We start from the raw sequence: 203,420 nt of genomic DNA, 5'->3' as shown, positions 1-203,420 counted from the left end.
AATTGAATAGATTCATCACTTTTTTTATCAAATATAAAGCTTTTTATTAAATTATGGGTAATTGCGGACAATCAAAATTTTTTTAGTGTTTTTTTATTAATATCAAAAATATTTGTACTTTGGCTGCATAAACTAACAAAAATCAATCAAATGAAAAACTATTTACTTGTTTTGTCATTGTTTTTTTGTGGCATTTCTTTTGCGCAAAATACAATAACAGGTTCTGTTACGGAAAGTAACAACCAACCCATTCCTGGTGCCAATATAAAAGTCGTTGGAGATAAGGCAGGAGCGGTCTCAGATGCCGATGGAAAATTCATTTTAACATCCTCATTAAATCCCCCATTTACCATTGAAGTGACTAGCTTAGGACACCAAACCAAAAAAGTTAGTGTTACTTCAAATAATCAAAATGTAATTATTAAACTTACTGATTATCAGACCACATTGGATGAAATCGTAGTTTCAGCATCAAGAACTCCTGAGAGAGTTTTAGAATCACCCGTAACTATCGAACGAATGGGTATCAAGGAAATCAAAAAAACAGCATCACCAACTTTTTATGATGGACTTGAAAACCTTAAGGAAGTGCAAATGAACACTAGTAGTTTGACTTTCAAATCCATTAACACTCGTGGTTTTGCTACTGTTGCTAACACTCGTTTTATGCAATTGGTTGATGGAATGGATAATTCCTCGCCATTATTGAACTTTGTATTGGGCAATATGATTGGTGTATCGGATATCGATGTTCAAAGTGTCGAGTTGTTACCTGGAGCTTCTTCTGCTTTATATGGTGCAAATGCCTTTAACGGAATCATGTTTATGAATAGCAAAAGCCCATTTACATATCCAGGAATTTCAACGTATTTTAAATACGGAGCCACTAGCCAAGAGGCAGCAGGAACAAATAGTTTTTATGATTTTGGTATAAGAATGGCGCATAAATTCAATAATTATTTTGCCGCAAAAGTGAATATGACTTTTATGGATGGAACCGATTGGTATGCTGTGAATTATGGCGATAAATACCGACAAGGGCAAGGGATAACTAGAAGCGATAAAAGTTATGATGGTATAAATGTTTATGGGGATGATCTTCCAATTAATTTAGGTGCATACGCACCATCAGCCCTGCTTACAGCAATTCCATCTTTAAACACTGTTGTTTCAAGAACAGGATATAATGAGGTTGATTTAACTAACAACAAAGCGGGAAATACTAAAATTGATTTTTCTCTTCATTTAAGACCATTTGGAAACGAAAAACTAGAAGTTATATGGCAAAGTAAATTTGGTTATGGAAATGCGGTTTATCAAGGAGCAAACAGATACAATCTAAACAACTTTTTTATGCAACAGCATAAATTAGAATTTAAAGGGAAAAACTTTTTCTTAAGAGGATATACAACATCAGAAGATGGAGGAAATTCTTATGATATGCAATTTACAGGTATCAATATAAATAGAATTTGGAAATCAGATGGACAATGGGTTAGTGATTATATTACAAAATATGCGGGTGCTTATTCTGGTTTAGTACCTGGTCTAGCTCCTGGGAATATTCCGGCTTCACATTCTTTTGCTCGTAGCCAAGCAGATATAGGCAGATTAATACCTGGCACTCCAGGTTTTCAAAACGCTTTTAACAAAGTAATAGCGGATCCAAATATATTAACAGGGTCAAAATTAGTAGATAATTCCAGAATATACCATTCTGATGTTAATTATAACTTTAAAGACCTTATTAAATTTGGAGAAATTCAAGTGGGCGGATCTTATAGAGATTATCAATTGAATTCTCATGGCAGGATTTATACTGACGCTAATAGCCTTATTAAATATAATGAAAAGGGAGCTTATGCGCAGTTACAGAAAAAATTCATGGAAGACCGATTCAAATTTACAGGCTCTATTCGTTATGATGAAGCTACAAACTTTGATGGAAATTATTCACCAAGACTTTCTTTAACCTATGCTGGTGGAAAAGAAAAACAACATAATTTCAGAGCGTCTTATCAAACAGGTTTTAGAAATCCAAGTACACAAGACCAGTACATTGGTTTCAATGTTGGTTATGCGGTGTTAGTTGGTTCTGCGCCAGACAACTTATTGAGATATTCTGAATCAAGACCTGTTTCTGCAGGTTTTGGTCAGGCTTTTGCGGGTGGGTCAACAGCAATTATGAATGGGGAGGATGCCTATTACGACTCATATACATATTCATCAGTTCTTGCGTTTGGTGCGACAAAAAACTCAGCATTGTTGAGAAAAACAAATGTAGGATTGGTAAAACCAGAAGAAGTAAAAGCGTATGAGTTGGGATACCGTTCTCAAATAAATAAGATAAATATTGATCTTAATGGATATTATAATATTTACAATAATTTTATTGGAAACACAACTGCAATTGCAACTTACTACGGTACTGCACAAGATGCTCCTAGTTCTGTTGTAAACCCTGCAGATAAAGGGTTCCAATCGGTATATGCAATTTCAAAAGGAGACTATAGAGTTTATCAATTGTATACCAATACAGCCTTAGAAATTCATTCACTAGGGATGGGTGTTGGTCTTTCCAGAAAAATGTTTGGAAATTATGATTTTGGAATAAGCTACAACTATGCACAATTTGATTTTGACCAAGCAAAAGATCCAGGCTTTGAAGCGGGTTTCAATACACCAAAACATAGAGTAAAAGCTTCGGTTGGAAATGATAGTCTGTTCGAAAATTTCGGATTTAACACTAGTGTTCGTTGGAACAATGAGTATTTGTGGGAATCTACAATGGCTGATGGTATGATAGAAGCAGCTACAGTTGTTGACGCTCAAATTAATTACGGTATTCCAAAAATTAAATCTTTAATAAAATTGGGTGCAACTAATGTTGGAGGCAAGGAATACACCCAAGTATTGGGTGCTGGAGCAATAGGACAGCAATATTATATTTCTTGGACACTGAATCCATAAAAAACAAAAATTCTGTTATTTTACAAAAGACCATCACTTCTAACGTGGTGGTTTTTTGGTTTATAACTATTTTTGTCCTTTTTTTCTTTTCTTTGAGCAAAACAGAAAACAACCTCTTTTTTTTATAAAAAAAGTGTTGATTTTTATATTTTAAAAAATTACCTTTGCGCACTGAAAATGCATCCAGCCGATTAGATTCGTTTAGATGTCTTTCATAAACCTGAATAGCTATTTAATAAATACATAAGCAATGTCAAAAGTAATAGGAAAAGTTGCCCAAATCATCGGACCAGTTGTCGATGTAGTTTTCAACGGAAAAGATGTTGAACTTCCAAAAATTTATGATTCATTAGAAATCACAAAAAAAGACGGAACATTATTAGTTCTTGAAGTACAATCTCACATCGGTGAAAACACTGTACGTACCATATCAATGGACTCAACAGACGGTTTGAGCAGAGGTTATGAAGTGGTTGGAACTGGAAACCCAATCAAAATGCCAATTGGAGCAGATGTTTACGGACGTTTGTTTAACGTAATTGGTGATGCTATTGATGGTTTAGGAAACTTGCCAAAAGATGGTGAAAACGGAATGTCTATTCACAGACAAGCTCCAAGATTCGAAGATTTATCAACTTCATCTGAAGTTTTATTTACAGGTATTAAAGTTATCGATTTGATTGAGCCTTATTCAAAAGGAGGGAAAATTGGATTGTTCGGTGGTGCTGGTGTTGGTAAAACTGTATTGATTCAAGAGTTGATCAACAATATTGCAAAAGGTCACGGTGGACTTTCAGTATTCGCAGGAGTAGGAGAAAGAACACGTGAAGGAAATGACTTGCTTCGTGAGATGCTTGAGTCAGGAATTATAAAATACGGAGATGAATTTATGCACTCTATGGAAAATGGAGGATGGGATTTGTCTAAAGTTGATATGCCAGGAATGAGAGAGTCTAAAGCTACTTTCGTTTTCGGTCAAATGAACGAACCTCCTGGAGCTCGTGCTCGTGTAGCCTTGTCTGGATTGTCTATTGCGGAATATTTCCGTGATGGAGCTGGAACGGATCAAGGAAAAGACGTTCTTTTCTTCGTTGATAATATCTTCCGTTTTACACAAGCAGGTTCTGAGGTTTCGGCACTTTTAGGTCGTATGCCATCTGCAGTAGGTTACCAACCAACATTGGCAACTGAAATGGGAGCGATGCAAGAGCGTATCACATCTACAAACAAAGGATCTATTACATCTGTACAAGCGGTTTACGTTCCTGCGGATGATTTAACGGATCCAGCGCCAGCAACAACGTTTGCTCACCTTGATGCTACTACTGTATTGTCTCGTAAAATTGCTGAGCTAGGTATTTATCCTGCGGTAGATCCATTGGATTCTACTTCAAGAATCTTGACTCCACAAATTATTGGTGAGGAACATTATAACTGTGCACAAAGAGTAAAAGAAATTCTTCAGAAATACAAACAATTGCAAGATATTATTGCAATTCTTGGTATGGAAGAACTTTCTGAAGAAGATAAATTGTCAGTTTCTAGAGCACGTCGTGTTCAACGTTTCTTATCACAACCTTTCCACGTAGCAGAACAGTTTACAGGATTAAAAGGAGTTTTGGTTGATATTAAAGACACCATCAAAGGATTCAATATGATCATTGACGGGGAATTAGATCACTTGCCAGAAGCCGCTTTCAACCTTAAAGGAACTATTGAAGATGCTATCGAAGCTGGAGAAAAAATGTTGGCAGAAGCATAATAAAGTGGGAAGTTAGAAGTGGGAAGTTAGAAGTTGTTTAAACTTTACTTCCACTTCTAACCTCTAACTTCTAACCTCTAACCTTAAATTATGTTATTAGAAATAGTATCACCAGAAGCAAAATTATTTTCAGGAGAAATAACTTCCATTTCACTTCCCGGAGTGGATGGACACTTTCAAATGTTGAATAATCACGCGCCAATAGTTTCATTACTTCAAAAAGGACTTGTAAAAATTACAGCTCCTAGTTTCAAGTTCAGCAGCGAATCAGAAGGGTTATTTACGAAAGTAAACGATCAAAACTATACGATAGCGATCAATTCTGGAACTATCGAAATGAAAGACAACAAAGTAATTGTTTTAGCCGACTAAGACAATTTCACTATAAAAATTATAAGCCAAACAGTAATGTTTGGCTTTTTTGTTTTTTATTAAAATTTTTAAACGAAGGTTGTTGTACTAATATATATAGATAAATATTTTGTCGATACGTTCTTAACTATTGTATATACTGACTTAATGATGTAAAAAATTTAATTGTAATCAAGACGAAGGTAAAATTAAATTATTATGTTTTTGTGAATTTTATATTAATTGAAAGTAAATAATTAATCATAAAATGAATTTTAAGTATTAAAAACTAACAATTTGTTTGTTTAAATTTGTGTGAGTTCTTTTTTAATATTCAATAAATCAACAATAAATGAAAAAGATTACAGTATTATTTTTGTTTTTACTAATCAATTTTGCTTCAGGTCAAATTGTTTATAGTGATAATTTTAACCAAGGAGTCAATAACACTACCTATCCTTCTTCAGCTTATAGTGCTAGTTTAGTAAGTGAAAATTTGAGAATAATAGGTAATGGAACAGCTGGTGCTTATGCCGCCATAAGCTATGGTATTCACGATAACGGGAGTTTGAAGAATATCAATGTATCAGGAAATAATAAATTTTATATTAAAGTTAAGGGGACTGGTGGCGCTAGTTTGCGTGTCGATCTTCAGGATAGTGGGAATTATTTAACGAATAAAAATTCATCATTCATTAGTTTATCTACAACTTATCAAATTTTTGAGATAATTTATACCGGAAAATTTCAGGATGGAGGGTATGGAGGAAGCCCTTGTACGAGTATGACTGCTCCTTGTACTGTAAATAGTAGTTCAATAAAGAATTTAATATTTTTTGTTAATGATGCTGCTGGGAAATATAATGGGACAATTGACATCGATTGGATTTCATTTGGTCAACCCTTAGAGGTTCTTCCAACTCCAATTTTTATACGAGCGAATCAAGTGGGGTATCATAAGAATAGAGACAAAGCAGTTAATTTAGTATCTGATTCCTCTTTTGGACCACAAAATTATAAAGTATTTAATAGTAGTAATGTAGAAATTTTATCAGGTGTAACTGCATCAAGCGCTAATTGGTCAGATGCCAATCTAAATGTTGCGAAAATTGATTTAACGTCTATTAATGCAAATGGCACTTATACTGTAAAAACGGATCAATCTGAGATGTCAATAAGCGTGGCCGACAATCCACTTGAGGCATTATCAAGTGCTTCAATAAAATACTTCTATTTTAATAGGGCTTCAACAGCTATCAACGCAACAAATGGTGGGGTATGGTCAAGAAGCTCTGGCACACCTGATACTTCAGTAAAAGTGCATTCTTCAGCCGCTACGCCAAATCGACCAACTAATACAATTATTTCCTCGCCTAACGGCTGGTATGATGCGGGGGATTTGAATAAATATATTGTAAATAGTGGTATTAGTACCTATACTTTGTTAGCCGCATTCGAGCATTACAAACCTCATTTTGTGAACAAAGATTTGAATATTCCTGAGTCAACAAATGGATTGCCAGATATTTTAGATGAAGCTATATGGAATTTAGACTGGATGCTTACCATGCAAAATAAAGTATCTAATGGTGGCGATGGATCTGTTTATCATAAATTGTCGGGATTAGGATTTGAGGGAATTATAATGCCTGCAAATTATAATTTAGAGCGCTATGTTATTGGAAGATCAACTTCTGCAGCATTAAATTTTGCTGCTGTTATGGCTGTTGCTTCGAGAATTTTCGCAGATTATAACATACAAAAACCAGGGTATAGTACAACCTTGTTAGCTGCAGCGAAAGAAGCATACACTTGGGCAAAAAATAACCCTGCAATGTATTTTACTGCAAATCCAAGTGGTGTATCAACAGGTGCATATGAGGATAATAATGTCAACGACGAATTTCAATGGGCGGCTGTCGAATTATTTATAAGTACAGGAGAAACACTATATAAAGACGATATCAATTATTTCTATCTAACAAATCAAGGAGTTCCAAGTTGGCAAAGTACGAGTACATTAGGGATTTTGTCTATTGCAAATAACCTCACAAACACCAATGTTGCACAATTAAATACAGTTACAGCCGTAAACAAGTTAACTACTATTGCAAATTCATTAAAAAGTAATGTTTCCACTAATTTAGTCGAAACAGCTATGAATAATTATGATTACAATTGGGGTAGTAATGGTACGGCAGCAAATCAAATAGTTGTATTATTGAGCGCTTTTAAAGCCACTAATGACAGTTCTTATTTAACTGCAGCTTATAAAGCTATGGATTATTTACTAGGAAGAAATGCAGTAGGCATTAGTTTTGTAACAGGATTTGGAGAAAGTTCTCCACAAAGACCACATCATCGAATTTCCGAAGCCGATGGAATTTCATTACCCGTGCCCGGAATGTTAGTTGGAGGGCCTCAGAACTCGAGTAATCCAGACGGCTGTTCGTATACAAGCACTTCTAAAGCAGGAAAATATTCAGATACTTGGTGTTCTTATTCGACTAATGAGGTGACTATCAATTGGAATGCTCCTTTAGCGTATGCTACAAATGCATTACAATATTATCAAAATCAACAACTGTTAGCACTACCAGAAAATGAAGTTTCAAGAAGCAAATTAATCCTTTATCCGAATCCAACGAAAGGAATACTTCATTTTGAAAATAATTTTAATGACTATCTTAAAATTGACATCTATAATGAACAAGGTGGTTTAATTCTCCAAAAAAAGATTGAAAAAAAGGATTCAAAAATTGATATAAGTTCTCTTTCAAACGGAATTTATTTTCTAAAAACAAGCCAAGATGGATATGATCACAGTTCGAAAATTATTAAGAATTAATAGTTTAAATTTTGGAATAATCGATTTAAGTTAATGTCAATACATCAAAAGCCAAGCAGTAATGTTTGGCTTTTTTTATAAAGATTAAAGACGATATGCATTATATTTATAATTCCTTTTATTCCTTAACTTTGCCCTTATGAAGTTTCCCAAAAATCTCGCTGCCAAACTCGAAATCCGCAAGCAAAACAACGCTTTGCGAAAATTGGCTGCATCCAATAATTTAATCGATTTTTCGTCCAATGATTATATTGGATTTTCAAAAAACAAAGCCATATTCGAGGAAACCCACCAGTATTTAATTAATGCTAATTGCATACAAAACGGAGCAACAGGTTCCAGATTAATATCAGGAAACCACAATGTTTATCAAGAAGCGGAGACTTATATTGCCAATTTTCATCAAGCGGAAACTGCTTTAATTTTCAATTCGGGTTACGATGCCAATGTGGGTTTTTTTAGTTCCGTTCCCCAAAAAGGTGATTTGATTTTGTATGACGAATTGTGTCACGCCTCTATTCGAGATGGAATCCAATTATCGAATGCCAAGTCGTATAAATTCAAACACAACGATTTTGAAGATTTAGAAAAAAAAATTGTCAATTTCAATGGCAATAGCAATGACAATTTCAATGAAAATGATTCGATAATTTACATTGTAACCGAAACCGTATTTTCTATGGATGGCGATTGTCCAAATATGGAAGAATTGGTAGCCGTTTCTGAAAAATATAATTGCTGTTTAGTGGTTGACGAAGCTCACGCTTTGGGAGTCTTTGGAGAAAACGGTGAAGGATTGGTTCAAATGTTAGGTTTGCAAAGTAAAGTTTTCGCCCGAATAATGACTTTCGGAAAAGGATTGGGATGCCACGGAGCAGCTATCGTAGGAAGTCACGAATTAAAGGAATATCTCGTCAATTTTGCTCGAAGTTTTATTTATACCACAGGACTTTCGCCACATTCGGTTGTCACTATTTTAGTAGCTTATCAACATTTGAAATCGGAAAAACAAACCATCGAAAATTTTCGAAAAAACATAGTTCATTTCAATCAAGAAAAGAATCTCTTGGGATTGAAACCAATGTTTGTTCGATCTAAATCGGCAATTCAATCGGCGATCATTCCCGGAAACCAAAACGTAAAATCCATTGCTGGTCAGCTTCAAGAAAAAGGTTTTGATGTAAAAGCTATTTTGTCGCCAACCGTTCCCGAAGGTCAAGAACGCTTGCGTTTCTGTTTGCATAGTTACAATTCAAGAGAAGAAATCTCAGAAGTCTTAGCTTTGTTGAGTACTTTTGTATTTTAGCCACAGATGGACACGGATTTAACGGATTTTCACAGATTTTAATTTTTAAAAGCGAGTAATGACTGAATTTTTACACAAAGAATTATCGGAAGCGATTTTAAAAGTTTTTTATGAAGTTTACAACGAATTGGGTTATGGATTTCTTGAAAATGTCTATCAAAATGCAATGTATTTTGAATTAAAATCACAAGGTTTTAAAGTAGAAGCCCAAAAACAAATTAAAGTTTATTAAAAAATGAACTTGTCGGTAATTTTATTGCAGATTTACTAATTGACGAAGTAATTATTGTAGAATTAAAGGCTTGCGATAATTTAGTAAAAGCGCATTATGCTCAAACTTTGAATTATTTAAAAGCAACGAATATTGAAATTGGTTTGTTATTAAATTTTGGAGAGAAACCAGAAATTAAAAGACTAATCTTTACAAACAACAGAAAAAATTAAAAATAATCCGCGGTAATCCTTTAAATCCGTGTCATCTGTGGCTAAAAATATGAAACTATTTATAACAGGAATATCTACCGACGTTGGCAAAACCATTGCCTCTTCCATTATTGTCGAAGCACTCCAAGCTGATTATTGGAAACCCATACAAGCGGGCGATTTGGACAATTCAGATAGTCATAAAATCAAAAGCTATATTTCAAATGACAAAACCGTCATTCACGAAAATAGCTATAAACTCAACACGCCAGCCAGTCCGCATTTTGCTGCCGAATTGGATGGAATCACGATTGATTTAAAACAAATCAAAGAACCAATAACAAAGAATCATCTTGTCATTGAAGGCGCAGGAGGTGTTTTTGTTCCAATAAATGACACCGATTGCATTATCGATTTAATTCAAAAAGACTATAAAGTAATCGTTGTTTCCAGACATTATTTGGGAAGCATCAATCATACGTTGCTCACCATTGAAGCATTACAAAACAAGAAAATAAAGATTGCAGGAATTATTTTTAGTGGTGACGAAAACAAATCTTCTGAATCGATAATTCTGGGTAAAACCGGAGTCAAATGCATCGGAAGAATCGAACAAGAACCCTACTTTGACCAAAATGTAATTAAAGAATACGCAGTTTTGTTTCGAGAAAATCTATTAGAACTTCAATGACAATGGCAATGGCAAAAATCAATTTCAATTTCAATGGAGAAATCTGAATTCAAAAATCGTTAATCTTCAATCTAAAATCCTATGAACTTAACTGAAAGAGACCAAAACAACATTTGGCACCCATATACCCAACACAAAACTGCGGCACTTCCTATTGCCATAAAAAGAGGAGAAGGTGCTTTGCTTTGGGACGAAAATAACAAGGAATATATTGATGCCATCGCTTCTTGGTGGGTCAATCCTTATGGGCATTCGAATAAATTTATTGCCGATGCGATTTACAAACAATTGACCACTTTAGAACACGTTCTTTTTGGAGGATTTACGCACGAGCCAGCCATAATTTTGGCCGAAAAACTGATGGAAATTTTGCCAAAAAACCAACAAAAAATATTCTTTTCCGACAATGGTTCTACTGCTGTTGAAGTCGCTATAAAAGTGGCGTTGCAATATTTTTTCAACAAAGGCGAAAAAAAAACTACGATTATCGCTTTCGAAAATGCCTTTCACGGCGATACTTTTGCCGCAATGGCTGCCAGTGGAATTTCTTTTTACACTCAAGCTTTTCAAGGAATGTTTATTGACGTGGTTCGAATTCCTGTACCAATAAAAGGGCAAGAACAAGAAAGTTTTAATGCCTTGGAAAAGGTTATTCAAAATAATAATTGTGCCGGATTTGTCTTTGAGCCATTGGTACAAGGCGCAGCTGGAATGGTAATGTATGAACCAGAAGCATTGGATAAATTAATTCAAATTTGTCAAGAAAACAAAGTGCTGACCATTGCCGATGAAGTGATGACGGGATTCGGAAAAACAGGAAAAACTTTTGCCTGTGATTATCTAACTGAAAAACCGGATATGATGTGCTTGTCCAAAGCATTGACAGGAGGTACTATTCCTATGGCAATTACGACTTTTACACAGGATATTTTTGAAGCTTTTTATGATGAAGACATCAATAAAGCCTTGTTTCACGGACACACTTTTACGGCAAATCCAACGGGTTGTGCAGCGGCGTTGGCGAGTTTGTCTTTGTTGCAAACCCAAGAAATGCAAGACAATTTAGTTAGAGTGAATAAAAGGCATTTAGAATTTAAAAAGCATATCGAATCGCATCCAAAAGTAACTACAACACGAGTTTTAGGAGTTATTTTTGCCTTGGAAATACAAACCGAAAGTGCCGCAAGTTATTATGGAACTTTACGCAATAAACTCTATAATTTCTTCATCGAAAGCGGAATAATTCTGCGACCTGTTGGAAATATTGTTTATATTTTGCCTCCTTATATTATTACAGATGAGCAATTGCAAAAAGTGTATGAAGTGGTCGAAAAAGCTTTAGAAATAGTTTAATACATAGATTTGCTTCGCCTGTTCGCTATCGCTCGAGTGACGGATTAAACGGATTAAAACAGATTGAAAAATAAAAAATCCGTTTTTATCTGTTTAAATCAGTGTCATCTGTGTGCCATTTTTCACGACCTTTGTCCTAAAATAAAAGCCTTGTCTAAAACTATCTCCATAACTTCCATAGCATCCATTTCTCCATTGGGCAATGACCCGAAGACGATTTGGGAAAATTATCAGAATTCCAATCATTGTTTTACCGAACATTTTTTAGACCATAAAAACACCTTGGTTGCCAAACTCGACGATGATTCAAATGAAATAATCGAGGCATTAAAACAATCGGACATTAAATACAAATCCTTGGACAAATCGGTTTTGTATGCGATGGCAGCATCTCGCAAAGCTATCGAAAATGCAGGTTGGACTTCCAATGATGTTTTTGGAATCAACATTGGTTCTTCTCGTGGTGCTACTGATTTATTTGAAAGACATTTTCAGGAATATTTAGAAACTGGAAAAGCCCAGACTTTGGCTTCTCCAACGACAACTTTAGGTAATATTTCCTCTTGGGTGGCTCACGATTTGCAAAGTTCGGGTCCTGAAATTTCGCATTCGATTACCTGTTCGACAGCTTTACACGCTTTGTTGAACGGTGTGGCTTGGCTTCGTGCTGGAATGACGGACAAATTCCTAGTCGGTGGAAGTGAAGCCCCTTTGACGGATTTTACGATTGGACAAATGCGTGCTTTGAAAATTTATTCCAATAGTGATGAAGCGTTTCCTAATCGAGCTTTCGACTTGGAAAAAAAGCAAAACACAATGATTCTTGGCGAAGGTGCAGCGGTTTGTTGTTTGGAAATTGGACAAAAAGAAAACGCTTTGGCTTATGTTGAAGGCATTGGTTACGCCACAGAAATCTTGGAACACAACATCTCCATTTCGGCCGAAGCGACTTGTTTCCAGAAATCGATGAAAATGGCTTTGGAAAACACCCATTTATCCGAAGTTGACGCTATTGTAATGCACGCTCCAGGAACCAAAGCAGGAGATTTAACGGAATACAAAGCCATCCAAAAAGTTTTTGGCACCAATTTGCCAATGCTTACTACCAACAAATGGAAAATTGGACACACTTTTGGCGCTTCGGGAATGTTGAGTATGGAACTTGCGATTTTGATGATGCAACATCAGGAATTTATTGGTGTTCCATTTGCCGAAGTTCAAAAACCAAGAAAACAAATCCGTAAAGTGCTGGTAAATTCGGTAGGTTTTGGCGGAAATGCGGTAAGTATTTTGTTGGGAATTTAACCACGAAGGTCGCAAAGGAGGCGCAAAGGTCACGGTTTTTTAGCCACAGATTTGAACAGATTTAACGGATTCACACTGATTATTTGAAATATTTTTTAACTTAAATGACCTTATGTGTCTTATGTGGTATAAAAAAATCCGTTTTTATCCGCGTTCCATTTACTATTCCACTACGATTGAAAACTGGGACTGATTACTGACCACTACTTTCTAATTCCTTGACTTTATCGTAAACCAAGTTGCTTTCAAATCCTCTCCGAAGCATATAATCACAAAATTTCTTTCGTTTTTTTAAAGTGTTCTTTTCTTGGATGAATTCCCAATGCCTTTCGGCCAATGTGTGAAAGGTTTCTAAATATTCTTCGGTTGTAATTTCTTTAAGCGCAATGTTGATAAGTGTTTGCGATATATTTTTAAACTTTAATTCATTAACAATCCTGATTTTTCCCCAATGCTTGATGCGGTGTTTTCCTCTGGCAAAACTACAAGCAAAACGTTCTTCGTTGAGAAAGTTATCCCCAATGAGATGTACCATTATTTGGTCTCTTTCATCTGAATCCATTTTCATTGTTCGCAATTTTGAAACTACTTCTTCGTGACAACGTTCCTGATAAGCACAGAAATATTCTATTTTTTGTATGGCTTCTTTTATGGAGAAAACGTCTTTCATTATGCTGATAATATTTGTATAGTAGAGTTCGGACAAAGAAATTGAAGTAACAAAATTAGGTTTTTATATTTTGATAAAGAGCGTTTTTAAATTGTCTTTTTTTGTGAATTTGTAATTAGCAAACCACCAATATTAGAGTTTAATTAAAATAAAAAGAGGACGTACAGATTAGCGCAAGATGAATGTGAGTGATATTCATCAAATTTGTGACAAAATGAAATATGAGTTTGGTATGCATTTAATCATCCAACTTTATAATTTGAATTTTGGCACTTTTTTTAGTTATAAATCAAAAAAAATATTAAATAATAATTGATTTAATGTTTTTAAATCTCATTTTTAATAAATTACATAATCATTAAATAGCGTTATAACGAATTAATAGGTACTTAAACGAATATTTTTGGAAATACTCTATTTGTTGTTTAGCTTGGCTTGCATTTTATTTTTTAATGGCTTGGTTATGAAATAATTATATAAAGTTATGATCAAAAAATTACTTCTTACAGTTTTTTTAGTTTTGGTTCAAACTAACTTTTTTGCGGCAATAAATACTTACGTTGGCGTTAATGGTGGTGTTTGGAACCTTTCAACAAATTGGTCCACAGGTGCAATTCCAACTACTTCTGATGATGTGGTGATACCAACAGGAAAAGTGGTGATTCTTGGTGCGAATGTTTCAGCAAATAGTATTAGTATTTCTGGGACAATGAGTATTTCTTTTAAAGCCGATATTACAATAAATTCACAACTAATAGTTGTCACATCTCCCAATGGGCACATTGATTTTGATCATTCTATAATTAGATTACCTTCTACTGTTTCTCTATATCTTCAAAATGGTTCAAACAGTTTAAATGGGAGTTGTAATAATAATGACGAGATTTTTGTTGGTGCCGTGCAATATGCTGTTTGTACTGGTGGCGGAGCAATTTACTTATTTCAAGATATTGAAAATGCAGGAGGCATTAATGTTGTTACTTCCGGAACAATAGGTGTTGCACAAACAATTTGTAGTGGAGCTACTCCTGCAACTTTGACATCGATAACGGGTGCTACAGGTCAAGGAACAATTTCCTATGAATGGCAGACAAACGCATCGGGTAGTTATGTGACTATCTCAGGTGCAATAGGTGCAACTTATTCTCCACCTGCTTTAACCTCTACAACAAGTTATCAACGACGAACAATTTCTGTATTTGGTTTATATACTTTTTATTCGGCATATACCACTCCAGTAACTATTTCTATAAATTCATCGCCAACAATAACTTCCCAGCCCATTACACAGTTAGATTGCGAACGATTATCAGTTAATTTTACTGTTGTTGCATCGGGTTCTGGGTTTAACTATTCTTGGCAATATAGAAAAATTGGGGATGCTACTTACACGACTATAATTTCAAATTCTACCAACGTAGATAATTTTAATGAAAATAAAATTACGATTAGAAATGTGGGAAGCGCTCAATTTCCTAATGGCACATTATTTCAAGTCATTGTCACCAATAGTAGCGGGTGTAGTGTTACATCGTATGCTGCAACACTTCTGGTTAATGAAATAAAGGGTATCTCTCCGTCTGCAACTGCTGTGACCCAATGCTATGGAACCAATTATTCTTACACGGTTTCTACTTCGACACCATCTCCAGGTTATGTGGTTTCGTATCAATGGAAAAGCTCAGTAACTTCTGGTGTTTGGAATAATGTAGTCGATGGAACTCATTTTTCAGGTGCTACATCTGCAACTTTGAATATTATTAATGGTACGCCAACAGAGTCTGCAGAATACAAAGTGCAAGTCATTTTCACTTCTTCCGGGACAAATTGTACAGTGACTACGGCTTTGAACAGACAGATTACTTTTCTCCCAGAAGTAACGCCACCAGTTGCTACAATCACTCAGCCCGATTGTATTACGTCAACAGGAAGTGTGACTTTGAGTGGTTTACCTGCAATTGGAACTTGGACATTAACCAGAAGTGGTAATTCAAGTGCAACAACGACGGGATCAGGAGCGAGTACTATTATTACTGGATTAGCCCCGGGAACATACACTTATACAATCACTTTAGGAACTTGTACTTCATTGGCTTCTGCAAATATTGGAATTCAAGCAGCAACTACTGCAATTTGGAATGGCTCAGCATGGACAAATGGACCACCAACTTTTAACCAAGCATTGCAATTTACAGGAAATTATACTTCTTCAGGAGATTTAACAGCTTGCTCTTGTACAATCACCAGTGGAGCAGTTACTTTTAACCCAACACATACTTTAAAAATCACCAATTGGGTTCATGTCAACGGAGGTTCACTAACCTTCGAAGATTCCTCCAGCTTGGTACAAATTAATAATGTGGTCAATATTGGTAACATAACCTACAAACGCAATTACACAGGTGGAGAAATGGATTATACGTATTGGTCTTCGCCTATATCAGGACAGAATTTGCTTACATTATCTCCTTCAACTAAGTTGGATAAGTTTTTCTCTTTTGATGGAACAGATTGGGTTCAAGAGGTTCCATCATCTACTACAATGACGATTGGGAAAGGGTATATCATTCGAGGAATTCCACCACCACCTGGGCCTCCTGTAGGTTTTGGTACGCTTTTATTTAACGGTGTGCCAAATAATGGACCATACACAATTTCGGGAATAATTCCTGACATTTCATGTCTTTTAGGAAATCCATATCCATCTGCTTTAGATGCCGATGCTTTCTTAGTTGCAAATAAAGAGGTGTTGAATGGAACGCTCTATTTCTGGACTCATAATACACCAATTGCTATCGGTACACCAAATCCAGGAATAGGAGTATGGACATATTCTGGAAATGACTATGCAGCTTACAATGCAACAGGAGGGGTTGGTGCAGCTCCGCCCGATATAGATCCAAATACTGGACTACCTTACCCAGGACAAGCTCCAAGTGTGAGTACAGGAGGAGTTAATAACAACATTCCATCAGGTAAAATCGCATCTGGTCAAGGATTCTTTGGTAGTAGTAAACTGTCGCCAATTGGTTCTACAATTCTTTACAACAACAATATGAGAGTTGGTGTTGGAACAATTACGGGAAATAACACCCAGTTTTTCAAAACTAAAACGCCGAAATCTATAGAAAAACACCGTATTTGGTTAAACTTAACAAACACTCAAGGTGCTTTCAAGCAAACCTTAGTTGGTTATGTTACCGATGCTACTAATGAATATGAAGGACGTTTTGATGGAGAAAGTTATGACGGAAATGATTTTCTTGATTTTTATAGTGTCAACGAAGACAAGAATCTGGCAATTCAAGGACGTGCCTTGCCGTTTGATGTAAACGACGAAATCCCTCTTGGATATCGAGTAGCTCTCGACGGAGCTTTTACTATAAAAATTGGAAAAACTGATGGTTTGCTATACAATCAACCTGTGTTTCTTGAAGATAAATTGAGAAATTCTGTATTTAATTTAAAACAAGGAAACTATACATTCACAACGGCAGCAGGATTCTTTGATGATCGTTTTGTATTGCGCTATACTGACAAAACATTGGGTAAAGAAGAAGTAGTGCTAAACGATGGAATTACCGTATTATATTCGAATAATTATAAAACGCTAATTATTCGAAATAATGTGAAAGATGCAACTGTAAATTCTGTTTCGCTTTTCAATATAGCAGGTCAAAATATAGCCAATTGGGATGTAAAAGGGCGAGAGCAAACTAGCATCCAGATTCCAATAAAAAACTTGCCTTCGGAAATTTATATTGTAAAAGTCAAAACAACAAAAGGGGAAAGTAGCAAAAAAATAATTATCAAATAGGTAAAAGCAATTTCATTTATATTCATGCTCAGAGCAATGATGAAGAACATAAACCCTGTCAGAAATTTATACTCTGACAGGGTTAGTTTTAAGGTGAATTTAGGATAAATAATCAAAGATTATGAGTCTATCCTTTTTCGGGTTTTATATAAAATATTACTACTTAATTTATTATCTCGAATTCAATCTATTTTACTGAAAAACAATCATTTGATTTTCAATAAGAGAAAGCTTAGACTAATAATAAATTTTATTTTTTTTAACAATATTTATCAGATATATTTTATTTTTCATCGATGTAAAAAAGTGATATATCGACTAAATAAGTAGTTGAACGAATAAGTTTTGATGACTATTGAATAGGTAGTAGTTTCGGTCTTTTAGAAGAAGATGTAAGTCCATATAATTCAATATTTTAAAGTGAAATAAAGATAGTCCCCTGTCTAAAAAATAACAAATTACCTACTATGAATAAGTTCTACTTACGTTCGATTCACACTGTTTTATTTTCATTACAACCATCAAAGGCTACTCGTTCGCTATTTGTGGTTTTGTTGGTTTTCAATTTATTTTTTGCAAGTACAGTTTTTGGACAAACAGTTGGCGATTATCGTTCTAATGGAAACGTGACTTTTAATGCTGCTACTAATTGGCAAAATTATAATGGCACTGCTTGGGTAACTACAACAATTGCTCCTAAGGATGCCTCGTATACAGTTTCGAACACAATTAATGTACGATCAGGCGATACCTCTACGGTTTCAATATCGGTGACGATTGCAGCCAAACTTTCGGTTGAAGGAACATTTACATTAAATAGCAGTGCTAATTTAAGTATAGGATCTATTGTGGTTAATTATAATGGAGCTGGAAATGCTGTCGTTGTCAATGCCGGCAGTGCGCTTACTGTAAATGGTGATTTTACGGTGACAAAAGGAGATATGAATGTTGCTGGTACGGTTTATATTGATGGTAATTTTGAGTCGACTACAGGTAATGTTGATGTCACAGGAGGAGGGTCAATGGCTTCTTCTGGTTTTATGAAATCGCAGGGTTCTGGAACAATTTTTGGCAGTACAGGCGATTGTGGTACAGGTCCTTGTTCCGGAACATCACTAAATTGTCCAAGTTCAATTTCGCCTGCATCTCAGGTGATTTGTCAATCTAGCCAATCGGCGCCAATTACATTTACAAGTTCAGGAGCAACTGTAGTAAGATGGCAAAGTACTACAGATTTTTTAACTTTTACAGATATTACCAATACAACTACTACTTTGCCAGCGCAAACTTTAACACAAACTACTAGGTTTAGGGCAGTTTATACATCCTCAGGTTGTAGCGGGAGTATTAATTCTCCTTATGCGACAGTAACCGTTACTCCTGCAACGGTTGGAGGAACTGTTTCGGGAGGAACGACAATTTGTTCAGGTTCAACTAGTGGATTATTAACGTTAAACGGAAACACTGGAAATGTAGTTCGTTGGGAAAGTTCGGTAAGTCCTTTTTCGAGCTGGAATCCAATTACAAACACTTCTAATACATATACCTCCGGGGTATTAACACAAACAACACAATTTAGGGCAGTAGTTCAAAGAGGGACGTGTACCTCTGCTACTTCAGCGACTACAACTGTAACGATTGATAACACAAACACTTGGACAGGCAACACCACCAGCTGGTTTACACCGTCAAACTGGTCTTGCGGTAGTTTACCAACCGCTACCACAGATGTAGTAATCCCAACTAATGTCACTAGAAAACCAATTATTGATGATAGTAGTAAAATAGCATTAGCCAATACTCTCACAGTATCATCAGGGTCAAGTCTAATAGTGAATAGTAGTAACACCATAAAAGTTACGGACAAAGTAACAAACAACAGTGGAACAATAACTTTCGAAGATTCTGCTAGTTTAGTGCAAATTAATAACGCTTCTGTAAATTCAGGAAATATTACGTATAAACGATATGTTTCCATTCGAAACACTGATTATACCTATTGGTCCTCCCCTGTGGCATTATATACTTTGGGTGGGGTTTCTCAAAACAAAACACTTTCGGATAAGTATTATTCGTATAATTCAACTATAGATAATTGGGAACAAGAATCACCAGCAACAATAATGACCGCTGGTTTAGGTTATATCGTTCGAGGGCCTGAACCAACATCTATACAGCCAGTCCCACCACCACCACCTGGTCTTTATGAAGCTCCTTTTGTGGGTGTGCCAAACAACGGAAATAAAAGTGTTTCAAGTATTATCGCAAACAGATCATATTTATTAGGGAATCCATATCCATCAGCTATTAGTGCAGATAAGTTTCTGATAGCCAATGCAGGTGTTTTGAATGGCACTTTGTATTTCTGGACTCATAAAACACAAATTGGAGTTGGAGGATCTAATCCAGGCACGGGAACTTATGCCTACTCTGGAGATGACTATGCTGTTTATAATGCAACTGGTGGAGTTGGTGCTGCTCCATCGGACATTGACCCCCAAACAAACCTCCCTTATCGAGGTCCTTCTCCTAGTGGTAGTGACAAACCAAATGGGTTTATATCTGTTGGGCAAGGTTTTTTTGCTTCCACTCAAGTGTCACCATCTGGCAGTTCAATTGTTTTTGATAATAGTATGCGTGAAGTTGGCGGTACAACTTTACCAGACGGAACAAAAATTAACGAACAATTTTTCAAAACTAAAAATCCTAATACAAAAACAGCATCAACTATAGAAAAACACCGTATTTGGTTAAATTTATCTAATACACAAGGCGCTTTCAAGCAAACCTTAATTGGTTATGTTTCTAATGCTATCAATGACTACGACAGCCGTTTTGATGGAGAAAGTTTTGACGGGAATGAATTTGTCGATTTTTATAGCATCAACCAAGATAAGAATTTAGTAATTCAAGGTCGTGCTTTGCCATTTGACGAAAATGATGAAGTACCGTTAGGATTTAGATCTACTATAGATGGTACTTTTACCATAAACATTGACCAAGTAGATGGTTCGCTAATGAATCAAGCGGTTTTTATCGAAGATAAGTTGACAAACACAGTATTTGATTTAAAAAGCGGTAATTATACTTTTAATACATTTGCAGGAACTTTTAATGACCGTTTTGTATTGCGTTATACCGATAAAACATTAAGTATAGGTGAACTAGATGGCAACGACGGAATTATCGCCTTATACTCTAATAATTATAAAACATTAATTATACGAAATAATGTGACGGATGCCACTGTAAATGCTGTGGAACTATTCAATTTGCTGGGTCAAAATATAGCCAATTGGGATGTAAAAGAAAATGAGCAAACCAATATCCAGATTCCAATAAAAAATGTGTCTTCTGAAATTTATATTGTAAAAGTTAAAACGACGAAAGGCGAATTCAGTAAAAAAATCATCATTAAATAAAAAGCATAACTCTTCGATGAGTTTCGAAGGGTTATGTTTGACCGAATTAGGTTGAGAATAAATACAGATACTAACTTTGTCATTTTGACGAAAGAAAGACTCGAGTCTCACTATTTATAGGGCTTATTTTGGGGATAGAATTCTAGTACTTTAGCATTGAAAAACCAGATCATTTGCTTAAATCGATATTGAGTTGCCTAATTCATTTTTCAGGAATTTCTAAAGAAACTTAAGGTTGTTTTTATCTCAAAAAGAGTTACTCATTTTTGTCCTAAAGGGAATCGATTTATTGTTACTCAAAAGCAGTAATTAACTAGTACTGTTCAATTATAACCAACAGAATAGCATTATTGTTAGATCCTACAAGGATAAAAGCAAATTCATTTGTTTATTTTTAACAGTATTTATCGTCTATAATCTGTAACAAACCGACAAATTGCAGTTGTATTCCCACTTAATCAGTGTTTTAACGATTTTTTTTTGATATTTAATTGATTATTATTGTTATTTTAGCACTTTGATGTTAATATAATCCCCCTATTATTTTAATCAAAATACGATAATCCCCTTTATCAAAAAATAAATTACCTACTATGAATAAGTCCGAATTAAGTTCGATTTTAAATACCGTATTGTCATTAAAACCATCAAAAGCCATTCGTTTACTGTTGATGGTTTTGTTTTTTTCTATAACGCCTTTGTTTTCTTTTGGGCAATCTCAAACTTTTAATTCATCTGGAACTTTTACTGTTCCGGCTGGTGTTACAAGTATAACTGTACAAGCTTGGGGTGCAGGAGGTGCAGGAGGAGGTTCTACAAATGCTGGATCTTCTAACGGTCGAGGTGGTGCAGGTGGAGGAGGAGGTGCTTATGCAACTGCTACAATTACAGTTACATCTGGGACAAGTCTCCCAATTGTTGTAGGTGCTGGAGGTACAGGAGTTTCTGGTGCCATTGGAAATGCTGGAGGGGACTCAACAATTACAGGATTTACAACTTCAATATATGCTGACGGGGGAAGTGGGGGATCAGGAAATACATCAGGTGGGTCTCCAAGTGGAGGAGCTGGCGGAACGGTTGCGACATCTGTCGGAACAACAATGACAGCGGGTTCTTTGGGTGTAAATGGGGCAACTGCAACTAATCCAACTGTAGCTTCCTCAGGAGCTGGTGGTGCAGGAGCTAATTCTGGCGGAGCTGGAGGAGCAGGAATTGGAACAAGTGGAACTACAAGTGTTGGTAATTCTGGAGCTCAACCTGGAGGCGGAGGCGGAGGTTCAAGGACTTCACAAGATGCTGGAAATCAGTCTGGAGGTGTTGGAGGTGCAGGAAGAATAATAATTACTTGGACTTGTCCAGCAAATGCTGGTACATTAACAGGAAATCAATATATATGTACTTATGGTACAATGGAAACAACATTGTCATCAACAGTTTTAGGTGGGACTTGGTCAAGTGGTTCACCATTAGTAGCTACAGTAAATTCTGCGACAGGGGTAGTAACATCCGTAGCTGCAGGAACGGCTATAATTACTTATACGATTGCATCATCCGGATGTACTACTAGAACTGTTACTAGAACTGTATATGTTACAAATGCGCCAAGTGGCGCACCAAATTTTTCAGGCACTCCTTCTACATCCCAATGTCAAGGTAGTATGGCAACTTATACTATAAATCCCGTAATTGGAGCTTCTAGTTATATATGGTCAACATCTTATACAGGGTGGACAATAGCTCCTTCTGCAGACGGTCTTTCTGCAACTATAACGTTTGGTCCAACTGCTGTTTCTGGAAATTTTGCAGTTAAAGCTACAAATGGATGTGACCCAACGGGAGCAGGAGCAACGCCTCTTACATCGTCTTGGGTAACGATTAGTAATACAGCAGCACCTACATCTGTAACTCCAAGCATGAGCACTTCCATTTGTAATAGCGCAAGTTTAAATCTAAATGCAACTTCTGATGGAAACACTATAAATTGGTATACTACTGCAACAGGAGGGATACTTTTAGGAAATTCTGCAAGTGGTACTAATTTTTCAGTTTCGCCATCAAGTAACACAACATATTATGCAGAAACGAAAACAGCTAGTGGTTGTATAAGTGCAACTAGAACGGCTACGGCATTGATTACAGTAAACACATCACCTTCTGCCCCAACAATAGGAACTACTACTCAGCCTACGTGTTCTACAGCTACTGGCAGTGTCGTTTTAGGCAGTTTGCCTTCTGGCTCTTGGGTGTTAACTAGAAGTCCTGGAAGTATTACAACTACAGGAACAGGAACAAGTACCACAATTTCTGGACTAGCTGCAGGAACAACATATACCTATTCAGTAAATAATTTTATTAATGGTTTAAAAGGGGAATATTTTAATAATACTATGACGCTTTCGGGATCACCTACATTAACCCGCACCGATGCCACGGTTAATTTTGATTGGGCAAACGGAAGCCCTGATCCTTCGATTGGTAACGATAATTTTTCAGTACGATGGTCGGGACTAATACAACCGCTTTACAGTCAAACCTATACTTTCTCAACCAGCAGTGATGATGGTATCAGGTTGTGGGTAAATGGGGTTCAAATCATTAACAATTGGACAAATCATGCAGCAGCTACTGACACAGGCACTATAGCACTTACTGCCGGCGTGAAATATGATATTGTTTTAGAATATTATGAAAACTCTGGTTCGGCAGTATCTCAATTATCGTGGAGTAGTCCGAGTCAGGTTTCACAAATTATCCCATCAACACAGTTATTCTCCGTTTCCAGTTGTGGTTCACCTGCTTCTGCAAATGTTGTTATTAATACACAGCCAACTACACCTTCTGCCCCAACAATAGGAACTACTACTCAGCCTACGTGTTCTACAGCTACTGGTAGTGTAGATTTAAATGGTTTGCCAGCTGGGAATTGGATGTTGACCAGAAGTCCTGGAAGCTTTACAACATTAGGGTCTGGAGCAAGTACAACAATTGCTGGACTTGCTGCAGGAACAACATACATCTATTCGGTAAATAATTTAAATAATGGTTTAAAAGGAGAATATTTTAATAATATGGATCTTTCAGGTTCTCCTGTTTTAACCCGCACCGATGCTACGGTTAATTTTGATTGGGCAAACGGAAGCCCTGATCCTTCGATTGGTAACGATAATTTTTCAGTACGATGGTCGGGATTTGTTCAGCCGCTTTATAGTGAAACTTATACTTTTACAACCAGAAGCGATGATGGCATTAGGCTATGGATAAATGGAACACAACTTATTAATAATTGGAATGATCATTCAGCGGTTAATAATACAGGTACCATTTCACTTACGGCAGGTGTTAAATATGACATCGTTTTAGAATATTATGAAAATGTGGGAGACGCGGTATCTCAATTATCGTGGAGTAGTCCGAGTCAGGTTTCACAAATTATTCCATCAACACAGTTATTCTCCGTTTCCACTTGTGGTTCACCTGCTTCTGCAAATGTTGTTATTAATACACAGCCAGCTACACCTTCTGTTCCAACAGTTGGAACAACTACCCAACCGAATTGTTCTATAATAACTGGAAGCGTAGTTTTAAGTGGTTTGCCAACATCGGGGACTATAAATCAAACGGGAACAACGACTAATAGTTATTCAATTACAGGAACAACAATGACCATTTCAGGATTAGCAGTGGGTAGTTATAACTTTACAGCATCGAATGGTAGCTGTGCCTCATCGGCTACTGCAAATGTAGTTATTAATGCAGCGGTTACGAACACTTGGACAACCGTATGGTCTAATGGAACGCCAAACAGTAGTCATGCACTAGTTTTTAATGGAAATTATCCCCTATCTCACGATACAAATGTAGATGTTACGGGTTGTTCGTGTACTGTCAATACAGGAAGAAATGTTATCATAAAAACAGGGTATAACTTGATAATTACTAATGAAGTTGCCGTTTCTGGAACTGGAACATTAACTTTCGAAAACACTTCTAGTTTGGTACAAACCAATAATGCCTCTATAAATTCAGGAAATATAATTTATCAGAGAACTAGCACATCTGCTCTAACTTCTGATTATACTTATTGGTCTTCACCAGTAGTAAATCATAATTTGAGTATATCTCCGTCATATGCATCAGGGATGTTTTATTCTTATAATGATTTTAGTGTCCCAGAAGATTGGAAAAAAGAATCGGCATCGACAGCAATGTTTGTTGGAAAAGGTTACATCATTCGAGGACCTCAAACATCATCATCACCACCGCCACCGCCAGGATTGTATTATGCTACTTTTACTGGAGTTCCAAATAATGGAATTAAAACAATTGCAATTGGACCTACTACAACTTCAAACCTTTTAGGCAATCCTTATCCATCAGCAATAGATGCCGATACGTTTTTATCAACCAACAGCGCACTTATAGAGGGGACAATTTATTTCTGGACACACAACACGGCTATTCAACTGGCTTCAAATATTAATAACGGGACTGCAGGATCCGGAGTTCATGCATATACATCGGATGATTACGCATCCTATAACGGAACAGGAGGAGTAGCTGTAAGTGAAGGGATTATTCCAACAGGCAAAATAGCAGCTGGACAAGCTTTTTTCACAACTAGCAAAGCTACTGGTGGGTCAGTCACTTTTAATAATATAATGCGTCTTGCAGGAACAACTATTGTTGACAAAACAGGGATTAATCAACAGTTTTTCAAAACTAAAAACACTACAAAAACAACCAACGCATTCGAAAAAAACAGACTTTGGTTAAACCTAACAAATAAACAAGGAGCTTTCAAGCAAACTTTAGTAGGTTATCTTACGGATGCTACCAATGATTATGATAGTAGTTTTGATGGTGAAAGTTTTGACGGGAATGAATTTGTTGATTTTTATAGCATCAGCCTAGATAAGAATTTAGTAATTCAGGGTCGTGCTTTGCCATTTGACGAAAATGATGAAGTGCCTTTAGGATTTAGATCTACTATAGATGGTTCTTTTACCATAAACATTGGCCAAGTAGATGGTTTATTGGCAAATCAACCGGTGTTTGTTGAAGATAAATTGACCAATACCGTATATGATTTAAAAGGGGGAGATTATACTTTTAATACCCTTGCAGGAACTTTTAATGACCGTTTTGTATTGCGTTATGCCAATAAAACATTGAGTGCAAATGATTTAGTAAGCCAATCAAATCAGGTGTTGATTTTTATTAAAAACAAAAAAATAAAAATAAATTCATTATCAGAAACGATAGACAAAGTAATATTCTATGATGTACTCGGAAGACAAATCTACCAAAACGGCAGTATCAATAGTAACGAGTTTTTAATAACCAATTTGGTTTCGAGTGACCAAACGTTAATTGTTAAAACAACTTTACAAAACGGCAAAACAGTTGTGAATAAAATTATATACTAAAACATCAGGTTAAAACTAAAGAAATCCCGCTAGTAACATACTCATTGTTACTAGCGGGATTCATTATTTAGAAATTTAAAAAGGGTACAACTTTCTAATTTACTTTTTGATTAAAAAAAAACTGATTTATTGGTTTTAACTGCGTTCCAATTAAAATAACCAACACTTTTTATTTCCTCTTTACGGTCGCTTCTAAATTTCTTTCGATTGTATGTCCAGGACGAGACCATTTTGGTTTTTCGCCAAGTGGAGCAAATTTAGAATCTATAGCTTCAACCGTTTCCCGTTGGTATACTTTAGCAAAAGGCTGTTGGTTTTTTAATCCTAATATTTCGAACATTTTCACATCCTCATTTACATCATTATTAGGAGTTGTCAGCAATTTATCTCCCGAAAAAATAGAATTGGCACCAGCCAAAAAGCACATCGCTTGTCCTTCGCGACTCATATTTATTCTTCCTGCTGAAAGACGCACTTGGGTTTCAGGCATAACAATTCTTGTGGTGGCAACCATTCGAATCATTTCCCAAATTTCAACTGGTTTTTCTTCTTCAAGAGGTGTTCCTTCAACAGGAACAAGAGCATTAATTGGTACAGATTCTGGTTGTGGGTTTAATGTAGAAAGTGCAACTAGCATTCCTGCGCGATCTTCAATACTTTCTCCCATTCCTATTATTCCTCCACTACAAACTGTAATATTTGTTTTGCGGACATTCTCAATTGTTTGTAAACGGTCTTCAAAACCGCGAGTCGAAATCACTTCTTTATAATATTCTTCGGAAGTGTCGATGTTGTGGTTGTAGGCATACAAACCAGCTTCGGCCAGTCGTTGTGCTTGATTTTCGGTAATCATACCAAGGGTGCAACACACTTCCATATCCATTTTGTTAATGGTACGAACCATTTCTAAAACTTGGTCAAATTCACTACCATCTTTTACATTTCTCCAAGCTGCTCCCATACAAACACGAGATGATCCACTTTGTTTTGCTTTTTCTGCCTGCTCTTTGACTTCGCTAACAGACATTAAATCATTAGTTGTGATTGAAGTATGGTATCTTTTTGCTTGAGGACAATAGCCACAATCTTCTGAACAACCACCGGTTTTAATAGACAATAAAGTGGATATTTGAACCACATTTGGATCGTGATGTTCTCTGTGAATAGTAGCTGCTTCATAAAGTAAATCCATCAAAGGTTTAGTATATATTGCGATAATTTCTTCTTTTGTCCAGTCGTGTCTTGTAGTACTCATCTATTTTTTATTTGAAGTTTCAAAAGTAGTTAAATTGTTCCAATCGACAAAGATGTGTTGCTGAAAAACAGACTCAAAACTAAATTTTAAGAATCCACTACTAATCTGTAGTAAAGCGATTGTTCCATTTCAACATGGTAAATAGAGTTACAATTACTGAAGAGGCAACTCCTTCAAAAAACAAGCAGATGGAATAGGTTACTACGGATGGGTTACCGCCAAACAAGAAATTTTCGGATAATGATTGTACATAGCTATCTCCGCCTTGCATATAGCTGTAAATAATTAATCCGACAACACTTAACGATACACCAACAAGCGAGGTGATCATAGCTGAAATTGCATTAGAAATGAAAGTTTTTTTTCCTTCAGCAATATTCATTTGAATTGTTTTGTTTACGCCATAATAGACGAATATAATATTCAAGAGACGTAAGTAAAGTACATCTGCAAATCCCAAAGCATTCATTAATAAAAAATAAACGCCAATCCCAACGAAGATTGTGGCACCATTGAAAACTTCTTTTGATACTTTCATGTTATTGTTTATTAAAAGGTTAAAAAAAATTGTTTGATAAAGAACTGAATGTCTATCAAATATATGTAAAAAAATAATATTTTTTTACGAAATAGTCTAAATTTTAACTAATTATTGTTGTTTGCTTATGTAGTTCAAAGCGGCTTCCTTGTCTTTTTGTAATTGCTCTTTTAAGAAGATAACCGAATCGAATTTTTGCTCTGAACGGAGATATTTAAGCATTGAAACTCGTATTTCTTGGTTGTATAAATCGGCATCAAAGTCAAAATAATGCACTTCGACAGATAGTTTTTCTCCAGCCACGGTTGGATTAAATCCGATATTCATCATTCCGAAAACAGTCTTTTGGTCGATAATACTTTTTACAACATAAACTCCGTTTCGTGGAATAAGTTTATCGTTTTCTTCAATCAAAAGGTTTGCAGTAGAAAAACCAATAGTTCTTCCTAATTGTTTTCCTTTAGAAACTATTCCTGTTAGAAAGTATTCATAACCTAAATAGTCATTGGCCAAAACCATATTTCCTTCGGTTAAGGCATTTCTGATTTTGGTCGAACTTATCGAAACATCCTTTATTTCTTGAACTGAGATTTGTTCTACCTCAAAATGATATTGTTTCCCAAAAGCGATTAAGTCGTCAATATTTGCGGTTCTGTTTCTGCCAAAACGGTGATCGTGACCAATAATTATTTTTTGAATGTGGAATCGATCGACAAGTACTTTTTTGACAAATTCTTCGGCAGATAATTTTGAAAATTCTTCGTCAAATGGATGAATAACAAGGTTTTGAACGCCTATTTTTTCTAATAAATCTATTTTTTCGCCAATCGTGTTCAGTAATTTTACTTCTGATTGTCCTTTTAAAACCATTCTTGGATGCGGAAAAAAAGTAAGCACTAAACTTTCTGTTGTATCAGTTTCGGTGTTTTGAGTTACTTTTTCTAAGATTTTTCGGTGGCCAATATGAACCCCGTCAAAAGTACCTAGAGTGAGTATGGTTTTTTTTGAGCAAATGAAATCATTTATAGAATTGAAAATTTTCAAAGCAATTGTTTTTAGAATGCTGCAAATTTAGGCTATTAAAACAGATAAAAAAAAGAGGATTGAAATAAATCAACCCTCTCAAAAGTGTTATGATGCGAAACTATTCTTTAATGAATTGCAGTGTTTTTGATTGGTCTTCTTTGGTTACGGTAATAAAATAAACACCATTACTTAACGAAGAAGTATTTACTGTTAAATCGGCTTCTTTCGAAACTGTTTTTTGACTAATAATTTGACCCAAGCTATTAGAAACGGTCAAACTGTTTGGCAAACCTAAAGTGCTAGAAACATAAACATTCAAAGTGCCTTTTGTGGGATTTGGATAAAGATAAATGTCATTTAATGCTTCAAATGTAGTAGTTCCTAAAGCATTGGTTGAAAAATATTTATTTTCTATCATACCATAAGAGGCTCCAGAAGCAATGGTGGTAGAACCGTCTGTAGATTTAATGTTGTAATATCCATCTCCACCGGAACAGCAGATTCCATCACTTTGAGTGTCGTTGATAGTAAAAGTGTAGCATTTATTGCTTTCTAAAGTCCAATTTTCAGTTATGAGTACTGGCAAAGGTAAAATTTCACTATGTTTACCGGGATAAGGGCCACCGCTATATTTAACGACACCAGCACCGTCTTTTATTTCCCAAGTAATTTCATCTCCCCAAAAATCTTGTTGTAAATTAAAAACAAAGTTTGTATAATTGTAGTTAACAGTTGCTAGATCAAAATAATTCCTTGAGGCAGTATTGTTGCTCACTCTTTGATCTGTACCTCCATTGGCTGTTACGATACTAACATTTAAAGTACCATTAAAATTAGTGTTCAATAGCGTTATATCAGCTGATTGGTTTTGTGTTAGTGAACCGTTCCAAGTTTGGGTTTGGTTTGCGCCTCCATTTATAGTATAATTTAAAGTTACAGAAGTTAAAGTTGTCGTTCCTCTATTGTTAATGGATACTTGTTTGTTTGTTAGAGCAGGAGGTGTAGTATTACAGCCATAATCAATGGTATTGTTAAAAGTTGTTATTTTTACCTCTGCATCATTTGCTACCAATGGTATTGCTGTAGCTTTATTAGAGGTTTTTAAAGAGCTTCTTCTAGCAGCGTTATTCATAATTACCGTGATCCTGTCTTTTTGATTTTGGGTAAATATGTTCATACATGCGTCGTTAGTATAATCCATATAATTCTCGGTCATATCATTTCCAGGGTCAGTAGGACAAGAGTCATAAGTAATAAGACATTCATAGTTTTCCCATCCTGCTTTTGGAGTGTCATCACAATAATCAGATGCATTGCAGTCTTTGGTGTTACTATCGCGACTGCCTCCGTCTCCCCAAATATGTTTTAGTCCTAACCAGTGACCTACTTCGTGTGTCATTGTCCTCCCCTTGTCGTAAGGTGGTGCCAATAAAAAAGAACCACCAAAGGCGCTACTGCCAAAAACATCGTAACTAGAAACCACCCCATCAGTATTTGCGGGACCTCCATTAGGGTTAAGACCTTGTAAATAATTTGGATTATTTTGGGCAAAATTATTGTCAGGAAATTGGGCATAACCTAAAAGAGTGTTGTCCGTAAATTTGAGACTCCACATATTCAAATACAATGCAGGATCCCAACTGGTGTTTGGTTTCAAAATTGTTTCAATTTCAGATTCAGACCAAGAAGGTTGAGTGAAATTTACTCTGTCAATACCATTTGTTGGGTTTCCGTTGGGGTCTTGTTTTGCAAGAACAAACTCAATTTCAACATCAGCGCCAACTGGGTTTGTGTTATAACCGGGTGTGCCTAATATTTTTCTAAAATCTTGATTAAGTACTGTAATTTGTGATTGTATTTGAGCATCAGTAGTGTTTGGGGCGGTTCCAATGGCTTGGCCACTGTGAACAACGTGAACAACAACGGGAATTGTTATTACTGTTGCTGCTGTTCTTGAATTGGCTTTTGCAACTTTGTATTTTGCAACTAATGGTGTGAGCCAGGCTTCAAATTGAGTATTTGACATTCTCTTTGGATTATTTTCTTGAAGAAATTTCTCATACTCTGTTGTAGCACATCGAATTATCCCTTTGTTTGGATTTATAGTTCCTGCCTTAACAGGTTTGCCAAATAGCGTTTTGTTTGTTTGATTTTTGTCTTGGCCATAAGTGTTGCCAAGTAAAAACAAGCAAAAAAACATAAGAATTAGTTTGGTAGAAAGGGGGGTAATTTTTTTCATTTTGTAAAAAAATTTTGTCAAAGTTAAGGATTTTAACAATGCATAAGTGATTTGATAAAAATTTAGCAAATAGTTTGTGAGATAGAGTGTCAAATCGATATTTTTTAAACAGAATCGATGATTTATTTGCCATTAAAAGCAGACATTGTGTTTTCTATTCCAGCGGTTCCAAAGGATTTTATAATTTCAGAAGCTAATTCTAATCGTTCAGGAAGTGCCGTTTTTTCGGTTTCGTCCCATTCTCCTAAAACATAATCTACTTGCTTGCCTTTCTTGAATTCGTCGCTGATGCCAAAACGAAAACGAATATAATCGGTGGTGTTTAGAATGGCGTGAATGCTTTTGAGTCCGTTGTGTCCACCATCGCTGCCTTTTTTCCTGATGCGAATAGTTCCAAAAGACAAGTTCAAATCATCAGTAATCACCATAATATTGTCGAGTGGAATTTTTTCTTTTTCCATCCAATACTGTACTGCTTTGCCGCTCAAGTTCATATAGGTATTGGGCTTTAAAAGTAGAAAAGTCCTTCCTTTAAACTTATATTCGGCAAGCGCACCGAGTTTGACGGTTTCGAAGTTGATTCCTTCTTTTCTGGCTAGAAAATCGATGATTTTAAAACCAATATTGTGTCGGGTATTGACATATTCGGCACCAATGTTGCCGAGTCCGACAATTAAAAATTTATTACTCACTGTTTTTAGATTGTTTTTTTGATGTTCGTGAACCACTGATTTTATTGAATCTATTATGTCCTCTGTTTTTGTTTTTTGAAAATAGTGCGTTTATCCATTTTATCATTAGGCAAAAGTAGTGTAATTACTTAATTGTTTCTCCGTTGACTGTTGTGAACATTCTTTTTTCTTTCAAACCATCAAGAAATTACTTTGATTAAGATTTTTAGAAGTTCTTTGTGAAACTTAATTTTTTAATGGTTTAAGGTTTTCTAGATTTAAATTTTGAAAAAGAATGGCTGTCTTTGAGCCCTGATAACTTTTGGTTTATAACTGACATAATTATTGGCTTTACTTTTAAAATGGGCATAATTACGAAATAATTATAGCTATTGCTATTTTTTTTAGTGCATCAATAAAAAGGTGCTCGTCACAATAGTAGAGACACCTATTAACGTGTGCTTTACTGCCTATCGTATTGATAAAGGCATTGTAAACTTCCATATTTTATGAGCTCGACATATATTTATCAGAAAAAAAAGATTAATCTTGGATTCTGAGTTGTCAGCAATAGTGAAATTCCCCACACCCTTAATAGAAAAAATCAAATCACGGTCACGCAGGATTTTGTTTGGCTTTCTATAGTGTCGCGAGACAATGAACAGGAGTTGCTAAGTTCATTAATGGAAGGGGAAAATGGGTAACTGCCATCGCTTGTATTACCATTAAAAAATAAAAAAAATAGCCATAATCCCGATGCAATGGGAATCAAAGGCAGAAAAAAAATGAGGAGTATAAAAGATTCAAAGTAGCAACTCTGGTTAATTTATAGCTTTATGAGTAAATTTTTATTAGAGGTTCACGACTTTGTGTCTTTAACAGGCATCAATTCGCTGTTTGTAAATAATATTAGTGTTATCAAAAAGCAGTTTTAACATAAAAACCCGAAACAATTGTTTCGGGTTTTACCTCACTAATTAAGTGAGATTAACTAAATCAACTAAACTTAACAATTTTTTTATAGTAACCGATTAAACCACCGTGTTTCTCAAAACACCAATTCCTTCAACCTCGAGTTCTACAATGTCACCGGGTTGCAATGGTCTATGAACGGAAAAATTATTTTCGATTAAACTTCCCCAACCAACAGTTCCCGAACCTAAAATATCTCCCGGCATCAGTGTTACATTGTTCTCAGAAGCGCGTTCCATCATTTGTGGAAAAGTCCAATAAACGGTTTTATAGTTGCCTTCACAGATGGTTTCTCCATTGATTTTTGAAGTCATTTTTAAATCAAAACGATCGCTTGTACTTTTGGGCATAGCCAAATGTTCTGGATGTAATTCTCTCGAAATGCTGTAACGGTATTTTTCAAATTCATCTTTGGTAACGATGCAAGGCCCAATGGCATTGGCAAAATCTTTTCCTTTGTGAGGGCCAAGAGGAACGGTCATTTCGTGTTTTTGGATGGCACGAGCAGTCCAATCATTAAAAACCGTATAACCAAAAATATAATCATTGGCATTTTCGGCTTTAATGTCTTTTCCTTTCTTGCCAATTATAACTGCCATTTCTAGCTCAATGTCTAATTTTTCCTCGCCAGCTGGACGCTGAATATTATCTTCGGGACCATAAATGGCCTGATGATTCGTAAAATAAAAAATGGGAATTTCGTACCAAGCGGCTCCAACCGTATGACCGAATGATTTCGAGGCATTTAGCATATGTTGTTCGAAACCAATATAATCGCGAAAGCTTCTTGGATTGGGTAGTGGTGCTAATAATTTGACCTCATCTAAAGTATAATGAGGTTGTACTTCACCAAGTTCTTTTATGATTTCAAAATAAGCTTCGTGATTGTCTATAAAGCTCAGCATATCCGTGGGCAGTCTAGAATCGGTTAGCTGCATATCTACAACAGCACCATCTTGTAGCCAACCTGTGCGGCTTTCGCCTGCTTTATTTTCGAATGTTATTAATTTCATTTCAATTTTTTTAAATAGGTTGGGTGAGTGCCATACAAGTTTTTCCCATTGTAGCTCCAATATTGGCTTCTTCGGGTAATGTTTTACCTTCGAATAACATAAGTTCCCATTCGCCCAATTTTTCGGAGGCTTCAACCACCATTTTACATCTTTCGAGTCTGCGATTCATAAAACGAGAGAATATGGCTTCGGCACCGTCTTGTTTTGTAATTTCTTCGGCAAGAACTACTGCATCTTCAATGGCCAAAGCCGCTCCTGAACCCAATTGCGGAATAGTGGCGTGAGCGCCATCGCCAATGATTAAAACATTGCCTTTGTACCAAGGTTCTGGCAAATGCAAGGTTTCCAAAGGTCTGTAATTAACCAGTTTTGGATTCGTGATTTGATCAATTAAATCTTGTACCATTGGAACAGGATATTCTTCTAAATACGATTTTAGTTTCGGAATCATTTCTTCTTCCTTGATTAATGGATTGTCAGCGCCTTCTGCCGAAACAACGAATATATATATGGTGTCTTCTGTCATTGGAATCAATCCCACTTTGCTTCTTTTTCCAAAATATATGTAACCAGTGTCTAAATCTTTAGGTCTGTCAAAAGCATAACGCCAAACTGATAGTCCAGCATATTTTGGTGAATAATCGCCAAAAATTAATTGTCTTACTTTGGATTTCATTCCATCGGCACCAATCAACAGATCATAGCTCCCGGTAGTTCCATCTGAAAAAACAACATCTACACCATTTTCTTTGTTTGTAATTGTATCAACGGTAAGTCCCATTCTATATTGAACGCCAACCGTTTCCGATCTTTCTTTTAAAACATCGTGAAGCGTTCTTCTAGAAATTCCGTTATGGGATGGAAAACGACCCATAGGAGGCGTACCCGTTTCGGCAAATTGATGTCCCGTTGGGGTACACATTTTGACTTTGCCATAAGGACAACCTCTTTTGATAGCTTCATCGGCCACACCCAAGGAATCCAAAGCTCTTAAAGCATTGGCTTGCTGGATAATTCCAACACCATACACATCGTACTGGGGCAAAATTTCGACAATTTCTACTTCTATTCCTATTTGTCTTAAAGCGATAGCTGTAGATTGTCCACCGATACCACCACCAACAATAAGCACTTTCTCTATAGCTTTCATAATATAAGTTGTTTGAGATTAATCTATGCTTTTAATTTTTTGGCTACCCAGTCATACATATTGAAAGTACGAGTAAAATCGTCTACACAACAATGTTGAGAACCACTTTCTTCCTTAGGGATTACTTCTAAAACATGTTCACAAGTTAACGCTTTATCTACATTATAAGCGTGTTCAACAAAATTTTGGCGGTCATCACCACCATGAAGAATATACGTTGGCATGGATATTTTTTCTGCGATTCCATTTTCAAGGGTATAGCCTTTTAATTTTTCAAGAACTTCTTCAAAACTTGCTGCGTCCATAATATGCATTACTATTTCTGCCAACGGATGTTGTACAGTTCGACCAGCCCATACTTGGTAATACGACCACACAGCTCCAAATATTATGCATACTTTGAAACGAGGTTCAAATGCGGCACAGCGCGCTGCCATATAGCCTCCCATAGATACTGCGCCAATACCAATACTCGTGGTGTCTACGTGATCTTTTAGGCTGGCAATAGACCAATCTAAAACAGCTGTTCCAGCTACTTCATAATCATAGCGCGAATGAATATGATTTAATCGTAATGAAGCTCCTTGACCTGGTCCATCCATAGCCAGAAGTGCAATACCTCTTTCGTTAAGATGTTGTGATATACCAAAATATAATTCTTCGGCTAAACTATCTAAGCCACCAAACATAATCATCATTGGAGGATTTTCAACTCCTTCTGGAGTAAACAAATAACCCGGTAAAAAAGAGCCTTCAAAAGGGACTTCTACTTGTAATGGTTTGTTTTTGAAATATTTAATTGCTCTAATAAAAGCTTCTCTCGCTTTTAAATAAGTTAATAATTTTCTATCATCTCCAAGTTCCATAAAGAACTCAGCAGTACGTAAGTAGTTGAATGCTCTTAAGTACGTACGACTTGCGGAAATGAACGAGTTATTAGTCTCGAAATTTTCGCCAAGATCATAAACTTGGTCCCCTTTTTTTAACCAAGCGATATTGAATGACTCTCTGTTTGAGGGGTCAATTTCGCTAGCAACTTCTAATATTTCAGCAAATTCTCCACCGCCATAATGCGCTTGAGTTAATGCTCTGTTTACTTGATAGGAAGGCATATATTGCCCTGGGAAATAATGCCACATAGCTTTGTCTTTTTAATTTTTTTGTTTTTTTAGTGTTATCCTAAATTGAAAACATTTTTTTTTATTTTAAAATAGGAAGAACTTAATGATACCGGATTATACGTCGGCTGGTTTTACCACTCCGTCTGTTAGCCCTAATCTTTTACCTTTTGCCATTTCTGCAAATGGATTTGCGGAACCCCAGGCATCATTTGGATTGTCTTTTAAATAATGAATATCTAAATGATCCGGTGCAAAAACTAAACGTGCACAAGCAAAAAATTCAAATAAGATTCCACTTCCTGGATCAACAATATAAATGAAGAATCCCTCATCTGCTTTATGACGCGTAGGGGCACCCATAACACTTTTATATCCTTTTTCGATAAAATAATCTAATGCTAAAAGAACTTCTTCGCGACTATCTACATTCCAGCAAATATGATTCAATACGGCTTCGTTTTCGCCAATATTGGGATCGGAGAAAATAGCAATATCGTGCGAAAGATTACCAATTGTCCACAAACCACCAATTGGCGGAATCTCATCAGCAATACGTATTTCGTCAGGATTGTTTAATCCTAAGCCTTGCCAAAATTTCTTTTCGTCGGCGTATTTTCCTTTGGAAACCATATAAGTTACGTGATCCAATCTTCTTGGATTAGCTCCCTTCAAACGGTTGCTTGAATAACGATCCGCATAAACACTACCTCTTTCTCCTTCTTCTTTCAACCAAACGACATCCCAAAATACTTCGTGAATGTGTCCTTCTGGAGATTTAAAACGATAGGCTTTTCCGTGTCCTAAATCGCCTTCATCCCAGCCAATTCCAGCTCCGATGTTTTCTAAATAAGCGACTACTTCTTCTAAAGCTTCTGGACTGTCGGCACGCCAACCTAAATGTCCTAAACCAGATTTTTCGCTCTGCGTGAGTTTCAAGGTGTGATGAAAATAATCACCCCAAGCTCTTAAATATACAGAGTCTTTTTCTCTTCCTGTTTCATCCATTCCAACAACGTCACGAAAGAATTCAACAGATTTGTCTAAATCTGTTGTCAAAACTTCAACGTGGGCTAATTGTGAAAAATAATGTGGATTCTTTGCCATTTTTATTTTTATTTATTGGTTTTTTTATAGTATGTGTAATTTATTTTACAAAATTAAAATGATTTATAAATATCAGTGAATCAATTAGATTCTATTGCTATTCAAAATCAATTCTTTTTGATTTCTTGTACGCTTATTGTGATGTTTTTGTATTCTTTTTATTCAAATGCACCGCCATCAACTGCCTTGGTATACCCCATTATAAGGGATGATTGATCAGAACAAATCTACTAAGCCACATCTGCGACTTCTTGAGGTTGTCCCATTCTTTTCATTCTTTGCACGTTTATTACTTTTTCAAGTGCTTGCGGATTTTGTGGCAGTTTTCTTCTGACTTCCATAATCATTGGTGTTTCAATAGCTGTTGAGCAAATGGTATTGGTATGAATATTTTTGGCAGCATTTTCTATAGCGGCATTTTTTACAATTACGATAACTCCGTGTTTGGAATCTGAATGCGGAACATTATAGGTGTTGTCCCACTAAATCCTGATGCCGATGATATGCATATAATGTTTCCGCTACCTTCGTTTTAGCATTTCAATCAACTAATATTTTACGCAATACCAAGTTTCCGTTAAGTTGATGTTGATTTGTTGTAACCAAGCCCCTTCAGGATATTTATGAGTTGGTAAAGAAAGCGTTTTAGCAATTCCTGCAGAATTTACGGCGCAATCCAATCTTCCGAATTTTACAACCGTTTTGTATATTAAATTTTCTACTTATTCTCTTTTGGAAATACCATATAATCCCAAATTCTTATTGCCCCTTACACTTAAAAAAATTGGCGAGAAGATATTAGCGCCGCCTTTTTGAGCCTGCCAGTTTGGGATTACTTTTTGGGTTAAGTAAATCGCATTTTCTAAATTAATTTGCATTGTTTTTTCAAAATTCTCTGAGTCAATATCCTAAAAAGAAATAGGAATGGCTATTCCACACAATTCACTAAAATGTCATTGTACCTGCTTTTTCTTCGCATTTAAAAATTAGCGCATCTATTTCCTCTTTTTTAGAATCATCACAAGTAATGGCAAATGCTTTGATTCCTTTATTTTGAAACGCTTTTTTGAGTTGCAATACCACCTTTTTTATCATTACTAGAAACTATAACTGTGACTCCGTGTGAACCTTAAAGTTTCGGCAATTGCTTTTCCCTTACCACAATGTCGAACCTGTTATTAAAGCGACCTTGCCTGTCAAATCGAATAGATTTTTTATACTGTTTTCTGTTTTAAAAAGTATTGCATGCTAAAACTAATGGCGCTTAATAGCATCATTGTTAAGATCATTGGAACTGCGCTGCCATCTTGAAAATAGCTGAGTATTGCAGTAACCAATGCGCTTAAAGCCATTTGTGTCACACCCATAATTGCATTGGCACTGCCTATATTTTCCGTAAAAGGACGGATGGTTATCGCCATAGTATTGGGAGAAATCAACGATAAAAACAACATAAAAAAACACATTCCTATAAGAAGATGCATTACTGTCAAGGAGTAAATAGCTATGTATAATAAGTAACAGCAAACTAACAATTGCATTCCTACTGCCCAAAATGCAATGTCAAAACTACTAAATCTTCGCAACAATAATCTATTAAACTGACTGCCTAGGATCATGCAGGAAGCAGTACTGGCGAATATCCATCCAAATTGTTGTTTGCTAATTCCTAAAACACCAATAAATAATAAAGAAGAACTTGAAATCCAACTGAATAACACGGCAGAGGACAAAGCAGTAATGATAGCATATCCCATATATCCTTTTGTCAGGATTACTTTTTTATAATTCCCTAGTATCGCTTTTGGTTTTAACGAATAGTTAGGGTCTGCTTCTTTCACATGGGGGAGGAAAAAATGTAGTGCGACTAATAAAATCAGTGCCATTACTGCCAAAAAGATAAAAATACCTCTCCAATCAGAAAACAACAAAATAATGCCGCCTAAAGTTGGGGCAATAATAGGGGCAATTCCCATGATTAGGGAAAGCGTAGAAAACATGGAGGCAATTTTTTCTACAGGAAATACATCTCGCACCATCGCTCTACTTCCTACAGAACATACGCTGATACTGATGGCTTGAGAAAAACGAAAAACACATAAAAGGATTATATTTCCGGCTACTGCACATCCTAAAGAAGTCAAGAAAAAAAACACTAATGCAATTAACATCGGGTTTTTTCGTCCAAATCGATCCAATATTGGTCCATTAAAAAACTGTCCCACGCAAGCTCCCGCAAAAAAAGTACTCATGGAAAGGGTAATCATTCCCGCATTTGTTCCTAAATTTTGAGCCATTGCAGGAAATGCAGGCAAATATAAATCAGTTGAAAACGGCATCAACCCATTCAAACAACCTAATACAATAATCAGGGTTTTTATACTAATTTCTTTCGTTTTTGTCATTTAAGTTTGTTTCCAATGAATCATTTTTTGTTCCGTTTCATTACACAAAAAGTACTCGGATTGACGAGTTATTTAATATTTACACACAGCGGCATATAGTAATGAATTTTAATGTTGCATATATTCAGGAAGAGGCATTCCGTTAATCTCGTATGGTTTTGCCTCAATGAGTACAAAAACAATTCGGCAAACTTCAGTTTCACTTGCATTTTTCCATTTTGCAATGTACCCCGTTGAATTATAATTTCTCCGGCACCAATTCTCTTCGAAACTTTATTTTCTAATTCAAGTTCGATTTCACCGCTAATTATAATTCAATAATCGATGCTGTCCGTTTGGTGAAGTGGGGAAGAAGCTCCCGGTAACATATCTACAATACGACTCAGCGACCCTCCTTTTAGAGTTACACCAGCATCTCTTTAGGCATCACAATCTGTAGGAACGGTAGCTGTTGTTCATAATGCCGACATAGCAGCATCGCCAGTTGGGATAATAACGGTTTCAAATTCTTCATAGGAAGTAAATACCCAGTACCTTCATGAGTATGACCGGTTACAATTCTTCTGATTGGTAAATTCATTTTGCTTTTAATTTTAATTTTTTTTGTCTTCGATTTGAGTTGGAGTTGATTTTAGCTTTTTCATAAAATTACTGAAAGCGGGTCTAAACTCACTAAAAAGTTCGTTTTCTCTATTTTTCAACATTACTTCGCTAAACATTTTCAATCCAATGGCAAATTCAATGGCTTGGTTTTCCGTTTGAAAAAGATTTCTTTGTTTCATTCTTTCAACAATGGTAAAAATGTTGTCGTGATTGTCGAATTCTAATTCTATTGGTGGATAGTTGGTTTCGTCCACTTTTGTTGTTGCCAACAGTTCCAGTTTCAATTTGTATTTATTGGTTCTTTTTTCCATTTTTATGTTGTTTATAGGTTGTAGTTATGCTTCACACTTTAAGTTATTAGAGTGTTTTTTTGTTATATTTTGTGTTAAGTTTTTTAAAAACAGAGTGTTGTACTTAGTAACTCAGTCCGTCACCAAATTTGAAAAGAGCATATCTTTTGGGTTTCAAATAGCCGGGAACATCGGATTGATTTTCCAAAACGGCTTGAGTTGAAATGGGTGTTGTAAAGGGAATTTTTCCTTTAGGATTGAATACTCCAGTTACAATATCGAGCAGGGCTTCTTGCGTAGTTCCAAAGGTGGCTAAAACGGTTTTTAGTTTTCCGTTGTCAATTTCGTCAATCACCCATGGGCTGGTGTAGTTTATAACAACTACGGTTGGTTTAGTTTTTGTAATTTCGTTTACGTGATAAACATCAATTTTGTTTTTGGATAAGCTCAATTCAATTGGGCTGCCATTAGCAGCAAACAGACCACCTGAATTAGGAATAAGCCAAAGTAAAACGACATCTGCTGCTTCTTTTGAATCGACAAATTCCAAATTAGGATACTGAATATTAGGCTTGTTGATAGTAATGGAATTTTTAGATTTTCCGTTGTCAAAATAGGTTTCAAAATATATTTTTGTTTTTTTGGAAATGGGTAAAAGTTTGGAATCATTTCGGAGCAATACAATGGATTTTCTCAAGGCCAAATCTCCTTTTTTCTGAAACTCGGCATTTCCAACTATTTTAATGGCTTGATCCGTATTTACATAAGGGTTTTCAAACAAATCCAATTCAAATTTCTCTCTTAAAAGTCTTGTGATGGATTCATCGATTCGGGATTCGGAAATGAGTCCTTTTTTTACGGTTTCGAGCAATAGAGTAGGGTCAGCAGTACCCGAAAAAATATCGACACCGCAATCAATGGCTTTTTGATAGCGTTCTAAAATGCTTAAGTTTTCCACGCCCCACGGCATCATGTCTATTGGGCCGGAATCAGAGTTGATGATGCCCTTGAATCTCATTTTCTTGCGTAACAAATCGTTGATAATTCCTTTATTGTATGAAAAAGCAACTTCTTCGTATTGGGTGCCAATGGGTTTTGCATAATAAGGCATTATGGAAGAAGTTCCTGCTTCGATTGCCGCTTTGAAAGGCTTGAGATGATAATCAAACATTCCACCCGGATAATGCTGATCCTTTCCCCATTCAAAATGAGGATCTTGTCCTTCAACTTGTGGCCCACCACCAGGGAAATGCTTGATAGTCATGGCTACTGAATTTTTATTCAGGTGCTTTCCTTGAAATCCCAATACAATTTCGCGAATCATGTCGGAAGCTAAATCGGCATCTTCACCAAAAGTACCTTCTATGCGTTGCCAACGGGGTTCGGTCGCTAAATCGGCCATATACATATATCCTTTTCGTAAACCTACAGCAGTCCATTCTTTGGCAGCGATTTCGGCAAATTCACGAGTCAATTTCAAATCCCGCATTGAGGCAAGGCCTAACTCGCTTGGCCATTTGGAGAAAACAGTTGTTCCAACACTCAGGCCTATTGCGGCATCCACGGTGATATGATTCCTTGGATTTGAAGCTACAATACAAGGAATACCTAACCGTGAAGTTTCGGCTAAAGCTTGTAAATTATTCGACCAGTCCGCCATTATTTTAGCACTGGTATTAGCGCGTAAAATAAAGTGCCGAAGATTGTATGTCAAAACCCCTTTGGTTGTCCCTGCTACCGACATCGTTGGATTAGGTAATGGTTTACGACTAAACATATTTACGTTTTGCACCAAGTCTTCTTCATTGAAACCACTTGTTATTTCAGACTTGGGGGCATTTTGTTGAAAGGAATAATCACCCGCCAAACGAGTGGTACTTATAATCATGAAGCCTATTTTTTCTTCAATGGTCATTTTAGAAATTAGGTCTTTTATTCTAATTTCGTCAGTAAGTCGCCAGTCTTCATAGTCATCAAGTTGGCTATTTTTATTTAAATCTTTGAATTGTAGTCCATCTATTTTTAATAGGGGTACAGACCGAAAACCCAGTTCGGGCTGAACTGTGTTTTTTGCTATTTTAGTGGAATGGCAAGACCCAAATAATAGTATAAGAATACCGATAAACCAGCTATTTTTTTTCATTTGTTATTTTTTTATTAATTTATTCAACAACTTTGTAACTAAAATTCTCAAAATCTGCAACTGCTTTGGATTTCGCACTGTTTCCCGTGGCATACAAACCAATGTATGTTCCCGTAAAACCTCCTGCCGTTTCCGTACTCAAATATTTTGTTTCCACTTTTCCGAGAGTGGTTACGGGATTATTGGCTTGTGAAAAACCAAATTCATATAACGCTGGAGTTCCAGAAATAGTTAGTTTTATTGTTCCTTTTTTTAATGGAATTCTTTTCTCAATGGCTTTAATTTTGCCAATGTTATAAGCTAAAACTAACTCGCGTTCCTTCCCTTTTTTTCGAATAAATAGTTTGTAGTGGTGTAAAGCGTCTTTGTACAGGCTAATCCCGGCTTCCTCATTGTTGGTAAAGGGATTAAAATCAATTGTAGTAGTGACATTAAAATTAAAGTGTTGTTGTCTTCTACCAACAAAGGTCACCCCTGGATTCTCGCTCAATGATTTTTCACTTCCATGTAATCTTAGATAACCCTTGCGTTCCGAAAGGAAGTAGTTCTGAGGTATTGGATTATTGATGTAATTCCATTCGAAACCTAGTTTGCCTTCGGAAAAATCATCGTTCTGATTGTAGTTTTTGATTTTCACTTCTCCGGGAAGTTTCTCGACTTTCATATCCAAAGCAATAGATCCGGCGCCATTTACAATAGGCCATTCGTTTGGATTCCAAGCCACGGGAGCCAAAAAGGTTTCTCTACCCAAAATTTGATGACCATCCAAAGGTCTAAAACCCAATGCCACCATAAACCAAGAACCATCGGTAGTTTGGACTAAATCACCATGACCAGTACCTTGAATCGGATTGTTTTCTTCGTTTGAATTGGCGTGTGTCAGGATTGGATTTGCGGGATTGGATTCATAAACTCCCCAAATATTTTTACTTCTGGCAATGGTAACTTTATGTCCATATTCTGTTCCACCTTCGGCAATAATTAAATAATAAAAACCTTCTTTTTTATATAAATGTGGGCCCTCTGGATATTTTCCGCCAGTTCCTTTCCAAATCGTTACGGGTTCTGAAAGCAGTTTGCCAGTAGTTAAATCTATTTCAGACATCACAATCCTATTTTTTACGGCTCCCCAATTTTGTGCAGAGGTAACATAGACTTTGCCGTTATCGTCAAAAAACAAACTTGGGTCAATCCCAGGAGTGGTAATCCAAATAGGGTTTGACCACGGTCCAGCAGGATTTTTTGCCGTTACGTAAAAATTTCCTTTATCCGTAATATTGGTGGTTATCATGTAAAACAAACCATCATGATATCGAATGGTTGGTGCAAAAATGCCCAAAGTAGTTTGTGCTTTTGCCAATGGCAATTGTTCTTCTCTGTCTAAAACATAACCAATTTGTTCCCAATTGACCAAATTGGTACTGTGAAAAATCGGCACTCCGGGAAAATAACCAAAACTGCTGTTTACCATATAATAATCGTTTTGCACCCTACAAATACTTGGGTCTGGATAAAATCCGGGCAAAACAGGATTTTGATAATTGACTTGACCAAAGCCACTGTTTTTTATAAACAAAAGCAAAAATAACAGGATTATTTTGGTTTTAGAACGTGTCATTTAGGTGTTTGTTTAGTTTTTTCCTTACTATTGTTTGCGAAAGCGGTCGGAGACCGCTATTCACCTCCTCAAAATTGGAGACTTTGCGGAGCGTGTTAACGATTTTTTTTGTGCCGAAACCATCAAGTTGCGGCAAGCAAAACCAATTAGCAGAAATGTCTTTTTCATAAGGTATTATTTTATTTTTAGAGCATATTCGATTGCCTTGACAGTCAAAGGCTCCATAACTTTATAACCTGCCAATGTTGGATGAACGCCATCATTGGTAAACTCCTTTTTCAATCCTTTTTTCTCATCAAGTAATGGAGAATAATAATCGAGGTAAACGATTTTATTTTTAGAGGCATATTCTTTAATTCTATTGTTAAGTTGTATGATTTTCTCGACAGGTTCTAGTCCTGGTTTCCAAGCAAAATCATATGCAGGTAAAACAGACGTTAAGATTACTCTGATGTTATTTGCTTTAGCGAGTTCCACCATCGAATTGATGTTGTTTAAGGTGTTTTCGAATACATAAGGCCCCGTGTTTTCAGCAATGTCATTCGTTCCACCATTGATAACAACTAGGGCTGGTTTTAGATTAATAACATCTTGTTTAAATCGAACCAAGGTTTGTCCTGTTGTTTGACCACTAATTCCTCGGTCAAGGTATTTTTTTTCTGCAAACCAAGCAGAATCTATTACTTTCCAGTTTTCAAAAATAGAATTACCCAAAAACACAACTCTGTTTTCGTTTGGTTTTGGAACAGACAAGTTTTTGTTTTCTAATTCATATCGTTTCAGGAAAGCCCAATCGTTGTGTAAATTATCTTCCCGTTCTTTTAAATACTGTTTGAATGCCTTTTGAGTTTTGAAATGTGTCGATAAAACGGTTGGATGCTCAGGCCATAATAATCCTTGTAGTTCAAGCCAGTCTCCAAAACGTTCAATCCAGCTCTCAACGGGTAAATCCAGTTTACGCATTCCAAAACCGTGACCACCTTTGGAATAAATATGCAATTCAGCCGATTTTCCTGCGGCCAACCAATCGCTATAGGTTTTGACACTATTGGGAGCTAAACCCAATTGGTCATCTGAAGCGGCTGCAATAAAAATTGGAGGTGCATCTGCTGGAACAACCATGCTTTTTAAAGCTCCAGTATAAGCATAAATTGGGGCTGCAAAATCAGGACGATTGCTGGCTGTGGAATTAAAAACAGTACCAAGAGCAACAGTTCCTCCTGCTGAAAATCCTATAATTCCAATTCTATTTTTCTGGATATTAAATTCATTGGAATGGTCTCTCACATATTGTATGGCTGCCAATCCGTCGGCAATTGCCAATGGAACGACAGCTGCATTGATCGAATCTAATTTTTTCCTGTTTTCGAATATTGGAAAAAGCTCTTTTACGGGATCGTCGGTTTCACTTTTTACGAGCCTGTATTTTAAGACAAAGGCTGTTGTTCCTTTTGAATTAAGCCATTTAGCCACGTCAATTCCTTCGCTGTTGATAGATAAAGTATGAAAACCACCTCCGGGACAAACGATTACTGCAGTTCCGTTTGCCAAAGCTTTGTTTGGTTCATAAACCGTAAGTGTGGGTTGTGACACATTGTAAACCATTTGGGTTTGAAACGTTTCTGAAAACATTTCTTTTTCCTGCCAATTCCAGTTTTCAGAACCGGGAGCTTTTCCCTGATATAACGGAATCGTTTTTTGGGCATTCATCATCCCAATTTGAGAAAAGAATATAAAAGTTACTATAGATACAGTGTTTTTCATATTGGATTTTTTTTGATTTATCAAGGCATTTACTTAAAAAAAAAGTTGACCACAAATTACACGAATTCACACAAATTCTTAAAATAAATAGAAAGAATCAATTATTGTCGTATTTAAACAGTTACACATTTAATCTTACCATATAAGGCATATAAGTTCACATAAGCGATTCAATCAAAAACTTAAATGTTCTTATATGCCCTTATATGGTAAAAAAAACGACACTATTTTGTTCTCATTACTTTCGCGACCGGAGCAAAGCGAAAAAGGCGAAGCAAATTCAATTTAATAGTAATGAAATTCGTGTAATTTGTGGTTAAAAATTTTAAATGCGAATCCTGTGTTGCTTTATAGTTTTTTATGCGCTTTAATTAATTTTTGATACTCGTAAAAACTTTGTTTTGGGATACGCTCCTGTGTTTCAAAATCAACGTAGATTAATCCAAAACGCTTGGTAAAACCATACACCCATTCAAAGTTATCCCAACCACTCCATGCAAAATAACCTATCATTCTAACACCTTCATTTTTGGCTTTTAGAACTGCTTCAGTATGACGTTTGATGTAGTCAGCTCTTAAAGGATCTTTTACAACAGGATTTGCTTTGATATCTTCTCCTTCAAAACCAGCTCCATTTTCGGTAATCATTATCTCGGGATTATTATACTCTTTTTTTATTTTAACAAGGAATTTGTAAAGTTCTTCGGGTCTTACAGGTCCATTATGGGATTTAATTTTGTCTGTGTTTACCTCCATCCACTTCATTTCAAATGGCTCTGCAGCATCATATTTGACTAAGGCCGGGGCATAAAAATTAATCCCCAAGAAATCGGGCTTATTTGCAGCCAGTATTTCCATGTCGGCTGCCGTTGGTTGGAATGCAGGATCATGTTTTGTAAAAAGAGCTACGACTTCTTTTGGGTAAGTACCTTTGAAATAACCATCTAGAAAAACCGTATTCAATAATTTTTCTTGTAAGGCAGAAGCTTGCACATCTTTTGGATTGTTGGGATCCAATGGGGAACAAGGAGAAAAATTGAAAGTCATGCCGATCTTTCCGCCCAAATTCATTTCGTGATACATTTTGATCACCTCTGCACTGGCTACCATTTGTCTGTGTGATTTCATCATTCCTCTTGCAAATCGGGTAACAGCAGGGTCTTTGCTTTGTTCCATATTCATTAGGTATTCTGCGACAAAGAAGTCGATATAAGGCTCATTGAACGTGATGAAATGTTTTACTTTTTTACCATAGCGCTCCAAAGCTATTTTAGCATAATTTTTATACCAAGTAATCATTTCAGGATTTGCCCAACCTCCTTTTTTAACTAAAATCATTGGGTAATCAAAATGATAAAGCGTTACTACAGGTTCTATTCCTGCTTCTTTTAAATCATCAATAAGAACGTCATAATGGGCTAATGCTTTTTCGTTCACGGCGCCAACACCATCGGGGATAATACGGCTCCAGTCTAATGAAAAACGATAAGAGTTGACCCCTAATTCTTTCATCAATTGAATGTCTTTCAGGTATTGTGTCCTGTCGTACATATTGATAGCTACATTGGCAGTTTCTTTTTTACCAGTCAAGAATTGAGTTATACCTACTTTATTAGCCAGGAAATCCCATTTGGATTCCCCTTTCCCATCCGTTTGATAGGCACCTTCCACTTGGTAAGCAGCAGTTGCAACGCCCCATAGAAAAGGAGTTTGATTTGTTTTTTTTTGCGTTTCTGTTTTTTCCTTGCATCCTATGAAGCTTACTAAGGCAATAAAAAGAATTGTGATATGTCTAGTCATGGTTTATTTATTTATGTTTTTATTATTTGAAAAATTATAGAACGGGTTCGACTTGAGGGAAGGCTTCTTTTTTATTTATAGTTTTATTGCTTTCTTGTAATTTATAAATAAAGAATAGACTCAAAATCGCCATAACTGCCGAAACCCATAAAAATGACGAAGAATGGATTTTATCTGAAAGTACACCAGAAATTGCCGGGATGAAAACACCGCCCACGATTTCGCCAATTCCCATCACGAGTCCCATCGCTTTAGCTTTTAGATGAACAGGAACTGCCTCTGAAGGGATAACTGCAGCAACCATGGCAATGCAACCCATGGCAAAATAGCTAATAAACAATAAGGGAAGGGATAGTATTGTGCCATGCAGAAAATAGATGACAAAAGGATATGAAATTCCCAAGCTCATAAAAATGAACATAATGGGTTTGCGTCCATATTTATCGGAAAGTCCAGAGACAATTATGGAACCTATTAAACCAGATAAACCTAGAAGTCCCATAGTTTTTCCCATTTCATCGGGTGTCATGCCTTGTACTTCGATAAAATATTTGGAAAGGAATGGGAGCGTGGCAAACCACCAACCAAAAGCGCAACAAGCCAAAGGAATTCCCCATTTTATATTGTTGTATTGAAAAAGTTCCGTAAAGCTGATAGTCGAATTGATTTTGATTTCGATACTTTCTGCAGTTGATTTTTTAATATAACGCCAAGCGATTAGAGCTAAAATAATACCCGGAATTCCAGTTACATAAAAAGCATTTCTCCATCCCATATTCTCTGCAATAGAGACTAAAATGATTGGAGCAAGTATAGAACCGAAAAGAGCCGACCCAACACCTTGCAAGATTCCGGCATTAAGCCCCAGTCGATTTGGAGAAGATTCTCTTTCCACAAAATTTTGCGCCAGCGGAATAACTGCGCCTTCAGAAAATCCCATAATGAAGCGTGCGAAAAACAGCGTGGCAAAAGAAACGGCCACACCGGAGCCTACCGAGCAAAGCGAAAAAGTGATTACTGCTACCAAGAAAACCAGTTTTTTTCTGTTTTTTACTTCTGCCCATGCCACTGTAAAATAGCTTGAAAAAGCCCACGCCAGTGAAAGAGACCCAGCTAGCAAGCCAATTTGGGTGTCACTCAACAGCAGGTCTTTTGCAATATAAGGCATAAGGAAATTAAGTGCTAAACGGTCAAAAAACAGGCAGCCAAAGACCAGTGCCATTAGGGTAACCATTCCGTTTTCGTAGGATAAAAATTTGTTTTTCATAAAATAGGATAATCCCCCTTTCGGGGGATTTTAATTAATTAAAATTTATAACTCAACGTCAAAAAATAAGCTCTTGGCATAATTGGTAATGTAGAATAAACGGCTTGTGGATTGGCATCTAACATGGCTTTTGTAAAACCCTGGGTGTCCAAGGCTGCAGGAAAACCACCTGGTGCCGCCCAACCCATGATTCCGTAAGTGTTTAAAATATTATTTATTGAAAAATTCACTTGAATTTTCTCTGATATTTTATAAGAAGTATTTAAATCAAATGAATGAAATGATGGCAGTTGGAAGGCATTGCCTACGTTTGCCCAACGCTCACCCATATATTGCCAGTTGATAGATGCCGAAAATTTGTCAGTGCTATAAGTTGGCGTTATTGTAAACATATTGCCGATATTATCATTATTATTGCCATCAAAAGATATTTTTTCGTCATCGGCAGGGCCTGCGTTTTTTGACAAATAAACACTAAATTCTTTGGCTATCGACGACTGTATTGTAGCCACGGCACGAAGGCTGAAATTTTTATTGAAAGCATAGTTTCCTTCCAATTCTAAACCTTTTGTTTCAATTTTTTGATACAATCGAGGCGGTGCGTAGTTACTGCCATCAGTATTTTGGAAAATCTGGAAGTTCGGAATATTGCTTGCTAAAGTATAGAATGGCGTTACGAATAGACTTAGGTTTTTAGAACGGTATTTTAATCCAAATTCGGCCATTTTAATATCTTGTGCTTCGATAGAAATATTTGAGGTAAGCTGCTGATTGGCAACATCCAGGAAATAACTCAAATCGGGTGATTTACGTCCTTGTGAGTAACGACCGTACATAGCAAAACGATCGCTGACTTTATAATTTACTCCAAATGAATAAGAAACTAAATCACTAAACGAAAGACTTTTATCAAAACTCTGTGTAGGGTTTCTTGTTAAAATACGATTGTCATAAACCGTTGCTGTGTTTCCATCAGCACCACCCGTTGTGCTGTCGGGTAGTCTTTTTGGTGTCGAAAAACTAGATTTAATATTGAAATTTTCCATACGGATACCCCAATCAAAGTTTAATTTATCGGTAATGTCCCAATTATGACCAAAAAAGAACGCAGTTTGCTTTATTGTACCTTCATTGTCATAAAAACCAGCACCACCTAAGTTACTAACTCCGATAGGATTTGTCAAGTCAAATGTTGAACCACTCAAATTTGTATAACGGATCCCTACGGCCTGAGGCTTATCTTCGATAGTTGCAAAACTTTGTGCCGCAGGTAGAAAAGTCAAACGGGTAGTTTTAGTATTAGAAAAATAAACTCCGCCTGTGAAGTTCATGTTTTTTAGCTTTTTTGTAATGGTCGCTTGGTCTATCACATCATTTATGCTACTCTTAGTATACGGATTTGGATTATAAAAAACGGCATTTGGTAATACATCGCCACCCGGCAGACTAGATGTGCCTACAATACTTGGAAGGCCCGTAGTAGGACGCAATACTGTTCCGTAAATTGCACCAGTAGTAGGATTATAAAACTGATAAGTTCCAAAACGCCCACCATTGCCACTAACTCCATAAAAAGTTGGTCTGTCAACTCGGAATGGAAAAACAACGGAAGTGGTTTGACCAACATAGTCTTTGTTAGATATTTTTAAATTATTATTAAAAGTCCAACCTTTACCTATATTTTGTTTCCAGTTCAAACCAGCAGCTATCTCATTGTATGCTGCTACTTTTTTAGTGTCATAATTGATATCTTCGGAAAGGCCTGTTATTGATTTAGGAATAGTAAATTGTAGTGACTGAACTAAAGTAGAACTCGTATTATTGAAACTTCCCGCAGGTTTTGGATTAGTGAAATCAACCGTTGGCGTAAATTCAAATGGTGCAGTATTGTCGTCCAAAACCTTGAAGTAAAACTTAATAGAGCCTGATTTGTAGTTTTTTACGATGTTAGCCTTTAATTGTCCGCCTTTGCTAAGGGTATAGCCTGGGTATTTTGGTCCATCGGCATTACGATAAAACCCGCCAATATTATAGGTCAGCGTTTTGTCTTTAGTAAGTGGTCCACCTACATTAAAATCGGCACGATAGTAAGGGTTTTTACCATTTCCTTCTAAACCAGTTCTGGCTCTTATTTCTCCTTTAAAAGATTTACCGCCTTCTTTCGATACATAATTGAATATACCTCCGGGTGCATTTGCACCCAATATTGATGCCGTACCACCTCGCACTGCCTCAATACGGTTAAGTGTAGCATCAGCTCTGAGATAAGCATCTGGTTGAACCAATCCCGTAATTCCTACCACCGGCAAGCCATCTTCTTGCATCGAAACGTAGAAAAACCCACCATTATAGCTCAACCCTCTTGTATAGATAGAGTTACCAACTTCTCCCTTTGAAGTATTTACATATACTCCCGGTATGTTTTTGAGCAAATCAGCCGCACTATTCGGCACAACAGCTTCGATTTGTTTGGCGTTTAATGTCGAAATTGCAACAGAGGCGTTCATCTTTGTACGTTTGTCAAATACTCCTGTTACCACAACTTCATCCAAAGCTGATTGATCTTCTTTTAAGTTAATATTCAATTTACTACTTTGAGGTACTTTTACTGTTTGACTATAAGTAGAAAACCCTACAAAGGATATTCTGATTTTATAGGTTCCATCAGTTAGATTGTCGATAGAAAAATTTCCATCAACGTCTGTAACGGCATTTTTGTTGTTTCCTTCTATAGCGATTGAGCAACTTGGTATGCCAACTCCTTTATCGTCGCTTACTTTTCCTTGAATTTTTCCTTGTTGTGCAAAAGAAGCTCCACAAGAAAAGATTACCATAAAAAGGAGGTATTTCCTTAAAAATTGTGTTGTTTTCATAATTTCATTGTTTTTTAAATTAGATTGGTTTTTTTTGGTTTAATAAAATAAACATTTCGTAAATATTATTTCACAAAATTGGGCATGAAAAATCAATTTTGTGAATCAAAAAAAGGCTACTACTATTCAAAATCAACACATTTGTAGATATTCCATTGGTGTTTGACCAGTTTGTTTTTTGAAAAAGCGAGCGAAGTTGCTCGGATTTTGATCGCAGAGTTTTATGGCGATTTCGGAGATATGTAAGTCTGAATATTTTAGTAGGGTTTTGGCTTCTAAAACCAGCATTTCTTTCAGTAAATCTTGGGCAGTTTTATCGGTACATGTTTTGACACATTTATTCAGATAATTAGGTGTAATGTTCAGTATTTTCGCGTAATCTGAAATGTTTTGGTATTTGTAGATGTGTTGTCCTAAGGCGTTTTTATAACGTTCGGTAATTTCAAAAAAAGAGTTTTTTGTTTTCTTGTTTTGAAGCGGAATTTCTTTTTTTAGGGCTTCAAAAATCACCAATAAATTATAAGAAACGAGGTTTTTATTGGCTGGGTTTTCTTCTTTGTACAATTCTAGTAATCTATTCAAAATAGACTCTATGTTGTTTAATGTGCTTTCAGACATCTGAATCACGGGATTCGACTGAAATTGAAAGAAGGGGAATTGTTCGCTAAGGTAATTTTTAGGTAAATAATCGAATATTTTTTCATCGAAATGAAGATAAAAACCTTCGGCGTCATCGCTAATCATTTCGTGTTGGGTAATTTGATGGGCAGGTAAAAAAAAGATAGAAGAAGGACCAAACTCATATTTGTTTAGTCCTTTGCTTCTTTTTGAAATTCCTTTTTTTAAAAGTATAAAATCATGTACTGTTTTACGATGGGGTAAAACCTGAAAACTGGATTTATTAGAGATATCTTCCAATCGATTGATGTGATATTCTTGATGAACCTGACTAGACATAAAGGGTCTCCAAGTTGTGGTATGAGAATGAAAATTATTCATTTCAGAAGCTATCAGCGTTGGGATGTACTCTTTAGTAGTCATGCTATTTTTATATATTTTTATAAACTTACAAAAAAAATTATTCAATTATCGCTACCGCTCTTGTCCAACCCGCACTGGCTCCTTTTATTTTTGCAGGAAAACAAGCCACTTTAAAACCAAATGGAGGCAGGGCTTCTAAATTAGCCAATTTCTCGATTTGGCAATATTCTTTTTCAATGCCAACATAATGGGCTTGCCAGATAATTCCCGGACGGGGATTGTTTCTAAAATCTTCCGCCTGAATGTGCAAGGGAATGTCCCAGCCCCAACCGTCGGTTCCCATTACTTTTATGCCTTGGTCAATCAGCCAATGCGTTGCTTTTGCGGAAGCGCCAACATGAATGCGGACAAAATCAGCGTCGTGAATGCGTTTGTCGGCATCACAACGAATGAGCACGATGTCGTAAGGTTTTAAAGTGTAGTTTATGGCAGCCAATTTTTCGATTAAATCTTCTGGTTCGAACATGTAACCGTCCGGTTTATCGGTAAAATCCAAAACAACACCGTCGTGAAAAAACCAATCCAATGGCATTTCGTCAATGGTGCGGGAGGGTTTTCCCTCGCAAGTTGGGTAATAATGATACGGAGCGTCAACGTGGGTTCCACAGTGGCTCGTCACCGAAAGAAATTCTCCTGCAGGGCCATTGCCTTCGATGAAGACATCTGTTAATCCTTCAAAAAGTTTACCGCCCATTTTTTTTGCTCCTTCTTTGTGGTCTTCATAGACTATTTTGGTTGGTAGCGGCTCCTTAATTTCTTCAGATATGGTTACTGAAAGGTCGATTATTTTCATAATTTTCAATTTTTAATTCGTAATTTTTAATTAATTTTCATCTCAAAAGTCGTCCCCCGTCCACGGTGATGATGGTTCCTGTGGAAAACGTCAGTAGGGTGGCCGCGGAAAAAACGGCATTGGCAACATCTTCTCCCAAAGCAAATCGTTTCAATGGAGTGTGATCTTTTTGATTTTGCAGAAAATCGGGTTTCATTGTTTTGGTATATTCTCCTTCCACAAATCCCGGAGAAACCGAAACCACTCTTGTTTTCGGAGCCAAAGCTCTGGCCAATGAACGCGTCATCGAATCCAAGGCGGCCTTTGAAGCGCAATACGCCACATTGCTACCGATGCCAAAAATTCCCGCAATCGAGGAAATATTTACAATCAGTCCCGTGGGTTCTGTCGATTTTTGCAACAAATCGTTGAACGCTCTCGCCATGGCAAAAGAGCCCCTGAAATTAGTTTGCATGATTCGGTCAATCCATTCGTCGGTCAATCCATCCAAATCGTTATGGGGAACTGGCGTGGTAATTCCGGCATTGTTTACCAGAACATCCAATTTGCCATAGTGTTCTTCGACGAATTCCCGGAACGCTTTTATTTTTTCCGAATCGGTTGTTGGAGCGTGAAAAACAGCATGATTTCCAATAGGTAAAGTAGCCAAAAATGCTTCGGCTCTTTCAGCATTGGAGTTGTAACTGATAATTACATCATAACCGTTTTCTGCAAATTTTGTGCAAATTGCAGAGCCTATTTCGCCTGAACCACCCGTAACCAAAACTGTTTTGCGCATCCTGTTTTATTTAATTGTTTTTGTATCTTCTTACTCTGATGTCGGCTTGTTCTTTGTGTCCCCAAAAGTTTTCTATGGCACACAAACGGGAACAATATTCACCAATCATAGCACTGGCTTCAGGAGTTCTTATTTCTTGATACGAACAAGTTTTCATAAATTTTCCTACCCATAATCCACCAGTATATTTTGCTCCGTGCTTTGTTGGCAAAGTGTGATTGGTTCCAATTACTTTGTCGCCATAAGCCACATTCGTATATTTTCCTAAAAATAAAGCACCAAAATTGGTCATATGTTTTAAGAAATATCTCGGATCGGCGGTCATTACCTGAACGTGTTCGCTTGCAATTCGGTCGGCTTCAGCAACCATTTCGTCAATGGTGTCCACCAAAATTATTTGTCCGTAATCTCTCCAAGAAATACTAGCCACATCGGCAGTTGGTAAGGTCTTTAATTGTCTTTCTACTTCCGCCAAGGTTTCATAAGCCAATTTTTCAGAATTAGTCAACAGGATAGAAGGAGATGTTGGGCCATGTTCTGCTTGTCCCAATAAATCTACGGCACAAATTTCGGCATCGGAAGTTTCGTCTGCGATAACCAAGGTTTCTGTTGGGCCGGCTAACAAATCAATCCCTATTTTTCCAAATAATTGTCTTTTGGCTTCGGCTACATAAGAGTTTCCTGGACCTACGATCATGTCTACAGATTCAATAGTTTCGGTTCCGATTCCCATGGCAGCAATAGCTTGTATGCCTCCCAATAAATAAATTTCATCGGCACCTGCCATATACATTGCAGCTACAGTGGCAGCAGGAATTTGTCCTTTGATAGGAGGTGTGCAGGCAATAACGCGTTTTACTCCGGCTACTTTTGCCGTAAGCACGCTCATGTGCGCCGATGCAACCATTGGATAGCGACCTCCTGGAATGTAGCAGCCTACGCTGTTTACGGGTACATTTTTATGACCCAGAAAAACACCCGGAAGTGTTTCAACTTCAATGTCGTGCATCGAGTCTTTTTGATGTTGTGCAAAATTTCGAACCTGTGTTTGTGCAAACCGAATGTCCTCCAAAACTTGTTCTGGAACATTACTGATGATTTCTTCGATAGTTTCTTTTGAAAGTAGAAAACTGGCAGGAGACCATTTATCAAATTTTTCGGAAAGGGATCGAACTGCGGCATCGCCACCATTTTTCACTTCGTCCAATACGTTTTCAACTATTTCTCTGACTTTTTTGTCGTTAGATTCGGCTTCAAATAAAGCGATTCCTTCTTTAATTACTCTTTTCATTTGTGAATTCTGTTTTATTGATGGTTTGAAAATGTTCTGCTACAGGTGGATTTTGGAAATGTGGAGACAAAAGGGCTCTCCATTGTGTAAATAATGGCGATTCTCGGAAGCCGATGGTGTGGTCTTCCAATGTTTCCCAGTGAATTAATACCACAAATTTGGTGGGTATTTCGATGCAATGTTGGCATTCCAATCCAACAAAACCTTTGGCTTTTGAAACCACTAATTGGGCTTCCTGAAAGGCTTCCATAAAAGCGGTTTGTGCGTTCTCTTTGATGTCAAAAGTGGCGATTTCTAAAATCATATCTTTAGTGTATAGAGTTAAAATAAATTTATTAGTTAATTTAATTGCGCTATTTTTATACAATCAATAATTAATCAAAATGTTTTTTACAAAATTCTTAAAAAGAAGGATAGGTTAAGAATCAATAAAACGCTAGAAATAATCAAAATCAATCATTTTTATCATTTTAACTTAATTTTAAAACGATTGAGTATTCAATTTCGATAAATAGTGGTAAGAAATAGACTAATTTCTGTTTTCTGGGCTGTTGTTGCTTCTAAAAGCATTGGGAGATTGACCGGTTTGCTTTTTGAACAATCGAGAGAAATAAGCAGGGTCTTTGAAATGCAGTAAATAAGAAATTTCAGAGATGGAATAGGAGGAATAAAGCAGGTACTTTTTAGCTTCGGTAATGCCGTATTCGTGTACGACTTGCAAGGCCGTTTTTTGTACCAATGTATGGCAAACACGGTTCAAATGAACGGGTGTGATTCGCAGTTCTTGGGCATACTCTTTGATGAGTTTTGATTCAGGTAATGTTCTTTTTATCAGTTTTTGAAAAGCGTGAAAATAACCCAGTGTTCTGTTGTTTGAAGTCTCTTTTTGGTCTTCAACAGCGTTGTCCAAATGATGCAGTCCAATAAAGAATAATTGAAATAGGGATTGAAGACTAATTTGTTTGTACCGATTGTTTTCGGAAATGGCTTGAATGATCTTATTTTTAAGATAGATAAAATCATTTAAATTGAAGTTGTTTGAGTCAAAACTGTATTGTTTGGCTTTGTTTAATTCCAATAAGATAAGAGGTGTGTTTTTGAAGATAGTTTCGATAAATTGTTCCGAAATCGTAAATACTTCTCCAGTCACATCTGATTGAAATTCAAAGCCGTGGAAAGTATTTGTCGGAATTAAAAGAATACAAGGTGCTTTCAAACTAATCTTTTTAGTATCTTGAATCAAGACGCCTTCTCCAGAAGAAATCATAAATATTTGGAACAAATCTGTGTGTAAATGTTCGTTGATTTCCCAGTCGTATAATTTGCTTCGGGTCGCCAATAATTCGTGGTGCACAAAATCACCAAAATCACGTTGATTATTGTCGCCGTAAAGTCCTTTATAGTTGAGAAGATTTTTTTTCATAGTCCAATTAGAATTACAATAGTACATATTTTTTTAGAATTAAAAATACAAAATGTTTCTTTTGTACAAGAATTAACAGAAATTGTGCAAAATTCCGATTACTTCTTGAAATACATTTGTTTTATAGATTTTGATAACTAATAACACTGTATATATGAGTGATTTAATGGAGAACTCTTTCGATATTGAAGTACAGCCTTCGCATTTGTATCTAGCCTATACATCCACCATTTTGCGAGCGCCAAGCAAGCCGTTGCTTCTTTTGAAAAAATCTTTGACAGAAAAAACGGGACCACTTTTTGAGGATTTTAATTTGGGTATTTTAGATAATGATTTAACCAAAAATGCCATAAAAAATGGCGAACCAATAGGAGAGCGTATCGTGGTTCACGGCAAAGTGGTGAATGAAAAAGGACAGCCTATGCCACATACCCTTATTGAAATCTGGCAGGCCAATGCTGCGGGTCGGTATGTGCATAAAGTCGATCAACACGATGCGCCTTTGGATCCTAATTTCTTGGGAACAGGACGTTGTATGACGGATTCTGAAGGGAATTATCGATTTTATACCATCAAACCCGGAGCTTATCCTTGGGGAAATCATCACAATGCTTGGCGTCCGAATCACATTCATTTTTCGTTATTTGGAAACGAAATCTCTAGCCGATTAATTACCCAAATGTATTTTCCTGGCGATCCTTTGTTGGAATACGATCCTATTTATCAAGCCGTGAAAGCCAAAGGACGCGAATTGTTGATTTCGAAATTTGATTTGAACCTCACCGAACCCGATTTTGCTTTAGGCTATCGTTTTGATATTGTATTAAGAGGTCACAATGCCACTCCATTTGAAAATAGATAAAACTATGAATACTACTAAAACACAAACACCATCACAAACCGTTGGTCCTTATTTTGGATATGGACTCACTTCGGAGCAATATTTGTACGATTTTAAAAGTTTGATTACTAATAAAATAACTATTTTAGATTCAAATTCTGATTACATTACCATCAAAGGGAAAATTTTCGATGGAGAAAACAATCCCATTTCGGATGCGATGATTGAGCTGTGGCAAAATGATGGACATAATAGATTTTTTGGCAGATTTGGTACTGGAACGGATGCTGAAAATCATTTTGTTTTTCAAACCATCAAGCCAAAATCGGTTGAGAATCAAGCTCCATTTGTTACCCTTATTGTTTTTATGCGTGGGCAATTGATTCATTCCTACACCCGAGTTTATTTCTCGGACGAAGAAGTGTTAAATGCTCAAGATACAGTTTTAAATGCCATTCCAGCTGAAAGAAGAAACACCATTATTGCCCAAAAAAAGGCAGGATGTTACGAGTTTAATATTTATATGCAAGGCGAAAACGAAACGGTTTTCTTCGCTGTTTAATAGTTGTTTTATACGAATCAAAAATCAATAGTTATGAGTTTATACACCCAATTATTTTACGCTAAAGAAATAGATGCGCTGTTTTCTGATTCGGAATCCATAGCACAAATGTTGCGTGTAGAAGCTGCATTGGCAGAAGCTCAAGCCAATAAAGGATTATTTTCTAAAGCTGTTGCCGAAACCATTAAAACCCATTGCAGGATTGGGGATATTCATGTCGAAAAATTGAAGAAAGCTATTTCCCTTGGTGGAAATGCTGCGATTCCTTTGGTCAAAAAGCTGACACAAACAGTAAAAAACCAAGATTCGGAAGCGGCAAAATACATTCACTTGGGCGCAACGAGCCAAGATGTAGTCGACACGGCAATGGTTTTGCAAATTCAGGAATATATTGTTTGGCTGGATGCAAAAATCACTTTTTTCGAACAACAATTGGTGGCACTAACCCTAAAGTACCGTCAAACCATCATGATTGGGCGAACGCTTTTGCAACAAGCAAAACCTACGACTTTCGGATTCAAAACTGCGGGTTGGTTAGAGGCAATTTCCAGAAGCAAGCAACGTTTGGAAGAGGTTAAACAACGTGTTTTGGTTATTCAATTAGGCGGAGCGGTTGGAAATGGAAATGCCAATATTTCAATTGAAATCCAAGAAGAAATGGCTCGTTTATTAGGGTTGAAACCTTCGTTTACTTGGCATTCGCACCGAGATAATTTGGCTGAAATAGCCAGTGTTTTAGGAATTTTGAGTGGGAGTTTAGGAAAAATAGCCAAAGATGTTTCGCTATTGATGCAAACCGAAATTGGAGAAGTTTTTGAAGGAGCTGCTGAAGGAAAAGGCAGATCGAGCACGATGCCCCACAAAAGGAATCCAGTGACTTGCGCGGCGATATTGGCGAATGCAAATCGGTTGCCAAATTTGGTTGCCACGATACTTTCGGCAATGCCCCAAGAACACGAACGCTCGGTGGGTTTATGGCATTCGGAATGGGAGGTTTTGGTAGAAATTATGCAATTGACGGCAGGTTCTTTGGAAAAAAGTATTGCCTTAGTCGAAGGATTGGAAGTGGACGAAAACCGAATGATGGAAAATCTGGAATTGACCAAAGGACTCATTTATGCCGAAAATATTGCTTTGGCTCTAGCCCCAAAAATAGGGAAGTCAGAAGCACACGAATGGATTGAAAATGCGTGTAAACAAGCTATTGATGAGAAGAAACACTTAAAGGAAGTAGTTCTCGAAATGAATCTTGAATTGGACGATTTGGATGCATTATTTAATCCTGAAAATGCCATTGGATTGAGTCTCGAATTAATCGACCAAGTGGTAAAAAAATACCAGTAAAATGAAAATAAATTATAAAATAACGGGAACGCCCAACAGTCCGGTTTTGGTTTTTTCCAATTCTTTGGGAGCTGATATGGGGATGTGGGAGGAATTGATTCCTTTTTTGCTGCCCTACTTTCGAGTATTGCAATACGACACTCGTGGACACGGCGGAAGTGAAGTTGCCGAAAGTCCCTATACGATTGATATATTAGGTAATGACATCATTGATTTGTTAAATCAATTGAACATTAAAAAGGTTTATTTCTGTGGGCTTTCAATGGGAGGATTAATCGGGCAATGGCTGGGAATTTATCATCCAAATAGGATTTTAAAATTAATCATCAGCAATACCGATGCGAAAATTGGAACTTTCGAACATTGGAACGACCGAATCAATGCTGTCAATAAAGACGGAATGCAAGCTATTGTTGAAGGTACAATGGAGCGTTGGTTTACCGATGATTTCAGAAAAAATAACCCAAATAAAATTTCCGAAATTAAAGCTGTTTTTGTTAAAAATAATGTGCTGGGCTATGCCAATTGTTGTGCCGCAGTGAGAGATGCTGATTTCAGGGCAGATTTACATAAAATCAGTGCAGAAACATTGATTATTACCGGAAACGAAGACGTTGTTACCAATGTTGCGCAAGCCGAAGAATTACTGAAAAACATTCTAAACGCCCAATTGAAAATACTTCCTGCTCGTCATTTGTCTAGCACGGAATTACCGGAATTATATGCTGAAATACTCATTCATTTTATAGTTGGCGAAAGCACTTTTGAAAGAGGAATGCACGTGAGAAGAACGGTTTTGGGAAATGCTCATGTGGACAAAGCGACTGAGAAAATCAATGCCTTTACTGGCGATTTTCAAAATTTCATTTCCAATTATGCTTGGGGCGAAATTTGGACACGACCAGGATTGGACAAACCCACCAGAAGTTGTATTACACTGGCAATGTTGATTGCTTTGAATAGAAAAGACGAATTTAAAATGCACGTTCGTGCCGCCGTTAACAATGGATTGAAGGCCGAAGAAATAAAAGAAATAATTATGCATTCTGCCTTGTATTGCGGTTTACCTGCAGCAAACGAAGCCTTACATTCTGCAGAAGAAATCTTGAATGAATTGTGAAATCGCCATTAACAAGCCGTTTGCGTATGCAAACACCAATAAAAAAGAGGCGATACCATATATGACCGCTGACAAATAACATTAACATATATGAAAAAATTGAAAACACAAGTCGGAATTGTTGGTGCGGGACCTGCAGGATTAACACTAGCAAATTGGTTACGAAAACAAGGAATTTCGTCGGTGATAATTGAACACCGCAGTAGAGAATATAGCGAATCACGGGTGCGAGCTGGATTACTGGAACAAAACACCGTTGATATTTTAAACAACTTGGGTCTAGCTGACAGACTCAAAAAAGAAGGAAAAGAGCACCACGGGGTTCATTTAAGTTTTGATGGCGAGCGTATTCGAGTGCCTTTTGGAGAACTTACAAACGGTCGAAATATCACGATTTATGGACAACAAGAAGTTGCGAAAGACCTTACCGATGCCTGGTTGGCGGGAGGTGGTCAGTTGTTTTTTGAAGCTACAGCCACTAAAATTGCCGATTTTGATACCGATCATCCGAGCATTCATTTTGAATATGAAGGAGAAGCGGCTGTTTTGGAATGCGATTTCGTGGCGGCTTGCGATGGTTTTCACGGCCTGGGTCGCAAGACGATGCCAAAAGGGTCTTACAATGAATTTACGGTAACCTATCCGTTTAGCTGGTTGGGTATTTTGGCAAATGTTGCCCCTTCGTCCGATGAATTGATTTATGCGTATCACGAACGGGGTTTTGCTTTGAGCAGCTCTCGTTCCGAAAAAGTGAGTCGTTTGTACGTGCAATGTGAAAATGACGATACAGTCGCCAATTGGTCTGACGAAAGAATTTGGGATGAATTGTCAATACGATTGGCAACTCCCGGTTGGGAACTGAAACGTGGGCCTATTTTCGAAAAAAGTATCACGCCAATGCGCAGTTATTTTATCGATAACATGCAATGTGGTCGCTTGTTTTTGGCAGGTGATGCCGCCCATATTGTGCCTCCAACAGGTGGAAAAGGATTGAACTTGGCCGTTGCCGACGTCAAACATTTGGTTGATGGATTGACCGAGTTTTACAAAAAAGGCTCAACTGCAGCTTTGGACTCCTATTCAGAAACAGCTTTAAAACGCATTTGGAGGGCGCAGGATTTCTCTAATTTTATGACGACTTTGTTTCACAAACAAGACGAACACGGTTCTTTTGGATACCAGTTACAAAAAGCAAAATTCGATTACATTAAACGTTCAAAGTCTTATGCCACGACGATAGCAGAGAATTACGTAGGATTGCCTTTTGAAGCATTTGAATAATTTCAAACACAAATATAACTATTTACCAACGGCTCCCCTCTCCTTTGGAGAGGGGCTGGGGGTGAGGATTAATATTTAGTCTATTAAAAATCACACAAAATAAATGAAACAAGTTCCTATAATAGATTTACATACCGCCGCCAAAATGGTCAAAGACGGTGATACCTTGCTACAAGGCGGTTTCGGCATGACGGGTAATCCGGTTCACTTGATGCACGCATTAGCAGAAATCGGCACAAAAAACTTGACCTTTATTGGCAATAATACCGGAGAGGCAGGTCTTGGAGGCGGACGTTTATTGAGAAACGGTCAGCTCAAAAAAATGATTGGTTCGTTTTTTACTTCCAATCCAGATGCCGTAAAAGCGGCACAAACGGGACAAGTAGAATATGAACTTTTGCCGCAAGGAACTCTTGCCGAAGCGATTCGGGCTGGTGGTGCGGGAATAGGAGGTTTTTATACCCCAACCTCGGCGGGAACATTGATTGCCGAAGGAAGAGAGACAAAAATCATCGATGGAGAAGAGCAAGTATTCATCAAGGGAATTCGTGGAAATGTAGCCTTCATTCGAGCTTGGAGAGCCGATACAGCCGGAAATTTGCAATACCGAATGACCGAAAATAATTTCAACAAAGCCATGGCCACGGCCGCCGATTTGGTGATTGCCGAAGTGGAAGAAATTGTTCCCGTTGGCGAAATCGCCCCTGAATTTGTACATACCCAAGGTTGCTTTGTCGATTATTTGGTCGAAGCTAAAATTACGCTGGAAGATTTGGGAAGTTCAGCTTCGGTATCGACTTCAAAAAAGGTAGATGAAAGCCGAATGAATATGGCCAAACGGGCTTTGGCAGAATTGAAAAAAGGAGACGTGGTCAATTTGGGAATCGGAATTCCAACCTTGGTAGCCGATCTAATAACCGACGAACACGGAATTATCTTGCATACCGAAAACGGAATGTTGGGCGTTGGTCCTGTTCCAACTGATGGTGGTGGTGCGATGGATTATCCTGTAAATGCAGGTAAAATTCCGGTAACGGCACTCAACGGAAGCAGTTATTTTGACAGTGCCGATTCCTTTGCGATGATTCGTGGAGGACATGTCGATACCGCCATAATGGGTGGATTGGAAGTGGATGAATTTGCCAATTTGGCCAATTGGGCAGTTCCTGGAAAACCGTTGTTGGGCGTGGGTGGCGCCATGGATTTGGCCAAAGGAGCCAAACGATTGATTATCACGATGACACATTCTAATCCAGACGGTTCTTCGAAAATGGTACCTCAATGCGTTTTGCCTTTGACAGCATCTGATGTTGTCGATTTGGTTATTACCGACTTGGCTGTTTTCTCCTTTATCGATGGAAAATTAACCTTGATTGAAATTATGCCGGGCAGTTCTTTGGAAGAAGTACGAGCCAAAACGAGTGCTCATTTTATTGAAAAATTAAACTAGAAATTATGAATCAATCCTATATCATAGATGCCATCCGAACCCCAGTCGGGAGTTTTGGAGGCAGTTTGTCCACTGTTAGAGCCGATGATTTGGCGGCATTGACCATTAGGGAGTTGGTAAAAAGAAACCCGAACATTCCCGTGGAAAAAATCGACGAGGTAATTTTGGGAAACCACAATCAGGCTGGGGAAGACAATAGAAATGTGGCTCGAATGGCTACTTTATTGGCAGGATTGCCTTATACGGTTCCGGCTCAAACGGTCAATCGTCTTTGCGCTTCGGGAATGTCTGCCGTTATTGATGCTTCCAGAAGTATTCAAGTAGGCGATGCCGATATTATGATTGCTGGTGGAATGGAACACATGACCAGAAGTCCATGGGTGATTTCAAAGACTTCAAAACCTTTTGGGAATGATGCCAAGATGTTTGATTCCAGTTTTGGATGGCGTTTTGTAAACCCCAAAATGGAAGCGATGTATGGCACGGATGCAATGGGAATTACTGCCGAAAATTTGGTTGAAATGTATCATATAAGTCGGGAAGACCAAGATTTATTTGCCTATAATTCCCAACAAAAAGCATTCAAAGCGCAATATGATGGACGATTTGACGAAGAAATAATTGCAGTGGAACTGACAGATAAAAAGGGAATTGTTACTGTGTTTTCTAAAGATGAATTCATAAAGGGAAATACAACTCTCGAAAAACTGGCGACTTTAAGAGCCGCTTTCAAGAAAGATTCAGGAAGTGTAACGGCGGGTAATGCAGCGGGTCTTAATGACGGTTCAGCCGCATTATTTTTAGCTTCTGAAAAAGCGATAAAACAATACAATCTGAAACCATTAGCCAGAATTGTTTCTTCGGCAATAGTGGGTGTAGAACCTAGAATAATGGGAATTGGACCTGTAGGCGCTACCCAAAAAGCACTTCAAAAAGCAGGTTTGACATTAGATGATATTGACATTATAGAATTGAATGAAGCCTTTGCCGCGCAAGCATTAGCCTGTACCAGGGCTTTAGGACTTAATGATAATGATGCAAGAGTCAATCCAAATGGAGGCGCCATTGCACTGGGACACCCGCTTGGAATGTCAGGAACTCGCTTGATTCAAACCGCTGCCATCGAACTTCAAAAACAAAACAAAAGATTCGCCTTGTGTGCGATGTGCATTGGCGTAGGGATGGGTTATGCCGTGATTATCGAAAATGTGAATGTAAAATAGTTATTAAAAGAAATTGAGCCTATTTAATTTTAAAGAATGCACTACTAAATAATACCAAATTATGAGTAACGAAAAATTAAGAAGTGAAGCTTTGGCTTACCATGCCAAACCACAACCCGGAAAGATAAAAATCGTACCAACAAAACCGTATGCTACCCAACGAGATTTGGGATTAGCGTATTCTCCTGGGGTTGCTGAACCTTGCTTGGAGATATTTAAAAATAAGGATGATGTTTATAAATATACTGCAAAAGGAAATCTTGTTGCGGTAATTACCAATGGAACAGCCGTTTTGGGATTAGGAGATTTAGGGCCTGAAGCTTCGAAGCCGGTAATGGAAGGGAAAAGTTTGTTGTTCAAGATTTTTGCAGATATTGACAGTATCGATATTGAGCTGGACACCAAAGATGTGGACAAGTTTATCGAAACGGTAAAAATTATGGCTCCCACTTTTGGCGGAATCAATTTGGAAGACATCAAAGCACCCGAAGCCTTCGAAATCGAAAGACGGTTAAAAGAAGAATTGGATATTCCGGTGATGCACGATGACCAACATGGAACGGCGATTATATCGGCTGCAGCCTTGTTGAACGCTTTGGAAATTACTAAGAAAAAAATAGAAGAGGTACGCATCGTAATCAGTGGTGCGGGTGCAGCAGCAGTTTCTTGCACCAAGTTGTACAAAGCCTTTGGTGCCAGTGCCAAGAACATCGTAATGCTGGACAGCAAAGGAGTGATTCGTTCCGACAGGGAAAATTTATCTGTCGAAAAACAGGAATTTGCTACCGACAGAAAGATTGACACCCTCGAAGAAGCGATGGTGGATGCCGATGTTTTTATAGGACTTTCCATTGCCGATGTGGTGAACCCGGAAATGTTGCTGGCCATGGCAAAAGACCCAATCGTTTTTGCAATGGCGAATCCAGATCCAGAAATAGCCTATGATTTGGCGGTAAGCACCCGAAAAGATATTATTATGGCAACCGGACGTTCCGATCATCCCAATCAGGTGAATAATGTTTTGGGTTTTCCGTTTATTTTTAGGGGAGCCTTGGATGTGAGAGCGACCAAAATCAATGAGGAAATGAAAATGGCAGCCGTAAAAGCTTTGGCCGATTTGACTCGTGAAGCTGTTCCAGAACAAGTGAACATTGCCTATGGACAAACCAGACTTACTTTTGGCAAGGATTATATTATTCCAAAACCATTTGATCCAAGATTGATTTCGTCAATTCCTCCGGCTGTTGCCAAAGCGGCAATGGATAGCGGTGTGGCCAAAATGCCTATTTTGGATTGGGATAAATACAAAGAAGAATTATTGTTGCGTTCCGGCAATGACAATAAAGTGGTTCGAATGATGTATGAAAGAGCCAAAGCAAGTCCCAAAAAAATTGTTTATGCCGAAGCCGATCATTTAGATGTCCTGAAAGCTGCCCAAATCGCCTTTGACGAAGGGATAGCGATTCCAATATTATTGGGAAACAGGGAAATTATTTTAGAATTAAAAAAGGAAATCGAATTTGATGCCGATATAACCATCATTGATTCCCATACAGAAGAGTCCGAAAATATAAGGAATCAGTACGCAGAGAAATTCTGGAATAACCGAAAAAGAAGTGGCATAACGCTTTATGGAGCGAAATCCAAAATGAGGGAGCGCAATTATTTTGGTGCCATGATGGTGTTGGAAGGCGATGCCGACGGAATGATTTCAGGCTATTCCAGAGCATATCCCACAGTGGTTAAACCCATTTTTGAAGTTATAGGAAAGGCTGCGAATGTAAAAAAAGTGGCAACGGTAAACATTCTGACCACCGAAAGAGGGCCTGTCTTCTTGGCAGATACCGCCATAAACATTGATCCCACCGCCGAGGAATTGGCTGATATTGCCCAAATGACCGCAAATGTGGCCACCACTTTTGGTTTTGATCCCGTAATGGCGCTATTGTCGTATTCTAATTTTGGTTCTTCGACACATTCAGATGCAACCAAAGTGAGGGAAGCCGTTGAAATTTTGCACACTAAAAAACCGGACTTGCTTGTAGATGGTGACATTCAAGCTGATTTTGCTTTGAATCCTGAATTGCTGCAAAGTAAATTTCCGTTTTCCAAATTGGCAGGTAAAAAGGTAAATACCTTGATTTTTCCCAATTTAAGCTCGGCAAACATCACCTATAAATTGATGAAAGAATTGTATAAATCAGAATCTATTGGCCCTATAATGATGGGACTCAGCAAATCTGTCCACATTCTTCAATTGGGAGCAAGCGTCAATGAAATTGTAAACATGACTGCCGTTGCCGTGATTGATGCGCAGGAACGAGAAAAAAGAAAAAAAGCGAAATTGAACATTAATTAGTAATATGAAATCTCCATTAACAAGCTGTTTGTTGCAAACACCATAAATAAAAGCGATGCCATATATGACATCTGATAAATAACTTTTACATATATGAAAAAATATTCGGGATTAATAACCCTACTTTCTTTGATGCTGGCGTGTAATTTTAGTTTTGCCCAAGACAAAAATGAAGATTTATTGAAAGAATTTATTACGCCTCCCAATACTGCCAAGCCCCGTGTTTGGTGGCATTGGATGAACGGTAACATATCCAAGGAAGGAATTGCCAAAGATCTCTTGTGGATGAATCGAATAGGAATTGGCGGTTTCATGAATTTTGATGCTGCCATGGCAACGCCACAAATAGTAAAAAAACGCCTGACGTACATGACGCCCGAATGGAAAGATGCTTTTCACTTTACGACCCAACTTGCCGATTCCTTACAACTGGAAATGGCCATTGCGGGATCGCCGGGATGGAGTCAAAGTGGTGGGCCTTGGGTTAACCCTAAGGACGGAATGAAAAAACTGGTTTGGAGTGAAATTCGTATCAAGGGAGGACGGAAATTCACGGGTGTCTTACCCAAAGCACCTACTAAAACGGGTGCCTTCCAGAACATTCCTTTCTCGGAAGTATTAAGTATGGGAGCACCAACTGCACCACCTTTAGACTATTACGAAGATATTAGTTTGATGGCTTATAAATTGGCGGAAGCTGATGTCAATTTTAGCGATTTAAAACCAAAAGTGACTTCAAGTGGTGGGAAATTTACCATCAACCAACTTACCGATGGCGATTTGGCCACGATAGTGTTGTTGCCTGCCACAAAAAACAACGAAAGTGCCTGGATACAATTTGCTTTTGAAAAACCGCAAACCTTCAAAGGAATTACCATTGTTGGCGGTGGAGATGAAGGTCCTTTTGGACTTTTTGGAGACAAATCCGAAACGCGTTCTTTGGAAGTAAGTGAGGATGGAATTCATTTCAAACCAATCAGTTTCATTTCAGCAGGAGGAATGTTGCAACAAACCATTAATTTCTCGGCAGCAACGGCAAAATATTTTAGGATTACTTTCAAAAATCCGCTACCGATTTTTAGTTTTGATATGATACTGGGGTCCGATGCCGCGCCAAAACCATCTCCGGGAACTGATATTGCTGAAATTATGTTGCACAGCACCACCAAAATCGATCGTTTTGAAGAGAAAGCCGCATTTGCCGCAGTTAAAAATATAAACGTAAATGGCACTAAGGCAACTTCTGATGCAATTGCACCGGAAAACGTGATTGATTTATCTGATAAAATAAATGCTGACGGAACGTTGAATTGGACTCCGCCGGCAGGAAATTGGAAGTTGATACGTTTTGGCTATTCATTATTGGGAATAACCAATCATCCCGCTTCACCCGAAGCCACAGGTTTAGAAGTTGATAAATTAGACCCAGTTGCCATAAAAACGTATTTTGAAAATTATCTCGACCAATACAAAAGTGCCACAGGAGGATTGATGGGTGATAAAGGCGGCTTGCAATACATCGTCACCGATAGTTGGGAAGCAGGAGCGCAAAACTGGACCAAAAACCTACCTGCCGAGTTTGCCAAAAGAAGAGGATACTCTTTATTGCCTTGGATGCCCGTACTGACAGGTCAAATTATTAAAAGTTCGGAAGCCAGTGAAAAATTTCTTTGGGATTACCGAAAAACCTTGGGAGAAATGCTTGTTGAATACCATTATGACCAATTGACCCAATTGTTGAAGGAGCGAGGAATGAAACGCTATTCTGAATCCCACGAAACAGGACGTACTTTAATCGCCGATGGGATGGAAGTAAAACGCAGAGCCGCAGTGCCTATGGGAGCCATGTGGACACCAGGCCCAATTGGAGGCGATGGTAAAACATACAATGTCGATATTCGGGAATCTGCTTCGGTAGCCCATATTTATGGACAAAACTTGGTGGCTGCCGAATCGTTTACCGCTATTGGCGATGCGTATGCCTATTCACCAGAACGATTAAAACCAACAGCCGACATGGAATTGGCCAGTGGATTGAACCGATTCGTGATTCACACATCGGTGCATCAACCTTCCGACGAACACGCTCCTGGATTGGGTCTTGGCCCTTTCGGACAATGGTTTACCCGCCATGAAACTTGGGCGGAGCAAGCCACCGCTTGGACGAAATATTTGGCTAGAAGTTCGTATTTGCTGCAACAAGGAAAATTTGTGGCCGACATCATCTATTATTACGGGGAAGACAATAATATTACTTCTCTTTTTGCAAAAAAACAGCCTAACATTCCAATGGGGTATAATTATGATTTTGTCAATGCCGACGCCTTGCTGAATGTACTCGCCGTCAAAGACGGACAAATTGTAACTCCAAGCGGTATGCAGTATAAAGTGCTGGCCTTGGATGCCAATAGCCAACAAATGACCTTGAAAGTGGCTCAAAAAATTAGCGAATTGGTAAAAGCTGGAGCCATTGTCGTGGGGCCAAAACCAATAGCTACCCCAAGTTTAATGGATGACAAAACAGCCTTCGATACCTTGGTAAATGAATTGTGGGGAGCTGAAAATACCGTAACAACTATTGGTAAAGGAAAAGTTTATACGGGAGAAAGTATCGAAAAAGTCTTGAAAGCTTTAGCAGTAAAACCTGATTTCGAATACACAAAAACACAGGATGACACCCAATTATTGTATGTTCACCGTAAATTGCCGGAACAGGAATTGTATTGGGTAAACAACCGCAATGACCGAGCCGAAAATTTGGAAGCCACTTTCAGGGTTTCTGGCAAAACAGTGGAGATTTGGCATCCAGAAACTGGTAAAACGGAACCAGCTTCTTATTCTTTTGCCGATGGACGCACAAAAGTGTCTTTGCATTTGGAACCTAATGACGCTGTATTTATAGTATTCAAAGAAAATACAACTGTAGCATCCCATATTTTGCCAGCCGTGACGGAAACTAAATTGACCACCTTGGAAGGCAACTGGAATTTAAGTTTTCAAAAAGATAGGGGAGCACCTTCGAGTATCACGGTGAAAAAATTAGTTTCTTGGACTGAAAATTCAGATGTAGGAGTCAAATATTTTTCGGGAACGGGAACCTATTCTAAAACCATTGATGCGCCAAAAAGTTGGTTCAAAAACTCGGGACAATTATGGATTGATTTGGGAGAGGTCAAAAACATTTCCGAAGTATTCGTAAACGGAAAATCGTTGGGAATTGTCTGGAAAAAACCATTCCGAGTGGATGCCAGCGGAATCTTGAAGCCAGGAAAGAATACCTTGGAAATAAAAGTGACCAATCTTTGGCCCAACCGAATCATCGGGGACGAGCAAGCTGGAGCCAAGAAAATTACGTTTATTTCGATGCCTTTTTACAAAGCAAACGCTTCATTGTTGCCATCGGGATTACTGAGTTCGATTACCGTTTTGTCCGTGAAATAGTAATTTTTAGGTTTAAATAATGTAGATTATTTTATTTAATTTTAAAGAGGTAAACCAAAATGCAAATGTATAGGTTTTACCTCTTTTTTTGTTTGTTCTTTTTTGTTTGTTCTTTTTTGTGTAAAAGCTACCCTCCGCCCCGTTTCTAATTAACACTACTTAGTTTTTGAATCTCTTTCGATAAAACAATACCATTAATACCAGTTAATTACAGCTTTTTTGATTAATCGAAATCAGGTTAATACATTTTTTAAATTGCTATTGTGAAGTTCTAATTGCTCCGAAACCTCTTTGGAATAGTCTTTTAAAAGGGTTTTAGCTCCTCTTTCCTCTGATATTGCAAGAGGATCGACCCCAATTTCAGCCCAACTATCGTACCAACGTTCAATTGTTCTTCTGCTGACATTAAAAATAGAGGCCAAGTCTTTGATCTTATGTTTTTGATGCGATAAAACAAAGCATTGACTGCGTTTTCTTACGGTGGCATTAGGATTGTTTTGATAAAGGTATTCCAATACCTCAATCTCTTCATTTTTAAGTGTTATGTATCTCATATCGAGATAGAAATAATATTACACATAAACAATAATATACAACATTATTTTATTCTAAATACTTACATGAATTTTATTGCTGATTTCAATAAAGTTATCTTGTTTTTTGTCTGGAGCTAATTTTGTAGCCGTAGTCGATGAAATTGGGGAATTCCACAATGCTCAACAGGCCATTTGCTTATTGGAGCAGTTGGTTTAACTGAATATACTTGATGTGTTTGCGGAAAGCAATTTCATCAACAATTTGAGTCACTACCCAATTCGATATTTGATTTTAGATCTTCGATCTGTTTTATTTCGTTGTTGTGAGGTAGGTAAAAGTTGAATTTTATAAAGAATTGCGTTCGATATAATTAAATGGATTTTTAGAGATTTTTTTTGTCTAGTATAATTTTTGCAGCTGCTTCGCCCATTCCTTTGAAATCAGTGCTAATTACCGTAATTCCCAGAAGTGCTTTTAAGGGAGTTTCATTATATGAAATGACGCCTACATCTTTTTCCGTAACCAAATTTTTCTCTCTAATTTGTTGCACTACTGAACCAGGTCTTCTTCCTCAATTGCTATGTATGCCTCTTTGGATTCGAATTCCAGGTCATCGTAAATTTCGTCCAAGATTTCAAATTCAAAACCATATTGTTAGCAAAAATTTATAAAACCAACCAGAATACCGGTTGGATAGGGAAACACCAATTTAGTTGGGTATACTAAAATTATTTTTTTGTATTTTTTTAATTTTCAAGACCTTCTTCCAGTGCATGGATAATGTCTTCTTTATAATCTTGATATATGGCTGCAAAAGTTCCAGAGATTTCGGTATAGGAGTTGTCTATCAGTATGCGTTTTTCTTTAGGAATAGTTTCAATAGCCCTGATGGAAGCGGCATCTCCCGGTTTTGAAAAACAAGGCTTTTTGGTCCTAGTTTTTGTTAATCGGGAATACAGTGAACAGCAGGAGCAATGGCTCTTGAGAATCCCCAATAGTGGTGCTTCATGAAACAAAAAAAGCACCAGTTTTACAACTGATGCTTTCTTGAAATATTTTGAAAAAATTTTATTTTTTCTTTTTCCCTGCAGGCGCTTTTGCTGCTTTTGCTGCTTCTTGAGCTGCTTTCATAGCTGCACGAGAAATTCTTACTTGAGCAACAACAGTGTTGTCTGGGTGTAATAATTTGTAGTTATCCGAAGCTAGCTTCGTAACATACAATTTGTTTCCCATTTCAAGTGGAGAAATGTCAGCGTCAATAAAATCAGGAAGATTTTTTGGTAATGCTTTTACTTTTAATCTACGAGTGTTCAAACGTAAAACTCCTCCTAAAAGTACTCCTGGAGATACTCCAACCACTTTTACTGGAACTTCCATAGTGATTTCTTTGTCATCAAATAATTGAAAGAAGTCAATGTGTAAAATTCTGTCAGACACAGGGTGTACCTGAATGTCTTGTAAAATAGCCTGAAATGTTTTGTCTCCAAGCTCAATCACAACTGTGTGTGCGTTTGGGGTGTAAACCAAGGTTTTGAATGCTCTTTCGTCTGCTGAAAAATGCACTGGTTGACTTCCTCCGTATATAACGCAAGGAACCGCTCCAGCATTACGTAAGGCTTTAGTCGCAACTTTGCCCACGCTTTCTCTTTCTGATCCTTTAATTGTAATCGATTTCATTGTAAAAAATTTATATAGTTAATTATTATTAAAACTCTTCTTTTTTCTAACGTTTTTGACTTCCATCTCCTGTCTTCCCTCTTTCTTTTCCTACATCAAAAATTTCCCACTAATAGAATTGTTGTGGTGTACCATGTACATTACTTCGGCAAAAAGAGGCGCACAACTCACCACTTTTATTTTGTTTGATTTCTTCTTCAACGGAATAGAATCAGTAACAATTAATTCCAGTAATTTAGAATTTTCTATTTTTTCGTAAGCACCGCCCGATAAGATAGCGTGTGTGCAAATCGCTCTCACGCTCAATGCTCCTTTTTCGATCATTAAATCTGCGGCTTTCGCCAATGTGCCTCCGGTATCAATCATGTCGTCAACCAAAATTACATTTTTGCCTTTTACTTCACCAATCAACTCCATAGTGTCGATGATGTTGGCTTCTTTTCGCTGTTTGTAGCAAATTACCACATCCGACTCTAAAAATTTTGAATACGCATAAGCTCTTTTGGAACCTCCCATATCCGGTGATGCAATAGTCAAATTGTCCAATCCTAAACTGTTTACATACGGCAAAAATATTGTCGAAGCAAAAAGGTGATCCACTGGCTTTTCAAAGAATCCTTGAATTTGGTCTGCATGCAAATCCATCGTCATAATTCGTGTTGCGCCGGCAGTTTCTAATAATTTAGCCACTAATTTAGCTCCAATCGGAACTCTTGGCTTGTCTTTTCTGTCTTGTCTTGCCCAACCAAAATAAGGCATTACTGCTGTAATGTGTCTTGCCGATGCGCGTTTTGCAGCATCTATCATAAGCAATAATTCCATTAAATTATCGGCACTCGGAAATGTTGAACAAACAATAAATACGCGTAAACCACGGATTGATTCTTCATAAGATGGCTGAAATTCACCATCACTATATTTCGACATCGTAACTTTGCCTAAAGGGATTCCATATTCTTTGGCTATTACCTCTGCGAGATAAACACTTTGTGAACATGCAAAAATTTTAGCTTCTGGCTCTAAGTGTGACATTTAGTTTGTTGTTTTTATTCGGTTGTGCGGCTATAATTCAGGCTTACTTTTGTAAAAACCTATAAAAATATAATCGCCTCGAATGTAGTTAGTTAGTGTGTTTCGTTTTACCGAGGTGCAAATTTAGGAATAAAATCGAACTCTGAAAGGAAAAATTAGAGTATTTTTATTAGAATCTTTAATTTTATTATTACATTTGCACCGTGTTAAAGGAAAAAGATGTTTAGCTACCACTAAATATCTCTTTATTGCGTGAAATAACTGTCGTTATTTCTGTCTGCTTCGCCCGGATGGCGGAATTGGTAGACGCGCTGGTCTCAAACACCTGTGGGAAACCGTGCCGGTTCGACTCCGGCTCCGGGTACAAAAGCCTCTTCGAAAGAAGGGGCTTTTTTGGTTTTATACTTTTTATCACATAAGTCACAATTCTCCAAAATGATTAATTGGTTTTAAAACGCATTACCATTATTCGATTTTCTTAACACGTTACTTATTCCCTCATACCTTCTTTATCACATAAGTCACAATTCCCCAAATGATTAATTGATTTTCTTCGGTGACTTTTATGGGAGGATAATTGGGGTTTTCGGGCATTAGATATAAGCAGTCTTGTTCGAGTTGGATGCGTTTTACGGTAAATTCGCCGTCGATAAAACAAATGGCAATTTTATTGTTTTGAGGTTCCAAACTTCTATCTACGACCAACACATCTTTGTCGTTGATGCCAGCGTCAATCATCGAATTTCCTTTGACTTTGATGTAGAAAGTGGCCAAAGGATTTTTGCACAAAGCCGTATTCAAATCGATGCTGTTTTCCATAAAATCAATTGCAGGCGAGGGAAATCCTGCCGAAACGCCTTCCTTAATTAACGGAATTCGGACTTCACTATTCAAAACAGGACGGAAGAAACTTAGTTTGGGCTCTTTTTTTATTGACATTGTATTTCGAGAATATCGTTGAAGTTCGTAGTATATCTTGGTGATAAATGATTCTGATTCATGTTCCAAGTGAGATTTAAATTTTGGGTAGCCAATTTTACTTTTTTGTCGCCAATTTTGTTGTTCAATTTATCCATAACTTGCATCAAAGCCAAATGTTTTGGGTTTTCTTCATCGAATAATTGAAATTGTTTTCGGTCTTCGTCAATCAATTCGGTGACGATTACGCCTGCTTTTTTGAACTTTATGTTTTCGTTTCCTTTGTATAATTTTTTCAATATATCAATCGCTGTGTTCGAAATAGTTAAGGTCGAATGGGTCGCAAATGGCAAGGTAACCGCCATAGTAAAATAATATTTCGAGGTTTGAATGCTGTGTTTGTCAATGACCAACATTACAATAATCGTGTGGCAACAAGATTTTTGCTTTCGCAATTTCTCGGCACAAACCGAGGCAAAAGTCGCCACGCGTTCGCGCAACAAATCAAAATCGGCGATTTGTTTGGGAAAACTTCGGGTAACGGCAATGCTTTTCTTTTGGTCGGGAATGGAGTCTAAGTCCAAAACTGATTTCCCTTCGAGTTCATATTTCAACCGCATTCCCACAACGCCCATTTCTTTCTTGATCCAAGCTTCGTGTTGCGGCTGAACAAAATCGAAAGCAGTGTTGATATTTCGCAATTTTACTTTTTTAGTCATTCGATAGCCAATGCCCCAAACGTCTTCAATCTTGGTCCATTTCAAGGCTTTGATTCGTTTTTCTTCGGTGTCAATCACATAAACACCTTGGGTTCTGTCCTGAAATTTTTTGGCAATTTTATTGGCCACTTTCGATAAAGCCTTGGTTTCGGCAAAGCCAACACAAACTGGAATTCCGACCCATTTTTGGATTCTAGTTTTTATTTGAACACCATAATTATGATAATCAGAAATGGTCATGCCATCAAAATTCAGGAAGGCTTCGTCAATGCTGTAAATTTCCAGATTAGGCGTAAACTGACCTAAAATTGCCATCACTCTATTACTCAAATCGCCGTACAACGCATAATTGGAAGAGAAAATCTTGACCTTTTTTTCTTTGATCAATTCCTTGATTTGAAATGCTGGAGCTCCCATTGGAATGCCCACAGCTTTGGCTTCGTTGCTTCTGGAAATCACGCAGCCGTCGTTGTTAGATAATATCGCAACGGGTTTTCCGTTGAATTTCGGTTGAAAAACACGTTCGCAGGAAGCGTAAAAATTATTGCAATCGACTAAAGCATACATTTTGTAAAATTACTCAATAGTCCATAATTGTGGTGTGGATAAAAAGTTAATTTTGGGAATTGTTGATAAAAAATTTGGAATGATTATAACACAGATTTTTTGCCGAATCTAGTGACTTGTTGATGCTTTTAAAATAAGGAAAACAACTTTATTTTGGCCGTTCCATATTCTAACCTTTGTGTTTAAAGATTAGTTTTTCTCCTTTCAAAGGCTATTCAATGGGAATATAAAAATCAACAATAGCTATTTTTTCAGGATGTTCATTAAAGTTGTTATGGTATATTTCAAACAGATTTCGATCTGCTTTTTTATATCCGTTTTCGTTCATCCAAATAAAAAGAGCGGTCCAAGATTTTTCAAATTCTTGGATTCCAATTTCAAAATGACCCACAATAAACTTCCCTTTTTCGATTGTTGTCAGGCCGATTTCTCCGCTAACTTCGGTTTTTTCGTTTAAAATCAGGGAAGCACTCATTCTAACTTTTTCGGGTTCGGTGATTTTATAACTGTCGTGATAAATGGTTGCCATTTTCGAATTTTCCGTCAAAAGACCTTTTGGAACAGCCCATTTCATCAGTTTGGCGTAAGCATTTCCCAAACCTTCGGGTCCAATTTGTGTGATAAAAGCCAATTCTAGCTTTGGCATTTCTTTGATTTCAATTTTTGCGTTCATTTTAATCCAATTGATAAGGTTATCAATGTTGCAAATATAGTCATCTGACAATCCGTTTTCTTGTCCATTCTTGCTTTCGACTTGACGAATCTTGCTATATTTTGGCTTTGATTTTCTAAATTCGGAAGGACTAATTCCGTAAAATTTCTTGAATGTTCTTGTAAACGAGGAGTTGCTTTTAAATCCGTATTGAAGGGAAAGTTCCGTGATGGATATGTTTTTTTGATGCAAAAGTATCGATGCTGTTTTTTCAATTCTTTTGCGGGTGATATACGAATTTATAGTTTCATTGGTTATCGCTTTGAAAATTCGATGCAAATGAAAGGGAGAATAAAAACCGACATTGGCGACAATTTCTAACGATAATTCCGAGTCCAGATTTTTATCAATGAATAGTAAAATGGTGTTTATTCGTTTGATGTAATCTTCGTTCATTTTCTTATTTTTCTATTTTTTGGGTAAAATAGCAACTTGTTCAAAAGTCTTCAATTCAAAAGTTTCGCCATCAAAGACGCCATACGTAAAATAATCAATCCAGTCACCTAGATTAATATATTCGGAGTTTTCTCCAACGGAAACTATCATAGGCAAATGGCGGTGGCCAAAAACAAGGTAATGGTAATGTTTGGTTTCCAGTTTTCTTTTGGAATACAAAATGAGCCATTCGTTTTCTTCGCCAAGAAATTTCACATCTTCATCTCCTGAAATGAGCTTGTTTTTCACAGAAAGATATTGCGCCAGTTTCATTCCAATATCAGGATGAAGCCATCGATAAAGCCATTTGGAGACCGGATGTGTAAATACTTTTTTCATTCGTTTGTACCCTTTGTCGCCAGGACCTTTCCCGTCTCCGTGACCAATAAGAAAGGTTTTTCCGTTGAAAGTGTATTCTTGATTATCACGAAATGTAGGAATATCTAGCACTTTCTGGAAATAATCATTCATCCATAAATCATGGTTGCCCACAAAGAAATAAATGGGAATGCCACTATCTCGAATTTCGGCCAATTTGCCCAAAACTCGAATATAACCTTTGGGAACTACGGTTTTATATTCGAACCAGAAATCGAATAAATCACCTAACAAGAAAATGGCTTCAGCGTCTTTTTTGACTTCGTCGAGCCAAGCCACGAATTTTTGTTCTCTAGGGAAACTCAATTCAGGTGTTGGCGCACCAAAATGCTGGTCCGAGGCGAAATATATTTTTTTGTTGGGCGTCATTTGATAAATACTGATTTATAAATATCGAGATTCGGAATTTGGACTCGAGCCATAGTGAACAGGTATAGCAATTTCAATTTATGGAATTTCAAATTTAATTATCACTGGCAAACCATTCGGCGAATGAAGATTCAGTTTCTTGTAATTTCAATGAAAAAAGTTTAATGTTTTGAGGCAATCTGCCGATGATTCTTTTCGAAAAATCGACTACCATATTTTCGCTTGTTGGCTGATAATCGACTAAAATTACGTGGTGACCACGAGATTCTAATTCTTTGGCCAATTCGACATGAGGCGTATTTTTATTAAAAACGGAGGCGTGATCAAACTGATCGACGATTTCCTCTTTTACTATTTTTTTTAAATCGGTAAAATCAATTACCATCCCATTTTTTACGTTTGTCACATCATTTATAGGTTCGCCAATAACGGTAACCGACAATTTATAACTGTGTCCGTGTACGTTTTTGCACTTGCCATCATAACCGTATAGGGCGTGACCGGTTTCGAAACCAAACTGCTTTGTAATCCTGATTTTGCTCATTCTATTTTTATTTGAGTACAAATTTAGTCAATTTACTTGTTTCTGTCTGCTTTTTTCGCCCGATAATACATCCAATAAGCAACAACCACCAATAAAACAAAGGGTAAAAACGAACCAATGAGTACTCCAAATTGATAACCATTATCGGGAGAATTTTTTAATTTTGCTTCAATATTGTTTTGTTGCAAAAGTAAAATAAGTTGTGTCATTGCTTATTTTTTAAATTGATTCAAAGCTTTTTTAGAAAAATCCGACAGCACTAATTTTCCCGAAATTTCGGCTCTTTCGTATAATAAAGGCTTCCAATTTTCGGTTCCTTCCCAAAACATTTTTTTCATTTCGACCAAGGTTTCTGGGTTGTAATTTGCTAATTTATTGGCGAAAGCCGAGATTTCTGAATCTAATTCGGTTGTGGTTTCAAATATTTGGGCAAATAATCCTTTTTGGTTTGCCCAAGAAGCCGATTTCCATTCGGTTTCTAAGGTCATTTCTGCCATAGCACTTTTCCCTATTTTACGCGTCACGGCTGGTTCGATTACAAATGGACCAATCCCGAGGGCTAATTCGGATAATTTTATAGTGCTTTCGGTGGTTGCCAAAGCATAATCGCAAGCAGCAACAATTCCCACTCCGCCACCAACGGCTTTTCCGTGAATTCTACCAATAATTATTTTCGAACAGTTGCGCATGGCATTCAACACATTGGCAAAACCTGAAAAAAATTGTGTGGCTTCTTCCTGATTTGAAACTGCCAAAAGTTCATCAAATGAAGCACCAGCACAAAACGCTCCCGAACCACTACTTTTTAAAACAATCACCGAAACTACTGAATTATTGCTTAAATTATTGAGTTCATTCGTCAGTCGATTCAGCAAATTACTTGGAAAAGAATTGCTCGCAGGATGCCCAAACTCGAGGGTTGCGATTTTATTTTCGATAGTCGTAAGGAGGAACCCGTTTGGGTTTTGTAGTGCCATTGTACAGATTTTGATGTAAAGTTAAAAATATTAAGGTAAGCAAGATATTTTTTTTCGAAATTTGCTTTCTGCTGCAAATAAATGTTATATTTGCGCCCTGCAATTGGGGGATTAGCTCATTTGGCTAGAGCGCTTGCCTGGCAGGCAAGAGGTGGTCGGTTCGAATCCGATATTCTCCACATAGAAAAACCGTAATTAGCTATTAATAAAGCTATTACGGTTTTTTAATTTCTACACATACTCCTTTGTTTAGCACATCATCAAATTTAAAATTTTTCTATTTAAAAAAATATTGCGCTTTTTTTAAATTTAATTCTTGAATGTGTAGCGACACAAATCCTCTGTATTTGAATCACTTCTTTTTTAACTTATACGTCAATATCTGTTATATTTTTATATTTTTGTAACAAATCATAAATAAAGTTTGATGAAAAAAATAATTTTAATAATGGCTATATCTACATCAATAATTTCATTTGGTCAAAGCCAAAAAGGGAATCCAATAAAATATCCACCAACCAAAAAAGGCGAAACTGTCGACGTATATTTCGACACAAAAGTAGCCGATCCCTACCGTTGGCTTGAAGATGATAAATCAGCCGAAACCGCTTCTTGGGTAAAAGCTCAAAACGAGGTAACCTATGATTATTTGTCTAAAATCCCTTTCCGAGCAGCTCTAAAAGCAAGGATTGAAAAATTGTGGAATTACGAAAAAATAGGCGCGCCAACTAAAGAAGGAAATTACACCTATTACTACAAAAATAACGGTTTGCAAAACCAAGCGGTTATGTACAGAAAAGATGCGAAAGGCGTTGAAACTGTTTTTTTAGACCCCAATACTTTTTCTAAAAAAGGGACTACTTCCCTTGGTGGAGTTGATTTTTCTAAAGATGGATCTAAAGCGACGTATTCTATTTCAGAAGGAGGAAGCGATTGGAGAAAAGTAATTTTAATAGATACCGAATCGAAAAAAATTCTAGAAGATACCTTGGTTGATGTCAAATTTAGCAGCGTTTCTTGGAAAGGAAATGAAGGTTTTTACTATTCCAGTTATGACAAACCTAGTGGAAGTGAATTATCGGCAAAGACGGATCAACACAAACTGTATTTTCATAAATTAGGAACTCTACAAAAAGACGATATTGTTGTTTTTGGATTGTCTCAAAAAAGAAGATATGTTGGCGGATATGTTACAGAAGACAATCGATTTTTGGTAATTACAGCGGCCAATTCTACTTACGGGAACGAATTGTATATTCAAGATTTAACAAAACCCAATGCTCCAATTATTACTATTGTCGATAATTTTAATAGTGATAACACTGTTGTCGAAAATGAAGGCGAAAAATTATTTATAAACACAGACTTAAATGCGCCCAACAAACGTATTGTTGTAGTAGATGTAAATAATTCTAAACCAGAAAACTGGAAAGATTTTATTCCAGAAACCGAAAACGTACTTTCGCCAACAACCGGCGGAGGTTACTTTTTTGCCAATTATATGAAAGATGCCATTTCGGTAATCAAACAATACGATTATTCTGGAAAATTTATTCGTGAAATACAATTGCCAGGTCTAGGAAGCGCAGGAGGATTTGGAAGTAAAAAAGCAGAAAAAACGCTTTATTATTCGTTTACAAATTTCACTACCCCGGGTTCTGTTTATGCTTTTGAACCTATTTCAGGAAAATCAGAAGTGTATCAAAAACCAAAAGTTGATTTTAAAAGCGAGGAATATGTTTCGACTCAAGTTTTTTATGCTTCTAAAGATGGAACCAAAATCCCAATGATTATCACGCACAAAAAAGGAGTAAAACTAAATGGTAAAAATCCAACAATTCTATATGGATATGGTGGGTTCAACATAAGTTTAACGCCATGGTTTAGTATTTCAAATGCCATTTGGATGGAAAACGGAGGGGTTTTTGCAGTAGCCAATTTGAGAGGTGGTGGTGAATATGGGAAAAAATGGCACGATGCAGGAATCAAAATGCAAAAGCAAAATGTGTTTGATGATTTTATTGCCGCCGCCGAATATTTAATTACTCAAAAATATACATCTTCCGATTTTCTCGCCATTCGTGGTGGTTCAAATGGAGGGCTTTTGGTTGGAGCCACAATGACTCAACGTCCCGATTTGATGAAAGTAGCCTTGCCAGAAGTTGGAGTTATGGATATGTTGCGTTACCATACTTTTACTTCTGGAGCGGGTTGGGCTTTTGATTATGGCACTTCTCAAGATAGTAAAGAAATGTTCGAATATATAAAAGGATATTCCCCTGTAAATAATGTAAAAAAAGGAATCCATTATCCGGCTACAATGGTTACTACTGGCGATCACGACGATCGAGTGGTGCCAGCTCATAGCTTTAAATTTGCTGCCGAGTTGCAAGAAAAACAAACCGGAAACAATCCAGTTTTGATTCGAATTGATGTCAATGCAGGTCACGGAGATGGTAAATCGATATCGGCAATTATAGACGAAAGTGTCGATATTCAAGCTTTTATTTTGTTTAATATGGGTTTCAAAGCATTGCCAAAACAATAATATAATTATTTTTAAATTTTATTTAAACCCTGTGAATCTATGGAAACACAGGGTTTATTGTTTATAGAAATGAAGTAAAAAAGGTGGTTTTTTATTTCTTATAGTAATTAGTAAATTCTACAGCGAACAACCTGAATAGCCAAAGGCATTACTTTATTTAAATTTCATAAAGTTTTATTAATGCATCTGTTTTTGTGAAAGTATCTCACTATTTTTGAGAATAATCAATAAATAATTCACCTATGAAAATTCAATTTAATACAGACAAGAACATTGAAGGACACGAGAGATTAGAAAAGTTTTTTACTTCAGAATTAGAAAAAGAATTGGCTCGATTTGACGATAAAGTGACTCGAATTGAGGTGCATCTTGGAGACGAAAATAGTGATAAAGGTGGCGTAAATGACAAACGCTGTATGATTGAAGCGCGCCCAGTAAAATCAAATCCTATAGCCGTTACAGCTTATGCAGATTCGATTGAGAAAGCCTTTTTTCAAGCAACTGAAAAAATAAAGAAATCCTTAAATACTACTTTTGATAAACAACTTTCACATTAATAATTTTCAAGGTTTTTATTAATTCGTTAAAAACAGTCTAAAAAAAGAAACTCTCTTTTTAGACTGTTTTTTTGTATGTAAGAGCTTAATTTTTGGTGTTGTGTAACAATAGATTTAGCATTTTATATACTTCTGTCCACTAAATCTAAATTATACAGACAGTATTTAAAAATCCGCGCAAAACCATCTAATAAATTCCCTAATTTTGCAAGACGAGACCTAAAGGTCGAATTGTACCAAGTAAAAATATTTAATAATAGCGTGGGAAGTAAAAATAAGTTAAAAAGATTCAAGGAAAACGAAACATTCAAGAATGTTTTTCAACCTACTAGAGAAGAAGTTGTGGGCGATTTGTTTCCGCTTAGAGGCAAATGGAATACTGATTTTTTTAAAAATGACAATCCAATTGTCATCGAATTGGGCTGTGGCAAAGGCGAATATTCCGTTGGTTTAGCCGAAAAATATCCCAATAAAAACTTTGTAGGTATCGACATCAAAGGTGCGCGTTTTTGGCGTGGGGCTAAGACTGCTGTGGAATCAGGATTGCATAATGTGGCTTTCATTCGTACCCAAATCGAATTAATCAATCATATTTTTGCCGAAAATGAAGTAGATGAAATTTGGATAACTTTTCCCGATCCTCAAATCAAATACAAACGTACCAAACACCGAATGACTAATTCCGAATTTCTGCAATTGTATAAAAAAATCCTCAAAAAAGAAGGTGTTGTCAATTTGAAAACCGATAGCGAGTTTATGCACGGATATACCCTTGGATTGCTTCACGGCGAAGGTCACGAAGTCTTGTATGCAAATCATAATGTCTATGTGAACGAGGGAAGTCCTGAGGAAGTTACTACTTTTCAGACCTTTTATGAAAAACAATATTTAGAAATTAACAAAGCTATTACGTACATTCGATTTAAAATTAAAGATTAGCCATTTTTGAACAATTACATTTTGTAAATGAGTTATATAACGCCATTATTTTTCGGTTTCATTAGTGCTTTTATAGGGATTATTCCGCCTGGATTAATCAATATGACTGCTGCGAAAGTAAACCATAAAGAAGGAAAACGGAATGCGTTATGGTTTGTGTTTGGAGCGACACTTGTTATTTGTGTTCAAGTTTTTTTTGCCATCTTATTTGCAAAAATCATAAGCCATCGACCGGATTTAGTTACTTTGCTACGCGAAATTGGGTTTTGTATTTTTACTGCCTTGACTGTCTATTTTTTATGGATTGCTAAAACACCTAAAGGCAAACCCAAAAAATTCAAAAACAAAAGTAAATCAAAGCGATTTTTTCTTGGAATGTTGCTCTCAGCACTCAACTTTTTCCCAATTCCTTACTATGTTTTTGTGAGTATTTCATTGGCATCTTATCATTTATTTTCATTTGATACAACCTCTATTTTGATTTTTGTAAACGGTGTTCTAGTGGGATCGTTTCTTGTTTTTTATATTTACATTTCTTTTTTTAATAAAATTGAAAATAAAAGAGACTACATTATGAAAAACATGAATACAATTATCGGAAGTATTACGGGGTTGATTTCAATAATTACTTTGCTTAATATCATTAATTATTATTGGTAAAAAATGACCAAGCCAAACGAAAATTTTTTCGAAAGAGTTTATGCCGTCGCCCGACAAATCCCTTACGGCAAAGTCACTTCTTATGGTGCTATTGCCAAAACAATAGGTTTAGCTCGATCAGCCAGAATGGTGGGTTATGCAATGAATGCAGCACATAATCTTGAAGATATTCCTGCGCATCGAGTGGTAAATAGAAAAGGATTGCTCACAGGAAAACACCATTTTGAAGGAACCAATTTGATGCAACAATTACTCGAAAGCGAAGGAATTGTTCTAGAAAACAATCAAATTATTGATTTTGAAAAACATTTTTGGGAGCCAGAAATGGGTTTGTGATTTGCAATTATTTTCAATAATTATTGCTGAAACTAGATTTTATTCTTTACAATAAATCCTTCTTAAAACGATTATAATAAGAACTTTTCTTGGTATCTTTGCAACCGTTATTTTACAATAGAATCAGTTTAAATAAATATAATTTTCCATTGGAAAATTTTAATTGGAAAGGAATCAAAAGATGAAATTAGATAGAAAAGAAATCCTTAAAGCTTTAGAAACCATTACGGTTGCCGGCGAAGGAAAAAATATGGTTGAAAGCGGTGCTATTGCGAATTTAGTGACCTTTGGCAACGAAGTTGTCATAGATTTAGTATTACACGTTCCAGCATTACACATTAGAAAACGTGCCGAAGACGATATCAAAAAAACCATTTTGGAGAAAGTTTCGTCAGATGCTCAAATTAAAATCAATGTCAAAGTTGAAGTTCCAGAAAAAAGTGGTGCTCCAGACAAATCGATTCCTGGAATCAAAAATATAATTGCCGTTGCTTCTGGAAAAGGAGGCGTAGGAAAATCTACAGTTACAGCAAATTTAGCAGTAACGTTGGCCAAAATGGGTTTTTCAGTAGGAATTCTTGATGCAGATATTTACGGACCATCAATGCCAATAATGTTTAATGTTGAAAGTGCTAAACCACTTTCAATAGAAGTAGATGGAAAATCAAAGATGAAACCAATCGAAAGTTACGATGTTAAAATACTTTCCATAGGGTTTTTTACACCTCCAAGTCAAGCTATTATTTGGCGCGGGCCAATGGCTTCAAAGGCACTAAACCAAATGATTTTTGATGCTGATTGGGGGGATTTAGATTTTTTGCTTATAGATTTACCTCCTGGAACTGGCGATATTCATCTTTCAATAGTTCAAGCTTTACCTATTACAGGAGTAGTTGTAGTTAGTACTCCACAAGCTGTAGCTCTTGCCGATGCAAGGAAAGGGGTTTCCATGTTTGTGTCTGAGGCCATAAATGTTCCCGTACTAGGAATAATAGAAAATATGGCTTATTTCACGCCAGAAGAGTTGCCTGACAATAAATATTATATCTTTGGAAAAGAAGGTGCGAAAAATCTTGCCGAAGATTTACAAGTTCCATTTTTAGGAGAAGTGCCAATAGTGCAGTCTATTCGCGAAGCAGGTGATTTTGGTCACCCAGCAGCCTTGCAAGAGGGTTCAGTTATACAAACTGTTTTTGAAGAAATTACCAGAAATGTAGTTCAAGAAGTAGTAATTAGAAACGAAAATTTACCTGCTACCGAAGCAGTTAAAATAACCACTATGGCTGGTTGTTCAACAAAAAAATAATCCAAATCTCGTCTCTACGGGTAATTAATACTATAAAAATGACTACAGAAGAATTAACAACAAATGTTTTAAAAGCGCTCGAAGAAGTTCGACCTTTTTTAAATTCTGATGGAGGAGACATTCAACTTGTTTCTATCGAAGATGGTAAGCACGTGACTGTTCGTCTTGAAGGTGCTTGTACTAATTGTAGTGTAAGCCATATGACCCTTAGAGCAGGTGTCGAAACTACAATCAAAAAATATGCTCCACAAATCGAAACCGTTGTCAATGTTGAATAAGATTTATGGATATTACAATTAAAATAAAAGATCGAAAAGGTCAAATCCACGAAGTCAAAGCTCCTACAGATATGTCATTAAATTTGATGCATGTTGTTCGTGCCTATGAGCTAGAACCAGTGGGAACAATTGGCGTGTGCGGCGGAGCGGCGATGTGTCATACGTGTCAATGTTACGCCTTGAATGATGTTGATCTACCCGAAAAAAGAGAAGCCGAATTAGCAACTCTTTCGAGATTACCCAATTTTAAAACTAATAGCCGTTTGAGTTGTCAAATTCCAGTTACTCCAGCATTGGAAGGTTTAGAAATAGAAATAGCACCATTGTTTTAGAAAAATCCTCAATTTTTTGAGAATCTTAGTTATTTATAGCCCATGAAGCTTTAGGGAATATGCGTTCTACAAAATAAGAATAAGCTAATTCCGAAGGATGTAAGCCATCTGTGGCAACCAGCAAAGGATTTGTTAAACCCTGTCTTGTAATATCTGTAATGGAGACAAATTCTATGTTTCTCTCTGTACAATATTTTTGTGCAAAAGCATTGTAATTGTCGATTTCAGCCGATATTATTGATGAATTTGAAGATTGCTTTCCGAAAGGAGTGAAGGCATAATCAGGAATAGAAACTACAATTACATTTGATTTGTCTCCTCTTGCTAGAGCAATAGCTTTATTTACTAATTCAGGAAATTCCGTTTCATATAACGAAAACGGTTTGTTTTGATATTGGTTATTAACCCCGATCAACAAGGAAACTAAATCATAATTCGAAGCAGGATTTTCGGTGTTTATTGCTGCGATTAAATTGGTAGTAGTCCATCCTGTTGTTGCAATAATTTTTGAAGTGTAGGTGTCATTTGGATTTAAATCTCCAAGTTTTTTTCGTAACTGTTCAGGAAATCTACAAGTTTCACATACGCTTTGGCCTATAGTGTAACTGTCTCCTAGAGCCAAATAATTGTACTGTCGAGGTAAATTTCCATCAACAATTGGCGGTGGTGAATTTACAGGAGTGGTTGCTGTTAATACATCACTATCAGAACAATTGTAAAACGCAAAAATTAATAAAAAACAAGCTATTATGAAAAATATTTTTTTCATTTCCAAATAGGTGTTAAATTTAAGTATTGCCAATTGTAATTTTAAAATGGTCTAATCCATTTTAAAATTTCACAATGGTTAATGCCCATAGAAAATACATAGAGTACAATTTATAGGACTCTTATATATTGCTAATCGGTATATCTATTTTATTAGGAACTATGCGAATTCAATCTTCATCACAATTTGTTCTTCGATGGCATCCCACAATCCAATTCGTTTTTCTAATGCTAAAATCGATATTTCTTCCACTTCCGTCCATTTTTGTTGATCCGTTCCGCAAAGTTCTGTTATCATTTTCATTGCCATCGGACCGTGTTCATCGGCATCTAATTCAATATGTCTTTCAAAATAATAAATTAGTTTGCTTAAATCAGTATCAGGAAAATTAACTTGAAAATTTTTCAATATAACTGTAAACATACTGGGTATTAAATCTTCTCTTCCAAAGGTGAAAGCCGCAGCGATTTCGTGTGATTTGCCTTGGTCAATAACTCTAAAAGTAAAGTCTAAAAAGGCTTTGATATTAGGATGAAGATTACTTTTTTTAATCGCTACAAATATATTGCGAATCGAATTTACCTCGGATAAAAAATGTTCAATACCAGTTGTATTTGCACGACTAGATTCCATGGCTTCAATATACATTTCATAATGACTTTGACGACGGCCATCCATCGTTAAATCAGATTCTTCAGCAAGAACAATTTCGTTTATCAAATACCTTGTTTCTGGGTTTTTTGTTGCAAACCATGGCGTGGTCGTACACGTTAATTTGGATTGTAATGCCTTTAATAGCGACATAAAATCCCAAACTGCATAAATGTGATTCTCTAAAAAACAGTTCAAATCGGCAATTGTTTTTACTTTGTTATACAATGAATGCTGTAATAACAGTTCTTTTTGAGGTTCAATTTTGTGGTTTATGGATGCAATATTCATAGATAAATTTTTTATTGTAAAAGTAAAAAAGCTTCCTGTTTCCAAGAAGCTTTTGCCATCGATTTTATGAATAGTTTAATAGTTGTTTACCGTTATTTGAATGCAGGAATTCCCGTAATATCCATTCCTGTAATCAATAGATGAATATCGTGGGTTCCTTCATACGTGATTACGGATTCTAAATTCATCATATGACGCATAATCGAATATTCTCCAGTTATTCCCATTCCGCCTAGCATTTGCCTAGCTTCACGAGCAATATGAATCGCCATATCTACATTATTTCTTTTGGCCATCGAGATTTGTGCTGTCGTGGCTTTGCCTTCATTTCTTAAAACTCCCAATCGCCAAGTGAGTAATTGTGCTTTTGTGATTTCGGTAATCATTTCAGCTAATTTCTTTTGTTGTAATTGTGTTCCGGCAATAGGTTTGTCAAATTGGATTCTTTCCTTGGCATAACGCAAAGCCGTATCATAACAATCCATTGCAGCGCCAATTGCTCCCCAAGCAATGCCATAACGTGCCGAATCTAAGCAACCAAGTGGTGCTCCAAGTCCCGATTTGTTTGGCAATAAATTTTCTTTTGGCACTTTTACATTATCAAAAATCAATTCTCCTGTTGCCGATGCACGAAGCGACCATTTATTATGCGTTTCGGGAGTTGTAAAACCTTGCATTCCGCGTTCTACAATCAATCCGTGAATTCTTCCTTTTTCGTCTTTTGCCCAAACGATGGCAATATCTGCAAAGGGTGCATTTGAAATCCACATTTTGGCACCATTCAAAAGATAATGGTCACCCATATCTTTAAAATTGGTAATCATACTTCCCGGATCGGAACCGTAATTGGGTTCGGTCAAGCCAAAGCAACCCATCCATTCCCCCGAAGCCAGTTTGGGTAAATATTTCATTCGTTGTTCCTCGTTTCCGTATTTCCAAATAGGATACATTACTAATGAAGATTGAACCGAAGCTGTAGATCGAACTCCTGAATCGCCTCTTTCGATTTCCTGCATAATCAAACCATACGAAATATGATCCAAACCTGCACCACCATATTCTTCTGGAATATAAGGACCAAATGCGCCAATATCAGCCAAACCTTTGATGATTTGCTTCGGAAATTCAGCTCGTTGAGCATAATCTTCTATGATTGGAGAGACTTCGCGCTTTACCCATTCACGCGCAGAATCACGCACTAATTTATGTTCGTCCGTCAGTAATTCGTCAACATTATAATAATCTGGAGCTTGAAATAAGTCTGGTTTCATAATTCGAAAGTTTATTTCACAAATCTACATAAAGAAATATAACAAAACAACGGCGTAAAGTTATATTTTAATAAAATCAAATACAATATTGAATTTAAAAGGTTGTTACATCTTCCGATAAAAATCTTTCGTCAATACGATGTATTCTGGAGTATAAATATGTCTTGCAGTTTCGATGATTAATTCATCAATAGGGAAGTTGGTAATTTCTTGCCTGCCGCCAGGCAAGGCATTTCGGCTAAAAACCAAAAGACTACGTTTGATTTCGGAGGTTGGAGTTACTTTTAAGCGAGTAATTTTTTAGAAATGTGTGTTTATAAAACAGTCTTATAAGTTAAAATTTTGTTTAAAAAACAAGAATTTTCCGAAAAACAGTTTTTTTTTTTTTTTTTAGATTTGAATCATTGTTTACATTTATGCTGTATTGATTGACAGGTAGTTGCAAACACTTCGAGACTTGGGAAGTGTAAATAAAACAGTGGGGCGGAACAAACTAACCTTAAAAATATGTTCCTAAAATTTTCGTCCTTAATGGCAGACAGTCTGCTAACGGAATAAATTATGATTATGAAAAAAATATTTTCAAGAATTCTTATTTTAGCATTATTGCTAAATACAAGTGTGTTTTTCGCAAATTCATTAGACTTTGGAAAAACTAGTATGAACCAGTTTTTAGATAATTATTATTCTAAAAGTTATAGTTTTGGAAAATCAATTGAAACTAAAGCTAATAATCAGAATATTATTGTGTCTGAACTATTAGACAAAACCAACGGTATAATTAATGGTTATGTAGCCGTTAATAAAGAAAACAATGAACTTTTATATTTTATAGATTATAAAAGAGAATCTCAAGAAATAAAAGCAATTGATTTTATAAACAACATTACAGACATTATTAGTCTAAAAAAAGATAATAAGTTTGAGATTTTTGTGGAAATCGACTTAATTAAAGAAATTGAAAAAGTTAATATTAGTTCTGCTTCTGCAATGAAGTTTTGGGGTACATCTTGTGGAGGAGGTTGGACAACCCCTACAGGAGAATGTTATAAGACTTGTTGCTACTATATCTTCTGGATGGAATCAGGTTGTGATGTCGTAGGTTGTTAAATAATAAATAACATTGATACTTGCATTAAAGGCAAGTATCAATGTTAATTCAAAATAAATATGAAATATATATATATATTATTCCTCGCATTTTTTTTCAATGCACAATCACAAAATATTCTAGTTTTAGACTCATTAAATCATAAGCCAATACCATTTGTAAATATTATTCTTAACAACAATAATAATGGTACTTACACTAATGAAAGTGGTTATTTTGAAGTTAACAAAAAATTAAAAGACACCTTATTTTTTTCTCATATTTCATATAACAGTATCCAAGTAAAAGCATCTGAAATAAAAGACACGATTATTCTGTCTCCCAATGCAATACTTCTCAAAGAGGTTAAAATATCGAATGGTAAGCAACAAACTAAATTCATTGATTTTCCTAAAAAAAACTCAAGCTATGGTAGTTGGCCAGTTACTTCAATGTCAGAAATAGTAACGTTAATAATACCTAATTTGCAAAATGAAGATTCAAAAATTAAAAAATTGGAATTTAACTTCGTAAAGAGAAAACTTGATGAATTTAAGAGTAATTTAAGAACTGCATTTAGAATAAATATTTATAGCTCAAAAAAGGGGGAAATTGACAGTAAAATTTATAGTAGTGATGCCTGTATCATAAATGCTTACAACAAAGAAAAGATTGAAATAGATCTAGGTAATGAAAATATCGAGCTTAATAAAAAAGGGATATTTATAGGAATAGAAGTAATTGGAGATATTGACGAAAATGGTAATTTAAGTAAAGAAATGGCTTCAATCAGACCAGTTTTAAGTGACAACTCAATAAATGATTATACAGCGACAACTTTTTTAAAATATATCTTTGATAAAAAGCAAAAACTTAAGCCACTAAATGAAATATTTTCGGAAAAAATATTTTCGAAAATTAGTAGAAATTTATCATTTGGAATGACAATTTCCAAATTAAATTAAAATTTTTACTGCAACAAAAAAGACTGTTTAAAAAATCAAATTCCACTTTTAGCCAAGAGACAGGAATTCAAAACTTAAAAAAAAACTATCTTAAATTAGTTGAAATTCTGTTTAAAGCAACGGTTGTGGCTTCCGAAAACTCGTAAAGATTCAACTCCATCAACCAAGAATTTTATTTATGAAAGCAGTGTGGTTGTAACCCCAAGATTTATTTTACTGAAAGCCACATCCTTATTTTAAAACTAAAAACAATAATTACATCTTCAAATAAAAATCTTTCGTCAATACGATGTATTCTGGAGTATAAATATGTCTTGCAGTTTCGATGATTAGCTCATCAATAGTTAAGTTAAGCTTTTTATTTCTGCCAAAAGCCAATAAACTTCGTTTGATTTCGGTAATTGGTGTTCCTTTTACGCGGGTAATTTTTATTGGATATAATTCATATTCATTGGCCAGAGCCAAGAAATTCTCTTCTTCTTTGAAAGGAATAATAACGGAGAAGATTCCGTTTTCAGAAAGTAATAAAGCTGCGGCTTCAATCAAATCCTCAAAAGGCATAGCGTCTTGAAAACGCGCCAAATCTCTTTGTTCATTATCGGATTTGTAATCTTCGCTATAAAAAGGCGGATTGGAAACAATTAAATCGTACTCGTCTTCGGGTTCTTCGACAAATTCGTCCAAGCCAGCGTGAAAACAAAACAATCGGTCGTTCCAAGGGGAATTTTCGAAATTGTCCGTGGCTTGTTCGTAAGCATCTTCTTCAATTTCTAAAGCATCGATTTGTTCTGCGGTACTTCTTTGTGCCAACATCAAAGCAATGATTCCGGTTCCGGTTCCAATGTCTAAAATGCTGTAAGGATTATTTTCAATAGGAGTCCAAGCGCCAAGCAAAACGCCATCGGTGCCAATTTTCATTGCCGTTCGATCTTGTTCAATACAAAATTGTTTGAATTGGAACATTAAACTGCTTTTACGGAAAAAATCTGCCATCTGAAATCTGCCATCTGAAATCTTTTAAAGGTACATTTCAATCAAGCCTTCTGGCAAATCCATTATAATTTTTTTGTTTTCTCGGTCAATTTTAACCAAGAAATGGTCAATCATTGGAATCAGAATTTCAGTATCTCCTTTGAGAACTTCAAAAAGCGGTTGAGCTGTGGTATCGTTGATAGATTGAATTTCTCCAACATACCCCAAACGTTTGTCTTCGACTTCAAAACCAATTACTTCGTGGAAATAGAATTTATTACCCGTAAGTTTAGGTAATAGTTGCAAAGGAAGATACAAATCATTTCCGAGTAAAGTATCAGCTTCTTCTTCGGTGTTTACATCTTCAAAACGAATTCTAAGAAAGTCATTTTTATGTAGTGAGCTAGTTTCAATAAAAAAAGGAACCAAGTGTTTGTTGCATTCAACAAACACTGATTCCAAGTTTTCGTATAACTCAGGTTCGTCCGTGTCTAAATAGGCAAGGACTTCCCCTTTGAAACTAAATTTTTTGGCGATTTTGCCTAAATAGAAACAATCTTCTTTACGCATTTTCGCCTTCTAAAATTATGCTTCTGGTGTTTTTTCAGTAGCAGGAGCTTCTTCTGTAACTTCTTCAGTAGCAGTTTCAACTTCAGCAACAGGAGTAGCTTCTTCAGTCACAATTACTTCTTCAATAACTGTTTCAACTTCATTAGCAGTTTCAACTTCAGTAGCAGGAGTTTCTTCAACTACAACTTCTTCAGCAGCAGCTTCCACTTCAGCAGCTTCTTCTTCAACAGCAGGAGTTGCAGCAGCAATAGCATCAGCTTCGGCTTGTGCAGCAGTAGCTAAACGTTTTGCATTTACATCTTGTTCCGCTTTGAAAGCTTTGGCTTTATCTGCAGCTTGCGCTTTTGTCAAACCTTCTTTTTTAGCATCAACTTTTCCTGATTTTGCTTCTAACCAAGCAGCTAATTTTGCATCAGCTTGTTCTTGAGTCAAAGCTCCTTTACGAATACCTCCATCAAGATGGTGTTTCAATAAAGCACCTTTGTAAGAAAGAATTGCTTTTGCGGTATCAGTTGGTTGAGCACCATTGTGCAACCATTTTACTGCGCTATCCAAGTTCAATTCGATAGTTGCAGGGTTTGTGTTTGGATTGTAAGTACCAATTTTTTCTAGGTATTTACCATCTCTTTTTGAGCGAGCATCTGCTGCTACAACCCAGTAAAAAGGTTTTTGTTTTTTACCGTGTCTTTGTAATCTAATTTTTACTGACATAATCTAATGATTAAATTTTGAGGTACTCGACCTCGATTAATTAAGGATGCAAAGATACACTTTTTATCAATAAATACTAATTCCATTTGTATTTTAATGATTGACACTGTATTATGTCGATTTTCTATATGAATTTCCAATTCTGTTTTCTTTTTTAAATCAAAATAATATACTTTTGTGGAGGTCAATGCCACAACTTATGAAATGAGCATAGCGAATTCCATTTTCAAATAAAAACCAAATAGTATCTTCGAATGAAAAAACAGTTTCTGTATTTATTTCTGTTCTTCGCTTTTATTTCATGTTCTACTGAGGTGAAGTTCAATAATCCTGCCTTTGAAGGTCAGAAGGATAACGTGTTTTGGAGAGCTGTTGATGCTAAAGCTTCACTTGGTTCTGGAGGTTCATTAATAATTGAAGCCTACACAAGAAACGAAATCGTAACTTTAAAAACTACTTCTACGACTGCTCAAACATATCCTCTTGGCACTAGTACTTCAAAAATGGCTACTTATGTTTTAAAGGATGCCAATGGTACAATCACTTTTTCGACAGGAATTGAAATAGGGAATGGAGAAATAGTAATTGAAGAATTTGATGCTGTAAATAATACGGTAACTGGAACCTTTAAATTTAATGCAGAGAATATTTATAATAATCCATTGGCTGGACCAATTTTGAATTTTCAATACGGACACTTTTATAAAATACCTGTTGGAGCTTTGGATTCAATCAATACAACTTCCACAGTAACTCCTTGATTTTTAATAAAAAAATCACAATTAAGCTAATGTGTAGTAGATTAGAAAAAAAATAATATTACATTTGTCGCAATTATACTAAATAAGTACATATGAATATTTTTGTTGGAAGCCTTCCGTTCAGTATTGAGGAAGCAGATTTAAGAGAGTCTTTCGAGGCTTACGGTGCAGTTGATTCTGTAAAAATTATTACTGATAAATTTACTGGAAGAAGTAAAGGATTCGGTTTTGTTGAAATGCCAAGTGATGAAGAAGCTCAAAAAGCAATTGATGAGTTAAACGGAGCGACTGTTCAAGGTCGTGCTATCGTAGTGAATAAGTCTGAGCCAAAACCAGAAGGCGAAAGAAGAAGTTTTAATAACAACAGTCGTGGTGGAGAATCACGCGGAGGTTATGGTGGTGGTGGAAACAGCCGTGGTGGAGAAAACCGTGGAGGTGGAGACAGAGGAAGATATTAATATTTTTTTCAATCATATAAAAAAAGGTGTCAATGTAAATTGACACCTTTTTTGTTTAGGGTAATTTGTTTCAAGTTTTTTTTGTTTCAAGTTTCAAGTTGCGCAACCTGAAACTTGAAACAAAATAAACTAAAGATTGGCAACCAACCAATCTCCAACTTCGCTAGTTGAATACGCTTTGGCTCCTTTTGCAACTAAATCTTCGGTAACAATTCCTTGTTCTAATGATTTGTTGACTACAGTTCTAATCGCTTCTGCTTCTTCTTTTAATCCGAAAGCATCTTCAAACATCATCGCTGCTGATAATACAGTTGCCAATGGATTAGCGATATTCAATCCGGTAGCTTGTGGATAAGATCCGTGGATTGGCTCATATAATGAAGTGTGTTCTCCCACAGAGGCTGATGGCATTAATCCCATTGAACCTGAAATTACAGATGCTTCATCCGTCAAAATATCGCCAAATAAGTTTTCCGTAATTAATACGTCATAAGAATTTGGCCATTGAACCAAACGCATCGCAACAGCATCAACAAATTCGTAAGAAACGGTCACTTCTGGATACTCTTTTTCCATAGCTTGAACGGTTTCTCTCCACAAACGAGATGTTTCCAAAACGTTGGCTTTGTCCACGCAACACAATTTTTTAGACCGTGTCATGGCCAATTCGAATCCTTTTTTCGCCAAACGTTGAACTTCAACTCTGGTGTAAGTACAAGTGTCGTACGCCGTTTCTCCACCGTCTTTTCTTCCTTTTTCACCAAAATAAATTCCCCCTGTTAATTCTCTCAGGAAAACTAAATCTGTTCCTTCGATACGCTCTCTTTTTAAAGGCGAATTGTCAATCAAAGACGGGAAAGTAAAGGTTGGTCTAACATTAGCAAACAAGCCCAATTTTTTACGCATCAACAATAATCCTTGCTCTGGTCTAACTGGTGCGCTTGGATCATTATCATATTTTGGATGTCCGATGGCTCCAAAAAGAACCGCATCGGCTTTCATGCAAATTTCGTGTGTTTCATCTGGATAAGGAACTCCTACGGCATCAATGGCGCAAGCTCCTGTCAATGCAGGTGTCCAAGTGATTTCGTGATTGAATTTTTTGGCAATAGCATCCGAAACTTTTACAGCTTCATTGATTACTTCTGGTCCGATTCCGTCTCCGGCTAAAAGGGCAATGTTAAATTTCATAATGGTTTGTATTTTTCCTCCCCCCAACCCCCTCTGAAAGAGGGGGAGACTGGATTGGATAGTGTTTATTGTTTATTTTTAAATTTTTACCTTCAAATAAAAAATGATTTGAAAATTCCCATAAATCATTATCGGAAACGAAAGGTCTTTAAATGTCCTTTAGTTACTAACTCTTCGGGGGTTGGGGGGATTCTATATTCAGCATTTTTTGAGTTGCTTTGATAGCAGCCACAGTTTGATCTGAATCTAATCCTCTGGTTTTGAATTCTTTTATGCCGTTGGTCCAAGTGATAATCGTTTCGCAAAGCGCATCCGAACTACTTCCAGGAGGAATTCGAACGGCATAATCAATCAGTTTTGGCAATGACATCTTTTTACTTTTATATATTTTGGTCAAAGCATTCATAAAGGCATCAAACTGTCCATCTCCTTGTGCGTTTTCTTCAATAATTTCACCATCAATTTTCAAACAAAGCGTTGTTGATGGTCGCATTCCTTTGGAGTGAACTAATACATAGGATTCAATAACGATTTTGTCTTCATAGGTTTGACTGTCCAAAACATCGGAAATGATATATGGCAAATCTTCTTTGGTAACCGTTTCTTTTTTGTCTCCTAATTCGATGATTCTTTGGGTAACCAATTTCAAATCTTCCTGATTGAGTTGCAATCCTAATTCCTGAAGATTTTTTTCGATATTAGCTTTTCCAGATGTTTTTCCTAAAGCATATTTTCGCTTTCTGCCAAAACGTTCCGGAAGTAAATCATTGAAATATAAATTGTTTTTGTTGTCGCCATCAGCATGAATACCAGCAGTTTGAGTAAACACATTGTCACCCACAATAGGTTTGTTGGCTGGAATTCTATAACCAGTAAAAGTTTCAACTAATTTACTCACTGAGTACAATGAAGATTCTTTGATATTGATTTTTATTTCTGGCAGAAAATCATTTATAACCGCAACAACACTTTCGATTGGAGCATTTCCAGCACGTTCGCCCATTCCATTTACGGTAACGTGCAAGCCGTTGATGCCTGCTTTTACAGCTTCCATAACATTAGCAACGCTTAAATCGTAATCATTATGGGCGTGAAAATCAAAATGGATGTTTGGATATCTTAACTTAATTTTCGATATGTATTCAAAAGTTTCAGAAGGGATTAAAACGCCTAAAGTATCGGGCAACAATATTCTTTTAACGGGTTGAGTTACCAAAAAATCCAAATATTGAAAAACATAGTCCGGGGAATTACGCATGCCGTTACTCCAATCTTCTAAATAAACATTAGTTGCAATTCCGTTTTCATTGGCTAATGCAATGGCTTTTGCTATTTCGGAAAAATGTTGTTCGGGTGTTTTTTTTAATTGATGGGTCAAATGATTTAGAGAACCTTTGGTCAATAAGTTTTGAACTTTGGCTCCCGCTTTTTTCATCCATTCAATGGAAAGTCCTCCGTCAACAAAGGTTAAAACTTCGATGCGGTCGTTATATCCTTTTGCTGATGCCCAAGCCATAATACCTTTTACACCTTGAAATTCGCCTTCGCTAACTCGTGCCGAAGCGATTTCTATTCTGTCAATATGTAATTCTTCGAGCAACAATTGGGCAATGGTTAATTTTTCTGCCGCAGAAAACGATACTCCCGAGGTTTGTTCCCCATCTCGAAGCGTCGTATCCATTATTTCAATTCTTCTTTTTTCCATTTTAAATTTGATGCTAAAGCAATTTTATATGAAGTATTGTGTGTTGTTCTTGTTTTCCAATATTGTTAAAAAATGTTCCACTACAGGAAACGGATCATAATAATGGTGAAGCAATTTTTTCCATTCTAAATAGTGTTCGGATTGTCTAAAACCAATGGTGTGGTCTTCCAATTTCTCCCAATCAACCAGTAAAATGTATTTATTTTCTTGTTCGATGCACTTTCTTAAACTATGACCTAAATACCCTTGAATTGAACTTATAAATTGACTAGCAATTTCAAAATCTTTTTCTTCTCCATTTTTTACAAATAGAATGGCAACTTCTAGAATCATAATTTGATATTCAAACCTTTGAGGTTTGGTTTTATTCTACTTAATTTTTTAATAAGTCAATTTATCGGCAAATTCCACAATCTCCTTTTTAATATTTTGCAAATAATCAATATCGTCAAAACCATTAACCATATTGTCTTTTTTGTATCCAGAGATATCAAATGATTCTTTTTGTCCGGTAGCCAATAAAGTAATGGTTTGTTCCGGCAAATTGATTTCCAATTGTGTATTTGGATCTGCTTCGATAGCTTTAAAAATAGTATCGGCAAACTCAGGACTAACTTGTACTGGTAAAACACCAATGTTCAAACAGTTTCCTTTGAAGATATCAGCAAAGAAACTAGAAACCACTGCGCGGAATCCGTAATCGTAAACCGCCCAAGCAGCGTGCTCTCTTGAAGAACCTGAACCGAAATTTTTTCCTCCAACAAGGATTTTTCCGCTGTATGTTTTGTCGTTTAATACGAAATCTGCTTTTGGAGTTTCGTCTCCGTTGTATCTCCAGTCACGGAAAAGATTGTCGCCAAATCCAACACGCTCTGTTGCTTTCAAGAAACGAGCTGGGATGATTTGATCGGTATCTACGTTTTCTATTGGTAGTGGCACTGCACTACTAGTAAGGATATTAAATTTATCGTATGCCATTTGATTTTTGATTTTTGATTAACGATTTCTGATTTTAGATTTAAAATAAAACAGTAAGCGTTAATATTTTTTTGTAAAATGTAAATTGAATTTTAAAATATTTTTTTGAAGATTAACGAAATCTGAATTCAGAAATCGTTAATCTTCAATCTGAAATATTAAAATAAATCTCTTGGGTCAGTTAATTTTCCAGTAACTGCTGCTGCTGCTGCCATAATTGGAGAAGCTAACAATGTTCTCGAACCTGGGCCTTGACGACCTTCGAAGTTTCTGTTTGATGTACTTACTGCATATTTTCCAGCAGGAACCTTATCGTCGTTCATTGCCAAACAAGCTGAACAACCTGGCTGACGTAATACGAAACCAGCTTCAGTAAGAATATCTAATAAACCTTCTTCTTTGATTTGTGCTTCAACAACGTGAGAACCTGGAACTAACCAAGCTGTTACGTTATCTGCTTTTTTTCTTCCTTTTACAATTTCTGTAAAAGCTCTAAAATCTTCAATACGACCATTGGTACAACTTCCTAAGAAAACGTAATCAATTGATTTTCCGATCATTACGTCATCTTCATTGAAGCCCATATAGGCTAAAGATTTTTTGTATGTTTCCTCGCCACCTTCTACTTGGTTGGCGTTTGGAATATGTTGAGATATACCAATGCCCATTCCAGGATTAGTACCATAAGTAATCATTGGTTCGATATCGGCAGCATCGATGTTTAATTCAGTATCGAAAACGGCATCAGCATCGGTTTTCAACGTTTTCCAATATTCCACTGCTTTTGTCCAAGCTTCTCCTTTTGGAGCGAATAATCTTCCTTCCAAGAAATCGAAAGTTTTTTGATCCGGAGCAATCATACCACCACGAGCACCCATTTCGATAGAAAGGTTACAAACAGTCATACGACCTTCCATAGACATTTCTTCAAAAATATTTCCAGCATATTCAGCAAAATATCCAGTTCCTCCAGAAGTAGTCAATTTAGAAATGATATACAAAGCCACATCTTTTGGACCAACACCTTTACTCAAAGTTCCGTTTACGTTGATACGCATTTTCTTTGGTTTTGGCTGCATAATACATTGAGTAGCCATAACCATTTCCACTTCAGAAGTTCCAATACCAAAAGCAATAGCTCCAAAAGCACCGTGAGTAGAAGTGTGAGAATCTCCACAAACGATAGTTGCGCCTGGTAAAGTAATTCCGTTTTCAGGACCTACTACGTGTACAATTCCATTTTTTATGTGACCTAATCCCCAGTGCGAAATGCCATATTCTGCTGCGTTATCTTCTAAAGCTTTCAATTGATTAGCCGATAATGCGTCAGCAACAGGTAAGTGTTGATTTATTGTTGGTGTGTTATGATCGGCAGTGGCAAAAGTGCGTTCTGGATACAAAACCTTGATTCCTCTTTCTTTTAAACCTAAAAAAGCAACTGGACTTGTAACTTCGTGAATGAAATGACGGTCAATAAAAAACACGTCTGGTCCATCTTCAATTTTACGTACTACGTGCGCATCCCATACTTTGTCAAATAATGTCTTACTCATTTTTAATATTTTTTTTAAGTGTATTTCTCTTTTTACAATTTTGGCATTAGCCCATAATTATAACAATAGCAGCAAATTTATAAAAAGAATTAAAAGTGTCAATTATACTATTACATTATATACGATACCCAAAGTCGTTTTACAAAGGATTGCCACTTCTGATATGTGTAATTGGGTTTGAAACCGTCTTTTAATTTTGACTTTAATTCTCTTTTTAATGCTGCTTTATTATGACTAAACGAAGCTTTAATAATTTGCAAATTTATCTCTATTTTGGTGTATAGTAGAAGGTTTAGTTCTAAAAAATGTAACAAAAAGTATAAAAATAGTAATAATTAACAAAGTTTTAGTCTTATGTTTATTTTCGGGTTAAAGAAATATTTAGTTTTTCAGACCGTTAAACCAGAATTATTTAGGCTATTCTAAACGGGAATTTTTTGATGAAATACTACGACATCCAAGAAATAGATTTTTGGATTTTTTTTTATATTTTGGATTGAAAATTAGAGGTTGGAAATGAAAATATTGGTCGAGGATGGATTTTAATCCATCCCTGAAATATGTTTCGAGCCGATGGCTCTATTTCGTAAAAGTTCCATAGGAACGATTTGTGTTGTAGCAACGGATTTCAATCCGTTGGGGATAGAATTAGCGACAATTTGAAGTTATGGAGTAACGATTCATATGTCTTTTTCATTTTGTAAAACAATGTCTTTTGTTGATAACTTGCACGCTATTTTCAGTTAAAAAATTATAAATTTGAAAATTGCTAAATATATTTTCAGGCAATTATAAAGCATTAAAATTCAGATATGTACTTAATATTCGATACCGAAACCACAGGATTACCAAAACGTTGGGGTGCACCCATTTCTGACACGGACAACTGGCCAAGATGTATTCAAATCGCTTGGCAATTGCACGATGATATGGGAAAAGTCATCGAACATCAAGACTATTTGGTTAAACCAGAAGGCTTCAACATCCCATATGACGCTGAGAGAATTCACGGCATTTCTACTGAATTGGCCGAAGCCGAAGGATTTCCTTTGGCCGAAGTTTTAGAGAAATTTAATGTCGCTTTGTCGAAAACCAAATTTATTGTGGGTCAAAATCTAGGTTTTGACATCAATATTATGGGTTGCGAATTTTATAGATTGGGAGTAGAAAGTCCGATGAGTTCGATGCCAATTCTGGATACCTGTACCGAAGTTACTGCCTCTTTATTGAAATTACCTGGAGGTCGTGGCGGAAAATTTAAACTGCCTACACTAACCGAATTACACCAATATCTTTTCAACAAACCTTTTGGAGAAGCGCATAATGCCACTGCCGATGTGGAGGCAACGACCCGATGTTTTTTTGAATTAATTCGTACCGAAGTTTTTACCAAAAGCGATCTTGAAGTAGAGCAAGACTATTTTCAAGATTTCCAAAATAAAAATCCTAAGCCATTCCAACTTATTGGACTGCAGCACATCAATTTAAAGGAAGCTTCTGATAAAATTCGTCAACAAATTGGTGGTCAACAAACGGCGACCATTTCGAAAAAGGAACTATCAGACAACAAGCAGAGTTTAATTGATACTGATTTTGTGCATTTGCATAATCATACACAGTTTTCGGTTTTGCAATCTACGATTAGCGTTGCGGCATTGGTTAAAGCAGCTTCGCAGCAGAAAATGCCAGCTGTAGCAATGACCGATCACGCCAATTTGATGGGTGCTTTTCACTTTGTTCGGGATGTTTTATACCATAATAAAGCGGTCGAAACCAAAAACAAGGAAGCGATTGAAAAAGGGGAAGCACCAACAGAAGTTTCGATGAAACCTATTGTGGGTTGCGAATTTTTTGTTTGTGAAGATCATAAAAACAAATCGGTTAAAGACAATGGTTATCAAGTGGTTCTTTTGGCGAAGACCAAAAAAGGCTATCATAATTTGGCCAAAATGTCTTCCATTGGATACACTGAAGGGTTTTATTATGTGCCAAGAATAGATCGAAAAGTAATTCAAAAATACAAAGAAGACATTATTGTTTTGTCGGGAAATCTCTATGGGGAAATTCCAAGTAAGATTTTGAATTTAGGTGAAAACCAAGCCGAAGAAGCCTTGCTTTGGTGGAAACAAGAATTTGGTGAAGATTTCTATATTGAAGTAATGCGTCATAATCAGGAAGATGAAAATCGGGTAAATGAAGTCTTAATTTCCTTGGCTAGAAAACACGATGTCAAACTGATTGCAACGAATAACACCTTTTATATTGATAAAGAAAATGCCAATGCCCACGATATTTTATTGTGTGTAAAAGAGGGCGAAAAGCAATCTACACCAATAGGTCGCGGTCGCGGTTATCGTTACGGATTACCAAATCAGGAATATTATTTCAAGTCGGGCGACGAGATGAAAAAACTCTTCAACAATTTGCCAGAAGCGATTTCGAATATTTCTGAAATTGTTGATAAAATTGAAATTTACAATTTGGCTCGAGAAGTTTTGCTTCCAAAGTTCGAAATTCCAGTTGAATTTAATGTTCCTCAAGATGCTATTGATGGTGGAGTTCGAGGTGAAAATGCCTATTTGAAACATCTTACTTTTGAAGGAGCCAAACTAAGATACAAGGAAATTACACCCGAAATTCAAGAAAGATTGGATTTCGAATTATTGACTATAGAAAATTCTGGTTATCCAGGTTACTTTTTGATTGTGCAAGACTTCATCGCCGAAGCTCGAAAAATGGGAGTTTCAGTTGGGCCTGGTAGGGGTTCTGCAGCAGGTTCTGTTGTGGCGTATTGTTTGAAAATTACCAATATCGACCCACTTTTATACAATTTGCTTTTCGAAAGATTCTTGAATCCAGATAGGGTTTCACTTCCCGATATTGATATCGATTTTGATGACGAAGGACGAAGCAGCGTAATGGATTATGTGATTCGAAAATACGGCAAGAAACAAGTAGCTCAGATAATCACTTATGGTAAAATGGCAACAAAATCGGCGATTCGTGATACGGCTCGTGTGCTGGATTTGCCTTTATTCGAAGCCGATAAAATTGCCAAATTAATTCCTGGGATGATGCCGTCTAAATGGAATTTAGCGCGTTTCTTGAATGAAAAAGAAGATCTTATAAAAAAGACCGTTCGTCCAGAAGAATTTGAAAAAATAAAAGAATTAATTGGTCTTGCCAAGGAAAGTGATTTGGGTGGAGAAACCATTCAGCAAGCCAAAGTATTGGAAGGAAACCTTAGAAATACTGGGATTCACGCTTGTGGAGTGATTATTACGCCAAGCGATATTACCGATTTTGTTCCTGTAGCAACCGCCAAAGATTCGGATTTATATGTCACGCAATTTGACAACTCGGTCGTAGAAAGTGCAGGTTTGTTAAAAATGGATTTCTTGGGTTTGAAAACCCTAACTTTGATTAAAGATACCGTTAAATTAGTAAAATATAGAAGCAACATCGATCTGAATCCTGATGAATTTCCTATCGATGATTTAAAAACGTACGAGCTTTTTCAGCGTGGTGAAACGGTTGGGATTTTCCAATATGAAAGTGCCGGAATGCAAAAATACATGAAGGAATTGAAACCTACGGTTTTTCCGGATTTGATTGCGATGAACGCGCTCTATCGTCCGGGTCCAATTGCGTATATCCCGAGTTTCGTAAAGCGAAAAAATGGCGAGGAGGAAATTATTTATGACCTTGATGCTTGCGAAGAATTACTGAAAGACACCTACGGAATTACGGTTTATCAGGAACAGGTAATGCTTTTGTCCCAGAAACTGGCGGATTTTTCCAAAGGAGATGCCGACGTTTTGCGTAAAGCAATGGGGAAAAAACAGAAAGATGTTTTGGATAAAATGAAACCCAAATTTATCAGTCAGGCTGCTGCCAAAGGGCATCCCGAGGATAAATTGGAAAAAATATGGAAAGACTGGGAAGCCTTTGCGGAATATGCGTTCAACAAATCACATTCTACTTGTTATGCTTGGATTGCGTATCAAACAGCTTATTTGAAAGCCAATTATCCAGCCGAATATATGGCGGCAGTTTTGTCGAATAATATGAGCGACATCAAGCAAGTTTCCTTTTTTATGGAAGAATGCAAGCGAATGGGGTTGAAGGTTTTGGGGCCTGATGTAAACGAATCGTTTTATAAATTTACGGTAAATGATGATTACGCCGTTCGTTTCGGAATGGGAGCGGTAAAAGGCGTTGGTTCCGGAGCTGTGGCTACCATTGTCGAAAATAGAAAAACTACAAAATACAAATCGATTTTTGATTTGACTAAGCGAATTGATTTGCGTGCTGCCAATAAAAAAGCATTAGAAAATCTTGCTTTGGCGGGAGGTTTTGATTCGTTTGGTGGGACAACTCGAGCACAATATTTTCACGATGATGGCGATGGAATTACGTTCTATGAAAAAGCGATTCGTTATGGTGCCAAGTTTCAGGAAAACGAAAATTCTTCACAGGTGAGTTTGTTTGGCGAAAGCAGCGATGTGCAAATTGCCGAACCCGTTGTGCCGCCTTGCGAAGATTGGAGTACGATGGAAAAATTAGCCAAAGAAAAAGAAGTCGTTGGGATCTATATTTCTGGACATCCGCTGGATGATTTCAAGTTTGAGATGAAGTATTTCTGTAATTCAAAATTAGAATCACTTAAGAATTTAGATATGCACATTGGTAAAAATCTAAATTTTGGAGGTATTGTATGTAATGTTCAAAGAAGGATCGCAAAAAACGGCAAGGAATGGGCTATTTTTAACTTAGAAGGCTATGATGAAAGTTTTGAATTTAAAATTTTTAATGAAGATTATTTGAATTTTCATCGCTACCTGCTTCCGAATAATTTTGTTTATTTTAAAATCCTCATCAAAGAAGGTTGGGTAAATAAAGATACAGGCAAAAAATCAGATCCAAGAATTCAGTTTGTTGATGCAAAGCAATTGCAGGATGTACTCGGGATTTTTGCCAAAAAACTGAGTATTTTATTGAATATAAAAGATTTGAGTAAGGAATTTATTTCAGAATTGAATGCGGTATTTCATGATAATAAAGGGAATAATTCGGTTACTTTTGATGTTGTAGAGCTAGAAACAGTAAGTAAGCCCATCGAAAAAGTTCTAGAAATAGTAAAATTGAAAGAAAAACCAGAAATGGCCTTGTTTGAAGATGATATTCCAGAAGAACCAGAGATTTTTTTAGAAGATTTTTCAACAGAGGACGAATTGTTGATGGAACAATCTATTTTGATACCCGAATCAACAGAAGTTGAAACCAAAATAATCACACGAATATCGATGCTAAGTCGAAAATTAAAAATTAAGATTTCGAATGAATTATTGGTAGAGTTGGAGAAAATGAACGTGAATTTTAAATTGAATTAAATGGTTTAACCCATTTCAAATTATTACTAAAGTTTACAATAATTAAAGTTTAAATTTTATAATCTTTGTTGAGATTCAAAACGTAGGTAAAAGCTATCTAACGAAAATTAAATATAGTAAATAATGAATATATCCTCTTTTTTAGAAAAATTAAAACTAACACCAAACAACATTACATTTCCGGAAACCATTGCAGTCATTGAGGAAAATTACGATTTTACTCCAACCACTTTCGATAACGGAACACAGCACAATGCCGCAGGAGAAAATTCAGGTTCTTGTAAATTATTTGCTTTTGCAAAATTGCAAAACTTGTCACAAGCCGAAACATTAGCTTGTTTTGGCGCCTATTATTTTGAGGAAGTATTAGCAGATCCAGAAGGAACAAACCACCAAAACATTCGTAATTTTATAAAATTAGGATGGGATGGAATTCAATTTTCACGAGAGGCTTTGACCTTGAAACTAAAATTTTTTAGCCACGGATTAAACTGATTTTTCATTGATTTCTTTGTGAACTTTGTGGTTAATATTATTCTTAAATGACCTTATATGGTTAAATAACTTCCAAGTCCACAAACGAAAAAGTATTTCCGCTAAACAATCCTTTATCGGATAATTTCAAATCGGGAATAACGAGTAAAGCCATAAACGAAAGCGTCATAAAAGGCGCTTTTAAATTGCTGCCCAACTCCTTTGCCATTGCATCAATTTCCTGGTATAATTTCCCGGTTTCCCAGCCGTTTTTGTCGCTCATAATTCCAGCAACAGGCAGAGCCAACATTTTGTTTTCAGCACCATTCACGGCGCAAACTCCGCCTCTGTTTTCGATGATAAGATTGACGGCATTGCAAATTTCTTCGTCAGAAGTTCCCACGACCACAATATTATGACAATCGTGCGCTACGGAACTGGCAATCGCACCTTTTTTTAAACCAAAATTCTTGATAAAAGCAATGGCTGGCTTGGTGTTTTGATAGCGATTTACAACTGCCATTTTCAGAATGTCGTTTTCTGTATCCGAAACTAGTTGCCCATCAACGATTAATGATTTGTGATGAATTTCATTGGTAATCAACTGTCCTTCCAAGGCTTCGATTACTCGAATTTTCGAACCAGAACCCGAAACTGCAAAGTCATTGATTTCTTTGGCAGTAATATTAAAATTATTGGGTGTTTCAAACGGAATATGTTTTACAAAAGATTCTCCATTTTCCGCAACCAATTCTCCATTGATGTAAGTTTTTTTTACTTTAAAATTGACCAAATTTTCTACTACGATAAAATCGGCAGCATCGTTTACATTCAACAATCCCACGTTCATTTTGTAATGATTTACAGGATTTACACAAGCGGCTTGCAAGACTTTGAAAACATCAATTCCTTTGGCTACAGCACGAGCACAAAGCAAATTAATGTGTCCCACAATCAAATCGTCCGGATGTTTGTCGTCTGAACAAAACATCATATTCTCATAATTTTCTGGAAGTAAATCGATGAGTGCTTCAAAGTTTTTGGCGGCACTTCCTTCTCGAATGAGTACTTTCATTCCTAGAGATAATTTTTCTTCGGCTTCTTCAAATGTGAAACATTCGTGGTCTGTTGTAATTCCGGCCGAAATATATTTTTTTACCGCCTCGCCTCGTAATCCTGGTGCGTGACCATCGACTGGTTTGTTGAAATGTTTTGCCCATTCAATTTTCTTCAAAACTTCAGAATCGTCGAATAAAACGCCGGGATAATTCATCATTTCAGCCAAATAATAAATATCGGGTGAAGCCATTAATTCCTTGATTCCTTCCGAATCGATAACAGCACCAGCATTTTCGAAAGTAGTAGCAGGAACACAAGATGGCGCACCAAAATGAAATTTCAAAGGCACTTTTTTACCGTTTTCAATCATATAATAAACGCCGGCAGAACCCAGAACATTGGCAATTTCGTGTGGGTCAGAAATCGTAGCCACCGTTCCGTGAAGTACGGCAATTTTGGCAAATTCAGAAGGAACAAGCATCGAACTTTCGATATGAATGTGCGAATCGATAAATCCCGGAAGAATAAAGCTTTTAATATTGTGATTTTTCTCGATTATCGAGATGATTTTCCCGTTTTCGACAGTGATTTCACCAGCATAAATTCGTTTGTTTTGGATGTCGACGATTTGTCCTTGAATTTGCATTTAGGTTGATTTAAAAAGATATTCAAAAGTACTATCATTTTGTTTTAGCTTCTAATTTTTTACTACAGATTTTTTTAAATTTTTAGCCACAGATTCACAGATTTTAATGGAAACAAATTAAAAGATTTATTATTTAAGAGATTATCACTTTTATTAATATGTGAATCTGTGGCTAATTTTAAATGAGAATTTAATGATGTCTTCTTTAGGTACCTCGTTTTAAAATATTTTAAACTAAATTTGTCAAAGACACAAAATCCTAATTCGTAAATCAATTATGCGCTGGACCCTTAAACCAAAACCTTCGGAAAAAAAGGTGAAACTTCTTGCCGAAACTTTGAAAGTGGAAGATTTTGTTGCAACACTTCTTGTACAGCGCAGTATTGAAACGTATGAAGAAGCACGACAATTTTTCCGTCCAACTTTAGAAGATTTGCACAATCCGTTCTTGATGAAAGATATGGATAAAGCAGTCGAGCGCATTGAATTGGCAATCAAAAATCAGGAAAACATTCTTGTTTTTGGCGATTATGATGTCGATGGAACGACGGCGGTTTCATTGGTTTCATCTTATTTGAAAATGGAGTATCCTAATGTTTCAACTTATATTCCAGATCGTTATGATGAAGGTTATGGCATTTCTTTTAAAGGAATTGACTTTGCAGATGATAATGGTTTTTCGCTGATTATTGCTTTGGATTGCGGTATAAAATCCATCGATCACGTGGCTTACGCCAAAGAAAGAAATATTGATTTCATCATTTGCGACCACCACCGACCTGGGAATTCTTTGCCGGAAGCCGTGGCGGTTTTGGATCCAAAACGGGACGATTGCACGTATCCGTATGACGAATTGTGTGGTTGTGGAATTGGTTTTAAATTGATTCAGGCATTGGGTGAAAATCGAAACCAAACTATTGAAGATTTGACTCCATATCTAGATTTGGTAGCCACTGCAATTGCCGCTGATATTGTTCCAATGACGGGTGAAAACAGGATTTTGGCTTATTTTGGTTTACAAGTAATCAACTCTGATCCAAGACCGGGAATTAAAGCCCTAATTCATCAAATAAAAAAGAAAACTCTAGATATTACCGATGTAGTTTTTGTCATCGCACCCCGAATCAATGCCGCGGGACGGATCAAACACGGGATTCACGCCGTGGAATTATTGACAGAATTTGACTTTGAACAAGCCCAACAATTTGCTTCTGAAATTGAGGCGTATAATTCCGAGAGGAAAGATTTAGACAAACAAATTACCAAAGAAGCGCTTGGTCAAATTATAGAAAATAACGAAGAAAAACGTTTTACATCGGTGGTTTTTCAAGAAGATTGGCACAAAGGCGTGATTGGAATCGTGGCTTCGAGATTGATAGAAACTTATTATCGTCCGACATTGGTTTTTACCAAAAGTGGTGATAAATATGCGGCTTCGGCACGATCAGTAAAAGGATTTGATGTTTATAATGCTTTGGAAGCTTGTTCTGAACATTTGGAGCAATTTGGTGGACATATGTATGCGGCGGGAATGACTTTATTGGAAGAAAATTATTTAGCTTTCAAAGAAGCTTTTGAAAAAGAAGTCGAAAGAACCATTCATCCTGATATGCTGACACCTGAAATTTCGATAGATGCCGAAATTAATCTGACGGATATCACTCCAAAATTGACTCGGATTTTGAAACAATTCGAACCTTTTGGCCCACAAAATATGACACCCGTTTTCCTTACCAAAAATGTAAATGATACGGGCTACGCTCAAAAATTGGGAGCCGATGAAGAACATTTAAAACTATTTGTACGTCAAAATAATTCGGATGGAATGGCGGCGATTGGTTTTGGATTGGGTAATAAAATGGAATTGACAGCGAATAAAAAGCCGTTTGAAGCGGTGTATTGTATAGATGAGAATGAATGGAATGGTAAAACTTCCGTTCAATTGCGGTTGAAAGATATTAAGTAGATATTATGAAATCGCCACGATTCCAAAATAATAAACAATATGGAAGCGTGGCAAGACCATATTCTGTAAAAAAAATAGTAACTACATATGAAAGTTAAAGTTAGAGATCCTTACGCAGCGTTGCGTTTTAGAGAATTCAATATGTTTTTGTTGTTGCGATTTGCTATGGTTTTTGCCTGGTCGATGCAATTTATTATCATCGAATGGGAAGTATATAGTTTGACTAAAAGTGCGCTTTCGCTTGGAATGATTGGGCTAATGGAAGTAATCCCTGCAATTGGGATGGCTTTGTTCGCAGGACATATTGTGGATCAGAAAGAAAAAAAGGGAATGCTCCTGAAATGTATTCTAGGATTTTCTATCATTAGTTTTGGGTTATTTTTATTGACTTGGCCAAGAATAGTTAGTGAATGGTCAACTGATACTATTTTGTATTCTATTTATTTCTTGGTCTTTTTAGGAGGATTGGTTCGTGCGTTTTTGGGGCCAACTATCTTTTCTTTGATGTCTTTAATTGTTCCTAAAAAAGCCTATCCAAATGCTGCTACTTGGAGTAGTTCAGTCTGGCAAATTGGTGCTGTTGTTGGGCCAGCAGTTGCTGGATTTTCAATTACTTTTATAGGAGTACATTGGTCTATGTGTTCTATTTTTGCTTGCTCTATTTTTGCTTTATTGGTATTGACACAGATTGCCAAAAAACCTATTCTGAATCCAAAAATTGGCGAACCCATAATGGAAAGTTTAAAGGAAGGCCTGAAATTTGTTTATACCAATAAATCTATTTTAGGGGCTTTAACGCTTGATATGGTGGCGGTACTTTTTGGAGGAGCGGTGGCTCTTTTGCCTATTTTTGCTCAAGATATTTTGAAAGTAGGACCTGAAGGCTTTGGAATTTTAAGAGCAGCTCCAGCAGTTGGTGCTTTGTTAACGATGTTTGTTTCGGCTCATTTGCCTTTTTATAAAAATGCGGGAATCAAATTATTGGCTGCCATTTTTGGCTTTGGCGTCTGTATCATTGTTTTTGGACTTTCCACTTGGTTTTGGTTGTCGGTTTTTGCTTTGTTTATGAGTGGTGTTACCGATGGAATTTCGGTAGTGATTCGTCAAACGATTTTGCAACTCAAAACACCCGATTCTATGCGAGGTCGTGTGGCTGCTGTAAATTCTATTTTTGTCGGTTCGTCGAATGAGTTAGGCGCTTTCGAAAGTGGATTAACAGCCAAATTGATGGGGACAGTTACTGCGGTTGTTTTTGGTGGCAGCATGACGCTTTTAATCGTCGTTTTTACAGGAATTAAATTGCCGGGATTTAGAAATCTAGATTTGCAAAAAGATCTGGAGGAACACGAAAATCATAAATAATTGAAAGCGATATTAAATAGAGCAAAAGAGAAAACTACGGCTCTTTTAAAGCAAGGTTTAACCCCAAAGCAATTAACTCAGAGCATTATTGTGTCGGGATTAATTTCGACTATTCCGATTCTTGGTGTGAGCACTTTTATGATAACTACGGTTTCTCTCAAGCAAAAATTGAATTTTCCTGTAATGATCTCGCTTAGTTATTTGATGTGGCCAGTTCAGATTTTAATGATAATGCCTTTTATTCGAGTGGGAGAATTTATTTTTTCTGTCCCTCAAAATCACCATACGGTCGAAGAAATTATCAGTTCTTTTCAAAACAGTTTTTTCCAAACCTTGAGCCATCTTTCCTTTGAATTGTTGTGTGGTTTGGGCGGTTGGCTACTGACGGCAGTTCCTGTTGCTGTTGGGATTTATTGGGTATCGCTTTTGTTTTTTAGAGAGAAAGGTACTTAATCTGTGTTCGAACGGTCTTAAATTATTTAATAGATTTATGAAAAGTCAACAAAGATAATCAGGTTAAAAAATATTGATTACTAATGGATATTTTCTATTAAAATCATTTTAGAACTGAACGAAGTTCTTTGCGATATTGCGAAGCGCTCTTACCTGTAAACTCTTGAAATGTTTTATTGAAATAGCTGAAATTATTGAATCCACTTTCGAAACAAATTTCCGTAATGCTTATGGGTTTTTCCGCCAATAGTTTAGATGCGTGAACCAATCGGTATTCATTGACAAACTTGGTAAAGGTTTTTTTGGTTATCTTTTTAAAGTAGCGACATAAGGAAGGAACAGTCATACTAACTAATTCAGCCACTTCTTCCAGCCTAATTTGTTCTTGGAAATTATCTTTTACATAATTAAAAATAGTATTGATTTTGTCGTTATCCTGCATTTGCAAATCCATCGAAAACCCTTCGGCGTTCAAAACTTTGAATTCAGAAGCTTCTTCTAGTTCATTTAATATAGAAAGAAGTGTCAGCAATCTTTCAAAAGGCATTTGACTTTCTATAAGTTCCAGTTTACTTCCAATTCTTTTTTTGGTTTCTCCAATAAAGACAAGTCCAGCTTTGGCTCTATTAAAAAGGTGGTTGATGTTTTTCATTTCTGATATTCCAAAAAAATCAGTACCGAGGAAGTCTGGTTTCATTTGGATAACCGTTTCTTTTGTGTTTCCAGTTTTTTCATCGGTAAAACCGCAATGTGGCAAATTACTTCCTATAAGTATAAGACTCCCGTTGGTATAATAGGAGATGTGGCTACCGACTTGACGTTTGCCTGAGCCACCATTTACATATACCAATTCGATTTCGGGATGGTAATGCCAAAAGTGCGCGCTACTATTTTCATTGTCTACATATTGAGTTAAAGAAAAGGAACTTCCGAAGGAAGGTTCTATAATTTCTAAGGCTGGGAGTATGTTTTTCATATTGCTGTTTATTTAGAAACAGTACAAAATTAACCCAAAATAACACATAATTACCAATTTTAACCTATTTCGTTTTCGTAAAAGGCAATATAGTACACAAATAAGAAAAGAGAGTGTTGTTATGCATCAAATGACTCCTATATATTTGCAGTAAACAAAATCATATAAATCTAAAAATTAAAATTATGAAAAATTTATTTAAATTTAGTTTAGTGTTGGGAGTAGCATTATTAACTATGAACGTACAGGCTAGTGATATTGATTTTTCACTAGGTGTAAAAAAAGAGCAAGGAAAAGTAATTACTTTTGTATTTAGTGAGACAAATAAATTGGATTTGTCTATTTATGACGCAGAGGGTAAAATGATTCACACAGAAAATGTAGATTCTCGAACCTTTATCAACAGAACCTATGATTTGAATGCTTTGCCAGAAGGTATATATTATTTGGTTGCTGAATCGGAATTTAAAATTTCAAAATATAAAATTTCAGTTGTTGGAACCACGGCCAGATTATTGGAAACTCCAATTTCAGAGGAATTTAAACCAGTGTTTACTGAAAAAGATGGTTTATTAAAACTAAGTTTTTTAAATTTGGATAAATCTCCAACATTTGTTAAAATTTATGATAAAGAAGACATTCTAGTTTATGATAGTGGTATGTTGATGGATCAAAATATCGCTAAGATTTTTGATGTTTTAATTATTCAGAACGAAGCTTACACTTTTGTGGTTACAAATAATGACAAGACCTATACAAAAACATTTTATAAAAGATAGTAATTCAACAAGTCTTTTTATTAGAAACAGCTCCTTTTGGGAGCTGTTTTTTTATTTCTATAAGTTTTCTAAGATTTTATCCATAACCCAGCTAGTGTGCAAAGCTGTCAACCCATTCGAAGGATGTGTACTATTGCCCAAAAGATGTTCCCGAATTCGTTCTACATGATGCAATTGCACGTTTTCTGGATGCTCGATAAAAAGTTCTGTTTCGCCATCTTCATTATAAAGTACAATAGGATCATTTTCGAATATGGAAAATGTTATTTTACCTTTACTTCCAGCAATTTCTACGATATCTTCTCGGTTATTGCTACCAAAGTTCCAATTACCATTTCCCGTGATTCCAGATCCGTGAAGCCAACAAGCAGTTATAGCATCCTTGGCAGGATACAATCCTTGTTGGTTCAAACTAAAACCAGAAACCTCTTGAATGTTTCCCAAAAGATGTGTGAATAAATCTAAACCGTGACTTGCCAAATCATCAAAATAACCACCCGAAGCTACTTTTGTATCGGTGCGCCAATTGTATTCTCCCGATAAATCCTGCTCAGATGCTGGTTTGGTCAAATTCCATCGAATGGATCGCACTTCTCCAATTTTATTGTCGTCTAGCCAAGTTTTTATTTGTTCAAAACGGGGCAAAGTTCGCCTGTAATAAGCCGTGAACAAAGGAATAGTTGCAGCTTTAAAAGCTTCGTAAATTTCGAGACTCTCTTTGTAACTCGGTGCCAATGGTTTTTCAATACAGCAAATTTTCCCTGCCGAAGCCACTTTTAATCCATAATAATGGTGCGTGTCTGGTGGCGTGGCAATATAAATTGCATCAATTTCGGGATCGTTAATTAGCTCATCCGCATCCGAGTAATATTTACTGATGTGATGTCTTTTGGCATAATCGGCAGCTTTATCAGCATCTCTTCGCATCACGGCATCGATTTTGAAACCCGCGGTTTTCTGGTAAGCTGGACCGCTTTTTACTTCAGTGACATCGCCACAGCCTAAGATTCCCCAACGGATCGTTTTTGTGTTTTCGGTGTTGTTTGACATTATAATTTCTTTATTTTGTAAAAATACCGAAATAACAGATAATTGTGGTGTGGATGAAAAGTTAATTTTGGGAACTGTTGATAAAAAATTTGAACGCAGACGATACGGATGGTTCGCTGATAAAAACGGATTTTTTTGTACGTTAATTCGTTCAATCTTTATGATTCCTGCCTTTTTGCTTGTGTTGGTGGGCACGGAAAGAATTTCCGCGCTAAAGTTAACGAGATAACTAATCTAAATCCAAGCGGTCGGGGTTTTCCGTGCTAGCGATGTCAAGATTATTTATCTAAATTCGAGCGGTCGTTGATCAAATACAATTTTTTATTAATCGAAAATAGGCGATTTAATGAATTGAAACCCTCAGTTGTGTATCAGATTTAAACGGGTTTTATAATATTTTGAAACAATAGAAAACGCCCAGATGTTTATTGCTGGGCGTAATCAACTAGCTATCTATTAAGAACAATAGTCGTTTCGATACTTTTATTATTTGTATTAATTGCAACTTTTGTGATGTTACCTTTATCCATATAATCATTAAAAACTTGCTTATTGCTTCCTTTTTCTAAATCAACTTTAACATATTTGGTATTTACTCTTTGAAGTGATCCTGTTAGCGCATCAACTCCCCAACCTATAATACTAAATCCATTTAGTATAGCGACCAAATTAAAATCAGCATCCATTATGACCACTCTTTCTTTGTAACCTTCAAGTCTAAAATCTACTTTGTCATCTTTTCTTACTTTTATTTGACAAGGTGCTACACATTGCTCCATACCATTCACAAATACTTTTGCTCCAGAAGGATTTGTTTCAAATAAAACATTTCTTTTTGCACCAGTAAAAACTGATGCGCAACTAGTTAAAAGCAATGATGCAATAACAAAAGTTGAAATAAATTTAATTTTCATAATAAAATAATTTATAATTGACCTACTTCTTTTTTTAAGTCTATATTCGGTATATTCAGACCATTTGTTTATGTAAACCTTTAATAGGTTTTTTAAACTTAATCAAAACTACATAGGTGGTTTTGATTAAGTTTACGGTTTTCCACATTTGGAGTATTTTTTTTCAAATATAATAAAAATAGACGCATATATGCGTCCAAGCAATTTTTATTTGTTATCACCTTTGAATATGATTTCAGGGGAAACTTTTTTGATAAATTTAGGAATCCATATTCGGCAAATAAGAGAAAGAAAAAATCTATCTCAACAAAATTTAGCTGATATATGTGATTTGCCAAAGACTACAATAGGGAGAATCGAAAGAGCTGAAATGAATACTACAATAAAAACCCTCGTTAAAATTGCCAACGCTTTAGAAATTGAGCCAAAAGAACTGCTAAATTTCCAAATTAAATAACTAATAAGTTTTATCCGCGAGACATCAGTGTCATCAGCGTACCAATTGTTTCATTTTTTCTAAAAAAACTTTTCTATAACAACCGCTGTAAACATCCTCGCTCCAGCATCATTCAAATGTCCGCAAGATGAAAAATATTGGTCTCCTTGCACCACGTTTTCTAGATTGTGAATTTCGGGATAAATCTTATTTGCTTTTTCAAAATAATCCAGTCCTTTTACATTGGAACACATTGGCGTCATTACGGCAATTAGATTGTAGTTATTTTGCTTGCAAATTTGCGTGATTTCCTCGTAATATTTGTTGCGAATGGGTTTCAAAGCCCTGATGTCATTCTTCATATTTCCGGGTTTGTGACCCAAAGGATGATAACCCAGATTGTCCAAAATATTAGTCGGTTTGTTTGTTGCCGTATTGTACATTTCCCTAAAACCAATCAATGCATCAAAATCTACATAACGGTAAAAAGGAATATAATACAATTCATTAAAGTTCTCTTGACCAGAAAAATGATTCTTGATAATTTCAGAATGATGAATGTAAGGCAGGAATTTCGCGGCAATGGCTTCCGATTCTTTTTCGTTGCAAAGACCCAAATCAGCTTCCAGAATCACGGTTTTGATTTTATAGTTGCGTTCTGCCATCAATTTTAATAATAAAGAAGCTTCGAATAAATGCGCTCCACTCATTCCGTAATTGAAGGTTTTTAGTCCTTTCTTTTCAAACAATTCGGGCACAAAATGATTGTTGGCTCTGGAAGAACCCAAAATTAAGACATCATAACTTCCGGCTTTTGAATTGAAAACCTTTTCTACTTTTCCACGATTGGAAGAATTCAAATAAACGGTAGTGTATGACCAGTCCAATACTATTAAAAGCACTAGAATAGTAAGTAGAATTTTGGCAACTAATGTTATAAACTTCTTCATTAGAATTGGAAATAGATAAATTCTTTATAATCAGCATACGTTCCCAAAGCGATAATCGCCAAGAGACACAACGTCATTTTTAGCCAGCTGTATTTTCCGGAAATAGGTTCAATTTTGTATCGGCTGTTCCATTCGACCAAAACAAAAGCAATAACCAGCAAAAGTAATTCGTAACTGTACCGTTGGTTTTGCAAGTATTGTGATTCGAAAGTTCGGTTGGTGAAAATTTTTCCAATATAATCAAAAGCAATGTGGATGGTATTTGCCCTAAAAAATATCCAAGCCAAGCACGACAAACTGAAAGTAGCCAAAATGCTAAAAAACACTTTTATGGAATTGAAATCCCAATGCAATTCGGCTGTCTCCATATTAGTTCGGTTTGTTCCCAATAATAAAGACGGTAGAAAATACAAGGCGTTTATAAATCCCCAAGCCAAGAAAGTCCAATTGGCTCCGTGCCAAAAACCGCTCACGACAAATATGATGAACACGTTGCGTACTTGTTTCAGTTTGCTTCCACGGCTTCCGCCCAATGGAATATACAAATAATCCCGAAACCAAGATGACAACGAAATGTGCCAACGACGCCAAAACTCGGCAATATCTCTTGAGAAATAAGGATAATTGAAATTGCGTAACAAGTCCAATCCAAATAATTTAGATATTCCCAAAGCCATATCCGAATAGCCTGAAAAATCGCCATAAATTTGGAATGCAAAATAAACCGCACCCAAAATCAAAGACAAGGAATTCATCGAAGTGTAATTGTCAAAAATAGCATTGGCATAAGTTGCGCAAGTATCGGCAATGACCACTTTTTTGACCAATCCCCAAATAATTTGGTAAACGCCCTCTTTGGCTTTTTGGAAATCGAAGGTTCTTTTTACTTTAACTTGTGGCAATAAATGAGTGGCTCTTTCGATAGGTCCAGCTACCAAAAGTGGAAAATAACTCACGAATAATGCATAATCAATGACATTTTTTTCGGACTGTATTCTTTTGTAATAAATATCAATCACGTAAGACAAGCCGTGAAAAGTATAGAAAGAAATCCCAACAGGAAGAATCACGTTTAACAAAAGTGGACTGGATTGTATGCCAATATTATTCAACGCTTCCGAAAATGAAAAAGCAAAAAAGTTGTAGTATTTGAATATTGCCAAAAATCCCAGATTGAAAATAATACTCAGCCAAAACCAAAATTTCCGAGAGCTTTCCTGTGTGCTTTTTTCTATTTTGATTCCTGTTACATAACACAAAAGGGTCGAAAAAAGTAATAAAAACAAGAAACGCCAGTCCCAACATGAATAAAAGTAATAACTCACGATTACTAAAAATGCGTTTTGAGTACTTTTAGTTTTACTAAAAACAAACCAATAGAGTAAAAAAACTATGGGTAGAAAAACAGCAAAAGTTAGTGAGTTAAAAAACATATATAATTTCTATAATGAAGACAAAAACCACCAAAATTGCTCTTGATGGTTTTTGTAATTTATTTTTAATATTTAGAATTATCCCAACAAATCCAATACCACAGAAGGAAACAATCCCAAAACAATATTCAAAAGAATGGATACAATAGCTACTGCGTATAACACAAACGGCGTTTTTGTGGCCTCTTCATTCGCTTCTTTGTTGTACATCGCCAAAATCAGTTTGAAATAATAACCCACACTGATGATAGAGTTGATTACCGCTGCGATAACCACTATTAGATAACCTGCTTCAATGGTTTGAGTAAACAAAAACATTTTGGCAAAAAAACCAGCAAAGATCGGAATACCAGCCATCGAAAGCAAAGATGCTGTTAGGACAGCCGCCATCAAAGGATTATTTTTCCCCAATCCGTTGAAGTTTGCAATATCTTCGTTATTCTTATTTTTACAAACGTATAAAATTACAGCAAAAGCTGCAATTCCAGACAAGGAATAAGCTGTAGTGTAATACAATAAATTACCTGCTGAGTTGCTAATATTTAATAGGGTCATCAACATAAAACCTGCGTGAGAAATCCCCGAGAAAGCTAGCATACGTTTCACATTGTTTTGTTTTAATGCCATTATATTTCCAACAGTCATCGAAGCAATTGAAATTACAATGATAATGTTGATATAAGTATCGGAAAGGTCAGCATTCATTGCAGTTAGCAATTTATACAAAGTAGCTATAGCAACTACTTTTACCAAAGTGCTCATTGTAGTAGTTGTCAATGTTGGTGAACCTTCATAAACATCTGGAGCCCAAAAATGAAAAGGAACAGCCGCAATTTTGAAAAGCATTCCAATAGTAACCAATGTAATTCCTATCGGGAACCAAATAGGCAATTCGGCAGAGCGAGACCATTCAGTAATTTCGGCTACATCAAAAGAGCCCATTGCACCATAAATAAAACAAATTCCAAACAATATAATACCCGAAGCAAAAGAACCCATCAAGAAATATTTCATTCCCGCTTCGTTACTTTTCACATTCAATCGGTTGCTTGCCGCTAAAATATACAAGGAAATAGACAAAACTTCAATTCCAAGAAAGAACATGGCTAAGTTTCCGAAAGAAACCATAGCTACAGCTCCAGCTAGCATAAATATTTTTATAGCTATGAAATCTGAAATTTTGGTTTGATGATCTTCATAGAAATCGTGAGACAAGGCAATCAAGAAAACGGTTAGCACAATAAACAAAGCCGAAAAAACAGCCGAAAATTTACTGACAACAATCATATTATTGTAGAAACTCGCTGGCGCATTAAATTCCGCATAAGTTAATCCAAGAATGGCCAATAAACCAATTATTGTTACAGGAACAATGGCTTTTCTAAAATTAAAAATTTCAAATAAAAGGCATAAAACACCTAATCCTGATATAGCTATTAATGTATTCATTTTTTATTTGACTTAGTTAAATCTATTTATTTGAGTTAAAATGTTTTCCAAACTGGGTGTTATCAAGGTCATAATTGGTTTTGGATACAAACCAAAGAAGAACAAAACGGCAATAATAATTACTAAAGTTAAACCTTCATTAAAAGTCACATCAGCAAATAATTTGGTGTTAGTTTCCCCTAACATTACGTGTTGAAACATTTTCAACATATAATAAGCTCCCAAAATGATGGTTGTTCCACCAAAAATGGCGAACCAAATATTCACTTGAGAAAGGCTAAATAAAACCGTAAATTCTCCAACAAAGTTAAATGTCGATGGCAAAGCAACCGATGCTAAAACCAAAAGCATAAACATGGAAGTAAATTTTGGCGTTTGAGCACGAATTCCGCCCATTTCGGCAATTTTTCTAGTTTCGTATCTTCTATAAATAATTTCAGCTACAAAAAACAATCCCACAACAACAAAACCGTGAGCAATCATTTGTAAAACCGCACCACGTAATCCGTCTAGTGTTAATGTATAAGCTCCAGCAGCAATTAATCCGACGTGTGCCAAGGAAGAATAAGCCAATAACTTTTTCAAATCTTTTTGTCTTAAAGCCACGATTGAACCATAAATTACACCTGCAATACCAAGTCCAATGAACACGTACATATATTCTTTTGCTGCCAAAGGCGCAATAGGCAATTGCCAGCGAATAACGCTATACAATCCCATTTTTAGCATAATTCCCGATAAAAGCATCGTTCCAACAGTTGGTGCTTTTTGGTATACTTTTGCCTGCCAAGTATGAAAAGGAATTAATGGGATTTTGATGGCATACGCCAAGAAGAAAGCCAAGAATATCCAAAATTGTTCTGTTGAAGAAAGCTTAAGTTGAGTTAGATCGCTAATTAAAAAACTTCCCGCTTTTGTTTGCAAATAAATAAAAGCAATTAACATAAATAACGAACCCGCAAGAGTGTAAATAAAGAATTTAACCACTGCTTTTTTTCGTTCTTCGGCATCGCCATTACCCCAAATTAGAGCAATAAAGTATATTGGAATCAAAGCTAGTTCCCAGAAAATATAATACAAAAGTCCGTCAGATGCAAGAAATGTTCCAGACATAGCAAAAGACATAAATACGATCAAGGCATAAAATGCTTTAGAATTTTTATACGTATTCCCAAAAGAAGAAAAAATGATTATTGGTGTCAATGCGGTTGTCAACAAGAGCATAGCAAGAGCAAGTCCGTCAGCTTGAAAAGCTAAATAGATTTTGGGTTTGGCTATCCAAAGTTTGGTGTAGCTTATTTCGTTTCCTAAATTGTATTGGTTGAGCAAACAAATTGCACTTGCAAAAGCGGTTATGCCGACCAGCAAAGCCACTTTCGGAGCCCATTTATCACCCGAAAAATAAGTTGCAAATGTGCCAACCAAAAGAATAATTAATAGTGTAGTTACATCCATTAGGTAAAAAATTGTTGTAAAAATAAATAAGTTAATATGGCAATAATGCCTATGACAAAAGCAAAAAGGTATAAGCCAACACTACCGTTATGTACTTTTTTTCCTTCTAAAGCAAAACGGGTGGTTACTTTTCCTAATCCAAAAACTAGTGCTGATAAAGTGGTTTCAACAGAATCTCTAAAGTAATTCGATAGCACATTTATTGGTTTTACAAAAATAACATCGTAGGCTTCGTCGACATAATATTTGTTGTATAAAACTTTCGTTAAACCAGTGATCTCCGCATCTTCAGTTGGAATAGTATTGTCTTTTAAGTATTTTTTATAGGCAATTCCAATCCCGATTATAGCGCCAATTGTAGCAATTGCCATTAGCATATATTCGGTGCTTCCTAAACTGTGCGCTTCGTGAGAAGCTTTCGAAAATAATGGAGACAAGTACTCGTTCAACCAACTGTGTCCTGGCAAACTAATAATTCCACCGAAGAAAGACAAAATAGCCAAAATGATTAATGGCAAAGTTATCAAACTTGGACTTTCGTGCAAATGATTTTTTTGTTCCTCAGTTCCTCTAAACGAGTTGAAGAAAGTTAGATATATCAATCTAAACATATAGAAAGCCGTCATTATCGAAGCAATCGATCCGATTACCCATAAAGTTGGATTTTTGTGGAAAGCAGTCATCAAGATTTCGTCTTTCGACCAAAATCCTGCCAACGGGAAAATTCCGGAAATTGCCAAAGCAGCAATTAACATTGTTATAAAAGTGATAGGCATCGCTTTTTTCAAACCACCCATTCTACGCATATCTTGTTCGCCGTGCAATCCGTGAATTACCGAGCCTGAACCCAAGAACAAACAAGCTTTGAAGAAAGCGTGTGTGATTACGTGGAAAACGGCTATTTCATAAGCACCCAATCCTAATGCCAAGAACATTAATCCCAATTGAGAAACTGTAGAATAAGCTAATACTTTCTTGATATCGTTTTGAACTAAAGCAATCGTTGCAGCAACCAAAGCGGTGCAAGCTCCAACAATAGCAATAATATTTTGTACACTTGGCGCCATATCAAACAAAAAGTTCAATCGGGTAAGCATAAAAATTCCTGCGGTAACCATCGTCGCAGCGTGAATCAATGCCGAAACTGGCGTTGGTCCAGCCATCGCATCAGGTAACCAAGTATATAACGGAATTTGCGCAGATTTCCCACAAGCTCCAATGAATAGAGCTAATGCAGCAGCAGCAATCCAAAAATCATTGATATCTGTTGCCGTAGTTATTGTAGTTTTTAAAGTGGTAAAATCTAAAGTATTGAATAATGTGCCAACTATAAAGATTCCAATCAAAAATCCTAAATCTCCAATACGGTTCATAATGAAAGCCTTTTTGGCAGCATCATTGAAATCTTGGTTTTTATACCAAAATCCAATTAACAAGTAGGAGCAAAGACCTACACCTTCCCAACCAATGAACATCATTAGTAAGTTACTTCCAATTACCAAAGTAATCATAAAGAAAATAAACAGATTCAGGTATGCGAAAAAGGAATGCATTTTTTCGTCATCGTGCATATAACTGATGGAATACAAATGAATCAGCGACCCGATTCCCGTTACAAACAACAACCAAAGAATAGACAATTGGTCTATAAGAAATCCAAAACTAATGTCGAATCTTTGAACCGAAATCCAATCGAACAAATTAAGAACAACTGGTTCTTGGCCTGCGCTAGCAAATAAATATAAAGTTACAGCAAAGGAAATCGCAACCGAAAGTGTTCCCACAATTCCCACGATGTTTTTACCTGCTTTTTTACCCAGAAAAACATTAAATAAAAATCCTAAAAAAGGAGCTAATAGTAAGACTAAAACTAGATTTGTATTCATTGATTATTATCCTTTTAAATTTTTTAAATTCCCAACATCAATTGTATGCATGTTTCTGAAAATCGAAACTAAAATTGCCAATCCAACAGCAACTTCAGCAGCTGCTACAGCCATAGAAAAAAACACAAAAACTTGACCTTGAGCATCTTGATGATAGGTCGAAAATGCCGCAAACAAAAGGTTAACTGCGTTCAACATAATTTCGATTGACATAAATACAACAATAGCATTTCGTCTATATAAAACTCCAAAAACTCCAATACAAAAAAGTATAACGGAAAGGAAGATGTAATTTTCAATACCAATTTGGTTTAAAATATTATCCATATTATTTCTCTAATTTTTCTTTTTTAGACAATAAAACTGCACCAATCATCGCTACCAAAAGCAATACAGAGGCAAATTCAAAAGGCACCATATATTCGTTAAGTAATAATTTACCAAGTACTTTGATAGATTGATAATCTTCACCTGTTACTTCATAACTTCCATCAGCAATAGGTTTAGAATTCCTGAATATTGCAATCAAAACCAAGCACATCAAACAAAACACAACAATTGCCCCTAGTCGTGTAATTCTAGGTTTATGCACTTCATTTTCATTATTCAAATTCATCAACATAATAGTAAACAACATCAAAATCATAATAGCTCCAACATAAACAATCAGGTTTACAAATGCTAAAAACTGAGCGTTTAACAACAAATAATGCCCTGAAATAGAGGTAAAACAAATCACTAAGTAAATAGCATTATGCATCGGTTTTTTGCTGTAAATTGCCAAAAATGCTGTTGCCAATGTAATAATAGACAACACAGAAAATAAAATTTGTATTGCGGTTGCATTCGCTATATCTGGAATGTGTATCATTAGTTAGCGTTTTTAAGTTGAGTATTTTTAACAGCCATTTCTAAAGGCATTACCAATTTATCTTTTCCAAAAATAAAATCTTCCCTGTTGTAACTCGCTGGCACTAATTCTTTAGAAATGGTCAAATAAATGGCATCTTTCGGGCAAGCTTCTTCACACAAACCACAAAAAATGCAACGCAACATATTGATTTCATAAATAGAAGCGTATTTCTCCTCACGGTACAAATGTTTTTCGTCAGCTTTGCGTTCGGCGGCCACCATTGTTATAGCCTCAGCTGGACATGACAAAGCGCATAGGCCACAAGCCGTACAGTTTTCACGACCTTGCTCGTCTCGTTTCAACATATGTTGACCACGATAAACAGGGCTAAACTCACGCACTTGTTCTGGATAATGAATCGTTGCTTTTTTTCTAAAAAAGTGCTTAATCGTAATCCCTAAACCTTTGAAGATGGCTATAAGATACATTCGCTCTACAAAAGTCATCTCCTTATTAGAGACTACCTTTTTTCTTCCCGAAAGTGATATTTCTTGTATTGACATTTAAATTTTAGATTTTTTAGATATTATTTCAGGAAGTCCTTATTAAAATCTGATTTTCTTATATTTTCTTTTCTTGAAGCTTAATCCTGCTATCCGTTTCTCCCGATGAAAAATCGGGATTCACTTCTATCAGGACTAGGGCATTTGTTTTCTAATTAAAGCCCTAAATAAGCAAAGATTTCTCCTCTCAAAAGCACAACCCCAGTAATCATAATATTGATAATCGATAGCGGAATCAAAATTCTCCAACCCAAATGCATCAATTGATCGTATCTAAATCTTGGAATCGTCCACCGAACCCACATAAAAAAGAAGATGAATCCACATAATTTTATAAATAAAGCTCCAATTCCTAATACATTGGCAAAATTCACTCCCCAGTTTTCAACTACCCAACTCATTCCCGGATAATTATATCCTCCGAAGAATAATACAGCCAAAACCGTTGAAGACACAAACATATTGGCATATTCAGCAAATAAATAAAAACCCATTCTCATCGAGGAATATTCAGTATGATATCCACCAATCAATTCGGTTTCACATTCTGCTAAATCAAAAGGAGTTCTATTAGTTTCTGCAAAGGCACAAATTAAAAATATCAAAAAGGAAATAGGTTGGTAAAAAACATTCCAATTCATTCCTGATTGTTGAACTGTAATTTCTTTCAAACTCAATGTTCCAGTCATCATTAATAAAGCTACAATAGACAATCCCATGGCCACTTCATAAGAAACCATTTGTGAAGAAGCTCGAACTGCTCCAATCAACGAAAATTTATTGTTCGAAGCCCAACCTCCAATCATTATTCCGTAAACACCAATTGATACAATACCAATAATATATAAAATACCAACATTGATGTCAGTGGCTTGTAGCAAAATATCTCTTCCAAAAAGATGAAAACGGTCTCCCCAAGGAATTACAGCGCTGGTCATCAAAGCTGTTGCCATTGCGATTCCTGGTCCAACTTTAAATAAAAATTGATTGGGTGTGTTTGGTGAAAATTCTTCTTTGGCAAACAATTTCAATCCATCAGCAAGTGGTTGAAATAATCCTCCCCAACCTGCACGATTAGGCCCTACTCTGTCTTGAAGGTAAGCGGCAACTTTTCTTTCGGCCCAAGTCGAATACATCGCCATTAACATCGTAATGCCAAACACAACAAGGATTACAACACTTTTTTCTATAATAAATGTACTATCCATTTTTCTCAGAATTTAATGGGTTACCGTCTATTTTTTCGTTGTAATCAATTTCAGCCATACTTAATTTTATTCTATCTTGTACACGACCTAAAAGAATAGTTTCTTCGGTATTAATAACCACTTTTTCTAATTTTTGAGTATAATTATTCTGATTGATAACCGAATCTTTCTCAAACACTCTTGGTCCTTCAATAATCCAATCGCTCACATTTTTATGGTCAAATCGACAACTGTTGCAAATGAATTCATCTACTTCGTGGAATTCGTCTTTTCTACCCGTAACTCTTTGAATCTCGTCACCAAACATCCAAACCGTAGTTTTTCCAGAACAAGTTGGACAATCTCTGTGAGCATCATAAGGTTTGTTGAACCAAACTCTAGATTTGAATCTAAAAGTTTTGTCGGTCAAGGCGCCAACAGGACACACATCAATCATATTGCCTGAGAACTCATTATCGATAGCATGCGAAATACAAGTCGAAATATTCGAATGATCACCTCTATCCATTACTCCGTGTACTCGGTCGTCTGTGATTTGATCGGCAACCATTACACAACGATAGCATAGAATACAACGATTCATATGCAATTGAATATTTGGACCGATATCTTCTGGTTCGAAAGTTCTTTTTTCTTCAATAAAACGACTTTCAGATTTTCCGTGTTCGAAACTTAAATTTTGCAAATCGCATTCTCCCGCTTGATCACAAACTGGACAATCCAAAGGGTGGTTGATTAACAAAAATTCCGTCACTGCTTTTTGAGCTTCTTGAACTCTAGGCGACGATTTAGTTTTTACTTCCATTCCGTCCATACAACCTGTTACGCAGGAAGCCATTAATTTTGGCATTGGTCTTGGATCGGCTTCACTTCCTTTGGAAACTTCCGATAAACAACAACGGCATTTTCCACCGCTTCCTTTTAGTTTAGAATGGTAGCACATCGCTGGTGGAACTACTTCTCCTCCAATCATTCTGGCTGCTTGCAGGATCGTTGTTCCTGGTTCTACCTCAATCTCATGACCGTCTATGGTTACTTTCATTTTCTATTTGTTTAAAAGTTTAAAAGTTTAAAAGGGTAAGTGTTTTTTTTTCACTTCTAACTTCTAACTTTCAACTTCTGACTTTTAAATTATACTGTTAATTTAGAAACTAAATGCTTCACACTTTCAAAAGGTTCAGCAACAAAATGGTCTCTGTTTTTTATTTTTTCCGGAAAACGAATATGATATTCAAATTCATCTCTAAAGTGACGAATTGCTGCTGCCACTGGCCAAGCTGCTGCATCACCCAAAGGACAAATTGTATTCCCTTCTATTTTGCTTTGGATGCTCAAAAGCAAATCGATATCTTCTTCACGGCCGTGACCGTTTTCTATTCTGTGCAATACTTTTTCCATCCAACCGGTTCCTTCACGACAAGGTGAACATTGTCCGCAAGATTCGTGGTGGTAAAAACGAGAGAAATTCCAAGTATTTCGTACGATACAAGAAGTATCATTGTACACAATAAATCCTCCTGAACCCAACATCGAACCCGTTGCAAAACCACCATCGCTCAAACTCTCGTAAGTCATCAAACGGTCTTCGTTGTTAGCGGTTTTATAAATTAAATGGGCTGGTAAAACAGGAACAGAAGAACCTCCGGGAACAAAAGCTTTCAAAGGTCTGTCTGAACTCATTCCTCCCAAATATTCATCAGAATTCATAAATTCATAAACACTCAATCCCATTTCTATTTCGTAAACTCCAGGGTTTTTAATATGTCCCGAAGCCGAAATTAATTTGGTTCCAGTAGAACGTCCTACACCAATTTTAGCATAATCGGCACCTGAATTATTTACAATCCAAGGCACAGCTGCAATAGTTTCAACATTATTTACCACTGTTGGATTGGACCAAAGTCCAGAAACTGCTGGAAATGGTGGCTTGATACGTGGATTTCCTCTTTTACCTTCCAATGATTCAATCAATGCGGTTTCTTCTCCACAAATGTAGGCTCCAGCTCCAATTTGAACATAAAGTTCTAAATCGTATCCTGAACCTAATATATTTTTTCCTAACCAGCCAGCGGCTTTTGCTTCGGCGATAGCTCTTTCTAAAATTTTGTAAACCCACATATATTCTCCACGAATATAAATGTAAGACAGATTTGCACCCAAAGCATAGCTGGAAGTAATCATTCCTTCGATCAATAAATGAGGAATATATTCCATCAAATAACGGTCTTTGAAAGTTCCCGGCTCTGATTCGTCGGCATTGCAAACTAAATGTCTTGGTTTTCCTGATTTTTTGTCAATAAAACTCCATTTCATTCCTGCTGGGAAACCTGCACCACCACGACCTCTTAATCCAGAAGTTTTCACTTCTTCTACAACTTCATCAGGAGTCAATGTTTTCAAGGCTTTTTCTACTGAAGAGTAACCACCGTTTTGGCGATAGACTTCGTAGGTTTTAATCCCTGGAATATTTACTTTGTCTAATAATATTTTTTGTGACATAATTATTTATCGTGTAACGTGATTTTATTATCTCTACAATCGGCTATAATTTGATCTACTTTTTCTTTGGTTAGGTGTTCTTTGTAAAAATCACCCAATTGCATCATTGGAGCATAACCACAAGCTCCCAAACATTCAACACCTCTTACTTCAAATAGTCCATCTGGAGTAGTTTCACCAATTCCAACACCTAATTTTTCACAAGTGTAATCCATTAAATCTTCAACTCCATTCAAACAACAAGGTGAAGTTTGACAAAATTCGAACATATACTTTCCAATAGGTCTTTGGTTGAACATCGTGTAGAAAGAAACCACTTCGTAAACCTCAATCGGTTTAATTTGGAGTATTTCGGCCACTTTATTCATTAATTCAAAACTCAACCAGTTGTCGTGTGCATCCTGAACTTCGTGTAAAATTGGTATTAAAGCCGATTTTTGCTTTCCTTCTGGATAATGACTGATTAATTCATTGATGCGAGTCATCAATGGTTCGGTCATATTTATTTCTTGTTTGTAATGTGTTCTTTCCATTCTATATTTTAGATTTAGATTTAGATTTTAGATTTTTCAATCTGCATTCTGAAATCTGTATTCTGCAATCTTTTTTTAAGCGTCTAATTCTCCGGCAATAACATTTAAACTTGACAAAATAACAATCGCATCCGAAAGCATTGCGCCTTTAATCATTTCGGGATAAGCTTGATAATAAATAAAACAAGGTCTGCGGAAGTGCAGTCTATAAGGAGTTCTGCTTCCGTCGGTTACCAAGTAAAATCCTAATTCTCCGTTTCCACCTTCCACAGCGTGATAAATTTCGGCCACTGGAACAGGAATTTCTCCCATTACAATTTTGAAATGGTAAATCAAAGATTCCATATCCGTGTAAACATCTTCTTTTGGAGGCAAATAATATTCAGGAACATCAGCGTGGAAAACATTTCCTTCTGGCATTTTATCCAAAGCTTGACGAATGATGCTCAAACTTTCCCAAACTTCGGCATTACGAACGCAAAAACGATCGTAAGTATCGCCAGATTTTCCAACAGGAACTATGAATTCAAAATCTTCATAAGAGGAGTAAGGATGCGCTACACGAACATCATAATCAACTCCGGCAGCACGTAAATTTGGACCTGTAAATCCGTAAGCCATTGCCATTTCGGCAGTAATTGGGCCAACGTTTACAGTTCTATCAATAAAAATTCTGTTTCTTTCAAATAAGTTTTCAAATTCTTTCCAAGCCACTGGAAAATCTTTCAAAAACACTTCCAGTAATTCAAAAGCTTTAGGAGACCAATCTCTTTCGAAACCGCCTAATCTTCCCATATTGGTTGTCAAACGAGCACCACAAATTTCTTCATAGATCTCGTAAACTTTCTCTCTAAATTGAAAAACATACAAGAAACCAGTATACGCTCCGGTATCGACGCCAAGAATCGAATTACAAATAATATGATCTGTGATTCTGGCCAATTCCATTGCGATAACTCTTAAATACTGTGCTCTTTTAGGAACTTCAATATCCAATAATTTTTCCATTGTCATCCACCATCCCATATTGTTGATCGGAGATGAGCAATAGTTCATACGGTCAGTGAGAGGTGTGATTTGATAAAACGGACGGTTTTCGGCAATTTTCTCAAAAGCTCTGTGGATGTAACCAATTGTTGGTTCTGCTTCGAGAATTTTTTCTCCATCCATCAACAGGATATTCTGAAAAATACCGTGTGTCGCTGGGTGTGTTGGTCCTAAATTCAGAATCGAAAGTTCACTTCCGTCTTCGTTATGAAGCTCTTGAATTATTTTAGCATATCGATGCTCTGGTGGTAATAATAGTTCTGACATTTATGGAATGTGAAAAATTATATAATGATTTTCTATCTGTTTGATTGTGTTCTTCCAAAGAATCTATCGTCTTTGTCTGTTCTTCCGCCATCTTCCAACGGAAATTCTTTTCGCATTGGAAAAGAAATCATTTCATCCATATTCAAAATACGTTTCAACTGTGGATGACCTATAAAATTGATTCCGTAAAAATCCCAAGTTTCTCTTTCCATCCAATTGGCGCTTGGAAATATAGTTGATATAGTTTTTATATCTGGAGTTTCTCCGTTGATAAAAGCTTTTATTTTTATGCGTTTGTTTTCATACCAATTGTGCATATGATATACAACTACAAACTGTCTTTCTATTGCGTTATCTGGATAATGAACCCCACAGATATCGGTCAAGAAATGAAAACGTAATGTTGGATCGTTTTTCAAAAAAAGAACAATTGCTGTGATTTTATCGGCTGTAACTTCAAATGAAAAAATATCTTTTTCTTGATTGAAATGAAAGACATTTTCGCCAAATGTTTCCACTAATTTGTCTTGAATTTCTGTGGTTTCTAAGCTCATTTCCTTATTTTATATTATAAGATTTCAATAATTCTTGATATTCTGGTGAACTTCTTCTTCTTACCGACTCGCTCTTTACTAAATCTTGTAATCTCATTACGCCATCTACAATTTGTTCTGGTCGTGGCGGACAGCCTGGCACATAAACATCAACAGGAATTACTTTGTCTATTCCTTGCAAAACAGAATAGGTGTCGAAAACCCCACCAGATGATGCGCAAGCTCCAACGGCAATTACCCAACGAGGTTCTGCCATTTGCTCATAAACTTGACGCAAAATAGGTCCCATTTTTTTAGAAATAGTTCCCATAACTAAGAGCATATCAGCTTGACGTGGAGAAAAACTTACACGTTCCATCCCAAATCTTGCTAAATCATAATGTGAAGCCATAGTTGCCATAAATTCTATCCCGCAACACGAAGTTGCGAAAGGCAATGGCCAAAGTGAATTAGCTCTGGCTAATCCTACAACATCATTTAGTGTTGTGGCGAAAAAACCTTCTCCAGAAACGCCTTCCGGTGGCGCAACCATTTTTATATTTGAATCACTCATCTTCATTTTAGATTTTTAGATTTTAGATTTTAGATTCTCGTGAATCCTAAAAAAGTAAAATCATCATTGCAAAAAATCAATTTTATTTTTTTGTATGAACAAATCTTTAATCTCAAACATTATATTTTCCTTATGGATGTAAATCTAAAATTTGAAATCTAAAATCTGTATTCTTAAATTTACTCCCAGTCTAATGCTTTCTTTTTAATAATGTAGAAAAATCCGATCAAAAGTAAGGACATAAAAATTACCATTTTTACCATTCCTTCCAATCCCAATTCCTTGAAATTGACAGCCCACGGATACAAAAACACTACCTCAATGTCGAAAAGTACAAAAAGAATAGCGACTAGAAAAAATTTGACAGAGAAAGGAATTCTAGCATTTCCTATAGGTTTAATTCCGCATTCAAAGTTCTCATCCTTGATTACAGAGGATCTTTTAGGGCCTAATTTACCAGAAATTATAATTATTCCCACAACAAATCCTATAGCTAATAGCATTTGCATTAGTATTGGTAAGTAATCTAATTGACTTGATTGCATAAATTAAATTGGTTTAGTCTAAATAAGCCACAAAGATAGGTTTCGTGTCTTTAAATCACAAGCTAAAAAACAAAATTAGTTATAGGAAAGTCATAATTAACGTATAATTATAGATTGTTCATTTTGGTTTAGGAGAATTCAGTTTGCGTTAAACAAAAAAGCGTCCCGATTTATCGGGACGCTTTAAACATTCGTAGGCAATAAAAATGAATTTTTATGCTTAGATTACTGCTACTTTCGCAGCAACTTTTCCTTTTCTTCCTTCTTCTTCTTCATAGCTTACTCTATCACCTTCACGAAGTTCTTCCGCGTTGATTCCTGATGCATGAACAAAAATGTCTTTTCCTGTTTCTTCGTCTGTAATGAATCCGTAACCTTTAGATTCATTGAAAAATTTAACTGTACCTGTACGCATTGTAATAGTAATAATAATTTATAATGTCGCAAATGTAATATTTAATCTAATACGAAAAAATAATAATGTAAAGATTTTATTAAAATATTTGATATTCAACGATTTCTAACAAATTTTATCGATGAAAGGCTATAAATCAAGTTTAATGTGCAATTCGTTCAATTGTAATTCATCAATTACAGAAGGAGCATCTATCATTACATCTCTTCCTGAATTATTTTTAGGGAAAGCGATAAAATCACGTATAGTCTCTTGTCCACCAAGGATTGAAACTAATCTATCCAACCCAAAGGCCAATCCTCCGTGTGGCGGCGCTCCATATTGAAAAGCATTCATCAAGAAACCAAATTGATCCTCGGCTTGTTCTGGCGTGAAACCTAGATATTTAAACATTAATTGTTGAGTTGCTTTATCGTGAATACGGATTGAACCTCCTCCAATTTCGTTTCCATTCAAAACCATATCATATGCATTGGCACGAACCGCTTTTGGGTTGGTTTCTAATAAATCCATATCTTCTGGTTTTGGAGAAGTAAATGGATGGTGCATTGCGTGATAACGTCCTGTTTCTTCCTCAAATTCTAATAAAGGAAAATCTACCACCCATAATGGGGCAAATTCGGCCGGATTTCTTAATCCCAAACGTGTTGCTAGTTCCATTCTTAAAGCAGAAAGCTGTGTTCTGGTTTTATCAGCTGGACCAGAGAGAACAAAAATCATATCACCAGCTTTGGCTCCAGTTGTTTTTGCCCAATTTCCTAAATCTTCTTGATCGTAAAATTTATCTACCGATGATTTGTAGGTTCCATCTTCATTGCATTTCACATAAACCATTCCGCTGGCACCAATTTGCGGGCGTTTGATCCAATCAATCAAGCCGTCGATTTCTTTACGAGTATATTCGCTTGTTCCGGGAACAGCAATTCCAACAACCAATTCTGCAGCATTAAAAACTGGAAATTCTTTATGTTGTGCAAATGCGTTTAGCTCACCAAATTCCATTCCGAAACGAATGTCCGGTTTGTCATTTCCATAAGTCTTGATCGCATAATCGTAGGTAATTCTTGGGAATTTCTCTACTTCGATTCCTTTGATTTCTTTCAACAAATGGCGAGTTAATCCTTCGAAAACATTCAATATATCTTCTTGCTCCACAAATGCCATTTCGCAATCGATTTGTGTGAATTCTGGTTGACGATCGGCACGCAAATCCTCGTCACGGAAACATTTTACGATTTGGAAATACTTGTCCATTCCGCCCACCATCAATAATTGTTTGAAGGTTTGTGGTGATTGGGGCAAAGCATAAAATTGTCCTTCATTCATTCGACTCGGAACCACAAAATCTCTTGCGCCTTCTGGAGTCGATTTGATTAAATAGGGTGTTTCTACTTCGCAAAAATCTAAATCAGATAAATATTTACGAACTTCCATTGCTACTTTATGACGAAAAAGCAAGTTGTTTTTTACGGGATTACGACGAATGTCAAGGTAACGGTATTTCATTCGAATATCTTCACCACCATCGGTTTCGTCTTCGATAGTGAAAGGCGGTGTTAATGATGAATTCAATATTTTGAGTTCGGTAACTAGAATTTCAATGTCGCCCGTTGACATATTTGCGTTTTTGGATTCCCGCTCAATAACGGTTCCTTTGGCTTGAATCACGAACTCACGTCCTAGGGTTTTTGCTAATTCAAAAACTTCTTTTTGAGAACGACTTTCGTCGAAAATTAACTGGGTAACTCCGTAACGGTCGCGTAAATCGACCCAATTCATAAATCCTTTGTCGCGAGATTTTTGAACCCAGCCTGCAAGCGTAACTTCGGTATTGATGTGTGAGGAGTTCAATTCGCCACAGCTATGACTTCTATACATAATCTATTTTTTAGATTGCAAAAGTAAAAACAAAAAACAACTTAATCTCTAAATCGGCAAAACTTCCTTTAATAAATACTTTAAAATAGTGTTAATCTTAATTTACCTTCAAATAAATAAAGTAGATTTGGACAACTTAATTTTAAAAACACGTCTTATGAGAAAATTATTGTTTATTACATTTTCAGTATTCATTAGCATTAGCAGTCAAGCACAAAACAAAAAGCAGATGATCTTTCAGGCTGAAATAGCGAATAAGTTTGGTGATTTCATCACTTTTTCTAATGATCAAAACAAACAAATTAAAAAAATTCAAATCAATAAGAAAGGTGTTTTTAAGGATACTATGAATATTGCAACTGGCAGATACCTTTTGTCTGACGGTAATGAATTTACCATTGTATATTTAAAAAACGGTTTCGATTTAAAGATGAAAATGGATGCTAAAAACTTTGATGAATCTATAGTTTATTCAGGAAAAGGTGCGGCCGAAAATAATTTCTTAGCCAAAAATTCTATTTTTGAAGAGCAAACGGATATTGATAGTTTGCTTGCCTCCCCCGAAACGGACTTTCTTATAGGCATGGACAAGAAAAAAGCCGATGATTTGAAACGTTTAGAAGACAAAAAATTAGACCCTGAATTTGTTGTACTTCAAAAGAAAAGCATTGATAATAATTACAACAGTATAGTAAAATATTACAAAAAAAATTATGAAGCGAATTTGGCAAAAAGCAAACTGAACAATACTGCTTCGCCTTCATTTGATTATGAAAATCACAAAGGTGGCAAAACAAAACTTGAAGATTTTAAAGGAAAATATGTATATGTAGATGTTTGGGCAACTTGGTGCGGACCTTGTCGTGCCGAAATTCCAGCGTTGAAAAAAATAGAAGAAAAATATCACGACAAAAACATTGCATTTATTAGCATTTCTGTAGATGTTGATAAAGATCACGATAAATGGAAAACGTTTGTTGCCGAAAAACAATTAGGAGGCGTTCAGCTTTTTGCTGACAAAAACTGGAACTCGGATTTTATGAAAGGTTTTGGAGTAATTAGCATTCCTAGATTTATTTTGATTGACCCCAACGGAAATGTGGTGAATTCAGATGCAGCAAGACCATCTAATCCTGAGTTACAAAATGTATTGGACTCACTTTTGAATCAGTTGTAAGACAAATATTGGCAAAAAGGTATTATTGTTTTGTTTTTGATTGAAATGGACAAATTCTTTATGAAATATTTTTTTTGTAAATATTATTTTTTTAAATTTACTAGATAGAAAGACGTTCATGATGACAGAAATCTGAGTAATAGTTTAGAAAATAAATAGCTCTTTCTGTGTATTAAATCAATACTGTAACGTCTATAAAAAAATCGGCTGTCACAAATTTTTGTAACAGCCGATTTTGATTTTTGTAATGGTCAAGGTTTTCTTGATTTCAAAATTACACCTTTTCTAATTACAAAACGGCTTTCCAAATAGGGATCGGATTGTCACTTATTTAAATTCATGTGCAACTAAAAAACACTAAAACAAGAATTTATTTATCTCATTTCCACTCCGGAAATTGAGTAGTATTTAAATCGAGAGTTGCTATGGTTTGCATGTCAGACTCTGCAAGTTCAAAATCGAAAATATTCAGATTTTCAATCATGTGTGCTTTTTGGGAAGATCTTGGGATAGTAACAACTCCCCGTTGATAGTGCCATCTTAAGCAAACTTGAGCAATGCTCTTTTGATACTTTTTGCCGATAGCAGCTAGTATTGGGTTGCTAAAAATTCCACCACGACCAGCTGCCAGAGGAGACCAAGCTTCTATTTGGGTCGCTGAACCCTTCAATAAAGGATATAAATCTTTCTCCTGAAAGAAAACATTGGTCTCAATTTGATTGATTGCGGGTGCAATTTTGGCATATGACAACAACTCCTTCATTTGCTCAGGGTCAAAATTGCTCACACCAATAGCTCTAATTTTACCAGCTTTAACAAGTTCTTCCATTGCTAGCCAAGACCCTTTTACATCTCCTCTAGGTCTATGGATAAGATAAAGATCGAGATAATCTACACCCAATTTTTTTATAGAAGTTTCAAATGCTTTTTTAGTGTTTTCATAACCCGCAAAGTCAACCCAAAGTTTCGATGTTAAAAACAGTTCTTTTCTATCAATGCCACTTTGCCTGATTCCTTCTCCTACAGCTGCTTCATTTCCGTAAATATGAGCAGTGTCAATGAGGCGATATCCTACTGAAATGGCTTCGGAAACACTTCGAACACCTACAGCGTCAGCAAGGGTATTTGTACCAAATCCTAGTCTTGGCATTACCACACCGTTGTTGAGAGTCACAGTTGGAATTGACATTTTCTTTTGGTTTCCAGTATTGGCACCAAAAAGTGCTGAACTTCCCAAACCAATAAAAATTGTTGCAGCAGTAAATTTTGTGGTTACTTTTAAAAACTCCCGACGGTTTACCTCATTATTGTTTTTTTCCATAATTAGTTGTTCTTTTAGATTCGTTTTATCTATTAAATTTTTTGCTCTCGATAGTGGGCACAGTTTGCAAAACTGCGCTAGCGTTTATCAGGAGATTTATGTAAATCCGAGCTATCGGTTTCGTTTAAGCTATTAAACTTTTTGCTCTCGATTGTGGGCACAGTTTGCAAAACTGCGCTAGCGTTTATGAGGAGATTTATGTAAATCCGAGCTATCGGGTTTATGACAATACCAATCTTCACAATTAATTCCAATTGTAGCTGCTGATATTTCTATTTCTAATGGTTTTAAAAAATGTTCTTTTTCTATCATATTTCAATGGGTTAATCATTACTACTTTATAGCTTATCACATCCCAAATATACTCAATCCATTCCTACAAAAAACAAAAAACCACCCAAAATAAATCTCGGGTGGTTTCCATATTTAAAGTTTGAAAAATCTAGCTTTCGATAGCTCGGGCAGCTCTAGCTTCTCTTCTGTCACGCAACCAGTATTTTGTTCTTTTTACTAAATAGAACATTACCGGAACCATCACCAAGGTCAACACCGTGGCATACGTCAGTCCGAAGATAATTGTCCAAGCTAGTGGTCCCCAGAAAACTACGTTGTCTCCACCCATAAAAAAGTGTGGATTAAAATCGGTAATCAAGGTAAAGAAGTCAAAGTTCAATCCAATCGCTAACGGAATCAATCCTAAAACGGCTGTTAAAGCGGTCAATAATACCGGACGCAAACGCGATTTTCCAGATTCGATAATCACTTCTTTTATTTCCTCAAGCGATAAATCGTCGTGACTTTTTAGCTTATTATCGTTAACTTTTTTGTCTAATAACAAAACAAAGAAATCCATCAATACAATACCATTTTTTACCACAATACCCGCTAGCGAGATGATTCCCATCATTGTCATCAGGATTACAAAATCCATTCCTGCAATAACATAGCCATAGAAAACACCGCTGAAACTCAAGATAACTGTGAACAAAATTACCATAGTTTTCGATACTGAATTAAATTGCAAAACAATAATAAGCGTAATTCCTGCTAGTGCTAAGAAAAGTGCATACATTAAGAAACTTTGGTTTTTGCCCTGTTCTTCTTGCACTCCTGAGAAGGAATAAGTCACATCACTTGGCAATTCATAATTTTTTAATTCGGTTTGGATTTGTTTGGTAATTTCATCTCCATTAAAACCAGTCAAGACATTCGAATAAATGGTCATTATTCGCTTGTTATTCTTTCTTTTGATCTGGTTATACGTCATTGTTTTTTCGGTTTGTGAAATAGCCGAAATTGGAATTTGTACGATTTGACCGTTATTCTGGTTTCTAAACGTCAATGATTGATTGAAAAGAATATTTTCGTTCTTGCGTTGATCGTCTTGCATACGCATTACGATATTGTAATCATCATCGCCTTCTTTGTACGTCGAAATTTCTTGACCGTAAACCGAACGACGTAAGGCAAAGCCCAATTGTCCAGTAGAAACGCCCATACTTCCAGCATTTACTCTATCTACTTTTACTTCCAGTTCTGGACTGTCTCTGTTGATGTCAATACTCAATTTTTCGATTCCAGGAATGTTTTTCGAATTGACAAAAGCAATCATTTTATCGGCTTCTTTCAACATCAAATCATAATCTTCTCCTTTCAATTCGATGCTAATAGGATAACCGGCTGGTGGGCCATTGGCATCTTTTTCGACCGTAATTGTGGCGCCGGCAATGGCTTTCACTTTAGAACGAATTTCTTCTAAAACGACTTCGGTTTTCACTTCTTCACGGAATTTGAATTCCGAGAAACTTACCGTTACTTTTCCTTTAAATGGCGTTTCCGAAGCGGAACCTGCATCTACATTTGGATTTCCAGCGCCAATTCCCACCTGAGAAACGATACTTTCTGCCAGGAAGTTTTTATCGGTTTTGGGGTCAACATATTTTTGTAAAATTCCAATGATTTGATTTTCGACAAACAAGGTCGCTTTGTTCGTTTTCTCTATCGAAGTTCCTTGTGGATATTCGATGTAAGCAATTACTTGATTCGGGATGTTGTCCGGGAAAAACAATACTTTTCTTGGGAAAACACCTAGTAAAACAAAAGAGAAAAACAACATTCCAATAATTGACACTAAGGCAATCCAAGAATTCTTTTGGGTTAGGATTTTTGCTAAAAACACTTTGTATTTTTCTTCCATTCTCGGGAAAAAGCTATGTTGAAAATCTTGTGTCCATTGGTACAATTTAAGAAAATACAACCACATTAAACCAGTAGCAATCAACAATAAATGTCCAATTCCTCTCATCAATTTACTATCATACGTATATTTCGACCCAATAAAAGCCAAAAATATTCCGAATGCCAAAAATAGAATAGTATAGAATTTTAGGTTCTTTTTAGAAATATTTCTATCTTCTATATCCATCGAACCTCCCGTCATTGCTGCATTGACAACCATCGCCACAAATAGCGAAGCGGTAAGTGTTACGGTCAAAGTCATTGGGAAATATTTCATAAATTTACCCATAGTTCCTGGCCATAAGGCAAAAGGTAAAAACGCCATTAATGTAGTAGCTGTCGATGAAATTACCGGCCAAGCGATTTCGCCAATACCCACTTTTGAAGCCGTAACCCGATCCATTCCTTTTTTCATATTGGCAAAAACGTTGTCCACGACCACAATTCCATCATCGACTAGCATTCCTAATCCCATAACTAATCCAAAAAGTACCATCGTGTTCAAGGTTAATCCTAAAGCCGAAAGTATGGCAAAAGCAATCATCATCGATAACGGAATTGCTGCTCCTACGAACAAGGAGTTTCTAAGTCCCATTGTAAACATCAACACAATCATTACCAGTATAATCCCGAAAATAATATGATTCGACAATTCATCCACCTGATGTTCTACACGAGAAGATTGGTCGTTTGTCATTTCAATTTTCAAGTTTTTGGGCAAATAGGAAGCTTTCGCTTTTTCTACTCGTTCTTTCACCTGTTCGATAGCCGAAATCATATTTTGACCCGAACGTTTTTTCACACTAAGCATTACCACTTCATGTCCTTTTTCGCGAGCGAAAGTTGTTTTTTCTTTCTCTTTGAAATTGACTACTGCAATATCTTTTAGATAAACTGTTCCGCCATATGATTTTACAATGATATTTTCTAGCTCTTTTGGGTCTTTGATTTCACCTACAATTCTAATGTTGTTTCTAGAACCTTGAGAAACCAAGTTTCCTCCAGAAAGTGTCATATTTTCATATTTCACTGCATTCTGAATTTCGTCGAAAGTTACTTGTGCTGCTGTCATTTTGAAAATGTCAACTGCAATTTCAACTTCTTTGTCATCTACACCAAGGATGTCCACTTTCTTCACTTCGGATATTTCTTCGAGATCATCTTGAATTAATTCTCCGTATTTTTTAAGTTGTTGTGTGGTATAATTCCCTTGTAAATTGATGTTCAAAATAGGTACTTCTTCTGAAATGTTCAATTCAAAAACATTAGGTTCTACCTTGCTTCCGTTATCCAAATTGGGCCAATCGGTTTGTGCTTTGGCATTATCAACTTTGTCTTTGATTTTTACTTTGGCGGCATCAATCGAAATGTCGTCGTCAAATTCGGCTATAATCATTCCGTAATCTTGAAACGAGCTCGAAGTTACTTTGTTGACACCACTAATGTTTTTGATTTCTTTTTCTAATGGTTTGATGACCAATTTCTCTACATCTTCGGCAGAATTTCCAGGAAATACAGACGAAATATATACTTTGTTTTCGATGATTTCTGGGAAATCTTCACGAGGCATTGTGATATAAGCGTAAACGCCTGTAATTACAATTAAAGCAGTTATGATATAAACGGTAACGCGATTGTCTACCGCCCAGTTTGAAATGCCGAATTTTTTATGATTAATACTGTGCATCTTTTTATTTTTAGTTTAAAGTTTAATGTTGTTTAAAATTGTTTAAGATGGTTTAAAGTTGTTTAAAGGTTTAATATTTGGGAGGACATTAAACAACTTTAAACTCTTAAACCTTTAAACCCTTTTAGAAATTAAGTTTCATTCCTTCTGAAACGGCATTAGCTCCTTCGGTAACAATTATATCTTCGGCTGATAATCCGCTTAAAATTTCGGTAACATTATCCGAAGATTGTCCTGGTTTTACGATTACTTTTTTTGCAATTCCAGTTTTTCCATTTGAATTGGTTACGATATAAACATATTTATTTTTTTCACCATCTTCTTGAATCACATTCGTAGGGATAACGACTGCGTTTTTGCTCACATAATCTGTGATTTTAAGACTGGCTACTTGGTTCGGACGTAATAAATTTTCAGGATTTGGAACTCCTACTTCAATACCAAAACTTCTATTGCTTGGATTCACAAAATTCCCAATTTGACGTACTTTTCCTTTGTATGTTTTTCCTAAAGAAGTCAATAAAACATCTACTCCAGTACCTACTTTTAATTTGCCAATATAGGTTTCAGGAACTGATGTTGAAACATACATATTCGATAAATTTACAATACGCATTAATCCTTGAGCACTTGGTGCCACAACTTGACCTTTTTCGACAAAAACTTCATCGATAGTTCCTGTAAATGGTGCTCTTATTATTGTTTTTGATAATTGCGCTTTTATTTGAGCTACTCCTCTTTGAGCCGAAATCATTTGGGTTTGTGCTTGTAAATATTGAATTTCAGATCCGATTTTTTGATTCCAAAGATTTTTTTGACGTTCGAAGGTCGTTTTTGCTAAAGTATATTGGTTTTCTAAACTTGCCACTTGCTGGCTTAATCCTGCATCATCAATTCGACCAAGAATTTGCCCTTTCGAAACTCTTTGTCCAGCTTTTACGTTCAATGAAAGCAGCGTTCCTTGATATTCTGGTTGAACCAATATGTTTTCTTTGGTATCTACGCTTCCTTGAATTTCAAGATAATGACTAAAAACAGTGTCTTTTACTGTTTCAACAGAAACCAAAGCTTCATCTTTTTTAACGTCTAATTTGGCTAAGGCTTCGTCTATTTTCGCTAAATCAGCTTGAATCAATCCTTTTTTGGCTTGAAGGGCAGTTACGTTTTTTGATGCGATTAAAGTGTCAATGTTCGTGTTGTCTTCTTTCTTTCCGCAAGAAAACAATGAAATTGAAAGTACAGTTATTAGGATAATTTTTTTCATATTTATAAAGTATTGATTCTATTTTCTTTGTTCTATTTGTTAATTATTTTTTCTAAAGCTGCTTTTTTATTGATTACATTAACCATTGATTGCAGATAATTTTGTTGATTAGTGTACAATTGTCTTTGTGCATCATTAAAATCAAAACTAGAAGACAAGCCTTCGGTAAATTTTATTTGTTGCTTTCTTTCGATTCTTTCGGCAAGACTCAAATTCGATTTTGCTGTGGCATATTCTTCGATACTAAATTCATAATCACTTTTGGCCGAAGCATATTGTAATTTTAATTTTTGTTCTGCTTCTGACAATTGTGTTTTGGCTTGATCCAAAGCTATTTTGGCTTGTTGTGTTCTTGAACTTCTGGCCAAACTACTGAAAATTGGCACATTCAAGCTTACGCCAATATTGGAATAATTGAGCCAATTTTGATTCTTTGTAAAAAATTGAAATTGATCTTTGAATGCGGTGTAGCCAAAATTCAAATTCGCTGATAAGGATGGTAAAGCTTTACTTTTTTGTAATTTCAATTCTAGTTCTCTTTGCTCCTGAAAATTCAAAGCCATTTGATAATTTACATTATCCGCAACTGCAAATTCAGTTTCAGCAAGGGCCAAATCTAAATTAGAGACAGTCAAGTTATCTAATTTATCGGTTAGTTTTAAATCGTCATTAATGTCAATTCCTAAAGTGATTTTAAGCGTTTTGTAGGCTACATCAACCAATCTTTTATTGTAGTTTAGAGTGCTATTTATAGAGGTGAGTGTGATTTGCAATTGCTCTACACTTTCTTCTTCTATCAAGCCGTTTTCGAAAGTTGCTTTAGTGTCTGACAACGTTTTTTCTAAAGTGGCTTTGTTTTTTTCGAGAATTGCGATGCTTTCTTCGGCTAATAAAACATTTCCATAAGAGTCGATTACGGCTTCTTTGATTTCGACATCTGTTTTTTGTTTGGCATTTTCGTAATATTTCAAATAAGTTTTTGAAGCTTGCAATGCTACGACATACGAACCATCAAATATTATTTGGCTCAAAGTAGAGCGTGCTATCATACTGTGCTTTGTTCCAAAGGCAACCGTGGCATAGGTCCCTGGTTCTCCACCAAAAAATTCGGCTGGAACAACTGATTTTTGCAACACAATATTATTGGTGTAATCTAGTCCTGCATTAATTTGTGGTAAACCCGCTGCGGTAGTTTCCCATTTTTTTTCTTTGGAAGCTTCGATGTCTCTTCCAGCATTGATAACCGAATAATTATTAGTCAGAGCCTGGCTGATAGCTTGTTCGAGGCTAAAATTGAAGCTTTTCTTGCTGTCTTGCGCATTTGCCGTCAGGGCAAAAAAGAGTAAGGGTGTTAAAAATAGTTTTTTCATTATTGATGATAGTTATGTAATTGTTTTTCTAGTTCGATAATTCCTTCGGCTGTTGCCATGGCTCTGGTGTGGTATTCTAATGCTTGTAGTTCAAGGACACTAGCTTCTTTTTCGGAGCTGACATTTCCATTAATGCTAAAAATTAAGGTGTAATAAAATTCAACATAGGTGTTGACAACGATGTCTTTTCGATATAAACCCTGTTGGATACCTTTTTCAATATTTTGCTTAAAAACAAAATTACATTCGGTTATTTCTCTTGACATAACCAAATCGTAAATTTCTGGATAATGTTTTTTTAATTGATAAACAGGGGAGTGATCGCCTGATTTAAACATTTCTTTAAACATTTTTCTGATTTCAAAGTTTTCTTCGATGGCATTGTAATTTTTATCCACGATGGTGTCAATGCTTTGATGAATTGCTTTGTGGACCATTGCGGTCGACTCCTCGATTAGAATTTCTTTGTTGCAGAAATATTTATAAATTGTTTTTTTAGAGATGCACATTTCTCCAGCAATATCGTCCATTGTGACACTTTTGAAACCTAGTTTCATAAATAAATCGGCGGCTTTTGCTATGATTTTTTCTTTCATTGTAATTGCTGAAATACATCAGATTTTTTATTTATTCAAATATAAATTGGAAACTTTTAATACAAATAAAGTTTCTGAAATGATTACTTTAACTTAATGTTTGTTATATGATAATTTAACTTTTAAATTGAAAATTCTAAATTGGCGACTAATTTCAGGTTTTTTCCAAAACCAAATTTCTCTTTCGAATTGTTGAAATCTTTATCCAATCCAAAATCGTTTCTATTAATATCTCCTTTTATTTCAAATGCCGCTTTTTTAGAACCATTGTAATTGTTGATTCCGATGAATTCCGCATCAAGTTCAACCATTTTGGTTACATCTTTTATCGTTAAATACCCTTTCAAGAAATTGATGTTGTTCTTAAACTTCTGAAATGAAGTCGATTTGAATCTGATTAAAGGCTTCTTTTTTGATGCAGTATTGTTTTTTATTTGCGATGATGCGGAACTTTTTTGAGAGGTGAAAGTATTGCTGTCTAGAAAAAATTCAAGCGACGCATCCTCAATTTGATCTTCTTCAAGAGATACAAAACCGTCAAAATGATTGGTTTCACCACCCAAATAAGTAATTGTAGAGTCTTTCATTTTGATTAATACATCAGATTGGTTAGAATCTATAGTCCATTTCGTTGCCATAATTGGTTAGTTTTATAAAGGTAAAAGGCTTTTAGGTTTTAATTTTTGGTGCAAATATATATAGGAAACTTTAAATACCAAAATAGTTTCCAAAGTATTTTTAAAAAATTATCATTAATTTAAACGCTGAGGTTTTTTACTTTCCATAACTTGCTTTAAATTTGGTTTTTAAAAATCAATCTAAATGCTTCCTATAAACGAATACCAAGAACAATTTTTACTTTATTTAGAAAGTCAAAACTTCGATAAAGAACCCAAGAATCTTTATCAGCCCATAGATTATATCGTGCAATTGGGAGGGAAACGATTACGTCCAATATTGACATTAATGACTGCCGATATTTTTGATGTAGATTATAAATTGGCCCTGCCTGCGGCGATGGCTGTTGAGGTTTTTCATAATTTCTCCTTGGTTCACGATGATATTATGGACGATGCTCCTTTGCGTAGAGGTAAAGTTACAGTTCACGAAAAATGGAATATCAATACTGGTATTCTTTCTGGAGATGCAATGTTGATTTTGGCATACCAATATTTCGAAAATTACCAACCCAAAACGTTTCGGAAACTGGCCAAATTATTCAGCAAAACCGCCCTAGAAGTTTGTGAAGGACAACAATACGACGTTGATTTTGAAACTCGCATTGATGTTACGATTTCTGAATACTTGAAAATGATTGAGTATAAAACTGCTGTTCTTGTTGCTGCGGCTATGAAAATGGGGGCGATAATAGCCCAAACATCTAAGGAAAATTCCAAATTAATTTATGATTTTGGTCTTAATTTGGGATTGGCATTTCAGTTGCAGGATGATTATTTAGATGCTTTGGGTGATCCAAACACCTTTGGCAAGCAGGTAGGAGGAGACATTATCGAAAATAAAAAAACGTATTTGTATCTCAAAGCAATCGAATTTTCGAAAACGGATGAAAAAGAATTATTAACACAATTGTTTTCAGTTCAATTAGAAGATAACGAGGACAAAATTAATGCTGTGAAAGAAATTTTCAACTCGACAGGGGCTTCTACCGCCACTCAAAAAGCCATTGAAGACTTTACTTTTAAGGCTTTTGAAACGTTAGAAAAAATTGACATTTCCAAAGATAAAAAAGCAATTCTAAAAGATTTTGGAGAAAATTTAATGAACAGAAACGTCTAATTCCTAAACGCGTTATGAATTTTATTGCTCCATTAAATGCCAATCAATTGCTCGAAGAAGCCGAAAAGGAATCTTTGTACCTGAAATTAATTGAACAACTCAATAAAGATTTTAATTTGGCCAATGAAGGAATTGATTTTCCTAAAAGTATTTCGCCCGAGGAATTAAAAATTCAATTACACGAGAAAATCTATCGAATGATTCAATACAAATTTGCCGAATATTTGAATCTACTATACATTATTGACGTTTCTGAAGACCAAATAAAAAAATTGGATGGTTCAGATTTAGTGATTTTAGCTGAAAATGTTGCCTTTTTGATTTTAAAAAGAGATTGGCAAAAAGTGTGGTTTAGGAACAAGTATTAGCTATTCCAACTCCTTTTTCAAGATTACTTTATTCCATAGTTCTATTCCTTCTTTGTTGAACAAAGTCAATTTCATTTGCCGAGTCTCTTTACTGCCAGAAAATGAAATAATTCCAAAACAACTTTCGACGAACAAACTTCCTTCAACTCTATTTATATTAGTGTCTTCTTTGTACGTTGTTGCTATATTTGAAGTAAGAGGAGAAACTGTCCAATCGTAAATTTGCTGTGTTTCAGAAATGGATATTTTGGATAATTCGGTAAAATGTCTGTCGCCACTTAGAAATAATACACCTTTAATAGCATTGCTTTTAATTTGTTCCAGCAAGTAATTTTTTTCTTCTTTATAACATTCATAATTTTCAAATCTTGCGGAAGAATTCAATACTTGTCCGCCAATTGCAATTATTTTAAAAGCTGCTTTCGATGAGGCTAGAGCGTCAATCAACCATTCCAGTTGTTGTTTACCCAAAATAGTTTTTTCTCCCGTTTTTCTATCATTTGGTGACTTAAAAAAACGATTGTCCAGCAGAAAAAAATCGGCATCAGACCAACTAAAGGTGGAACAAGTTCCTTCATTTTGATTTGTATCTAAACCATAACTTTTATTGGCCCAAAAATCTTTGAATGCTTGTTGGGAAATGTGTTTGTTATAAAAACTTCGGTCACTGTCATTTGGTCCAAAATCGTGATCGTCCCAAATGGCAAAATTTTGTGTTTTGGCCAGTAATGGTTGTAACTCTTTTATCGAGCGTGAATGAGTATAACGATGGTAAATGCCTGTTTTAGTGTCCCAATCTGCTTCTCTCAAATATATATTGTCTCCCATCCAAAGCATGATGTCTGGGTTTTTGGAATTAATGGCCTCAAAAATCGAATAATTAGAACCGTATCCTTTGCCAGGTCTGTCTACTGCTTCCTCGTTTATATAGGTGCAACTTCCAAGAGCAAAAGAAAAATCGGGTGCATTTTCTCGCCACAGCCATAATTTTTTTGAAGTAAAAGAAGTTTCATAAGAAAAATTAATTTTTTTCTTGTCTATAAAAACGGAGTAAAAATATTTTTTACCAGGTTGTAGCTGATCTAATAAAACGTGACATGTAAAAGCATCGTCTTTTTTTGTAAGGTATGATTCGCTTCTTAAAATAGTTGTCTTTTCATCGGTACTATAATATTCAACAAAAACGGAGGCTTTTTTTTTAGTTTGCAACCAAATTACAGCTTCTTTCATCTCGCTGTAACCAACCATTGGACCCGATTTTAAATTATTCTGCGCTAAAATTGAAATAGAGAATAATAATATAATTGTAAAATAAAGATTTTTCATTGTGGTAGATTTTTTTAAAAAAAAGACAAATAGTTGAGGTAATAAGGTTGCTTGGTATTATTAATATGTTACGGTTTAGGATTAAAAATAAGCCCTGACAAAAGGCACAAAAGGGTCGGTGTCATAACGATCATTTTGAAGGACATTGTAACCTACACCTATAGTTACATTTCCTGTTCGATAACCTGCACCAAGAATTAAACTCGTATCCCAAAAATCCTCAGAATAATCACTGAAACCTTCTTCTTGATAATTGACACGAGATTCATTTAGTCCTACTGAAAATTGGATTTCCGGAATTGGATTTATCAAAACAATGGTGCTTATCCCATAAACTAAGGAAGAATAATAATTATTCGAATCAACGTAGTTCAAATTTATTCCCGCTCCTAATGCAACGATATGATTGAAATTATATATAGCACTTGGTGCCAGAAAAACATCAGTATAACCAGAAGAAAAATTCAATCCGATTCCACCCCCAAATTGTACATTTTTCCAGAAATCATTAGGTTGTTTAGTCGCATAAGTTAGCCCTTGTGCTGATATATGATTATAAAGGGAAAGGAGCAGTAAAACTAATAATGTTCTAAAAAGGGTCAAATGATGATTTTCTTTCATGTTTTGATGATTAATTTAACAAAATATTACGTAAAAGTACGTAAAAAAATATAGTATGTGTATTGATTTATTGTACTTTTGCCAAACTATTTTTAACAAAAAAGCATATTCTATACAATTATGGACAGGTTTTCATTCTTAAACGCGGCTCATACCGAATTTTTTGCCCAGTTATACGATCAATATTTAGAAAATCCAGATAGTGTAGAACCTAGTTGGAGAGGTTTTTTTCAAGGTTTCGACTTTGGAATAGCAACTTATAATGGTGAAAATCCAGTAATTCAGCCAGAAATAAAACCAGTTGCATCAGCCGAAAATAATGGTGGAACTGAGAAACTTCTGAAGGAATTTAATGTAATCAAATTAATTGATGCCTACAGAAGTCGTGGTCATTTGTTTACCAGAACAAATCCAGTTCACAAAAGAAGAACCTACTCACCAACATTAGACCTAGAGAATTTTGGGCTTTCTAAAGCCGATTTACCTTTGGTTTTTGATGCTGCCAGAATTATCAAAATTGAGCCTTGTAGTTTGGCTGAAATCTTAGGTCATTTGGACAAAATTTACTGCCAATCTATTGGTGTTGAATATATGTATATCCGGAATCCAAATGATATCAAATGGATTCAGAGTAAAATTGGTCACAACGACAACCAACCTGATTTTTCGATTGAAAAGAAAAAGGCAATAATGCACAAACTTAACCAAGCGGTTGCCTTTGAAAATTTCTTGCACACCAAGTATGTTGGGCAAAAAAGATTTTCGCTTGAAGGAGGAGAATCTATCATTCCAGCTATCGATGCTTTGATTGAACAGGCGGCAGAAAAAGGGGTCGAACATTTTGTGATGGGAATGGCTCACCGTGGTCGTTTGAATGTTTTGGCTAATATTTTCGGAAAATCTACTCAAGATATTTTTAGTGAATTTGATGGTAAAGATTATAACGATCAAGAATATTTTGATGGCGATGTGAAATACCACTTAGGACTAAGTGCTGAAAAAAGAACTAGTTCAGGAAAAACCATTACTATCAATTTGGCGCCAAATCCTTCGCATTTAGAGACCGTTGGTGCCGTAATTGAAGGAATCACAAGAGCCCAACAAGACAAATATTTCCCAAACGATTTTTCAAAAGTATTGCCAATAGCTGTTCACGGAGATGCTGCGATAGCTGGGCAAGGAATTTTATATGAAATCATTCAAATGTCGCAATTGGATGGCTACAAAACAGGCGGAACCATTCACGTTGTTATCAACAACCAAGTTGGTTTTACAACAAATTATCTTGACGCCCGTTCTTCGACATATTGTACAGATGTGGCCAAAGTAACACTTTCGCCAGTATTGCACGTCAATGCCGATGATGCCGAAGCCGTTGTACACGCTATGTCATTTGCATTAGATTTTAGAATGCATTTTGGTCGTGACGTTTTCATCGATTTATTAGGTTATAGAAAATACGGTCATAACGAAGGTGACGAACCTAGATTTACACAGCCAATCCTGTATAAAATCATTGCCAAACATAAAAATCCTAGAGATATTTACGCCGAAAAATTATTGGCCGAAGGCGTTATTGATGACTCTTATGTAAAAGATTTAGAGAAAGTATACAAAGCTGATTTAGAAGTTAGCCTTGAAGAATCTCGCAAAAAAGAATTGACCATAATTACTCCTTTTTTGCAAAACGAATGGAAAGGTTTTGAAAGTGCTGGAATATCACAAATGCTTACAAAAGTGGACACAACCTATTCAAAGGAAGGTCTTACGGCTGTTGCCAATGCTATTTGTAATTTGCCATCAGACAAGAAATTCATTAGCAAAGTTCAAAAATTAATCAACGACAGAAAAACAATGTTTTTCGAAACCAATAAGCTTGATTGGGCTATGGCTGAGCATCTGGCCTACGGTTCTTTATTAAGAGAAGGTTTTGATGTTCGTTTATCGGGGCAAGATGTAGAACGTGGTACTTTTTCTCATCGTCACGCCGTTGTAAAAGTAGAAGATTCAGAAGAAGAAGTAGCTTTAATTAATAGTTTAGAAGGGAAAAAAGGGAAATTCAACGCCTTCAACTCGCTTTTGTCAGAATATGGAGTTCTAGGTTTTGATTATGGATATGCTTTGACTAATCCTAACGCATTGACTATTTGGGAAGCACAATTTGGTGATTTCTCGAACGGTGCTCAAATTATGATTGACCAATATATTTCCTGTGGAGAAGACAAATGGAACAATCAAAACGGAATCGTATTATTATTACCTCACGGTTATGAAGGCCAAGGAGCAGAACATTCATCAGGACGAATGGAACGTTTTTTGCAACTTTGTGCCAGGCAGAATATGTTTGTTGCCGATTGTACAACGCCAGCCAACTTCTTTCACTTGTTGAGAAGACAAATGAAATTAAAATTCCGCAAGCCGCTTATTGTTTTTACACCAAAAAGTTTGCTTCGTGATCCAAGAGTCGTTTCTAGCATCGAAGAATTAGAAAATGGGTGTTTCCAAGAAACTATCGATGATGAAACCGTAAATAAAGTTGAGGTTAAAACCCTAGTTTTCTGTACAGGAAAATTCTATTATGATATTACTGCTGAAAGAGAAATAAGAGGAAGAAAAGATGTGGCTGTTGTGAGAATCGAACAACTATTTCCATTGCCTGCTGATCAATTAACAGAAATTATTGCCAAATATCCAAATGCAGATGATTTTGTATGGGCACAAGAAGAGCCTAAAAACATGGGAGCTTATGGTTATATGCTGATGAATTTCAATCAAGTAAATTTGAGATTGGCTTCCTTAAGAGTATCCTCTGCATCGGCTTCAGGAAGTTACACAAGGTCTAAAAATCGACACGCAAAAGCAATTAAAATGGTTTTTGAAAAAGATTTTGTTCGTTAAAATAAAAAGATTTAAGATTCATAATTTAATATAAATAAGATGATTTTAGAAATGAAAGTCCCATCACCAGGGGAATCTATAAAAGAAGTTGAAATTGCTACATGGCTAGTAAAAGACGGTGATTATGTAGAAAAAGATCAAGCCATTGCCGAGGTTGATTCTGACAAAGCAACACTTGAATTGCCAGCAGAAGCTAGCGGAATCATCTCTCTAAAAGCAGAAGAAGGTGATGCAGTAGCTGTTGGGGCAATTGTGTGTCATATTGATACCGATGCTGCAAAACCATCCGCTTCAGCGTCAGTTGCCGAAGTTAAAAAAGAAGAACCAAAAACTGTTGAAGTGAAGAAAGAAGAAGTAAAAGTTGCAGCTCCAGTAGCACCAACTTCTTATGCATCTGGAACTCCATCTCCAGCAGCAAGAAAAATATTAGACGAAAAAAACATCCAACCTTCTGACATTGTTGGAACTGGAAAAGATGGAAGAATTACCAAAGATGATGCTGTAAATGCCGTTCCATCTATGGGAACTCCAACTGGCGGAAATAGAGGTTCTGAACGTTCCAAATTATCGATGTTGCGTCGTAAAGTTGCCGAAAGATTGGTGGCTGCCAAAAATGATACGGCTATGTTGACTACTTTCAACGAAGTAAACATGACGCCAATCAATACGTTGCGAAACGAATTTAAAGATGCGTTCAAAACTAAACACGGCGGACTTGGATTAGGATATATGTCGTTTTTTACAAAAGCGGTTACAAGAGCTTTAGCATTATATCCAGACGTTAACTCCATGATGGATGGTGATTATAAAATAGCTTATGATTTCTGTGATATTTCGATTGCCGTTTCAGGTCCAAAAGGATTGATGGTTCCTGTTGTTCGCAACGCCGAAAACTTAACTTTTCGTGGCATTGAAGCCGATATAAAAAGACTAGCATTAAAAGCACGTGACGGACAAATCACCGTTGACGATATGACTGGAGGAACATTTACAATCACAAATGGTGGCGTATTTGGTTCTATGCTATCTACACCAATTATCAACCCGCCACAATCTGGAATCCTTGGAATGCACAACATTATCGAGCGTCCCATTGCGGTAAACGGCAAGGTAGAAATTCACCCCATGATGTATGTTGCCCTTTCGTATGACCACAGAATTATCGATGGTCGTGAGTCTGTTGGATTCTTGGTTGCCGTGAAAGAAGCCTTGGAAAACCCAGTAGAATTGCTTTGCGGTGGAAATCCTAAGAAAGCATTTGAAATGTAATATTCAATATCAAAACTTAACTTATAACCAGTTTGAGAAATCAAACTGGTTTTTTTGTAGTTTTACCTTCAAAGATTATTATGTCAAAAACAAAAAAACAGGCCGCAATTGGTTTTATTTTCATCACCATGTTAATTGATATTACAGGGTGGGGGATTATCATTCCAGTAATACCTAAATTAGTTAAAGAACTTATTAATGGAGATATTAGTGAGGCCGCTAAATATGGTGGTTGGTTGACCTTTGCCTATGCCATTACTCAATTTATTTTTGCGCCAATAATTGGAAATTTAAGCGATAAATTTGGTCGAAGACCTATTATTTTAATTTCATTATTTGGATTTTCGCTAGATTATCTGCTGTTAGCTTTTGCGCCTACCATATTTTGGTTGTTCATTGGACGAATTTTAGCAGGTATTACTGGAGCAAGTATAACAACTGCATCTGCCTATATTGCGGATATTAGTACACAAGAGAATCGTGCTAAAAATTTTGGAATGATTGGGGCCGCTTTTGGATTAGGATTTATTATTGGACCTGTAATAGGTGGTTTTTTGGGGCATTATGGTTCAAGAGTTCCTTTTTATGCAGCAGCTGTATTGTGTATGATTAACTTTTTGTACGGTTATTTTATTTTGCCAGAATCATTATCAAAAAATAATCGACGCGAATTTGATATAAGACGTGCTAACCCAGTTGGAGCATTAAAAAGCATCAAAAAACATCCTTCTCTAATTGGATTAATGTTGGCTATTTTTTTACTATATATTGCTTCCCACGCTGTGCAAAGCAATTGGAGCTATTTTACCATGTACCGTTTTAATTGGAACGAAAAAATGGTAGGTCTCTCTTTGGGACTAGTCGGATTACTTGTTGGAATTGTTCAAGGTGGTTTAGTACGTTGGGTCAATCCGCGTTTGGGTAACGAAAAAAGTATTTATGTAGGATTGGCGTTGTATACTATTGGATTGTTCTTGTTCGCAATAGCCAATCAAAGTTGGATGATGTTAGTTTTTCTTGTACCTTATTGTTTGGGAGGAATTGCCGGTCCGGCATTACAAGCCATAGTTGCGAGTAAAGTTGCACCATCTGAACAAGGTGAAATTCAAGGAGCAATGACTAGTTTAATGAGTGCTTCAACCATTATTGGACCACCGATGATGTCGACTGTGTTTTATTTTTTTACACACAAAGAAGCTCCTTTTCAATTTGCTGCCGCACCCTTTGTTTTGGGTGGTTTTTTAATGTTATTGAGCACAATTATTGCTTATTTTTCGTTTAAGAATAACGCTAAAGTAAGTACAAACAATGATTATAATAATCAATAATCCCTTTGCCTTTCATTAAAATATCGGCACCAATAATACCGTGAACTGGTTTTGCTTTAAAAGCAACCAAAGCTTCGTTTACGTGGGATAAATCAAAAATAACGAGATCAAAATCAATGTGTTTCCAATTGCCTAATTGTAATTTATTACCAACGGCAATCTGTGTCGACATTCCTGTTGCGCCTGCACCTGAAGCTTTTGTTTTCGAATGTTTGGCTTCCAATAAGAACAATTCTACGCTTTCAAAACCAATACAACTATTAGAAGCACCTGTGTCAAGGATAAAATTACCTTTAACACCATTAATTTTTGCTTTGATGAGCAAATGTTGTGTTTTCGAAACCTTGAATTTTATTTTTTTGTAGTTTTCTTTTTTTAGAATATCGGGAAGGGTTTTCATTTTCGGTAACGATTAAAGGCCAAAAATAATCCAATTAAAATCAATAAACCCAGAATATAAAAATAATAATTTGATTGTGGTTTAGAGGTTTCAAGTTCCCCATAATACACAAATGCACTCCAATAATAAGGCGATTTTTTTGCATTTGATACCGATTCGTCTTTCAGGAAATTCCTTTTGGCATTGGCATTAGCTTCAAAATAAGGAATGTTTTTTTTGATGTTTTTATAAAAATAATTCATAAATACCGAAGTTGTATAATCGTTTACTTTCCATAATGAAAACAATAAATTTTGTGCTCCGGCAAACTGGAATCCTCGAGCAATACTCATTGCTCCTTCGGACTTGTAAAGTTTTCCAATTCCGGTTTCACAGGCGCTCAAAACTACCAAGTCAGGATTTATATGGAGGTTATACAACTCTGAATATAGAACCTCCTGATCATAAAATTTAATATTTGCAGAAGTTTCGGTATTGCCAGAAGTGGCATGGGTGCTCAAATGTAAAATGGAATAATGGTTAGCATTCATTTTAAAATTATCGAAAGTGGCGTTTGAATTATTGAAAAACTGTCCGTCGAAATTACTTTTGATTGATTCCATTTCAGCTTTGGAAAACGTCAATTCGTAATTGGTTTTTTCGAAAACAGGAAAAATTCCGAGAACTGATTTCTTGTCGCTTGAAATGGGTTTTCCTTCCAAATAAAATGTTGCCGAATTATTGTAGGCAATCCTGAAATCGTTCAGTAAATAATGCATTTTGGTAAAATTGGTCGTGCTGGATTCTTTCGTAATCAAAGCTTCAAAAGGCAGGAAATTCAATATTCCATCAGGAATAATGATGAGGTTTTGATAAGTTGCATTTGTTGGCAATTTCAACATTTTATACAATGAATTACCATAATGGTTATAACCCGAAATATTATCGGTAATTTTATTGGCATCGCTAAAATAATCCAAAAATGAAATTATTTTTGGTATTGCCGTATCAGTTACGTTAATATGTTCGAGGTTTATCCTTTGGTTTGCCAAGGTGAAAATGTACATTGTTTCAAAACCCGAAAAATATTCCACCATAATCGCTTTGTCTTTCTCGAGTTTAGAATACAAGGATTTTAAATCGATGTTTTCCGCTTTATTAATTTGATTTTTCGATCTAATTTTCTTTAGAGAAAGCATCAATTCGTTTTGTCTTTTTATGGCTTCGTTTATTTTCGCAACGTTTGCCAAGTCTCCTTTTTGCTGTTCTTTGACGATTTCGTTGTTCCAGTTTTGAAGTTGTTCTAAATGCAATGTTTCTTCTCTGGAAGCTGTTTTTTTGTTGGAAAGATAGTTTTTCAAAACACCCGATTTGGTTCGTTCTTGAAGTTGGAAAGCACTTTCTAAATAAGCGATTATATTTTCTTTTTGATAAAGAAAGTCATAAATGGAAATGCATTTTTCGGTTCTGTTCCTGATGCGGATTTGATTGATGATTTTGGAATTTTCATAAACCAGCAAATTGGCAAACAAATCCTCGATTAGAAACGAAAGCGAATAAGCTTTTAACGCTTTTTTAGGCTGGTTTTGTTCTACAAAAATTTCGGCTTGTAAGTCCAATGCGTCCAATAAAATGGTTTCGGCATAAAGTGCATTTGGGCTAGGTAGAATGTTTTTTTGATAGGAATAGGTTGGAATTAAAGTCTTGAAAACGGATGATATAATCTTGCTTGCGTCTGTATATTTTTGTTGTTGAAATAACAGATTGGCTTCTTCATAATTGAATTTTGCTAGTTTACGAGACGATATATTTGGTGATGCAAAGAAATATTTTTTTGCTTTTTCAAAATAGGAATTCGCTAATTCAATATTTTGCCATTGCATATTTATTGCGGATAAATTACGGTAACAATTGGCCAATGTTTCGGTTTGGGTTTTATCTGATTGCAATAATTGAATGGCGGAAAAATAGGAGCTTTCTAGTTTTTTAAAAATATTTGGGATCCGTTTTGAAAAGTCTGGGTTTTTATAACTCAACACATAATTATTCCCCAAGTTGTTCCATATATTTCCTTTTTGAACGGCAGATAATTTCTCGGTTTTAATAGTTTTTTCGAGTAAATCAATTGCTTCATTAATCCTGCCTGTGTTTTGGTACACGTTCGATAAATTGATAATTGCTGCTGTTTTTTGTGACTGGTCTTTCTCAACATTAGCAATAAAATAATATTGTTTTATGGTGTTTTCGGCATTGTCATAATCGCCCATAATCGTGTAAAGATTGCCCAACGGTTTCAAGCAGTATTCTGTGATATCATAACCTGAAAGTTTGTATTTTTGATAAACAGACCAGGCTTTTTCATAACTTAAAATGGCTTGATTGGTCTTGCCAAATTTGCTTTCATAATAGGCTTTATTACAATTTAAAACTACAATTGCAAGTAATTCCTTCGTGGATTTTGGCTTTGGATTTTTCCAAAAATTTTTTTCGGTTGCTTCTAGTTTTTGTAAACTTTCCGAAGAAGGATTGGTCACAAAGTCATCTACGGCATTGTAAATTTTATCTTCTGGTGCAAGCGGATTTTGTCCAAAAATATTTAGAGTTAAGAATAGTAGAAGATAAAAAAGTTTTTTTACCATATAAGGGATATAAGTTCATTTAAGTTGGACTATTTTGAATTCATAGATGATATGAAAAGGCTACCGATTCAAACAGATTTTGATAAAATAAATTCGTGACAATCTGTTTAAATCTGTGTCATCTGTGTGCCAATAATTAAAACTTCCAAATCCCATACAACTGAAAATAATTGAAATTGTCTTCGAAATTCATCACATACCTCGCGCCAAAACTTGGTCCAATTCTTGCCGCGCCAATGGTTAAATCAAACAATAAACCTGTTTTTATATTTGTAAAATTTTTACTGCTAGACAAAATGGTTTCGTCGGTTTTAAGAACAATAGCATTTGTTTTTTCAGATTCTAAATATTCTATTTTAGTGTATTGTTCTTGCTTTTCCGATGCGTTAATATTGGCTTGAACTCCTGCTCCAATTCCGATGAAATTATTAATATTATAGCGAATAAGAAGAGGGATTTCGTTATTGAAATTTGAATAACTTAGTGTTGTGGTTGTCCGTGTGGGTTGTCTAACTCCATTATTCGTTGTTACAAAACCTGTCGTAATTGTCGTTCCTAAATTGAATTTGTTGATGCTATTAATTAATTCTGCTTGCCAATAAAAACGGTAGGATTTAAAAGGCGAAATGGTCGCACCCACAAAATAACTTTTTGAATTTTCTAAATCAGGATAATAATTGTATCCTGCTTTGACACCTATGGAAATTCCTGGCAAGAATCGTGTAGTGGCATAATTTGTAACAATAGGTTCGTTTTTATCAAAAATAATAGCGGTTCTACTTTTGGTTTTCGTTTTGTGAAAGTCTCTGTTGAACTTCATCGAATACTTGACAAAGCCTTTGGTACTGTCTTTTTCTTTGACGTTTTTTTGTGTGCTTCCTGGTAAATAGATGTTTTTGAAAGTAAAAAACATTTGTTTTTGCTTGATGATGGTGTCAAGGCAACTTGTTGTAGGTTCTTCGCCTTTTGGACAAATCGGGCATTTGGGATACATATCTTCTATTTGGAAAGTCTTTTTGTCGAACATATCCGGAATATCGGTTTCTAACCGAATCATTCTTGCTGGGCCTTCACCATTGTTCTGGAAACGTGTTTTGAAGTTGACTCTTTTGAATCGCACCAATCTGTAGTTCATAAAGCTTCCGTTGGAACCCATTTTGTTTGGGTCGTGCGAGGTTACAATTTCCATTTCGAGATTTTTGACTTTGTGGTTTTTAAAACTTCTGTTTGGGACAAAAACACTACGTATTGTTACCGTTGCACTGGTATCTTTAATCATTTCTGGTGTGGTTTTGTGAGTAAAAAACACGTTACGGGTTTCGCCTGGATTGACTCCGTCAAATTCTAATATGGTTGCTTTTTTATAGGTTTTATAGGCTTCTAATAAAGTAGCGTCTAAATCTTCTTCAGTAGTGGTAATTTTGTATTTTTTGGCTGTTGACAGCGCCTCTTCGTAAGCCAAATACAAATCCGAGTTTTCTAAATCATTCACAGTTGCAACCAGATTTTCCTTGACTTCTCTTTCGCCTGCATAAGTCCTAAAATCGACCAATTCAAAATTGTCGTTTTTAAATTGTTTTTCGTTGTAGAAAAGATATAATTTTCCATCGGCAACGTAGTTTTCCATATTTTGATAGCTCACGATTACCTCCATTTGCTGATCGGGAATGGGATCGCAATTTTTCTGGATGGCCAAGCCGTTTTGGTCTTCGATGGAAGCTATATCAGTATAAACCTCTTCACTTGAAATTTCGTTTACGGCAAGTGTTTTTGGTCGGGTTGCTGGTGGTTTTCCGTTGTCGTAATTATTGGTTACTGCAAGTCTGGTTTTGTATGTTCCTTTGTTTTTATAAACGTGTTTGGGTTCGGGTTCTTTGCTGTAATGACCATCTCCGAATTCCCATAAATAGGAATAAGAAGGTTTTGGTGCGCCAGCAATCGGGATTAAAGGAGGAGTTTCAGGTTTGAAAGTTACCGCATTTCTGTTTTGATTATAAGTGATTTTGGCTTTTCGGGTTACGGTATCTTTTACTTTAACTTGTGAAAAAACGACAAAAGATAAAAGACAAAAGATAAAAGATAAAAGTTTTTTCATAGCCGAGACGTTTTTAGCCCTGATGGCAGCGGCATCCTTTTTCCGCGCTTTTTTGCGTGGGAAAAGATATAGCGAACAGCAGGATTAGCTTCAAAATATTTTTAAAAATAGAAAAAAGTGACGAATAAATCGTCACTTTTAAATTAAATCAAATAGTTTATGAGGTTGTCACCTTGTTTTGAAGGTTTAATTTTATTTTTTGTGTAAACAAAAATCATCGAATGCGCAATATGCCATTCCTTTTCCTTCATTATCACTTCTTGTAATTAGAATATAATTGAATCCGCCAACTGGATATTCTTTTGAATTAGGAGTGAAAGCAATGTTCTGATTTACCCAAGTATTATTTGCTCCAGCTGGAATTATTATAGTGCCTAAAAAAACGGTATTGGCAGCGCCAAACAAATTTATGTTTGTTGGTGTAGCTATTACTGAAGGTTGTAGCGGAAGTGTTACGGGTGCTATGTCGTCATAATTAACACCATAAATACTGATTTCAACTTGTTGAGCAGTATTATTCAACTTGGCGGTTTTAAATTCCAGGACGTAAGTCACGGGCACTGGCTCTGGTTTAATATAATGATGCAATCTATTAAACATTGCTTCTCTGTACTGATTGGGATCAGTGCTCTTATTAGTAACCCACATACTGGCATAATTTCCAGAAGTTGGAGCTGGTGCTGGCGATATTCCCATTGGTGATGTTCCCGATGAAAATAAATCGGCTCCTATGACATTAAAAGGAGGATTTTTTTTCCAAACCCGTCTCCAGCCAGTTGCTGCAATAATGTCTTCATCGACTTGAATATTTGGACTTTGAACGGTTGTGTTGAAATACCCATTTGTTATATAATTACCTACGCAATCTTTGTCTGTAATATCTGGAAAAGGATCACCAGTGGCAGCATCTACAACAATGGCTTTTTCAACTATAGGTGGCGGTGGCGGTGTTGGTGTTGGCGAACATCCAGGTCCAATAATAAATATTGCGACAACAACAAGCAGCATTGGCAAAATAATTTTTAAAAATTTGTTTTTCATTTTCTGATTATTTAAGGATTAATTTATTTTTTTGTTTAATTTTTTATAAAAAAACAGGGATATCAATAATAAAACTACTGCAATAAATTGAGAGTGAGACAAAACATCTTTGATTATATAACCTCTGGAATCACCTCTAAAAAGTTCTAATATTGCCCGACTTATGCCGTATAAACTGATGTATAACAAGAAGATTTGCCCCTGAAATTTTTTATGTTTTTTAATAATTGTTAGAAATCCCAAAAGAATCAGTAAAATATACACTTCGTAAAGCTGGGTAGGATGAACAGCAACGTGATTTGTTGTTGGAAAAGGCATTCCAAACAAACTTTTTGTAGGTGAACCGTAGCAACAACCTGCGTTGAAACAACCAAGTCGTCCAAAAGCGTGAACTATTAATGTGGTAATTGCCAAGATATCCAACATTGGTAAAACCGGAATATTTTGGTTTTTTAAATACCAAACAATCACGGGAATTATGGTTACAAACGAACCGTAAAATACGAACCCGCCCGAAAAATTATCTAATAATAAACTTGGATTATTCCAGTAATATAAAGGATTTTCGAGGTAAAAAAACAATTTTCCACCCACAAAACCACTGATGAATATCAGGTAAAAAAAGTTGTTGGAAAGGTTCTTAATTCCTAAATCTTTTTGTGCCGCTCTTTTCGTGTATATGGCGGATGCTAAACCTCCAAGAACGATACAAAACGCATAAGTGTAAACCATCACTTGTTTTATATGAAACAAATATGTCAATATTTCAGGGAGTTGAAAATGGAATAGTTCGGGGTGCATTATTGTTGGTTGATTTTATTATTATTTCTAGAATTCAAAACCTTATTGATGTTTTCCGGTAGAAATATATATCATAAGATGTTCTAAGTTCTTTTTATCTCATTTTATGGAACCATTTCAATCTTTGCCACTTGTTATTAACATTGATAAAGAGTACGCTCTTCCGTCTATATTAATTTTTGTTTTTTGGTGTATTTTCAAAATTTGAACTTCTTTTCCTTCTTTAATGGTATTGATTACTTCATATTTTTGATCTTCTGCTTTAAAAATAACTGGTTCATTTGGGGTATTTAAATTAAGTGTTTTGCAGATCTCTTTTAACACATTATAATCCAAAGTGAATTCTTTATTTTTCTGTGTTTTATTAGCGAATTCAGACATTGTTTTTTCAGAAATGGTGCTTTTGACTCCAATGGAAGTGACTTTTATGGTATTTCCATTCACTATTTCTACATTGGTATTGGTTGTTAATTGGTCTTTTTCTAAAGGTAAATCACCCAAATTATGATTGTTTACCAAAGTACCAATTTCTACACCTATACAAAAAAAATACCCTGGACTTTCGCAGTCAGAGAATCCAACTTTCGTTGTTATAGTTACTTTTATGTGTATTGATTCAATATTGTCATCACTTTCCTCAGATCCAACATTCTCTATAATATTTCCTTTTATGGATCCGTCCCAACCTTTTCGCAAATTGACAAATGCTTCTGCAATTGCTTTTACATCAGCTTCATTCGCTTCATTTTCAACTTTATTCCCCTTTATGGAACCATCCCAACCTTTTCGTATATTGACTAATGTTTCGGTAATTGCTTTCACATCTGCTTCATTAGCTACGCTTTCAATTTTATTTCCTTTTATGGAACCATCCCAACCTTTTCGAGCCAAGTTGACCAATGTTTCTGCAATAGCTTTTACATTAGCTGCATTTTTACCTTCAACTCCTTTTATAGACCCGTCCCAGCCTTTTCTATAATTGATTAATGTTTCGGCGATTTGTTTGATTTCTGATTCATTAGCGACAGTTTCAACATCATTCTTTTTTAAACCGTTTTCTCTTATTCCTTTGCGGCTAGCAGTAGTTTCAGTATTATCTTTGGTATTACCTATAATTTTTATCTCCCCATATTCCACTCCATTTATCGATGCTGTGTGAAGCGAATCACTTGCTGGTCCCAACAAAAAATCACCATTTTTATCAGTGTAGCCCGCAAAATAGTCTCCGTTTTCTTTTTGTGTCATTTCGACTAAAATTCCGGCATTACTTATCCCTTTAACCATCTTGATATTGCCTGATAGCGTATTTCCTATAACTATGGGTGCGCCTTCGGTTGTTGTTTCACCCATTCCTTTTATAATCATTATAGTTACGTTACTATTCGTACTGTTAGACGATTTTGGAACTAATATCTCTTTTATATTAGCAGATGAAACTACCAATTGTTCGGCATCATTCTTTTTTAAACCTCCTTCGGCAATCCCTTTTTTTTGTGCCCCATTTGAAGTAATATCTGATTTATCATCACAATCACCTCCGCCTTTGTTAAAACTATAGGTAATTCCAAAACCAAAACTCATATAATTTTCTGGCCCTTTGGTGTTTGTCATTGCTTTTGGTGCTGTTGAAATATTTTTTTGAAATTGGTCTGGAGAAATTGGCGGAGCCAAGTTCACGTTAGTCAAATCTATATAACCTGTTTTAAATTCCTTTTGCCCAGTCTGCATCAAATACTGTGCATTTGCTGTTAGTGCAAAATTTTCGTTTATCCAATAGTCAAAACCGATACTTGGTTTCAAACTAAACGCATTTGTTTTATAGTCTTGAGGCGCAGTATAACTGGCAATACTTTTTGGTGGCGTGCTTTTATCCATCACGGAGAATTCTGGCGCCTTGTTTATGGTTAATCCTCCTTTTAATGCGAGTGTAAAAGTTAGTTTGTTGTGAAAAGGAGTGTGCCTTCCCGACTCATTACTTTGAGAAGGACTTAAGGGAATTGTATATTGTGGTCCAAGCATAAAGTAGGTACTAGTCCAATCACTTTTAGTATTTGTAATGGTCAAAAAATCTAAATTTTGCAATGGAGCAGCATAAGCATTAAAATCAAAATCAGGTTTGGTGCTGAATGTTCCGGCATCTAAACTAATCCCAAAGTTTTTCCAATGTATTGCGATACCCAAACTTGGATTAAAACTTAAACTATTGTCAACACCCGTTGACGAGGAAGTTCCGCCATTGGCATTCAATGAAACACTAATCATCCCGTTGTCGCCGGATTGTATTATCTTACCCTTTATTTTCCCCTCTGTTCGCGCTTGTTGATTTTCAATGTTATTTATGGAAACGCATTCCCCGTTTTGCATTATAAATCCATCCGGACAACTAATTGAATTCGTCATAACGGCATCATTCCAACTTAATTTGCCTGAAAGCTTAGCGCCACCTTTTGGAACTGTTATGGTAATGTTATTTTGTTTATCAACAGCAAATAAATTCCCTTTCATTACTTTTGAATTCACTTTTATTAGCGAGTTGTCTAAAACCATTTCAACCCCAGAACCATCATATTGATAGCCACTTTTAGGATAATTCACTTTTACAATTCCGTTGATACTGGTTTGCAATTGATCCTGCGGAAAAGAAAGTTCATAAACACCTTCGCTAAGTTGGGTTGAGAAACCGCCTCCATTTTCTGTTTGAACAGTACTATATCCTCCTCCAGGATTTTTTTTAACCACAATGCCAATTCCAATAATTGGTTTTGTGGTTGCAAAACTATTTTGCGTTAGGAAAAACAAAACGATCAGAATTTTAAAAATTGATTTTGAATATTTCATAGTTTCTAGAATTTTATATATAATAAAACTATGGTAAATAGAACACACAAACCAAAACCATTTAGAATACGGTAGGTTTCATTTAGGGAACGGTAAAAAAGGGTGTTTTATTCTAAAATAGTAACCACAATAACCACTTTAAGTCCTTTTCGAATTGGGTCTGGAAACGCATCTCGTTGTGTTATCGTAAACACTTTTTCGGGATAGGATTGTTGCAAAATTTCGATTCTTTCGTTAATAATTGCAGCTCCTTTTGAAATGTGACTGGCGTTTTTGGGTTTGTTCGTGTCAATTCCAAAACCGTTATCGATAACTTCAATAGTTAAAATATTTTTTTGTAAATGAAAATTCAAATCAATTTTTCCGTCATTTTCTTTAAGATGTGAAACGCCGTGAAGAATTGCGTTTTCTATAAACGGTTGTACAATCATATTTGGAATTTTGGTTTGATGGATGTCAATTTTATTCTCAATGTTGAAAGTGAAATCAAAATTATTAAACCGCACTTTTTCTAGTTCCAAGTAGATTTTTAATCGCTTGATTTCGTCTTCTAAACTGATAAAAGGTTCCGAAGCGTGCGACAAAAACAATCGAACCAATCGGGCCAGTTTTCCTAAATGTTCGCTGCTTTTTTCCTTTTGGTTACTGTTTACAAAATACTGGATTGCATTGAGAGAATTGAACACAAAGTGAGGATTCATCATTGCTGAAAGTGCACTTTGACGCAATTCGGCTACTTTATTATTGGTGGCAATTTCTTGCTGTTTCTTGCGCTTTATTTTAGTAATCTGATAGCGATAAATCAAATAAATCAATCCTAAAGCGACTAAATTAGCCAGCAAGACAAACCACCATTTTAAATAAAATGGATAGGCTTTTTTTATACTAATATTTTGGATTGTCCAGTCGGAATTCACATCTTTTACCCGAACAGAAACAGAATGTTTGCCGTAAGATAAGGATTGAAAATTAACAAATAAATTTTGTGTAGTTATCCAATGCAAATGATCCATTTTATATTGAATTATTTGGTTTTTTGGAGCTTCAAAATTTTTAATTTTAAATTCTAGTTTGACCAATTCTTCGTCAGACGAAATCTCGATTTTAGATTCAATTTTAGCATTGTAAAGCACATTAAAGACAGGTTTTGTAGATTTTTTCAGAATTAAAGTAGCGTTTATTTTTGCCAATCCATCTTTGGTTGCAACCAATAATTGATTGTTGAATAATGTAACATTATTAACATCATTGCTTGGCAAAAAATTATGTTTGTTTAGCACTCTATTCCCTTTTGGACCCAAAACGAACAAACCATTCATATTCCACAAATAAACAGCGTCATTTATAGTTTTTATTCTGTTTATATTTTCAACAGGAATATTGTTTATCGATGAAATGCTATCTACAATTTTCTCGTTGAAAGCTTTGTAAACTTTACCTTCTGTAGCAATCCACATAGTGTCTTTTATGAAAGCAAAATCTTGAATAAATCCTTTAATTTTAAATTTTAATTCCCGTTTAATTTTAATTTCCTTTTCATTAAAAGTTCGGATATTTATTTTTTCAGAATTACTGAAATAATAATCGTTTTTGTATAAAATTACCCTTCTTATTTTTTCTTGAATAGGTGATTCAGGTTGTGAAGACATTTGATTGTTATAATGACGCAAACTATTTCTTCCGTATAATGTATAACTAATTGGCGTTTCATATTTCAATAAAGCTCGGCCTTGAACGAGTAGAATTTGTGTGTTTTTGTCCCAAGTTGGCGGATTTGTTTTGTTAGTAAAAAACACTGGAATTGAATTGAAGTTGTCAATCTTTATTTCCTCTTTTGATCTTTTTATTGGTTTGATGTTGTTTGTTTTGTCTAAGGAATACAAGTTGAATTTCGACGAAAAAAACAATGTGTTTTTATCTAACGAATAAGCAAATCCGTTAAAATAATTATTCTCATTAGGGAATTTTATGAATTGAATGTCAATATTTGGAATGCAAAACAAGCCTTTTTCGTGGGTAGCAATCCAAATTTTCCCGGTTGAATCATTATAAATAAAATTAATATTGTCAGCAGAACTTAACCCTAAATTTTCATTTATTGCAATCCAATTGTTTGATTTTAAAATAAAAAGCCCTTTGTTTTGGATGTTTAACCAACAGTTTTCTTGCTTGTCTGTTATAAAATCATATTTATAAACTGCATTTTTTGATAGTGAATTTGGAAGTTTTATTTTGCTTAAAACAGTTCCGTCGAAATCAAGAATAAAAAGATAATTTTCATCTAAAAGGCAAACATTATTTTTTCTAAAAATCACTTTATGCAATAATGAAACGTCTTTGGGAATTGCAATTTTATGATTGTCAAAAATTAAATTATTATTTATTGTTTTAATCTCTTTATTGTTCTGGCAAAATACTGGCGAAGCAAATTTTGTCGGGTTATTAGTATTTTTAGATTTAGAAACCAGCCCGTTTTTTTTGTTTATTACTCGATAATAATAGGATTTGTTCGAATACCTGTTTTGGGTTGTATAAACATAAATTTTGGATGCTGCGTTTAAAATGGAATTGGTTTGTTCGGTTAAAAATGGGGTTGTAATTATGGTATTGTTTACAAACTTTTGAAGTTCTCCTCCATAATTTATAAGCCATATAACATCCTTTTCATCTTTAGCAACTGCAACGATGTATGGATTTATCAATCCGTCTTTTACATTTAAAGTTTTAAAAATGTTTCCGTCAAAAAAAGTCAAACCATTATCTGTTCCTAAAACAATTCCCCCGTTTTTATCTTCGGTGATGCAATAAATGGAATTGGTTGGCAAACCATCGTCGGTAGTATAACGGTTGAATGTATATTGAATTTGAGCATTCGATATGGAATTAAAAACTAAAAAAATTAGGATTATATATGCTCTTTTCATCAATTATTTTTTTAGAACATCATTCAAATTTTTATAATTTCGTCTTGAAACTGGCAATAGTGTGCCTTCGTTTAACTCCAGAAAATAGGCTTCTTTTGACAAAATTTTGGATACAAACTTTAAATTTACAATAAACGATTTGTGAATTCTAAAAAAGTCTTTTTCCAGGATGTCTTCAAAATGTTTCAAGGTTTTTGCAACGGTTAGTTTTCGGTTTTTGGTGAGGTAAATTGTTGTGATATTGTCGAAACCTTTTAGATAAAGAATCTCATCAAAATCTAAAATTGATTTTCCGCCCTCGTAAGTTATTGTTAGTTTGTTTGCAGAATCAGGTTTGTTTATCAAGCCACAAATTTCCGAAACTTTAGCAATGGCAATCCTCAATTCCGAAATAAGAATCGGTTTCAAAATATAATCTATGGCGCCAACTCGAATAGCTTGTATGGCATAATCTTCGTGAGCAGTGACGAATATTACCTGAAAATCTCTTACTGGAAAATACTCTAACAAATCGAATCCGTTTTCTATTGGCATCGAAATATCCAAGAAAAGCAAATCAATAGGATTGTTTTCTATAAATGATTTTGCGTCTTCTACCGTTTGAAATAAGCCTAGAATTTCTATTTCTGGAAAATTTTCATTCAAAATAATTTCTAAATTTTTGAGGTTTAGAATTTCATCATCTACAAGTATGGTTTTTATCAGTATCATATATTTTTTAAAAATAGAAAAAAGCGGTGAGCAAATCACCACTTTTCTAAAAATTATATTTTTCGTTTATTGTATTGCGTTGATGGCTGCTACTAATTGAGCTTCAGTTACTACAGTAGTTTCTCCCAAAGTGAAGGTGTAAACATCGCCAGGCGCAACCGTTACAGCTTTGATGGCGTATCTCCAGTTTCCATTATCTTCGGTGGCAAAAATAACGTGGCAAGCTAATCCTATTGGAATTTGGCCATAATGTTCGCTAAATTGTAATGTTGTTGGATTGTAAGTGTCTAGTTTAGCAAGCGCATTTTGACCTTCGCCATCATAAGACAAATAAATAGCACTATTTGTATTGTCGTATCCTGTTGGAACGGCTGCTAAAATTGTTGTTCTTGGTCTTGGATCGCTGTAAAATTTATCCACATTTGTCCAACCAAAGTTTCCAAAAGTAACATTATAACTATTTTGACCAAAACCAACATTTCCATCTTTTTGACCTCCAGTTCCAGCTGCGTTACGAGGATTTACCCAAGCAAGGTTTTCAGGGTCTTTTGTATCGCCAGCCCAAAAAAGCATCCCTGTATCCATTGTTCCAGTTAAATTTACGGGAACTTGAAGTTGAATTCCGCCAGTTGAAACTAAATCTACACCACCTTGAGAAGCTTTGATGAAAAATTCTCCTCCAGATTTCAGTAAACTTTTTTTACCGTCAGGCATCACTCCCATTGTAGGTTTGTTTGAAATTAGCATATTTCCTTTGTCGAAAAGTTCCACAAATGTAATGTCAATTGCTCCGGTTACAGGGTTTCCATTTTTGGTCAATGCGTTTCCGTTTAATGTTATAACCACTCCTTTTGCAGATGTTAATGTGATAACCCCAGCTCCTGCAGTTGCAGTGAAGTTTTGGGTGTTCTTTTTGAGTCCGTTTTCCTTAATTCCTTTGAAAGCTGCTGCCGAAGGAGGAATTGGAGTTGTGTTTTCATTGTTAGTACAGCTTGCAAAAAGGATTGTTGCTAAAGCTAAAAGTCCGATGTTTTTAAAATTTGATTTCATAATTTCTAGTGTTTTAATTGTTTGTTTATTGTTTTCTGTTGTTATATCAATTCGGGTTTGATATTGTTACCCTTTATTTTGATTTTTATTTATTTATTCTGGTTTCATTGTTATATCAACTTGCGGTTTTAATTGTTACCCTTTATTTTGAATTATTTTTTTATCGGGTTATTAATGTCCAAAGTTTGAAAATGAAAGTCATTCCTAATTTTTTTAACTTTTTCATAATTTAAAAGATTTAGAAAGCTTTAATTTTTGTTTTATATAGTTATATCAACTCGGTTTTATATTTGTTACCCCTTTTTTTAGTATTTTCGATAAAAAGTTTTTTTATGTCCAAAACCACTATTCATCTCGACCAAATCTACATTGATGGACTTGCCAATAATGATTCGGCGATAATTCAATCTATTTACAAGAAGTTCGTTCCCAAAGTCGTTCATTATATAAGGAACAATTCAGGCGATCTAGACAAGGCACAAGATGTCGTTCAGGAAATTATGATTTTACTTTTTAATCAGGCTAAAGCCAAAAAGCTCCAACTAACTTGCCCGTTTGATGCTTACTTCTTCTTATTGTGTAAAAGAAAATGGTTGAACGAAATAAAAAAATCTTCGAATAAGGGGGTAACAATCGATGAAGATTTGCCATCTAATAATGAACCCACAGAGGAAATGGTAACAGAAACCGAAATATTCGACGAAAAACAAAAACTTTTTGATTTGATGTTTCAAAAACTGGGCGACAAATGCCAAGAGTTATTGAAATTGAGTTTTACCATCAAATCTATGGAGGAAGTTGCCGAAAAACTCAATGTAACTTATGGCTATGTTCGAAAGAAAAAATCGTTATGCGTAGGTCAATTAACCCAGTGGGTTCAAGAAACAAATCGCTTTAAATCTTTAAAAATCAATTAGCCATGAACGAGGAACGCTACATATTATTTGGTCAATATATCGAAAACGAATTGTCTGCCGAAGAAAAAACAATTTTCGAAAAACAATTGGCCGAAGACAAAGAATTCGCTTCAACATTTGAAATATTTAAGGAATTACATCTTCATTTGGAGCATAAATTTGGGAATGAACAGGAATTAAAAGCTTTCAAAAAGAATTTAAAATCAGTTTCCAAGGAACATTTTAAAGCAAAAAAATCAAAAGTTATAGCTTTAAAATCTTGGCAATATGCAGCAGCAGCTTCGGTAGCTGTTTTGTTAGGATTGTTTTTTTTTCAGAATATAAACCCATCTTTTGACGATTATAATAGTCCGGAAATGGCAACTTTCATCGAAAGAGGCGATGTAAACGAAAATTTAAAATTGGCGCAAGACGCATTCAATACTAAGAATTACAAGGCTGCTATTCCGCAATTTGAAACCGTTTTAAAAGAAAAAAAATCGCCTGAAATCCAATTTTTCTATGCGGTTTCGCTTTTGGAAAACAATCAATTTCAAAAAGCAGAAACCAATTTGTCAGAGTTAAAATCAGGAACTTCTGTTTATAAACACAAAGCGACTTGGTACTTAGCACTTTTAAAATTGAAACAGAAAGAGTATAAATCTTGTAAAGAGATTCTGTTGACAATTCCCGATGATTTTGAGGATTACGACCAAGTGCAACAATTGTTGAACGAATTGGATTGATTTTTTTACCATATAAGACATTTAAGGTCATTTAAGTAATGTATTCCAAAGCTTATCTGACCTTATATGCTTCATTTTTTTGAGTAAGATTGTATCTTTGCTGTTTAATTTAAGATCATCAATGATAATTACCGATACCCACACCCATTTATATTCCAACGAATTTGACATTGACAGAAACGAAATGATTCAGCGTGCCATCGCTGCCGGTGTTTCACGGTTTTTTATTCCCTCCATCGATTCTACAGTTACACAATCGATGTATGATTTGGAGAAAAGCTATCCTGCAAATGTTTTTTTGATGATGGGTTTGCATCCCACACACGTTAAAGACAATTATCTCGAAGGATTGCAACATGTTGAGAAAGAATTAGCCAAAAGGAAGTTCTTTGCAGTTGGCGAAATTGGCATCGATTTGTATTGGGATAAAACATTTTTGCCACAGCAACAAGATGCTTTTAGAAAACAAATTCAATTGGCGAAACGCTATAAATTGCCCATCGTTATTCACTGTCGCGATGCCTTCGATGAAATTTTCGAAATCTTGGAAGAAGAAAAATCGGCTGATTTGTTCGGGATTTTTCATTGTTTTTCTGGAACTTATGAACAGGCATTACAAGCCATTTCGTTTAATATGAAATTGGGAATAGGTGGAGTCGTAACGTTCAAAAACGGAAAAATCGACCAATTTTTGAGTAAGATCGATTTGAAACATATTGTCCTAGAAACCGATTCGCCTTATTTGGCACCCGTTCCTTTTCGAGGAAAACGCAACGAAAGCAGTTATTTGTTAAATGTTGTTAGTAAACTATCAGAAATTTATAATCTGCCACAAGAGGAAATTGCAGAAATTACCACCGAAAATTCTAAAGCTATATTTGGTATTTAACAATCTTAATTATTTAACTTTAAGTTTTTTTTTGTTCATTTGTCTAATTAAATTATCAAAATGAAGAGATTCGATGCCATCCGGCCGTTTTATGATACAGAAATTAATGAAGGGATTTTAAAAATAGTGGATCATCCAATGATGAAAGCATTAATGAACTTTTGTTTTCCAAAAGTTGAGGATGAAGTTTGGAAAGATCAACTTAAAAAAACCCATTCTATTCGTGATTTTCAATGTAATTTTATTTATTTCGGTGTAAAACAAGTGCTGGAAAAAAGTTCAGAGGGTTTAACCACCTCAGGTTTTGAAAAATTAGATAATAATACACCTTATCTATATATTTCGAATCATCGAGACATTGTTTTAGACACCACTTTTTTAAATGCTAGTTTGTTTGAACACGGAAAATTGATGACTTCCTCTGCCATAGGAGATAATTTAGTTAAAAAACCATTTTTAAGAATGTTGGCTAAATTAAACAGAAATTTTTTGGTGCAACGTGGTTTGGCTCCCAGAGAATTACTAGTTAGTTCTAAGTTACTTTCCCATTATATAGCTCAATTGTTAGTCCACGAAAATCGTTCTGTTTGGATAGCTCAACGAGAAGGAAGAACCAAGGACGGAAATGACGAAACGAATCCAGCTGTTCTAAAAATGATTGGAATGGGGTCTGATGAGCAGAATTTGATGGATTATTTCAGAAAAATAAAGGTGGTTCCTGTTTCAATTTCTTATGAATATGACCCAACCGATGCGTTAAAAATGCCTCAGTTAATGGCTGAAAACAATAATGAAATTTACATCAAAGAGAAAAACGAGGATATTATGACTTTGTTGAGTGGAATTATAGGTCAAAAGAAAAGAATTCATATTCATATAGGAGATATTCTTGAAACTGAAATCGACGATATAAAAGCCAATTATGATACTTCAAACAAACAAATTCAAGCTTTGGCTCAGGTAATTGATGATTCTATTTTGAGTAGTTATAAACTTTGGCCAACCAATTATATTGCTTACGATATTTTGCATAAAACCTCAAGACACCAACACTTGTATACAGAAAACGAAAAGTCACTTTTTGAGCGCAGATTAGAAATGCGGATTGACCACTGTAATCCATTTGCACTTCAAAGTTTCTTGGCGATGTATGCCAATCCTGTTGTCAATAAGTTAAAATACGAAAATGTTATCTAAAGCCAAAATTCTATTGATTTATACCGGTGGAACTATAGGTATGATGAAAGATTTTGAAACAGGAGCACTCAAGAATTTTAATTTTAGCAAATTACTTCAAAAAATCCCTGAATTAAAACAATTAGATTGTGACATCGAAACGGTTTCTTTCAAAAAGCCAATCGATTCTTCTACAATGAATCAAGAAAAATGGGCTGAAATTGCCACAATCATCGAAGATAATTATGATAATTTTGATGGGTTTGTAGTGCTACATGGTTCCGATACCATGTCGTATTCAGCATCAGCTTTGAGTTTTATGCTCGAAAATTTATCAAAACCAGTAATTTTTACAGGTTCACAATTGCCAATAGGAGACTTACGAACCGATGCCAAGGAAAACCTAATAACTGCCATTCAGATTGCCTCTTTAAAGGAAGAAAACAAGGCTGTAATTAGCGAAGTATGCCTTTATTTTGAATACAAATTGTATCGAGGAAATAGAACTACCAAGATAAATGCGGAAAATTTCAATGCATTTATCTCACCAAATTATCCTACTTTGATAGAATCGGGAGTGAATTTGAAGACTTTTCCCGAATTGTTTTTACCAAAAACAAGGATAAGAAAACTAAAGATTCATAAAAATTTAGATAGCAACGTAGTTATAGTAAAAATGTTTCCCGGAATTAGTGAAATTGTTTTATCAGCTATTTTTAATATTCCCCAACTTAAGGGAGTTGTATTAGAAACTTATGGTGCTGGAAATGCGCCAACAGAAGACTGGTTTTTAAATCTTTTGAAAAACGCAATTGCAAGAGGTTTGCACATCGTTAATGTAACCCAATGTTCCATCGGAAGTGTAACAATGGGAAAATATGAAACTAGTACCGCATTGAAGAAAATAGGGGTGATCTCTGGAAAAGACATCACCACCGAAGCAGCAATTACAAAATTAATGTACTTGTTGGGACAAAATGTTTCTCCAACTATTTTCAAAACAATATTTGAAACATCTTTGCGAGGAGAAGTTGCATAAAAATCGAATTATAATTTTCTTTAATCAATTTTTTTCGTGTTCTTTGCAACCTCAAATTAAATAGAGAGGTGGCCGAGTGGCTGAAGGCGCACGCTTGGAAAGCGTGTATATGGCAACATATCGAGGGTTCGAATCCCTTCCTCTCTGCGATTATTTCAAAAACCCTATCAAAACCCTTTAAATCATATGATTTAAGGGGTTTTTTCGTTTAACAACCTTCCAAAATGTTCATTCTTTATTATAAATAAAGACCCTATAAAATCGTCATTATTAGGGTCTTGCTAAATTGATGAACATGGCAATTAAACTATAAGTTTTTCACCAAATCAGTAGATTTTAAAGGATTGCAACGAGTAGAAAAAGGAGAATACCCGGTGGCGGCATTTCGAGGAATGTTGTTAAACGCATCAGTGAATCGAACATATATGGGCTCAATGGTTCAACTTCGTGTTTATGACAATAAGCTCACGATTTGGAACGAAGGAAATTTACTGGGAAGGAGTGGAATTTGAAAGATTAAAACGCCACCATGTTTCACGCCCAAGAAATCCCGTAATTACAGACATCTGTTTCAAAGCAGGATACATTGATTTGTAGGGTCGTGGTGCACTAAAAATCGTCAACAGTTGTAAAGAAGCAGGGTTATCCGAACCAACAATTACGGCATTAGACGGTGGCATATTAGTAACTTTATTCAAAGACAAATACAGTACGGAACAACTCAAATCTTTGGGTTTAAGCGAAAGACAAATTGTAGCAGTTGAATTCGTGAAAAAGAATAAAAAAATAACCAATAAGGATTTCCAATTATTAAGTGAAATATCAGATGCAACGGCTAGTCGAGATTTAAAAGCATAGATAGATATTGGTGTTTTTAAAGATTCAGGAAAAAGGTGCTGGAACGTATTATTAATTAAATGGATTGCGTCATAATTGCGTCACAAACCTGTTAATTGTTTCATATAAATGTAAAATTTGTAAGTGAAATATCAAATGACAGGAAAAAAGGTTAAAACCATATTACTTAAATATATTTCAAATTAATCTTTTAAGGAATACTTGAGGCCTACATATAGGTGATTGCTTTGGGTTTAAAAATCAAACTATTTAATTATATCAAATAACTTATTTATTGTCTTTTTTAATCTCAAACTTTACATATTCAGAGGGTGTCATATTAAATTGTCTGTGAAAACTTCTGCCAAAACTCACTTGTGAATTAAAACCAACCATTTCCGCTATTTCATATATTTTATAATTTCCTGTTTTTAACAATTCAGCTGCTTTTTTAAGTCTAGTAATATTTATTAAATCATTTGGACTCAAATTGGAAATACTATTAATTTTTCTATATAAAGTGGATCGACTCATATTCATATTCTCGGCCAGGGTATCAACGCTTAAGTTAGAATCTGAAATGTTTCTGATTATAATTTCATCAAGTTTTTTTATAAATTTTTCATCGACACTCGTATGGGCCATTGTTCTGATGTGCGCCAAGGGTGAACTTGAATAATGTTCTATTATATTTTTTCTATTCTCTAATAAATTAGACACTTGGACTTTTAGATATTCCATTGAAAAAGGCTTGTCAATGTAGGCATCTGCACCAGATTCCAGCCCTTCTATTCGGGCTCCAATAGAAGTTTTGGCAGTCAATAGAATAATGGGAATGTGGCTGGTATTGATATTGGTTTTCATTTTTTCGCAGAAGTTGAATCCATCCATTTCAGGCATCATTACATCACTGATTACCAATTGGATATTTTCGCAATCAACAATTTCTAATGCTTGTATTGCATTTGATGATTTTAGAATGGTATAATTTTCCATTAAATCTTTAGCAATGAAATCCAATAAATCCTCATTGTCTTCTATCAAAAGGAGAGTTGGTTTATTGTTTTCTATCTGAAATTTATGCATCGACAACGCCGTATCTTCCTTTATGTCTGATTTTTCGGAATCGAAAAAATCGAATTCTTTTTCCTGATGTAGAGGAAGCTTAAGCACAAAACTATTCATAGCAGCATCACTAGTGTCCAATTTCAGCGTTCCTTTGTGCAATTTTACAAGCGAATAGGCCAGAGCAAGACCAATGCCAGTTCCGGACTGATTTTCGGTTCCTGGTGCCCTAAAAAAAGGTTCAAATATTTTGTTTCGAAGATGGGGCGGGATGAGCTTACCATCATTTTTTATGGTTAATTTAAAATAGCCTTCCTTATTGGTCAACGATAGAATAATATTCGATTTTGAATATTTTATGGCATTATTAAAAAGATTGCTCAATATTTTGGTCAATACTTCAACATCAACATAGGCAATTAGGTTCTCCGTTTCCATTTTAAGTTCAAAATCGATATTCTTACTATCTATGATTTGACTGAATTGGGTGTGCGTTTCTCTTATTAAATTTGAAATATTGGTTTTGACAAAGGTTAAACTGACAGATTCTAGTTCAGTTTTTCTAAAATCCAATAATTGACTAACTAGATGAAGTAAACGACTTACATTTTTATCCATAATAGACAGATTCTCCCTTATTTCGCTCTTTAAATCAACTTTTTCTAGCAATTTTTCCAATGGGCTTTTAATCAAACTCAAGGGTGTGCGAATCTCGTGTGAGATATTGGTAAAAAATTCTATTTTGGCATTGTACAATTCTTTTTCTTTTTTGTTATTGAGTTCATTTATTAAATACATGTTTTTAGTTTTGATTCTATTGTGATAAAATCTAAAGCCCAAAAAACTCAAACCAATTAAGATCAAAAAGTAAAAAACATAAGCCAGATTACTTTTCCAAAAAGGTGGTAAGATTGTAATTTGCAATGGCAACGATTTGCTCCATGTGCCATTTACGTTAAGTGCCTTTACTTTAAAATCATATGTGCCGGAGGATAAACCTGTAAAATATACTTTATGCCTTTTTCCTAAGGAAATCCAGTCGTTGGTTGAGCCATCAAGCTGAAACCAATATTCCACCATTTCTGGAGCGGTGTAGCTTAGGGAAGTGAAATCAAGATTAAAAGAATTCTCATCTGGCTGCAATATGATTTCATTGTGATTGGTAATAGAATTATTTAAAGCTGATATATTGGTGCTCTCAGAGGCTTCTTTACTGATTATTTCTATACCGGTGATGAAGATGGAGGGGCGATAAGTATTTTTGATAAACTTTTTTGGATTAAAGGCGATCATGCCACTCGTGCTTCCAAAATAAATAGTGCCGTTCTTGTCCTTGTACGCTGAATTGTAGTTAAATTGATTGTTTAAAAGTCCGTTATCTTCCGTGTACACTTTAATTTTTTTGGTGTCTTGATTGAATTCAACCAACCCTTTTGATGTGCTGATCCAGAGAATATTTTTTTCACCTTCTATAATAGAATAGAACACATTACTGGGAAATCCATCTTTGGTCGTGTACTTTTTAAAGCCTTTCCCTTTATAATTATAAACATTAAGCCCATTTTCTGTGGCAATCCACAAATCGTTTTTATAGTCTTGAAAAATCCCATTTATTCCATTATTACTGATACTTGTTGAATTGTTTTTATTTTGTTTAAAAACAATTCTTTGATTAGTACTTGGATTATAACAAATTATTCCGTCCCAATAAGTACCAGCCCATAGATTGCCTTTTTTGTCTTCCAGAAAAGAGGTGTAAAAAACCCCTTCCGGAAACCCTTTATGACTGATAAAGGTATCTTCTTCAGTATTATAAGTTTGGATACCCGTTGATGTAATGACAATAATTTGTTTTAATTTGTTTTGATATAGGGTATAAACAAAATTACTCGAAAGACCGTGTCCATCGCCTACACTGTAATGTTTGATTACTTTTCCGGTAGCAATATCCAGAAGGTCAATTCCACGATCAAAAGTACCTACCCATAGTGTATTGGCTTGTAATAAAAGCCCATGAATATTGTTATGGGATAAGTGGTTAGAACTTTTTGAAGGATTGTAATTAGTGAAAATTCCTGTATTTGGATTGTATTTATTGAGTCCGGCATCTTCCGTCCCAATCCATAAATTTCCATAATGATCCGATCGAATTTCACGTACGGCATTGCCGCTGATAGAATTTTCTCCAAGTTTTGGAAAATATTTTTTGAATGGAATGTATTGTTTGGGATAATAATTGATTCCTCCAAAATAAGTGCCGATCCAAACCCCTCCTTCCGAGTCTGCCGTCAGGGTGTAAACGGCATTATCGGATAGTGCATATGGATTATTATAGCTCTTGGTCAAATTTTTATAAGTAGCGTTTTTTAAGTTATAAAGTATCAATCCGGACTCTGTTGCAATCCACAACTCATCAGCATTAATTTTTAAAAAATCCCGAACATATAAAGGCTCTTCTGTATTGAGACGCAATCTTTTGATGCTATTTTTTAGAACATCATATACAATTACACCACTATTTTGTGTCCCGATATAAATGGTGTTTTCATTTTCGCATACTATTTTACTAATTCTAATAGGAAGTTTATTTTTTGTTTTAATATTAATTTCAATCTTGTTAAATGTATTAGTTTCTTTTGAGTAACCAAATAAATTATTATTAAATGCAACCCAAATGTTGCCTTTAGGTGTTTTAGAAATTTCTTCGACGTTAAACAATAGCGTGTTTTTAAAACTAACTGTCTTTTTTGATGCTATGTTGTATTTAAATAAAGTTAAGTCTGCTATGTACCAGAGATTTCCATCAGCATCATTTTCAATATCAACAATAGGCTTATTTAGCGACTCGTGTAATAGGCTAAAATCTTCTGATTTTTCATTGTACTGAAATAAACCATTATTCGTCCCGACCCATAATTGGCCATTGTATTCGTGAAGACATTCTATAAAATTACTCCCTATGCTTTTGGGAATATTGGTGTCATTACGAAAAGTTTTAAATGTGTAACCGTCAAAACGGTTTAAACCATCTTTGGTGCCGAACCACATAAATCCCTTTTTATCTTGAAGAGAACTAAGAACGGTATTGTGGGATAATCCATTTTCACTTTTGTAATGTTTGAAATAAAATTCTTGTCCCAATAAAAATTGGGTGAAGAAAAAGAGTAATAGGAGGTTAAGGATAAATTTATTCATTCTTTTAAATTTGTGGCTGTTTTTTGTGAATAAAAGTAAATAAATAGAATACTACTTTTTAATACATATCATCTTAAAATTATACAATTCATTCCATAATTAATAATATCGTGATAAAAATAATATTTTAAATGATTTGTATAAAAAAAGACACAATAAATACAGATTAATGATTTTTTTTACTCTTGATTTGTTTAATATTAACCAAATAAAACTATTAAAAAATGAAAAAAAATGTACCAAAACTAATTAAATTAGCCATTACACTAACATTTTGTTTGTTTGCGTTCACAAATAGCGCCTACTCCCAAAGTCAAATAACAATCAGTGGTGAAATTAAAGGTATTGACGGAACTCCATTACCTGGTGCCAATGTATTAATTTCTGGAACCCAGACGGGATCTGCTGCCGATTTTGATGGAAAATTCGTTTTACGAAACATACCTTCTAATGCTGTATTAGATTTCAGCTATATTGGTTTTCAATCCCAATCAATAGAAGTGAACGGTCGTGCAACAATTAATGTTGTCCTGATTGCAGATAGCAATAACTTAGATGAGGTGGTAATTATAGGGTATCAATCAATTAGAAAGAAAGATCTAACTGGTGCTGTTTCTGTTGTAGACCCAATAAAAATAAATAAAAACATCACCAATTCTCTTGCGGAATCCTTACAAGGTTTAGCTGCAGGGATAACTGTGAGAAATGGTGGGCAACCTGGGCAAAACTCTCAGATAGAAATTAGAGGCGCAGCTAGCTTTGTCAATTCTAATCCATTATACATCATTGACGGAATGATTGCTGATGCCAATCAAACAGTAAACAACAATGATATTGAGTCAATACAAATTTTAAAAGATGCATCTGCAGCTGCAATTTATGGTTCACGAGCTGCAAATGGAGTAATTATTATAAAAACTAAATCTGGAAAAGAAGGTCCACTTAAAATTTCTGTTACTCTCAATACGGGAATACAGCAAATACCGCAAACTTGGGATGTAATGAATAGCAGCCAATACGCAAATTTACAAAAAACAAGTTTTACAAATTCTGGGTTAATTCCTCCATCATCAGTTGGAGCAAATTTCAATCCTAATATAAATACCGATTGGCAAAATGAAGTTACTCAAACTGGAAATACTTTAGATTTGAACATTGGAGCCTCTGGGGGCGGTAAAAATTCATCTTATTTTCTTTCAGCAAGTCAGTATGAAAACAAAGGAGTTCTAATTGGCAGGTCTTTTCAAAGAACTACTTTTAGGATAAATACCCAAATGAAAAAGGGAATAGTAACTATTGGTGAAAACCTATTATTATCAAATTCAAACACCAAACAACCTTTAGGGTCTTTTGATACTGGAAATCCTTTTTTTGATATGGTCACTATGTTGCCCGTTATTCCTGTCAAAGGTGCTGAATACATAAATGCTAATAATCCAGGTGGATGGGGAATAGGCACTGTTGATGCGGTTTCATTTTCAAAAAATCAGGTTGCTGTTACTGATGTTTTACGAGAAAGAATAAATTTTGCAAAAATAGTAGGTAATGCTTTTGTGAATGTAGATATAATGGAAGGGTTAAGCTATAAATTCAATGTTGGTATTGAAGCAAGTTACGACTTTTCTAAAGGCATAAGACGAAATGGAGTTACCCAATTTAATGCTGCAGTTCGCCCTAGTTTCATTGCTGATAACAGATCTAGATTTAGCAGTATTTTGATGGAACATACCCTTAATTTCAATAAAAAAGTAGGGAAACATAACCTAAATGGAGTTGTAGGTATTTCGGATCAACAAACAAAAAGAGATTTCTCCTTAGCAGTGAGAAGTGACATTACAGAATTGGGAGATCAAATATTTACTGAAATAAATTCAACAACAGGAACATCAGTTAGCGAGGGAGCAATCACCGATGATTATAGAACTTTTGGTTATCTAGGAAGAATAAATTATGATTATGATAGTAAATATTATCTAACGCTTACGGGAAGGATTGATGAAGATAGTCGTTTTAGCAAAGCACATAGAACTGGAAATTTCCCATCAATCGCTGGTGCTTGGAGAATTAGTAAAGAGAGTTTTTTCAATGTTCCGTGGATTAATGATTTAAAAGTAAATGCATCTTATGGTGAGTTAGGAATCGTAACTTTAGGTTCTTTTGATTGGCAAGGAACAATAAATAACAATACTAGAGCAATTCTTGGTGGCGTTGCGCAGGTTGGTTCATACCAAGCAACATTGGTAAACCCTGATTTGCGTTGGGAAAATAGAAAGACCCAAAATTATGGTTTAGAAGCATCATTATTTAATAATGCAGTAAAACTTTCAGCAGCCTATTACAATTCATTGTCCGAAGACGCATTGGTTACCAATTTGCCAATCGCTGTTTATTTGGGTAATTTAGGGGGTACTCCTCCTGTAAATGCTGGTTCTATTAGAAATACTGGCTTTGAACTTGAAGCATCATATAAGAATACTTCTAATGAGTTAAAATGGAATGTAGGGTTTAATTTAACAACCATTAAAAACCGAGTAGAAGAAGTTGGAAACCGTGGAGAAGGCATAGATTACATACAAACTGGATTGACCAGATCCAAGGTGGGACAACCATTAGGCCAATGGTATTTGTTAAAAACAGATGGCCTTTTTCAAAGTCAAGCTGAAATCGCTGCTCATTCTTTAAATGGCAATCCAATCCAGCCTTTTGCAAAACCTGGTGATGTCAAATTTATAGACGTTAATGGCGATGGTAAAATAACAGATACGGACAGGGACTTTAGTGGATCTTCTTCTTGGCCAACATTACAAACAGGAATACAGTTCGGTGCTAATTACAAAAATTTTGATTTAAGTGCGCAGTTTGTGGGAGTCTTTGGAAACGAAATATTTAATAGCGTGAGACAGCAATTAGATTCATATCAAAACACAAACTTTAGAAGTGATGTAAATCCTTGGACTGCAGCGAATACAAATACTAGCGATCCTAGAATTGGTGTAGCCACTAATGACCAAGGTTTAGTTGATAATGCAAGATTTAGTTCAGATAGATGGTTGGAAGATGGTTCATACTTAAGATTACGAAATATACAATTAGGCTATTCGTTTAGTGAAGACGTTCTAAAAAAAGTAAAAATAACAGGATTGCGTGTTTATGCAACGGGACAAAACTTATTTACAATCACGAAATATTCTGGGCTTGATCCTGATGTTCAAGGAAATGGAATTCTGGAAAGAGGTGTTGACAATGGAAACTGGCCAGCAAGTCGAATCATTGCATTTGGAGTAAATCTTGAATTTTAAAAACAAAAAATTAAAACAAAAAATTATGAAAAACATATTTATATTATTTGTACTGTTAACTGTTATCTCTTCTTGCAGTGACGAGTTAGATAAAGTTAACCCCAACGAAGTAACGAACCAAAGTTTTTGGAAAAACGAAACAGATGCCATAAAAGGTATAAATTCTTGCTACAGTACCTTACATCGAGGAGGATTTTCAAGATGGCAACCCATGCTTTACGATGTACGATCAGATGTAGGTGTTAGTTATAGTCCGTGGAGTGATTTAGCTAATGCAATTAATAATTTCATACAACCGGATTCAAATTTTGGACCAATGGTCGATGTATATTTCGACAATTATGTGGGGATTAATAGAGCAAATGCTGTACTTGCAAATGTACCAGCTATTGGTATGGATTCAAACTTAAAAGAAAGAGTGTTAGGAGAAGCATATTTTTTTAGAGGTATGCATTATTATCATTTAGCCAGTTTGTGGGGCAATGTTGTTCTGCAATTAGGACCATCTGCACCAACAGATTTACCGGCAACTTCAAGTGAGACGCAAGTTTGGGCTCAAGTAATTAAAGACTTAACTGATGCCGCTGCCCGTTTACCTAAAAATTATGCCGATCCTAAGGATCAAGGAAGAATTACTAAAGGAGGTGCCAATGCTTTATTAGCAAAAGCCTACATGCAAATTCGTGATTATGAATCAGCAAAAAAAGCGCTTGATTATTTAGTTACTGGAGATGGCGCGAGTAGTTATAATTTAGTATCTAATTATGCCGATAATTTTAAAATTACTTCGGAATTTAATGTTGAATCTGTAATTGAATGGAGTTATATAGAAAACCCTACTGAAGGAACGGATAATGATGTACAAACTGCTAACCATAATTTTGGAACCTCTGTTGGACAATTTTATGCACCACCTGGAGTAGGCTGGTCAGATGCTGAAGCTCTAAGATGGCCAATTGCTGAATTCGAAATTGAGAAAACCATTACCAACCAAAGAGATCCTCGACTGCCTGCAACATTTCTGTACAACTTTACTAACGAGGCCGGTCCTGCTGCCACAATGGTATATGGCGAGACATTTTTGCAAAGATATGGCAACAATAAACGCGTTTCCTTTAGAAAGTTTCTTCACGACCATGCCAGAAATTTTGAAGGCTATAGAGGAATAAATAACTACAGATTTATTAGGTATGCCGATGTGCTTTTAATGTATGCGGAATGTTTAAATGCAACTGGAAAAACAAATGATGCCTATCAATATGTTAATCGAGTTAGAGCAAGAGCTGGTTTAGCTCCCTTAACAACAGGTATGTCGCAAACAGCATTTTTAACACAAATTAAACACGAACGCCTTCTAGAATTAACTGGAGAAGGTCACAGGTTCAATGATTTAAAAAGGTGGGGTGATCTAGCACCAACATTAAGTAGCAAAGATCCTGGATTTAATAATTTTGTTAAAGGCAAACACGAATTACTGCCTATTCCGCAAAGAGATCTGGATATTAATCCTAATATGTCACAGAATCCTAATTGGTAAAATATAGATTATTAACCCGTTGGCCATAATTATTGAAAATTAATTACACCCAACGGGTTCTATTACAATGTTAAATTTAATGGTCGCAGTTATGGAATCTTTGCTAAAAATAATGTTTAGAAAATACAGGTGTATTTTTATAGTCTCTTGTGCAGTAAGTTTATTTGTTTCTTGCAGCAGCGGCCAAATTAACAATGAAAGCCCAAAAATTGACCCACCTACTAAACCTAATACCTTTAAAAATCCTATTATGATCTCTGGAGCAGATCCATGGGTTTATAAAAATGGCAATGAATATTTGGTGACATTTACTACTGGTGATAATATTACACTAATAAGAACAGAGAAAATGTCTGAACTTAAAAATGGTACAAAAAAAATAATTTGGACCCCGCCTTCATCTGGTTTTAATTCGAAAGAAATATGGGCGCCCGAATTACATAAAATTAATGGAAAATGGTATGTCTATTACGCTGCAAGTGATGGCGATAATAAAAATCACAAAATGTGGGTTCTTGAAAACACATCACAAGATCCTTTTCAAGGAATGTGGATAGATAAGGGGGAATTAAAATTGCCCGATGATAAATGGGCAATCGATGGAACCCATATCGAGATTAACAATGAGTATTACTTTGCTTGGTCTGGATGGGCTGGTGATACTAATGTCAGTCAAAATCTATACATAGCCAAATTGGAAACCCCCTTTAAAGTTTCAACGGAAAGAGTGTGTTTATTAAAACCAATAGAACCTTGGGAAACTAATAATACCAATCCGTTAGTATTAGAAGCACCTCAATTTTTAATTAAAGACAACAAAATATTCTTGTTTTATTCGGCTGGAGGTTGTTGGACTGATGGATATAGTATAGGAATGATATCGATGGATGCATCCAAAAATCCTTTAGATGTAAACTCGTGGTCAAGAACCAAGAACAATCCTCTTTTTACATCCAATACAACTGGCAATAGTTTTGGGCCTGGTCACAATTCTTTCTTTAAATCGCTGAACGGCAAAGAGGATTGGATTTTATATCATGCCAACCCGCAACCTGAACAAGGATGTGGCGAAAATAGATCAATGAGAATGCAGCAATTTACGTGGGACAACAATGGCTTTCCAGTTTTTGGAATTCCGGAGCATCTAAATAAAGAAATAAATATTCCTGCAGGGGAATAATTTAAAGATATTTAATCCTTAAAATAATAATATTTAGAGGGTTAAAGGTTTGGTTAGTTAGTTGAAAAAACTACCGTTTTTTAATAAAACGGTAGTTTTTAAAAGAAAAAAGAAAAAATTTAATTAAATCTCAATAATATTAAAATGAAAAAATACATCTTAAACCTGTTTTTAATTCTTACTATACATGTAGGATTAGCTCAAGAAAACAATCAGAATAAATGGTCCATTACGAAAGCAGAAAATTGGTATGCTCAAAATAATTGGATGGTAGGAGCTAATTTTATCCCAAGTACTGCCATAAATCAATTGGAGATGTGGCAGGCAGACACGTTTGATCAAGGAACAATCGACAAAGAATTGGGGTATGCTCAAAGTATTGGAATGAACACGATGCGTGTATACCTGCATAGTTTAGTTTACAAGGAGAATCCCGAAGGGTTTAAAAATCGGATCAAAACATATTTAAAAATAGCAGATAAACACAGTATTAAAACTATTTTTGTGATATTTGATGATGTATGGGATAAAAACCCAAAAATGGGTGTACAGCCAAGTCCTAAACCTGGAATACATAATTCTGGTTGGGTACAAGATCCGGGCGACCCTGCTTATAAAGAAGAGAAAAATTTTCCGGAACTAAAAATTTATGTTCAAGATATTATCAAAACATTTTCTAATGATGACCGTGTTCTGATGTGGGATTTATATAATGAACCTGGAAATAATGATAAATTAAATTCGTCAATTAATCTGCTTACTAAAGTTTTTGAATGGGCTCGAGAAATTAACCCTAGTCAGCCTTTAACGGCTGGATTGTGGACTTGGAGTTTTCAAGAACTTAATGCTTTCCAAGCATTAAACTCTGATATTATTACCTACCATCATTATGGGGATGTTGCAGAGCACCAACAAGTAATTCATTTATTAAAATCACATGGCAGACCCATGATTTGTACAGAATATATGGCACGAACTAGAAATAGCAGGTTTTCAAATATTTTGCCATTGTTAAAGAAAGAAAACATTGGAGCAATTAATTGGGGCTTGGTAGCAGGGAAGTCAAATACTATTTATCAATGGGATACTCCTATGTTAAGTGGAGAAGAGCCTGTCGAATGGTTCCACGATGTGTTTAAAAAGGATGGCACGCCTTATCGTCAAGATGAAGTTAATTTGATAAAAAAATTGACCGCAAAAAAATAATGATACAAGATAATTCACTATTTTTTTTTTAAAATCATTCTATTTATGATTCTTATTGCGACAAATTAATAAAGAAAAAATAGTATCAAAAATAGTGACATTCGGTCTGCTTGATAAAATATCTCAAGTGTATAGAAAAAACAATAGAACTTAATAGGCTGCTGGATTATTGAAAAATCAAAAATAAAATTCATGAAATTAAATAAATTGTTTGTAGTTCTTTGTATTTGTTATTTTCAAATGGGAATGTCTCAGTCATTCACTCAACCTATTGCAGATCTAGCAGATCCCCATATTACTTATGTAAATGGGTACTATTATTACACTGGAACTACGGGTGGAGACATTTCTATTAAAAAAGCAACAACTCTTGAAGGCTTAAAACAAGTACGGCTCACAAAATTATTTGGGCCAGGAAATGTGGGTGCTCAAACAGGGGATTATTGGGCGCCAGAATTACATCGACTAGATGGAAAGTGGTACATTTATTATACAGCTAAAGAAACTGGGTCAAATGTTCAAAAATCATTCGTGATCGAAAATAGTAACAGCGACCCAATGTCAAATAATTGGAATTTCAGGGGAAAGCTTTCTTCGGCGGGTGCGGATTATTATGCTATAGATGGAACTGTTCTGGAACTTTTAGGTAATCGCTATTTTTTCTGGTCAGGAATAGATGCAACAACAAATGCACTTGGAAGAGATAAACCGCAAAGAATTTATGTGTCTTTAATGAGTAATCCTTGGACTCTGACTGGCTCAAGGTCATTGTTATCAAGCCCAGGGGAATTGTCTGGAGGGAATTTTGGTGATGTAAATGAAGGACCTGAAATTCTTTTAAAAAACGGAAAGGTATTTATGGCCTATTCTGCCAATGGGTGTTGGACACCAGACTACAAAATGGGGATGATGTATATGAATGATACTGCTAATCCTTTACTTCTGTCTTCTTGGACAAAGATGCATGACCCTGTTTTTGTAACAAATGCAGCAACCCGTAGCTATGGTCCGGGACACAATTGTTTCTTTAAATCTCCAGACGGTTCTGAAGATTGGTTTGCATATCATGCAACGCCAAATTCTGGAGGTGATTGCGGAAATACTAGAACTACAAGAGCTCAAAAAATCACTTTTGATGGAAGCGGAATTCCACAATTTGGACAGCCTTCCGTTATAGGTGAACCAATAAAAGCCCCTAGTGGAGAGCCTGCATTGCCTATTCAAGCTATGGCAAATGGGCTGTATAAGATTAAACAAAAGAACACCACAAAATTAGTAGAAATTGGTGGAGCTGTTTATGGCAATCCTGCAAGCATCATACAGTGGGAAGATAACGGTGGACTCGGACAACAATGGTGGATTCAAGCTACTGGGGATGGTTATTATACTTTTATATCTGCATTGAGTGGTTTAGCAATGGAAATTGGAGGTTGTAGCGTTTCTAATCTCGCCAGTGCCGCAATTTGGACGCCTAATGGAGCTCCTTGCCAATTATGGACCATAACGGATATCGGTTCAGGGAATTATAGTATTACTAATAAGAATAGTGGTAAAGCACTCGAGATAGATGCTGCTGACATCAATGTTAACGGGGGAAATGTTCAGCAAAATGCTTCGACTGGAACAGATAATCAACAGTTTAAACTTGAATTTGTGAGAGCAACGTTAAACACATTAAATATGGATAGGTCTAACACGGTGAAAATTTATCCAAATCCAGCAAAAGAAAAATTTACAATTACTGGACTAAATAACCAAGACAGCATTGTACAAATAAAAATTATTGATATTGCAGGGAAAACTATAAGAGAAACTAATACGACTACGACTGATGGGGAATGTAAGGTTGATGTTTCGTCTTTAAAATCAGGATTATATTTTCTTCATATTACCACTGAAATAACTACAATTTACGAGAAAATAATAATTGATTAAACCTATAATCTAATAGTATATTAAATATCGAAAATTTAGTCAAAAAACATTAAAAAAACAACAATGAAAAAAGCGATTTTAATTATGTCTTTTTTATTTATATCCCTTACAACATTGGGGCAGAAAAACACACATACCTCCATTACATTACTTAATAAAAGTGATTTTGAAACAGAAATTGACGGTAAACAAGTGCGATTGTACACTTTAAAGAATCATTCGGGAATGATTTCGGAAATTACTAATTATGGAGGCAAAGTTGTTTCATTGTGGACGCCAGATAGAAAAGGTCATTATGAGGACATAGTTTTGGGATATTCAAATATTAAAGATTATTTAAAGTCTAAAGAAAAATATTTTGGAGCTTTAATCGGAAGATATGGTAATCGTATTGCTAATGGAAAATTTGCATTAAATGGTAAAGAATATGATTTAGCCAAAAACAATGGACTTAACCATCTTCATGGAGGAAACAAAGGCTTAGAATCTGTTGTTTGGGATGCAAAACAAGTGGACGGTCAAACTTTAGAGTTGCGATATATATCCAAAAATAGAGAGGAGGGTTATCCTGGAAATCTTACTATAAAAGTTGTTTACAAACTTACAGATAACAATGAATTGAAAATAGAGTATTGGGCTTCTACTGATGAACCAACAGTTATAAACTTAACACATCATTCATTTTTTAATTTAAAAGGAGCAGGAAATGGTACAATTAATAACCATCTTTTGCAAATTAATGCAGCATATTATACTCCCGTTGATAATGGATTGATTCCAACAGGAGAGATCGCTAGTGTAGAAAATTCACCTTTTGACTTCCAAAAAATGATTGAGATTGGCCAGAGAGTAGACACTGAAAATCAGCAACTAAAATATGGACTTGGTTATGACCTCAATTTTGTCCTAAATCAAAAATTGGAAGGTCTAAACTATGCAGCAAAAGTCATAGAACCTGTGTCAGGAAGGACTATGGAAGTTTATACAAATGAACCTGGTTTACAGTTTTATGGAGGCAATTTTTTGAATGGAACCGAAACTGGAAAAAACAGTAAACTATATGAATATAGAGTCGCATTTTGTCTTGAAACCCAACATTTTCCTGATAGTCCTAATAAAATACATTTTCCCACTACTATATTAAATCCCAGAGATGAATACTATTCTATTTGTATTTATAAGTTTTTTGTTTCAAAATAAAAAACAAATTCTAAATAATGTAAGTAAGAACAATCAAGCGGTCTCTTTACAGTCGTTCCCTTTGTTCGGTCGGGCTTATGCATCCACAATACAGCTTCATTTCGTTACAGTCATTCGTTCGCTTAACGCTCCATTCCATTCCGCTACAAGCGCTCTCATTCATTTCACTGCATTCCAGCAGTATTTTGTCTGCCGCCCTCAGTTTTTTCAGCGGTGGCTCCTTCGCGCAGCTATCAGGGTTGGCTCCGCTCTCTTTCTCTTGCATTTTTCCATTCTATAGAAACCCTTCACTTTGATTACAAAATTCCTCTTTTAACAAACATCCGACTCGCAATCGATGGTCGCTTTTCCCTAAATCAAGGCACGCCATTGGCAGTCTTATATTTCTTCCCCGCCGTTTCAAACTCGCAATACTTCTCTCCACTTCTTCTCGCAAAAGACGGGACTACATTCCGTTCCCGTCCTGTCGTGGCTGTTCGATTGCCGCATCACCGCCGACTTCGCTCCACGAAAAATAATCATTTCCGCTACCGCTACAATCATTTTTTTTCTGCGGTGGGGGTGTTTAAAATCTTCTACAATAACTATGGTGAATTTTCTCGAAAAGAAAGAGAAAAGAATCCGAAAAATTTAGCATCCATTCCTCACTTCTAGGGGGCTTCCCCTAAACTTGTTTCAGGATCGTTATAATATTTTGAAACAGGGTCACCCTCCATTCCCGTTCGTCATTTCTGTTGACTGTATAGCTTTTTTTTCTTTTTTCTTTCCATAAAAATACCTCCAAATAGTGTCTAACTTTTGGGGGCAGTCTATAATGCATTAGTAGGAGGTGATACAAATTCCTTCCTCTCTGCGAAAACAAAATTCCTTAAAATTTTATAATTTTAAGGAATTTTTATTTTTAAAATCTATCTTAATTTTATTCTTTTAATCTTCTAGAGTTCAATTCTATTGTGATTTCGTCCATCTTTTTTTGGTTGAGTGGATATAAAAACATAAATCCAGCTGCTAGAATTGTGATGACTGCTGGTACCCAACTCATAAGCATAATTATCCCTGGGATTGAACTTTTTATTGCAGTTGCATCCTGTCCGTCATAGTGGAATGCGCCTAGAATTAAACCAATAATAGCTCCGGCAATTCCACCACCAAATTTGGTAGCGAATGATCCAGCCGAATAAATAAGTCCAGTAGCTCTTCGCCCGTTTTTGAATTCAGAATAATCAGCTGCATCACCAAGCATTACAAAAAACAAGGTAGGAAACATAGCCGCCGCAAATTCAGATGCCATTCCAAGTGCAAAAATGGCTTCAATATTTGTAGAATCACAAAAAACGAGTAAAGCATTTACTGCTCCAGAAAACAATAATGAGTAGATGAATAAGTTCCGTTTGCCAAATCTCTTTCCTAAAGGGGCTGTTGCCAATGCGCCTGCTACCGATACTAATGCTAATCCAATCAAAAAAGAGGCTGACAATAATTGATTATTCAAATAATGTGTAAAGTAGATAATAACAATGCCTTGTTTGATAGAATTATAAACATTGAATAATAATCCAACGAACATCAGAACTACCCAAGGTCTATTTGCAATTAATTCTTTTAAATCTTGTTTTAAATTATTTTCTTGAGTTTTTGGTGGTTGTACTCTTTCTTTGGTCGTATAAAAAGTGATAAACATAAAGAACGTTAGAAAGACAGACATCAAATACATTGAGTTGCTATAACCACGATTTTGATCAACGATTGAAATAGAACTTTCGGTTATATTAGGCTCTCCAGCGACAGTAAAGGAATATTTTTTATCTGCTTCCATAGCAAAACTTTTTCTATTGGTTGGAGTGTTTTTTTCGGGACTTAATGTAGCATCGTTAAAAGCAAATGTGGCAAACCCATTTTCGGTTTTAATAGTAGCATTTTGGACATCATTTGAAGCAGAAACTATCACATTGTATTTTTCATCACTCAATTTATTGACTTCTATTGATGGGTTTACATTACCGAAATAGGCAACTAAAAAAAGTAGCGCTCCTTGCACAATCATTCCGCCTCCAAAAGCTCCAGCCATTCTAAAAGAACCCAAACTTGTTCTTTCTTTGTCGTCGCCCGTCATTACTGCCATAAGGGCTCCGTAAGGAATGTTATTTACTGTATAAATTAAGGTAAAAAAGATGTAGGTTATGTAAGCATACAATAATTTACCTGAAGAGCCAAAGTCAGGATTTGTAAATAATAAAGCAAGAATAACCCCTAATGGAATTGCCGACCATAAAATCCAAGGGCGAAATTTTCCATATTTTGATGTGGTTCTATCCGCAACAACTCCCATTATTATATCGGCAATTCCATCGCTAAAACGAGCAACTAGCATTAAAACTCCCACGACTACAGGACTCAATCCTAAAACATCGGTATAGTATATAAATAAAAAAGTCGCTACACCTCTCCAAGCAATATTTGCAGCACCATCTCCTAATGCGTATCCAATCTTTTCTTTTAACGATATTTTATTATTCATAATCAATTTCGGTTTGGTTGGTTTTTTTACTGTTTAAAAATTCTTTTTTTTTATTTGTTAATGGCATTAATGGCGTTTACAAGAAAGGCAAGGGGTGCATTCCAATTTATTGCAATTTCATTTGTAGAATAGCTACATTCCATATCTGCATAAGAAAGCGCTGGAAAAGTTGATTTGTATTTATCTTCCCCACAGTCTGACTTTGCTGTTGTTGTTGGCCCACCAACTAAAAGTCCCGGAATTGGCGCATCGATTTTATCTGCCGAAGAGCGTCTGTCGTGAATGTGTTTTGGACTATTGTCTCCAAAACTGGTTACGAAACACATGTTCAACGGATTTGAACCAAGGATATAATGAAGGCAATCTTCGGCCGCTTTAAAATATTTTTTTCCCCCTGAAATGGTATAGGCGTGTAACAATAATAAGCCTTGGTTTGCTAAATCGCTATTGCTTCCCCAAGAAAAAGAATTCATCGAAATTTTGAATGGCGATTTTTGATTTATTTTGTATAATTGATCCGCTGTGTTTAATAAATTTTGTTTTATAAGTTCAATTTTGTCTTTTATTTTACCATCCTTTATTTTGTCAGTAGAAGAAATTAACGAAAAAGCACCAAGGGATTCCACTTGTGACCAAGTAGGGGTTGTTATTTTTAAATCTGTAGGCAAATGATTTAAATAGACTTCATTTTTGGTAGAAAGGTAAAGCTCGATAGCTGCCCAGTACTTTTCATCGTCTATGTTTTTGTTTCCATATTCGCCAGTTGAAATATCTTTTGGTTGCACATACAACACATTCGGATTTTTTTGCGCCCAGTTCCAAGCGTTTTTTGATCTAATTAAACATAAGTTCGACAAATGAGGATATTCATTTTCATATTTAGAAAAAACACGAGAAACTTTTGCCATTACAGCAGCAAAATCAAGGGTAGCCGCAGTAGATTTCATTACTACATATCGATCTAATTTATCGTCTTGTGGCATAATCATTCCGCAAAAATTTTTGCTAGTCAATTTATGATACACCCCACCATCATTTGGATCTTGCATGGTCAACATCCAACGTAAATTGACCAATATTTCATCTAAAAGGTCAGGAACTTGATTGGAATTTTCAGGAATTTTTAATTTCAAGTTTTTCGAATATTCAGGATACATTTCGTACAATTGAAGCAAAGTATGAACCGTAATTCCCGAGTTTACAATGTATTTGTTATAATCGCCCGCATCATACCAACCACTTGGGGAGGAAATTATTGAACCCTCAGGTCTTTTATCAGTAGCTGCCGATGCGTGAATAATTACTTTATCGTCAGGATGACCCAAAGGGCGAGCATAAATTCCGGCGTATTTTTCTGAAATAGTTTCGGAGGCACGCGCCAAATAAAAGGCTTCGAGTGATTTTGTTCCTAAATTTTCATAAACAACATTATCAATGGTAATTGTTTTAGAAGAATTTCCAACAACAATTGTGTATTTTCCGGATTTTTGAATACTTGAAAAATCAGTAATACTCACATTTTTACCTGCGGATTCCCAATATTTAGGGGATGAAATTTCGCCATTATAAACAACTTCATTGTTTGAAGTATTTATAATTTTAAAAGTTTTCACGTCTGAATCACAAATAAAGGCTCGTTTTTCGGAAATTGGTTTATATCCAATCTGATTGAGTAGGATTGTTTGCGCTTGAACGGATGAAATCGAAAAAAGCAAGAATAAAAATAAAAACAGTTTTTTGATAGTTGTTTTCATGGTTTTCAATATTTATTTTTTTGTTCTTTAAATACGCATTAAGGTGAATTTATATAAAGGTTAGCAAATCGATAAATAAAGCTGAATTGTTTGTGTTTTCTTTATAAAAACAGGAGCTATTTAATTCAAAAAAAAGCACTTAGCCATTTTGCTAGTTTAAGGTGGGTACATACCAAACCTCTTTTTTTAAATTTACGCCACCATTCATTTCTTCCTGAACCACTCTATCAATAATAATCAATCCCTTTTGAGCCATATTTTCAAAGGAGTCAATGCCATTATTTGGAAAACCTATCCTAGTTCGATGAATGTTAAATTGGTTTGAAAAATTGCGATTGAAAGCTTTTTCAACGCCATCTTTACCTATCATAAAACCCAATAAGCCTCCCCAAGTTGCTGTAGGATTGTCAGAATCCCAACCTGCAAGAGCACCTATTTTTATCGTCTCGACAATATTTCCCTCTCCATAAAGAAGACTAATAATACTCGATGCAAAATTGATTCCTGCTGCAAAACAACCATTGCAATATCTGTTTTCTGAGGTCATAGTATATCCGTCTGCTTGTTCCACTTGATATCTTTGGTACACTTCATCCCGAGTTTGCTCCCAAGGTATGTTTGCTAAATACTTGCTTTTTATAAAATCATACATTTTGGCAGGGTATGAATCATTTGGAAGGTGTTTTCTTGATTTGTCTGCCATCCAAAGTATTTTGTCTTTATCAGATTTTTTATCATCTACAGCAGATGCTAAAGAATACATCAAGACATAAAATTCAGAAATTAATTTGGCATTATTACTTGCGGTTGTTGCAATAGGTAAGGAGGCCATTTTTAATGCAATATCAGGTCTGGCGGGAGCAAAAAAACCAAAAATTTCGGTTGTTAACTGCGCATCTATCATTTCAGAATCTGGATTATTTATTGGGTCACTTGTAGCAGGGGGGATCATTCCTTGATTCATCAAATCAAAAGCTTTTTGGTTGGATACCCATAAATAATTTTCTTCTTCTTTCTTAATATGAGCTAGCCAACCATCACGTATTTCTTTGCCAGTAAGAATTGACTTTTTATTGGTGTAAAGCAATTCTTGATATAGATATTCTATGTCGGTATCATCATCTGAACCCCAAATATCATTAGGGTTTACAAATACAAAATCAATATTTTTTGATAAATTACTAGGAACACCTTGCCCCCAAACACTTGGTTGATCTGTTTTTCCCCAATCGTCACGAGTGTAAAAAGCACCTGTTTTAATTTCGCCAATAGAGCCAATTTTATCCATTTCAGTTACTAAACCTGTCCAGTTGGCAATGCATTGGCCAAGCCAAAATCCATACAACTTATTCTTGTATTCTTTTCTGTTTATGATTTTATCAGATGATTTTGGTTTATAAGATTTGTATATTAGAGCACCATTGGTTGGGTTATTATTTTTTCTGTTTTGGCTTATTATTATGTTGTTGGAAAAAGTTAAAATCAGTATGATTGCGATATATTTAATAAATTTATAATACATTTTATAATTGTTTTGAGTTTATTATTTAGAGAAAATAGAGTTTTGGTCTAAAGCAGAAAATTCTTGACCATTTGGTCCATCATTCTCTATAAGTGCAGGAGCTAGAGCTCCTGGCATTACTGCTTCGACGGGATTGTCTGCATGTTCGCCTCCTAAATCTGTTCGTAGCCAGCTTGGGTCTAGCGTGTTTATTCTCACTGGAGTATTTTGAAGTTTTATAGAAAGATCATCAGTCAACTTATTAACTGCCCATTTTGAAGCTCCGTAAGGGGCTAGTTCGGGTTCTCCTTTTATTCCAGATGTTAAGTTTATTACTCGGCCAAAACCATTTTCTATCATTGAGGGGATAAATGCACGACATAAACTGTACATGGCAAATACATTTACTTTGAAACTTTCCATCCATTCATCCCAACTATGATTCCAAAAATCGGTATGATAGGGCGTCATTACTGCAGCATTATTGTATAAAATATCTATATTAATATGTAATTCTTTTACTTGTTTTATGATTAGGTTTACTTGGGATTCACTAGATAGTTCGCCATAGACACAATATATTTTTACATTAAAGTTCTTGACTAAATCAAGTGTTTTAGCACAACTTTCTTTAGTTCTTCCGTGAACAATAATGTTGCATCCTAATTGAGCTAGTCCTATAACAATTTGTTGCCCTATTCCGCGGCTAGAACCTGTAACTAGAGCATTTTTTCCTTTTATATCGATCATGATTTTTGATATTTTTACAATGGTTAATGTCGATAGGCAATAAATGTAGTTCAAATTATTGGACTTTTATTTAATGCTAATCGGAATTATAATAAACAACATAAAATACTTATTAATTTAATAAGAATACTATTTATGCCTGAATCAATTGTAAATTATTTATATGACTTACAGCATTTAGAAGATTGTCTATCTTGTCAAAAATAGCCAATTAATAAATGAATTTGTGATACAATATTGTCGATTTTGCAATGGATATTTCCAAAAATAATTTTTAACCTCTTAAAGCTTAGAAGAGCTATTTAATGTTTATTTTGATATGTAGTTTACAAGAAAGGTATTGTTTAATCTTTGAATGTCATTAGACAAAGAAAAACAAAAAAACATAGCTGGAAATACTAGCTGAACCTTCACAAGGGTTACGTACAAATCTTAATTTTACTCTTTTACAAATAATAGTTTTGCTTGAGCATTCACCTTTAATATATAAATTCCTGAAGTAATAGTTTGAGGTAGTTTCAGGAATGTAATTCTTGTTGACTCATTGTATATTTTGTCTACAGGTGATAACAATTTTCCACTTAAATCAAAAAGCATGAAGTCATCTGTAGCTTTTGTATTTGAAATATTTACTTCTTTATTGATAGATGGATTAGGATAAATAGTAATCTCATTAGATGAAGTAATAACAGTATCTGAACTAAAGTAGGGTAGGGCAAAATTGTAGGTGTCGACTCCAATTTTTTCGCCTAAAAGTCTACCCGGTAAATCATCTACTGGCACATGGATTCCTCCCCAAATTCGAGATAGACTGGTTTGATCAGAAGCGTCTTTATAAGTAGCCCATTGTAAGGTAACATCTACTGAAGGTCCTTTTTCGAAAACTAAAAAATCATTTTTTTTGGCTTTAAATTCTCCCATGCCACCAGGGAAAAAGGCATCGCCAGTTAGTAATGTCAAGACTTCTGCAGCTGCTCGAGAAAAAGTAGAATGCCCTGAAATGTATCCGGCAAACGGTGGAGTGACAAAAGAAGGTCGTTGATACGGCCACCAATTTTCTGCTAGAATCCATCCCACACCCGCCAAATCAGTTGTAGCATTTTTAATATAATCATGCCCTTTCCAAGCAAATAATTTTATTTTGCCAATATTTTCATTGTTTGTGCCACTTAATACATCTCCAGTTTTTACGATTTCAACAAATCCATCCGCTAAAGGGATTCCTCCAATATGATAGTTGGGTAATGTTACATCGGAACTTTGACCTAGTTCACTCATGTATCGAATCGCAGAAATGGGTCTCACATAATCATGCCACCCTTTGATAGACCACACTGTTATAGCCACGTCATGTAAAGCTCCAGCTAAAATAAAATAGGATTTCACATCCCATTCTAAGGGTGTTAATTCATTTCCTTTTCCATTAAATTTTTTTGTAAACAACGGATGATCGTTAACATAATTTAAGATTGTAAACCAATGTCCAGGAGGTGTTTCAGAGTTTGGACCATCTGCCCAAAACTCAGCTAGTACTCTAGTATAATCACCTCTTGGTACAATTTGTGAATCGTATGGTTTTCCTGTTGCAGGGTTTAAAGGATGTCCTTTACTTATATCGCCACCTTCACGAGCTTTATAAAAATTAGGATATTCAGAAAAATCATTTGGGATAAGTTTCAAATCAATATTGCCGATATTTTTTGGCGATATATCCCACATTACTCCATCATTAGGGTCTAAATGAGAACTCCAATACGAAACTAATGAAAAGTTCCATTTGTACTGATCACTTGAAGCCGTTTTTGAACTAATACTTAATTGTGGAGGTGACTTAAGATTATGATAAACTTCATATTTATTGTTTTCTCTTTCGAAAATTGATTTATCTTCTTTGGTTAAAGCAAATGGAAATACTTTGCCCCATTCTGGGCTTAAGAATTCTGGGGTTGAGCCGGGAATTATATTTCCACTTTGATCAATAAAAGTGTCAAAGGATAATGGTTGCCAACGATTTGGGTCTAACATTCCTGTTTTGCCTCCTTTGACCCTAACATTTAATGAGGGGTTTATAGGTTTATAGAATGTATTTGCATATTTGTTTGCTTCATTAGAGCCGTCGACAAGACCATAATCTATAAGAGTTTGACCAATATAATTGCCTAATGCGGCAGCATTTCCTGTTTCATAATTAGTTGATGTAAAATTGATGTCGTACCCCAATTGATTCATAATCAAATTAAATCTTGCCAAACTTTTTTCACTACCCGGGGAATTTTTGAAACGATGCGTTAACAATCTATAGGCAGCATAACTCATCGCCTTTTCGCTGGAAGTTTTCGGGTCTTCTAAAGGGTTAAAATCTTTCAATTCACTTGCGAAATTGTTGATAGTATTGCCCATTAAATAAGGTTTGGCATTGGGATCATAAATCGCCCAACTATCATACAAAGCAACTGAAGTATGAAACAAATTTCTGGCATGAACTGTAGGTCTTGCAAAATCTTTTTGTATCGCTTTTAACAAGGCTTCATTCCAAATTCTAGCAACAGAAATGTTTTTTGAAACGTTATTTAGTTGGAGTTGTACATTTAATTCTGATACAGTGCTAGAACAACTAGTATTAGATACAACTGCCGTAATTCTCCCAGTAGTTTCTAGCTCCCATTTTATTTTTATTGATGAAGTACCTTTGCCCTCTATGATTTCACCACCTTTAACGGTCCAAATAATTTGGTAATTTGGAGGCAAGTTATACGTATAAGTATCTTCATTATTATATCCAGAGGTTGTAGTTCCTAGAATTTCATTTGATGGTAAATAAACACAACTACCATCGTCTTTTGTAGCCATTGAATTATAATTACAGGATTTTGGATCAGTACAACCATATATATAATTTATCGGCTTAACATCAACCACTTTAAATCCTGAAGCTTCTGTAAACTTAATGAAAGTATTGGTTTCGAAATTTTGATATTTTTCTATTAATCCAGAAGGCCATTTAATGGTAACTTCAATAATTTTAGTAGCTTTTCCTAAACCAAAATGAGTGGGTTGAAGGCTTTGAGATAAAAAACCTAATCCCGTATAATACCTGTGAAAAGCGCCTACATCTGTTGATACAGTTATTGTAGTTCCAATTGCATCTCGGTTAGAAACTGTCCCTTGTAATGAAATTTTAAACCATTTTAATAGAGTAGATTGATCGTTTTTAATGGTTGGATTGTTATAAAAATATGACGACCTATCATTGTTTGACACCAATACATCTTGGTCGCCATCATTATCAAAATCAAAAGCACAAGCACTTGTCCCAATGGTAAAATCTCCTAAACCTACTGCATCTGAAGCGTCTTGAAAGGCATCTTTACCCTCATTAAATAAGTTTTTAAAATACCGATTTTTTTGAGGTCCAGTTAAGCTAAAACCATTGACAACAAACAAATCTTCATCACCATCGAGGTCAAAATCGGCAAATATATTATTCCAAGCCCATCCTGTATTATGCATGTTTTTTTCGATAGCAATATTCTTGAAGGTGTTGTCGCCGTTGTTTTTTAGGAAAACATTATTGTTGATATTGGTAATAAAGAAATCAAAAAAGCCATCATTATTATAGTCTCCAATGCCAATGCCCATATCGGTGCCTGAATTATCAAGTCCATATTTTTTAGCGTCTTCAAAACTACTGTTTCCATCAATATTTATATATAAGTCATTCGGAACCTTATTGTCATTAGTGACATACAAATCCATCCATCCATCGGTATTCACATCAAAAGGAATGCCCATGTAGGTTCTTTTGTTTTTAACAGTACCGTTTACTTTGTCTGTTGCATTTCTAAATGTCCCATTTCCGTTATTGATATAAAAACTATTGTAATCGCATTTTTCCCAATTTCCGATGTAAATATCAAGAAATCCGTCTTTATTGAAATCGAACCAAGTAGCACTTGTGTTCCAACAATTATTGTTTTTTACTAATCCGGCTTGAGTTGTTTTATCAGTAAAAGTGCCATTACCGTTATTTCGAAAAAGTTGTACTTTATAAAGATGAGTAAAAAACAAATCTGGAAACCCATCGTTGTCATAATCCCCCCATGAAACGCCATATTTCACTCCGTCTAAAGCTGGATTTACGACACTTGGATCTTCATTTGGAAATAAATTAGATAGACCAGCTTCATTTGTTATATCTGTGAAAGCGCCGTTATTGTCATTTCTAAATAATTTACTTTGTGTTTTTTCATCACTTGCAATGTCTTTGCCTTTGGCAACAATAAAAATATCCAAATCACCGTCTCCATCATAATCGGCAACTGCTGTTCCATTATTTTCTTTGATTTTACCTAATCCAGCTGCAGTTTCAATGCGTTCAAAATTTTGAGCCAAAACCGGAAAATTAGAAATTATTATAAAAAATAATAATAGAATAAAGAGAATATTTTTATAGTTTTTTGCCATATGCATTTATGTTGTTAATTAAATTTATTGCTAAATTTTTTTTAAAAGAAAAACGGAATACTATTAGTGAGAATTTTCAAATTCTATAAAATTAAGATTGAAATTTCCTCCGTCAAAATGAACCCGAATTTTAGTGCTGCCTTTTTTTAGTGATACCTTTTTTAGAAAAACGGTTTTCCAAATCATTTCTCCGCCGGTAGATGTTAGTTCAATAGTTTCTGAAATTTTCTTTCCATCTTGTTCCAAATACAATTTTCCTCCTGCTTTTTCACTTGAATATCGAATGGCAACATCGAACATACTTGGAGTTTTTGCTTCGACGGTAAATTGCAACCATTCCCCATCTTCAATGAAGGAAACCTGAAATCCGTTGGTAGTTTTATCCGTACAGGTTACAATATCAACGCCATCGTTTCTCATTTGGTTTCCTTTATTCCAAGGGGTAAATTTTGTTCCCTCATAATTGGCTACATCTTTGTCAGAGTATGCAAAACCATTTGTTCCTAAATCATATTCTGTAGCAAATACTCTTCCTGGCAGTTTGTGGTTTTTATAGGGTTTGGTGTCGTTAGTTTGTACTTGGCGGAACATAGCATCAATTACATCAGGTTTGACGATGACGTTCTCCATTTTATAATTATCTGCAATTTGCATCAATGCTTTCTTGGCAAATTCTTGAGTAGGTTTCGTTCCACCATTTTTCCAATAGTTGAGTATTTGTTCGTATTCAGGAGTTATACGAACTGAGCTAACTCCAGCAATATTTTCAATTTTTTTCATTGGCCAAAAAGCCCAACCAATATTATTTTTTTCGACTAACGAAAGTACTTCTTTAAACCAAACATTCGAATTTTCGCCACTTTCTCCTAACCAAATAGGCACATTGTACTTTGTTCTATAATCTAGGAATTTCTGAATTGACTCTATGTTATTGGGATTCCAATATTTATGAAAACTCAATGCCATATTATCATCCCAAAGCGGAAAAATTCCGTCGTAATTATTACCCCAACAATTGCCTTCGATGATGACTAAATGATTCGTATCGACTTCTCTTATGGCTTTTGTAATTCTAATTTCTAAATTTCTCAAAGGGATGTTTAACCTTTCATCACAACCATTTAAATTCTTACTATCAAAATTCCAATTGGGTTCATTGATGATGTCATACCCTCCAATCCAAGGGTTGTCTTTGTAGCGTTGTGCCAATTTTTTCCAAAATGCTACCATTTTATCCTGATTGGCAGTACTTTCCCAAAGCGAAGGTTTTGAGGTGTCGTAATCTGAAATATTTGCGTCATGGCCTTGTCCTCCAGGGGCTCCGTGTAAATCTAGTATTAAATATATTTTATTTTCAGCACACCAGTTTAGCAAATTATCGGTCATGGTAAAGCCTTCTTCTAACCAAGTTATTTTACCGTCTACTTCGTTTTCGATTGCAGGGGTGTATAAATTGTAGTGCATTGGCAAACGAATGGAGTTGAATCCCCAAGCCGCCAAAGAGTCGATGTCCCTTTTTGTAATTCCGTTGGCTTTATAAACTTTATAGAATTCTTCGGTGTTTTCGACACCAATCAAATCTGTGATTCTTTGTTTTATTTTATATTGAGGTCCTGCAAAAGCACCGGTTTGAATCATATAGCCTTCTTGAATCATCCAACCGCCTAATCCTAAACCACGCAAAACAACATTTTTATCGTTTCCATCCACAATGTTTTGTCCGTTTCTATGCAAGAAACCTTGACCAAACGAAGCTAGACTATAGCACATTAAAGAAAATAGAATTATTTTTTTCATTTCAATTATTTGTAAAATAGAAGTTGTAAAAAATGGATTATAGGTAAGTTGCTTTGTTTCAAACTGGTATTTATTCTTTAATACACTAATGTTTGAATGGCATGCGGCAAAATAGAAACTTCGGTTGCATTTGTTCCGATGCATAGATTATAAGTCACTTTTTTATTACTTTGATTCATTACAACAGTAATCACTTTGCCATCTTGGTTCAAAAACGAAGTCGTTATCAGTTGACTGCGGCTAGAAACGCTACTAATTCTTTTGGCATTTTTACCAATGAATTTAGAAAAATGTCCAATAAAATAATAGGATGGAGTGTAGATTAATTCACCAGTTTTGGTATCAGCGTGAATGGGAGCGAAGCAAAAATTGCCTACATGATTTGGACCTCCTTTTTCGTCTAAAAGGATATTCCAGTCTGTCCACCCTACGGTTCCATTATTGAAATCGTTAATCATTGATTTACCATAACGTTCGCCATTTTTCCAAAGTTGGTATTTATTGGCATCGAATTTTTCGTTGCAGCCTTCGGTAAAAAGTAAATTTATGTTGGGATACATTTCTTTAACTGCTCCGACATTTTCAAACATAGGGTCGCCACCAGCCCAGGTTTCATACCAGTGAAATCCAACACCCCAAACATATTTATTGGCTTCGGGATCGTCGAGAATGGTGGTTGCTCTTTGAGTCATCAAATCTCGATTGTGATCCCAAACAGTGATTTTTTTGTCGCCAAGCCCAGCTTTTGATAGTGTAGGTCCAAGATAATTTTTTAGAAAATCACGTTCTTCCTCGGCGGTATAAACACAGGATTCCCAAGTTTGTTTGGCCATAGGTTCGTTTTGAATCGTCAAGCCCCACACAGGCATTCCTTCTTTTTGATAGCTGTTAATGAATTTTACATAATAATTGGCCCAAGATTGATAGAATTCAGGCAATAATTTCCCTCCTTTAAGCATGTTTTTATTATCCTTCATAAAAGCAGGCGGACTCCACGGACTAACAAATAAGGTCAATTTTCCGCCAGCAGTTTCCGTTGCTTTTTTGATCAAAGGAATTTTAAATTTTTTGTCATGTTCAATAGAAAAAGTCTTTAAATCGGCATCACCTTCATCTATATAAGTGTACATATCACTGCTGAAATCGCAACTGTGAATGTTGGTTCGAATGAGTGAATACCCAATTCCTTTGTCTTTGCTGAAATAGGCATTCAATAATTCTTGTTGTTTTTTTTGGGATAATTTAGCAAAAACTTCAGCACTAGCATCTGTTATGGCGCCTCCAATTCCTAAAAAAGTCTGAAAGGTTTTGTTGGGATCTACAAATACACAAGTCTGAGTTTCGACAGGCTGTTTTAAGACTGAAAATTTCAAATTGTCAGTATTTGTAATTCTCAGATTCGTACTGTCAGCCGATGTATAAACCACAACTGTTTTGCCATTTACAGAAAAGGGTTTGGATTGCATTTTACTTTTTTGCTGAGAAAAGGCACTAAATGCAACTAGTAAAATAAGTGCTGAAATTGTTGCTTTCATATATAGCTATTTATTGTTTTTATTTGCGATTTATAGCTTATTGGATAGATATCTTTATTTTTTTTGAAATATTAGAAGATGAATTTCCGATATAAATCATATAATCTCCTTTTTCAAGATTCCAATTCGAAATAGTTTCGTCATAAAAACTCAAGCTATTCGTGTCGATCGAAATTTTGAAAGTACCGTTTTCACCTTTTTTAACTTCCACTTTTTCAAAACCTTTCAGTTCTTTTTCGGCTCTACTCACTTTCGAATTTAATTTTCCGATGTAAACTTGCACGACTTCGGCACCGTCAAGATTTCCTTTGTTAGAAACAGTTCCAGAAATTGTTATGGCTTCATTTTCCGAATATACTTTCTTATCTGAATCCAATTTTGAAAGCTCAAAAGTGGTGTAAGACAGTCCTTCTCCAAAAGCAAATAATGGTTTGATTTTTTTGGTGTCATGCCAACGATATCCCACCAAAATATCTTCTTTGTAATATTGGTTTACATTATCACCTGGATAACTCAATTCTCCAAATGAATGGGCTGCATTATCGCTTAATTTTTTAGGAAACGAAAAGGGTAGTTTTCCAGATGGATTTACATCTCCACTGATAACATCAGCAATGGCATCGCCAGCAACACTTCCTAAATACCAAGTTTGCATAATGGCTTTTAC

At 35.5% G+C, this 203,420-nt stretch carries 156 protein-coding genes, 3 tRNA genes and 2 pseudogenes (1 of these 161 only partly in view); 62 read left to right on the top strand and 99 right to left on the bottom strand.

Translation table 11 applies throughout. From position 1 onward, the window contains the following. Positions 1–150: 150 nt before the first annotated feature. The 10 genes from FNW17_RS08615 to FNW17_RS08575 all read left to right on the top strand — a co-directional run bounded on the left by FNW17_RS08615 (position 151) and on the right by FNW17_RS08575 (position 13,009). Positions 151–2,970, top strand: coding sequence for a TonB-dependent receptor (locus FNW17_RS08615; RefSeq protein WP_144071432.1), 2,820 nt, complete (start codon positions 151–153; stop codon positions 2,968–2,970). Between the two features lie 250 nt (positions 2,971–3,220). Further along, the gene (gene atpD / locus FNW17_RS08610; RefSeq protein ID WP_143389137.1) at positions 3,221–4,732 is read left to right on the top strand and encodes a F0F1 ATP synthase subunit beta; all 1,512 of its coding nucleotides are present in this window, start codon (positions 3,221–3,223) and stop codon (positions 4,730–4,732) included. Positions 4,733–4,822: 90 nt separating this feature from the next. Continuing rightward, complete coding sequence (locus FNW17_RS08605) at positions 4,823–5,104, top strand: F0F1 ATP synthase subunit epsilon (RefSeq protein ID WP_143389138.1); 282 nt, start codon at positions 4,823–4,825, stop codon at positions 5,102–5,104. A 331-nt stretch (positions 5,105–5,435) separates the two neighbouring features. After that, positions 5,436–7,931 (top strand): glycoside hydrolase family 9 protein, encoded by a 2,496-nt coding sequence (locus tag FNW17_RS08600; protein WP_144071431.1) that lies wholly within the window; start codon positions 5,436–5,438, stop codon positions 7,929–7,931. A gap of 139 nt (positions 7,932–8,070) precedes the next feature. Further along, on the top strand, positions 8,071–9,237 hold the full coding sequence (locus tag FNW17_RS08595) for an aminotransferase class I/II-fold pyridoxal phosphate-dependent enzyme (RefSeq protein WP_144071430.1): 1,167 nt from the start codon (positions 8,071–8,073) through the stop codon (positions 9,235–9,237). Positions 9,238–9,295: 58 nt separating this feature from the next. Further along, positions 9,296–9,469, top strand: coding sequence for a GxxExxY protein (locus FNW17_RS16650; RefSeq protein WP_262710843.1), 174 nt, complete (start codon positions 9,296–9,298; stop codon positions 9,467–9,469). Positions 9,470–9,492: 23 nt separating this feature from the next. Beyond that, positions 9,493–9,681, top strand: a complete 189-nt coding sequence (locus FNW17_RS16645; protein WP_317129773.1) for a GxxExxY protein — start codon at positions 9,493–9,495, stop codon at positions 9,679–9,681. A 49-nt stretch (positions 9,682–9,730) separates the two neighbouring features. Beyond that, entirely contained in the window at positions 9,731–10,351 is a 621-nt protein-coding gene (gene bioD, locus FNW17_RS08585; protein ID WP_143389141.1) for a dethiobiotin synthase, read from the top strand. An 81-nt stretch (positions 10,352–10,432) separates the two neighbouring features. Then, positions 10,433–11,704, top strand: a complete 1,272-nt coding sequence (bioA, locus tag FNW17_RS08580; protein WP_143389142.1) for an adenosylmethionine--8-amino-7-oxononanoate transaminase — start codon at positions 10,433–10,435, stop codon at positions 11,702–11,704. Positions 11,705–11,854: 150 nt separating this feature from the next. Continuing rightward, positions 11,855–13,009 carry a beta-ketoacyl synthase N-terminal-like domain-containing protein gene (locus FNW17_RS08575; protein ID WP_143389143.1) on the top strand — a complete coding sequence of 385 codons (1,155 nt, stop codon included), beginning with the start codon at positions 11,855–11,857 and terminating at the stop codon, positions 13,007–13,009. Positions 13,010–13,202: 193 nt separating this feature from the next. On the opposite strand, the gene FNW17_RS08570 is transcribed toward FNW17_RS08575, so the two are convergent. Then, positions 13,203–13,679, bottom strand: coding sequence for a regulatory protein RecX (locus FNW17_RS08570; protein ID WP_144071429.1), 477 nt, complete (start codon positions 13,677–13,679; stop codon positions 13,203–13,205). A gap of 484 nt (positions 13,680–14,163) precedes the next feature. Here FNW17_RS08570 and FNW17_RS08565 point away from each other — a divergent pair, with 484 nt between their 5' ends. From FNW17_RS08565 to FNW17_RS08555, 3 genes are all read left to right on the top strand, one after another. Next, positions 14,164–17,496, top strand: a complete 3,333-nt coding sequence (locus tag FNW17_RS08565; RefSeq protein ID WP_144071428.1) for a G8 domain-containing protein — start codon at positions 14,164–14,166, stop codon at positions 17,494–17,496. Positions 17,497–17,963: 467 nt separating this feature from the next. Continuing rightward, on the top strand, positions 17,964–20,918 hold the full coding sequence (locus tag FNW17_RS08560) for a T9SS type A sorting domain-containing protein (protein ID WP_144071427.1): 2,955 nt from the start codon (positions 17,964–17,966) through the stop codon (positions 20,916–20,918). Between the two features lie 593 nt (positions 20,919–21,511). Next, entirely contained in the window at positions 21,512–26,344 is a 4,833-nt protein-coding gene (locus FNW17_RS08555; RefSeq protein WP_185965283.1) for a PA14 domain-containing protein, read from the top strand. A gap of 169 nt (positions 26,345–26,513) precedes the next feature. Here the strand turns inward: FNW17_RS08555 and bioB are convergent, their stop codons facing one another. The 25 genes and pseudogenes from bioB to FNW17_RS08425 all read right to left on the bottom strand — a co-directional run bounded on the left by bioB (position 26,514) and on the right by FNW17_RS08425 (position 57,522). After that, positions 26,514–27,599, bottom strand: coding sequence for a biotin synthase BioB (bioB, locus tag FNW17_RS08550; RefSeq protein ID WP_143389148.1), 1,086 nt, complete (start codon positions 27,597–27,599; stop codon positions 26,514–26,516). A 100-nt stretch (positions 27,600–27,699) separates the two neighbouring features. After that, a complete protein-coding gene (locus FNW17_RS08545) occupies positions 27,700–28,137 on the bottom strand; it encodes a hypothetical protein (RefSeq protein ID WP_144071425.1) in 438 nt (145 codons plus the stop codon). Positions 28,138–28,248: 111 nt separating this feature from the next. Beyond that, positions 28,249–29,181, bottom strand: a complete 933-nt coding sequence (locus FNW17_RS08540) for a bifunctional riboflavin kinase/FAD synthetase (protein WP_144071424.1) — start codon at positions 29,179–29,181, stop codon at positions 28,249–28,251. Positions 29,182–29,281: 100 nt separating this feature from the next. Continuing rightward, positions 29,282–31,402, bottom strand: coding sequence for a T9SS type A sorting domain-containing protein (locus FNW17_RS08535; protein ID WP_143389151.1), 2,121 nt, complete (start codon positions 31,400–31,402; stop codon positions 29,282–29,284). 122 nt (positions 31,403–31,524) lie between these two features. Beyond that, on the bottom strand, positions 31,525–32,094 hold the full coding sequence (gene pth / locus FNW17_RS08530) for an aminoacyl-tRNA hydrolase (protein WP_317129771.1): 570 nt from the start codon (positions 32,092–32,094) through the stop codon (positions 31,525–31,527). A 1,010-nt stretch (positions 32,095–33,104) separates the two neighbouring features. Beyond that, positions 33,105–34,058, bottom strand: coding sequence for a fumarylacetoacetate hydrolase family protein (locus FNW17_RS08525; protein WP_143389153.1), 954 nt, complete (start codon positions 34,056–34,058; stop codon positions 33,105–33,107). Positions 34,059–34,068: 10 nt separating this feature from the next. Further along, positions 34,069–35,208: an FAD-dependent monooxygenase gene (locus tag FNW17_RS08520; protein WP_143389154.1), complete on the bottom strand. Its 1,140-nt coding sequence runs from the start codon at positions 35,206–35,208 to the stop codon at positions 34,069–34,071. 23 nt (positions 35,209–35,231) lie between these two features. Beyond that, complete coding sequence (locus tag FNW17_RS08515) at positions 35,232–36,347, bottom strand: alpha/beta hydrolase family protein (RefSeq protein WP_143389155.1); 1,116 nt, start codon at positions 36,345–36,347, stop codon at positions 35,232–35,234. A gap of 96 nt (positions 36,348–36,443) precedes the next feature. Further along, complete coding sequence (locus tag FNW17_RS08510; RefSeq protein ID WP_143389156.1) at positions 36,444–37,433, bottom strand: VOC family protein; 990 nt, start codon at positions 37,431–37,433, stop codon at positions 36,444–36,446. A 230-nt stretch (positions 37,434–37,663) separates the two neighbouring features. Beyond that, positions 37,664–38,143: pseudogene (locus tag FNW17_RS16515) on the bottom strand (SDR family oxidoreductase). A 235-nt stretch (positions 38,144–38,378) separates the two neighbouring features. Next, positions 38,379–38,528 (bottom strand): hypothetical protein, encoded by a 150-nt coding sequence (locus FNW17_RS16310; protein WP_185964752.1) that lies wholly within the window; start codon positions 38,526–38,528, stop codon positions 38,379–38,381. 119 nt (positions 38,529–38,647) lie between these two features. Next, positions 38,648–39,838 carry a multidrug effflux MFS transporter gene (locus FNW17_RS08495; RefSeq protein ID WP_143389159.1) on the bottom strand — a complete coding sequence of 397 codons (1,191 nt, stop codon included), beginning with the start codon at positions 39,836–39,838 and terminating at the stop codon, positions 38,648–38,650. Between the two features lie 593 nt (positions 39,839–40,431). Then, a complete protein-coding gene (locus FNW17_RS08485; protein ID WP_143389160.1) occupies positions 40,432–40,752 on the bottom strand; it encodes a DUF3861 domain-containing protein in 321 nt (106 codons plus the stop codon). Between the two features lie 103 nt (positions 40,753–40,855). Then, positions 40,856–42,874 carry a glycoside hydrolase family 3 protein gene (locus FNW17_RS08480; protein ID WP_144071423.1) on the bottom strand — a complete coding sequence of 673 codons (2,019 nt, stop codon included), beginning with the start codon at positions 42,872–42,874 and terminating at the stop codon, positions 40,856–40,858. A 19-nt stretch (positions 42,875–42,893) separates the two neighbouring features. Next, positions 42,894–44,492: a glycoside hydrolase family 43 protein gene (locus FNW17_RS08475; RefSeq protein WP_144071422.1), complete on the bottom strand. Its 1,599-nt coding sequence runs from the start codon at positions 44,490–44,492 to the stop codon at positions 42,894–42,896. Between the two features lie 174 nt (positions 44,493–44,666). After that, positions 44,667–46,256, bottom strand: a complete 1,590-nt coding sequence (locus tag FNW17_RS16510) for a GDSL-type esterase/lipase family protein (RefSeq protein ID WP_144071421.1) — start codon at positions 46,254–46,256, stop codon at positions 44,667–44,669. A 348-nt stretch (positions 46,257–46,604) separates the two neighbouring features. Then, positions 46,605–48,056, bottom strand: coding sequence for a glycoside hydrolase family 1 protein (locus FNW17_RS08465; RefSeq protein ID WP_143389164.1), 1,452 nt, complete (start codon positions 48,054–48,056; stop codon positions 46,605–46,607). Between the two features lie 34 nt (positions 48,057–48,090). Continuing rightward, the gene (locus FNW17_RS08460; RefSeq protein WP_262710845.1) at positions 48,091–49,278 is read right to left on the bottom strand and encodes an MFS transporter; all 1,188 of its coding nucleotides are present in this window, start codon (positions 49,276–49,278) and stop codon (positions 48,091–48,093) included. Positions 49,279–49,361: 83 nt separating this feature from the next. Then, entirely contained in the window at positions 49,362–52,196 is a 2,835-nt protein-coding gene (locus tag FNW17_RS08455) for a TonB-dependent receptor (protein ID WP_144071420.1), read from the bottom strand. A gap of 132 nt (positions 52,197–52,328) precedes the next feature. Next, complete coding sequence (locus FNW17_RS08450; RefSeq protein ID WP_126563210.1) at positions 52,329–53,237, bottom strand: helix-turn-helix domain-containing protein; 909 nt, start codon at positions 53,235–53,237, stop codon at positions 52,329–52,331. Positions 53,238–53,274: 37 nt separating this feature from the next. Next, the gene (locus FNW17_RS08445; protein WP_143389167.1) at positions 53,275–54,030 is read right to left on the bottom strand and encodes a cyclase family protein; all 756 of its coding nucleotides are present in this window, start codon (positions 54,028–54,030) and stop codon (positions 53,275–53,277) included. A 37-nt stretch (positions 54,031–54,067) separates the two neighbouring features. After that, positions 54,068–54,808 carry an SDR family NAD(P)-dependent oxidoreductase gene (locus tag FNW17_RS08440; protein ID WP_143389168.1) on the bottom strand — a complete coding sequence of 247 codons (741 nt, stop codon included), beginning with the start codon at positions 54,806–54,808 and terminating at the stop codon, positions 54,068–54,070. Between the two features lie 10 nt (positions 54,809–54,818). Continuing rightward, positions 54,819–56,099: a histidinol dehydrogenase gene (hisD, locus tag FNW17_RS08435; protein ID WP_143389169.1), complete on the bottom strand. Its 1,281-nt coding sequence runs from the start codon at positions 56,097–56,099 to the stop codon at positions 54,819–54,821. After that, positions 56,083–56,403, bottom strand: coding sequence for an antibiotic biosynthesis monooxygenase family protein (locus tag FNW17_RS08430; protein ID WP_126563198.1), 321 nt, complete (start codon positions 56,401–56,403; stop codon positions 56,083–56,085). Before FNW17_RS08430 ends, hisD begins: the two co-directional genes overlap by 17 nt. 225 nt (positions 56,404–56,628) lie before the next feature. After that, positions 56,629–57,522, bottom strand: a complete 894-nt coding sequence (locus FNW17_RS08425) for a helix-turn-helix domain-containing protein (RefSeq protein ID WP_143389170.1) — start codon at positions 57,520–57,522, stop codon at positions 56,629–56,631. 154 nt (positions 57,523–57,676) lie between these two features. On the opposite strand from FNW17_RS08425, the gene pcaH reads away from it, so the two are divergent. From pcaH to FNW17_RS08380, 9 genes are all read left to right on the top strand, one after another. Further along, complete coding sequence (gene pcaH / locus FNW17_RS08420; RefSeq protein WP_143389171.1) at positions 57,677–58,384, top strand: protocatechuate 3,4-dioxygenase subunit beta; 708 nt, start codon at positions 57,677–57,679, stop codon at positions 58,382–58,384. 4 nt (positions 58,385–58,388) lie between these two features. Beyond that, the gene (gene pcaG, locus FNW17_RS08415; RefSeq protein WP_143389172.1) at positions 58,389–58,925 is read left to right on the top strand and encodes a protocatechuate 3,4-dioxygenase subunit alpha; all 537 of its coding nucleotides are present in this window, start codon (positions 58,389–58,391) and stop codon (positions 58,923–58,925) included. Positions 58,926–58,958: 33 nt separating this feature from the next. Next, positions 58,959–60,269 (top strand): 3-carboxy-cis,cis-muconate cycloisomerase, encoded by a 1,311-nt coding sequence (pcaB, locus tag FNW17_RS08410; RefSeq protein WP_143389173.1) that lies wholly within the window; start codon positions 58,959–58,961, stop codon positions 60,267–60,269. A gap of 1 nt (position 60,270) precedes the next feature. Further along, complete coding sequence (gene pcaDC / locus FNW17_RS08405) at positions 60,271–61,389, top strand: bifunctional 3-oxoadipate enol-lactonase/4-carboxymuconolactone decarboxylase PcaDC (protein WP_144071419.1); 1,119 nt, start codon at positions 60,271–60,273, stop codon at positions 61,387–61,389. Between the two features lie 90 nt (positions 61,390–61,479). After that, positions 61,480–62,670, top strand: a complete 1,191-nt coding sequence (locus FNW17_RS08400) for a 4-hydroxybenzoate 3-monooxygenase (protein WP_185965282.1) — start codon at positions 61,480–61,482, stop codon at positions 62,668–62,670. Between the two features lie 103 nt (positions 62,671–62,773). Then, positions 62,774–64,120, top strand: coding sequence for a 3-oxoacid CoA-transferase (locus FNW17_RS08395; protein WP_143389175.1), 1,347 nt, complete (start codon positions 62,774–62,776; stop codon positions 64,118–64,120). 5 nt (positions 64,121–64,125) lie between these two features. After that, positions 64,126–65,343 carry a 3-oxoadipyl-CoA thiolase gene (gene pcaF / locus FNW17_RS08390; RefSeq protein WP_143389176.1) on the top strand — a complete coding sequence of 406 codons (1,218 nt, stop codon included), beginning with the start codon at positions 64,126–64,128 and terminating at the stop codon, positions 65,341–65,343. Between the two features lie 61 nt (positions 65,344–65,404). Further along, the gene (locus FNW17_RS08385) at positions 65,405–67,702 is read left to right on the top strand and encodes an NADP-dependent malic enzyme (RefSeq protein ID WP_144071418.1); all 2,298 of its coding nucleotides are present in this window, start codon (positions 65,405–65,407) and stop codon (positions 67,700–67,702) included. A 93-nt stretch (positions 67,703–67,795) separates the two neighbouring features. Next, on the top strand, positions 67,796–71,143 hold the full coding sequence (locus FNW17_RS08380) for a glycosyl hydrolase (protein ID WP_143389178.1): 3,348 nt from the start codon (positions 67,796–67,798) through the stop codon (positions 71,141–71,143). 233 nt (positions 71,144–71,376) lie between these two features. Here FNW17_RS08380 and FNW17_RS08375 read toward each other — a convergent pair whose 3' ends face one another. The 5 genes from FNW17_RS08375 to FNW17_RS08360 all read right to left on the bottom strand — a co-directional run bounded on the left by FNW17_RS08375 (position 71,377) and on the right by FNW17_RS08360 (position 74,389). Then, positions 71,377–71,697: a helix-turn-helix domain-containing protein gene (locus tag FNW17_RS08375; protein ID WP_143389179.1), complete on the bottom strand. Its 321-nt coding sequence runs from the start codon at positions 71,695–71,697 to the stop codon at positions 71,377–71,379. A gap of 365 nt (positions 71,698–72,062) precedes the next feature. Then, on the bottom strand, positions 72,063–72,206 hold the full coding sequence (locus tag FNW17_RS16305; RefSeq protein ID WP_185965281.1) for a hypothetical protein: 144 nt from the start codon (positions 72,204–72,206) through the stop codon (positions 72,063–72,065). 220 nt (positions 72,207–72,426) lie between these two features. After that, positions 72,427–72,696 carry a hypothetical protein gene (locus FNW17_RS08370; protein WP_144071417.1) on the bottom strand — a complete coding sequence of 90 codons (270 nt, stop codon included), beginning with the start codon at positions 72,694–72,696 and terminating at the stop codon, positions 72,427–72,429. Between the two features lie 52 nt (positions 72,697–72,748). Beyond that, complete coding sequence (locus tag FNW17_RS08365; RefSeq protein ID WP_143389181.1) at positions 72,749–73,357, bottom strand: 50S ribosomal protein L25/general stress protein Ctc; 609 nt, start codon at positions 73,355–73,357, stop codon at positions 72,749–72,751. Positions 73,358–73,447: 90 nt separating this feature from the next. Next, positions 73,448–74,389: a ribose-phosphate pyrophosphokinase gene (locus tag FNW17_RS08360; protein WP_143389182.1), complete on the bottom strand. Its 942-nt coding sequence runs from the start codon at positions 74,387–74,389 to the stop codon at positions 73,448–73,450. Positions 74,390–74,673: 284 nt separating this feature from the next. Here FNW17_RS08360 and FNW17_RS08355 point away from each other — a divergent pair. Further along, positions 74,674–74,753 (top strand) — tRNA-Leu (locus FNW17_RS08355). Positions 74,754–74,887: 134 nt separating this feature from the next. Here the strand turns inward: FNW17_RS08355 and FNW17_RS08350 are convergent. From FNW17_RS08350 to FNW17_RS08325, 7 genes are all read right to left on the bottom strand, one after another. Next, entirely contained in the window at positions 74,888–75,328 is a 441-nt protein-coding gene (locus FNW17_RS08350; RefSeq protein ID WP_144071416.1) for a LexA family protein, read from the bottom strand. Beyond that, entirely contained in the window at positions 75,319–76,593 is a 1,275-nt protein-coding gene (locus FNW17_RS08345) for a Y-family DNA polymerase (RefSeq protein ID WP_144071415.1), read from the bottom strand. Before FNW17_RS08345 ends, FNW17_RS08350 begins: the two co-directional genes overlap by 10 nt. A gap of 211 nt (positions 76,594–76,804) precedes the next feature. Next, on the bottom strand, positions 76,805–77,701 hold the full coding sequence (locus FNW17_RS08340) for an AraC family transcriptional regulator (protein ID WP_144071414.1): 897 nt from the start codon (positions 77,699–77,701) through the stop codon (positions 76,805–76,807). A gap of 12 nt (positions 77,702–77,713) precedes the next feature. Next, positions 77,714–78,487, bottom strand: a complete 774-nt coding sequence (locus tag FNW17_RS08335; RefSeq protein WP_144071413.1) for a UDP-2,3-diacylglucosamine diphosphatase — start codon at positions 78,485–78,487, stop codon at positions 77,714–77,716. A gap of 94 nt (positions 78,488–78,581) precedes the next feature. After that, positions 78,582–79,031, bottom strand: a complete 450-nt coding sequence (locus tag FNW17_RS08330; protein WP_144071412.1) for a 6-pyruvoyl trahydropterin synthase family protein — start codon at positions 79,029–79,031, stop codon at positions 78,582–78,584. Between the two features lie 32 nt (positions 79,032–79,063). Beyond that, a complete protein-coding gene (locus FNW17_RS16300) occupies positions 79,064–79,240 on the bottom strand; it encodes a hypothetical protein (RefSeq protein ID WP_185965280.1) in 177 nt (58 codons plus the stop codon). Between the two features lie 3 nt (positions 79,241–79,243). Continuing rightward, positions 79,244–80,008, bottom strand: coding sequence for an enoyl-CoA hydratase/isomerase family protein (locus FNW17_RS08325; RefSeq protein ID WP_144071411.1), 765 nt, complete (start codon positions 80,006–80,008; stop codon positions 79,244–79,246). A 105-nt stretch (positions 80,009–80,113) separates the two neighbouring features. On the opposite strand from FNW17_RS08325, the gene FNW17_RS08320 reads away from it, so the two are divergent. The 9 genes from FNW17_RS08320 (at position 80,114) to FNW17_RS08280 (ending at position 86,964) form a co-directional block, all read left to right on the top strand. Then, a tRNA-Ala gene (locus tag FNW17_RS08320) sits at positions 80,114–80,187 on the top strand. A 248-nt stretch (positions 80,188–80,435) separates the two neighbouring features. Further along, positions 80,436–82,556 carry a prolyl oligopeptidase family serine peptidase gene (locus FNW17_RS08315; protein ID WP_144071410.1) on the top strand — a complete coding sequence of 707 codons (2,121 nt, stop codon included), beginning with the start codon at positions 80,436–80,438 and terminating at the stop codon, positions 82,554–82,556. Between the two features lie 242 nt (positions 82,557–82,798). Beyond that, positions 82,799–83,113 (top strand): HPF/RaiA family ribosome-associated protein, encoded by a 315-nt coding sequence (locus FNW17_RS08310; RefSeq protein WP_143389191.1) that lies wholly within the window; start codon positions 82,799–82,801, stop codon positions 83,111–83,113. Between the two features lie 261 nt (positions 83,114–83,374). Beyond that, positions 83,375–84,052 (top strand): tRNA (guanosine(46)-N7)-methyltransferase TrmB, encoded by a 678-nt coding sequence (trmB, locus tag FNW17_RS08305; RefSeq protein ID WP_143389323.1) that lies wholly within the window; start codon positions 83,375–83,377, stop codon positions 84,050–84,052. Between the two features lie 27 nt (positions 84,053–84,079). Next, on the top strand, positions 84,080–84,712 hold the full coding sequence (locus FNW17_RS08300) for a LysE family transporter (RefSeq protein WP_143389192.1): 633 nt from the start codon (positions 84,080–84,082) through the stop codon (positions 84,710–84,712). A gap of 3 nt (positions 84,713–84,715) precedes the next feature. Further along, entirely contained in the window at positions 84,716–85,048 is a 333-nt protein-coding gene (locus tag FNW17_RS08295) for an MGMT family protein (protein ID WP_143389193.1), read from the top strand. Positions 85,049–85,229: 181 nt separating this feature from the next. Continuing rightward, positions 85,230–86,354, top strand: a complete 1,125-nt coding sequence (locus tag FNW17_RS08290) for an Mrp/NBP35 family ATP-binding protein (RefSeq protein ID WP_143389194.1) — start codon at positions 85,230–85,232, stop codon at positions 86,352–86,354. 38 nt (positions 86,355–86,392) lie between these two features. Further along, entirely contained in the window at positions 86,393–86,632 is a 240-nt protein-coding gene (locus FNW17_RS08285; protein ID WP_143389195.1) for a NifU family protein, read from the top strand. A 5-nt stretch (positions 86,633–86,637) separates the two neighbouring features. Continuing rightward, positions 86,638–86,964, top strand: a complete 327-nt coding sequence (locus FNW17_RS08280; protein ID WP_143389196.1) for a 2Fe-2S iron-sulfur cluster-binding family protein — start codon at positions 86,638–86,640, stop codon at positions 86,962–86,964. 25 nt (positions 86,965–86,989) lie between these two features. Here FNW17_RS08280 and FNW17_RS08275 read toward each other — a convergent pair whose 3' ends face one another. From FNW17_RS08275 to FNW17_RS08260, 4 genes are all read right to left on the bottom strand, one after another. Further along, positions 86,990–87,733 (bottom strand): SGNH/GDSL hydrolase family protein, encoded by a 744-nt coding sequence (locus FNW17_RS08275; RefSeq protein WP_143389197.1) that lies wholly within the window; start codon positions 87,731–87,733, stop codon positions 86,990–86,992. A 159-nt stretch (positions 87,734–87,892) separates the two neighbouring features. Next, positions 87,893–88,675, bottom strand: coding sequence for a DUF3050 domain-containing protein (locus FNW17_RS08270; protein ID WP_143389198.1), 783 nt, complete (start codon positions 88,673–88,675; stop codon positions 87,893–87,895). A 92-nt stretch (positions 88,676–88,767) separates the two neighbouring features. Further along, positions 88,768–89,946: an acyl-CoA dehydrogenase family protein gene (locus FNW17_RS08265; RefSeq protein ID WP_143389199.1), complete on the bottom strand. Its 1,179-nt coding sequence runs from the start codon at positions 89,944–89,946 to the stop codon at positions 88,768–88,770. Between the two features lie 105 nt (positions 89,947–90,051). Next, on the bottom strand, positions 90,052–90,195 hold the full coding sequence (locus FNW17_RS08260; protein WP_394344368.1) for a hypothetical protein: 144 nt from the start codon (positions 90,193–90,195) through the stop codon (positions 90,052–90,054). Positions 90,196–90,513: 318 nt separating this feature from the next. Between FNW17_RS08260 and FNW17_RS08255 the strand changes: the two genes are divergently transcribed. Further along, a complete protein-coding gene (locus tag FNW17_RS08255) occupies positions 90,514–91,056 on the top strand; it encodes a hypothetical protein (RefSeq protein ID WP_143389200.1) in 543 nt (180 codons plus the stop codon). Between the two features lie 60 nt (positions 91,057–91,116). Next, the gene (locus FNW17_RS08250; RefSeq protein WP_143389201.1) at positions 91,117–92,001 is read left to right on the top strand and encodes a carboxypeptidase-like regulatory domain-containing protein; all 885 of its coding nucleotides are present in this window, start codon (positions 91,117–91,119) and stop codon (positions 91,999–92,001) included. A 255-nt stretch (positions 92,002–92,256) separates the two neighbouring features. Here the strand turns inward: FNW17_RS08250 and FNW17_RS08245 are convergent, their stop codons facing one another. From FNW17_RS08245 to FNW17_RS08235, 3 genes and pseudogenes are all read right to left on the bottom strand, one after another. Then, positions 92,257–92,964 carry a tRNA1(Val) (adenine(37)-N6)-methyltransferase gene (locus FNW17_RS08245; protein ID WP_144071409.1) on the bottom strand — a complete coding sequence of 236 codons (708 nt, stop codon included), beginning with the start codon at positions 92,962–92,964 and terminating at the stop codon, positions 92,257–92,259. Between the two features lie 54 nt (positions 92,965–93,018). Continuing rightward, on the bottom strand, positions 93,019–93,543 hold the full coding sequence (gene rimM / locus FNW17_RS08240; protein WP_144071408.1) for a ribosome maturation factor RimM: 525 nt from the start codon (positions 93,541–93,543) through the stop codon (positions 93,019–93,021). A 162-nt stretch (positions 93,544–93,705) separates the two neighbouring features. Next, positions 93,706–94,254, bottom strand: a pseudogene (locus FNW17_RS08235) (30S ribosomal protein S16); the annotation flags it as partial. Between the two features lie 254 nt (positions 94,255–94,508). Between FNW17_RS08235 and FNW17_RS08230 the strand changes: the two are divergent. Together FNW17_RS08230 and FNW17_RS08225 are read left to right on the top strand one after the other, a co-directional pair. Then, a complete protein-coding gene (locus FNW17_RS08230) occupies positions 94,509–95,015 on the top strand; it encodes a DUF6252 family protein (RefSeq protein WP_144071406.1) in 507 nt (168 codons plus the stop codon). Between the two features lie 92 nt (positions 95,016–95,107). Next, positions 95,108–95,473, top strand: coding sequence for an RNA recognition motif domain-containing protein (locus tag FNW17_RS08225; RefSeq protein WP_143389206.1), 366 nt, complete (start codon positions 95,108–95,110; stop codon positions 95,471–95,473). Positions 95,474–95,602: 129 nt separating this feature from the next. Here FNW17_RS08225 and leuB read toward each other — a convergent pair whose 3' ends face one another. From leuB to leuC, 5 genes are all read right to left on the bottom strand, one after another. Next, positions 95,603–96,664, bottom strand: a complete 1,062-nt coding sequence (leuB, locus tag FNW17_RS08220; protein ID WP_144071405.1) for a 3-isopropylmalate dehydrogenase — start codon at positions 96,662–96,664, stop codon at positions 95,603–95,605. 166 nt (positions 96,665–96,830) lie between these two features. Next, complete coding sequence (locus FNW17_RS08215) at positions 96,831–98,369, bottom strand: alpha-isopropylmalate synthase regulatory domain-containing protein (protein ID WP_143389208.1); 1,539 nt, start codon at positions 98,367–98,369, stop codon at positions 96,831–96,833. A 24-nt stretch (positions 98,370–98,393) separates the two neighbouring features. Next, a complete protein-coding gene (locus FNW17_RS08210) occupies positions 98,394–98,702 on the bottom strand; it encodes an antibiotic biosynthesis monooxygenase family protein (RefSeq protein ID WP_143389209.1) in 309 nt (102 codons plus the stop codon). Positions 98,703–98,750: 48 nt separating this feature from the next. After that, complete coding sequence (gene leuD, locus FNW17_RS08205; RefSeq protein WP_143389210.1) at positions 98,751–99,347, bottom strand: 3-isopropylmalate dehydratase small subunit; 597 nt, start codon at positions 99,345–99,347, stop codon at positions 98,751–98,753. A 158-nt stretch (positions 99,348–99,505) separates the two neighbouring features. Further along, positions 99,506–100,900: a 3-isopropylmalate dehydratase large subunit gene (gene leuC, locus FNW17_RS08200; RefSeq protein ID WP_143389211.1), complete on the bottom strand. Its 1,395-nt coding sequence runs from the start codon at positions 100,898–100,900 to the stop codon at positions 99,506–99,508. 812 nt (positions 100,901–101,712) lie between these two features. Between leuC and dnaE the strand changes: the two genes are divergently transcribed. Together dnaE and FNW17_RS08190 are read left to right on the top strand one after the other, a co-directional pair. Continuing rightward, positions 101,713–106,293: a DNA polymerase III subunit alpha gene (dnaE, locus tag FNW17_RS08195; RefSeq protein WP_144071404.1), complete on the top strand. Its 4,581-nt coding sequence runs from the start codon at positions 101,713–101,715 to the stop codon at positions 106,291–106,293. Positions 106,294–106,416: 123 nt separating this feature from the next. Beyond that, positions 106,417–106,788 carry a HopJ type III effector protein gene (locus FNW17_RS08190; RefSeq protein WP_144071403.1) on the top strand — a complete coding sequence of 124 codons (372 nt, stop codon included), beginning with the start codon at positions 106,417–106,419 and terminating at the stop codon, positions 106,786–106,788. 61 nt (positions 106,789–106,849) lie between these two features. Here FNW17_RS08190 and ade read toward each other — a convergent pair whose 3' ends face one another. After that, positions 106,850–108,472, bottom strand: a complete 1,623-nt coding sequence (gene ade, locus FNW17_RS08185) for an adenine deaminase (RefSeq protein WP_144071402.1) — start codon at positions 108,470–108,472, stop codon at positions 106,850–106,852. 277 nt (positions 108,473–108,749) lie between these two features. On the opposite strand from ade, the gene recJ reads away from it, so the two are divergent. The 3 genes from recJ to FNW17_RS08170 all read left to right on the top strand — a co-directional run bounded on the left by recJ (position 108,750) and on the right by FNW17_RS08170 (position 112,253). Next, positions 108,750–110,438 carry a single-stranded-DNA-specific exonuclease RecJ gene (gene recJ / locus FNW17_RS08180; protein WP_143389215.1) on the top strand — a complete coding sequence of 563 codons (1,689 nt, stop codon included), beginning with the start codon at positions 108,750–108,752 and terminating at the stop codon, positions 110,436–110,438. An 87-nt stretch (positions 110,439–110,525) separates the two neighbouring features. Next, a complete protein-coding gene (locus tag FNW17_RS08175; protein WP_143389216.1) occupies positions 110,526–111,800 on the top strand; it encodes an MFS transporter in 1,275 nt (424 codons plus the stop codon). After that, positions 111,801–112,253: a DUF2062 domain-containing protein gene (locus tag FNW17_RS08170; protein ID WP_144071401.1), complete on the top strand. Its 453-nt coding sequence runs from the start codon at positions 111,801–111,803 to the stop codon at positions 112,251–112,253. A 103-nt stretch (positions 112,254–112,356) separates the two neighbouring features. Here the strand turns inward: FNW17_RS08170 and FNW17_RS08165 are convergent, their stop codons facing one another. Then, positions 112,357–113,229, bottom strand: a complete 873-nt coding sequence (locus tag FNW17_RS08165) for an AraC family transcriptional regulator (protein ID WP_143389218.1) — start codon at positions 113,227–113,229, stop codon at positions 112,357–112,359. A gap of 185 nt (positions 113,230–113,414) precedes the next feature. On the opposite strand from FNW17_RS08165, the gene FNW17_RS08160 reads away from it, so the two are divergent. Then, on the top strand, positions 113,415–114,008 hold the full coding sequence (locus FNW17_RS08160; RefSeq protein WP_143389219.1) for a T9SS type A sorting domain-containing protein: 594 nt from the start codon (positions 113,415–113,417) through the stop codon (positions 114,006–114,008). A gap of 57 nt (positions 114,009–114,065) precedes the next feature. Here the strand turns inward: FNW17_RS08160 and FNW17_RS08155 are convergent, their stop codons facing one another. Both FNW17_RS08155 and FNW17_RS08150 read right to left on the bottom strand, forming a co-directional pair. Next, positions 114,066–115,058: a Gfo/Idh/MocA family protein gene (locus FNW17_RS08155; protein ID WP_144071400.1), complete on the bottom strand. Its 993-nt coding sequence runs from the start codon at positions 115,056–115,058 to the stop codon at positions 114,066–114,068. Positions 115,059–115,507: 449 nt separating this feature from the next. Then, positions 115,508–115,972 (bottom strand): PEGA domain-containing protein, encoded by a 465-nt coding sequence (locus tag FNW17_RS08150; RefSeq protein WP_144071399.1) that lies wholly within the window; start codon positions 115,970–115,972, stop codon positions 115,508–115,510. Positions 115,973–116,201: 229 nt separating this feature from the next. Here FNW17_RS08150 and FNW17_RS08145 point away from each other — a divergent pair, with 229 nt between their 5' ends. Then, positions 116,202–116,429 carry a helix-turn-helix domain-containing protein gene (locus tag FNW17_RS08145; protein ID WP_144071398.1) on the top strand — a complete coding sequence of 76 codons (228 nt, stop codon included), beginning with the start codon at positions 116,202–116,204 and terminating at the stop codon, positions 116,427–116,429. Positions 116,430–116,488: 59 nt separating this feature from the next. Here the strand turns inward: FNW17_RS08145 and FNW17_RS08140 are convergent, their stop codons facing one another. The 18 genes from FNW17_RS08140 to aspS form a co-directional block, all read right to left on the bottom strand. Further along, a complete protein-coding gene (locus tag FNW17_RS08140) occupies positions 116,489–117,358 on the bottom strand; it encodes a hypothetical protein (protein ID WP_144071397.1) in 870 nt (289 codons plus the stop codon). Beyond that, positions 117,358–118,791, bottom strand: a complete 1,434-nt coding sequence (locus tag FNW17_RS08135) for an MBOAT family O-acyltransferase (RefSeq protein WP_144071396.1) — start codon at positions 118,789–118,791, stop codon at positions 117,358–117,360. Before FNW17_RS08135 ends, FNW17_RS08140 begins: the two co-directional genes overlap by 1 nt. 78 nt (positions 118,792–118,869) lie before the next feature. Continuing rightward, on the bottom strand, positions 118,870–120,240 hold the full coding sequence (locus FNW17_RS08130; RefSeq protein WP_143389224.1) for an NADH-quinone oxidoreductase subunit N: 1,371 nt from the start codon (positions 120,238–120,240) through the stop codon (positions 118,870–118,872). A gap of 12 nt (positions 120,241–120,252) precedes the next feature. Next, positions 120,253–121,695, bottom strand: coding sequence for a complex I subunit 4 family protein (locus tag FNW17_RS08125; protein ID WP_143389225.1), 1,443 nt, complete (start codon positions 121,693–121,695; stop codon positions 120,253–120,255). Further along, complete coding sequence (nuoL, locus tag FNW17_RS08120; RefSeq protein ID WP_144071395.1) at positions 121,695–123,581, bottom strand: NADH-quinone oxidoreductase subunit L; 1,887 nt, start codon at positions 123,579–123,581, stop codon at positions 121,695–121,697. The genes FNW17_RS08125 and nuoL overlap by 1 nt, the downstream gene beginning before the upstream one ends. A gap of 6 nt (positions 123,582–123,587) precedes the next feature. Continuing rightward, a complete protein-coding gene (gene nuoK / locus FNW17_RS08115; RefSeq protein ID WP_143389227.1) occupies positions 123,588–123,908 on the bottom strand; it encodes an NADH-quinone oxidoreductase subunit NuoK in 321 nt (106 codons plus the stop codon). A 1-nt stretch (position 123,909) separates the two neighbouring features. Beyond that, the gene (locus tag FNW17_RS08110; RefSeq protein WP_143389228.1) at positions 123,910–124,452 is read right to left on the bottom strand and encodes an NADH-quinone oxidoreductase subunit J family protein; all 543 of its coding nucleotides are present in this window, start codon (positions 124,450–124,452) and stop codon (positions 123,910–123,912) included. Then, complete coding sequence (locus tag FNW17_RS08105; protein ID WP_143389229.1) at positions 124,452–124,997, bottom strand: NuoI/complex I 23 kDa subunit family protein; 546 nt, start codon at positions 124,995–124,997, stop codon at positions 124,452–124,454. Before FNW17_RS08105 ends, FNW17_RS08110 begins: the two co-directional genes overlap by 1 nt. Before the next feature lie 155 nt (positions 124,998–125,152). Next, on the bottom strand, positions 125,153–126,205 hold the full coding sequence (gene nuoH, locus FNW17_RS08100; RefSeq protein WP_143389230.1) for an NADH-quinone oxidoreductase subunit NuoH: 1,053 nt from the start codon (positions 126,203–126,205) through the stop codon (positions 125,153–125,155). Next, a complete protein-coding gene (locus FNW17_RS08095; protein ID WP_144071394.1) occupies positions 126,198–127,247 on the bottom strand; it encodes a 2Fe-2S iron-sulfur cluster-binding protein in 1,050 nt (349 codons plus the stop codon). Before FNW17_RS08095 ends, nuoH begins: the two co-directional genes overlap by 8 nt. 89 nt (positions 127,248–127,336) lie before the next feature. Further along, positions 127,337–128,704: an NADH-quinone oxidoreductase subunit NuoF gene (nuoF, locus tag FNW17_RS08090; protein ID WP_144071393.1), complete on the bottom strand. Its 1,368-nt coding sequence runs from the start codon at positions 128,702–128,704 to the stop codon at positions 127,337–127,339. Between the two features lie 2 nt (positions 128,705–128,706). Then, positions 128,707–129,237 carry a complex I 24 kDa subunit family protein gene (locus FNW17_RS08085; protein WP_144071392.1) on the bottom strand — a complete coding sequence of 177 codons (531 nt, stop codon included), beginning with the start codon at positions 129,235–129,237 and terminating at the stop codon, positions 128,707–128,709. A gap of 75 nt (positions 129,238–129,312) precedes the next feature. After that, positions 129,313–130,551, bottom strand: a complete 1,239-nt coding sequence (locus tag FNW17_RS08080; RefSeq protein ID WP_143389234.1) for an NADH-quinone oxidoreductase subunit D — start codon at positions 130,549–130,551, stop codon at positions 129,313–129,315. A 32-nt stretch (positions 130,552–130,583) separates the two neighbouring features. Beyond that, complete coding sequence (locus FNW17_RS08075; RefSeq protein WP_144071391.1) at positions 130,584–131,105, bottom strand: NADH-quinone oxidoreductase subunit C; 522 nt, start codon at positions 131,103–131,105, stop codon at positions 130,584–130,586. A 4-nt stretch (positions 131,106–131,109) separates the two neighbouring features. Then, positions 131,110–131,658, bottom strand: a complete 549-nt coding sequence (locus tag FNW17_RS08070; protein ID WP_143389236.1) for an NADH-quinone oxidoreductase subunit B — start codon at positions 131,656–131,658, stop codon at positions 131,110–131,112. A 179-nt stretch (positions 131,659–131,837) separates the two neighbouring features. Beyond that, positions 131,838–132,203 (bottom strand): NADH-quinone oxidoreductase subunit A, encoded by a 366-nt coding sequence (locus FNW17_RS08065; protein WP_143389237.1) that lies wholly within the window; start codon positions 132,201–132,203, stop codon positions 131,838–131,840. Between the two features lie 220 nt (positions 132,204–132,423). Further along, positions 132,424–132,618: a cold-shock protein gene (locus tag FNW17_RS08060; protein WP_007137066.1), complete on the bottom strand. Its 195-nt coding sequence runs from the start codon at positions 132,616–132,618 to the stop codon at positions 132,424–132,426. A 129-nt stretch (positions 132,619–132,747) separates the two neighbouring features. Further along, on the bottom strand, positions 132,748–134,496 hold the full coding sequence (gene aspS, locus FNW17_RS08055; RefSeq protein ID WP_144071390.1) for an aspartate--tRNA ligase: 1,749 nt from the start codon (positions 134,494–134,496) through the stop codon (positions 132,748–132,750). Between the two features lie 157 nt (positions 134,497–134,653). On the opposite strand from aspS, the gene FNW17_RS08050 reads away from it, so the two are divergent. Further along, positions 134,654–135,673, top strand: a complete 1,020-nt coding sequence (locus FNW17_RS08050) for a TlpA family protein disulfide reductase (protein ID WP_144071389.1) — start codon at positions 134,654–134,656, stop codon at positions 135,671–135,673. Positions 135,674–136,052: 379 nt separating this feature from the next. On the opposite strand, the gene FNW17_RS08045 is transcribed toward FNW17_RS08050, so the two are convergent. The 6 genes from FNW17_RS08045 to FNW17_RS08020 form a co-directional block, all read right to left on the bottom strand. After that, a complete protein-coding gene (locus FNW17_RS08045) occupies positions 136,053–136,856 on the bottom strand; it encodes an aldo/keto reductase (RefSeq protein ID WP_394343488.1) in 804 nt (267 codons plus the stop codon). A 580-nt stretch (positions 136,857–137,436) separates the two neighbouring features. Further along, positions 137,437–140,919, bottom strand: coding sequence for an efflux RND transporter permease subunit (locus tag FNW17_RS08040; protein ID WP_143389240.1), 3,483 nt, complete (start codon positions 140,917–140,919; stop codon positions 137,437–137,439). A 124-nt stretch (positions 140,920–141,043) separates the two neighbouring features. Then, positions 141,044–142,183: an efflux RND transporter periplasmic adaptor subunit gene (locus FNW17_RS08035; protein WP_144071388.1), complete on the bottom strand. Its 1,140-nt coding sequence runs from the start codon at positions 142,181–142,183 to the stop codon at positions 141,044–141,046. 32 nt (positions 142,184–142,215) lie between these two features. Next, on the bottom strand, positions 142,216–143,553 hold the full coding sequence (locus tag FNW17_RS08030; protein ID WP_144071387.1) for a TolC family protein: 1,338 nt from the start codon (positions 143,551–143,553) through the stop codon (positions 142,216–142,218). Then, positions 143,553–144,149, bottom strand: coding sequence for a TetR/AcrR family transcriptional regulator (locus FNW17_RS08025; protein WP_143389243.1), 597 nt, complete (start codon positions 144,147–144,149; stop codon positions 143,553–143,555). Before FNW17_RS08025 ends, FNW17_RS08030 begins: the two co-directional genes overlap by 1 nt. Positions 144,150–144,271: 122 nt before the next feature. Further along, positions 144,272–144,787 (bottom strand): YceI family protein, encoded by a 516-nt coding sequence (locus FNW17_RS08020; protein ID WP_143389244.1) that lies wholly within the window; start codon positions 144,785–144,787, stop codon positions 144,272–144,274. A 184-nt stretch (positions 144,788–144,971) separates the two neighbouring features. Here FNW17_RS08020 and FNW17_RS08015 point away from each other — a divergent pair, with 184 nt between their 5' ends. Next, the gene (locus FNW17_RS08015) at positions 144,972–145,946 is read left to right on the top strand and encodes a polyprenyl synthetase family protein (protein WP_144071386.1); all 975 of its coding nucleotides are present in this window, start codon (positions 144,972–144,974) and stop codon (positions 145,944–145,946) included. 14 nt (positions 145,947–145,960) lie between these two features. Continuing rightward, positions 145,961–146,314 carry a hypothetical protein gene (locus tag FNW17_RS08010; protein ID WP_143389246.1) on the top strand — a complete coding sequence of 118 codons (354 nt, stop codon included), beginning with the start codon at positions 145,961–145,963 and terminating at the stop codon, positions 146,312–146,314. Here the strand turns inward: FNW17_RS08010 and FNW17_RS08005 are convergent, their stop codons facing one another. Both FNW17_RS08005 and FNW17_RS08000 read right to left on the bottom strand, forming a co-directional pair. Continuing rightward, entirely contained in the window at positions 146,315–147,640 is a 1,326-nt protein-coding gene (locus FNW17_RS08005) for an alkaline phosphatase D family protein (protein ID WP_144071385.1), read from the bottom strand. 81 nt (positions 147,641–147,721) lie between these two features. After that, positions 147,722–148,261, bottom strand: coding sequence for a hypothetical protein (locus tag FNW17_RS08000; RefSeq protein ID WP_144071384.1), 540 nt, complete (start codon positions 148,259–148,261; stop codon positions 147,722–147,724). A gap of 120 nt (positions 148,262–148,381) precedes the next feature. Here FNW17_RS08000 and FNW17_RS07995 point away from each other — a divergent pair, with 120 nt between their 5' ends. The 3 genes from FNW17_RS07995 to FNW17_RS07985 all read left to right on the top strand — a co-directional run bounded on the left by FNW17_RS07995 (position 148,382) and on the right by FNW17_RS07985 (position 153,756). Further along, positions 148,382–151,159, top strand: a complete 2,778-nt coding sequence (locus FNW17_RS07995; RefSeq protein WP_144071383.1) for a 2-oxoglutarate dehydrogenase E1 component — start codon at positions 148,382–148,384, stop codon at positions 151,157–151,159. Positions 151,160–151,198: 39 nt separating this feature from the next. Beyond that, positions 151,199–152,428: a 2-oxoglutarate dehydrogenase complex dihydrolipoyllysine-residue succinyltransferase gene (gene odhB, locus FNW17_RS07990; protein WP_144071382.1), complete on the top strand. Its 1,230-nt coding sequence runs from the start codon at positions 151,199–151,201 to the stop codon at positions 152,426–152,428. 80 nt (positions 152,429–152,508) lie between these two features. Further along, positions 152,509–153,756, top strand: coding sequence for a TCR/Tet family MFS transporter (locus FNW17_RS07985; RefSeq protein WP_143389251.1), 1,248 nt, complete (start codon positions 152,509–152,511; stop codon positions 153,754–153,756). On the opposite strand, the gene FNW17_RS07980 is transcribed toward FNW17_RS07985, so the two are convergent. The 9 genes from FNW17_RS07980 to FNW17_RS07940 form a co-directional block, all read right to left on the bottom strand. Then, the gene (locus FNW17_RS07980; protein ID WP_143389252.1) at positions 153,719–154,156 is read right to left on the bottom strand and encodes a retropepsin-like aspartic protease; all 438 of its coding nucleotides are present in this window, start codon (positions 154,154–154,156) and stop codon (positions 153,719–153,721) included. The two genes, FNW17_RS07985 and FNW17_RS07980, sit on opposite strands and share 38 nt — an antisense overlap. Next, positions 154,153–156,774, bottom strand: coding sequence for a CHAT domain-containing protein (locus FNW17_RS07975; protein WP_144071381.1), 2,622 nt, complete (start codon positions 156,772–156,774; stop codon positions 154,153–154,155). The genes FNW17_RS07980 and FNW17_RS07975 overlap by 4 nt, the downstream gene beginning before the upstream one ends. 136 nt (positions 156,775–156,910) lie before the next feature. Continuing rightward, positions 156,911–158,869: a PKD domain-containing protein gene (locus FNW17_RS07970; protein WP_144071380.1), complete on the bottom strand. Its 1,959-nt coding sequence runs from the start codon at positions 158,867–158,869 to the stop codon at positions 156,911–156,913. A 192-nt stretch (positions 158,870–159,061) separates the two neighbouring features. Beyond that, positions 159,062–159,910, bottom strand: coding sequence for a hypothetical protein (locus FNW17_RS07965; RefSeq protein WP_144071379.1), 849 nt, complete (start codon positions 159,908–159,910; stop codon positions 159,062–159,064). An 18-nt stretch (positions 159,911–159,928) separates the two neighbouring features. Further along, positions 159,929–160,663, bottom strand: a complete 735-nt coding sequence (locus FNW17_RS07960; protein WP_185965279.1) for a prolipoprotein diacylglyceryl transferase — start codon at positions 160,661–160,663, stop codon at positions 159,929–159,931. A gap of 165 nt (positions 160,664–160,828) precedes the next feature. Further along, positions 160,829–163,549 carry a hypothetical protein gene (locus FNW17_RS07955; protein WP_144071377.1) on the bottom strand — a complete coding sequence of 907 codons (2,721 nt, stop codon included), beginning with the start codon at positions 163,547–163,549 and terminating at the stop codon, positions 160,829–160,831. 107 nt (positions 163,550–163,656) lie between these two features. Next, positions 163,657–166,473 (bottom strand): sensor histidine kinase, encoded by a 2,817-nt coding sequence (locus FNW17_RS07950; RefSeq protein ID WP_144071376.1) that lies wholly within the window; start codon positions 166,471–166,473, stop codon positions 163,657–163,659. A 3-nt stretch (positions 166,474–166,476) separates the two neighbouring features. After that, positions 166,477–167,184 carry a LytR/AlgR family response regulator transcription factor gene (locus tag FNW17_RS07945; protein WP_144071375.1) on the bottom strand — a complete coding sequence of 236 codons (708 nt, stop codon included), beginning with the start codon at positions 167,182–167,184 and terminating at the stop codon, positions 166,477–166,479. A gap of 66 nt (positions 167,185–167,250) precedes the next feature. Further along, entirely contained in the window at positions 167,251–168,234 is a 984-nt protein-coding gene (locus FNW17_RS07940) for a hypothetical protein (protein ID WP_144071374.1), read from the bottom strand. A 332-nt stretch (positions 168,235–168,566) separates the two neighbouring features. On the opposite strand from FNW17_RS07940, the gene FNW17_RS07935 reads away from it, so the two are divergent. The 6 genes from FNW17_RS07935 (at position 168,567) to FNW17_RS07910 (ending at position 173,127) form a co-directional block, all read left to right on the top strand. Beyond that, entirely contained in the window at positions 168,567–169,151 is a 585-nt protein-coding gene (locus FNW17_RS07935) for an RNA polymerase sigma factor (protein WP_144071373.1), read from the top strand. Between the two features lie 2 nt (positions 169,152–169,153). After that, positions 169,154–169,876: a tetratricopeptide repeat protein gene (locus FNW17_RS07930; RefSeq protein ID WP_144071372.1), complete on the top strand. Its 723-nt coding sequence runs from the start codon at positions 169,154–169,156 to the stop codon at positions 169,874–169,876. A gap of 121 nt (positions 169,877–169,997) precedes the next feature. Then, positions 169,998–170,765, top strand: coding sequence for a TatD family hydrolase (locus FNW17_RS07925; RefSeq protein ID WP_144071371.1), 768 nt, complete (start codon positions 169,998–170,000; stop codon positions 170,763–170,765). 60 nt (positions 170,766–170,825) lie between these two features. Further along, positions 170,826–171,962 carry a 1-acyl-sn-glycerol-3-phosphate acyltransferase gene (locus tag FNW17_RS07920; protein ID WP_144071370.1) on the top strand — a complete coding sequence of 379 codons (1,137 nt, stop codon included), beginning with the start codon at positions 170,826–170,828 and terminating at the stop codon, positions 171,960–171,962. Further along, positions 171,952–172,980: an asparaginase gene (locus FNW17_RS07915; RefSeq protein ID WP_144071369.1), complete on the top strand. Its 1,029-nt coding sequence runs from the start codon at positions 171,952–171,954 to the stop codon at positions 172,978–172,980. The genes FNW17_RS07920 and FNW17_RS07915 overlap by 11 nt, the downstream gene beginning before the upstream one ends. Positions 172,981–173,042: 62 nt before the next feature. Then, positions 173,043–173,127, top strand: a tRNA-Ser gene (locus tag FNW17_RS07910). 341 nt (positions 173,128–173,468) lie between these two features. Here FNW17_RS07910 and FNW17_RS07905 read toward each other — a convergent pair. Continuing rightward, positions 173,469–173,705 (bottom strand): hypothetical protein, encoded by a 237-nt coding sequence (locus tag FNW17_RS07905; RefSeq protein ID WP_144071368.1) that lies wholly within the window; start codon positions 173,703–173,705, stop codon positions 173,469–173,471. A 400-nt stretch (positions 173,706–174,105) separates the two neighbouring features. Continuing rightward, positions 174,106–178,077 carry a hybrid sensor histidine kinase/response regulator transcription factor gene (locus FNW17_RS07900; RefSeq protein ID WP_143389261.1) on the bottom strand — a complete coding sequence of 1,324 codons (3,972 nt, stop codon included), beginning with the start codon at positions 178,075–178,077 and terminating at the stop codon, positions 174,106–174,108. 224 nt (positions 178,078–178,301) lie between these two features. Between FNW17_RS07900 and FNW17_RS07895 the strand changes: the two genes are divergently transcribed. From FNW17_RS07895 to FNW17_RS07865, 7 genes are all read left to right on the top strand, one after another. Further along, on the top strand, positions 178,302–181,376 hold the full coding sequence (locus FNW17_RS07895) for a SusC/RagA family TonB-linked outer membrane protein (RefSeq protein ID WP_143389262.1): 3,075 nt from the start codon (positions 178,302–178,304) through the stop codon (positions 181,374–181,376). 25 nt (positions 181,377–181,401) lie between these two features. Beyond that, positions 181,402–182,913: a RagB/SusD family nutrient uptake outer membrane protein gene (locus tag FNW17_RS07890; RefSeq protein WP_143389263.1), complete on the top strand. Its 1,512-nt coding sequence runs from the start codon at positions 181,402–181,404 to the stop codon at positions 182,911–182,913. Between the two features lie 67 nt (positions 182,914–182,980). Then, the gene (locus FNW17_RS07885) at positions 182,981–184,093 is read left to right on the top strand and encodes a glycoside hydrolase family 43 protein (protein ID WP_394344367.1); all 1,113 of its coding nucleotides are present in this window, start codon (positions 182,981–182,983) and stop codon (positions 184,091–184,093) included. A gap of 144 nt (positions 184,094–184,237) precedes the next feature. Beyond that, on the top strand, positions 184,238–185,299 hold the full coding sequence (locus tag FNW17_RS07880; protein ID WP_143389265.1) for a glycoside hydrolase family 2 TIM barrel-domain containing protein: 1,062 nt from the start codon (positions 184,238–184,240) through the stop codon (positions 185,297–185,299). 192 nt (positions 185,300–185,491) lie between these two features. After that, a complete protein-coding gene (locus FNW17_RS07875; protein ID WP_144071367.1) occupies positions 185,492–187,234 on the top strand; it encodes a family 43 glycosylhydrolase in 1,743 nt (580 codons plus the stop codon). Between the two features lie 63 nt (positions 187,235–187,297). Next, entirely contained in the window at positions 187,298–188,434 is a 1,137-nt protein-coding gene (locus FNW17_RS07870) for an aldose epimerase family protein (RefSeq protein WP_143389267.1), read from the top strand. 213 nt (positions 188,435–188,647) lie between these two features. Beyond that, positions 188,648–189,088 carry a hypothetical protein gene (locus FNW17_RS07865; protein ID WP_143389268.1) on the top strand — a complete coding sequence of 147 codons (441 nt, stop codon included), beginning with the start codon at positions 188,648–188,650 and terminating at the stop codon, positions 189,086–189,088. 265 nt (positions 189,089–189,353) lie between these two features. Here the strand turns inward: FNW17_RS07865 and FNW17_RS07860 are convergent, their stop codons facing one another. The 8 genes from FNW17_RS07860 to FNW17_RS07825 all read right to left on the bottom strand — a co-directional run. Then, positions 189,354–190,952: an MFS transporter gene (locus FNW17_RS07860; protein WP_144071366.1), complete on the bottom strand. Its 1,599-nt coding sequence runs from the start codon at positions 190,950–190,952 to the stop codon at positions 189,354–189,356. Between the two features lie 50 nt (positions 190,953–191,002). Further along, the gene (locus tag FNW17_RS07855) at positions 191,003–192,706 is read right to left on the bottom strand and encodes a glycoside hydrolase family 9 protein (protein ID WP_144071365.1); all 1,704 of its coding nucleotides are present in this window, start codon (positions 192,704–192,706) and stop codon (positions 191,003–191,005) included. 151 nt (positions 192,707–192,857) lie between these two features. Continuing rightward, positions 192,858–194,228, bottom strand: a complete 1,371-nt coding sequence (locus tag FNW17_RS07850; RefSeq protein WP_143389271.1) for an ADP-ribosylglycohydrolase family protein — start codon at positions 194,226–194,228, stop codon at positions 192,858–192,860. 21 nt (positions 194,229–194,249) lie between these two features. Next, complete coding sequence (locus FNW17_RS07845; protein WP_218043749.1) at positions 194,250–194,957, bottom strand: SDR family NAD(P)-dependent oxidoreductase; 708 nt, start codon at positions 194,955–194,957, stop codon at positions 194,250–194,252. Positions 194,958–195,395: 438 nt separating this feature from the next. Next, on the bottom strand, positions 195,396–199,421 hold the full coding sequence (locus FNW17_RS07840; protein WP_144071364.1) for an FG-GAP-like repeat-containing protein: 4,026 nt from the start codon (positions 199,419–199,421) through the stop codon (positions 195,396–195,398). A gap of 63 nt (positions 199,422–199,484) precedes the next feature. Further along, entirely contained in the window at positions 199,485–201,218 is a 1,734-nt protein-coding gene (locus tag FNW17_RS07835; RefSeq protein ID WP_143389273.1) for a cellulase family glycosylhydrolase, read from the bottom strand. Positions 201,219–201,295: 77 nt separating this feature from the next. After that, positions 201,296–202,753: a glycoside hydrolase family 30 protein gene (locus FNW17_RS07830; protein ID WP_143389274.1), complete on the bottom strand. Its 1,458-nt coding sequence runs from the start codon at positions 202,751–202,753 to the stop codon at positions 201,296–201,298. Positions 202,754–202,790: 37 nt separating this feature from the next. Further along, positions 202,791–203,420: the 3' portion of a beta-glucosidase family protein gene (locus FNW17_RS07825; protein ID WP_235893261.1), read on the bottom strand. Its footprint extends 1,521 nt past the window's final position; 630 of the gene's 2,151 nt are visible here — the last part of the coding sequence; its start codon lies off the right edge, out of view; it ends in the stop codon at positions 202,791–202,793.

The organism is Flavobacterium franklandianum (assembly GCF_007097365.1).
Taxonomy (GTDB): Bacteria; Bacteroidota; Bacteroidia; order Flavobacteriales; family Flavobacteriaceae; genus Flavobacterium; species Flavobacterium franklandianum.
Note: the sequence above shows the minus strand (reverse complement) of the source record. Positions and strands in the feature narration are given on the sequence as shown.

Bases quoted from the DNA above. Each gene is read 5' to 3' on its own strand.
- FNW17_RS08615 (WP_144071432.1), top strand. From the start codon at position 151: ATGAAAAACTATTTACTTGTTTTGTCATTGTTTTTTTGTGGCATTTCT.
- atpD (WP_143389137.1), top strand. From the start codon at position 3,221: ATGTCAAAAGTAATAGGAAAAGTTGCCCAAATCATCGGACCAGTTGTC.
- FNW17_RS08605 (WP_143389138.1), top strand. From the start codon at position 4,823: ATGTTATTAGAAATAGTATCACCAGAAGCAAAATTATTTTCAGGAGAA.
- FNW17_RS08600 (WP_144071431.1), top strand. From the start codon at position 5,436: ATGAAAAAGATTACAGTATTATTTTTGTTTTTACTAATCAATTTTGCT.
- FNW17_RS08595 (WP_144071430.1), top strand. From the start codon at position 8,071: ATGAAGTTTCCCAAAAATCTCGCTGCCAAACTCGAAATCCGCAAGCAA.
- FNW17_RS16650 (WP_262710843.1), top strand. From the start codon at position 9,296: ATGACTGAATTTTTACACAAAGAATTATCGGAAGCGATTTTAAAAGTT.
- bioD (WP_143389141.1), top strand. From the start codon at position 9,731: ATGAAACTATTTATAACAGGAATATCTACCGACGTTGGCAAAACCATT.
- bioA (WP_143389142.1), top strand. From the start codon at position 10,433: ATGAACTTAACTGAAAGAGACCAAAACAACATTTGGCACCCATATACC.
- FNW17_RS08570 (WP_144071429.1), bottom strand. From the start codon at position 13,679: ATGAAAGACGTTTTCTCCATAAAAGAAGCCATACAAAAAATAGAATAT.
- FNW17_RS08565 (WP_144071428.1), top strand. From the start codon at position 14,164: ATGATCAAAAAATTACTTCTTACAGTTTTTTTAGTTTTGGTTCAAACT.
- FNW17_RS08560 (WP_144071427.1), top strand. From the start codon at position 17,964: ATGAATAAGTTCTACTTACGTTCGATTCACACTGTTTTATTTTCATTA.
- FNW17_RS08555 (WP_185965283.1), top strand. From the start codon at position 21,512: ATGAATAAGTCCGAATTAAGTTCGATTTTAAATACCGTATTGTCATTA.
- bioB (WP_143389148.1), bottom strand. From the start codon at position 27,599: ATGAGTACTACAAGACACGACTGGACAAAAGAAGAAATTATCGCAATA.
- FNW17_RS08545 (WP_144071425.1), bottom strand. From the start codon at position 28,137: ATGAAAGTATCAAAAGAAGTTTTCAATGGTGCCACAATCTTCGTTGGG.
- FNW17_RS08535 (WP_143389151.1), bottom strand. From the start codon at position 31,402: ATGAAAAAAATTACCCCCCTTTCTACCAAACTAATTCTTATGTTTTTT.
- FNW17_RS08525 (WP_143389153.1), bottom strand. From the start codon at position 34,058: ATGAAATTAATAACATTCGAAAATAAAGCAGGCGAAAGCCGCACAGGT.
- FNW17_RS08520 (WP_143389154.1), bottom strand. From the start codon at position 35,208: ATGAAAGCTATAGAGAAAGTGCTTATTGTTGGTGGTGGTATCGGTGGA.
- FNW17_RS08515 (WP_143389155.1), bottom strand. From the start codon at position 36,347: ATGTGGCATTATTTCCCAGGGCAATATATGCCTTCCTATCAAGTAAAC.
- FNW17_RS08510 (WP_143389156.1), bottom strand. From the start codon at position 37,433: ATGGCAAAGAATCCACATTATTTTTCACAATTAGCCCACGTTGAAGTT.
- FNW17_RS16310 (WP_185964752.1), bottom strand. From the start codon at position 38,528: ATGATAAAAAAGGTGGTATTGCAACTCAAAAAAGCGTTTCAAAATAAA.
- FNW17_RS08495 (WP_143389159.1), bottom strand. From the start codon at position 39,838: ATGACAAAAACGAAAGAAATTAGTATAAAAACCCTGATTATTGTATTA.
- FNW17_RS08485 (WP_143389160.1), bottom strand. From the start codon at position 40,752: ATGGAAAAAAGAACCAATAAATACAAATTGAAACTGGAACTGTTGGCA.
- FNW17_RS08480 (WP_144071423.1), bottom strand. From the start codon at position 42,874: ATGAAAAAAAATAGCTGGTTTATCGGTATTCTTATACTATTATTTGGG.
- FNW17_RS08475 (WP_144071422.1), bottom strand. From the start codon at position 44,492: ATGACACGTTCTAAAACCAAAATAATCCTGTTATTTTTGCTTTTGTTT.
- FNW17_RS16510 (WP_144071421.1), bottom strand. From the start codon at position 46,256: ATGAAAAACACTGTATCTATAGTAACTTTTATATTCTTTTCTCAAATT.
- FNW17_RS08465 (WP_143389164.1), bottom strand. From the start codon at position 48,056: ATGACTAGACATATCACAATTCTTTTTATTGCCTTAGTAAGCTTCATA.
- FNW17_RS08460 (WP_262710845.1), bottom strand. From the start codon at position 49,278: ATGGCACTGGTCTTTGGCTGCCTGTTTTTTGACCGTTTAGCACTTAAT.
- FNW17_RS08455 (WP_144071420.1), bottom strand. From the start codon at position 52,196: ATGAAAACAACACAATTTTTAAGGAAATACCTCCTTTTTATGGTAATC.
- FNW17_RS08450 (WP_126563210.1), bottom strand. From the start codon at position 53,237: ATGACTACTAAAGAGTACATCCCAACGCTGATAGCTTCTGAAATGAAT.
- FNW17_RS08445 (WP_143389167.1), bottom strand. From the start codon at position 54,030: ATGAAAATAATCGACCTTTCAGTAACCATATCTGAAGAAATTAAGGAG.
- FNW17_RS08440 (WP_143389168.1), bottom strand. From the start codon at position 54,808: ATGCGCAAAACAGTTTTGGTTACGGGTGGTTCAGGCGAAATAGGCTCT.
- hisD (WP_143389169.1), bottom strand. From the start codon at position 56,099: ATGAAAAGAGTAATTAAAGAAGGAATCGCTTTATTTGAAGCCGAATCT.
- FNW17_RS08430 (WP_126563198.1), bottom strand. From the start codon at position 56,403: ATGATTTTAGAAATCGCCACTTTTGACATCAAAGAGAACGCACAAACC.
- FNW17_RS08425 (WP_143389170.1), bottom strand. From the start codon at position 57,522: ATGAAAAAAAATCTTCTCAACTATAAAGGACTTTACGGCGACAATAAT.
- pcaH (WP_143389171.1), top strand. From the start codon at position 57,677: ATGAGTGATTTAATGGAGAACTCTTTCGATATTGAAGTACAGCCTTCG.
- pcaG (WP_143389172.1), top strand. From the start codon at position 58,389: ATGAATACTACTAAAACACAAACACCATCACAAACCGTTGGTCCTTAT.
- pcaB (WP_143389173.1), top strand. From the start codon at position 58,959: ATGAGTTTATACACCCAATTATTTTACGCTAAAGAAATAGATGCGCTG.
- pcaDC (WP_144071419.1), top strand. From the start codon at position 60,271: ATGAAAATAAATTATAAAATAACGGGAACGCCCAACAGTCCGGTTTTG.
- FNW17_RS08400 (WP_185965282.1), top strand. From the start codon at position 61,480: ATGAAAAAATTGAAAACACAAGTCGGAATTGTTGGTGCGGGACCTGCA.
- FNW17_RS08395 (WP_143389175.1), top strand. From the start codon at position 62,774: ATGAAACAAGTTCCTATAATAGATTTACATACCGCCGCCAAAATGGTC.
- pcaF (WP_143389176.1), top strand. From the start codon at position 64,126: ATGAATCAATCCTATATCATAGATGCCATCCGAACCCCAGTCGGGAGT.
- FNW17_RS08385 (WP_144071418.1), top strand. From the start codon at position 65,405: ATGAGTAACGAAAAATTAAGAAGTGAAGCTTTGGCTTACCATGCCAAA.
- FNW17_RS08380 (WP_143389178.1), top strand. From the start codon at position 67,796: ATGAAAAAATATTCGGGATTAATAACCCTACTTTCTTTGATGCTGGCG.
- FNW17_RS08375 (WP_143389179.1), bottom strand. From the start codon at position 71,697: ATGAGATACATAACACTTAAAAATGAAGAGATTGAGGTATTGGAATAC.
- FNW17_RS08365 (WP_143389181.1), bottom strand. From the start codon at position 73,357: ATGAAATCGATTACAATTAAAGGATCAGAAAGAGAAAGCGTGGGCAAA.
- FNW17_RS08360 (WP_143389182.1), bottom strand. From the start codon at position 74,389: ATGTCACACTTAGAGCCAGAAGCTAAAATTTTTGCATGTTCACAAAGT.
- FNW17_RS08350 (WP_144071416.1), bottom strand. From the start codon at position 75,328: ATGTCAATAAAAAAAGAGCCCAAACTAAGTTTCTTCCGTCCTGTTTTG.
- FNW17_RS08345 (WP_144071415.1), bottom strand. From the start codon at position 76,593: ATGTATGCTTTAGTCGATTGCAATAATTTTTACGCTTCCTGCGAACGT.
- FNW17_RS08340 (WP_144071414.1), bottom strand. From the start codon at position 77,701: ATGAACGAAGATTACATCAAACGAATAAACACCATTTTACTATTCATT.
- FNW17_RS08335 (WP_144071413.1), bottom strand. From the start codon at position 78,487: ATGACGCCCAACAAAAAAATATATTTCGCCTCGGACCAGCATTTTGGT.
- FNW17_RS08330 (WP_144071412.1), bottom strand. From the start codon at position 79,031: ATGAGCAAAATCAGGATTACAAAGCAGTTTGGTTTCGAAACCGGTCAC.
- FNW17_RS16300 (WP_185965280.1), bottom strand. From the start codon at position 79,240: ATGACACAACTTATTTTACTTTTGCAACAAAACAATATTGAAGCAAAA.
- FNW17_RS08325 (WP_144071411.1), bottom strand. From the start codon at position 80,008: ATGGCACTACAAAACCCAAACGGGTTCCTCCTTACGACTATCGAAAAT.
- FNW17_RS08315 (WP_144071410.1), top strand. From the start codon at position 80,436: ATGAAAAAAATAATTTTAATAATGGCTATATCTACATCAATAATTTCA.
- FNW17_RS08310 (WP_143389191.1), top strand. From the start codon at position 82,799: ATGAAAATTCAATTTAATACAGACAAGAACATTGAAGGACACGAGAGA.
- FNW17_RS08300 (WP_143389192.1), top strand. From the start codon at position 84,080: ATGAGTTATATAACGCCATTATTTTTCGGTTTCATTAGTGCTTTTATA.
- FNW17_RS08295 (WP_143389193.1), top strand. From the start codon at position 84,716: ATGACCAAGCCAAACGAAAATTTTTTCGAAAGAGTTTATGCCGTCGCC.
- FNW17_RS08290 (WP_143389194.1), top strand. From the start codon at position 85,230: ATGAAATTAGATAGAAAAGAAATCCTTAAAGCTTTAGAAACCATTACG.
- FNW17_RS08285 (WP_143389195.1), top strand. From the start codon at position 86,393: ATGACTACAGAAGAATTAACAACAAATGTTTTAAAAGCGCTCGAAGAA.
- FNW17_RS08280 (WP_143389196.1), top strand. From the start codon at position 86,638: ATGGATATTACAATTAAAATAAAAGATCGAAAAGGTCAAATCCACGAA.
- FNW17_RS08275 (WP_143389197.1), bottom strand. From the start codon at position 87,733: ATGAAAAAAATATTTTTCATAATAGCTTGTTTTTTATTAATTTTTGCG.
- FNW17_RS08270 (WP_143389198.1), bottom strand. From the start codon at position 88,675: ATGAATATTGCATCCATAAACCACAAAATTGAACCTCAAAAAGAACTG.
- FNW17_RS08265 (WP_143389199.1), bottom strand. From the start codon at position 89,946: ATGAAACCAGACTTATTTCAAGCTCCAGATTATTATAATGTTGACGAA.
- FNW17_RS08255 (WP_143389200.1), top strand. From the start codon at position 90,514: ATGAAAAAAATATTTTCAAGAATTCTTATTTTAGCATTATTGCTAAAT.
- FNW17_RS08250 (WP_143389201.1), top strand. From the start codon at position 91,117: ATGAAATATATATATATATTATTCCTCGCATTTTTTTTCAATGCACAA.
- FNW17_RS08245 (WP_144071409.1), bottom strand. From the start codon at position 92,964: ATGTTCCAATTCAAACAATTTTGTATTGAACAAGATCGAACGGCAATG.
- rimM (WP_144071408.1), bottom strand. From the start codon at position 93,543: ATGCGTAAAGAAGATTGTTTCTATTTAGGCAAAATCGCCAAAAAATTT.
- FNW17_RS08230 (WP_144071406.1), top strand. From the start codon at position 94,509: ATGAAAAAACAGTTTCTGTATTTATTTCTGTTCTTCGCTTTTATTTCA.
- FNW17_RS08225 (WP_143389206.1), top strand. From the start codon at position 95,108: ATGAATATTTTTGTTGGAAGCCTTCCGTTCAGTATTGAGGAAGCAGAT.
- leuB (WP_144071405.1), bottom strand. From the start codon at position 96,664: ATGAAATTTAACATTGCCCTTTTAGCCGGAGACGGAATCGGACCAGAA.
- FNW17_RS08215 (WP_143389208.1), bottom strand. From the start codon at position 98,369: ATGGAAAAAAGAAGAATTGAAATAATGGATACGACGCTTCGAGATGGG.
- FNW17_RS08210 (WP_143389209.1), bottom strand. From the start codon at position 98,702: ATGATTCTAGAAGTTGCCATTCTATTTGTAAAAAATGGAGAAGAAAAA.
- leuD (WP_143389210.1), bottom strand. From the start codon at position 99,347: ATGGCATACGATAAATTTAATATCCTTACTAGTAGTGCAGTGCCACTA.
- leuC (WP_143389211.1), bottom strand. From the start codon at position 100,900: ATGAGTAAGACATTATTTGACAAAGTATGGGATGCGCACGTAGTACGT.
- dnaE (WP_144071404.1), top strand. From the start codon at position 101,713: ATGTACTTAATATTCGATACCGAAACCACAGGATTACCAAAACGTTGG.
- FNW17_RS08190 (WP_144071403.1), top strand. From the start codon at position 106,417: ATGAATATATCCTCTTTTTTAGAAAAATTAAAACTAACACCAAACAAC.
- ade (WP_144071402.1), bottom strand. From the start codon at position 108,472: ATGCAAATTCAAGGACAAATCGTCGACATCCAAAACAAACGAATTTAT.
- recJ (WP_143389215.1), top strand. From the start codon at position 108,750: ATGCGCTGGACCCTTAAACCAAAACCTTCGGAAAAAAAGGTGAAACTT.
- FNW17_RS08175 (WP_143389216.1), top strand. From the start codon at position 110,526: ATGAAAGTTAAAGTTAGAGATCCTTACGCAGCGTTGCGTTTTAGAGAA.
- FNW17_RS08165 (WP_143389218.1), bottom strand. From the start codon at position 113,229: ATGAAAAACATACTCCCAGCCTTAGAAATTATAGAACCTTCCTTCGGA.
- FNW17_RS08160 (WP_143389219.1), top strand. From the start codon at position 113,415: ATGAAAAATTTATTTAAATTTAGTTTAGTGTTGGGAGTAGCATTATTA.
- FNW17_RS08155 (WP_144071400.1), bottom strand. From the start codon at position 115,058: ATGTCAAACAACACCGAAAACACAAAAACGATCCGTTGGGGAATCTTA.
- FNW17_RS08150 (WP_144071399.1), bottom strand. From the start codon at position 115,972: ATGAAAATTAAATTTATTTCAACTTTTGTTATTGCATCATTGCTTTTA.
- FNW17_RS08145 (WP_144071398.1), top strand. From the start codon at position 116,202: ATGATTTCAGGGGAAACTTTTTTGATAAATTTAGGAATCCATATTCGG.
- FNW17_RS08140 (WP_144071397.1), bottom strand. From the start codon at position 117,358: ATGAAGAAGTTTATAACATTAGTTGCCAAAATTCTACTTACTATTCTA.
- FNW17_RS08135 (WP_144071396.1), bottom strand. From the start codon at position 118,791: ATGTTTTTTAACTCACTAACTTTTGCTGTTTTTCTACCCATAGTTTTT.
- FNW17_RS08130 (WP_143389224.1), bottom strand. From the start codon at position 120,240: ATGAATACATTAATAGCTATATCAGGATTAGGTGTTTTATGCCTTTTA.
- FNW17_RS08125 (WP_143389225.1), bottom strand. From the start codon at position 121,695: ATGGATGTAACTACACTATTAATTATTCTTTTGGTTGGCACATTTGCA.
- nuoL (WP_144071395.1), bottom strand. From the start codon at position 123,581: ATGAATACAAATCTAGTTTTAGTCTTACTATTAGCTCCTTTTTTAGGA.
- nuoK (WP_143389227.1), bottom strand. From the start codon at position 123,908: ATGGATAATATTTTAAACCAAATTGGTATTGAAAATTACATCTTCCTT.
- FNW17_RS08110 (WP_143389228.1), bottom strand. From the start codon at position 124,452: ATGATACACATTCCAGATATAGCGAATGCAACCGCAATACAAATTTTA.
- FNW17_RS08105 (WP_143389229.1), bottom strand. From the start codon at position 124,997: ATGTCAATACAAGAAATATCACTTTCGGGAAGAAAAAAGGTAGTCTCT.
- nuoH (WP_143389230.1), bottom strand. From the start codon at position 126,205: ATGGATAGTACATTTATTATAGAAAAAAGTGTTGTAATCCTTGTTGTG.
- FNW17_RS08095 (WP_144071394.1), bottom strand. From the start codon at position 127,247: ATGAAAGTAACCATAGACGGTCATGAGATTGAGGTAGAACCAGGAACA.
- nuoF (WP_144071393.1), bottom strand. From the start codon at position 128,704: ATGTCACAAAAAATATTATTAGACAAAGTAAATATTCCAGGGATTAAA.
- FNW17_RS08085 (WP_144071392.1), bottom strand. From the start codon at position 129,237: ATGGAAAGAACACATTACAAACAAGAAATAAATATGACCGAACCATTG.
- FNW17_RS08080 (WP_143389234.1), bottom strand. From the start codon at position 130,551: ATGTCAGAACTATTATTACCACCAGAGCATCGATATGCTAAAATAATT.
- FNW17_RS08075 (WP_144071391.1), bottom strand. From the start codon at position 131,105: ATGAGCTTAGAAACCACAGAAATTCAAGACAAATTAGTGGAAACATTT.
- FNW17_RS08070 (WP_143389236.1), bottom strand. From the start codon at position 131,658: ATGAGTGATTCAAATATAAAAATGGTTGCGCCACCGGAAGGCGTTTCT.
- FNW17_RS08065 (WP_143389237.1), bottom strand. From the start codon at position 132,203: ATGCAATCAAGTCAATTAGATTACTTACCAATACTAATGCAAATGCTA.
- FNW17_RS08060 (WP_007137066.1), bottom strand. From the start codon at position 132,618: ATGCGTACAGGTACAGTTAAATTTTTCAATGAATCTAAAGGTTACGGA.
- aspS (WP_144071390.1), bottom strand. From the start codon at position 134,496: ATGTATAGAAGTCATAGCTGTGGCGAATTGAACTCCTCACACATCAAT.
- FNW17_RS08050 (WP_144071389.1), top strand. From the start codon at position 134,654: ATGAGAAAATTATTGTTTATTACATTTTCAGTATTCATTAGCATTAGC.
- FNW17_RS08040 (WP_143389240.1), bottom strand. From the start codon at position 140,919: ATGCACAGTATTAATCATAAAAAATTCGGCATTTCAAACTGGGCGGTA.
- FNW17_RS08035 (WP_144071388.1), bottom strand. From the start codon at position 142,183: ATGAAAAAAATTATCCTAATAACTGTACTTTCAATTTCATTGTTTTCT.
- FNW17_RS08030 (WP_144071387.1), bottom strand. From the start codon at position 143,553: ATGAAAAAACTATTTTTAACACCCTTACTCTTTTTTGCCCTGACGGCA.
- FNW17_RS08025 (WP_143389243.1), bottom strand. From the start codon at position 144,149: ATGAAAGAAAAAATCATAGCAAAAGCCGCCGATTTATTTATGAAACTA.
- FNW17_RS08020 (WP_143389244.1), bottom strand. From the start codon at position 144,787: ATGGCAACGAAATGGACTATAGATTCTAACCAATCTGATGTATTAATC.
- FNW17_RS08015 (WP_144071386.1), top strand. From the start codon at position 144,972: ATGCTTCCTATAAACGAATACCAAGAACAATTTTTACTTTATTTAGAA.
- FNW17_RS08010 (WP_143389246.1), top strand. From the start codon at position 145,961: ATGAATTTTATTGCTCCATTAAATGCCAATCAATTGCTCGAAGAAGCC.
- FNW17_RS08005 (WP_144071385.1), bottom strand. From the start codon at position 147,640: ATGAAAAATCTTTATTTTACAATTATATTATTATTCTCTATTTCAATT.
- FNW17_RS08000 (WP_144071384.1), bottom strand. From the start codon at position 148,261: ATGAAAGAAAATCATCATTTGACCCTTTTTAGAACATTATTAGTTTTA.
- FNW17_RS07995 (WP_144071383.1), top strand. From the start codon at position 148,382: ATGGACAGGTTTTCATTCTTAAACGCGGCTCATACCGAATTTTTTGCC.
- odhB (WP_144071382.1), top strand. From the start codon at position 151,199: ATGATTTTAGAAATGAAAGTCCCATCACCAGGGGAATCTATAAAAGAA.
- FNW17_RS07985 (WP_143389251.1), top strand. From the start codon at position 152,509: ATGTCAAAAACAAAAAAACAGGCCGCAATTGGTTTTATTTTCATCACC.
- FNW17_RS07980 (WP_143389252.1), bottom strand. From the start codon at position 154,156: ATGAAAACCCTTCCCGATATTCTAAAAAAAGAAAACTACAAAAAAATA.
- FNW17_RS07975 (WP_144071381.1), bottom strand. From the start codon at position 156,774: ATGGTAAAAAAACTTTTTTATCTTCTACTATTCTTAACTCTAAATATT.
- FNW17_RS07970 (WP_144071380.1), bottom strand. From the start codon at position 158,869: ATGAAAAAACTTTTATCTTTTATCTTTTGTCTTTTATCTTTTGTCGTT.
- FNW17_RS07965 (WP_144071379.1), bottom strand. From the start codon at position 159,910: ATGAAAAACAAATTTTTAAAAATTATTTTGCCAATGCTGCTTGTTGTT.
- FNW17_RS07955 (WP_144071377.1), bottom strand. From the start codon at position 163,549: ATGAAATATTCAAAATCAATTTTTAAAATTCTGATCGTTTTGTTTTTC.
- FNW17_RS07950 (WP_144071376.1), bottom strand. From the start codon at position 166,473: ATGAAAAGAGCATATATAATCCTAATTTTTTTAGTTTTTAATTCCATA.
- FNW17_RS07945 (WP_144071375.1), bottom strand. From the start codon at position 167,184: ATGATACTGATAAAAACCATACTTGTAGATGATGAAATTCTAAACCTC.
- FNW17_RS07940 (WP_144071374.1), bottom strand. From the start codon at position 168,234: ATGAAATCAAATTTTAAAAACATCGGACTTTTAGCTTTAGCAACAATC.
- FNW17_RS07935 (WP_144071373.1), top strand. From the start codon at position 168,567: ATGTCCAAAACCACTATTCATCTCGACCAAATCTACATTGATGGACTT.
- FNW17_RS07930 (WP_144071372.1), top strand. From the start codon at position 169,154: ATGAACGAGGAACGCTACATATTATTTGGTCAATATATCGAAAACGAA.
- FNW17_RS07925 (WP_144071371.1), top strand. From the start codon at position 169,998: ATGATAATTACCGATACCCACACCCATTTATATTCCAACGAATTTGAC.
- FNW17_RS07920 (WP_144071370.1), top strand. From the start codon at position 170,826: ATGAAGAGATTCGATGCCATCCGGCCGTTTTATGATACAGAAATTAAT.
- FNW17_RS07915 (WP_144071369.1), top strand. From the start codon at position 171,952: ATGTTATCTAAAGCCAAAATTCTATTGATTTATACCGGTGGAACTATA.
- FNW17_RS07900 (WP_143389261.1), bottom strand. From the start codon at position 178,077: ATGAATAAATTTATCCTTAACCTCCTATTACTCTTTTTCTTCACCCAA.
- FNW17_RS07895 (WP_143389262.1), top strand. From the start codon at position 178,302: ATGAAAAAAAATGTACCAAAACTAATTAAATTAGCCATTACACTAACA.
- FNW17_RS07890 (WP_143389263.1), top strand. From the start codon at position 181,402: ATGAAAAACATATTTATATTATTTGTACTGTTAACTGTTATCTCTTCT.
- FNW17_RS07885 (WP_394344367.1), top strand. From the start codon at position 182,981: ATGTTAAATTTAATGGTCGCAGTTATGGAATCTTTGCTAAAAATAATG.
- FNW17_RS07880 (WP_143389265.1), top strand. From the start codon at position 184,238: ATGAAAAAATACATCTTAAACCTGTTTTTAATTCTTACTATACATGTA.
- FNW17_RS07875 (WP_144071367.1), top strand. From the start codon at position 185,492: ATGAAATTAAATAAATTGTTTGTAGTTCTTTGTATTTGTTATTTTCAA.
- FNW17_RS07870 (WP_143389267.1), top strand. From the start codon at position 187,298: ATGAAAAAAGCGATTTTAATTATGTCTTTTTTATTTATATCCCTTACA.
- FNW17_RS07860 (WP_144071366.1), bottom strand. From the start codon at position 190,952: ATGAATAATAAAATATCGTTAAAAGAAAAGATTGGATACGCATTAGGA.
- FNW17_RS07855 (WP_144071365.1), bottom strand. From the start codon at position 192,706: ATGAAAACAACTATCAAAAAACTGTTTTTATTTTTATTCTTGCTTTTT.
- FNW17_RS07850 (WP_143389271.1), bottom strand. From the start codon at position 194,228: ATGTATTATAAATTTATTAAATATATCGCAATCATACTGATTTTAACT.
- FNW17_RS07845 (WP_218043749.1), bottom strand. From the start codon at position 194,957: ATGATCGATATAAAAGGAAAAAATGCTCTAGTTACAGGTTCTAGCCGC.
- FNW17_RS07840 (WP_144071364.1), bottom strand. From the start codon at position 199,421: ATGGCAAAAAACTATAAAAATATTCTCTTTATTCTATTATTATTTTTT.
- FNW17_RS07835 (WP_143389273.1), bottom strand. From the start codon at position 201,218: ATGAAAAAAATAATTCTATTTTCTTTAATGTGCTATAGTCTAGCTTCG.
- FNW17_RS07830 (WP_143389274.1), bottom strand. From the start codon at position 202,753: ATGAAAGCAACAATTTCAGCACTTATTTTACTAGTTGCATTTAGTGCC.